The sequence below is a fragment of the Pseudomonas sp. Hz4 genome, assembly GCF_054898165.1.
Window position 1 is genome coordinate 2,798,572 of record NZ_CM142719.1, and the last position, 230,686, is coordinate 3,029,257.

The 230,686-nt window shown below is 58.4% G+C and carries 192 protein-coding genes and 9 pseudogenes (2 of these 201 running past the window's edge); 91 read left to right on the forward strand and 110 right to left on the reverse strand.

The genetic code is table 11. The features are described 5' to 3' along the window. The 15 genes from nirB to ACYZTR_RS12880 all read left to right on the forward strand — a co-directional run. Window positions 1-1,871, forward strand: partial view of a nitrite reductase large subunit NirB gene (gene nirB, locus ACYZTR_RS12810; RefSeq protein ID WP_461979283.1) — the 3' portion only. The gene continues 691 nt to the left of window position 1, outside the view; 1,871 of the gene's 2,562 nt are visible here — the last part of the coding sequence; its start codon lies off the left edge, out of view; its stop codon occupies window positions 1,869-1,871. Beyond that, entirely contained in the window at window positions 1,871-2,248 is a 378-nt protein-coding gene (gene nirD / locus ACYZTR_RS12815; RefSeq protein ID WP_461979285.1) for a nitrite reductase small subunit NirD, read from the forward strand. Before nirB ends, nirD begins: the two co-directional genes overlap by 1 nt. Window positions 2,249-2,288: 40 nt before the next feature. After that, window positions 2,289-2,729 (forward strand): CBS domain-containing protein, encoded by a 441-nt coding sequence (locus ACYZTR_RS12820; protein ID WP_461979288.1) that lies wholly within the window; start codon window positions 2,289-2,291, stop codon window positions 2,727-2,729. Between the two features lie 914 nt (window positions 2,730-3,643). Continuing rightward, window positions 3,644-4,087, forward strand: coding sequence for a CopD family copper resistance protein (locus ACYZTR_RS12825; RefSeq protein ID WP_461979702.1), 444 nt, complete (start codon window positions 3,644-3,646; stop codon window positions 4,085-4,087). Between the two features lie 116 nt (window positions 4,088-4,203). Further along, window positions 4,204-5,550: an oxygen-independent coproporphyrinogen III oxidase gene (locus ACYZTR_RS12830; RefSeq protein ID WP_461979290.1), complete on the forward strand. Its 1,347-nt coding sequence runs from the start codon at window positions 4,204-4,206 to the stop codon at window positions 5,548-5,550. Window positions 5,551-5,572: 22 nt separating this feature from the next. After that, window positions 5,573-6,961: an oxygen-independent coproporphyrinogen III oxidase gene (gene hemN, locus ACYZTR_RS12835; protein ID WP_461979292.1), complete on the forward strand. Its 1,389-nt coding sequence runs from the start codon at window positions 5,573-5,575 to the stop codon at window positions 6,959-6,961. 103 nt (window positions 6,962-7,064) lie between these two features. Further along, window positions 7,065-9,245 carry a transcriptional regulator NosR gene (gene nosR / locus ACYZTR_RS12840; RefSeq protein WP_461979294.1) on the forward strand — a complete coding sequence of 727 codons (2,181 nt, stop codon included), beginning with the start codon at window positions 7,065-7,067 and terminating at the stop codon, window positions 9,243-9,245. A gap of 53 nt (window positions 9,246-9,298) precedes the next feature. Next, window positions 9,299-11,221, forward strand: coding sequence for a TAT-dependent nitrous-oxide reductase (nosZ, locus tag ACYZTR_RS12845; RefSeq protein WP_461979704.1), 1,923 nt, complete (start codon window positions 9,299-9,301; stop codon window positions 11,219-11,221). A gap of 27 nt (window positions 11,222-11,248) precedes the next feature. Continuing rightward, complete coding sequence (locus ACYZTR_RS12850) at window positions 11,249-12,541, forward strand: nitrous oxide reductase family maturation protein NosD (protein ID WP_461979296.1); 1,293 nt, start codon at window positions 11,249-11,251, stop codon at window positions 12,539-12,541. Further along, complete coding sequence (locus ACYZTR_RS12855; RefSeq protein WP_461979298.1) at window positions 12,538-13,461, forward strand: ABC transporter ATP-binding protein; 924 nt, start codon at window positions 12,538-12,540, stop codon at window positions 13,459-13,461. The genes ACYZTR_RS12850 and ACYZTR_RS12855 overlap by 4 nt, the downstream gene beginning before the upstream one ends. Then, window positions 13,458-14,288 carry an ABC transporter permease gene (locus ACYZTR_RS12860; RefSeq protein ID WP_461979300.1) on the forward strand — a complete coding sequence of 277 codons (831 nt, stop codon included), beginning with the start codon at window positions 13,458-13,460 and terminating at the stop codon, window positions 14,286-14,288. Before ACYZTR_RS12855 ends, ACYZTR_RS12860 begins: the two co-directional genes overlap by 4 nt. A gap of 34 nt (window positions 14,289-14,322) precedes the next feature. Then, a complete protein-coding gene (locus ACYZTR_RS12865; RefSeq protein WP_461979301.1) occupies window positions 14,323-14,829 on the forward strand; it encodes a nitrous oxide reductase accessory protein NosL in 507 nt (168 codons plus the stop codon). 110 nt (window positions 14,830-14,939) lie between these two features. Beyond that, complete coding sequence (locus tag ACYZTR_RS12870) at window positions 14,940-15,683, forward strand: SDR family NAD(P)-dependent oxidoreductase (RefSeq protein ID WP_461979302.1); 744 nt, start codon at window positions 14,940-14,942, stop codon at window positions 15,681-15,683. Window positions 15,684-16,180: 497 nt separating this feature from the next. Next, window positions 16,181-17,248 (forward strand): WD40/YVTN/BNR-like repeat-containing protein, encoded by a 1,068-nt coding sequence (locus ACYZTR_RS12875; RefSeq protein WP_461979304.1) that lies wholly within the window; start codon window positions 16,181-16,183, stop codon window positions 17,246-17,248. Window positions 17,249-17,276: 28 nt separating this feature from the next. After that, window positions 17,277-19,661 carry an efflux RND transporter permease subunit gene (locus tag ACYZTR_RS12880; RefSeq protein ID WP_461979306.1) on the forward strand — a complete coding sequence of 795 codons (2,385 nt, stop codon included), beginning with the start codon at window positions 17,277-17,279 and terminating at the stop codon, window positions 19,659-19,661. Window positions 19,662-19,777: 116 nt separating this feature from the next. On the opposite strand, the gene ACYZTR_RS12885 is transcribed toward ACYZTR_RS12880, so the two are convergent. Together ACYZTR_RS12885 and ACYZTR_RS12890 are read right to left on the reverse strand one after the other, a co-directional pair. Further along, window positions 19,778-20,497, reverse strand: coding sequence for a FadR/GntR family transcriptional regulator (locus ACYZTR_RS12885; RefSeq protein ID WP_461979308.1), 720 nt, complete (start codon window positions 20,495-20,497; stop codon window positions 19,778-19,780). Between the two features lie 120 nt (window positions 20,498-20,617). Next, window positions 20,618-22,354, reverse strand: coding sequence for an IlvD/Edd family dehydratase (locus tag ACYZTR_RS12890; RefSeq protein WP_461979310.1), 1,737 nt, complete (start codon window positions 22,352-22,354; stop codon window positions 20,618-20,620). A gap of 192 nt (window positions 22,355-22,546) precedes the next feature. Here ACYZTR_RS12890 and ACYZTR_RS12895 point away from each other — a divergent pair, with 192 nt between their 5' ends. The 6 genes from ACYZTR_RS12895 (at window position 22,547) to ACYZTR_RS12920 (ending at window position 28,438) form a co-directional block, all read left to right on the forward strand. Continuing rightward, window positions 22,547-23,869, forward strand: coding sequence for an MFS transporter (locus ACYZTR_RS12895; protein WP_461979312.1), 1,323 nt, complete (start codon window positions 22,547-22,549; stop codon window positions 23,867-23,869). A 21-nt stretch (window positions 23,870-23,890) separates the two neighbouring features. After that, window positions 23,891-24,883, forward strand: a complete 993-nt coding sequence (gene araD1 / locus ACYZTR_RS12900; RefSeq protein ID WP_461979314.1) for an AraD1 family protein — start codon at window positions 23,891-23,893, stop codon at window positions 24,881-24,883. A 10-nt stretch (window positions 24,884-24,893) separates the two neighbouring features. Beyond that, entirely contained in the window at window positions 24,894-26,474 is a 1,581-nt protein-coding gene (locus ACYZTR_RS12905) for an aldehyde dehydrogenase (NADP(+)) (protein ID WP_461979316.1), read from the forward strand. A gap of 170 nt (window positions 26,475-26,644) precedes the next feature. Then, window positions 26,645-26,941 carry a DUF5629 family protein gene (locus tag ACYZTR_RS12910; RefSeq protein ID WP_461979318.1) on the forward strand — a complete coding sequence of 99 codons (297 nt, stop codon included), beginning with the start codon at window positions 26,645-26,647 and terminating at the stop codon, window positions 26,939-26,941. Further along, the gene (locus ACYZTR_RS12915; protein ID WP_461979706.1) at window positions 26,934-28,103 is read left to right on the forward strand and encodes a lactonase family protein; all 1,170 of its coding nucleotides are present in this window, start codon (window positions 26,934-26,936) and stop codon (window positions 28,101-28,103) included. Before ACYZTR_RS12910 ends, ACYZTR_RS12915 begins: the two co-directional genes overlap by 8 nt. A 155-nt stretch (window positions 28,104-28,258) precedes the next feature. Continuing rightward, the gene (locus tag ACYZTR_RS12920; protein ID WP_461979320.1) at window positions 28,259-28,438 is read left to right on the forward strand and encodes a hypothetical protein; all 180 of its coding nucleotides are present in this window, start codon (window positions 28,259-28,261) and stop codon (window positions 28,436-28,438) included. A 167-nt stretch (window positions 28,439-28,605) separates the two neighbouring features. On the opposite strand, the gene ACYZTR_RS12925 is transcribed toward ACYZTR_RS12920, so the two are convergent. From ACYZTR_RS12925 to ACYZTR_RS12935, 3 genes are read right to left on the reverse strand one after another with little or no spacing between them, the layout of a single operon-like run. After that, window positions 28,606-29,202, reverse strand: coding sequence for a glutathione S-transferase (locus ACYZTR_RS12925; RefSeq protein WP_461979322.1), 597 nt, complete (start codon window positions 29,200-29,202; stop codon window positions 28,606-28,608). Further along, entirely contained in the window at window positions 29,199-32,840 is a 3,642-nt protein-coding gene (locus ACYZTR_RS12930; RefSeq protein WP_461979324.1) for an AAA family ATPase, read from the reverse strand. The genes ACYZTR_RS12925 and ACYZTR_RS12930 overlap by 4 nt, the downstream gene beginning before the upstream one ends. Then, entirely contained in the window at window positions 32,837-34,081 is a 1,245-nt protein-coding gene (locus ACYZTR_RS12935; protein WP_461979326.1) for an exonuclease SbcCD subunit D C-terminal domain-containing protein, read from the reverse strand. Before ACYZTR_RS12935 ends, ACYZTR_RS12930 begins: the two co-directional genes overlap by 4 nt. 212 nt (window positions 34,082-34,293) lie before the next feature. On the opposite strand from ACYZTR_RS12935, the gene ACYZTR_RS12940 reads away from it, so the two are divergent. Next, complete coding sequence (locus ACYZTR_RS12940; RefSeq protein WP_461979328.1) at window positions 34,294-35,877, forward strand: ABC-F family ATP-binding cassette domain-containing protein; 1,584 nt, start codon at window positions 34,294-34,296, stop codon at window positions 35,875-35,877. Between the two features lie 6 nt (window positions 35,878-35,883). Here ACYZTR_RS12940 and ACYZTR_RS12945 read toward each other — a convergent pair whose 3' ends face one another. The 8 genes from ACYZTR_RS12945 to ACYZTR_RS12980 form a co-directional block, all read right to left on the reverse strand. Then, window positions 35,884-37,536 carry a BatD family protein gene (locus tag ACYZTR_RS12945; protein WP_461979330.1) on the reverse strand — a complete coding sequence of 551 codons (1,653 nt, stop codon included), beginning with the start codon at window positions 37,534-37,536 and terminating at the stop codon, window positions 35,884-35,886. Then, a complete protein-coding gene (locus tag ACYZTR_RS12950) occupies window positions 37,533-39,272 on the reverse strand; it encodes a tetratricopeptide repeat protein (protein ID WP_461979332.1) in 1,740 nt (579 codons plus the stop codon). The genes ACYZTR_RS12945 and ACYZTR_RS12950 overlap by 4 nt, the downstream gene beginning before the upstream one ends. Beyond that, window positions 39,269-40,345, reverse strand: a complete 1,077-nt coding sequence (locus ACYZTR_RS12955; RefSeq protein ID WP_461979334.1) for a vWA domain-containing protein — start codon at window positions 40,343-40,345, stop codon at window positions 39,269-39,271. Before ACYZTR_RS12955 ends, ACYZTR_RS12950 begins: the two co-directional genes overlap by 4 nt. Then, window positions 40,338-40,832 carry a DUF4381 domain-containing protein gene (locus ACYZTR_RS12960; RefSeq protein ID WP_461979336.1) on the reverse strand — a complete coding sequence of 165 codons (495 nt, stop codon included), beginning with the start codon at window positions 40,830-40,832 and terminating at the stop codon, window positions 40,338-40,340. The genes ACYZTR_RS12955 and ACYZTR_RS12960 overlap by 8 nt, the downstream gene beginning before the upstream one ends. Further along, a complete protein-coding gene (locus tag ACYZTR_RS12965; RefSeq protein ID WP_461979338.1) occupies window positions 40,829-41,773 on the reverse strand; it encodes a DUF58 domain-containing protein in 945 nt (314 codons plus the stop codon). Before ACYZTR_RS12965 ends, ACYZTR_RS12960 begins: the two co-directional genes overlap by 4 nt. A gap of 5 nt (window positions 41,774-41,778) precedes the next feature. After that, window positions 41,779-42,738 carry an AAA family ATPase gene (locus ACYZTR_RS12970; protein WP_008150800.1) on the reverse strand — a complete coding sequence of 320 codons (960 nt, stop codon included), beginning with the start codon at window positions 42,736-42,738 and terminating at the stop codon, window positions 41,779-41,781. Between the two features lie 170 nt (window positions 42,739-42,908). Continuing rightward, window positions 42,909-44,642: an ATP-binding cassette domain-containing protein gene (locus ACYZTR_RS12975; RefSeq protein ID WP_461979340.1), complete on the reverse strand. Its 1,734-nt coding sequence runs from the start codon at window positions 44,640-44,642 to the stop codon at window positions 42,909-42,911. Window positions 44,643-44,682: 40 nt separating this feature from the next. Continuing rightward, entirely contained in the window at window positions 44,683-45,861 is a 1,179-nt protein-coding gene (locus tag ACYZTR_RS12980) for a YcaO-like family protein (protein ID WP_461979342.1), read from the reverse strand. Between the two features lie 635 nt (window positions 45,862-46,496). Here ACYZTR_RS12980 and ACYZTR_RS12985 point away from each other — a divergent pair. Beyond that, window positions 46,497-46,676 carry a hypothetical protein gene (locus ACYZTR_RS12985; protein ID WP_461979344.1) on the forward strand — a complete coding sequence of 60 codons (180 nt, stop codon included), beginning with the start codon at window positions 46,497-46,499 and terminating at the stop codon, window positions 46,674-46,676. Here ACYZTR_RS12985 and ACYZTR_RS12990 read toward each other — a convergent pair. Beyond that, complete coding sequence (locus ACYZTR_RS12990) at window positions 46,658-47,011, reverse strand: hypothetical protein (protein WP_461979346.1); 354 nt, start codon at window positions 47,009-47,011, stop codon at window positions 46,658-46,660. The genes ACYZTR_RS12985 and ACYZTR_RS12990 overlap by 19 nt on opposite strands. Before the next feature lie 503 nt (window positions 47,012-47,514). Between ACYZTR_RS12990 and ACYZTR_RS12995 the strand changes: the two genes are divergently transcribed. Next, the gene (locus tag ACYZTR_RS12995; protein WP_461979348.1) at window positions 47,515-52,428 is read left to right on the forward strand and encodes an NAD-glutamate dehydrogenase; all 4,914 of its coding nucleotides are present in this window, start codon (window positions 47,515-47,517) and stop codon (window positions 52,426-52,428) included. A gap of 163 nt (window positions 52,429-52,591) precedes the next feature. Here the strand turns inward: ACYZTR_RS12995 and ACYZTR_RS13000 are convergent. The 4 genes and pseudogenes from ACYZTR_RS13000 to pdxR all read right to left on the reverse strand — a co-directional run. Further along, window positions 52,592-52,711, reverse strand: a pseudogene (locus ACYZTR_RS13000) (ATPase); the annotation flags it as partial. Between the two features lie 54 nt (window positions 52,712-52,765). After that, window positions 52,766-53,176, reverse strand: coding sequence for a cupin domain-containing protein (locus ACYZTR_RS13005; protein WP_461979350.1), 411 nt, complete (start codon window positions 53,174-53,176; stop codon window positions 52,766-52,768). A gap of 190 nt (window positions 53,177-53,366) precedes the next feature. Then, entirely contained in the window at window positions 53,367-53,660 is a 294-nt protein-coding gene (locus tag ACYZTR_RS13010; protein WP_449643310.1) for an antibiotic biosynthesis monooxygenase family protein, read from the reverse strand. Window positions 53,661-53,783: 123 nt separating this feature from the next. Beyond that, window positions 53,784-55,217: a MocR-like pyridoxine biosynthesis transcription factor PdxR gene (pdxR, locus tag ACYZTR_RS13015; RefSeq protein WP_461979352.1), complete on the reverse strand. Its 1,434-nt coding sequence runs from the start codon at window positions 55,215-55,217 to the stop codon at window positions 53,784-53,786. Between the two features lie 206 nt (window positions 55,218-55,423). Here pdxR and ACYZTR_RS13020 point away from each other — a divergent pair, with 206 nt between their 5' ends. From ACYZTR_RS13020 to ACYZTR_RS13030, 3 genes are all read left to right on the forward strand, one after another. Beyond that, window positions 55,424-55,864, forward strand: a complete 441-nt coding sequence (locus ACYZTR_RS13020) for a carboxymuconolactone decarboxylase family protein (RefSeq protein ID WP_461979354.1) — start codon at window positions 55,424-55,426, stop codon at window positions 55,862-55,864. Between the two features lie 87 nt (window positions 55,865-55,951). Beyond that, on the forward strand, window positions 55,952-56,929 hold the full coding sequence (locus ACYZTR_RS13025) for a LysR family transcriptional regulator (protein WP_461979356.1): 978 nt from the start codon (window positions 55,952-55,954) through the stop codon (window positions 56,927-56,929). A gap of 52 nt (window positions 56,930-56,981) precedes the next feature. Further along, window positions 56,982-57,503, forward strand: coding sequence for a GNAT family N-acetyltransferase (locus ACYZTR_RS13030; RefSeq protein ID WP_461979358.1), 522 nt, complete (start codon window positions 56,982-56,984; stop codon window positions 57,501-57,503). A 1-nt stretch (window position 57,504) separates the two neighbouring features. Here ACYZTR_RS13030 and ACYZTR_RS13035 read toward each other — a convergent pair whose 3' ends face one another. The 3 genes from ACYZTR_RS13035 to ACYZTR_RS13045 all read right to left on the reverse strand — a co-directional run bounded on the left by ACYZTR_RS13035 (window position 57,505) and on the right by ACYZTR_RS13045 (window position 60,711). Then, window positions 57,505-58,197, reverse strand: a complete 693-nt coding sequence (locus tag ACYZTR_RS13035; RefSeq protein WP_461979360.1) for an aspartate/glutamate racemase family protein — start codon at window positions 58,195-58,197, stop codon at window positions 57,505-57,507. A 108-nt stretch (window positions 58,198-58,305) separates the two neighbouring features. After that, entirely contained in the window at window positions 58,306-59,238 is a 933-nt protein-coding gene (locus tag ACYZTR_RS13040; RefSeq protein WP_461979362.1) for a halovibrin HvnC, read from the reverse strand. 78 nt (window positions 59,239-59,316) lie between these two features. Continuing rightward, the gene (locus tag ACYZTR_RS13045) at window positions 59,317-60,711 is read right to left on the reverse strand and encodes a hypothetical protein (RefSeq protein ID WP_461979364.1); all 1,395 of its coding nucleotides are present in this window, start codon (window positions 60,709-60,711) and stop codon (window positions 59,317-59,319) included. Window positions 60,712-60,960: 249 nt separating this feature from the next. On the opposite strand from ACYZTR_RS13045, the gene ACYZTR_RS13050 reads away from it, so the two are divergent. Continuing rightward, complete coding sequence (locus ACYZTR_RS13050; protein WP_461979366.1) at window positions 60,961-61,455, forward strand: hypothetical protein; 495 nt, start codon at window positions 60,961-60,963, stop codon at window positions 61,453-61,455. A 79-nt stretch (window positions 61,456-61,534) separates the two neighbouring features. Here ACYZTR_RS13050 and ACYZTR_RS13055 read toward each other — a convergent pair. Further along, window positions 61,535-61,621: pseudogene (locus tag ACYZTR_RS13055) on the reverse strand (hypothetical protein); the annotation flags it as partial. Here ACYZTR_RS13055 and ACYZTR_RS13060 point away from each other — a divergent pair. Then, a pseudogene (locus ACYZTR_RS13060) lies at window positions 61,621-61,847 on the forward strand (DUF934 domain-containing protein); the annotation flags it as partial. The pseudogenes ACYZTR_RS13055 and ACYZTR_RS13060 overlap by 1 nt on opposite strands. 50 nt (window positions 61,848-61,897) lie before the next feature. Here the strand turns inward: ACYZTR_RS13060 and ACYZTR_RS13065 are convergent. Beyond that, on the reverse strand, window positions 61,898-62,398 hold the full coding sequence (locus ACYZTR_RS13065) for a peptidase associated/transthyretin-like domain-containing protein (protein WP_461979368.1): 501 nt from the start codon (window positions 62,396-62,398) through the stop codon (window positions 61,898-61,900). 481 nt (window positions 62,399-62,879) lie between these two features. Between ACYZTR_RS13065 and ACYZTR_RS13070 the strand changes: the two genes are divergently transcribed. Beyond that, window positions 62,880-63,551: a DUF3313 domain-containing protein gene (locus ACYZTR_RS13070; RefSeq protein WP_461979370.1), complete on the forward strand. Its 672-nt coding sequence runs from the start codon at window positions 62,880-62,882 to the stop codon at window positions 63,549-63,551. A gap of 70 nt (window positions 63,552-63,621) precedes the next feature. Here the strand turns inward: ACYZTR_RS13070 and ACYZTR_RS13075 are convergent. Beyond that, window positions 63,622-63,877 (reverse strand): annotated as a pseudogene (locus ACYZTR_RS13075) (DUF1254 domain-containing protein); the annotation flags it as partial. Window positions 63,878-64,124: 247 nt separating this feature from the next. Here ACYZTR_RS13075 and ACYZTR_RS13080 point away from each other — a divergent pair. The 4 genes from ACYZTR_RS13080 (at window position 64,125) to ACYZTR_RS13095 (ending at window position 69,081) form a co-directional block, all read left to right on the forward strand. Further along, window positions 64,125-66,698 (forward strand): S-type pyocin domain-containing protein, encoded by a 2,574-nt coding sequence (locus ACYZTR_RS13080; RefSeq protein WP_461979372.1) that lies wholly within the window; start codon window positions 64,125-64,127, stop codon window positions 66,696-66,698. After that, complete coding sequence (locus tag ACYZTR_RS13085) at window positions 66,688-66,963, forward strand: bacteriocin immunity protein (protein WP_461979708.1); 276 nt, start codon at window positions 66,688-66,690, stop codon at window positions 66,961-66,963. The genes ACYZTR_RS13080 and ACYZTR_RS13085 overlap by 11 nt, the downstream gene beginning before the upstream one ends. A 97-nt stretch (window positions 66,964-67,060) precedes the next feature. Then, window positions 67,061-68,581: a bacteriocin immunity protein gene (locus ACYZTR_RS13090; RefSeq protein ID WP_461979374.1), complete on the forward strand. Its 1,521-nt coding sequence runs from the start codon at window positions 67,061-67,063 to the stop codon at window positions 68,579-68,581. 56 nt (window positions 68,582-68,637) lie between these two features. Then, window positions 68,638-69,081, forward strand: a complete 444-nt coding sequence (locus ACYZTR_RS13095; protein ID WP_461979376.1) for an SRPBCC family protein — start codon at window positions 68,638-68,640, stop codon at window positions 69,079-69,081. A gap of 52 nt (window positions 69,082-69,133) precedes the next feature. Here ACYZTR_RS13095 and ACYZTR_RS13100 read toward each other — a convergent pair whose 3' ends face one another. Next, on the reverse strand, window positions 69,134-69,559 hold the full coding sequence (locus tag ACYZTR_RS13100) for a YciI family protein (RefSeq protein ID WP_461979378.1): 426 nt from the start codon (window positions 69,557-69,559) through the stop codon (window positions 69,134-69,136). Window positions 69,560-69,824: 265 nt separating this feature from the next. Here ACYZTR_RS13100 and tpx point away from each other — a divergent pair, with 265 nt between their 5' ends. The 7 genes from tpx (at window position 69,825) to ACYZTR_RS13135 (ending at window position 82,630) form a co-directional block, all read left to right on the forward strand. Further along, on the forward strand, window positions 69,825-70,325 hold the full coding sequence (gene tpx / locus ACYZTR_RS13105; RefSeq protein WP_461979380.1) for a thiol peroxidase: 501 nt from the start codon (window positions 69,825-69,827) through the stop codon (window positions 70,323-70,325). 179 nt (window positions 70,326-70,504) lie between these two features. Then, complete coding sequence (locus ACYZTR_RS13110) at window positions 70,505-71,821, forward strand: MdtA/MuxA family multidrug efflux RND transporter periplasmic adaptor subunit (RefSeq protein ID WP_461979382.1); 1,317 nt, start codon at window positions 70,505-70,507, stop codon at window positions 71,819-71,821. Further along, the gene (locus ACYZTR_RS13115) at window positions 71,818-74,922 is read left to right on the forward strand and encodes an MdtB/MuxB family multidrug efflux RND transporter permease subunit (RefSeq protein WP_461979384.1); all 3,105 of its coding nucleotides are present in this window, start codon (window positions 71,818-71,820) and stop codon (window positions 74,920-74,922) included. The genes ACYZTR_RS13110 and ACYZTR_RS13115 overlap by 4 nt, the downstream gene beginning before the upstream one ends. Beyond that, on the forward strand, window positions 74,919-78,026 hold the full coding sequence (locus ACYZTR_RS13120) for an efflux RND transporter permease subunit (protein ID WP_461979386.1): 3,108 nt from the start codon (window positions 74,919-74,921) through the stop codon (window positions 78,024-78,026). Before ACYZTR_RS13115 ends, ACYZTR_RS13120 begins: the two co-directional genes overlap by 4 nt. Then, window positions 78,023-79,504 (forward strand): efflux transporter outer membrane subunit, encoded by a 1,482-nt coding sequence (locus ACYZTR_RS13125; RefSeq protein WP_461979388.1) that lies wholly within the window; start codon window positions 78,023-78,025, stop codon window positions 79,502-79,504. Before ACYZTR_RS13120 ends, ACYZTR_RS13125 begins: the two co-directional genes overlap by 4 nt. Window positions 79,505-79,709: 205 nt before the next feature. Further along, window positions 79,710-81,791 (forward strand): putative bifunctional diguanylate cyclase/phosphodiesterase, encoded by a 2,082-nt coding sequence (locus ACYZTR_RS13130; protein WP_461979390.1) that lies wholly within the window; start codon window positions 79,710-79,712, stop codon window positions 81,789-81,791. 92 nt (window positions 81,792-81,883) lie between these two features. Then, on the forward strand, window positions 81,884-82,630 hold the full coding sequence (locus ACYZTR_RS13135) for an SDR family oxidoreductase (RefSeq protein ID WP_461979392.1): 747 nt from the start codon (window positions 81,884-81,886) through the stop codon (window positions 82,628-82,630). Window positions 82,631-82,780: 150 nt separating this feature from the next. Here the strand turns inward: ACYZTR_RS13135 and ACYZTR_RS13140 are convergent, their stop codons facing one another. After that, window positions 82,781-83,617 carry an IS3 family transposase gene (locus tag ACYZTR_RS13140; RefSeq protein WP_461979710.1) on the reverse strand — a complete coding sequence of 279 codons (837 nt, stop codon included), beginning with the start codon at window positions 83,615-83,617 and terminating at the stop codon, window positions 82,781-82,783. 46 nt (window positions 83,618-83,663) lie between these two features. Continuing rightward, the gene (locus tag ACYZTR_RS13145; protein ID WP_461979394.1) at window positions 83,664-83,948 is read right to left on the reverse strand and encodes a transposase; all 285 of its coding nucleotides are present in this window, start codon (window positions 83,946-83,948) and stop codon (window positions 83,664-83,666) included. 354 nt (window positions 83,949-84,302) lie between these two features. Here ACYZTR_RS13145 and ACYZTR_RS13150 point away from each other — a divergent pair, with 354 nt between their 5' ends. After that, on the forward strand, window positions 84,303-84,884 hold the full coding sequence (locus ACYZTR_RS13150; protein WP_461979396.1) for a hypothetical protein: 582 nt from the start codon (window positions 84,303-84,305) through the stop codon (window positions 84,882-84,884). Window positions 84,885-85,190: 306 nt separating this feature from the next. Here the strand turns inward: ACYZTR_RS13150 and mapR are convergent, their stop codons facing one another. From mapR to ACYZTR_RS13165, 3 genes are all read right to left on the reverse strand, one after another. After that, window positions 85,191-86,600 carry a GntR family transcriptional regulator MpaR gene (mapR, locus tag ACYZTR_RS13155; RefSeq protein ID WP_461979397.1) on the reverse strand — a complete coding sequence of 470 codons (1,410 nt, stop codon included), beginning with the start codon at window positions 86,598-86,600 and terminating at the stop codon, window positions 85,191-85,193. A gap of 130 nt (window positions 86,601-86,730) precedes the next feature. Beyond that, window positions 86,731-88,161, reverse strand: coding sequence for a cytochrome c oxidase accessory protein CcoG (gene ccoG, locus ACYZTR_RS13160; protein ID WP_461979399.1), 1,431 nt, complete (start codon window positions 88,159-88,161; stop codon window positions 86,731-86,733). A gap of 116 nt (window positions 88,162-88,277) precedes the next feature. Next, window positions 88,278-88,511 carry a DUF3203 family protein gene (locus ACYZTR_RS13165; protein ID WP_461979401.1) on the reverse strand — a complete coding sequence of 78 codons (234 nt, stop codon included), beginning with the start codon at window positions 88,509-88,511 and terminating at the stop codon, window positions 88,278-88,280. A 137-nt stretch (window positions 88,512-88,648) separates the two neighbouring features. On the opposite strand from ACYZTR_RS13165, the gene ACYZTR_RS13170 reads away from it, so the two are divergent. Further along, window positions 88,649-89,155, forward strand: coding sequence for an MgtC/SapB family protein (locus ACYZTR_RS13170; protein WP_461979402.1), 507 nt, complete (start codon window positions 88,649-88,651; stop codon window positions 89,153-89,155). Window positions 89,156-89,272: 117 nt separating this feature from the next. Here the strand turns inward: ACYZTR_RS13170 and ACYZTR_RS13175 are convergent, their stop codons facing one another. Then, window positions 89,273-89,440: a hypothetical protein gene (locus ACYZTR_RS13175; RefSeq protein WP_461979404.1), complete on the reverse strand. Its 168-nt coding sequence runs from the start codon at window positions 89,438-89,440 to the stop codon at window positions 89,273-89,275. Between the two features lie 229 nt (window positions 89,441-89,669). On the opposite strand from ACYZTR_RS13175, the gene ACYZTR_RS13180 reads away from it, so the two are divergent. The 3 genes from ACYZTR_RS13180 to glgB are packed head-to-tail and all read left to right on the forward strand — an operon-like array spanning window position 89,670 to window position 97,298. Beyond that, window positions 89,670-91,664 (forward strand): alpha-1,4-glucan--maltose-1-phosphate maltosyltransferase, encoded by a 1,995-nt coding sequence (locus ACYZTR_RS13180; RefSeq protein ID WP_461979406.1) that lies wholly within the window; start codon window positions 89,670-89,672, stop codon window positions 91,662-91,664. A 58-nt stretch (window positions 91,665-91,722) separates the two neighbouring features. Further along, a complete protein-coding gene (treS, locus tag ACYZTR_RS13185) occupies window positions 91,723-95,064 on the forward strand; it encodes a maltose alpha-D-glucosyltransferase (RefSeq protein ID WP_461979408.1) in 3,342 nt (1,113 codons plus the stop codon). Between the two features lie 2 nt (window positions 95,065-95,066). Beyond that, entirely contained in the window at window positions 95,067-97,298 is a 2,232-nt protein-coding gene (gene glgB / locus ACYZTR_RS13190) for a 1,4-alpha-glucan branching protein GlgB (protein ID WP_461979410.1), read from the forward strand. A gap of 64 nt (window positions 97,299-97,362) precedes the next feature. Here the strand turns inward: glgB and ACYZTR_RS13195 are convergent, their stop codons facing one another. The 11 genes from ACYZTR_RS13195 to ACYZTR_RS13245 all read right to left on the reverse strand — a co-directional run bounded on the left by ACYZTR_RS13195 (window position 97,363) and on the right by ACYZTR_RS13245 (window position 110,210). Further along, complete coding sequence (locus tag ACYZTR_RS13195; RefSeq protein ID WP_461979411.1) at window positions 97,363-98,316, reverse strand: D-2-hydroxyacid dehydrogenase family protein; 954 nt, start codon at window positions 98,314-98,316, stop codon at window positions 97,363-97,365. Between the two features lie 15 nt (window positions 98,317-98,331). Beyond that, window positions 98,332-99,357: an alpha/beta fold hydrolase gene (locus tag ACYZTR_RS13200; RefSeq protein ID WP_461979413.1), complete on the reverse strand. Its 1,026-nt coding sequence runs from the start codon at window positions 99,355-99,357 to the stop codon at window positions 98,332-98,334. Between the two features lie 85 nt (window positions 99,358-99,442). Beyond that, entirely contained in the window at window positions 99,443-99,877 is a 435-nt protein-coding gene (locus ACYZTR_RS13205) for a YqaA family protein (protein WP_461979712.1), read from the reverse strand. After that, window positions 99,877-100,323, reverse strand: a complete 447-nt coding sequence (locus tag ACYZTR_RS13210; RefSeq protein WP_461979415.1) for a DUF411 domain-containing protein — start codon at window positions 100,321-100,323, stop codon at window positions 99,877-99,879. Before ACYZTR_RS13210 ends, ACYZTR_RS13205 begins: the two co-directional genes overlap by 1 nt. 161 nt (window positions 100,324-100,484) lie before the next feature. After that, window positions 100,485-102,476, reverse strand: a complete 1,992-nt coding sequence (locus tag ACYZTR_RS13215; RefSeq protein ID WP_461979417.1) for a methyl-accepting chemotaxis protein — start codon at window positions 102,474-102,476, stop codon at window positions 100,485-100,487. Between the two features lie 214 nt (window positions 102,477-102,690). Further along, window positions 102,691-103,644: a GNAT family N-acetyltransferase gene (locus ACYZTR_RS13220; RefSeq protein WP_461979419.1), complete on the reverse strand. Its 954-nt coding sequence runs from the start codon at window positions 103,642-103,644 to the stop codon at window positions 102,691-102,693. Then, on the reverse strand, window positions 103,644-104,933 hold the full coding sequence (locus ACYZTR_RS13225) for a phenylacetate--CoA ligase family protein (protein WP_461979714.1): 1,290 nt from the start codon (window positions 104,931-104,933) through the stop codon (window positions 103,644-103,646). Before ACYZTR_RS13225 ends, ACYZTR_RS13220 begins: the two co-directional genes overlap by 1 nt. A 65-nt stretch (window positions 104,934-104,998) precedes the next feature. Beyond that, window positions 104,999-107,401 (reverse strand): acyl-CoA reductase, encoded by a 2,403-nt coding sequence (locus ACYZTR_RS13230; protein ID WP_461979421.1) that lies wholly within the window; start codon window positions 107,399-107,401, stop codon window positions 104,999-105,001. A gap of 1 nt (window position 107,402) precedes the next feature. After that, on the reverse strand, window positions 107,403-108,533 hold the full coding sequence (locus tag ACYZTR_RS13235) for a LuxE/PaaK family acyltransferase (RefSeq protein WP_461979423.1): 1,131 nt from the start codon (window positions 108,531-108,533) through the stop codon (window positions 107,403-107,405). Between the two features lie 21 nt (window positions 108,534-108,554). Then, a complete protein-coding gene (locus ACYZTR_RS13240; RefSeq protein ID WP_461979425.1) occupies window positions 108,555-109,796 on the reverse strand; it encodes an MFS transporter in 1,242 nt (413 codons plus the stop codon). Between the two features lie 276 nt (window positions 109,797-110,072). Further along, a complete protein-coding gene (locus tag ACYZTR_RS13245; protein WP_461979427.1) occupies window positions 110,073-110,210 on the reverse strand; it encodes a hypothetical protein in 138 nt (45 codons plus the stop codon). 150 nt (window positions 110,211-110,360) lie between these two features. Here ACYZTR_RS13245 and ACYZTR_RS13250 point away from each other — a divergent pair, with 150 nt between their 5' ends. Further along, window positions 110,361-110,549 carry a hypothetical protein gene (locus ACYZTR_RS13250; RefSeq protein WP_008024801.1) on the forward strand — a complete coding sequence of 63 codons (189 nt, stop codon included), beginning with the start codon at window positions 110,361-110,363 and terminating at the stop codon, window positions 110,547-110,549. 19 nt (window positions 110,550-110,568) lie between these two features. Here ACYZTR_RS13250 and ACYZTR_RS13255 read toward each other — a convergent pair whose 3' ends face one another. Continuing rightward, on the reverse strand, window positions 110,569-110,940 hold the full coding sequence (locus ACYZTR_RS13255) for a fe2+ zn2+ uptake regulation protein (RefSeq protein WP_461979429.1): 372 nt from the start codon (window positions 110,938-110,940) through the stop codon (window positions 110,569-110,571). 244 nt (window positions 110,941-111,184) lie between these two features. Here ACYZTR_RS13255 and pvdQ point away from each other — a divergent pair, with 244 nt between their 5' ends. Beyond that, window positions 111,185-113,530 (forward strand): bifunctional acylase PvdQ, encoded by a 2,346-nt coding sequence (gene pvdQ / locus ACYZTR_RS13260; protein WP_461979431.1) that lies wholly within the window; start codon window positions 111,185-111,187, stop codon window positions 113,528-113,530. 55 nt (window positions 113,531-113,585) lie between these two features. Here pvdQ and ACYZTR_RS13265 read toward each other — a convergent pair whose 3' ends face one another. After that, the gene (locus tag ACYZTR_RS13265) at window positions 113,586-114,587 is read right to left on the reverse strand and encodes a FecR family protein (RefSeq protein ID WP_461979433.1); all 1,002 of its coding nucleotides are present in this window, start codon (window positions 114,585-114,587) and stop codon (window positions 113,586-113,588) included. A gap of 98 nt (window positions 114,588-114,685) precedes the next feature. Further along, window positions 114,686-119,533 carry a dermonecrotic toxin domain-containing protein gene (locus tag ACYZTR_RS13270; RefSeq protein WP_461979435.1) on the reverse strand — a complete coding sequence of 1,616 codons (4,848 nt, stop codon included), beginning with the start codon at window positions 119,531-119,533 and terminating at the stop codon, window positions 114,686-114,688. Window positions 119,534-119,763: 230 nt separating this feature from the next. Between ACYZTR_RS13270 and ACYZTR_RS13275 the strand changes: the two genes are divergently transcribed. Then, complete coding sequence (locus ACYZTR_RS13275; RefSeq protein ID WP_461979437.1) at window positions 119,764-120,804, forward strand: Ldh family oxidoreductase; 1,041 nt, start codon at window positions 119,764-119,766, stop codon at window positions 120,802-120,804. 79 nt (window positions 120,805-120,883) lie between these two features. Here the strand turns inward: ACYZTR_RS13275 and ACYZTR_RS13280 are convergent, their stop codons facing one another. Further along, window positions 120,884-121,201, reverse strand: a complete 318-nt coding sequence (locus ACYZTR_RS13280; protein WP_461979439.1) for an ElaB/YgaM/YqjD family protein — start codon at window positions 121,199-121,201, stop codon at window positions 120,884-120,886. Between the two features lie 165 nt (window positions 121,202-121,366). Between ACYZTR_RS13280 and ACYZTR_RS13285 the strand changes: the two genes are divergently transcribed. Continuing rightward, complete coding sequence (locus tag ACYZTR_RS13285; RefSeq protein WP_282379433.1) at window positions 121,367-121,618, forward strand: hypothetical protein; 252 nt, start codon at window positions 121,367-121,369, stop codon at window positions 121,616-121,618. On the opposite strand, the pseudogene ACYZTR_RS13290 reads toward ACYZTR_RS13285, so the two are convergent. After that, a pseudogene (locus tag ACYZTR_RS13290) lies at window positions 121,602-121,973 on the reverse strand (LysR substrate-binding domain-containing protein); the annotation flags it as partial. The gene ACYZTR_RS13285 and the pseudogene ACYZTR_RS13290 overlap by 17 nt on opposite strands. Here ACYZTR_RS13290 and ACYZTR_RS13295 point away from each other — a divergent pair. Further along, a pseudogene (locus ACYZTR_RS13295) lies at window positions 121,959-122,105 on the forward strand (carbon-nitrogen hydrolase family protein); the annotation flags it as partial. The pseudogenes ACYZTR_RS13290 and ACYZTR_RS13295 overlap by 15 nt on opposite strands. Here ACYZTR_RS13295 and ACYZTR_RS13300 read toward each other — a convergent pair. From ACYZTR_RS13300 to ACYZTR_RS13310, 3 genes are all read right to left on the reverse strand, one after another. Next, the gene (locus ACYZTR_RS13300) at window positions 122,095-122,661 is read right to left on the reverse strand and encodes a GNAT family N-acetyltransferase (protein WP_461979441.1); all 567 of its coding nucleotides are present in this window, start codon (window positions 122,659-122,661) and stop codon (window positions 122,095-122,097) included. The pseudogene ACYZTR_RS13295 and the gene ACYZTR_RS13300 overlap by 11 nt on opposite strands. A gap of 26 nt (window positions 122,662-122,687) precedes the next feature. After that, a complete protein-coding gene (locus ACYZTR_RS13305; RefSeq protein ID WP_461979443.1) occupies window positions 122,688-123,161 on the reverse strand; it encodes an LEA/WHy family protein in 474 nt (157 codons plus the stop codon). Between the two features lie 125 nt (window positions 123,162-123,286). Continuing rightward, on the reverse strand, window positions 123,287-124,189 hold the full coding sequence (locus ACYZTR_RS13310) for a LysR family transcriptional regulator (RefSeq protein WP_461979444.1): 903 nt from the start codon (window positions 124,187-124,189) through the stop codon (window positions 123,287-123,289). 102 nt (window positions 124,190-124,291) lie between these two features. On the opposite strand from ACYZTR_RS13310, the gene ACYZTR_RS13315 reads away from it, so the two are divergent. Together ACYZTR_RS13315 and speB are read left to right on the forward strand one after the other, a co-directional pair. Beyond that, window positions 124,292-125,383 carry a polyamine ABC transporter substrate-binding protein gene (locus tag ACYZTR_RS13315; RefSeq protein WP_461979446.1) on the forward strand — a complete coding sequence of 364 codons (1,092 nt, stop codon included), beginning with the start codon at window positions 124,292-124,294 and terminating at the stop codon, window positions 125,381-125,383. A 13-nt stretch (window positions 125,384-125,396) separates the two neighbouring features. After that, on the forward strand, window positions 125,397-126,356 hold the full coding sequence (speB, locus tag ACYZTR_RS13320) for an agmatinase (RefSeq protein ID WP_461979448.1): 960 nt from the start codon (window positions 125,397-125,399) through the stop codon (window positions 126,354-126,356). A 352-nt stretch (window positions 126,357-126,708) separates the two neighbouring features. Here the strand turns inward: speB and ACYZTR_RS13325 are convergent, their stop codons facing one another. Together ACYZTR_RS13325 and ACYZTR_RS13330 are read right to left on the reverse strand one after the other, a co-directional pair. Then, the gene (locus tag ACYZTR_RS13325) at window positions 126,709-127,734 is read right to left on the reverse strand and encodes an IS110 family RNA-guided transposase (protein WP_461973573.1); all 1,026 of its coding nucleotides are present in this window, start codon (window positions 127,732-127,734) and stop codon (window positions 126,709-126,711) included. An 88-nt stretch (window positions 127,735-127,822) separates the two neighbouring features. Next, window positions 127,823-127,981 (reverse strand): hypothetical protein, encoded by a 159-nt coding sequence (locus tag ACYZTR_RS13330; RefSeq protein WP_461979450.1) that lies wholly within the window; start codon window positions 127,979-127,981, stop codon window positions 127,823-127,825. Between the two features lie 130 nt (window positions 127,982-128,111). Between ACYZTR_RS13330 and ACYZTR_RS13335 the strand changes: the two genes are divergently transcribed. From ACYZTR_RS13335 to ACYZTR_RS13355, 5 genes are all read left to right on the forward strand, one after another. Beyond that, window positions 128,112-128,828, forward strand: a complete 717-nt coding sequence (locus ACYZTR_RS13335; protein ID WP_461979452.1) for a helix-turn-helix transcriptional regulator — start codon at window positions 128,112-128,114, stop codon at window positions 128,826-128,828. A 52-nt stretch (window positions 128,829-128,880) separates the two neighbouring features. Beyond that, window positions 128,881-129,222 carry a nuclear transport factor 2 family protein gene (locus ACYZTR_RS13340; RefSeq protein ID WP_461979454.1) on the forward strand — a complete coding sequence of 114 codons (342 nt, stop codon included), beginning with the start codon at window positions 128,881-128,883 and terminating at the stop codon, window positions 129,220-129,222. A 26-nt stretch (window positions 129,223-129,248) separates the two neighbouring features. Further along, on the forward strand, window positions 129,249-130,367 hold the full coding sequence (zapE, locus tag ACYZTR_RS13345) for a cell division protein ZapE (protein ID WP_461979456.1): 1,119 nt from the start codon (window positions 129,249-129,251) through the stop codon (window positions 130,365-130,367). A 17-nt stretch (window positions 130,368-130,384) separates the two neighbouring features. Then, a complete protein-coding gene (locus tag ACYZTR_RS13350; protein WP_461979457.1) occupies window positions 130,385-130,966 on the forward strand; it encodes a DinB family protein in 582 nt (193 codons plus the stop codon). Window positions 130,967-131,066: 100 nt separating this feature from the next. Then, window positions 131,067-131,558 carry a GNAT family N-acetyltransferase gene (locus ACYZTR_RS13355; RefSeq protein ID WP_461979459.1) on the forward strand — a complete coding sequence of 164 codons (492 nt, stop codon included), beginning with the start codon at window positions 131,067-131,069 and terminating at the stop codon, window positions 131,556-131,558. 45 nt (window positions 131,559-131,603) lie between these two features. Here the strand turns inward: ACYZTR_RS13355 and ACYZTR_RS13360 are convergent, their stop codons facing one another. The 4 genes and pseudogenes from ACYZTR_RS13360 to ACYZTR_RS13375 all read right to left on the reverse strand — a co-directional run bounded on the left by ACYZTR_RS13360 (window position 131,604) and on the right by ACYZTR_RS13375 (window position 134,482). After that, on the reverse strand, window positions 131,604-131,819 hold the full coding sequence (locus ACYZTR_RS13360; protein WP_461979461.1) for a hypothetical protein: 216 nt from the start codon (window positions 131,817-131,819) through the stop codon (window positions 131,604-131,606). Window positions 131,820-131,964: 145 nt separating this feature from the next. Next, window positions 131,965-132,312, reverse strand: a pseudogene (locus ACYZTR_RS13365) (TonB-dependent receptor domain-containing protein); the annotation flags it as partial. 47 nt (window positions 132,313-132,359) lie between these two features. Next, entirely contained in the window at window positions 132,360-134,105 is a 1,746-nt protein-coding gene (locus ACYZTR_RS13370) for a phosphoethanolamine transferase CptA (protein ID WP_461979463.1), read from the reverse strand. A gap of 194 nt (window positions 134,106-134,299) precedes the next feature. Continuing rightward, complete coding sequence (locus ACYZTR_RS13375) at window positions 134,300-134,482, reverse strand: DUF6026 family protein (RefSeq protein ID WP_461979465.1); 183 nt, start codon at window positions 134,480-134,482, stop codon at window positions 134,300-134,302. 270 nt (window positions 134,483-134,752) lie between these two features. Here ACYZTR_RS13375 and gnd point away from each other — a divergent pair, with 270 nt between their 5' ends. Genes gnd through ACYZTR_RS13390 form a run of 3 tightly spaced genes read left to right on the forward strand, consistent with a single transcriptional unit; the run spans window position 134,753 to window position 138,071 of the window. Then, a complete protein-coding gene (gene gnd, locus ACYZTR_RS13380; protein WP_461979467.1) occupies window positions 134,753-135,733 on the forward strand; it encodes a phosphogluconate dehydrogenase (NAD(+)-dependent, decarboxylating) in 981 nt (326 codons plus the stop codon). After that, window positions 135,730-137,253: a glucose-6-phosphate dehydrogenase gene (gene zwf, locus ACYZTR_RS13385; RefSeq protein WP_461979469.1), complete on the forward strand. Its 1,524-nt coding sequence runs from the start codon at window positions 135,730-135,732 to the stop codon at window positions 137,251-137,253. The genes gnd and zwf overlap by 4 nt, the downstream gene beginning before the upstream one ends. Beyond that, complete coding sequence (locus tag ACYZTR_RS13390) at window positions 137,250-138,071, forward strand: HAD family hydrolase (protein ID WP_461979470.1); 822 nt, start codon at window positions 137,250-137,252, stop codon at window positions 138,069-138,071. The genes zwf and ACYZTR_RS13390 overlap by 4 nt, the downstream gene beginning before the upstream one ends. 58 nt (window positions 138,072-138,129) lie before the next feature. On the opposite strand, the gene nhaB is transcribed toward ACYZTR_RS13390, so the two are convergent. The 3 genes from nhaB to ACYZTR_RS13405 all read right to left on the reverse strand — a co-directional run bounded on the left by nhaB (window position 138,130) and on the right by ACYZTR_RS13405 (window position 141,508). Further along, window positions 138,130-139,632 carry a sodium/proton antiporter NhaB gene (gene nhaB / locus ACYZTR_RS13395; RefSeq protein ID WP_461979472.1) on the reverse strand — a complete coding sequence of 501 codons (1,503 nt, stop codon included), beginning with the start codon at window positions 139,630-139,632 and terminating at the stop codon, window positions 138,130-138,132. A gap of 78 nt (window positions 139,633-139,710) precedes the next feature. After that, a complete protein-coding gene (locus tag ACYZTR_RS13400; RefSeq protein WP_461979474.1) occupies window positions 139,711-141,000 on the reverse strand; it encodes a hypothetical protein in 1,290 nt (429 codons plus the stop codon). Window positions 141,001-141,238: 238 nt separating this feature from the next. Continuing rightward, the gene (locus ACYZTR_RS13405; RefSeq protein ID WP_461979476.1) at window positions 141,239-141,508 is read right to left on the reverse strand and encodes a hypothetical protein; all 270 of its coding nucleotides are present in this window, start codon (window positions 141,506-141,508) and stop codon (window positions 141,239-141,241) included. Between the two features lie 343 nt (window positions 141,509-141,851). Here ACYZTR_RS13405 and ACYZTR_RS13410 point away from each other — a divergent pair, with 343 nt between their 5' ends. Further along, window positions 141,852-143,177 carry a sigma-54 dependent transcriptional regulator gene (locus tag ACYZTR_RS13410; RefSeq protein WP_461979478.1) on the forward strand — a complete coding sequence of 442 codons (1,326 nt, stop codon included), beginning with the start codon at window positions 141,852-141,854 and terminating at the stop codon, window positions 143,175-143,177. Window positions 143,178-143,272: 95 nt separating this feature from the next. Here ACYZTR_RS13410 and ACYZTR_RS13415 read toward each other — a convergent pair whose 3' ends face one another. From ACYZTR_RS13415 to ACYZTR_RS13455, 9 genes are all read right to left on the reverse strand, one after another. After that, the gene (locus ACYZTR_RS13415) at window positions 143,273-144,553 is read right to left on the reverse strand and encodes a hypothetical protein (protein WP_461979480.1); all 1,281 of its coding nucleotides are present in this window, start codon (window positions 144,551-144,553) and stop codon (window positions 143,273-143,275) included. Window positions 144,554-144,599: 46 nt separating this feature from the next. Next, the gene (locus tag ACYZTR_RS13420) at window positions 144,600-145,340 is read right to left on the reverse strand and encodes a hypothetical protein (protein WP_461979482.1); all 741 of its coding nucleotides are present in this window, start codon (window positions 145,338-145,340) and stop codon (window positions 144,600-144,602) included. A gap of 33 nt (window positions 145,341-145,373) precedes the next feature. After that, window positions 145,374-146,054: a C39 family peptidase gene (locus tag ACYZTR_RS13425; RefSeq protein WP_461979484.1), complete on the reverse strand. Its 681-nt coding sequence runs from the start codon at window positions 146,052-146,054 to the stop codon at window positions 145,374-145,376. A gap of 62 nt (window positions 146,055-146,116) precedes the next feature. Continuing rightward, on the reverse strand, window positions 146,117-147,589 hold the full coding sequence (locus tag ACYZTR_RS13430) for a heme utilization protein (protein ID WP_461979486.1): 1,473 nt from the start codon (window positions 147,587-147,589) through the stop codon (window positions 146,117-146,119). A gap of 51 nt (window positions 147,590-147,640) precedes the next feature. After that, window positions 147,641-148,213 (reverse strand): adhesin, encoded by a 573-nt coding sequence (locus tag ACYZTR_RS13435; RefSeq protein ID WP_461979488.1) that lies wholly within the window; start codon window positions 148,211-148,213, stop codon window positions 147,641-147,643. A 1-nt stretch (window position 148,214) separates the two neighbouring features. After that, window positions 148,215-148,652 carry a hypothetical protein gene (locus tag ACYZTR_RS13440; protein ID WP_461979490.1) on the reverse strand — a complete coding sequence of 146 codons (438 nt, stop codon included), beginning with the start codon at window positions 148,650-148,652 and terminating at the stop codon, window positions 148,215-148,217. Window positions 148,653-148,983: 331 nt separating this feature from the next. After that, window positions 148,984-149,508, reverse strand: coding sequence for an AAA family ATPase (locus ACYZTR_RS13445; protein WP_461979716.1), 525 nt, complete (start codon window positions 149,506-149,508; stop codon window positions 148,984-148,986). Next, window positions 149,505-150,068, reverse strand: a complete 564-nt coding sequence (gene pnuC, locus ACYZTR_RS13450) for a nicotinamide riboside transporter PnuC (RefSeq protein WP_461979492.1) — start codon at window positions 150,066-150,068, stop codon at window positions 149,505-149,507. Before pnuC ends, ACYZTR_RS13445 begins: the two co-directional genes overlap by 4 nt. A 177-nt stretch (window positions 150,069-150,245) precedes the next feature. Then, the gene (locus ACYZTR_RS13455) at window positions 150,246-151,880 is read right to left on the reverse strand and encodes a methyl-accepting chemotaxis protein (RefSeq protein ID WP_461979494.1); all 1,635 of its coding nucleotides are present in this window, start codon (window positions 151,878-151,880) and stop codon (window positions 150,246-150,248) included. A 293-nt stretch (window positions 151,881-152,173) separates the two neighbouring features. Between ACYZTR_RS13455 and ACYZTR_RS13460 the strand changes: the two genes are divergently transcribed. After that, complete coding sequence (locus ACYZTR_RS13460) at window positions 152,174-153,004, forward strand: undecaprenyl-diphosphate phosphatase (protein ID WP_461979496.1); 831 nt, start codon at window positions 152,174-152,176, stop codon at window positions 153,002-153,004. Next, window positions 153,001-153,429, forward strand: a complete 429-nt coding sequence (locus ACYZTR_RS13465) for a DUF1294 domain-containing protein (RefSeq protein ID WP_461979498.1) — start codon at window positions 153,001-153,003, stop codon at window positions 153,427-153,429. Before ACYZTR_RS13460 ends, ACYZTR_RS13465 begins: the two co-directional genes overlap by 4 nt. Here ACYZTR_RS13465 and ACYZTR_RS13470 read toward each other — a convergent pair. Both ACYZTR_RS13470 and ACYZTR_RS13475 read right to left on the reverse strand, forming a co-directional pair. After that, window positions 153,426-153,785, reverse strand: a complete 360-nt coding sequence (locus tag ACYZTR_RS13470; RefSeq protein WP_461979500.1) for an MmcQ/YjbR family DNA-binding protein — start codon at window positions 153,783-153,785, stop codon at window positions 153,426-153,428. The genes ACYZTR_RS13465 and ACYZTR_RS13470 overlap by 4 nt on opposite strands. Then, a complete protein-coding gene (locus tag ACYZTR_RS13475) occupies window positions 153,782-154,690 on the reverse strand; it encodes a LysR substrate-binding domain-containing protein (protein ID WP_461979502.1) in 909 nt (302 codons plus the stop codon). The genes ACYZTR_RS13470 and ACYZTR_RS13475 overlap by 4 nt, the downstream gene beginning before the upstream one ends. A gap of 127 nt (window positions 154,691-154,817) precedes the next feature. On the opposite strand from ACYZTR_RS13475, the gene ACYZTR_RS13480 reads away from it, so the two are divergent. Both ACYZTR_RS13480 and ACYZTR_RS13485 read left to right on the forward strand, forming a co-directional pair. Then, a complete protein-coding gene (locus ACYZTR_RS13480) occupies window positions 154,818-155,429 on the forward strand; it encodes an FMN-dependent NADH-azoreductase (RefSeq protein WP_461979504.1) in 612 nt (203 codons plus the stop codon). A 169-nt stretch (window positions 155,430-155,598) separates the two neighbouring features. Next, a complete protein-coding gene (locus ACYZTR_RS13485) occupies window positions 155,599-156,636 on the forward strand; it encodes an alpha/beta hydrolase family protein (RefSeq protein WP_461979506.1) in 1,038 nt (345 codons plus the stop codon). Here the strand turns inward: ACYZTR_RS13485 and ACYZTR_RS13490 are convergent, their stop codons facing one another. Continuing rightward, complete coding sequence (locus tag ACYZTR_RS13490; RefSeq protein WP_461979508.1) at window positions 156,637-157,827, reverse strand: MFS transporter; 1,191 nt, start codon at window positions 157,825-157,827, stop codon at window positions 156,637-156,639. Between the two features lie 247 nt (window positions 157,828-158,074). Then, on the reverse strand, window positions 158,075-159,664 hold the full coding sequence (locus ACYZTR_RS13495) for an ABC-F family ATPase (RefSeq protein WP_461979510.1): 1,590 nt from the start codon (window positions 159,662-159,664) through the stop codon (window positions 158,075-158,077). 495 nt (window positions 159,665-160,159) lie between these two features. On the opposite strand from ACYZTR_RS13495, the gene lpxO reads away from it, so the two are divergent. Beyond that, window positions 160,160-161,059 carry a lipid A hydroxylase LpxO gene (gene lpxO / locus ACYZTR_RS13500; protein WP_461979512.1) on the forward strand — a complete coding sequence of 300 codons (900 nt, stop codon included), beginning with the start codon at window positions 160,160-160,162 and terminating at the stop codon, window positions 161,057-161,059. 121 nt (window positions 161,060-161,180) lie between these two features. Here the strand turns inward: lpxO and ku are convergent, their stop codons facing one another. Continuing rightward, window positions 161,181-162,041 (reverse strand): non-homologous end joining protein Ku, encoded by an 861-nt coding sequence (gene ku / locus ACYZTR_RS13505; RefSeq protein WP_461979514.1) that lies wholly within the window; start codon window positions 162,039-162,041, stop codon window positions 161,181-161,183. A 203-nt stretch (window positions 162,042-162,244) separates the two neighbouring features. Here ku and ACYZTR_RS13510 point away from each other — a divergent pair, with 203 nt between their 5' ends. After that, entirely contained in the window at window positions 162,245-162,601 is a 357-nt protein-coding gene (locus tag ACYZTR_RS13510; protein WP_461979516.1) for a hypothetical protein, read from the forward strand. Between the two features lie 51 nt (window positions 162,602-162,652). Continuing rightward, a complete protein-coding gene (locus ACYZTR_RS13515; protein ID WP_461979518.1) occupies window positions 162,653-163,804 on the forward strand; it encodes a PQQ-dependent sugar dehydrogenase in 1,152 nt (383 codons plus the stop codon). Window positions 163,805-163,826: 22 nt separating this feature from the next. Here ACYZTR_RS13515 and rimI read toward each other — a convergent pair whose 3' ends face one another. Then, complete coding sequence (rimI, locus tag ACYZTR_RS13520) at window positions 163,827-164,924, reverse strand: ribosomal protein S18-alanine N-acetyltransferase (protein WP_461979520.1); 1,098 nt, start codon at window positions 164,922-164,924, stop codon at window positions 163,827-163,829. A gap of 92 nt (window positions 164,925-165,016) precedes the next feature. Here rimI and ACYZTR_RS13525 point away from each other — a divergent pair, with 92 nt between their 5' ends. After that, the gene (locus ACYZTR_RS13525) at window positions 165,017-166,591 is read left to right on the forward strand and encodes a RimK family protein (protein WP_461979522.1); all 1,575 of its coding nucleotides are present in this window, start codon (window positions 165,017-165,019) and stop codon (window positions 166,589-166,591) included. Window positions 166,592-166,598: 7 nt separating this feature from the next. After that, on the forward strand, window positions 166,599-167,522 hold the full coding sequence (locus tag ACYZTR_RS13530) for a magnesium transporter CorA family protein (RefSeq protein WP_461979524.1): 924 nt from the start codon (window positions 166,599-166,601) through the stop codon (window positions 167,520-167,522). On the opposite strand, the gene ACYZTR_RS13535 is transcribed toward ACYZTR_RS13530, so the two are convergent. Then, entirely contained in the window at window positions 167,503-167,835 is a 333-nt protein-coding gene (locus tag ACYZTR_RS13535) for a DUF2834 domain-containing protein (protein WP_461979525.1), read from the reverse strand. The genes ACYZTR_RS13530 and ACYZTR_RS13535 overlap by 20 nt on opposite strands. Before the next feature lie 248 nt (window positions 167,836-168,083). Here ACYZTR_RS13535 and ilvA point away from each other — a divergent pair. Further along, a pseudogene (gene ilvA, locus ACYZTR_RS13540) lies at window positions 168,084-169,079 on the forward strand (threonine ammonia-lyase, biosynthetic); the annotation flags it as partial. Between the two features lie 24 nt (window positions 169,080-169,103). Here ilvA and ACYZTR_RS13545 read toward each other — a convergent pair. After that, on the reverse strand, window positions 169,104-169,409 hold the full coding sequence (locus tag ACYZTR_RS13545) for an NIPSNAP family protein (RefSeq protein ID WP_461979527.1): 306 nt from the start codon (window positions 169,407-169,409) through the stop codon (window positions 169,104-169,106). Window positions 169,410-169,429: 20 nt separating this feature from the next. Continuing rightward, entirely contained in the window at window positions 169,430-169,912 is a 483-nt protein-coding gene (gene eco, locus ACYZTR_RS13550; RefSeq protein WP_461979529.1) for a serine protease inhibitor ecotin, read from the reverse strand. A gap of 301 nt (window positions 169,913-170,213) precedes the next feature. Between eco and ACYZTR_RS13555 the strand changes: the two genes are divergently transcribed. Beyond that, window positions 170,214-170,483 (forward strand): DUF1652 domain-containing protein, encoded by a 270-nt coding sequence (locus tag ACYZTR_RS13555; RefSeq protein WP_461979531.1) that lies wholly within the window; start codon window positions 170,214-170,216, stop codon window positions 170,481-170,483. Here ACYZTR_RS13555 and ACYZTR_RS13560 read toward each other — a convergent pair. Beyond that, a complete protein-coding gene (locus tag ACYZTR_RS13560; RefSeq protein ID WP_461979533.1) occupies window positions 170,480-170,875 on the reverse strand; it encodes a hypothetical protein in 396 nt (131 codons plus the stop codon). The two genes, ACYZTR_RS13555 and ACYZTR_RS13560, sit on opposite strands and share 4 nt — an antisense overlap. Before the next feature lie 91 nt (window positions 170,876-170,966). Then, window positions 170,967-171,233, reverse strand: a complete 267-nt coding sequence (locus ACYZTR_RS13565) for a DUF2790 domain-containing protein (RefSeq protein ID WP_461979535.1) — start codon at window positions 171,231-171,233, stop codon at window positions 170,967-170,969. A gap of 508 nt (window positions 171,234-171,741) precedes the next feature. Between ACYZTR_RS13565 and ACYZTR_RS13570 the strand changes: the two genes are divergently transcribed. Next, window positions 171,742-172,035 carry a hypothetical protein gene (locus tag ACYZTR_RS13570; protein WP_461979537.1) on the forward strand — a complete coding sequence of 98 codons (294 nt, stop codon included), beginning with the start codon at window positions 171,742-171,744 and terminating at the stop codon, window positions 172,033-172,035. A gap of 182 nt (window positions 172,036-172,217) precedes the next feature. Here the strand turns inward: ACYZTR_RS13570 and ACYZTR_RS13575 are convergent. The 19 genes and pseudogenes from ACYZTR_RS13575 to ACYZTR_RS13665 form a co-directional block, all read right to left on the reverse strand. Continuing rightward, a pseudogene (locus ACYZTR_RS13575) lies at window positions 172,218-172,453 on the reverse strand (DUF2931 family protein); the annotation flags it as partial. 50 nt (window positions 172,454-172,503) lie between these two features. Next, window positions 172,504-174,057 (reverse strand): IS66 family transposase, encoded by a 1,554-nt coding sequence (gene tnpC, locus ACYZTR_RS13580; RefSeq protein ID WP_461979539.1) that lies wholly within the window; start codon window positions 174,055-174,057, stop codon window positions 172,504-172,506. 17 nt (window positions 174,058-174,074) lie between these two features. Then, window positions 174,075-174,434, reverse strand: a complete 360-nt coding sequence (gene tnpB, locus ACYZTR_RS13585) for an IS66 family insertion sequence element accessory protein TnpB (protein WP_461979541.1) — start codon at window positions 174,432-174,434, stop codon at window positions 174,075-174,077. Between the two features lie 71 nt (window positions 174,435-174,505). After that, complete coding sequence (locus ACYZTR_RS13590; RefSeq protein ID WP_461979543.1) at window positions 174,506-174,937, reverse strand: DUF2931 family protein; 432 nt, start codon at window positions 174,935-174,937, stop codon at window positions 174,506-174,508. A 20-nt stretch (window positions 174,938-174,957) separates the two neighbouring features. After that, window positions 174,958-175,608 carry a DUF2931 family protein gene (locus ACYZTR_RS13595; protein WP_461979545.1) on the reverse strand — a complete coding sequence of 217 codons (651 nt, stop codon included), beginning with the start codon at window positions 175,606-175,608 and terminating at the stop codon, window positions 174,958-174,960. Window positions 175,609-175,628: 20 nt separating this feature from the next. After that, window positions 175,629-176,279 carry a DUF2931 family protein gene (locus ACYZTR_RS13600; protein WP_461971598.1) on the reverse strand — a complete coding sequence of 217 codons (651 nt, stop codon included), beginning with the start codon at window positions 176,277-176,279 and terminating at the stop codon, window positions 175,629-175,631. Beyond that, window positions 176,272-179,739, reverse strand: coding sequence for a type VI secretion system tip protein TssI/VgrG (gene tssI / locus ACYZTR_RS13605; protein ID WP_461979718.1), 3,468 nt, complete (start codon window positions 179,737-179,739; stop codon window positions 176,272-176,274). The genes ACYZTR_RS13600 and tssI (ACYZTR_RS13605) overlap by 8 nt, the downstream gene beginning before the upstream one ends. A 234-nt stretch (window positions 179,740-179,973) precedes the next feature. After that, on the reverse strand, window positions 179,974-180,627 hold the full coding sequence (locus ACYZTR_RS13610; protein ID WP_282479187.1) for a DUF2931 family protein: 654 nt from the start codon (window positions 180,625-180,627) through the stop codon (window positions 179,974-179,976). Continuing rightward, window positions 180,620-184,102, reverse strand: coding sequence for a type VI secretion system tip protein TssI/VgrG (tssI, locus tag ACYZTR_RS13615; RefSeq protein ID WP_461971600.1), 3,483 nt, complete (start codon window positions 184,100-184,102; stop codon window positions 180,620-180,622). Before tssI (ACYZTR_RS13615) ends, ACYZTR_RS13610 begins: the two co-directional genes overlap by 8 nt. Window positions 184,103-184,268: 166 nt before the next feature. Further along, on the reverse strand, window positions 184,269-185,213 hold the full coding sequence (locus ACYZTR_RS13620; RefSeq protein WP_461971601.1) for a carbohydrate kinase family protein: 945 nt from the start codon (window positions 185,211-185,213) through the stop codon (window positions 184,269-184,271). Window positions 185,214-185,226: 13 nt separating this feature from the next. Further along, on the reverse strand, window positions 185,227-186,723 hold the full coding sequence (xylB, locus tag ACYZTR_RS13625) for a xylulokinase (RefSeq protein WP_461971603.1): 1,497 nt from the start codon (window positions 186,721-186,723) through the stop codon (window positions 185,227-185,229). Between the two features lie 122 nt (window positions 186,724-186,845). Beyond that, a complete protein-coding gene (locus ACYZTR_RS13630; protein WP_461971605.1) occupies window positions 186,846-188,321 on the reverse strand; it encodes a mannitol dehydrogenase family protein in 1,476 nt (491 codons plus the stop codon). A gap of 30 nt (window positions 188,322-188,351) precedes the next feature. Further along, window positions 188,352-189,455 carry an ABC transporter ATP-binding protein gene (locus tag ACYZTR_RS13635; RefSeq protein WP_461971607.1) on the reverse strand — a complete coding sequence of 368 codons (1,104 nt, stop codon included), beginning with the start codon at window positions 189,453-189,455 and terminating at the stop codon, window positions 188,352-188,354. A gap of 32 nt (window positions 189,456-189,487) precedes the next feature. Next, window positions 189,488-190,318 carry a carbohydrate ABC transporter permease gene (locus tag ACYZTR_RS13640; RefSeq protein WP_449645483.1) on the reverse strand — a complete coding sequence of 277 codons (831 nt, stop codon included), beginning with the start codon at window positions 190,316-190,318 and terminating at the stop codon, window positions 189,488-189,490. 10 nt (window positions 190,319-190,328) lie between these two features. Next, complete coding sequence (locus ACYZTR_RS13645) at window positions 190,329-191,255, reverse strand: carbohydrate ABC transporter permease (protein WP_461971609.1); 927 nt, start codon at window positions 191,253-191,255, stop codon at window positions 190,329-190,331. A 116-nt stretch (window positions 191,256-191,371) separates the two neighbouring features. Next, complete coding sequence (locus tag ACYZTR_RS13650; protein WP_461971611.1) at window positions 191,372-192,685, reverse strand: ABC transporter substrate-binding protein; 1,314 nt, start codon at window positions 192,683-192,685, stop codon at window positions 191,372-191,374. Window positions 192,686-192,913: 228 nt separating this feature from the next. Then, window positions 192,914-193,819, reverse strand: a complete 906-nt coding sequence (locus tag ACYZTR_RS13655; RefSeq protein ID WP_461971613.1) for an AraC family transcriptional regulator — start codon at window positions 193,817-193,819, stop codon at window positions 192,914-192,916. An 85-nt stretch (window positions 193,820-193,904) separates the two neighbouring features. Next, on the reverse strand, window positions 193,905-194,771 hold the full coding sequence (locus tag ACYZTR_RS13660) for a phospholipase (protein WP_461971615.1): 867 nt from the start codon (window positions 194,769-194,771) through the stop codon (window positions 193,905-193,907). A gap of 138 nt (window positions 194,772-194,909) precedes the next feature. Then, window positions 194,910-196,205: a glycosyltransferase gene (locus ACYZTR_RS13665; protein WP_461971617.1), complete on the reverse strand. Its 1,296-nt coding sequence runs from the start codon at window positions 196,203-196,205 to the stop codon at window positions 194,910-194,912. A gap of 324 nt (window positions 196,206-196,529) precedes the next feature. Between ACYZTR_RS13665 and ACYZTR_RS13670 the strand changes: the two genes are divergently transcribed. Beyond that, window positions 196,530-198,872, forward strand: a complete 2,343-nt coding sequence (locus ACYZTR_RS13670; protein ID WP_461971619.1) for a hypothetical protein — start codon at window positions 196,530-196,532, stop codon at window positions 198,870-198,872. Window positions 198,873-198,885: 13 nt separating this feature from the next. On the opposite strand, the gene ACYZTR_RS13675 is transcribed toward ACYZTR_RS13670, so the two are convergent. Next, a complete protein-coding gene (locus tag ACYZTR_RS13675) occupies window positions 198,886-199,257 on the reverse strand; it encodes a response regulator (protein WP_461971621.1) in 372 nt (123 codons plus the stop codon). A gap of 257 nt (window positions 199,258-199,514) precedes the next feature. On the opposite strand from ACYZTR_RS13675, the gene ACYZTR_RS13680 reads away from it, so the two are divergent. From ACYZTR_RS13680 to ACYZTR_RS13700, 5 genes are all read left to right on the forward strand, one after another. After that, on the forward strand, window positions 199,515-203,006 hold the full coding sequence (locus ACYZTR_RS13680; protein WP_461971622.1) for a response regulator: 3,492 nt from the start codon (window positions 199,515-199,517) through the stop codon (window positions 203,004-203,006). Beyond that, window positions 203,006-203,839: a CheR family methyltransferase gene (locus ACYZTR_RS13685; RefSeq protein ID WP_461971624.1), complete on the forward strand. Its 834-nt coding sequence runs from the start codon at window positions 203,006-203,008 to the stop codon at window positions 203,837-203,839. The genes ACYZTR_RS13680 and ACYZTR_RS13685 overlap by 1 nt, the downstream gene beginning before the upstream one ends. Then, window positions 203,836-204,429, forward strand: coding sequence for a chemotaxis protein CheB (locus ACYZTR_RS13690; protein WP_461971625.1), 594 nt, complete (start codon window positions 203,836-203,838; stop codon window positions 204,427-204,429). Before ACYZTR_RS13685 ends, ACYZTR_RS13690 begins: the two co-directional genes overlap by 4 nt. Next, a complete protein-coding gene (locus ACYZTR_RS13695) occupies window positions 204,423-205,604 on the forward strand; it encodes a hybrid sensor histidine kinase/response regulator (protein ID WP_461971627.1) in 1,182 nt (393 codons plus the stop codon). Before ACYZTR_RS13690 ends, ACYZTR_RS13695 begins: the two co-directional genes overlap by 7 nt. Window positions 205,605-205,681: 77 nt before the next feature. Then, window positions 205,682-206,059, forward strand: a complete 378-nt coding sequence (locus ACYZTR_RS13700; protein ID WP_008146959.1) for a response regulator — start codon at window positions 205,682-205,684, stop codon at window positions 206,057-206,059. A 47-nt stretch (window positions 206,060-206,106) separates the two neighbouring features. Here the strand turns inward: ACYZTR_RS13700 and ACYZTR_RS13705 are convergent, their stop codons facing one another. The 8 genes from ACYZTR_RS13705 to ACYZTR_RS13740 form a co-directional block, all read right to left on the reverse strand. Then, window positions 206,107-207,018, reverse strand: coding sequence for a halovibrin HvnA (locus ACYZTR_RS13705; RefSeq protein WP_461971629.1), 912 nt, complete (start codon window positions 207,016-207,018; stop codon window positions 206,107-206,109). A gap of 162 nt (window positions 207,019-207,180) precedes the next feature. Beyond that, window positions 207,181-208,851: an ATP-binding protein gene (locus ACYZTR_RS13710; protein WP_461971631.1), complete on the reverse strand. Its 1,671-nt coding sequence runs from the start codon at window positions 208,849-208,851 to the stop codon at window positions 207,181-207,183. After that, on the reverse strand, window positions 208,848-210,350 hold the full coding sequence (locus ACYZTR_RS13715; RefSeq protein WP_461971633.1) for an ATPase domain-containing protein: 1,503 nt from the start codon (window positions 210,348-210,350) through the stop codon (window positions 208,848-208,850). Before ACYZTR_RS13715 ends, ACYZTR_RS13710 begins: the two co-directional genes overlap by 4 nt. 116 nt (window positions 210,351-210,466) lie before the next feature. Next, window positions 210,467-211,522 carry a tetratricopeptide repeat protein gene (locus tag ACYZTR_RS13720; RefSeq protein WP_461971635.1) on the reverse strand — a complete coding sequence of 352 codons (1,056 nt, stop codon included), beginning with the start codon at window positions 211,520-211,522 and terminating at the stop codon, window positions 210,467-210,469. Between the two features lie 319 nt (window positions 211,523-211,841). Beyond that, the gene (locus ACYZTR_RS13725) at window positions 211,842-213,263 is read right to left on the reverse strand and encodes an efflux transporter outer membrane subunit (RefSeq protein ID WP_461971637.1); all 1,422 of its coding nucleotides are present in this window, start codon (window positions 213,261-213,263) and stop codon (window positions 211,842-211,844) included. After that, window positions 213,260-216,442 (reverse strand): efflux RND transporter permease subunit, encoded by a 3,183-nt coding sequence (locus ACYZTR_RS13730; RefSeq protein ID WP_461971639.1) that lies wholly within the window; start codon window positions 216,440-216,442, stop codon window positions 213,260-213,262. The genes ACYZTR_RS13725 and ACYZTR_RS13730 overlap by 4 nt, the downstream gene beginning before the upstream one ends. A 15-nt stretch (window positions 216,443-216,457) precedes the next feature. After that, on the reverse strand, window positions 216,458-217,711 hold the full coding sequence (mexE, locus tag ACYZTR_RS13735) for a multidrug efflux RND transporter periplasmic adaptor subunit MexE (protein WP_461971641.1): 1,254 nt from the start codon (window positions 217,709-217,711) through the stop codon (window positions 216,458-216,460). Window positions 217,712-218,025: 314 nt separating this feature from the next. Then, window positions 218,026-218,373 (reverse strand): hypothetical protein, encoded by a 348-nt coding sequence (locus ACYZTR_RS13740; protein WP_461971643.1) that lies wholly within the window; start codon window positions 218,371-218,373, stop codon window positions 218,026-218,028. Between the two features lie 190 nt (window positions 218,374-218,563). Here ACYZTR_RS13740 and ACYZTR_RS13745 point away from each other — a divergent pair, with 190 nt between their 5' ends. The 3 genes from ACYZTR_RS13745 to ACYZTR_RS13755 are packed head-to-tail and all read left to right on the forward strand — an operon-like array spanning window position 218,564 to window position 220,768. After that, window positions 218,564-219,247 carry an STN domain-containing protein gene (locus tag ACYZTR_RS13745; protein WP_461971645.1) on the forward strand — a complete coding sequence of 228 codons (684 nt, stop codon included), beginning with the start codon at window positions 218,564-218,566 and terminating at the stop codon, window positions 219,245-219,247. Next, complete coding sequence (locus ACYZTR_RS13750; protein WP_461964434.1) at window positions 219,244-219,789, forward strand: RNA polymerase sigma factor; 546 nt, start codon at window positions 219,244-219,246, stop codon at window positions 219,787-219,789. The genes ACYZTR_RS13745 and ACYZTR_RS13750 overlap by 4 nt, the downstream gene beginning before the upstream one ends. Before the next feature lie 37 nt (window positions 219,790-219,826). After that, window positions 219,827-220,768 carry a FecR family protein gene (locus tag ACYZTR_RS13755; protein WP_461971646.1) on the forward strand — a complete coding sequence of 314 codons (942 nt, stop codon included), beginning with the start codon at window positions 219,827-219,829 and terminating at the stop codon, window positions 220,766-220,768. A gap of 54 nt (window positions 220,769-220,822) precedes the next feature. Here ACYZTR_RS13755 and ACYZTR_RS13760 read toward each other — a convergent pair whose 3' ends face one another. Beyond that, entirely contained in the window at window positions 220,823-221,431 is a 609-nt protein-coding gene (locus ACYZTR_RS13760; RefSeq protein WP_461971648.1) for a prepilin-type N-terminal cleavage/methylation domain-containing protein, read from the reverse strand. Then, entirely contained in the window at window positions 221,428-221,895 is a 468-nt protein-coding gene (gene gspH, locus ACYZTR_RS13765) for a type II secretion system minor pseudopilin GspH (RefSeq protein WP_461971650.1), read from the reverse strand. Before gspH ends, ACYZTR_RS13760 begins: the two co-directional genes overlap by 4 nt. 120 nt (window positions 221,896-222,015) lie before the next feature. Here gspH and ACYZTR_RS13770 point away from each other — a divergent pair, with 120 nt between their 5' ends. Continuing rightward, window positions 222,016-222,447, forward strand: a complete 432-nt coding sequence (locus ACYZTR_RS13770; RefSeq protein WP_461971652.1) for a type II secretion system protein N — start codon at window positions 222,016-222,018, stop codon at window positions 222,445-222,447. 160 nt (window positions 222,448-222,607) lie between these two features. On the opposite strand, the gene gspI is transcribed toward ACYZTR_RS13770, so the two are convergent. Beyond that, window positions 222,608-222,988: a type II secretion system minor pseudopilin GspI gene (gspI, locus tag ACYZTR_RS13775; protein WP_461971654.1), complete on the reverse strand. Its 381-nt coding sequence runs from the start codon at window positions 222,986-222,988 to the stop codon at window positions 222,608-222,610. A 147-nt stretch (window positions 222,989-223,135) separates the two neighbouring features. Here gspI and gspG point away from each other — a divergent pair, with 147 nt between their 5' ends. The 7 genes in view from gspG to gspF are tightly spaced (at most 8 nt apart) and all read left to right on the forward strand, a layout consistent with a single transcriptional unit that may run on beyond the window. Then, window positions 223,136-223,594 carry a type II secretion system major pseudopilin GspG gene (gene gspG / locus ACYZTR_RS13780; RefSeq protein ID WP_461971656.1) on the forward strand — a complete coding sequence of 153 codons (459 nt, stop codon included), beginning with the start codon at window positions 223,136-223,138 and terminating at the stop codon, window positions 223,592-223,594. Window positions 223,595-223,602: 8 nt separating this feature from the next. Continuing rightward, window positions 223,603-224,577: a type II secretion system minor pseudopilin GspK gene (gene gspK, locus ACYZTR_RS13785; protein WP_461971658.1), complete on the forward strand. Its 975-nt coding sequence runs from the start codon at window positions 223,603-223,605 to the stop codon at window positions 224,575-224,577. Then, on the forward strand, window positions 224,574-225,743 hold the full coding sequence (gene gspL / locus ACYZTR_RS13790; protein WP_461971660.1) for a type II secretion system protein GspL: 1,170 nt from the start codon (window positions 224,574-224,576) through the stop codon (window positions 225,741-225,743). The genes gspK and gspL overlap by 4 nt, the downstream gene beginning before the upstream one ends. Continuing rightward, complete coding sequence (gene gspM, locus ACYZTR_RS13795) at window positions 225,736-226,293, forward strand: type II secretion system protein GspM (RefSeq protein ID WP_461971662.1); 558 nt, start codon at window positions 225,736-225,738, stop codon at window positions 226,291-226,293. Before gspL ends, gspM begins: the two co-directional genes overlap by 8 nt. After that, a complete protein-coding gene (gene gspD / locus ACYZTR_RS13800; RefSeq protein ID WP_461971664.1) occupies window positions 226,290-228,674 on the forward strand; it encodes a type II secretion system secretin GspD in 2,385 nt (794 codons plus the stop codon). Before gspM ends, gspD begins: the two co-directional genes overlap by 4 nt. After that, window positions 228,671-230,089 carry a type II secretion system ATPase GspE gene (gspE, locus tag ACYZTR_RS13805; protein ID WP_461971665.1) on the forward strand — a complete coding sequence of 473 codons (1,419 nt, stop codon included), beginning with the start codon at window positions 228,671-228,673 and terminating at the stop codon, window positions 230,087-230,089. The genes gspD and gspE overlap by 4 nt, the downstream gene beginning before the upstream one ends. Next, window positions 230,089-230,686, forward strand: the 5' end (the start) of a protein-coding gene (gene gspF / locus ACYZTR_RS13810) for a type II secretion system inner membrane protein GspF (protein WP_461971667.1). Its footprint extends 614 nt past the window's final position; only the first 598 of its 1,212 coding nucleotides appear in the window; the start codon lies at window positions 230,089-230,091; the stop codon falls past the right edge of the window. Before gspE ends, gspF begins: the two co-directional genes overlap by 1 nt.

Sequence of the window (230,686 nt, forward strand, 5' to 3'; positions counted from 1 at the left end):
ACTTCGCCAATGACGAGTTCCTTGAAACCGACCTGATCGTGTTCTCCGCCGGTATCCGTGCGCAAGATGCGCTGGCCCGTCAATGCTCGCTGGAAGTCGGCCCGCGCGGCGGCGTCGTGATTGACGACCAATGCCTGAGCAGCGATCCGAACATCTACGCCATCGGCGAGTGTGCCGCCTGGAATGGCAGCATTTTTGGCCTGGTCGCCCCGGGTTATCAGATGGCGCGCGGCGTCGCGGCACTGTTGTGCAACGAAGCTGCCGAGCCGTTCATGGGTGCGGACATGTCGACCAAGCTCAAGCTGCTGGGCGTCGATGTCGGTTCCATCGGCGACGCGCACGGCAGCACGCCGGGCGCGCGCAGTTATCAGTTCATGGACGAAACCACGGCCAGTTATCGACGCTTGGTGGTGGATGCGACGGGCAAACACGTACTAGGCGCGGTGCTGGTGGGTGACAACAGCTATTACGACACGCTGCTGCAATACATGCAGAACGCGATTGCGCTGCCGGCGGAACCCGCCAGCCTGATTCTGCCGTCGTCCGAAGGCGCGCCGACCCTGGGCCCGGGCGCCTTGCCCGAATCGGCAACGGTGTGCTCGTGCCACAACGTCACCAAGGGTTCCATTTGCTCGGCCATTGACGGTGGTTGCACTGACCTCGGCCTGCTCAAATCGCAGACCAAAGCCTGCACCGGTTGCGGTGGTTGTGCCGGGCTGCTCAAGCAAGTCTTCGAGCATGAGTTGATTGCCCGTGGCGTCAGCGTCGACAAAAGCTTGTGCGAACACTTTGCCTATACCCGTCAGGAACTCTATGCGCTGGTGCGGGTAGAAGGGGTGATCACCTTCGAAGAACTGCTGGCCAAGCATGGCCGCGGCCACACCGGTTGCGACGTCTGCAAACCGGCGGTGGGCTCAATCCTCGCGTCGTGCTGGAATCAGCCGATCATGGACGCCTCGCTGGTGCCGCTGCAGGACACCAACGACACCTTCATGGCCAACATGCAGAAAAACGGCACCTATTCGGTGGTGCCGCGCATCCCCGGTGGTGAGATCACCGCCGACAAACTGATCGCGATCGGTGTGGTGGCGAAGAAATACGACCTCTACACCAAAATCACCGGCGGCCAGCGTATCGACCTGTTTGGCGCGCAGTTGCATGAACTGCCGGACATCTGGGCCGAGCTGATCGAAGCCGGTTTTGAAACCGGGCACGCCTACGGTAAATCCACCCGGACGGTGAAGTCCTGTGTCGGCAGCACCTGGTGCCGTTATGGCGTGCAGGACAGCGTGCAAATGGCCCTGGCCATCGAGGACCGCTACAAGGGCCTGCGCTCACCGCACAAGCTCAAGTTCGCAGTGTCCGGTTGCACCCGGGAATGCGCCGAGGCCCAGAGCAAAGACGTGGGCGTGATCGCCACCGAGAAGGGCTGGAACCTCTACATCGCCGGCAACGGCGGCATGCGACCGCGCCATGCCGAGCTGTTCGCTACCGACCTCGACGATGAAACCCTGATCCGCTACATCGACCGCTTCCTGATGTTCTACATCCGCACCGCCGACAAATTGCAGCGCACCTCGGTGTGGCGCGAAAGCCTGGAAGGCGGCCTCGATTACCTTAAAGAGGTGATCATCAACGACAGCCTTGGGCTGGGTGAAGAGCTCGAGTCGCAGATGCAGTGGGTGGTCAACCGCTATGAATGCGAGTGGGCCAACGCCCTCAAAGACCCGGAAAAACTCAAGCGCTTCCGTACCTTCGTCAACGATAAACGCCCGGACCCGGACATCCACTTTGTCCAGGAACGCGGTCAGCGGCGCCCGATCATGGCCGCCGAACTCAACCTTATCCCTGTCACCGAGGAGATTGCCTGATGAGCCAGTCCAATACCCAACGCATCGATTCCCTGGAAAACACCGATGCCTGGCAATCGGTGTGTGAACAACAGGATCTGGTCAGTAATTCCGGCGTGGTCGTCTGGCTTGACGGCGCGCAAGTGGCGCTGTTCTACCTGCCGGGTGCCGAGGGTCGGACCCTCTACGCCATCGATAACCATGACCCGCAATCCGGGGCGAATGTCATCGGTCGCGGTTTGGTCGGCAGCATCAAGGGTGATCTGGTCGTTGCATCGCCGATTTACAAACAGCATTTCCGTCTTGAGGACGGTAGCTGTCTGGAGTACCCGCAACAGCGTCTGCGTGTCTGGCCTGTGCGCTTGAACGCTGGCGTGGTGCAAGTCGGGGTGGCTTGAAGGTGATCAACAGAATCGCGCAACAGTATCGGAGGCACTGATGAAAACAGCCGCACAATTGCTGAAACTCAAGGTCGTGCAAAACCGCCAGGTGCATAGCATCGCGCCCGATGAAATGGTGCTTGAAGCCCTGAGGATAATGGCCGAAAAGAACGTGGGCGCGCTTCCGGTGATCGAGGACGGGCAGGTGGTCGGCGTGATCAGCGAGCGCGACTATGCGCGCAAGGTCGTTCTGCAGGGGCGTTCCTCGGTCGGTACGCCGGTGCGCGACATCATGAGCGCGCCCGTGGTGACAGCGGACAGTCAGCAGAGTATCGAGCGTTGCATGGCGGTCATGACCGACAGTCATCTGCGCCACCTGCCGGTGGTGGAGGGCGGCGAACTGATTGGCCTGTTATCGATTGGTGATCTGGTCAAAGAAGCCATCGTCGAACAGGCCGATTTGATTCGGCAACTGGAGCATTACATTCGCGGGCACTGAACGGGTCGGCGCCTCGGTGAGTGGTAATGCTGTTCACCTAAGGTTGGGGTACATATCCGGTTCTTCGGTCACGGCTGCTGGCGGTTTCGCTTTTACAGCGAGTCACTTGGAACAGCCCCAAGTAACCAAGGGCTTTTGCCCCGCCATTCGGTGCCTCGCTTAGGCTCGGCATGCCCTCACTCCGGCATTGCTCCGGGGGCCCGCCGCCATCGGCCATCCATGGCCGGGGGCGGCTACCGCGGCATCCTTGCCGCGGTGCCCCCTGCGCAACGCCTGCGTTCGGCCTCTGGGAAAGGGGCGGCAGATCTGAAGCCAAAGCAAAGCAACGGCAAGATCAACAGCTTCGCGAGCAAGCCCGCTCACATAAAGTAGATCGGCGTACAGCTTTTGCTTCTCACCACTCAGCAGGTCGAGCGTTAGCTCGCCAGCAGCTTTTGATCTTGATGCACCGCCCCCTCGAGAGGCCGAGTGGAGGTTCTGCGCAGTGGGCAACCCGGCATGGATGCCGGGTTAGCCGCCCCCGGCCATGGATGGCCGATGGCGGCGGGCCCACGGAGCAGGACCGGAGCGAGGGCATGCCGAGCCCAGGCGAGGCACCGAACGAAAGGGGCAAGAGCCCTTGGTTACTTGGGGCTCTTCCAAGTGACCCGCCGTAAGGGCGGAACCCTAAGCCGCCGTGACCGCAGAAACGGATATACACACGATCAACAAAACACAGGTCGGCTCTTGATCCACCGCCCCCTCGCTACCCATGTGTGTGCCTGGAAACACCAAACTTGGGGGTTTTGCGGCTTTCTTGATCGGTGTCAACCGCATGGCCAGGCGGGCTCTGTAGTCTCCAGAGACCGACAGCCAGTGCGCTCACCCCCATGTTCGCCGTAGCGCGGGTTGCCTTGACTCAAGGCGAAAACTCCATGATCTATCCGCTGATTCTGACCTTGCATCTGTTTGCCGCGCTGATCTTCATCGGCACGGTGTTCTTCGAAGTGCTGTTCCTGGAAAGCATCCGCAAACAGTTACCCGCCAGGGTGATGCTGCTGGTGGAGCAGGGTATCGGTCGCCGGGCCCGTTCGCTGATGCCGTGGGTGCTGCTGGTGTTGTTCGGTGCGGGACTGGGCATGGTCTGGTTGCGTTACTTGCCAGCCCTTGCCTCACCATTGGCCTCATCGTTTGGCACATTGCTGGCGATGAAAATCGCGGTGGCCGTGAGTGTGCTGCTGCATTTCCTGGGCGCCATGTTTTTGTTCAAAAGCGGCCGAATGAGCCCACGATACCTGCACTTCATCCATGGCAGCCTGTTTTGCCACATGGTCGTTATCGTGCTGCTGGCCAAGGGAATGTTTTACCTGACGTGGTAATCGGGTCTGACCGGTGGTCCGTTGTGCAGACACTTCGCTTGCGCTTGATGTAAATCAAGGAGCATTGATGGTTAAACCCGGAGACTGAAAATCCGCAGCCAGTCTCGGAGTCCGTCATGCTCGATTTATTTCACAACCCAGGCGAATTGATCGCTCGGTGCGATCAAGGCGTGCTTGACCCCAACTGTCATGCCGACACGCAAAAATTTCATGACGGTATTGGCTCTCTGGATCTGCTTCGTGCGGTGCGCGTCAGCCGCCAGAAGTGCCGTCCGCTGTCCCTGAACGTGCAGCTGCCTTCCAGCCTCATGCCGTCTTCCTGTGCCCCGCGCGATATCGCCGGCGAGCACAGCGGCATCGAGCAGTACCTTCAGCGCCTGGAGCGTGAAATCGACCTCGTCGGTTGTCACCTGGGTGCGGAGCAACGGGTCGAGCAGTTTCATTTGGGGGGCGGAACACCCACGGCTGCCCATCTGGAGCGGCTGATGAATCATCTGCGTGGCCGGTTCAACTTTCTCGAACATGAATGCGGCGACTACAGCGTCGAGGTGGACCTTCACCCTACCGACTGGTCGACCATGGGGTTGCTGCGCGACCAGGGTTTCAATCATGTGAGCATTGGCGTTCCCGACATCGAGGCCGACTGTGACAGGTCGGTGGCCTGCTACCAGAACCCGGCGCCGATCCACTCGCTCATGGATGCCGCTCGCACCTTTGGTTTTCGATCAATCAACGTCGATCTGGGTTTTGGCCATGCCTGGCAGACGCCAGACAGTTTTGCGCTGAAACTGGCGACCATTATCGAACTGGAGCCGGATCGGCTGATGGTGTTCGATTATGCCCGGCCACCACGGCGCTATCGGCCGGTGCTCGGTGACAACGTCAGAGAACTGTGCAGCCAGGACGATAAAGGCGCGATGCGCCAGATCTGCTTTGAGCAATTGATGTGCGCGGGTTATCACTACATCGGTCTGGGGCAGTTTGTCCGGCCTGATGATGATCTGGCGGTCGCCCAGGAGCGAGGCCGGTTACGCCGTACCTGTGATGGTTTTTCCCGTCACGGCTATTGCGATCACGTCGGATTCGGTTTGGGTGCCATCAGTCAGATCGACGATTTGTACACGCAAAACACCGACGAGCTTGAACGTTATCAGCAGCAGCTGGACATGAGGCAATTGCCGACGTGTCGCGGCTGGCGCATCGAGGCGGGGGATCAGATCAGGCACATGGTCATGGAGCGTCTGGCCTGTGATCAGGAGTTGGATATCCGCGCCATCGAGAGGCGCTATGGGCTGGTTTTTTCTAAGTATTTCTGCGCTGTCTGGCCGTTGCTGGAGCAATTGAGCCGTGATGGATTGATTGAGTTGTCAGACCGTTTCATCAGCATTCTTCCCGCCGGTCGGTCGGAAGTGGATGCCATCTGCAGCCTGTTTGAAAAGGATTTGGGCGATGCAAAGCATTAACCCACCTGCGAGTTGATTGATCATGAAACCTTCATTCGATTTCAATCGCGCCCTGGTCGAAAAGTATGACCGCCCCGGGCCGCGCTATACCTCTTATCCCACGGCGCCGCAATTTCATCAGGCGTTTGCCGTTGACGACTATCAGCGTGCCGCCCGCGACAGCAATCAGGTGCCTGCGCCAAAACCGTTGTCGGTGTACATCCACATTCCGTTCTGCAAGAGCCTTTGTTACTACTGCGCCTGCAACAAAATCATTACCCAGAAAACCCATCGCGCCGTCGAGTACCTGAAGTACCTCAAGCGTGAAATCGCGATGCAGGCAGCCTTGTTCGACGGCACGCGCAAACTCACACAGCTGCACCTGGGTGGCGGCACACCGACCTATTTGACCAGTGAGCAACTGGCGGACCTGATGGACTGCCTGCACCAGGCGTTCAACATGGATGACAGCGATGACCATGAGTTTTCCATCGAGGTCGACCCGCGCACCATCAGTACCGAGCAGATCCAGTCGTTGCGCCAGCTTGGGTTCAATCGCCTGAGCTTCGGCGTGCAGGATTTCGACCCCGACGTGCAGGCAGCGGTCAATCGCCAGCAAAGTGAAGAGCAGATTTATGCGCTGGTGGCTGCGGCGCGCGAGGCGCAATTCAAGTCGATTAGCGTCGACCTTATCTATGGCCTGCCACTGCAAACCGTGAACAGTTTCGACGTCACCCTCAGCAAGATCATCGCGCTGCGTCCGGACCGGATTGCCGCCTACAGCTACGCGCATTTGCCGGAGATGGTCCGTGCACAACGACTGATTCGCCCCGCCGATATGCCGCCACCGGAGCGCAAACTAGAACTGCTCGAGCTGACTATCCGCCGTCTGACCGAGGCCGGTTACGTCTATATCGGCATGGATCATTTCGCCTTGCCGGATGACGAGCTGGCGCTGGCCCGGGCCAATGGCACCCTGCAGCGTAACTTTCAGGGCTATTCCACCCATGCCGACTGCGATTTGATCGGCCTTGGCGTGTCGTCGATCGGCAAGGTCGGTGACAGCTACAGCCAAAGCGTCAAGGAGCTTTCGCAGTACTACGCCCGTATCGATCAAGGGTTGTTGCCGGTGCATCGGGGTTACCGCTTGAACGCCGACGACTTGCTGCGCCGAGAGGTGATCAGCGACCTGATGTGCCATGGCCGTATCGCGTTCGACAAGTATGAAGCGCGTCATGGCATTCGCTTTGCCGAGTATTTTGCTGAGGCGCTGGCGCAGCTGGACGAGCATGTGCGCGATGGATTGCTGCAGATTCATCACGACGAATTGGTGCTGTTGCCGCAAGGGCATTTGATGATGCGCAGTGCCGCGATGGCGTTTGACGCCTATCTGGGTGGTGAACAAAAAGGGCAGTTTTCACGCACCGTCTGAGACATTGGGTGTGTCCTATAACGACTTATGTTGATTTCAATCAAGGGCAGGGGGCGCAACGCTCCCTAACATGACCGCAAGCCCTTTTGAAATCAGCGAGCCCATGACAATCCATCAGCCTTCGATACACGGCAACCTGCGCGCCTGGGGCGTCGGGCTGGTGGTCCTGCTGATACTGATGCTCGCCACCTTCGACGGAGTTCAGGCCAAGCAATACGGCGACATCGAGCAGCAGCGCATCGAGAAAACCTTCCCTCAGACCGACTCGGTTTCCGCCCCCGAAGGCCCGTTCAAGGTGCGCACGCTGTCCGCCGCCGGCAAGGTGCTCGGCTATGTTTTCCAGAGCCTGGACGTGGTGGATATTCCGGCCTACTCGGGCAAACCGATCAACACCCAAGTGATCCTCGACACCGCCGGCATGATTCAGGATGCCTATGTGCTGGAGCACCACGAGCCGATTTTGCTGATTGGCATCCCTGAGGCAAAACTTCACGGCTTCAGCGCCAAATACAAAGGCATCAAGGTCAGTCAGCGGGTCGTCGTCGGCCATTCCAGCGATCCGAATGCGGTCACCGTCGATGCGATTGCAGGGGCCACCGTCACGGCGATGGTGGTCAACGAGGTCATCATGCGCGCCGCCCACGAAGTGGCCGTGTCACTTAAGTTGATCGCGGACACGGGCGGTGCGGCGCGCAAACCCGCCACCGTGCGCCAGGACTTTTTCGAGCCTGCCACCTGGGAACAACTGACCGGCAACGGCGCCATCCGCCGCTTGAACCTGACCCGTGGCCAGGTCGACACCGCCTTCAAGGGCACCGAAGCCGAAGGCGTCGACAACGCCAGCGCCGATCAGGTTGATGAGACCTTTATCGAGCTGTACACCGCCGACTTGAATCCGCCGACCATCGGCCGCGCGCTGCTGGGCGACAATCAGTATCGCTTTCTCATGCAAGACCTCAAACCTGGCGAGCAGGCCATCGCGGTGCTGGGTCGTGGGCTGTTTTCCTATAAAGGCTCGGGGTATGTGCGCGGCGGTATTTTCGATCGGGTGCAACTGCGTCAGTTCGGCAACGTCATCAGTTTTCGCGACATGGACCACCAGCGGCTCTCGGATGTGTTTGCCAAAGGCATGCCCGAGTTCACTGAGATGTCGATTTTCATTGTGCGCGAACCGGCGAAGTTCGATCCGGGATCGCCCTGGTCCCTGGAATTGCTAGTGCGTCGTCAGACCGGCCCGGTCAGTGGCACGTTCAGCAGCTTCGAACTGCCTTATCAACTGCCCGAGCCGTACCTTGAACGGCCACTGCCCAGCGCCGAAGAACGGGCCGCCCTCGAGGAAGCCGGTCGGCCAATGTGGTTGACCATCTGGTACCAGAAACACTTCCAGATCGCCGTGCTCGGGACCGCGTTGCTGCTGCTGACGGCCATCCTGTTCCTGCAAGACAAGTTCACCCGTCGGCCGCATTTTCTGCACTGGCTGCGCCGGGGTTACCTGGTCTTTACCGTGGTGTTTCTCGGCTGGTATGCGCTGGGGCAGTTGTCGGTGGTCAATGTCCTGACCTTTGTCCATGCGCTGTTCGATCATTTTCGCTGGGAGCTGTTTCTCACCGATCCGCTGATCTTCATGCTCTGGGTCTTCACCGCAGCGAGCATTCTGTTGTGGGGCCGCGGCGTGTTCTGCGGTTGGCTGTGCCCGTTTGGCGCCTTGCAAGAGTTGATCAACGAGGCCGCACGCAAGCTGAAAATCCCTCAATACGAATTGCCGTTCGCGGTGCATGAGCGCTTGTGGGCGATCAAATACATTATTTTGCTGCTGCTGTTCGGCCTCTCCCTGGAGTCGATGTCCACCGCCGAACTGTTCGCTGAGGTGGAACCGTTCAAGACCGCCATCACCCTCAGGTTCGACCGCCAGTGGTGGTTCGTGCTCTACGCGGTGGCGCTGCTGGTCATCAATCTCTTCACGCGCAAAGTCTATTGCCGCTACATCTGCCCCTTGGGCGCGGCGCTGGCGATTCCGAGCAAATTGCGCCTGTTCGACTGGCTCAAACGCCGCAAGGACTGCGGCACGCCTTGCCAACTGTGCGCCAAGGAATGTGAGATCCAGGCGATCCATCCCGATGGCCGGATCAATGCCAACGAGTGCCACTACTGCCTCGATTGCCAGATGACTTACCAGAACGAGAACAAATGCCCGCCGCTGATTAACAAGCGTAAGAAGCGCGGCAAGCCGGCACCCGCCGCTGTGCAGCTGATACCAGTCGTGGAAGTCACCGCTCTGCAATGAACCCCGCGAGCGCCTGTGCGCAGCGACCGTTTTTATCCCTTCAAGGAACACACCTGATGAACGACACAGAATCCAAAAAAACCACTGAAGTGCCGGAACCGACCGGCCTCAGTCGTCGCGGCTTCCTGGGCACCAGTGCGGTCACCGGCGCGGTACTGGCCGGTGCCACGGCCATCGGCGGCGCGGTCTTCACTCGCGAGACCTGGGCGGCAGCGGCCAAGGACGCGCAACTGAAAACCCACGTCGGGCCGGGCGAACTGGATCAGTACTACGGTTTCTGGAGCGGCGGTCATCAGGGTGAAGTGCGGATCATGGGCATTCCGTCGATGCGCGAGTTGTTGCGTGTCCCGGTGTTCAACGTCGATTCCGCCACCGGCTGGGGCCTGACCAACGAAAGCAAACGGATCATGGGCGACAGCGCGCATTTCCAGAATGGCGACTGCCACCACCCGCATTTGTCCATGACCGACGGCAAGTACGACGGCAAGTACCTGTTCATCAATGACAAAGCCAACAGCCGCGTTGCGCGTATCCGTCTGGACATCATGAAGTGCGACAAGATGCTCACCGTGCCCAACGTTCAGGCCGTTCACGGGCTGCGCCTGCAGAAAGTGCCGCACACCCAGTACGTATTCGCCAATGCCGAGTTCGTCATTCCGCACCCCAATGACGGCAGTACCTTCGACCTGCAGGACAAAAACAGCTACACGATGTTCAACGCCATTGATGCCGAGAAGATGGAGATGGCCTTCCAGGTCATCGTCGACGGCAACCTGGATAACACCGACGCCGACTACACCGGCAAGTACGCGGCTTCGACCTGCTACAACTCGGAGAAGGCCTACGACCTGGGCGGCATGATGCGCAATGAGCGTGACTGGGTGGTGGTGTTCAACATCCAGCGCATCGAAGCGGCGATCAAGGCGGGCAAGTTCATTACCCTGGACGGCTCCAAAGTCCCGGTGGTCGACGGTCGTAAAAACGAGGGCAAGGACAGCGCGTTCACGCGTTATATCCCCGTGCCGAAGAACCCCCACGGGATCAACATGACGCCCGATGGCAAGTACTTCATTGCCGCCGGCAAACTCTCGCCCACTTGCACGATCATCGCCACCGCCAAGCTCGATGATCTGTTCGACGACAAACTAAAGGACCCGCGTGACGCGGTGGTCGGCGAACCGGAACTGGGTCTGGGCCCGCTTCACACCACCTACGACGGCCGCGGTAATGCCTACACCACGCTGTTTATCGACAGTCAGGTGGTGAAGTGGAACGTGGAGGAGGCCGTTCGCGCCTACACCGGCGAGAAGGTCAACTACATCAAGCAGAAACTCGACGTGCAGTACCAACCGGGCCACAACCATGCGTCGCTGACCGAAACCCGTGAGGCCGACGGTCAATGGTTGATGGTCCTCAGCAAGTTTTCCAAAGACCGCTTCCTGCCGACCGGCCCGCTGCACCCGGAAAACGATCAGCTGATCGATATTTCCGGCGAGGAAATGAAACTGGTGCACGACGGCCCGGCCTTCGCCGAACCCCACGATTGCATCATGGCCCGTCGTGATCAAATCAGGACCAAAAAAATCTGGGACCGCAACGACCCGTTTTTCGCCGAAACCGTGGTGATCGCCACCAAAGACGGGATCAAGCTGGAGACCGACAACAAGGTCATCCGCGACGGTAACAAAGTCCGCGTCTACATGACCTCGATGGCTCCGGCTTACGGCCTGCCGGAATTCACCGTCAAACAGGGCAACGAGGTCACCGTAATCATCACCAACATCGACAAGATTGAAGACGTGACCCATGGCTTTGTGATGACCAACCACGGGGTGAGCATGGAGATCAGCCCGCAACAGACTTCGTCGATCACGTTCACTGCCGACAAGGCTGGCCTGCATTGGTACTACTGCAGCTGGTTCTGCCATGCGCTGCACATGGAAATGGTCGGCCGCATGCTGGTCGAGAAGGCCTGACGGTTGCCCATCGACAGGAGCGGGCCAATGACCGATTTCAAGCAAACCCCGATGAAGGTCATTGCGCTGGCGCTCCTGTCGATTGGCGGCAGCGCGCTGGCGGCGGTGCAACCCGTCACTAGCTTGCCGTTGAAGCTGGACGCCGAGCAACGCTGGCACCTGCCGGCGGGAGAATACCGCGGCTCGTTCAGCGTCGATCAACCGATGCAGATTGTCTGCGAGCCGGGCGCGGTGTTCCAGGGAGAGGGGCAGGGCAACGGCTTGATCATCAGTGCGCCGGATGTCGGCATCGAGGGCTGCACTTTTCTGGATTGGGGGCACGACCTCACCGCCATGAACGCGGCGCTGTTCATCCAGCCCAAAGCCCATGGCGCGGTGATTAAAGGCAATCGCCTGCAAGGCCAGGGTTTCGGTATCTGGGTCGACGGCACTCAGGATGTGAGCCTGATCGACAACCGCATTCAGGGTGATCCGACGATGCGCTCGCAGGATCGTGGCAACGGCATTCATCTGTATGCCGTGCATGGCGCCAAGGTCATTGGCAATCAGGTCCGCGACACCCGCGACGGCATCTACATCGACACCTCGAACGGCAACCTGCTGCAGGGCAATACCCTGGAAGACCTGCGCTACGGCGTGCATTACATGTTCGCCAACGATAACCAACTGATCGGCAACACCACCCGCCGCACCCGTACCGGCTACGCCCTGATGCAAAGCCGCAAGCTCACGGTGATCGGCAATCGCTCCGAGCAGGATCAGAACTACGGGATCCTGATGAACTACATCACCTATTCAACCTTGCGCGACAACTTCGTCACTGACGTGCGCGACGGCTCGACCGGCGACAGCATGATCAGCGGTGCCGAGGGCAAGGCGTTGTTCATCTACAACTCGCTGTTCAACAGCATTGAACACAATCACTTCGAGCACAGCGCCGTGGGCATCCATCTCACCGCAGGCTCGGAAGATAACCGCATCGCCGACAACGCATTTGTCGGCAATCACCGGCAGGTCAAATACGTCGCCACCCGCTTGCAGGAATGGTCGGCGGATGGCCGAGGCAATTACTGGAGCGATTATCTGGGCTGGGACCGCAACAACGATGGCCTCGGCGATATCGCCTACGAACCCAATGACAACGTCGACCGTCTGCTGTGGCTGTACCCGCAGGTGCGGCTGTTGATGAACAGCCCCGGTATCGAGTTGCTGCGCTGGGTGCAACGAGCCTTTCCGGTGATGAAATCGCCGGGTGTGCTGGACAGTCATCCGCTGATGAAGTCATCCACTCAAACCCTGACCCAGGAGCCCGCCGCATGAACGTCATCGATATAGAAGGCGTCAGCCAGCGTTATGGGCACGCCACCGTGTTGCATCAGCTCAACCTCCGCCTGGCGGAAGGTGAAGTGCTGGGTTTGTTCGGGCACAACGGCGCGGGCAAGACCACCAGCATGAAACTGGTGCTTGGCCTGCTCCAGCCCAGCGAAGGGCACGTCCGGGTGTTCGGTCGTTTGCCCAGTGACCCCCACGTGCGGCGCCTGCTCGGTTATCTGCCGGAGAACGTGACCTTTTACCCGCAGCTGAGCGGTCGTGAAACCTTGCGCCATTTCGCGCGACTCAAAGGCGCAGCGCCCGCTCAGGTGGAAGTGCTGCTCGAGGAAGTCGGCCTGGCGGGTGCGGCGCATCGACGGGTCAAGACCTACTCCAAAGGCATGCGTCAACGCTTGGGGCTGGCGCAAGCGCTGCTCGGCGAGCCGCGTTTGTTGCTGCTCGACGAGCCGACCGTCGGCCTCGATCCCATCGCTACCCAGGATCTGTATCGCTTGCTCGATCGCCTGCGCATCCAGGGCACCAGCATCATTCTCTGTTCTCACGTGTTGCCGGGCGTCGAGGCGCATATCAACCGCGCAGCGATTCTGACCCAGGGTCGCCTGCTGGCCCTCGGCAGTCTGCGCAGTTTGCGTGAGGAAGCCGGGTTGCCGACGCTGATTCGCGCCAACGGGCTCAAGCACGCCGGGCCCTTGCAGCAACGCTGGAACGACGCGGGTCACGTCACCCAGCGCTGGGGTGTCGAAGGTCTTGAAGTGGCCGCGCTCAATGGCAACAAGCTCGGGCTGTTGCGCCAACTGCTCAATGAAGACGAACCGGCCGACGTGGAAATCCATCAGCCGTCTCTGGAAGATATCTACCGCTACTACATGAGCCGCGCCGGTGCAGCGCCGATCGGGGAGGCCGTATGAACGCTGTCTGGAACATGGCCCGCAAGGAATTCAGCGACGGTTTGCGCAATCGCTGGTTGTTGGCGATCAGTGTGTTGTTCGCGGTGCTGGCCATCGGCATCGCCTGGCTGGGCGCGGCGGCCTCCGGGCAATTGGGTTTTACTTCGGTGCCGGCCACCATCGCCAGCCTCGCCAGTCTGGCAACGTTCCTGATGCCGTTGATTGCGTTGCTGTTGGCCTATGACGCCATCGTCGGCGAGGACGAGAGCGGCACGTTGCTGCTGTTGCTGACCTACCCCCTGGGCCGCGGGCAGATTCTGCTCGGCAAGTTTGTCGGCCACGGGTTGATCCTGGCGCTGTCGACGTTGATCGGTTTCGGTTGCGCGATGCTGGCCATTGCCGTGTTGGTGGACGATGTCGAACTGAGCCTGCTGCTCTGGGCCTTCGGCCGTTTCATGGCGTCGTCGACGTTACTGGGCTGGGGTTTTCTTGGGCTGGCCTATGTGCTGAGTAGTGTGTCTGCCGAGAAATCCACGGCGGCCGGGCTGGCGCTGGGTGTCTGGTTCTTTTTCGTGCTGGTGTTCGACCTGGCACTGCTGGCGCTGCTGGTGCTCAGCGAGGGGCAGTTCAACCCGAAAGTGCTGCCCTGGTTGCTGCTGCTCAACCCCGCTGACATCTATCGCCTGATCAACCTTTCCGGTTTTGAACCCGGCGCCCCTGCCGCTGGAGTGCTGACCCTGGGCAGCGATTTACCGATGCCGGGTTCGATGCTCTGGCTGTGCCTGTCGCTGTGGGTGGCGGCGCCACTGGGCTCGGCCTGGCTGTTGTTCCGTCGCCGGGCGACATGAATTTCCCCTTTGATGATTTTTGGAGTCACTGACGATGAGTACGTTTTATCTGACGACGGTGCGCGTGGTGGCGGGCCTGATGATGTGTCTGTTGCTGACGGCCTGTGACAATCCGGCGCAAGCCACCTACAGCGACGCCGCGGCAGCCTTTCATCCCAGTGATGAATGCCACGTCTGCGGGATGATCATCAACGGATTCCCCGGGCCCAAGGGCGAAGTGGTCGAACCGGCCGGGATCAAGAAGTTCTGCTCCACGGCGGAAATGATCGGTTGGTGGTTGCAGCCGGAAAATCATCATGGCGATGCAAAACTGTATGTCCACGACATGGGCCGCAGTCCGTGGAATGCGCCGGATGACGCCCACCTGATTGACGCCAAGGACGCGTTTTACGTGGTCGGCACCCAACTCAAAGGCGCGATGGGCGTGGTGCTGGCGTCCTTCTCCAGCCGGGAGGCTGCTGAAAAGCTTGCCGCAGAACAGGGTGGTGGTCGCTTGCTGCGCTTTAGTGAGATCACTCCCGCGCTGCTGCAACAACACTAGCGTCGTCGAGAAAATCTGATCGCCGTCAAGTCGGTATTTCTTCATCTGCTCAAAGATAGGCGTTCGCTACGTCCCCAGTGCTAGGCATCCGCGATGTCCAGGAGTAAATGATGAAAACCGAGTTTCAGGATCGTTTGGCGGTGGTCACGGGTGCCAGCTCCGGGATTGGTCTGGCGCTGTGCGCCGCGTTGTTACCGCGCGGCGTCAAGGTGCTGGCGATGTCACGGACCCTGGGTGAACTGCCGGCCTTGCAGCAGATCTACGGCGAACGGTTGCAGTGGTTTGCCGGGGACGTCACGAATCAGCAAGACCTGCGCGAGCTGGCCGAGCGCGCTGCGGCGCTGGGCCCCGTGGACTATCTGGTGCCCAACGCGGGGATCGCAGAAATGGCCGACAGCCTGGATATGCAGGCTTTCCAGCGCCAGTGGGCGGTCAACGGCGCCGGGGCGTTGAACACCCTGGCGGCGTTGCGGGGTGAATTGGCGAGTCCGGCGTCGGTGGTGTTTGTCGGGAGTTTCCTGACCGGTTCGAGCTTCCCCGGGCTGGCCGCCTGCATTGCCAGCAAGGCCGCGCTCGCGGCTCAGGCACGCACGCTGGCGGTGGAATTCGCGAGCTTTGATGTGCGCATCAATCTGGTCTCCCCGGGACCGACCGCCACCTCGATGTGGGACAACCTGGGGTTGAGCGAGGATCAGCTTGAAGACGTCGCTACCCACCTCACCAAACGCCTGGTGCCCGGTCATTTTCTCGACGCGGCGGCGGTGGCCAATGTGATTGTCTTTCAACTGTCGCAAGGTGCTCGCGGTGTTTACGGTCAGGACTGGAAGGTCGATAACGGTTACACCTTGGGCTGAAGGGTAAATACACACTTGGGTGTAATGCTGTTCACTTAAGAAAATAGATCAGAATAATGAAATGGCTACCCCGCCGCCCCCTGTGATCGCCCACTAAGCTTTCACAGGGGGCTCATCGGAGACCGTTGCCATGAACAAAGTAGCTATTGCCGCCATCGACGTGTTTTGCTGGCTACCTTGGCGGCGCTCTATGACAAGGTCAGCCGCACAGAACCCGCGTTGCTGCGGGCCTTGGTCACCGGTAGCCAAAACCCGAAACCCAATCACCCTTCCTGATACCCAAACATTCAGCCAGCCCGCATATCCCCCAGGTTAACAAAAGATAACGTGGCGTCGATTGTCAGACCTTTCCAAACCCCGATAGGATAAGCCAGCTTCCGAAGGGGCTCTAGATTGCATATTCCAGGACTATGCTCCAGAAAAGACAATCCAAAAGAGCAGCCCTTACGGCGCCCTGAAAGGTTGAACGACCTAACAATAATAATGGGGGAAGGTCTATGAGTGAGCCTGTCATGGGTGTGGGTATTTGCCGCCCGCCGGCATTACGCAAATTCGCGTTGCTGGCTACAGCGCTCTCGCTGTTGGGCTGTGCCGTGCTGTCGGCACCTGTACTGGCCGCTGCTGCGCCAGCATCCGACATTGTTTATTCCGTTGAGTCTGCCAAAGCCAGCAAGAGCCTGATGCTCGACGTCGTGCACGCCGGCAAGCGCCTGGTGGCGGTCGGGGATCGCGGGCACATTCTGTATTCCGATGACCAGGGCGCGACCTGGACCCAGGCCAAGGTGCCGACCCGGCAACTCCTGACCTCAGTATTTTTTGTCGACGACAAACACGGTTGGGCCGTCGGCCATGACGCTCAGATCCTCGCCAGCGAGGACGGTGGCGTCACCTGGACCAAGCAATTTGAAGACCTGAAACGCGAATCGCCGCTGCTCGACGTCTGGTTCAAGGACGTCACCAGCGGCTTTGCCGTGGGCGCTTATGGTGCGCTGCTGGAAACCACCGACGGCGGCAAGCACTGGGAAGACGCCAGCGATCGCCTCGACAACGAAGACCAGTACCACCTCAACGCCATTGCCGCGGTCAAGGATACCGGTCTGTTCATCGTCGGTGAGCAGGGCAGCATGTTCCGCTCCGCCGATTGGGGCCAGACCTGGGAGAAGCTTGAAGGCCCATACGAAGGTTCGCTGTTCGGTGTGATCGGCACCGCTCAGGCCAATACGCTGCTGGCCTACGGGCTGCGGGGCAATCTGTTTCGCTCCACCGATTTCGGCACCACCTGGGAGCCAATCGAGTTGAAGGCGGCTCGTGGTGCGCTGGAATTTGGTCTATCCGGCGCCACGCTACTCGACGACGGTTCTATCGTGATCGTCGGTAACGGCGGCTCCGTGATCCGCAGCAACGACAACGGCGAAACCTTCAGCGTGTTCAATCGTCCGGATCGTATTTCCGTTTCGGCGGTGACTGCGGCTGGCAACGGCAATCTGATTCTGGCAGGACAGGGTGGCGTTCGCGTCACTTCGCCAACCGGCGCAGAGAATGGAAAAAATGGGTCGTCCAAATGAGCCGGGCAAATAATAAAAAGGCGGGTCTATGACATCCTTGAGCAGTCATCACCAAGACAAGGCGACGTTTCTTGAACGCCTGATTTTCAACAACCGCCCGGCAGTGATCGTGATCTGCCTGCTGGTGAGTATTTTTCTGTTCTGGCAGGCGACGCTGATTCGGCCGTCCACCAGTTTCGAAAAAATGATCCCGCTCGACCATCCGTTCATTCAAAAGATGATGGAGCACCGCAACGATCTGGCGAACCTGGGCAACACGGTGCGGATCTCGGTGGAAGCCACCGACGGCGACATCTTCTCCAAGGAATACATGGAGACCCTGCGCCAGATCAACGACGAGGTGTTCTACATCTCCGGCGTTGACCGTTCCGGCCTGAAGTCGCTGTGGAGCCCGAGCGTACGCTGGACCGAAGTAACAGAGGAGGGTTTCGCCGGTGGTGAAGTGATTCCACAGAGCTATAACGGCTCCCAGCAAAGCCTCGATCTGTTGCGCAACAACGTGCTCAAGTCCGGTCAGGTCGGGCGTCTGGTGGCCAACGACTTCAAGTCGAGCATTGTCGATATCCCGCTGCTGGAGTCCTACCCGGACCCGCAGGACCAAGGCAAGTTGCTGGCGCTGGACTATCGCAAGTTCTCTCACGAACTCGAAGACAAGATCCGTAACAAGTTTGAAGCCCAAAACCCTAACGTGCAGATCCACATCGTCGGTTTCGCCAAGAAAGTCGGCGACCTGATCGACGGGCTGGTCATGGTGGTGATGTTCTTCGGCGTCGCCTTCATCATCACGTTGATCCTGCTGTATTGGTTCACCAACTGCATGCGCAGCACCGTGGCGGTGTTGAGTACAACGCTGGTGGCGGTCGTCTGGCAGCTCGGTTTGATGCATTTCTTCGGCTTCGGACTTGATCCGTATTCAATGCTGGTGCCGTTCCTGATCTTCGCCATCGGTATTTCCCACGGTGTGCAGAAAATCAACGGTATTGCCTTGCAGTCCAGCGAGGCGGACAACGCTTTGACCGCGGCGCGGCGTACGTTCCGCCAGTTGTTCCTGCCGGGGATGATTGCGATCCTCGCGGATGCGGTGGGTTTCATCACGCTGCTGATCATCGACATCGGGGTGATTCGCGAACTGGCTATCGGCGCGTCCATCGGCGTGGCAGTGATCGTGTTCACCAACCTGATTCTGCTGCCAGTGGCGATTTCCTACGTAGGCATCAGCAAACGCGCCGTCGAACGCAGCAAGAAAGACGCACACCGCGAGCACCCGTTCTGGCGTCTGCTGTCGAACTTTGCCAGCCCGAAAGTCGCGCCGGTGTCGATTGTTTTGGCCTTGCTGGCCTTCAGTGGTGGCCTTTGGTACAGCCAGAACTTGAAAATCGGTGACCTCGACCAGGGCGCTCCCGAACTGCGTCCGGACTCGCGCTACAACAAAGACAACAACTTCATCATCAGCAACTACTCCACCAGTTCCGACGTGTTGGTGGTGATGGTCAAGACCAAGTCTGAAGGTTGCTCGCGCTTCGAAGCCATGGCGCCGATCGACGAGCTGATGTGGAAGATGCAGAACACCGAGGGCGTGCAGTCGGCGATCTCGCTGGTGACGGTGTCCAAGCAGATGATCAAGGGCATGAACGAAGGCAACCTGAAATGGGAAACCCTGTCGCGTAACCCGGACGTGCTGAACAACTCCATCGCTCGGGCTGATGGTCTGTACAACAACAGTTGCTCATTGGCACCGGTGTTGGTGTTTCTCAACGATCACAAGGCCGAAACCCTGGATCGCGCGGTGCATGCAGTGCAGGATTTCGCCAAGGAGAACAACAAGGAAGGCCTGGAATTCATCCTCGCTGCCGGTAACGCCGGCATCGAGGCGGCCACCAACGAGGTGATCAAGGAATCCGAGCTGACCATCCTGATTCTCGTCTACATCTGCGTCGCGGCCATGTGCATGATCACCTTCCGTTCCTGGGCGGCGACCTTGTGCATCGTATTACCGCTAGTACTCACCTCGGTACTCGGCAACGCCCTGATGGCCTTCATGGGCATCGGCGTGAAAGTCGCAACCTTGCCGGTGGTGGCGCTGGGCGTGGGAATTGGCGTGGACTACGGGATCTACATCTACAGCCGACTTGAAAGCTTCCTGCGTGCCGGCCTGCCGTTGCAAGAGGCGTACTACCAGACGCTGAAGTCCACCGGTAAAGCCGTGTTGTTCACCGGGCTGTGCCTGGCGATCGGTGTGTGCACCTGGATCTTCTCAGCCATCAAGTTCCAGGCCGACATGGGCCTGATGCTGACCTTCATGTTGCTCTGGAACATGTTCGGCGCACTGTGGCTGCTGCCAGCGCTGGCACGGTTCCTGATCAAACCGGAGAAACTGGCGGGGCAGAAGGGTAATTCGTTGTTTGCACACTGATCTATCGCTGAAACTAAAAAGCCGCAACCTCAGGGTTGCGGCTTTTTTACATGCCGAATTCCACACCAAATCCTTGTGGGAGCAAGCAAGCTCGCTCCCACAAGGATTTGTGGTGATCAGGAAAGGTCGGTACCCAGCACCACGTTCAGCGCACTGCGCGCATCATCCAGCTGCACCAACGTCGCATGCCGTGCACCGAGTGCATCACGATTCTCGATAGCCGTCAGAATCGCCTTATGCCGTGGCAATGCCAGTTCATGCAGATTCGGCCGCTGGTTGGAATGCTTCAAGGCTTCGGCAATCGCCACCGACAGCATGTTGCACAGGTTCGCCAGCAAGTCGTTGTGCGTCGCATCAGCAATCCGGCTATGGAAATCCAGGTCCGGTTGCAAGAGCGCTTCGGGGGTCGGTGCGGCTTCCATGCGTTGGTAGGCTTCACCGATCGAGGCGATGTCATCGTCCGTGGCGAACTGCGCGGCGAGGGCAGCCGCAGCGGGTTCGATGATGCTGCGCACGCTGGTCAGCAAATCGAAAAACTCATTCTGCGGGCTGCTTTGCATCAGCCAATGCAAAACGTCCGGGTCGAGCATGTGCCATTCCTTGCGCTGCTTGACCACCGTGCCGACCCGCGGACGGGAATACACCAGTCCCTTGGCGACAAGTACGCGAGTGGCCTCGCGCAGCACCGGGCGGCTGACTGCGTACTCCTCGCACAGCAGGGCTTCAGGGGGCAATTTGTCGCACGGTTTAAAGCGCCCGGAAACAATCTGCATGCCCAGTTCCTGGACGATGCGCGAATGCATGCTTTTGCGGTCGGAGGGTTTGCGGTAATCCATGGGGAACGGCGCGATCCTGTGCGATGGGTGCCGCGCATGATAACAGGCGCGCGGTGATCGTTCCCACGCTCTGCGTGGGAATGCATCTAGGGACGCTCTGCGTCCCCTCGCGGTGGGGCGTTAGTGGGAGTGGCGGGGGACTTCAGAACCGCGGCAACCCACCAGGAAGTCGAAATCGCACCCCTGATCCGCCTGCAGCACATGGTCGATGTACAGCTGACGATAACCGCCCACGATCAGTTGCTGCGGTGGTTGCAGATCGGCCATGCGCGCCGCCAGTTCGGCGTCCGGAATGTCCAGGTGCAGACGCCCGTTGGCGCAGTCGAGTTCGATCCAGTCACCTTCCTGCACTGTCGCCAAAGGCCCGCCGGCAGCCGCTTCCGGCGCCACGTGCAAAACCACGGTGCCGTACGCCGTGCCGCTCATGCGCGCGTCGGAAATGCGCACCATGTCCGTCACGCCCTGGGCCAGCAGCTTGGCCGGCAAGCCCATGTTGCCGACTTCGGCCATGCCCGGATAACCCTTTGGCCCACAATTCTTCATTACCAGAATCGAGTTGGCATCCACTTCCAGCTCCGGATCGTTGATCCGTGCCTTGTACATGTCGAAGTTCTCGAACACCACCGCACGCCCGCGATGTTGCATCAGTTCGGTGCTGGCGGCGGAGGGCTTGAGCACCGCACCGAGGGGCGCCAGGTTGCCGCGCAACACACAGATGCCGCCGTCAGCGCGGATCGGGTTGTCGAGGGTGCGGATCACTTCGTCCTGACCGTAGATCGGTGCGTCCTTGGTGTTCTCGCCGAGGGTCTTGCCGTTGACGGTCAGCGCATTCGGATTCGGAATCAGGTTGGCTTCCCCCAGACGTCGCAGCACCGCTGGCAGGCCGCCGGCATAGTAGAACTCTTCCATCAGGAAACGCCCGGACGGTTGCAGGTCGACAATGGTCGGCATGCCGCGACCGATGCGGGTCCAGTCATCGAGGTCCAGTTCCACGCCGATGCGCCCGGCAATGGCTTTTAAATGGATCACGGCGTTGGTCGAACCACCGATGGCGGCGTTCACGCGAATGGCGTTTTCGAAGGCCTCTTTTGTAAGGATTTTCGACAGCTTCAAGTCTTCGCGAACCATCTCCACCGCCCGCATGCCGGACATATGCGCCAACACATAACGACGCGCATCCACCGCTGGAATCGCCGCGTTGTGCGGCAGGGAAGTGCCGAGGGCTTCAGCCATGCACGCCATGGTCGAGGCAGTGCCCATGGTGTTGCAAGTACCGGCCGAGCGGGACATGCCACCCTCGGCGGCGAGGAAATCGTCGATAGTGATGGTGCCGGCTTTCACCTGTTCGCTGAGCTGCCAGACCACGGTGCCCGAGCCAATGTCCTGCCCTTTGTGCTTGCCGTTGAGCATCGGCCCGCCGGTGACGACGATCGTCGGCACGTCGCAACTGGCCGCGCCCATCAACAACGCCGGTGTGGTTTTGTCGCAACCGGTCAGCAGCACAACACCGTCAATAGGATTGCCGCGAATCGCTTCTTCGACGTCCATGCTCGCCAGGTTACGGGTGAGCATGGCGGTCGGGCGCAGGTTTGATTCACCGTTGGAGAACACCGGGAATTCCACCGGGAAGCCCCCAGCCTCGATCACCCCACGCTTGACGTGCTCCGCAATCTGGCGGAAATGCGCGTTGCACGGGGTCAGTTCCGACCAGGTGTTGCAGATGCCGATGATCGGCTTGCCGTGGAACTGGTGATCGGCGATGCCCTGATTCTTCATCCAGCTGCGGTACATGAAGCCGTTCTTGTCGGCAGTGCCAAACCATTGGGCGGAGCGCAGGGTGAGTTTCTCATCAGACATGATCGGTTCTCTTATTGTAAGACTATATTGTCGAGCTTCGGCGTAACATAGGCTTTAATTCGGTCGTTTGGAAGTCTTGTTGCGTAAATAGTATTACTATATAGTCCATTTCAACGGAGGGACAGCCCTGGCGGTTTTCCGCGAGAGGCGTCCCCCGAGGTTCTATAACAACAACAATTGGAGACCGATCTCATGAGCCAGGAACTGCGGCTTATTCGTCGCATCACGCTGAAACTGATTCCCTTCCTGATCCTGCTGTACCTGATCGCCTATGTGGATCGCTCCGCCGTAGGCTTCGCCAAGCTGCACATGGGCGCTGACCTCGGTATCGGTGACGCGGCTTACGGTCTGGGTGCCGGGCTGTTTTTCATTGGCTACTTCCTGTTGGAAATCCCCAGTAACCTGATGCTCGATCGCTTCGGCGCGCGACGCTGGTTCGCGCGGATCATGGTCACCTGGGGTGCCATCACCATCGGCATGGCCTTCGTCCAGGGCCCGCACAGTTTCTATGTGATGCGCTTTCTGCTCGGTGCGGCGGAAGCCGGGTTCTTTCCGGGCGTTCTCTACTACATCACCCAATGGTTCCCGGTGCGCCATCGCGGCAAGATCCTTGGACTGTTCATCCTTTCCCAACCCATCGCCATGTTGATCACCGGCCCGGTGTCCGGCGGTCTGCTCGGCATGGACGGCATTCTTGGCCTGCATGGCTGGCAGTGGCTGTTCATCGTCATCGGTACCCCGGCAATCCTGTTGACCTGGCCGGTGCTGCGTTGGCTGCCGGACGGTCCGAAACAGGTGAAGTGGATGGACCAGGCTGAAAAGGACTGGCTGGCCGGCGAACTGAAAAAGGATCTTGAGGCATACGGCCAGACCCGCCACGGCAATCCGTTGCACGCCCTCAAGGACAAACGGGTGTTGTTGCTGGCGCTGTTCTACCTGCCGGTGACCCTGAGCATTTACGGCCTGGGTTTGTGGCTGCCGACCCTGATCAAGCAGTTCGGTGGCACGGATCTGGTGACTGGCTTTGTGTCGTCGGTGCCGTACATCTTCGGGATCATCGGTTTGCTGATCATTCCGCGCAGTTCCGACCGCTTGAATGATCGCTACGGCCATTTAGCGGTGCTTTATGTGTTGGGTGCCATCGGCCTGTTCCTCAGTGCCTGGCTGACGGTGCCGGTGCTGCAACTGGCGGCGTTGTGCCTGGTGGCCTTCGCGCTGTTTTCCTGCACCGCGGTGTTCTGGACCTTGCCGGGCCGCTTCTTTGCCGGTGCCAATGCGGCGGCCGGGATCGCTTTGATCAACTCGGTGGGCAACCTTGGCGGCTACATCGGTCCATTCGTGATCGGCGCGCTCAAGGAGTACACCGGCAACCTGGCCTCGGGCCTGTATTTTCTTTCAGGTGTGATGGTGTTCGGGTTGATGTTGACCGGCGTGGTCTATCGCCTGTTGGAGCGCAAGCACGTACTGCCTGCCGACCAGTTCGCTGCCAGCGCCCGTGGCGCTACCCGCACTTAATCTGCAAACAGGAGAAGGTTCATGCGTTTAGTTCAGTTCGAATTGAGTAACGGCGAGCGCCGGGTTGGCGTGGTCGAGGACGGTCTGGTGCGCGAAGTGCAGGACGCGCGCACGGTTCGCGACCTGGCGTTGGCGGCGATCGAGGCGGGCGTCAATCTTGAGCAACAGGTGAACACCCTGGGCCTGGGCATCAGCCATGACTATGCAGAACTGTTGGCCAAGCTGCGCATCCTGCCACCGCTGGATCACCCGGATCTTGCGCACATGCTGGTCAGCGGCACGGGCCTGACCCATTTGGGCAGTGCGTCGGCGCGGGACAAGATGCATCAGCAAGTTGGCGACGAAGCCGCGATGACCGACACCATGCGCATCTTCAAATGGGGCGTGGAGGGCGGTAAACCGGCCGCGGGGCAGGCCGGCGTGCAACCGGAATGGTTCTACAAGGGTGACGGCAGCATCGTCGTTCGACCGGGTCAACCGTTCCCGTTGCCGCCGTTCGCCGAAGACGCTGGTGAAGAACCAGAACTCAGCGGCCTCTACGTCATCGGCCACGACGGCAAGCCGTATCGCCTCGGTTTCGCGGTGGGTAACGAGTTCTCCGATCATGTAATGGAACGCAAGAATTACCTGTACCTGGCGCACTCCAAATTGCGCAGTTGCAGTTATGGCCCGGAACTTCGAGTCGGCGAATTGCCTCAACATCTGGCAGGCACCAGCCGCATCCTGCGTGACGGCGAGGTGCTGTGGCAGAACGAGTTTCTCAGTGGCGAGGCCAACATGTGCCACAGCCTGGAAAACCTCGAGTACCACCATTTCAAGTACAGCCAGTTCCTGCGTCCGGGCGATGTGCACATTCACTTTTTCGGCACCGCGACCCTGTCCTTTGCCGACGGCATTCGCACCCAGCCGGGTGACGTTTTCGAGATCAGTCAGGCCGAGTTCGGTGCACCGTTGATCAACGGTATTGCACCCGTTGAAGCGGCGTTCGAGCCCGGCACCGTCGGCACCCTTTAAGGAGATACCCATGCCCCAGATTCTTGGTCACAACTACATCGGCGGTCAGCGCAGTGCGGCCGGTCAGCTCAAACGACAGAGCGTCGACGCCAGCACAGGCGAAGTGTTGCCGTACGATTTCTCCCAGGCGACCCCGGAAGAAGTCGATGCCGCCGCCAAGGCTGCCGCTACGGCTTATCCGGCGTATCGCAGCTTGAGCGCCGAACGTCGTGCGCAATTTCTTGATGCGGTTGCCGATGAACTGGACGCGCTGGGTGATGACTTTGTTGCGGTGGTGTGCAGCGAAACCGCGCTGCCCGCCGCACGGATTCAAGGCGAACGCGGTCGCACCAGCGGCCAGATGCGTCTGTTCGCCCAAGTGCTGCGTCGCGGTGATTTCTACGGTGCGCGGATCGATCTGGCGTTACCTGAGCGTATACCGTTGCCGCGTCCGGACTTGCGTCAGTACCGCATCGGCCTCGGACCGGTTGCCGTGTTTGGCGCCAGTAACTTTCCGTTGGCGTTCTCCACGGCTGGCGGCGACACCGCGTCGGCGTTGGCCGGCGGTTGCCCGGTGGTGTTCAAGGCCCACAGCGGTCACATGGCAACTGCCGAACTGGTAGCGGACGCGATCATCCGCGCCGCAGAGAAAACCGGCATGCCGGCCGGCGTGTTCAACATGATCTACGGCGGCGGGGTTGGTGAAGCGCTGGTCAAGCATCCGGCGATTCAGGCGGTTGGCTTTACCGGCTCGCTGAAGGGCGGCCGTGCGTTGTGCGACATGGCTGCTGCACGTGCGCAGCCAATCCCGGTGTTCGCCGAGATGTCGAGCATCAACCCGGTGATCGTTTTACCGCAGGCGCTCGAGACTCGGTCAGAAACCGTCGCTCGGGACCTGACGGCCTCGGTGGTTCAAGGCTGCGGGCAGTTCTGTACCAACCCGGGTCTGGTCATCGGTATTCGCTCGCCGCAGTTCAGCGCGTTTGTGCAACAGGTGGCTGGGCTGATGGGCGATCAACCTGCGCAAACGATGCTCAATGCGGGCACCTTGAGCAGCTATGGCAAAGGCTTGCAAAAACTACTCGCTCATCCGGGCATCGAGCATCTGGCCGGTCAGGCACAACAGGGCAATCAGGCCCAGCCGCAACTGTTCAAAGCCGATGTCAGCCTGTTGATCAATGGCGATGAAGTGCTGCAGGAAGAAGTGTTCGGCCCGACCACGGTGTTCGTCGAAGTGGCGAATCAAGCGCAACTCAGCGCCGCGTTGAACGGCCTGCACGGGCAGCTGACGGCGACGATCATTGGCGAGCCGGCGGACTTCGAGCAGTTCAGCGAGCTGACACCATTGCTGGAACAGAAGGTCGGACGGATCTTGCTCAACGGTTACCCGACCGGGGTGGAAGTCTGCGATTCGATGGTCCATGGCGGTCCTTATCCGGCAACTTCCGATGCGCGCGGCACCTCGGTGGGCACCTTGGCTATCGACCGTTTCCTGCGCCCGGTGTGCTTCCAGAACTACCCCGACAGTTTGCTGCCGGATGCGTTGAAGAATGGCAATCCATTGCGCATTCAGCGATTAGTGGACGGCCAACCCTCCCGCGACGCCCTCTAACGGTGACTGATCGTTCCCACGCTCTGCGTGGGAATGCAGCCTGGGACGCTCCGCGTCCCTTCAAAGCCGAACGCAGAGCGTCCGAAGAGGCATTCCCACGCAGAGCGTGGGAACGATCATTGCGGTGTGATGAGCTATCATTGCGTCTTTCCCATTCAAAGATTACTGCCATGACTGCCGCTACCGACACCTTGCTCGCCACCCTCGAACACTGCGATATGGTAGAGATCGACGGGCTGCACGCCTTCGAATTCTCCCTCGATAAAGACGACAATCTGCACATCGAATGCCTCGACGGCCGCGTGCCCAAGCAGTGGGAGTTCACCCCGGCCGAGGTCGAGGCTGCGACCTTCGATGCAACCCTGCAAAGCTGGCTGATCACCGGTCAGTCCGGCGAGCACCGGTTGGTGTGCATGACCGCGTTCCGCAGTGGTGACGACGAGGAAGAAGCGAATGAGGATGCGTAGGCTCTGGCCGCTGTTGATCGCCGGCAGCGTCGGCGCGATGGGCGTTCAGACTGCGTCGGCCGAGGACTATCAGCTGCTGGTCGGTTCCTACACGGCCGGCCAGAGCCAAGGGATCTATCGCCTGAACTTCAACGCCGCCACCGGGCAGATCGACGCCAAACCGCTGCAAGTGGTCAAGAGTGAAAACCCGTCCTGGCTGACCCTGTCCAAGGATCAGCATCGCCTGTTTGTGGTCAACGAAAACGGTCCCGGACAGGCTGATCCGGTAGGGCGCGTCAGCAGCTATGCGATCGATCCCAACACCCATGCGCTGAGCCCGATCAATCAGGTGCAGAGCCTGGGCAACGAGCCGACTCATTCGAGCCTCAGCCTTGAAGCCAGTCACCTGTTTGTCAGCAACTATTCGGTGGCTGAAGATCCGGGCGGCACTTTGGCGGTGTTGCCAGTGGGCGCCGACGGCCAGCTCAAATCGGTGGTGCAGATGAGCAGCCATCCGTCCAGCCGGGTTAATCCCGAGCGGCAGATGTCGGCGCATGTGCATTCGACGATTTCATCGCCGGACGGCAAGTATGTGTTCTCCAATGACTTGGGCGCCGACAAGGTCTTTGTCTACCGCTTCGACCCCAAGGCCAACCCGGAACTGCCATTGACCGCCGCTACACCGGCGTCCGTCCAGTTGCCAGCCGGCAGCGGGCCGCGTCATTTGCTGTTCAGCGCCGATGGCAAACACGCGTGGTTGACCATGGAAATGAGCGCGCAGGTCGCGGTGTTCGACTACAAGGACGGCAAGCTCGAGCAAACGCAAATGGTCGAATTGGCGACGGGTCAGCCCACTTCGGACAAGGCAGCCGCTGCGCTTCACGCGTCGAGCGATGGCAAGTTCCTCTACGTCAGCAACCGTGGCACCGTCAATCAGCTGCTGGTGTTCGCCATCGATCCTGCGACCGGCCACCTCAAGGAGCTGCAACGCCGCTCGGTGGAAGGTGATCACCCGCGTGAATTCAGCCTCGATCCGAGTGGCAAGTTCTTGCTGATCGCCAACCAGAAAAGTAACCAGATTGTCGTCGTCGAGCGCGATTCAAAGACAGGCCTGCTGGGTAAAACTGTGCAAAAGCTGCCGATGGATGCCCCGAGCGACCTCAAGTTCCTGGAGCGTCAATAGGACGCAGGCCTCGGTTAATGGGGCTTGCATCCTTCTATTAATGACGCTGATATCTGCTAATGCTACAAAAGATTTCAAGACGCCAACCTCGACGGTTAAGTTTGCTTCACGGCCCCACCGGGCAAGCAAACCAACTGAATCCGAGGAATACCGCCATGAACTTCAATCTCTTCGCCGTAATCGCTGCTTCCGCTATCTCTGCCACTGTTGCTCTGCCAGCCAGCGCCAACATTGAAATCAGCGACAAAAAATCCCACGCGCAAAGCTACACCCAGAAGTATCTGCAACAGAGCGCCAACTTTTACGCGGCTCTGGATCACAAAACCCAAGCCTGAAATTTGAACCCTGCACCTTTTATGCAGGAGCGAAGTCACTTGCGCCGATCGAGCTGAAAAGCTTCGAAAGACCCTGAGTGATGTCGCTCCTGCATAACGCGTTGCCTGTTCGCTCGGCGTTGGAGATGTGTGAAGTGTTCGCCAGCTGCTACAGGGATCAGGTGTGGCTACTTTTGCATTACGCCAACAAATAACTCCGACGCCAGAAACCGCTGCAACCAGGCCTGCAAACGCCGATAGGGCGTCTGCCCGAACCACTCGCGATCCACATGGGCGAACTGCCGCACGAACGGCATCAGTGCGACATCCGCCAGACTCGGATGCTCGGTCAGTAAGTAGTCGCGTCCCTCCAGCAACTCATCGAGCTTGCGCAAAAACACCTCGCCCTCGGCGCGATAAAACGTCATCGGCTGCTCGGGATACCGTTCGGCGTACTTGTAGCGATTCAGGTGCACCTTGAACACCTGATCGTTTTCTTCGATCAGCCCGGCGATGTGTTGCTGCCCGACAGGGTCATCCTTGAGTAACCAATCCTGCGGATCTTTCTGCGCCAAAGCCCAGTGCATGATCGCCAGGCTTTCATCGATCACCTGACCGTCGACGCTCAGCACCGGCACCGTGCCTTTGCTTGACAGCGTGAGCATTTCGGCAGGCTTGGCCTTCAGGCTGACCTCGACAATGTTCACCGCAACCCCTGAATAGCGCAGGGCCATGCGTGCTCGCATCGCGTAGGGACAGCGGCGGAAGGAATACAGCGTATTCATTTCACCTCCAGGGTACTCAGGCCGTTGCCCTGACGGCGGACCTGAATCTGCACCGGAATCCGTTCATGCATTTCCTGGACATGGGAAATCACCGCAACCTTGCGGCCCTGGGCCTGCAAGCCATCGAGGGCGTCCATGGCCAGTTGCAGGGATTCCGGATCAAGGCTGCCAAAGCCTTCGTCGATGAACAGCGATTCAATTTTCAGCGTGCTCGACGCCATCGATGCCAGGCCCAATGCCAGGGCCAGCGACACCAGGAAGGTCTCACCGCCGGACAGCGAATGCACCGAACGCAGTTCATCACCCATCTCGGTGTCCATCACCAACAAGCCGAGCATGCTGCCCCCACGTTTCAGGCGATAGCGTCGCACCAGTTGCCGCAACTGCACGTTGGCGTGATGCACCAGCAAGTCGAGGTTGTAGGCTTGAGCGATCTTGCGGAAAGTGTCGCCCGTGGCCGAACCAATCAGTGCATTCAAACGTGCCCAGCGCTGGTACTCGGTGTAGGCGTCGGCGATCTGCTGCGCGAGGGCCTGATTGGCGTTTTGCCGGCGCTGATCCTCGGCCTGTTCGGCGCGCAGTTCGGCGCAACGGTGTTCACTGGCGGCGGACAGGTTTTGCAATTCGGCAAGCGCTGTCGCCAGTTGTTCGGCGTCGAGATTGCCGTTGTGCTGTGCCTGATGGCTGAGCAAGCGTTGATCCCGCTCCTGCAATAGCACCTTGAATTGTTCAATGGCTTTTTCGCTGTGCTGCAACTGCTGGCGCAACTCGCTGACCTGTTGATCATCGACGCTCAGCAGATCTTCCAGGCCACCGTCATCCAGTTCCGGATGCAATGCGCGCCAGTCACCAATCTTGCCGCTCAGCTCGCGATCTTCGGTTTGCAGTGCCTGCGAGCGTTCTTGCTGAGCCTTGAGCTCGGCGCCCAGTTGCACTAGCCGCGTACGCACGGTTTGCAGTTCCTGATTGGCAGTCGCTTCGGCATTGCGCGCCTGTTCGACGGCTTGATCCAGTTGTTGCTGCCACTGCTCGGCGCTGGTGTGTTCGCCGAGCAATTGCGTCAGTTTTTGCTGGCAGGCCTGTTGCTGGTCGGCGAGGGCTGTGAACTGCAGCCGGGCCGTTTCCAACTGCTGGACACGCGTGAGTTGGCGGTCCTGTTCTTTCTCCAGTGTCTGCTGGCGTTGTTGCTGTTCGCCGAGCTCATCGCGCTGCTGGTCGAGCTGCTCCAGACGCTGGGCGATCTGCCGATCCAGTTGCATGAAGGTCGCGGCCGGTTCGTTGCGCAAGGCTTGCAGCGTATCGGCCGGGAGCAGGGTGCTGAACGCGGTCAGCTCCTCGTCCAGGCGCAGGCGATCACTGCTCAACTCACGTTGCTGGTTGGCCAGGTGCTGGGACGCTTGCTGGCTCGCCGCTTCAGCGCTACGCAGTTGCTGTTGAAGTCGCGCGGCGTCCTGTTGCAGGGTGAGCAGGGCAGTTTGCCGTTGTTCGTCCTGAGTGATGCTTTGGTTCAACTGGCTGCTTTGCTGCGCCAGCCAGGCATCGCGTTTGACCACATCCTGCGTTAGCAGCTGCGCAGATAACGGATGTGCTTCAAGGCTCGGTGCCAAGCTCTGTTGCTGGGTCGCGAGTTGTTCTTGCTGTTGCAGCAACTCCTTTTGCTGAGCAATCACGCCGCCCACTTCAGTGCGCAGATCAGTGAGTTTTTCTTTCAGCAGGTCGACGGCTTTCTGGGCGTTGGCCTGTTCGCTTTCATCATGTCGACCAAGGCTTTGCAGCAGGGCTTCGGGCTGATGATAGGGATGGTCGGGACTGCCACAGACCGGGCACGGCTGATCGTCCTGTAACTGCTCGCGCAGTTCTTCGACGCTGGCGCTTCGGGCCAGACGCTGGCGTTCCAGCAGTTCGCGGGTGACGGTCAGGGTCTGTTCGGCCACCACCCATTCGTTCTTGGCTTTCACACCGTCCTGGGTCAAACGCTCACGTTCTTGCTGAGCGGTCAGCTGGCGCTGCTGGAGTTCGGACGCGCGTTTGTCCAGTTCCTGCTGACTGGCCCACAGTCGTGTCAGCTCTTCAAAGGCCCGCTGCTGCTTGCGGTTGTCTTGCAACAGGCTACCGAGAATCTGAATCTGCTCGGCCACCGCTTCCGGTTCTGCGCCGGCCTCTTTGTACAGCACTTCAAGGCTTTGGCGCTGGGTGGACAGATCCTCGGCAGCGCGAGCGGCGCTGTGTTCCAGGGCGGCCAGTTCGGCCTGACCCTTGTTCAGACGATTACCCACCAGCATCAGCTGTTGCAGACGATCGCGGTAGGCGTTCCAGGCATTGCTCAACGGCGCCAGAGGGGTGCTTTGCTCAAGCGCCGTGGCGATGTGTTCCAGGCGTGACGCGACCTGCTTTTGCTGGTCGAGCACGCCTTGAATCGTGCTTTGGCCCTGAGTGCAGGCGAGTTCCGCCTGCTGCTTGAGGTCGGCACTGAGGCCGACGTCTTTGACCAAACGGGCGACGGTGCTTTGCTCTTCGAAGGCCTGACGAAGCAGCGGTGCGCTTGAGGTGTGTTGGCTTTGGGTCTCGACCAGCGCGGTCTGCGCAGCGCCCAGACTTAGTTCGAGCTGAGCCTGGCGCTGGCTCAGTTCGGTGTGCTGTTGGGTGTGTTGCGAAATCTGTGCGGTCAGTGGTTTGAGCTGGGCGGTGAGTTCGGTCTTGCGGGCGAACTGGTGCCGTTGCGGGGCCAGTTGCTCCAGCCGAGTCAGCTTCAAGCGCTCGCCGGCCAGACCTTCCCAGTGTTGCTGGGCCGATTGCAGTTGCTCGGTGGCGCTCTGTTGTTCGTCCTGCAACTGACGCAGGTCCTTGAGCCAGGTGTGTTGCAGTTCTAATTGCTTGAGCTGCGCTTGCTGAGTCTTGAGTTGCTGTTGCGCTTCGTTGAAGCGCTCATCGAGTTCCGCCCGGGCTTCTGGCGACAACGGCGTCACGCCGGTGGCCTGGTCCTGCAACAGCTTGTGCGCTTCGCGAGCCTCTTTGGTTTTGTCGAAAGCCCGGCGACCGAGGCGCGTATAGAGCGCAGTGTCGGTGAGTTTTTCCAGCAGTTCGCTGCGCTCGTTATCGTTAGCCTTGAGGAACGCACTGAACTCGCTTTGGGCCAGCAGCACCGCGCGGGTGAACTGTTCGAAGTTCAGGCCCAGTACGGCTTCGAGCTGGGTTTTGAATTCGACTTTCTGACTGGCCAGCAGCTGATCCTGATCGATGTCGCGCAAACTCTGACGGCTGGCTTGCAGCTTTCCGCCGGCCTTTTCGCGAGCGCGATTAGCTTCCCAGCGCGCGCGGTAGCGCCGGCCATCGATGCCAACGAAATCGACTTCGGCATAGCCTTCGCCCGTGCCGCGACGCAGCAGCGTACGGGGATCGCCCGTGCCGATTTCACCATCGGCATCCGGCGCTTTAGCAGACACCTGAGCAGTGCTCAGCCGCGGCACAGCCCCGAACAGCGCCAGGCACAAGGCGTCGAGCAAGGTACTTTTGCCGGCGCCGGTCGGCCCGGTGATCGCGAACAGCCCGGCGCTGGCCAGCGGTTCAGCGGTGAAGTCGATTTCAAAAGGCCCGGCCAGTGAGGCGAGGTTTTTCAGGCGGATCGCGAGGATCTTCATGGTTGTTCGCTCTCCATCTGCACATCCTGCAACAGCTCGGAAAAGTCCTTCAGCGTTTGCTCATCGACCTCGCTGCCGTAGTTGTCAAGCCAGGCGCGACTGAACAATTCCTGAGGCGTGAGCTGGTCGAGTTCGATCAAGGTGGTGCCGTCATCGACGCCCGCGCGACTGCCGTTGCCGGCATATTCGGCAGCGATGCGCACCAGGCGCACGGCTTTGCCTTGCAGGGCGGTTTCCACTTGGCGGCGCAAGTCTGGCTGCGGTTCGTCGAGCCGCACGCGAACCTCAAGCCAAGGCTGGCGCTGGATATCGGCCAGCAAATCGATGTTTGGCAGGTCGACCAGTTGCAGCAGGATTTCCGCCAACGGCGCGGGACCGATGCGTTGCAGATTCACTGCCCGGGGGATCAGTTTGGGTTCGACGCTGACGAGGGTTTCGCCCTCGAGTTTGATGTCGAGAATCTGGTGCTGATAGCCGATCTCAGAGAACGATAACGGGATCGGCGAGCCGCTGTAGCGAATGCGCTCTTCACCATTGACCTTCTGCGGCTTGTGTAAATGACCGAGGGCGACGTAACTGATGCTCGGCCCGAACAGGCTGGCGGGCAGGGCTTCGGCGTTGCCGATGATCAGGCTGCGCTCGGAGTCTTCCGACACCGAACCGCCGGCCATGTGCGCATGGCTGATGGCAATCAGCGCCTGGCCCGGCTGGCGTTTGGCATTGGCCGCTTCGATCAGCCACTCGTGAACCTGACCGATACCGCGCAGGTAGTTGTCGCCCAGATGCGCGCCGGTCACTTCGGCCGGTCGCAGGAATGGCAGCGCCAGGCACCAGCCAGTAATGTCCCCGGTGGCATCGGGCAGAGGCAGCAATAGGCGTTCGGCATCCAGTTGACCATCATCAAGCCACAGCACACGGCCCAAAGCGTGGGTGCGCAAGCGTCGCATCAATGGCGCCGGCAGTTCGATGCGCGAACCGGAGTCATGGTTGCCGGCGATCATCACGACGGTCAGTGAAGGCTGTTGTTCGTGGGCACTGACGATGAAATCGTAGAGACGTTCCTGGGCTTTGACGGGCGGGTTGACCGTGTCGAAGATATCGCCGGCGATCAGCAACACATCAGGCTGGTCCAGCTTCAGCTGACATAGCAGCCATTCGAGGAAACAGCCGTGTTCGAAATCGCGTTCCTGGCCGTGCAGATTCTGCCCGAGGTGCCAGTCGGAGGTGTGAAACAGACGCAAGGCGAACTCCGTAGGAATTAAGGTGATGGCCGCGAGGAAAATGACAGCGGCGAAAGGGGGGAGAGTTTACTGGCAAAAGACCGGGGATGCTGAAAGCCTTGAAAGATTGCTTATCAATTGGACGGGGCCTCAGTATGGTAGACCGTGGCCGAGGTGACGAGGCGGACGCTGTTGCGTAACACCAGGGAGTTTTGAATAGTTAAGGAAACGTCATGACTCAACGGTTACTTCAACTTGATCAAGTGTCGTTCAACCTGCCCGATGGGCGCGTTCTGTTCGATCACTTGAACCACACCTTCAGTGCCAGGGCCACCGGCATCGTGGGTGCCAATGGCTGTGGCAAGTCCTTGCTTGGCCGGCTCCTGACGGGGGAGCAACTGCCCACCAGCGGCATCGTCCGTCGCGAAGGGCGGGTTTACGCCGTGGCGCAGTTACTGGAACCCGAGCGCTATCCCAGCGTTGCCGCGCTGGCCGGGGTCGCCCCTATTCTGGCGGCGCTGGATCGCATTGCCCAAGGCAGCGTCGACGATGACGACCATTCGCTGGCGGTCGACCAATGGGATTGCGCCACACGCCTTGAGGCGCAACTGCAGCAGATCGGCCTGGGTCATTTGAATGCCGACGCGCGCACTGACGCACTCAGTGGTGGCGAACGGCAACGGGTGGCGCTGCTGGGGGCGTGGTTATCCAGGGCTGACTGGCTCATTCTGGATGAGCCCAGCAACCACTTGGATATTGAACAGCAACACACACTTGCGCAGCAGATCGATCGCTGGCCCAACGGCCTGGTGTTGATCAGCCACGACCGCGGACTTCTGGAACACATGAACGAAATTGTCGAGCTTTCACCCTTGGGGCTGGCGGCTTATGGCGGCAGCTACAGTCAGTATGCGGCGGCACGCGAGCAGGAACAGCAGTCATTCCAGTCGGCATTGCATGGCGAGCGGGCGCAGGCCAAACGTGAGCAACGTGAGATGGCCGTGCAGATGGAGCGTCAGCAACGGCGTAATGCCCGCGGCGACCGCCAGGCCCGTGACGGCAATCAGACCAAGCTGATCACCAACGCCCAGAAAGAGCGCAGTGAAACCAGTCAGGGAAAATTGCGCCTCAATCAACATGTGGCCCGGGAGCAGCAGCAACAACGGATCGCCGAGGCCCGTGCGCGGTGTGCGCCGGACATTCAACGCATGATGCTGTCTCCGGAAAGCGTAGTGCCCAATGGCAAGATGATTGTGCAGCTCAACGACGTCATTCTCCCGTTCGGTTACGCGGCGCCGGTCAATCTGATGCTGACGGGGCCTATGCGCATGGCAATCCTGGGCGCCAACGGCAGCGGCAAGTCGACCCTGTTGCGAGTGATCGCCGGCCAACTGCCGGTGCACGAAGGCGAACTTATACGCAGTTGTCATGTCGGCTGGCTGGATCAACACGCCGGATTACAGCACCCCGAACGCACGGCGGTGCAATGGCTCTACGAGAGTAATCCGGAGTTGCCCGAAGCCGAAGCGCGAACCCGGTTGGCGCAGATGGGCATTGATGCGGATCGTGCAACGCTCAAGACCTGTCAGTTGAGTGGCGGCGAACGCCTGAAAATAGCACTGGCTGCGCAGTTGTATGCCCAGCGACCACCGCAGTTGCTATTGCTGGACGAACCGGACAACCATTTGGACTTGCCCAGTAAAATTGCGCTGGAGCAGATGCTCAATCAATACCAAGGGGCATTGATCGTCGTCTCTCACGACAGCGCTTTTTTACAGGTCATTCATCTGGACGCCGAGTTCCATCTCAACAGCTAGAGACCGTCACTTCGGGTACAGCGGCGGCAATCCACTGTCACCCACCGGGTCCTGAACCCGCTCGGCAATCGGGATCGTACGAATCGCCCGCCACAGATCTTCACCTTGCCAATGCTGGCCGGTTTCGCTGTAGAGCGCGCCGTTCAAGCCGTCGAGGGCGTCGGACAGCGGTACAAAACGCGCGGCCATATCGGCCAGGGTTTCCGGTTGTTGCCGGGCCCAGGCGTCGAGGGCCTGGCGGGTGGCGTGGGAATCGTTGGCCTGACAGGCACGCTTGAGGTCGTCGAGCACGGTGCGCGGGCTCGGGCCGGTCTGCGCCGCGCGCAGGATCGCCGGTTGCCAGCGGGCGCGCCACCAGAGACCGAAGCCCAGCAGGCTGGTGCAGGCCAGGATCAGCGTGCTGAGTTTCCACCACCAGAGGGCTTCGTTGTCGGCAGCGGAAAGGACTTGAGACGTGCCGGTCGGGGTGTCGACCATCAGGCTCGGATTGTTCGCCACTGGCAGGGTTCGGGCCGGCAGGCTGCTGTGTTCCAGGTGGTCCTCGAAGGTGTTCCACCAGACCACTTCAACCGCTGGCAACTCGATTGCGCCGCTACGCGTCGGCACAAGGGCTTCACGGTCTTCACGACTGCCGACCAGGCCTCGCTCGCTGTTCTGGTTGCCCAACACCGGTTGATCCGGGTAACGCCGCAATCCGTTCACGTCGGTGGCGGGCAGCGGTGGCAATTGCGAACTGGCCAGGCCTTCAGCCTTCACTGTCAGGCTGCGGGTCAAAGAATCACCCACCTGTGCATGATCCGGTTCCGGGTTCCAGCTTTCGCTCAGGCTGAGGCTACGGGCCGGCAGCCATGGCGTGTCGGCCGGGTACGTGATGGGTTTGGCCTTGACCGTCAGCAGAAGCTCTGAGGAGCTGACCCGCATCAGTTTGCCGGATTTCGGTGCCTGGGTAGCGGCGTCCTGGGCGGGCTGCGCGTCCACAAGTGCGGCATTGAATATCTGCGCTGGAATGTTCAGCTCACCGCTGTGTTGCGGGTAGATCGCGTAGCGCATTTCGATCACGCCGTGGCGCAGGCCATTGATGTCTTTCTCGTAGGTACGCGCCTCGCCCAGTTGTTCGATGCGCACATCCGGGATTTGCAGTGGGGGCAGGCTGCTGTCGTCGTACAGCGACACCGAATGGTAGATGCGCAAGGTCAGGATCGCCTGGGCTTGCACGTACACGCTGCTTTGGTCGAGGCTGGCGTCGATGAACACCGGGGCCCGTTTGTTCGTGCTGTCCTGGGTTTCGGTCTCGACCACTTGCACGGTGATTGGCTGGCTCTGTACGTCACCCAACTGCAGTGTCGGAATCACCACGCTGCCGTTCTGCCGAGGCAGCAGGGTGACGATCCAGCGGGTGGTCGCCCGGTTGTCGCCGTTCAGGGTGGTCAGCTGGTTGACCTGGCGGGTGCCGCGCACTTCGAACAGCGGCTCCAGCGGTGTCAGATCAGGTTTGCCGAACTGCGTCACGTCGGTGGATTCCAGCGTCAGTTCAATCGTCTCGCCGGTGTTCAGGCGACTGCGATCCACACTGGCGACCAGCCCGGCTGCCTGTGCCTGAACGGTGCAGAGCAACAGGGCGGACAACAGTGCGAGCAAGAAGGCGGTGTAGCGGCTCATCGAGTTTTTCCCTGATCCTGATGTTGTTGCTGTTCGTACCAGAATTTGCGTCTGAGCAATTCACCCGGGTCATCCGGGATCTTGCGCAGCCATTGCTCCAGCGCCTGGCGCTGTTCGCCATCGATACTGTCGCTGGCCGGACGCATCGGTGGTCGTGTGCTTTGTTCGTCCCCCAACTCACTGCCCGGGACTTCATTGGTGCCGGGTTTCGGCGGCGTTTTGCGCGGTTGCTCGGAGTCCTTCGTGGCTTGTTGGTCGTCGGTTTTCGGTTCGCCATTATCCGACGGTTGCGTGGTCGCGCCCGGCCGCGTTTCTTGGGTGGGGGGCTCTGTCTCGTTGCCGGCGTTTTTGTCCGGATCAACCGGCCGTGGTGTGTTTTTCTGCTTGAGCAGTTTTTCCACCAGCGCCTTGTTGGTCTGCGCCGGACGCAAATCCGGTTGACGCTCCAGCGCCTGTTCGTAGGCGTCCAGCGCTGCTTCCAGCTCACCGCTTTTGGCCAGGGCGTTGCCACGATTGTAGTGGGCGTGGGCGTCGTTGCCTTCGGCGAACCGCTGGGCGGCGCCGCTGTAGTCGCCGGCTTCGTAGAGCGCCACACCTTGCCATTGTCGATCGTCGAAATGCGGCGCAGCCTCGGCCGGGCGTTTCTGCTTGAGCAATAGCAAACCCTGTTGGTCGGGTCGCAGCCACAAATCTTCGAAGTCGAAGGCATAACTCGGTTGTGGCAGCAGCAATAGCAGTGGCAGGCAGAACAACCAGCCGCGACGGCCGGCGCAGGCGGCCAGAAACAACAGCGGCAGCAACAGCCAGTAACCCTGATCGGCCCACGTGTCGAGACGCAGGGCATGGCCGTCGTTGCGCAGCGTGCGTGGACCCTCGAACAAACCGAGGGCGCGCAGGTCGGCATCGTCCAGGCGTGCGTGGCGATAGCGTCCGTCCAGGTCGTTGGCAAAGGCTTTCAGGCTGGGTTCGTCCAGATGAGGCACCAGAATCGCGCCTTGGTCGTCCTTGAGAAAGCTGCCGTCCTCCTGGGTGATCGGCGCCCCTTCGGCCGTGCCAACACCGAGCATCAAAAATTGTGTCGATTTACCGTCCAGCACCTGCCGAATCCCTTGGCGTTCCTGTTCGGTCAAGGTTGAACCGATCAGCAGGATTCGGCCGTCGCCGAGGGCGCCCTGATCCAGCAGCGCAAGGGCCTTGGCCACCGCCAGATCGGCGCGATGACCCGCTTCGGGCATCAGCGAAGGCTTGAGGGCATCCAATAAATTGCGGCTGGTCGACAGGTCATCCGACAGCGGCACCAACGTGTGAGCGCTGCCGGCGTAGACGACGATCGCGGTCTGGGCGTCGCTGCGGTTCTGCAGCAGGTCGAACAGCTTGCGCCGGGCCTGTTCAAGCCGATTGGGTGGCACGTCAGTGGCGAGCATTTCCGGGGTCAGCTCAAGTACCACGACCAGCGGGTCGGCGGGTTTCTGACTGGTTTGCTCGACACGTTCCCAGCCCGGTCCGAGCAGCGCCAGAACGGTCAGCACCCAGGCACATCCAAGGATGACCCACGGCAATTTGCTGTCGCGACCACTGCCTCCACTGAGCAACGCCGCATGGAAGGCCGGTGGCAGAATCATCTGCCAGCGCCCAGCGCGTTTCTGCCGATGCCAGAGTTGCCAGAGTAACCAGCCGAGCAATGGCAACAACAGCAACCACCAGGGGCGGAACCAGTATGGCCAGAGCGCACTCATCGACGCCTCCGCAGACGCAGGCGTTTAAGCCGCTGGCGCCAGTCGGGCAATTGCGTTTGCAGAAGATTCTTGGTGAACAGTCGCCGCAACGGGTTGTCCGGCCAGCGCTCGCGAACCACCAGCAGCATGCTCAACAGCAACGCCATCGCCAAAGGCCAGTGGTACAACGCTTGTGCCGGGCGAGCCTGAGTCGGTTGCTGGGTCACGGGTTCCAGTTTGTCGAGGGTGCCTTTGATCGCTTGCAGTTCCTTGTCATCGTGGGCGCGAAAATACTGGCCGCCCGTGGCTTGCGCGATCGCCTTCAAGGAGGCTTCATCGAGGTCGAGGCTCGGGTTGACCCCCAGGAAACCCAGCGTGCCGCTTTGTTCCGGATCGGCGCCGATACCGATCGGGTAGATTTTCACGCCTTCATTAGCCGCCAGCCGAGCCGCCGTGAGCGGGTCGATTTCACCACCGTTGTTGGCGCCGTCAGTGACCAGAATCAGTACGCGGCTTTGTGCCGGGCGTTGGCGCAGGCGTTTGAGGGCCAGGCCGATAGCATCGCCGATGGCGGTGTTCTTGCCAGCGATGCCGATCCGCGCTTCGTCGAGCCACACGCGCACCGTGTGCCGATCGAACGTCAGCGGTGCTTGCAGATACGCCCGGCTGCCGAACAGGATCAGCCCGACCCGATCGCCCTCACGACTTTCGAGGAAGTCACCGAGCAAGTGCTGAACCAGTGTGAGTCGACTGACGTCTTCGCCCTGCCATCGCATGTCGGGAAAATCCATGGAGCCGGACACGTCGACCGCCACCAGCAGATCGCGACCGCTGGCGGCAATCGGCAGCGGTTCGCCGAGCCATTGCGCGCGGGCCGCGGCGATCAGTAACAACAGCCACAGCAGAATGAACGGCGCTTGTTGACGCCAGGCCGGCAGGTTGGCCCGGGCGCGGCGGCGTGCGAGGCCTTCGAGGTCACTGAGGAAGCTGACGTTGAGCGCCGGCTCGCCACTGTCGGCGACCGGCAGCACGACGCGCATCAGCCAGGGCAGCGGCAGGAGGGCAAAGATCCACGGCCAGGCGAACTCAAACATGTTTACGAATCCAGGTGTCGACGGCTTGGGTCAGGCCGGCGATGGCCTTGTCGTCGAGTTTGCATTCGGGTTTGTAGGCGCCTTCGACCAGCACCATCCAGCGGGTCAGGCCCGCGGCCGGACAACGATTGTCGAGGAATGCCAGCCATTTGCGCCCATTGAGGGTATGGCTCTGGCTGTAGGGATAGTGGTTACGGCACAGGCGTTTGAGCAAACCGTTGAGTTGCTGCAACCAGGCACCGGCCGGAGCGCCGTCGTAGGGTTTGGGCATCCGCGCCAGTTCGGCCAGCGCGGCGAGGCGCACCGGGTCCAGCGGTTGTTCGGCGCGCACGATAGGGCGTTTGTTTGCAAAGTAGCGCCTTGCCTTCCACAGACCGAAACCGATCAGCGGCAGTAACAACAGCAATAGCCACCAGCCCGGTGCCGGTGGCCAGAAGTCGATCGGTGGCGGGGAGATCAGTGGTTGCAGTTGATCGAGGTTGCTCATCGAGCTTTCCCCGGTTTCTGTGGGTTCAGATACTCGCGCAGTTGCTCGACCATCTCGCTCTGAGTACTCAAGGGCATGAGCAAAACCCGTAGCTTCTGCGCCAGCAGTTCCCAGCGAGCGATGCGCGCATCGGCCTGGGCGCGATAGGTCTGGCGCAGCTCGAAATTCAAGGTATCGAGTTCCAGTTGCGCACCGCGTTCGGCGAAGCGTAAAAGCCCTGCGGCGGGCAGGGCGTGATCCAGTGGGTCGGACACCGGCAGCAGCAGCAGATCGCAATGCCGCGACAACAGGCTCAGCTGTTGTTCGGCGCCCTCAGTCAGGGTGCGTTCGTCGCAGATCACGATCACCAGACTGCCGGGGCGCAGTACTTCCCGGGCTCGGCGCAGGGCAATGTTGAAGGCGTCCCGGTCCGGCTCGCTTTCCGTGTGCAGCGACTGATTGACCCGCACCAGACGGTTGAGAAGCTGCAGCAGGCTCTGTTTGCTGCGTCGTGGCTTGATTTCATAGTGCTCATTGTTGCCGAACACCAGTCCGCCGACCCGGTCGTTATGATCCAGTGCAGCCCAGCCGATCAGGCTTGCGGCTTGGGCGGCGAGCACTGATTTGAACATCAGCCCCGAGCCGAAAAACAGCCGGCGACTTTGCTCGACCATGATAAAAATCGGCCGCTCGCGCTCTTCATGGAACAGCTTGGTGTGGGGTTCCTGGGTGCGGGCGGTGACGCGCCAGTCGATGCTTCGCACGTCGTCGCCGGCCTGATAGACCCGCACCTGATCGAAATCCACCCCGCGCCCGCGCAGTTTGGAGTGGTGCAGGCCGATCAGCGGGCTGCGCTGGCTCGGCGTGGAAAACAATTGCACTTCACGCACGCGATGGCGCATCTCTATCAGCTCGGCGAGGCTGACACGGATGCCCGGCTCGGGCGGCAGGATGGCGTTCATCGGGGTCAAGCGACGGCTACGACGTCGAGAATCCGCTGGACCACCCGGTCCTGGTCGATGCCCGCGGCTTCGGCTTCAAAGGAAAGAATGATGCGGTGGCGCAGCACATCGAACAGCACCGCTTGAATGTCTTCCGGGCTGACGAAGTCACGACCGGCCAGCCAGGCATGGGCCCGGGCGCAACGGTCGAGGGCAATCGAGCCGCGCGGGCTGGCGCCGTAGGCGATCCACTCGGCCATCTCCGGGTCGAATTTGGCCGGGGTGCGCGTGGCCATGACCAGTTGCACCAAGTATTCCTCCACAGCGTCGGCCATATACAAGCCGAGGATTTCCTTGCGCGCGGCAAAGATCGCCTGCTGACTGACCCGACGCTCGGGTTTGGTTTCGCCGTTCAACGCTTCGCCCCGGGCCTGTTGCAGGATCCGACGTTCGACGGCGGCGTCCGGGAAGCCAATTTTTACGTGCATCAGAAAGCGGTCGAGCTGCGCTTCGGGCAGCGGATAGGTGCCTTCCTGCTCGATCGGGTTCTGTGTGGCCATCACCAGGAACAGCGGCGACAGCTCGTACGTGCTGCGCCCGACGCTGACCTGGCGTTCGCCCATGGCTTCGAGCAGGGCGGACTGAACCTTGGCCGGGGCGCGGTTGATTTCGTCCGCCAGCACCAGGTTGTGGAATATCGGGCCTTGCTGGAACACGAAACTGCCGGTTTCCGGGCGATAGATTTCCGTACCGGTAATGTCGGCCGGCAGCAGGTCAGGGGTGAACTGGATGCGATGGAACTGCGCTTCGATGCCTTCGGCGAGTTCTTTGATGGCCTTGGTCTTGGCCAGGCCCGGAGCGCCCTCGACCAGCATGTGGCCATCGGCAAGCAAGGCGATGAGCAAGCGCTCGATGAGTTTTTCCTGGCCGAGAATCTGCGTTGAAAGAAAGGTTCGCAGCGCTAGCAGCGCTTCACGATGTTCCATCGATGACTGTTCCTGGAAAGGGTGACCGAAGACGTTCGAATAACGCCAGGGCTGGGGGCGTTACTTTAATCCATCGCAGGGGGCGGCGACTAACGGCATTTTGTGCAAAGTGCAGAGATTTGAACCCGGTCTCGCGCCTACGCGAGGAAAAGTCCATAACCATTTTGGTATCACGCATGCGGTTGAAGGTCGCTCAAGAGCAATTTGATTGCCGCTCTGTTGACCAAATCACACCACGGACCGTCGTCAATAATCACGCCGTCGTGCATGACAATGACTCGATCAAAGCGGTAAAGGTGACTGACATCATGGGTGACACAAATCAACCCGCGATCAGCGAATGTGTCAAACAGCAAGTCCCATACCGGGGCTGCCAGTTTCGGCTCGATCGACGCACTTGGTTCATCGAACAAATTGAATTGTCCCGGCCTGTTGATCAGGCGCAGCAGTGACAGGCGTTTGGCTTCGCCCCCGGAAATATTGGACGCGTTTTCGCTGATATTGCGCTGGGAGACAAGTTCCTCAAGTTGCAGCCGCCGTATTGCCTCATTCAAAAACGGCGACGCTTTGCTTCCAAACAGAACCGACTTTTCAAATGTCCCTTCCAGAAATCGGGGCTGCTGAGGGCAGTACCTCAAGGCGCTCAAGTGGGTTTGAGAATTTAGTAGCGAAACCGGTGTTTCGTCGATGCTCAAATGATCTCGTGTCGACTGATCGAGGCCTGCGAGAGCTTCCAGCAGGGTGGATTTGCCTGCGCCACTTGGACCGATAATCGCCACTGATTGACCTTGAGTAAATGCCAGGCCCTGTTCGATCGACAACCGAACGTCTCCATTTGCTGTCAGTGCACAAGGGGCAAGTGCCAGTGTCGATGCACCCCGAAATATGACTTCCACTTGCTGATCGCAATGATCGCAATGATCGCAATGATCGAAGTTCGGAAGCGACAGCAGTCTCTGAAATCGATCCTGGTCTGCAAGGAACTGATCCAGAACGCGATAGCCCTCGGTCAATGCGGCGATGTTGAGTAAATAACTTCCTGCAATGGAAAAAATGGCAACCAATTGCCCGACGCTGATAGTGGGCTGACTCGAAAGCTGATCAACGACTCCCCATCCCAGTAATCCGCCTGTGGAAAGGCTGATAAACAGAATTTTAGCGCCGCTCAAGAGGCCGCCGGAGCTGGTTGCGGTCACAGCGGCATTGGCATAGCGTTTAAACGCCCGATTTAATGGCTGCATTGCAGTGGGTGTGGCACTTTCCAGCTTTATGGCTTTGCCAGCATTGAGGGTGTTGAACAGAAGGGCGCTTAACTCATCTTCTTGCTCGTTGACTGCGTCAATGTGCTTCCTGCGCCACCTGATTATTTTGTGGGTGACACTAAGGTAGACGATGGCAAGTCCGGTCATTCCGAGGAACACATCGCCCCCTCCCATATACAGAAAGGCGCCGCCAACGATCAGGAACTCCAGACCCATTGAAAAACCAACCGTGACAAAGAACGTCAGTAGCTGTTCGTGAGCAGTGATTCCACGCTCAACTGATTTTATGAAGTGACCGATACGCCACGAACTGAATTGGGAAAACTCTTTACGCATCAAAGTTGAAAGCCAGTCGATAGACGCAGTCATTACGATATGTTGTACGAGCTTTGATAAGAAGAATGTTTGTAACGGGCTGATAACTGCCTGAATGCAACCGGCGAGTATCAGTGCTGCAGTTAAAGTGAGTAATGTGTCCGGCGCGACAGCGGTATCGCTGCTTAAGGAGTCGACTATCCTGCCCAGCAGTAAAGGCGGTGCGAGTAATAGTGCTTTAAGAAGTATTACAGTTGTGATGGTCGATAGTAGAAGTGCTGCGTGTTTTTCACGAGCGGTTTTTATCAGCGTCAGAATAGCGTTCATGTCGGCTGTCCGTGATTTTTCAGAGCGCTTTGCGGCGGGCTCATCGTTTGGCGCGCAGGATATGTTGTGGTGCGACAAGACGTCCATTTCTGATGATGTTAAACCGTTCAAGTCCGGGAATATAAGTTTGCGTGACAATACTGTTGTTTGAATGGTGCAGTATGGTTCGACGGAATAATGTCAAGCCGGATTGCGATAGGTTTTTTTGAAGCGTATCCAGTTGTGCTGAAACGGTTTCAGTGAGAGTTTGCAGAGGGTCATCAAGTACGGGAAGTGTTGTTTTTTTGATGGGGCTAAGGTCAATGAGGTTTTTAAGTTTGTTTGAGCGGGATAGTAGTTCGAGTGTTTTCCTGTCCGTTGACTCTTCAGCGGCGTCATATAACTCACTTGACTGGAGCTGCTCGGTCACCGCGCGCTGAATAGCGGTGCAGATATTCAGTGAGCTACCTGAACCTATCGGCGACAAATGATTACCTCCCGGTCCGTTTTTCGGGAATGCGACAGAGAAATACACAGACAGCACATCTTTTATGATGACTATTTGCAGCTCGCCTGCGTTTTCAAGTGCATATGAATTGTTTTGAAGAGCCTTGGTCAGTAGCGCTTTGGAGGGTGCATACAGCTTCATTTTTGGTCCGATTCCGCAAACCGACATAAAAAAAAGAGACAGGATGTGCCTTTCAATGATTTCGTGGGTTCCGTGCAATAGGGCTTCGGCCTCGGTGCACCCAAAGGCAGTACCTGAGTTGGAGGAGTAGCGAGCCAAAAATTGCATGGCAAGGCTTTGATCGCTGTACTTGTTTTTTTCTGTTATGGGGCAGAGGAGTACGCATGGAATCAGGAGACTTTCCTTTTTGCACAGTGTTGTAAGTTTGAAACATTCTATCGATTCCCCAGCGCCTGGCAGACTGGTGAAAATTCCGTCCCGCTCGGCAGCCTTCTGCGCAGCGATAGAGTCACATCGATGCTTTGATACATTATTCGCATGGGTGTTGAAGATGCTAAAGTGCTCAATGCTTTCGGCCAACGCGCCTATCAATGAGTCCGGTCCCTTTCCCGCGCCGGATTCAACTAAATTATTATCCTTGTCAAAAAGTTCGGCAGTTGCCACGAGCTTGGACGGTCCTGCATAACGTGCCACTGCTTCGAACCCGAGTGTGTGGATAGTGGACATAATATTGAACAGCGCTTCAGAAGATGTTAGTTCGCGCTCGGACATAGGAGGCCTCCGGATTATTTGAATGCCGAAAGGGAGAGCCTTTCGGCATTTTTTCACAAGAACTTAATCGTTCTCTGATTTCAGTTGGTCAGAGATGCGAAAAAGTCAGCTTCAGATACCAACAGTCCTTTGGAAAAGCCCAATACCTGCGGCAGGTCGTCGAAAGTGTTTATTTCAGAGCGTTTTTTACCCATGTCAATTAACTCCTTTGCTGTTGATTTATTGGTGTCGCGAAACGATCACCAAGCTTGCGTACTTTGTCGCAAGTGATTAATTAATAGCAGCAAGCTTATGGGCGGGATAGGGCGTAACTTCCGGTGCTGACGTAGTTCTGTTCCTGGTGGTCGGTAGGACGAATGCGTAGGAATAGGCGTTTTCGTTTAAGTCATTTTTTCAGATGTCTGTTTCAATAGTTTTAGGTGTTTAAATTTTTTGTATGTGCGGATGGAGTTAGCCTGGCCGAGCCTTTACATGGCCACGAATGTTCGCAGCGCTTCACGATTTTTCGATGCCTGTTCTTAGAATGAGTGATAGAAGACGTTCGAATAACGTCGAGCTGAGAGCCTTACTTTAATAAAGCGCGGGGGGGGGGGCGGCGACTAACGGTATTTTGTGCAAAGTGCGGGAATGGATGGGTGAAATTGTTGGAAGGGTGTGCCGGTCGTAGAGCGGTGTCGGTATTTCGGGCCTATTCGCGAGCAGGCTCGCTCCCACAGTTGACCGGGTTGCTTGATCGCGACGCGATCAACTGTGGGAGCGAGCCTGCTCGCGAAAGCGTCGGCTCGGGCGCCGACATTCAGAGCTGGCTGATGTAAGTTCCGGTGCCCTTGAGAATGTTCTGCAACGTTTCTTCCACTTCCGCCAAATCACTCGCATCAGTGCTGTGAATGATTTCCAGCGAAACATCACCATTAAGTGCATCCGCATCGCCCGCGGCGATTTCGATCAGCAGGCGGGTAGGGCTGAGGGTGACTTTCACCCCGTCCAGCGTCGAAGGCTCGCCGTCGAGGGTGATGTCCAGCGCGTCCTCGTCCGGGTAGCGGGTCATCAGGAACATATCGCCCTGATCGCTGTGGCAGCAGAGCATGGCCATGTTGTCTTCTTCGTCATCGCATGGATTGACGATCAAGAGGGCGGTGGTCATTTGCATGGGGAATTCCTGGCTCGACGAGCATTGTGAAGACGAACAAAGGGCGATTCTGCCAGCAGACGGGAATTTCTGCTCGCCTGAGTGTCAGAGGATGTGTCGTGAACATCCGGGGTGTTGCTGGTCATTTCTGGTACGGATGTGCCGCAAAACCGGGCTTAAACCCCCCGTTTTGCTGTGCGGCTGCTAGTGTTGTTCGATGCACAAGGCGCAAGCTGCGTGCCGATGACCGAATATGTCGCAGCGCTGCAAGCACGGGCCTTGCCGCACTCGTTAAGCTGCGCAACGGATGAGCACCTGTAAAGACATTGCGCGGCACGTAGCCAGTCGTTTTTGCAGGCGCCCATTCTATGGAAGGTGAATGTGACCTGAGTGTCTCGTCCAGCTTCACCCACCTGTCATCCTGTTTCCTCTGCCCGAGAATCAGGAACAGGGTGACGGATCACCCCGAAAGGGGGTTGCACGCGACGCTTCCATCAATAACAAGCCCAAGCGGAGTACCACAGATGGCGTTCTTCACCGCAGCCAGCAAAGCCGACTTCCAGCACCAACTGCAAGCGGCACTGGCCCAGCACATCAGTGAACAGGCACTGCCACAAGTGGCGCTGTTCGCGGAACAATTTTTCGGCATCATTTCCCTCGACGAGCTGACTCAACGTCGGTTGTCCGACCTCGCCGGCTGCACCCTTTCTGCATGGCGCCTGCTTGAGCGCTTCGATCACGCGCAACCGCAAGTGCGCGTCTACAACCCTGACTACGAACGCCACGGCTGGCAGTCGACCCACACCGCGGTCGAAGTGCTGCACCACGACCTGCCATTTTTGGTGGACTCGGTGCGTACCGAGCTGAACCGTCGCGGCTACAGCATCCACACCCTGCAAACCACTGTGCTGAGCGTGCGTCGCGGCAGCAAGGGCGAGCTGCTGGAAATCCTGCCGAAAGGCACCCAGGGCGACGACGTTCTGCAAGAGTCGTTGATGTACCTGGAAATCGACCGGTGCGCCAACTCGGCCGAACTGAATGTCCTGAGCAAGGAATTGGAACAGGTTCTCGGTGAAGTCCGCGTCGCGGTCGCCGATTTCGAGCCGATGAAAGCCAAGGTCCAGGAAATCCTCACCGGCCTGGACACTAGCCCGTTCGCCGTCGATCCAGAAGAAAAAGCCGAAATCAAAAGCTTCCTGGAATGGCTGGTGGGCAACCACTTTACCTTCCTGGGCTATGAAGAGTTCGTGGTTCGCGATGAAGCCGATGGTGGCCATATCGTCTACGACCAGGACTCCTTCCTCGGTCTGACCAAACTGCTGCGCACCGGGCTGACCTACGATGACCTGCGCATCGAAGACTACGCTGTGAACTACCTGCGCGAACCGGCCCTGCTGTCGTTCGCCAAGGCTGCGCACCCAAGCCGTGTCCACCGTCCGGCTTATCCGGATTACGTGTCGATCCGTGAAATCGACGCCGACGGCAAGGTCATCAAGGAATACCGCTTCATGGGCCTGTACACCTCGTCGGTGTATGGCGAGAGCGTGCGGGTCATCCCGTACATCCGTCGCAAGGTCGAAGAAATCGAGCGCCGTTCCGGCTTCCAGGCCAAGGCTCACCTGGGCAAGGAACTGGCGCAGGTGGTCGAAGTGCTGCCGCGCGACGACCTGTTCCAGACCCCGGTCGACGAGCTGTTCAGCACCGTGATGTCGATCGTGCAGATCCAGGAACGCAACAAGATTCGCGTGTTCCTGCGCAAAGACCCCTACGGCCGTTTCTGCTACTGCCTGGCCTACGTGCCGCGTGACATCTACTCCACCGAAGTGCGCCAGAAGATCCAGCAAGTGCTGATGGATCGCCTGAAAGCTTCGGACTGCGAGTTCTGGACCTTCTTCTCCGAATCCGTGCTGGCCCGTGTGCAGCTGATTCTGCGCGTCGATCCGAAGAACCGTCTGGACATCGACCCGGTTCTGCTGGAAAAAGAAGTGGTGCAAGCCTGCCGCAGCTGGCAGGACGACTACGCGAGCCTGGTCGTCGAAAGCTTCGGCGAAGCCCATGGCACCAACGTGCTGGCAGACTACCCGAAAGGCTTTCCGGCCGGTTACCGCGAGCGTTTCGCAGCCCATTCGGCTGTGGTCGACATGCAGCACTTGCTGAGCCTGAGCGAAAAAAATCCACTGGTGATGAGCTTCTATCAGCCACTGGGTCAGGTGTCCGGTCAACGCGAGCTGCACTGCAAGCTGTATCACGCCGATACGCCGCTGGCGCTGTCCGATGTGTTGCCGATCCTGGAAAACCTCGGCCTGCGCGTGCTGGGTGAGTTCCCGTATCGCCTGCGTCATAACAATGGCCGCGAGTTCTGGATTCACGATTTCGCGTTCACCGCCGCTGAAGGCCTGGAACTCGACATCCAGCAACTCAACGACACCTTGCAGGACGCGTTCGTCCACATCGTGCGCGGGGATGCCGAAAACGATGCGTTCAACCGCCTGGTGCTGACCGCCGGCCTGCCATGGCGCGATGTTGCGCTGCTGCGAGCCTACGCCCGTTACATGAAGCAGATTCGCCTGGGCTTCGACCTGGGTTACATCGCCAGCACCCTGAACAACCACACCGACATCGCTCGCGAGTTGACCCGGTTGTTCAAGACCCGCTTCTACCTGGCGCGCAAGCTCACCAGCGACGACCTGGAAGATAAGCAGCAACGCCTGGAACACGCGATTGTGGCCGCTCTGGACGACGTCCAGGTGCTGAACGAAGACCGCATCCTGCGTCGCTACCTGGACCTGATCAAGGCCACCCTGCGGACCAACTTCTACCAGACGGATGCCCGTGGTCAGAACAAGTCCTACTTCAGCTTCAAGTTCAACCCGCACCAGATCCCAGAGCTGCCGAAGCCAGTACCGAAGTTCGAAATCTTCGTCTACTCGCCACGCGTCGAAGGCGTGCACCTGCGCTTCGGCAACGTGGCTCGCGGCGGTCTGCGCTGGTCCGACCGTGAAGAAGACTTCCGTACCGAAGTCCTGGGCCTGGTAAAAGCCCAGCAAGTGAAGAACTCGGTCATCGTGCCAGTGGGTGCGAAGGGCGGCTTCCTGCCGCGTCGCTTGCCGCTGGGTGGCAGCCGTGACGAGATCGCGGCCGAAGGCATCGCCTGCTACCGCATCTTCATCTCGGGCCTGCTGGACATCACCGACAACCTGAAAGACGGCGCGCTGGTCCCGCCGGCCAACGTCGTGCGTCATGACGACGATGACCCGTACCTGGTAGTCGCTGCGGACAAGGGCACTGCAACGTTCTCCGACATCGCCAACGGCATTGCCATCGACTACGGCTTCTGGCTCGGCGACGCGTTTGCGTCCGGTGGTTCGGCCGGTTACGACCACAAGAAAATGGGCATCACCGCCAAGGGCGCGTGGGTAGGCGTACAACGTCACTTCCGCGAACGCGGCATCAATGTTCAGAAAGACAGCATCACTGTGGTCGGTGTCGGCGACATGGCCGGTGACGTGTTCGGTAACGGCTTGTTGATGTCGGAGACGCTGCAACTGGTCGCCGCATTCAACCACCTGCACATCTTCATCGATCCAAACCCTGAGCCGGCGAACAGCTTCGCCGAGCGTCAACGCCTGTTCGACCTGCCGCGTTCGGCCTGGTCGGATTACGACACCAGCATCATGTCCGAAGGCGGCGGGATCTTCTCCCGTAGCGCGAAAAGCATCGCGATTTCCCCGCAGATGAAAGAGCGCTTCGACATCCAGGCGGACAAGCTGACCCCGACCGAACTGCTGAATGCCTTGCTCAAGGCACCGGTGGATCTGTTGTGGAACGGCGGTATCGGCACTTACGTCAAAGCCAGCAGCGAAAGCCACGCCGATGTCGGCGACAAGGCCAACGATGCCCTGCGCGTGAACGGCAACGAACTGCGCTGCAAAGTCGTGGGCGAGGGCGGTAACCTCGGCATGACCCAACTGGGACGTGTCGAATTCGGCCTCAATGGCGGCGGTTCCAACACCGACTTCATCGACAACGCCGGTGGCGTTGACTGCTCCGACCACGAAGTAAACATCAAGATCCTGCTGAACGAAGTGGTTCACGCCGGTGACATGACCGACAAGCAACGTAATCAGTTGCTGGCGAGCATGACCGACGAAGTCGGCAACCTGGTGCTCGGCAACAACTACAAGCAGACTCAGGCCCTGTCCCTGGCGGCCCGTCGTGCTTTGCCGCGGATTGCCGAATACAAGCGTCTGATGAACGATCTCGAAAGCCGCGGCAAGCTGGATCGCGCCATCGAGTTCCTGCCGGCTGAAGAAGCGATCAACGAGCGCGTCGCGGCAGGCCATGGTCTGACCCGTGCCGAGCTGTCGGTACTGATCTCCTACAGCAAGATCGACCTCAAGGAAGCGCTGCTCAATTCCCAGGTGCCGGACGACGACTACCTGACACGCGACATGGAAACCGCTTTCCCGCCGACCCTGGTGAGCAAGTTCTCCGACGCCATGCGCCGCCACCGTCTGAAACGCGAAATCGTCAGCACCCAGATCGCCAACGATCTGGTGAACCACATGGGCATCACCTTCGTTCAACGACTCAAAGAGTCGACCGGCATGAGCCCGGCGAACGTTGCGGGTGCCTATGTAATTGTTCGGGATATCTTCCACCTCCCGCACTGGTTCCGGCAGATAGAAGCCCTGGATTACCAGGTGTCGGCCGACGTACAACTGGAGCTGATGGACGAGCTGATGCGTCTGGGCCGCCGCGCTACGCGCTGGTTCCTGCGCAGCCGCCGTAACGAGCAGAACGCTGCCCGTGACGTCGCGCACTTCGGTCCACACCTGGCAGCGCTGGGCCTCAAACTCGACGAACTGCTGGAAGGCCCGACCCGCGAAGGCTGGCAGACCCGTTATCAGGCGTACGTTGCGGCTGGCGTTCCTGAGTTGCTGGCGCGCATGGTTGCAGGCACCACTCACCTGTACACCTTGCTGCCGATCATCGAAGCGTCCGACGTGACCGGCCAGAACGCAGCAGACGTCGCGAAGGCTTACTTCGCCGTCGGCAGCGCGCTGGACATCACCTGGTACCTGCAACAGATCAGCGCTCTGCCGGTTGAAAACAACTGGCAGGCCTTGGCCCGTGAAGCGTTCCGTGACGACGTCGACTGGCAACAACGTGCGATCACCATCTCCGTCCTGCAACAGGGCGACGGTACCCAGGACGTGGAAACTCGTCTCGAGCTGTGGATGCAAGAGCACGAAGGCATGATCGAACGTTGGCGCGCCATGCTGGTAGAAATCCGTGCCGCCAGCGGCACTGATTACGCCATGTATGCGGTGGCCAACCGTGAGTTGCTGGATCTGGCGTTGAGCGGTCAAGCGGTAGTGCCTGTCACTGCCACTGCTGCTACCACTGCCAGCGTCGAGCTGGAGCCGGCTGCCTGATCAGGCGTTGAATGAAAAAGCCCCGCATTGAGAGATGCGGGGCTTTTTTTGTCTGATATTTTTGTGACGTTTTGCCGGGCCTCTTCGCGGGCAAGCCTCGCTCCTACAAAGAACTATGCATTCCCTGTAGGAGCGAGGCTTGCCCGCGAAGAGGCCATCAGCCTTAGGGCAACTTCTGGCTTGCTGAGCTATCGATCATCGACAACTTATCTGTCGGCCTGGTCAATAAATTACTGAGCGATAGGTCAAACTTCTGCAAAGCCCTGACTTGCACATTCTGTTGTAAAAGCCCGAATGGATAGTTCAGGGCTATTATTTATGGCTGTACGTTCAGCTATCAGTTTTCCAGCGGGATCAACACTTTCTCTTCCGGGGACAACACCATAAACACCAACAGCTTGGCTGGCTTGGTGGCACTGGCATTTTTCGAGACCAGATGTTCCGAGCCGGCCGGTTCATACCAATACTCGCCGGCCTTGTAGGTCTGCGGTTGCTCGCCTTTCACTTGAGAAACGATCGATCCGGAAATCACGTAGGCCATTGCCGTGCCTTCGTGTTTGTGAGCGATGGAGGACTGGCCCGGCTCGTAGTCGACTTCGATCATCAACGCCTTTTTGCCCGGGACGTTCTTCAGTACTTCGTCCTGCAGGATCGTGACTTTTTCCGAGGGGTCGTGGGCAAATGCCAAGGCAGAAACGGTTAAGGCCAGGACCGCCAAGGGGGCAGCACAGAAGCGTATAGCTTTCATTGTTCATCACCCGCGGTGGTTAATCGTCAGGGACTACGTTAGTCCGCCAATCGGCAAGCAAACAGCCAATTTTCGTGAAGGCGAGGGGACCAATCATGCTTGTTAAAAAAACAAGATCGCCGCCTCCAGCCACTCCTGCAGGGGTACCCATTGCCCTGTAGGAGTGGCCGAAGACGGCGACCTAATCTGTCTAAACGATAGGGAAGCTGTTGAAATCGACGGCGTTGGCCAGGCGGCTGTCGATCAGGCCGATAAAACCTTGTACTTCAGGGCAGTTGAAATGCATTTGCATGGCCGCTTCCGATTGCCAGCGGGCACTGACAGTCCAGCGGTTGTCGTCCTCGGGGCAGCGGTCGACCATATAGGAATCACAGCCCGGTAGTTCGCGCAGGGTATCGACAATTTTTTGCAGTTGCTTGCCCAGTTCATCCGAGCGGCCGGCCACGGCCTGCACCTTTACGGTATTGATCACTTCGTAGGGCATTGCTCACACTCCTGAATCAGGCCGGACGAATCCTGCTCATTGAGGGATAACGCTTATGCAGGATAGGCCTGCACTCCCGGACCACCAATAGCCAATTGCCGGATAAAAACGCAGACCAATCTGTCAGGCGACCTGCTGCAAAATGTCCCGCAAGCGGTCAAGGGCAATGTCGATGTCCAGGGTTTCGATGGCGCCAAAGCCCAGGAAAAGCCCGGCCTGTGGCGCTTGCTGGTAGAAAAAACTATCGATGGGATACACCCCGACTTCGACCTTTTTGGCCAGCTCGATCACCAATGAAATATCGATAGGCACTTTGCACATAACCACCATGTGGAACCCGGCTGTGGTCGGGACCGCCTCGAGCCACGGGAAAAGGTCGCCGGCCATGCGCGCGAGGATTCGTTCGCGGCGTCCGGCATAGATCGTATGGCAGCGCCGAATGTGCTTGAGCAGGCAGCCTTCGGCGATGAACTTGGCCAGCGCCCATTGGGGCAGGGTGGAGGTGTGCAGATCGGTGAGCTGCTTGGCGCGAATGACGGCTTCGAGAATCGCTGGCGGCAGGATCGCATAACCCAGTCGCAGCTCCGGCAGCAGGGTTTTTGAAAAGGTCCCGACGTAGGCGACGATGCCGCGCTCGTCCATGCTTTGCAGCGAGTCGGTGGGCCGGCCTTCGTAGCGGAATTCGCTGTCGTAATCGTCCTCGATGATGATCGCACCCAACTCATGGGCCCGCTCCAGCAGCGCAACCCGGCGCTCCTGGCTCATCGGCATGCCGAGCGGGAACTGGTGAGACGGGGTGACGTAAATCAGCCGGGTGCCGAGTGGGATCTTGTCCACCTGTATGCCTTGCGCATCCACCGGGACGCCGATCACCGTGGCGCCATGGGTACCGAACAATAGGCGTGCGGGCGGGTATCCGGGGTCTTCCATGGCGACAATGCTGCCGGGGCGCGTGAGCACCCGGGAGATCAGGTCCAGCGCCTGTTGCGCGCCGTTGCACACCACCACGTCTTCGTCCTGGCAATTAACCCCGCGAGAAAACGCGATGTGCCGGGCGATCGCGTTGCGCAGCGCCGGCAGGCCCTCGGGCAGGCTGTAAAAACCCTTGGACGCGGCGATCTGGCGCAAGGCGTGAGAGGTGCAGCGCCGCCAGTCATCCTGGGGAAACTGGCCCTTGCTGGTGGCGCCGCCGATGAAGTCGTAGCGCAACGAGCTTTCCAGCGTCGGATGGCGCAGAAACACCGGAAGGTTGCGCCAGGACTGGATGACCTCGGCACTGGCCAATTCCGAATGGCTTTGTTTATGGGTGATTTTCGCCGTTCGGGCATTGACGTAGGTGCCTTTGCCGATGACCCCGGTGAGGAAGTTTTCGTAGGTCAGTTGTGTGTAGGTGTCGGAAATGGTCTTGCGGGAAATGCCCAGTTGTTCAGCCAGTAAACGACTGGGCGGGAGCTGCGTCCCGGCTGCCAGACGGCCGGATTCGATGGCGCTGCGCAGTTGGTTGTACAACTGGCCCGACAGGTCCTTGCGGCCGTTGATGACAACGTGAAGTTCCATACCAGCGAGGCTCCTGGGGCGATTGAGGTGCATGTGCGTCGCGCCAGATTACCCGCATGAGCGCCTGTGCAGAAGTTGCGTGGGCGAAAAACCTTCGATTGGTCTGGCACCTCGGTGGTCAACGGGTATTTCGCAGAATTGGATCTGTAACGCCAGCGCATCAACGCCTACCTTGAGGGCACAGATCCGATCCACGAGGTTGCTCCATGAACGCCCGCCTGGATTACTACAGCGCATCGCCCAAAGCGATGAAAGCGATGATTGCCATGGAGGCCTTGACCAGCAACCTCAGCATCGAGCCAGCCTTGCTGCATTTGATCAAGATTCGCGCCTCGCAGCTCAATGGCTGCGCCTTCTGCACCGACATGCACTCGGTAGATGCCCGGCGACTCGGCGAGACCGACCGCCGTTTGTATTCGATCGTGGTCTGGCGCGACAGCGGCTTCTTCAATGCGCGAGAACGTGCGGCGCTGGCCTGGACCGAAGCTGTCACCTTGCTCTCTGAAAGCCACGTGCCAGACGACGTCTACGCAGTGGCCCGGGAGCAGTTCAGCAAAGGCGAGATCGTCGACCTGACCATCGCCGTCACCACCATCAACAGCTGGAATCGGCTCGCGGTGAGTTTTCGACAAACCCCTGGAGGCTGAATCGATTTTCCACCCCGAGCGTCACATCAGGTTCATAAACACTGCGCAGGATGAGGCTTTCAAGGATAGATCGACAGGGAGTCAGCGATGCCATTCATGGATACCACAGGTCGTCAGCGCGTTGCCCAGTGCCGCTCGCCCGTAGAAAAAACCTCATCCTGGGGCACACTGGCGGCAGGGATCGATCCGGTATTGGCGCAGTCCTTTCGGGTCAGTGCGCGCTGCGGCTGTTTCATGCAGGCGGCCCGCAGTCTCAACATCAAGGCAACCCAGCTGCGCAAACAATTGGCGCAGCTTGAAGCGCAACTGCAGTGTTCGCTGTTCAGCCATTTAGAGAATGGCGTTGCCCTCAGTCATGACGGGTTACAGCTGCAATCGCAGTTGATTGCCCTGGCCCACGAGCGCAAAGTGCCGGTGATCGAACAGCCGTTGATTCGCCTGGCCGTCGCGGAATCGATCCTGCATGACATTCTCGGTCGCGACCTGGTTGCTCTGTTGCGGCGCAACGCCAGCGTGCGTCTGGACATCATTACCGTCGACAGCGAACTTTCCCTGCAGGCGGTCAGTGCCGATGTGGTGCTGTGGCTGGCCGGCACCGATTCACCACTGCCAGGCCCGAGTTTTGCAGTTAGCGAGCCCCAACGTCTGGCACGGCTCGACTACCTGCCACACATCGCCAAACGTTATTCACGGGTCGCGTCCCGCCCTGACAGCCTCGATGACCTCGCCGATTTCCTGCTGGTGCAATGGCAGCATAACCGTCAGGTTGACAGTTTTCGGCCATGGAATGCCCTCGTGGACCAACGCCTGGCCGGGGTGGTGGAGTCGCATTCCTATGAGCTGATGCTGGAGATGATTCGTTGCAGCGCCTGCATTGGCCTGCTGCCCGGATACATCAGCCGTTTCGATCGCGGCCTTGTTGAACTGCCGGGGCTGTTTACTCAGCCGATGCAGCGCCAGGTGTGGATGGCGGTCAATGCTGAGTCCGAGGGTTCAGCGCAGGTGCAGATGATCGTTGAGCTGGTCCAGAACACCTTCAGTGAACGGCGGGAGTGGTTCGAATAACCTTCGGCGTTATAGAGTAAGCGGCCATGTCTGTATCAAGGATGAATCACCCATGCCCGCCACTGACGCTGTTATCTCCCTCGAACGTTTCAACGAATCCCACATCGACGGCATTACCGCGCTCTACAACGACCCGGCCATCACCCGGCAGGTGCTGCAAATGCCGTTTCAGTCCACCGAGGTCTGGCGCAAACGCCTGATGCCGGACAATGAGCGTGTGGTGCAGCTGGTGGTGCTGCATCAAGGGACGGTCATCGGCAACATTGGCCTGGAGCAGTTTTCCCGGATCCGTCGCAGCCACGCCGGTAATCTTGGAATGGCCGTCGCGACGGCGTGGCAGGGCAAGGGCGTTGGCTCGACACTGCTGACGGCGGCGCTGGACATCGCTGACAACTGGATGAACCTGCAACGGGTCGAGCTTTCGGTCTACGTCGACAACGAAGCCGCCATCGGGCTCTACCGCAAGTTCGGCTTCGAAACCGAAGGGCTGTTTCGCGACTACGCCGTGCGTGACGGCGTGCTGGTGGATGCCTTGAGCATGGCGCGCCTGCGTCGCACGCCCAAGGCCGGTTGAGTCACTCGCCCAACGCGAACGCCACCGCCGCCTGCGCATGCAGTTCGGTGGTGTCGAGCAAGGGCAGGGCGCTGTGCTCGGGTTTAATCAGCAGGCCGATTTCCGTACAGCCAAGGATGATCGCCTGGGCGCCGCGTCGGGTCAGTGATTCGATCACCCGCTGATACACTTTGCGTGACGCCTCGCTGATCACTCCGACGCACAACTCGTCATAGATGATCCGGTGGACGGCCTGACGTTCATCAGCCTCCGGCACCAGTACCGTCAGGCCCTTGGCTGTCAGGCGCTCCTTGAGAAAGTCCTCCTCCATGGTGAATGCGGTGCCCAGCAAACCCACCCGCAGCGTACCGGCGTCCAGTGCCGCCTGACCGGCCGGATCGGCGATGTGCAGGAATGGAATCTCGATCGCTGCCTGAATCTGCTCGGCCACCTTGTGCATGGTGTTGGTGCACAGCACCACGCAATCGGCGCCACCGGCCTGCAACCGCTGCGCCGCGTCCACCAGAATCGCCGCTGCATCGTCCCAGCGCCCGGCATGCTGGGCCTGTTCGACAGGCCCGAAGTCGACGCTGTACATGAGCAATTTCGCCGACCGCAACGGCCCGAGTCGGTCGCGCACCTGCTGGTTGATAAGACGGTAATACTCGGCGCTGGACTCCCAGCTCATGCCGCCGATAAGGCCGATGGTACGCATTGGATTTCCTCAGGCTATCGCCTGGGTCGAGATGCCAGGCACCCGGCAGTTTCTATTCCTTCGTGGGTCAATGCCAGTGGAAAATGACTTGGTATACGCGGTCAGTGTTCATTGGGTCACCACCTGGTCCGCGGCGACGTATGCAAAGGTGGCGGTGCCGGTCGCGCTTGCGGGTGGTGTGAGCCGAATGATCGGTACCACGATCTTCGGGTTGGTTGAGTTATAGAAATCTCTTTGGTTGTACTGAGCATCGGCCAGACCCGCGTTAGTTCCACCAGCCACGAAGAAGAACGCCATGATCGGGAGTGTGTTGGGGCGACCTGCTGTCCAGGTCTTGATCAGTATTTCGTTATGCTCGCTGAATCCCTGCGCAGCCAGCAGGCCTTTTGCTCTCACCGACTGATAGAACGCGGGGGCCGATAGTGCATTGCGATCATCCTTGACGTCGAAACCACATGAGCGTTGGTTTTTATTTCCATTGGGCAAATCCCATGTGGCTTTCCATTGTTCTGCAGTGGTCACGCCGGCGTTATGGCAAATCTGGCTTTGAGCGGGATAAGAGGGGTGCGCGACACAGACTGCCGTTGCGTTTCGGGTCCAGGTCCAAGCATCCATTGGATAGGAACACAAATAGTCCAGGTCGATTTTGTCGGCAGGTGCTTCAAAGATGGGATACAGGATAAAACCATTACCGTAGCCCCAGGCCAGTCGTCCAAAGTTTGTATCCGCTCTTAGGTAAGAGAACGAAACACCACCACTTTTTATCGACGTGGGGCTGGGGTCCCATACTTTATATTGGTTGGCCGGGTCTTTTACCGTAACTCTGAGTGTGACACCCGAACACAGGAACGCAGGCTGAGAATTCGAGTTGTTGCAGTTGGGGTATTTTCGACTATAAAGCGTGTTCAGTTGAGCGGCGGTGGCAGAGCCATCTAGCGTCTGGACATTGTTGACCGTTCCCACTTCACCCGGCGGTAGTGTATCGACCTGAGTACAACCCACCATCAACGCAATTAACAGAGCACCCATTATTTTTTGCATGATTAATCCCTCGTCTACATAGACGCCAAGCGGTTTGAATAATTGATTGACGCAGCGGTATCGCTGAAGGCGAACCCGTTACAGCTTCACTCTCAGGCACCATGAAAAGATTATTGGCTCGGCGGTGCCTGTTCTTTTCAGGGTGTAATTGAACATGACGTCCCGCCCTCGATTCTCCGTCAGCCACGTCGATGGCACGGGAATATCGGTGTACGAAGATTGAGTGATGATGACTTCGTCGCCGTAACGAGTGACAACCCCGAATAGCGCCATGCGCACGTTGTAAGTGCCCTCCAGAGACGGGTAGTACGCCCTGAGATTGTCCTTGGAGGAATTAAGAGTGGGTTCTGGAAGACGGTGCTTTTGCCCGGTGATCGTGATCTTCAGGTCTTTGGACATTAGATCCTCGGAGGTACCTGGCAACCTCACGGTGTAACTGACCTGCGCACCGGTACCGATACAATCGACAACTTCTAGCCTGGGAACCAGAAATTTCAAAGTCTGCCCTGCAGCGGAGACAGTTTGAATCTCGCTGCCATAAGTCGAGTTTCGTCCGAGCCAATAGACTTTGACGGTTTGTCCGCGGGCGGAGCCGGTAAAAGCGACTTCGACGGTGGCGGATGTGGCTTCGTAAAAGTCTTTTTCGAAGTTTAATACGGTACCGTTCTGTTCCTTGGCTTCCAGTACTTTGGCTGGCTTCAGATCGAGTTGTTCTTCCTTCAGATGTACGTCTACCTCGATACTTTCGGATGGGCCGGACGGATTACCTAGCTGATCAGTGACCGTGTACCAGAACGGGGTGCGCGGATTGTCGCCGGTTTTTTCGAACGTGGGGGTGAAGAGCGTGTTGGTTACAACCGGATTGCCTGGAACGGCTTCACCGGGAGTCACTTTTTTATCAACATAGGTCGTGCCAACGGTCAGCCGAATATCGTCATGGGCGCGTCTATTGGGATAGTCAAACCCGACCACGACACCGCGCTCCGCCTGGGCTTTATCCACGCCCTTGGTCTGCACATCGGCGGAGACCTGGACCTTGCGCGTCGAATGGCCGGGTTCTCCTGGTGCAAGGGTATGGTAAAGAACTTTTAATTTCAGGGACTCTTCGGGTGTTGTCTGACCTACCCTCAACACTTGGTAGAAGATGTCGTTGACACCGTCGTGCAGAATCCCTTTCGGGATGTACAGTCGAACACGATCGTTTTCCTCGTCGCGCCCAATGGTTTTGCCAGTCACAGGCGTTTCTCTGCCGTCGACGAACAGATCAATGCGGTCGTCTACAGCCATGACAAAAGACTTGGACGCCGCATTGAGCCAAGGGTCAATAAGGCATAAGAGTCCCTCAAGATGTTCGTCGAAGAGGGAAAGGGGGATGCCCCCATCTGGATTGGAATCATGGATGACCGGAGTTTTCCACCCCGGGAGGATCACCGGATAAAGTTTCAGAACATTGTTATGAGTTTGACTATCCATCACCCGTCTCCTTGAGCGTAATTCTCACCATCCTGGTTATTTAGATGGCGGGTCTATCAAACACCCGCTCAAGCGAGGCGGCTACTGTCAGATCTGACAGGTAACGCTGCATAAATCGTGATTTTCGGTACCGTTTGTCGTATTTCTTCCCTGCCTTTCATTCATCAGTCTCTGTTTTAGTTGAACAGTCCGGTGCTCAATCTGCCATGCTCAAAAACCGCAGCACCGCTTCAACAAAGGAACACCGCAATGGACGACGTACAGCAACTGGGTGAGATGCTTCGCCATTACGCAGAAAGCGAAGCGCACAAGAAACAACTGTTCGAGTCGCAATCGGCCGTGTGGGCGACGCGCATTGGTGAGCTGTTCGATCAGATCCAGCAATGGCTGGAACCGGTCCAGGCGCCGAATCTGCTTGAGGTGAGCCGCGAAGTGTATGTCGCCTCGGGACCGAGCGTGCCGGTCGAGACGTCGACTTTCAATACCGAGAAGCTGACGATTGTGATAGCCGGTAAACCGGTGGAGTTTGTGCCGGATGTGATGGGTGTCGGTGGTCAGATTTCGCTGGCCGTGATGGGCCTGACGGCCGCGCGCTACGGCAGCATTTCGCTGGTGTGCCTGCCGCCGTCCAGTAGCTGGCAATGGCGCAAGACCAATGGGTTGAAAGATCCGGATACGTTTGCGTTCGATGCGAACTTTTTGGCGCAGCAGTTGCAGAGTTTGATTCCTCGCGAGCGCGGTTGAGGTCACTGATCGTTCCCACGCGCAGCAACGGAATGCAGCCCGGGACGCTCTGCGTCCCATTGGAACGCGGAGCGTCCACCCCGCCGGCGAAGCGCATTGCAAAACCCGGATGGCTGGCCTGCAACGCTTCGACGAACGAATAGGTCAGCGTGCCGTCGTCGTTGAGGTTACAGCCAGGCGTACTTGCTGCGCACTTGATTGGGCTGGACGGGCGAGTTGCGCGCCGTCGGCTGCGCGATCAACTCAGCCACATGCGCCAATGCGGGTTCGACAGCTTCGCGGTGCGTGAGGACAAGTCCGTAGAAGATGCACTCAAGGAGCTGGCCGGGATGAATGTGCTGTATGGGCGTTCGGTGATTGAGCCTCGGCCGTTGTTCAGACGACATGAGTAGAACGTCAGTGAGGATGGCGCATCCTGTATAGGAGGATGCGCCGGGCGCTGTCAGTTGATGCGTACCAGGGCTGCTCGGTTGCTTGGTGAAAGCTGATCGATTTCGAGCAGTGTCAGGTTTTTTGGCGCTTCACCGGCCAATGGGTTGCCAAGATTGCCCGCGGCGCCCTCGGGCAGTTTGTACATCGCGCCAGTCAGCGGGTCGACGACCAGCATGCCAATCAGGCCACCAAACACGATGTTGCCCCAGTACCAGCCGCTCATGCTGGTTTCCAGTGTGGCGTTGGCATCGGCATAACCTTCTTTCTTGAAGGTTATGGTGTAGGCCTCGCCCTTGAAGTAGCCACGACCTGAAGGCAGCGTCACGGTATTGGGCGTGGAACCGTTATGTACGATGACACCGGCCTTGTTCGTGATGGTGAAGTTGGCACCGCTTGGGGTGCTCGATACGTTCACCGGGTACTTGCTGTCTCCGACGATGCTTGCGCAGCCCGAAGTCAGGAGAGTGGCGGCCAGGGCTGTAACGGTGAACAGAGTGCGGAAAGCTTTCATTGTTGATCCTTGAGACCGAGTTTGCCGTCATTGGCCGAGGCACGCTTCATGTGGCCTCGATGTGATTATTGGGACAGATTGCACGGCGCGGACTTTAACACTGATGGCGGTGCGCCACTATTGGGATTTCGAGTTAATTCGATTAAGTCGCACGCCCGGGAAATGTTATGAGGTGGCGGAAGGCATTTGTACTGGGTGTGGGGCGGTAACTTTTTCAAGGTGGGTGGCGAATCAGGGTTTGGGTGTACCGCTGTATTTTTATGTTTCGGCATTGCGACTTTCATAGCCCCGGTACGTTTTCCGGCAGGCGCGCGTTCAAGCTCGATGCAGCGTTGCCGGATGGCCGGCGTCTGTCAAATGACGATCGCTGTGCGGCATTAGTTGAATAGTGTGTTTTTTTTGTAAACAAACTGCGTTGCATTGGCTATACCGGTAACTCCCTTACTCGTACTGATGTCGAGCTACTTAAAGGAGTTACAGCATGAAGCTAGCGCTAATGATGAGCACGCTGTGCATTGCGTCGATCGCAATGGTGGGCTGCTCCAGTAAAGTTGTTGAACCGGATCAGTATTCGGGATTTCTCAAGGACTACGGCCAGCTCAAGGAGGCCAAGTCGCCATCGGGTGCCACGGTGATGCGCTGGGTGGATCCCAAACTCGACATCAACCAGTTCACCAGTGTCTACATCGAACCAACCCAGCTCTATCCCAAACCTCAACCGAGCGTGAAAATCCCGCAGGCTACCCTGAACGGAATCACCGATTACTACGATCAAGCGCTAAAGCGTGAAGTGGGTAAATCCCTGCCGTTAGCCGCGGGCCCTGGCCCGGGTGTGATGGTAGTGCGCGCCGCCATCACTGCCGTGAGCAGCAAGACCCAAGGCCTGAAGCCTTATGAAGTGATCCCGATCGCCCTGGTGGCAGCGGCGGTGAGCACGGCCAGTGGCATTCGCGATCAGGATACTGACCTGGCCACTGAAGCGGTGTTCCTCGATGGCGGCAACAACAAAGTCTTGGCCCAGGTTGTGCGCAAAGGCACTGGCAAACCCTTGGAAAACGAGTCTCAGGTGATGAAGGCCGATGACGTGAAAGGTGTGATCGATGGCTGGGCTTCTGATCTGCATCAGTCGTTTCTGAAGCTCAAGTCCGAGTAGGTTTCAAATGATCATTCCCACGCTGCGTGGGAATGATCGTGGAGCGCTGCATCACTCGCTGACAGGTCGCCGTATGAACGCCGAGTTTGTCACGGAATTTCTTCCTGTCACTGCGCGTTGGAAACCAGCGGCAAGACCCACAGATAACCTTGGGCCGCCTGTTGGAAATCCAGCTCGGCGTAGAGCCTGGCGATCGATTCATGGGCCGACCGTTCGCCTTCCATGGCGATCTTGCCGATCCGCGGATCAATCTCCTGAGCACCAACGCCGCAACTGACGAACATCGTCATCAGGCTGAAACCGGCTGCGCGAATTGCAACGTGCATATAAGAATCCTTATTTGCCGAACGTGACGTTGATCCTGGCAAACAGCGTGAACTATACGTCTGTTAAAGCTAGCAGCTAACGCCGTGTTCGCCAGTCGAAGGGGGGACTTGGGGCGAATGGCCGTCGCCTGAATCGACAGTGCTTGATCAGTGCCGACCCTCGAAATAAACCCATCCCTATATCTATGTACCGCACCTGACCACCGTCCCATCGACATGCTGTGCCCTACAGACAAGGAGTGACTGTATGGCACAACACACATTTAACGATGGATCTTCAGGGAGCGTTGTCATCAGGTCCGGACCGCCCTCTTCGGGTGGTGGTTCTGGTGGAGGTTCAGGTGGCGGCGGTGGGGTTTCAGGCGGCTTTGGTAAAACCAGCAAGAGAAAGAAAAAAGCCCGAAAGCGGGCCATAGAAGCTGATCGTAAGGCAAGGGAACAAGCGAGCGCGCAAGCAGCGGCTCAGGCGCAAGCCGAGGCGGCACAAGCACAGGAACAGGCCCGCGTGCAGGCCCTGCATCAACGACTCGCGGGGCTGGCGCAGCGTCATGCCGCAGTCAGAGTTGAGGTAGACCAACGTTTTGCAGCCCGGGCCGCGCAACTCGCGCTCGCCCTCGAACAGGAAGTCCGGGCGGAGCGACGGCCGCCCGATATCAACTTGAGCGAGCGCCTGCAGCTTCACAACATCACCAAAGAAAAAAACGGAATCGATGGGCTGATCGCCCGTAAAACCGCAGAGTTCAATGGCAATAACGCGGTTGCCCGGTCATTCGATGGGCATGATCCACTCACCCGCACGGTGAACGACTACCAGATCCGACTGGAGCAGTTCGGTGAGGCGCTCAATGACGGCCACCGGATCTGGGAAAACGCCTACAACGCGGCCCATGAAGCTCGACTGCTATCGGCACAGATAAGCGCACTCAGCGATAGATCCAATGCACTGGCCAGTCATCACGCCGAGCAGACCCTTGTATGGCGTGAACTCGAGGCCGTTTGGGAGCGTAACCGGCAGTTCGCCGAGCAGCGCGAAGCAAGAGTTCGGTTCAAGCTGCAAGTCGATGAAGACGCTCGGGTTGAACGGGTCAGGCAGGCCAATACGCTGACGGTACCCACTACTTCGGTGGCCGCTGGCGGGATGATGTTGACCCGAGAGGGAGTGCTCGTTGCGCAAGAAATCGCAGCGGTACTTGAGACGGTTGTCGAGTCGGCCGCCGGACTCCTCAAGGATTTCGCACGAATAGCGGCCAGAACCGGACCCGTGTTCGTCACTGCAATGGTGTACTCACCCACCCTTGGCAATGGCGAGCTGACCTCCGAGCAACGTCAGCGATTGCTCCAGTCGGTCGGCGTTCCGGCGCAGGCGTTGGGACTTTCTGACCGTCAGGCGCTGCAATCAATCGCCAACGCGGGCGGTTCGGTGGAAGTGGCGTACCGGCTCAAACCCGAAGCCGTACCGGAAGGTACCGCGATTATCGTCACCAGCACCGGTGGCGAGGTAGGCGCTCGTGTACCGGTCATCAATGCCGTACTTGACCCGCTGACCGGGGTCTACAGCGCCGAGGTCCCGGGTTCACCGCCACGACTCCTGCAGTTCACACCCGAGTCCACACCTCAGGTGACTACTTCCGGTCAGGCCGGCGTGGCGGTGATGACACCGCAGATCCAGGACATCCCGGCAGGTGTCGACTTGCGCATTCAGGATTGCATCGTTTGCGTGCCGGGCCTGTCACCGATGTACCTGTCCTTCAACCTGCCGCCAATCGGTTCAGGCATCGTCACCGGGACCGGTCAACCTGCTGCGAATGATTGGTGGAAAGCCGCAAGCCAGGCCCAGGGTGCGGCCATTCCCGTGCAGATCGGCGACCAATTTCGTGGTCGGGAAATCCCGTCGTTCAGCGCCTTCGATGAAGCGCTCTGGCGAACGGTTGGCGAACACCCGGCGCTTGTAACCGAATTCGATGAGGTGAACAAAAAGCGCATCGAACAAGGCTTCGCGCCCTATGCACCAAAAAACACCTGGATTGGTGAACGGCGTGAATTCGAGCTGCGTTATCAGGAGCGGGCAGAACTCGGCGCGAACCCCTTCAACCTTGACAAAATAAGCATCACCACACCGCAAAGTACCCAAGGCCGGATGGGGATCACACCGGCAGTTCTACCCTGGCCAATTCGTCCCGTGGGTGGCGGTACCTGGACCCCGTTGGTTCCACCAGGCATCGAACATCTCGGGCCAACGACCTCGCCGATCACACCGCCGATTCCAGCGGTTTATCCCGGCGCACCGGTCATCCCTGTCCTACCGCAAAACGAGACGTTTCCGGCTGTTGACGAAGGGCAGATCGGTGCCAGTATTCCTGGGTATCCGGGGGATATGGAACTGCCTTCGCCGGATGTTCTGTTTCTTGACAGGCGGGACGATCCAGGTACCGCTACAGGTCGGGGGGCTGATACTTCGGAAGTTTGGCTCGGGGATGACGCAAGGGGAGTGGGCGCACCCATTCCTTCGCATATTGCGGATCAGTTGCGATGGAAGGAGTTCAGGAATTTCCATGGGTTCAGGCGGGCGTTTTGGAAGGCTGTTGCAGAGGATATGGTATTGAGCAAACAGTTTAGTGTTCACAATTTAAAAAGAATGCGATCAGGCCTTTCTCCATACCCGTTGGGCACTGATCAGGTTGGTGGTCGCAAAACGTTTGAGCTTCATCACGAAATTGGGATTGCAGACGGTGGGGAGGTGTATGGGATGGATAACATCTTAGTGATGACGCCCAAGCGGCACATCCAATTACACGGAGGAAAAAGTGAAAATGATCTTTAAAAAGAAGTTGGAAGACTATACAGAAGCGGAATTTTTGACCTTTTTACAAGGGTTTAGTAATTATCCGGATGAATTGGAGGGAGACGAGTTGGAGGCTTACCTGGATAGCCTGTTGGTCCATTTTGAGTTAATTACCGAGCACCCTGGCCGCTCAAACGTGATTTTTTATCCTACAGAAGGTCAGGAAGACAGCCCGGAAGGCATCCTGAAAGAAGTCAAAGAATGGCGCGCAGCCAATAACAAGCCTGGCTTCAAACCCGAGTGACTTGCCACCAATGACTAACTGGCATCTGTTCATAACGAAATGAGCAGGTGCCATTGTCTTCAGCAGTTTGCCCAAGAGGCACAAGGAAGAACCAAAGATGGAACTTAAAGCAACTCTCAAGGATTACACCGAGCCGGAATTCCACTCGTTGGTAAATAGAATATGGGCCGTCGATCTGCCGAAACGGGACCATGATCGGTTGATCAACCATTTCGACCGGATCGTCGGCCACCCCAAAGGTGCGGACCTGTTTTTTTACCCTGACGACCAAGTCAATACGAATGGTGCTGGATCGGTTGTGTTTTTCGTCAAGAATTGGCATCGCAAACGGGGTATGGCGGCGTTTAAGGACGAGAATGTTTCCGTATCGCCTCCACCCGTACAGCTAAGCGATGTCGCCCGGAGTATGGCAGAAGTACAAGAAATCGCCGCTGATGTGGCCGTATCGGAGCGGGCTGTCGAAACGGCCTTCAGCTTTTTCGAGCAAGGTATCAAGCGCTTGCGAACTCAACAGAGCCTTCGCCTGGATATCCCTGAGCAGGACACGAATATCCGGGCTCTGGAACGTGATCAGCATGAAACACTCATGGCAATCAGTAAGTTCGAATTCTGTAAAATGCGCGTGGAGTTCGCCAGACGCGGTGCTCAGCGCGACCTGAACTATGCCCGGTCGGAGCAAGCACGGTGGCAGAGCATCGTGCAACAGATCAACTCAACACACGACCGGTACATTGCGCGATTGGCCGGCCTTACTCAGCGCCATCGCGTTCTACATGACGAGTCTGAAGCGCTGTTGATAGCGGCGCAGGAACAGTTGATTCGTTCACGTAATCTGGCAGGGGCCGGTCCAAATCAAGCTGCCTGCGCGATGGCCGCATCATTGGCTTTTGCCGATAAACGTCCCGATGTATTGCTGGAGGGTGGGCCATCGGCATTGTTAGTGTCGCAACGGACAATTTTGCAAAAAGCCATCCGCTCGGCCGTTGCGCAATTCACCTGGCAGAACACGTCAGGCGAACCGCCCGATGAGGTCCAGTGCGCTGCGGTGTTGCGATTTGAGTTTTCCAGTCGCGCCGATACGCAGGTATACGGTCTCAGTGTTCCCCTGGCCGAGCTTCTGCCGATTGAAGGTCAGGATTGGCAATGTCTGGCGGCGAGCAGGGCTGAGGTCGATGTCCCTTTCAGGATGACAACCGCCGTAGTGCCTGCCGAACCTGGAATGATGTTTCAGGGGTTACGCGAAATCAAAACGCTGTCACAGGTTCACATCACACCGTCCAAAGGCAGTCATCCGGCATCCGGGGTTCGGGTCAGAGCAGCACAACATAATGAGCGACTGAATACTTTCAGTTTTACGGCTGATGACGCCGCACCGATCACTGTTTACTGGTCTGCCCCGGTCACTCTCGAAGCTAGCCCACCCGTGGCCCCGGCCCCATCGCGTTTGGGTTTCGTTCGATCCTCACCGGTGCCGGTAATTGAAACTTCGATGGGAGAGGCCCGATTCGACGACTACATCGTGGTCTTTCCCATCGCGGCAGGACTGGACCCGTTGTACGTCATGTTCAGAGACCGGCGCGAATATCCTGATATGACAATTACTGAAGCAAAACCTTAACCCCGACATCGGACACAACCGGTTGCCACTAGATAAACAAAGGAATGTCGCTCTCTATGCCTGTATTGGAACTCACCACGCTGATTCCCAACCGAACACCCGAACTTGTCCTCGACTTCTGTCTGGAGGGCCTCAACTACCCGAAGATCTTTCCAGAGCGAGTCTCGCTGCTGAGCAATCTCGATTTAAGTAACCTGCGTATCGAAGCCGGCCGACAGTTTCGCTTTCGGCACTGGATGTTCAATTGCATTCCGGCGAACTGGACGGTGGTGATACGCGAGGTCGGCGACCATCATTTCATCGACGAAATGCTCAAGGGGCCGATGGCTTCGTTTCGTCATGAACATCGGGTTGCGGCCGGAGAGGGCGGTACGTTCTACACCGACCGGGTGACTTATGCGGCGATTGGCGGTGCACCTTTGGAATGGCTGGTGGTCAATGCCTACATGCGCCGAGTCTTCCAGGCTCGGCACCGGAATATGCTGCGCTTGCTCGGTTAATGCCGCCTGTATGCAGTCCTGTGGGAGCGAGCTTGCTCGCGCCCACAGCGCCTCAGCGTTTCTTCACCTGCGCGCGCAGCCGTTCTTCCTGCTCCCGCAGTTCCGGCGTGAACTCAGCCCCGAAATCCTCGGCCTCGTACACCTGGCGAATCTCGATCTCGGCGTCGGTGCCTGGCATCGGGTTGGGGCATCGCTTGACCCACTCGATCGCTTCCTGTTTCGACTTCACCTGCCATAGCCAGTAGCCGGCGATCAGCTCCTTGGTTTCGGCGAACGGGCCGTCGATCACCGTGCGCTGGTCACCCGAGAAACGCACGCGGGCGCCTTTGCTGCTGGGTTGCAGGCCATCGCACTCGATGAGGATGCCGGCTTTGACCAGCTCCTCGTTGTAGTTGCCCATCGCGGTCATCAGTTCCTCGCTGGGCATCACACCGACCTCGGAATCCTGGCTGGCTTTCACAATGATCATGAATCGCATGGTCTTATCTCCGCTGGATTTGAGTGACTCGCTTTCTAGTCGAATGGCCGTCATCTGAATCGACAGTGCTTCTTACGGAAAGTCGCCGAAAAAGCAGATTTGTTTCTCGACAGTAAACTCGCTATACGGTTGTTGAGGCGGGTTGTATCCAATGTGTGCGACAAGACTTCACAATTTGTATCTGGGCATAGGTCGTCGGACCAATTCGTGGTTAACTTCGGCCTCTTCAAAATTCTCTACAACAACGTTCAGAAGGACTCCGTTCATGACTCAAGTCACTCTTAAAGGCAACCCGGTTCAAGTCAACGGCCAACTGCCACAAGCCGGTTCCAAGGCGCCAGCCTTTTCCCTGGTTGCCGACAATCTGTCCGACGTGACCCTGGCGAGCTTCGCCGGCAAGCGCAAAGTGCTGAACATCTTCCCAAGTGTTGACACTCCGACTTGCGCGACTTCGGTTCGCACGTTCAACGCCCAGGCCAACGATGTCGCCAACACAGTCGTGCTGTGCATCTCCGCTGACCTGCCGTTCGCTCAAGCGCGCTTCTGCGGCGCCGAAGGCCTGGAAAACGTACAAAACCTGTCGACCCTGCGCGGTGCCGAGTTCATCGAGAACTACGGTGTTGCCATCGCTGACGGCCCGCTCAAAGGCCTGACTGCCCGTGCCGTCGTGGTGCTGGACGAAAACGACAACGTTCTGCACAGCGAGCTGGTCGGTGAAATCGCTGAAGAGCCGAACTACGAAGCGGCACTTGCCGTTCTGAAATAAGCGTACTTTTACAATTGTTAACGGCCTGGCCTTGTCCAGGCCGTTTTCATTTGCGATTCAGTGTCTTGGCCAAACATCCTGTTACGTAAGCCGAAGGTAAATTGCCGGTAAAGGCGCTTTGCTTAATACCCACCAGTGCTTATCGTTCAGCCTCCTGTAGAAAGAAGCTCACGCGCCCAATGGTTGATCATTCCATGCAATCCTCCGTTTCCCGTAGTCCCCGTCGCTGGCTGTTTGGCTTGCTTGTCCTGTTGGTCATCGCTGGCCTGTGCTGGAAATTCTGGCCCACCGGCACTGCCCAAAAAGAGGGCGCAGGGCAAAAAGCCGTTGCCGGACACACCGGCAGGTCGGGAGGGATGCGTCCGGGTTTCGGGGGGGCGACCGGGCCCGTTCCGGTGCGTGTCGCGCCAGCGGTCAAGGGCGACTTCCCGCTGTACTACAGGGCGCTGGGTACCGTGACGGCGCTGAACACCATTAATGTGCGCAGCCGCGTCGGTGGTGAGCTGATGAAGATCTCCTTCGAAGAAGGGCAGATGGTCAAGGCTGGCGATCTGCTGGCTGAAATCGACCCGCGTCCTTACCAGAACGCCTTGCTCCAGGCCGAAGGCACGTTGCTGCAGAACCAGGCACAACTGAAAAACGCCCAGGTCGATGTGGAACGCTATCGCGGCCTGTATCGCGAAGACAGTATCGCCAAGCAGACCCTGGACACCGCCGAAGCACTGGTGGGCCAGTATCAGGGCACGGTCAAAACCAATCAGGCGGCGGTCAACGACGCCAAGCTCAATCTGGAATTCACCAAGATCCGCGCCCCGATTGCTGGGCGCGTGGGCTTGCGTCAGCTGGATGTCGGCAACCTGGTGGCGGCCAACGACACCACCGCGCTGGTGATCATCACCCAGACCCAACCGATCAGCGTTGCCTTCACCTTGCCGGAAAACAGCCTGGAAATCGTGCTGGCCCGTTATCGCACTGGCGCCAAACTGCCCGCCGAAGCCTGGGATCGTGGCGACACCAAGTTGCAGGCCACTGGCGTTTTGCAGAGCCTGGACAACCAGATCGACGTCACCACCGGCACCCTGAAATTCAAGGCTCGTTACGAGAACCGTGATCAGGCGCTGTTCCCGAATCAATTCGTCAACGTCCATCTGCTGGCCGATACCCTCAAAGACGTGGTGCTCGCACCTTCGGCAGCGATTCAGTTCGGCACCAACGGCACGTTTGTCTACGCCCTGGACGGCGACAAGAAAGTCACGATTCGTCAGTTGAAAGTCGGCGCCAGTGACGGTGAAAACACCGTCATTACCGAAGGCCTGGCCCCAGGGGATCGCGTTGTCCTTGAAGGCACCGACCGCTTGAAGGAAGGCAGCGAAGTGGAAGTGGTCAACGACACCAAGGACGTGCCGACGACCCCGACCGGCCAGCTGCAAGGTAAATCGGCGGCCAACGCGATTGAGCCGGCGACCACCGACAAGGCGAAAAAGGGCGGCGCATGAACATCTCGCGGCTGTTCATCCTTCGCCCGGTAGCCACCACCCTGAGCATGCTGGCCATTATCCTGGCCGGCGTGATCGCCTATCGGTTGCTGCCGGTGTCGGCATTGCCTCAGGTCGATTACCCGACCATCCGCGTCATGACGCTGTATCCCGGCGCCAGCCCGGATGTCATGACCAGCGCCGTGACCGCGCCCCTTGAACGTCAATTCGGGCAGATGCCCGGCCTGACGCAGATGGCGTCGACCAGTTCCGGCGGCGCTTCGGTGCTGACCCTGCGGTTCAGCCTCGACATCAACATGGACGTCGCCGAGCAGCAGGTGCAGGCGGCGATCAACGCCGCGACCAATTTGCTGCCCAAAGACCTGCCGGCGCCGCCTGTGTACAACAAGGTCAACCCGGCGGACACCCCGGTGCTGACCTTGGCCATCACCTCCAAAACCATGCTGCTGCCCAAGCTCAATGATTTGGTCGACACGCGCATGGCGCAGAAAATTGCCCAGATCAGCGGCGTCGGCATGGTCAGCATTGCCGGCGGCCAGCGTCAGGCTGTGCGGATCAAGGTCAACCCTGAAGCTTTGGCGGCCAATGGCTTGAACCTCTCCGACGTGCGAACCCTGATCGGTGCGTCCAACGTCAACCAGCCCAAGGGCAACTTCGACGGCCCGACCCGGGTGTCGATGCTCGATGCAAACGATCAACTGACCTCGCCCAAGGACTACGCCAACCTGATTCTCGCCTACGCCAACGGCGCGCCGCTGCGGCTCAAGGATGTGGCGGAAATCGTCGATGGCGCGGAAAACGAACGTCTGGCGGCGTGGGCCAATGAAAACCAGGCGGTGCTGTTGAACATCCAGCGCCAGCCCGGTGCCAACGTCATCGAAGTGGTCGACCGGATCAAAGCCCTGCTGCCGAGCATCACCGACAACCTGCCGGCCAGTCTCGAAGTCACCGTGCTGACCGACCGCACCCAGACCATCCGCGCCTCGGTCACCGACGTGCAACACGAATTGTTGATCGCCATTGCGCTGGTCGTGATGGTGACCTTCCTGTTCCTGCGTCGAGCCAGCGCCACGATCATTCCGTCGGTCGCGGTCCCGCTGTCGCTGATCGGCACCTTCGGCGTGATGTACCTCGCGGGTTTCTCGGTCAATAACCTGACCCTGATGGCACTGACCATCGCCACCGGTTTCGTGGTGGACGATGCGATCGTCATGCTGGAGAACATTTCCCGATTTATCGAAGAGGGTGACAGCCCCCTGAATGCGGCGCTCAAGGGCGCCAAGCAGATCGGCTTCACGCTGATTTCCCTGACCCTGTCGCTAATCGCCGTGTTGATTCCACTGCTGTTCATGGCCGACGTGGTGGGGCGCTTGTTCCGTGAATTTGCCATCACCCTGGCGGTGGCGATCCTTATTTCCCTCGTCGTCTCGCTGACCCTGACGCCAATGATGTGCGCGCGCCTGCTCAAGCGTGAACCCAAGGAAGAAGAACAGGGCCGTTTCTACCGGGCCAGCGGCGCCACAATTGATTGGATGATCGCGGCTTACGGGCGCAAGTTAAAGTGGGTTCTCAAGCATCAACCGCTGACCCTGATGGTGGCCATCGGAACGCTGGCGTTGACCGTGTTCCTTTACATGGTGGTGCCCAAGGGCTTCTTCCCGGTGCAGGACACCGGGGTGATCCAGGGCATTTCCGAGGCGCCGCAGTCGATTTCCTTCGCCGCCATGAGCGAGCGTCAGCAGGCATTGGCCAAAGTGATCCTGACGGATCCGGCGGTGGAAAGCCTGTCGTCCTATATCGGTGTGGACGGTGACAACTCGACGCTCAATAGCGGTCGTCTGCTGATCAACCTCAAATCGCACAGCAATCGCGACTTGAGCGCAACCGAGGTGATCGCACGTCTGCAACCGGAACTGGACAAGCTCACCGGCATTCGCCTGTTCATGCAACCGGTGCAGGACCTGACCATTGAAGACCGCGTCAGCCGTACTCAATATCAGTTCAGCATGTCGTCGCCGGACTCGCAGTTGCTGAGTCTGTGGAGCGGTCGTCTGGTGGACGCACTGACCCAACGGCCGGAGCTGACCGACGTTGCCAGCGATTTGCAGGACAAGGGCTTGCAGGTCTATCTGGTGATTGACCGCGATGCGGCGTCGCGGGTCGGGGTGTCGGTGTCGAACATCACCGATGCGCTGTACGACGCCTTCGGTCAGCGGCAGATTTCCACCATCTACACCCAGGCCAGCCAATATCGCGTGGTGCTGCAATCGCAGTCCGGCGAGAAGATCGGCCCGGATGCGCTAAACCAGATTCACGTGAAAACCACCGACGGCGGGCAAGTGCGCCTGTCCAGTCTGGCGCACATCGAGGAGCGTCAGGCCCAACTGGCGATCACTCACATCGGTCAGTTCCCGGCGGTGATGATGTCTTTCAACCTCTCACCCGGCGTGGCGCTGGGGCATGCGGTGGAGATCATCGACCAGGTACAAAAAGACATCGGCATGCCGATTGGTGTGCAGACCCAGTTTCAGGGCGCGGCCGAGGCATTCCAGGCGTCGCTGTCGAGCACCTTGCTGCTGATTCTGGCGGCAGTGGTGACCATGTACATCGTGCTCGGCGTGCTCTACGAGAGTTACATCCACCCGATCACCATTCTCTCGACCTTGCCCTCGGCGGCGGTCGGCGCTTTGCTGGCGCTGCTGTTGAGCGGCAATGACCTGGGAATGATCGCGATCATCGGCATCATCCTGCTGATCGGTATCGTGAAAAAGAACGCGATCATGATGATCGACTTCGCCCTCGACGCTGAGCGCAATCAGGGCATGGACCCGGAAACGGCGATCTATCAGGCGGCGCTGCTGCGTTTCCGACCGATTCTGATGACCACACTGGCCGCGTTGTTCGGCGCGGTGCCGCTGATGCTAGCGACTGGCTCTGGTGCAGAACTGCGTCAACCGTTGGGTCTGGTGATGGTGGGTGGCTTGTTGGTGAGTCAGGTGCTGACGCTGTTTACCACTCCGGTCATCTATCTGTACTTCGACCGCCTCGGCCGGCGCTGGGGGCGCACGTCTGAATCCGTGGAAGCGGTAGAACAGCCATGAACCTGTCCGGACCTTTCATCAAGCGCCCGGTCGCGACCCTGTTGCTGAGCTTGGCGATCATGCTGCTGGGCGGCGTGAGCTTCGGCCTGTTGCCGGTGGCGCCGTTGCCGCAGATGGACTTCCCGGTGATCGTGGTTCAGGCGAGCCTGGCCGGCGCCAGCCCGGAGGTCATGGCCTCGACCGTGGCCACGCCGCTGGAGCGCTCCTTCGGCGCCATCGCCGGGGTCAACACCATGAGCAGCCGCTCCAGCCAGGGCTCGACCCGGGTGATTTTGCAGTTCGACCTGGACCGCGACATCAACGGCGCGGCCCGGGAAGTACAGGCAGCGATCAACGCCTCGCGCAACCTGCTGCCGAGCGGGATGCGCAGTATGCCGACCTACAAGAAGATCAACCCGTCCCAGGCGCCAATTATGGTGCTGTCGCTGACCTCCGACGTGCTGGAAAAAGGCCAGCTTTACGATTTGGCCTCGACGATTTTGTCCCAGAGCCTGTCTCAGGTGCAGGGTGTCGGCGAAGTGCAAATCGGCGGCAGTTCCTTGCCAGCGGTGCGCATCGAACTCGAACCGCAGGCGCTCAACCAGTACGGCGTGGCGCTGGACGATGTGCGCAACACCATCGCCAACGCCAACGTGCGCCGGCCCAAGGGCTCGGTCGAAGACAGCCAGCGGATGTGGCAGGTTCAGGCCAATGATCAACTGGAAAAAGCCAAGGATTACGAGTCGCTGATCATTCACTACGCGGACGGCGCTGCCCTGCGCCTGAAGGACGTGGCCAAGGTCAGCGACGGCGTTGAGGACCGCTACAACAGCGGTTTCTTCAACAACGACGCGGCAGTACTGCTGGTGATCAACCGCCAGGCTGGCGCCAACATCATCGAGACGGTCAACGAAATCAAGGCTCAGTTGCCGGCGTTGCAGGCCGTATTGCCGGCCAGCGTCAAACTAAACCTGGCAATGGACCGTTCGCCGGTAATCAAGGCGACCTTGCACGAAGCGGAAATGACCCTGCTGATTGCCGTGGCGCTGGTGATTCTGGTGGTGTTCCTGTTCCTCGGTAACTTTCGCGCCTCCTTGATTCCGACCCTCGCGGTGCCCGTGTCGCTGGTCGGCACCTTTGCGGTGATGTACCTCTACGGATTCTCCCTGAACAATTTGTCGCTGATGGCGCTGATTCTAGCCACCGGCCTGGTGGTGGACGACGCCATCGTGGTGCTGGAGAACATTTCCCGGCACATCGACAAAGGCGTGCCGCCGATGAAGGCCGCGTACCTTGGGGCGCAGGAAGTCGGCTTCACCTTGCTGTCGATGAACGTCTCGCTGGTGGCGGTGTTCCTGTCGATCCTGTTCATGGGCGGGATTGTCCAAAGTCTGTTTCGCGAGTTTTCCATCACATTGGCAGCGTCCATCGTGGTGTCACTGGTGGTCTCGCTGACGCTGACGCCGATGCTCTGCGCCCGCTGGCTCAAGCCACATACGCCGGGTAAGGAAAACCGATTGCAACGCTGGAGTCGGCGGGCTAACGAGTGGATGGTCGGCAAGTACGCGACAAGCCTGGACTGGGTGCTGCGTCACCGCCGGTTGACCTTGCTTAGCCTGGTCGTGACAGTTGGCGTGAACATTGCGCTGTATATCGTTGTTCCTAAAACGTTTATGCCTCAGCAGGACACCGGTCAATTGATCGGTTTCGTGCGTGGCGATGACGGGTTGTCGTTCAGCGTGATGCAGCCAAAAATGGAAACCTTCCGCCGTGCCGTTCTCAAGGATGACGCGGTGCAAAGCGTCGCCGGCTTCATCGGCGGCACCAACGGCACCAACAACGCCTTCATGCTGGTGCGGCTGAAACCGATCAAGGAACGCAACATTTCCGCGCAAAAAGTCATCGAACGCCTGCGCAAGGAAATGCCCAAGGTTGCCGGTGCGCAGTTGATGCTGATGGCCGATCAGGACCTGCAGTTTGGTGGCGGTCGTGAACAAACCACGTCGCAGTATTCCTACATCCTGCAAAGCGCCGATCTTGGCGAGTTGCGCGAGTGGTACCCGAAAGTCGTTATCGCACTCAAGGCTTTGCCGGAATTGACCGCGATTGACGCCCGTGAAGGGCGCGGCGCCCAACAAGTGACGCTGATTGTCGATCGGGATCAGGCCAAGCGCCTGGGTGTCGACATGGACATGGTCACTGCGGTGCTGAACAACGCTTACAGCCAGCGGCAGATTTCGACGATTTACGACAGCCTTAACCAGTATCAAGTGGTCATGGAGGTCAATCCGAAATATGCCCAGGACCCGATCACCCTCAAACAGGTGCAGGTGATCACCGCTGACGGCGCGCGGATTCCGTTGTCGACTATCGCTCATTACGAAAACAGCCTGGAAGACGACCGCGTCAGCCACGAAGGCCAGTTTGCTGCCGAAAGCATTTCCTTCGACATGGCGGAAGGCGTGACGGTGGAGCAGGGCACGGCGGCCATCGAGCGGGCCATTGCCCGACTCGGCATGCCGGAAGACGTGATTGTGAAAATGGCCGGCACCGCCGACGCTTTCGCCGCGACCCAGAAGAGCCAGCCGTGGATGATTCTCGGGGCGCTGGTGGCGGTGTATCTGGTGCTCGGTGTGCTGTATGAAAGCTACATCCATCCGCTGACCATTCTCTCGACCTTGCCGTCGGCAGGGGTCGGCGCGTTGCTGTCGATTTATGCGCTGGGCGGTGAGTTCAGCCTGATTTCGTTGCTTGGGCTGTTCCTGCTGATCGGTGTGGTGAAGAAAAACGCCATTCTGATGATCGACCTGGCGCTGCAACTGGAACGGCATCAAGGCCTGGCGCCGCTGGAGTCGATTCGCAGTGCCTGTCTGCAACGTCTGCGACCGATTCTGATGACGACCCTGGCGGCGATCCTCGGCGCGTTACCGTTGCTGCTGAGCCGCGCCGAAGGTGCGGAAATGCGTCAGCCGCTGGGCTTGACCATCATCGGCGGGCTGATCTTCAGCCAGGTGCTGACCCTTTACACCACCCCGGTGGTTTATCTCTATCTCGACAAACTGCGCCACCGCTTCAACCACTGGCGTGGGGTGCGTACCGATGCTGCTCTGGAAACTCCGCTATGACTGACCGTTCGCTTATCAATCTGGCTGCACCGCTGGTTACGGCCCGAGGCTCGCGCTTGTTGAGCTTGGCGCTGTGCGTGGCGATGCTCAGCGCCTGCGCCATCGGCCCGGACTATCAGCGCCCGCAAGCCGCCTCGCCGGTGCAATACAAGGAAGCTGCCGGCTGGCGTCAGGCCAACCCAAGTGATTCCCTGGCACGTGGCGCCTGGTGGGAGTTGTATGGCGATCAACAGCTCAATGGCCTGATCGAAAAACTCAACAGCGCCAACCAGACCGTCGCGCAGTCCGAAGCCCAGTACCGTCAGGCCCAGGCTTTGGTGCGCAGTGCTCGTGGTGCGTTTTTCCCGACTGTGGACCTGACCGTCGGGAAAAACCGCTCCAGTCAGGGCGCCGGCAGCAGCAGTTCGAGCCTGACCAGCTCTTCCAGCGGTATTCGCGACACCTACACCGCTCAGGCCGGGGTCAGTTGGGAAGCGGATATCTGGGGCAAACTGCGCCGTGGACTCGAGGCCGACACCGCCAACGCCCAGGCCAGTTTTGCCGATCTGGCGGCGATGCGTTTGAGTCAGCAGTCGGAACTGGTGCAGAACTATCTGCAACTGCGGGTGATCGACGAGCAGAAACGCCTGCTGGAAGCGACGGTCGAGGCCTATCAGCGCTCGTTGAAAATGACCGAAAACCAGTACCGCGCTGGTGTCTCCGGCAAGGATGCGGTGGCGCAGGCTCAGACTCAGCTCAAAAGCACCCAGGCGGACATGGTCGACCTGATCTGGCAGCGCGCTCAGTTTGAGAACGCCATTGCCGTCCTGATCGGTCTACCGCCGGCCGAATTCAGCCTGGCTGAAACTCCAGACATCCCGGTGCTGCCTCAGATTCCGCTGAACCTGCCTTCGCAGTTGCTTGAGCGCCGCCCGGACATCGCCTCTGCCGAACGCTCGGTGATGGCTGCCAATGCCAACATCGGCGTGGCCAAGGCGGCCTACTACCCGGACCTGACGCTGAGTTTGAACGGTGGCTATAGCAGCAGCACGTCCTCCAATTGGATCAGCGTGCCGAACCGTTTTTGGTCGGTCGGGCCGCAATTGGCCATGACCTTGTTCGACGGCGGTCAGCGCTCGGCGGAAGTCGACCGCAGCGAAGCGGCATATGACGAAACCGTGGCCAAATACCGTCAGACTGTGCTCGATGGCTTCCGCGAAGTAGAAAATTACCTGGTTCAGCTAAAGGTTCTGGAAGACGAATCCGAAGTGCGCCAGCAGGCACTGGATTCGGCGCGTGAGTCGTTGCGGTTGACCGAGAACCAATACAAGGCCGGGGTGATTGCTTATCTGGATGTGGTGGTGGTTCAGGCCACGGCATTGAGCAATGAACGCAGCGTGCTGAGCTTGTTGCAGAGTCGCTTGATCGCCAGTGTGCAGTTGATTGCGGCGCTGGGCGGTGGCTGGGATGGGGCGTTGCAAGTGAGCGAAAAAGAATAGGCGCCAGCTCAACTGATCGTTCCCACGCAGAGCGAGGGAACGATCATCGGGGGGGCAGTTGATGTGAAACCTTAAAACAAATGTTTCATCGGTTTGATGGCCCTTTGCTAATTTTGTCAGTGCTTTCGTATGCGGAATCAGTACAATCGCCCCATTTACCCCCCGAGAATGGAAGCAGTACGGAGGGGCAGTCGCGAGTCGTCTCATGCTTATCGGTAGCTATTCCCCCACGCTGGTTATCATCTCGCTTTTTGTGGCGATTCTCGCTTCCTATACCGCACTCGACCTGACCGAACGCATCGCCACAGCCAAGGGCCGCGCCGTGCATTTATGGACGGCGGGTGGCGCCTTTGCCATGGGGGTTGGCGTGTGGTCGATGCATTTCATCGGCATGCTCGCGTTCGAATTGCCCATCGACCTGAGTTACGACATCAGCATCACGTTGCTGTCACTGCTGATTGGCATCCTGTCCTGCGGCTTTGCCCTGTGGCTGGTCAGCCAGCCACAATTACCGGCCTGGCAATTGGCATTCGGCGCGCTGGTCATGGGCACCGGGATCAGCGCCATGCACTACACCGGCATGGCCGCCATGCGCATGCAGCCGGGTATCGATTACGATCCGACGCTATTCGGCGCCTCGCTGCTGATCGCCGTAGTCGCTTCGGGCGCCGCGTTATGGATCGCTTTCCGCCTGCGCCAGCACACGCCTTATGTCGGCCTGATCCGTGGCGGTGCCGCGGTGATCATGGGCCTCGCGATTGTCGGCATGCACTACACCGGCATGGCGGCGGCGCGTTTCCCTGACGGCAGCTTCTGTGGGGCGGCCGTCAACGGTTTGAATGGCAAGGGTCTGGACAATCTGGTGCTGATCACCACCCTGGCGGTGTTGAGCCTGGCCTTACTGACCTCGATCCTCGATGCGCGCCTTGAATCCCGCACCGCAGGACTCGCCCGCTCATTGACCGAAGCCAACCGCGAACTGACCCAACTGGCCCTGCATGACACCCTGACCGGCCTGCCAAATCGCGTGTTGCTGGCTGATCGCATCGATCAGGCGATGTCGAGGGTGCGTGAGCAAGGCGGTTGTTTCGCGTTGATGTTCATCGATCTGGACGGTTTCAAACCGGTTAACGATGCCTTCGGTCACCATATGGGCGATCAGTTGTTGCGTGAGGTCGGCCTGCGCCTGCGCGAGGATTTGCGCAGCCAGGACACCCTGGCGCGGATCGGCGGTGATGAGTTCGTATTGCTGGTGCAGCTCGGCGAGCAGAGCGACGCATTGAATCTGGCGGCCCGTCAGGTCGGGCTGATCGCGCGCTCGTTCCGGGTCGCCGAACATGACTTGCAGATATCCGCCAGCGTTGGCATCGCGATTTTTCCGGGTAACGGTGAAACCGCCGAAGAGTTGCTGATGAATGCCGACGCGGCGATGTATCACGCCAAGGGCGCCGGGAAAAACGGCTATAGCTTCTTCGATGCCTCGATGAACTGCAACGCGCGCAAACAGCTGCAATTATTGCAGGACTTGCGGATCGCCCTCGATCAGCAGCAGTTCAGTCTCTATTACCAACCCAAGTTCGATGCCAGCAATGGCCGGCCGGTCGGCGCCGAGGCGTTGTTGCGCTGGGTGCATCCGACCCAGGGCATGCTGATGCCGGACAGGTTCATTGAACTGGCGGAAAAGACCGGGCTGATCATTCCGATTGGCGAGTGGGTCCTCAACGAAGCCTGCCGTCAGATGCGCGAATGGTATGTGCTGGGGTACACCGACTGGCGCATCGCCGTGAACCTTTCCGCCTTGCAGTTCTGCCACGCGGGCCTGGTTCAGAGTGTCGCCAACGCCCTGGCCACTCACCATTTGCCGGCCAACAGCCTGACCCTTGAGATCACTGAAACCACTGCCATGAGCGACGCCGATGCGAGCATGACCGTGCTTCAGGAGCTTTCGACAATGGGTGTCGACCTGTCGATCGATGACTTTGGCACCGGCTATTCGAGTTTGATGTACCTCAAGCGCTTGCCAGCCAATGAACTGAAAATCGACCGGGGGTTTGTCCGCGATCTGGAACGCGACAGCGATGACGCCGCCATCGTTTCCGCCATCGTCGCCCTCGGGCAGGCGCTGGGGTTGCGGATCGTCGCCGAAGGCGTGGAAACGAACTCGCAGCAAGACTTCCTGACGCAACTCGGTTGCGACTCGTTGCAGGGATACCTGCTTGGGCACCCGCTGCCGGCCGAACGCTTCATGGTGGATATTCACCGCGCAGAGAATGTGGCGGTGTGTTGAGAACCAGCTGATTGATGTGAGCCCATGCAAAAGCCTGCGATGACGGTTATTCTTGGCCCCGACTGCTAACGCTGGAAAGGGGGAAAGTTCGCATGGACAAAGTCATCGTCATCACTGGCGGCAGCCGCGGTATCGGCGCCGCCACAGCCCTGTTGGCTGCCGAACAAGGCTATCGGATCTGTATCAACTACCTGTCCGACGAATCGGCTGCGCAAACTGTGTTGGATCAAGTCCGCGCCCTCGGCGCCCAAGCCATCGCGGTGCGCGCTGATGTCAGCATCGAAGACGAAGTGATCGCGCTGTTCCACCGCGTGGACACGGAACTGGGCCGGGTCACGGCACTGGTGAACAACGCCGGCACCGTCGGGCATAAGTCCCGGGTCGATGAAATGTCCGAATTCCGTATCCTCAAAATCCTCAGAACCAACGTCCTGGCACCGATCCTCTGTGCCAAGCACGCGATCCTGCGTATGTCGCCCAAACATGGCGGGCAGGGCGGCAGCATCGTTAACGTGTCCTCGGTGGCCTCACGCTTGGGCGCCCCCAACGAGTACGTCGACTACGCCGCCTCCAAAGGTGCTTTGGATACGTTCACCATCGGTCTGTCCAAAGAAGTGGCCGGCGAAGGCATTCGCGTCAACGCGGTGCGTCCTGGTTACATCTATACCGACTTTCATGCGTTGAGCGGTGATCCCGATCGGGTCAGCAAGCTGGAGTCGGCGATTCCGATGGCCCGGGGCGGACGACCGGATGAAGTGGCTGAGGCGATTGTGTGGTTGCTGTCGGACAAGGCTTCTTATGCCACGGGAACTTTTGTCGATTTGGGCGGGGGGCGCTAAGTCCATACATTTGCATTGTTTGTGCGGGCCTCTTCGCGGGCAAGCCACGCTCCCACAGGATTTGTGTCGTTCACAACCTTCTGATCGACACCGTCAATTGTGGGAGCGTGGCTGAACTGGTCCAGTAATTTTGGACATTTTTTTCGGTTCTCACGCCGCCAACTTTTCCGCTGCTACAGGTGAGTGGTAACCGTTGTAACTATGGCGCCTGACGTTGTTGTAGCGCGCCACATAGCGGTTTATATCAACTCGGGCTTCGTGTTCTGAGTTGTACCCATTTTCAGGTACCCATTCTGACTTCAAACTTCCAAAAAAACGCTCCATCGGGGCGTTATCCCAGCATTGGCCTTTTCGACTCATGCTCTGCCTAAGCTCGTGCGCCATCAGTTCGTCCCTGAATTTATGGCTGGTGTACTGACATCCCTGGTCAGAATGAAACAGTACACCTTTAGGTCGTCCTCTCAATTCGACGGCCATTCGCAGTGATTCGCGCGCCAGCGTCGCGTCTGCGACCAGTGAAAACGACCAGCCCACAACACGTCGCGCAAACAGATCCAGAACGACTGAGAAGTAGAGCCAGCGCTTGCCCAGCTGGATATAGGTGATATCCGCGCACCAAACCTTGTTGATATCAGCTACGTAAAACTCACGCTCCAACTCATGCTCAGCCACCAGCGACTCAACGCCCGATGACTTGTATTTGTGAGGTCTACGCTGACGGCTAGCGATCCCAGCTTCCTTCATCAAACCGCGGGCCATGTAGCGGCCCACCTGATGGCCGTCGCCCCGCAGGTCTTCGGAGAGGGTTCGTGCACCTGCCGAGCCTCTTGATGCCTTGTGGTATTTAATCAAAACAACCTTGAGCGCTTCGCGCTCCGGGTTGGTTTTACCTTGGCGCTGGCGCCAAGCGTAATAGCTGCTGCGGTTGACTTCAAACACGCGGCAGCAGTCTCTAATACCGTATTGCTCGCCCAGCTCACTGATCAGAGGGAATGATCTTTGGAGTCCAAAAGCAGGAGAGCACTGGCCTTTTTTAGGATTTCGATATCCCGGTCTTTCTGCCTGAGCAGAGCTTTAAGTTCCTGGATTTGCTTCTGGTCGACGGTGATCGCCTTGGTACCGGCAAGCGTCGATCCGGCGCGCTCTTTTCGCACCTGCTCAACCAACGGCGCAAGGCTGTTGGGCCGATATCCAAGCTGGCACAGGTCTCGGGAATCGGCTGATCCTCATCGAGCACCATGCTTGCAGCTTTGAGTTTGAACTCATTGGAATAGGATTTTCGCATCATCATGCACACCTCAGATTTGGGCGCCATCATAGCGCGCTATTGATGTGTCCAAATTCATTAGGCCAGATCAGGCTTGCCCGCGATGAGGCCAGTACAGGCAACATCAAACCCTTAGAACGACCGCACAATCTGTCCCAACGTTTCCATGGCCTTCTCCTAGTCCTCAGTCCGCGGGCTCCCGTAACTCAAGCAATAGTCGCCTCCCGATCGCCTGTCCGTTGGCTGTGACATTCTTAGAATGTGCAATTCGATCTGAAATAAATTTCCTTTATTTTGAATGGTTATAAAAACCTGTCATTTATGACAGGTGTTATTGTTTGTTCCTGTAATTATATTGGAGGCGTGGTTTGGTTTGAATGTTAGTCAACTGAATGGAGTTAAATCATGAGTACGGATCGCCAGAAATCATTCACCGCACGTTTGCGCTTTGGGGAGTTTTCCGTTTGTTTTTTGGAACTATCGTTAAAGCCGGAGGCAATCAGTGGGAAATATTCAGGGCGCGTCAACGCTGCATTCTCAAGTGGGGCGGGATTTGCACAGTTTGTTGAGTCGGATTATTTATGTATGAATAACAAGCTTTTACCTAATTCCGCAGATCTTCTGTACTTTCGATATGTCGATGGTGGCTATCACATTATCGTCCGCGAACCGAGTCCGAATTATGGGAAACACGTAGGCTATTCGGGAGGTTGGTTAAAAGCATCAAATGATCCGGCGCTTTGGTATTTGTCGAGGCCTGAAAATGACACGCAGAGAGTTACGCTTGATGATTTGGGGGAGGGAGGAGAGTCAGAACTGATCCTCAGGTGCGGTCACGGAATTATGGGGCGTGGGCCTTATCAACAGGTGGATAATTCCCTCTCGTATGCTTACCTCGGCACTAATTCAGATGAGTGTGATCTTCCCTTCATGTTTAAGATTATTGAGCGGAATGTGCCTTATGTAAGCAAACCTGATGAAGTTTGATTGTCTGAGCGCGATTAGACTTGAATGTTCTGGTTGGGTCGTATTACTAAAAAGGTTTGGCTGTCTGTCGACTTTATAAAAATTTACTGTAAAGCTTGAAAAGCTTAAATGGCAGACAACCAAACCTTTCCATGTTTCTTCTGCGCTTCATGATTTGTATTGGTGAAAAATCAAGAGTTCGTCTGTCCTACGTCTAAAGTGTACGTTCTTGCATCATTTACCGGCCACTAATGATTTTTATACTACCGTAGTTTCTGATGGAACTTGCGTGCCCGCGAAGGCGTCAGTCGTGACGCCATCAAGCCTTCAAAACGACCGCACAATCCGTCCCAACGTCTCCATCGCTTTCTCGGCAGTCTCATCCCAAGGGCTGCCGTAATTCAGCCGAATACAATTCCTGAACCGCTGGGTCGGTGAAAAAATCGGCCCCGGTGCGATGCTGATCCCTTGCGCCAACGCCATCTGAAACAACTTCAGCGAATCCATCTGCGGTGGCAATTCCAGCCACAGGAAGTAGCCGCCGGCGGGTTGACTGACGCGCGTCTGCGCCGGGAAGTAGCGCGCGATGGCGGCGAGCATGGCGCGTTGCTGTTCTTCCAGGGCGTAACGCAGCTTTCGCAGGTGCCGGTCGTAGCCACCGTGTTGCAGGTAATCGGCGATGGCTGCCTGGGCCGGCATCGACGCGCACAGAGACGTCATGAGTTTGAGGCGTTCGATCTTCTGCGCATAGCGCCCTGCAGCGACCCAGCCGATGCGGTAGCCGGGGGCCAGGCTTTTGGCGAACGAACCGCAGTGCATCACCAGCCCTTCGGTATCGAAGGCTTTCGCCGGTTTCGGCGCCTGTTGGCCGTAATAGAGTTCGGCGTAGACGTCGTCTTCGATCAGCGGCACTTGATGGCTGCGCAAGAGCTCAACCAGTTCCTGTTTCTTCGCCTCGGGCATCGTCGAACCCATCGGGTTCTGGAAGCTGGTCATGCACCAGCAGGCTTTGATCGGGTGGCGTTCCAGGGTTTGCGCGAGTACGCCAAGGTCGATGCCATCGCGCGGATGCACGGGGATTTCGACGGCTTTGAGCTTCAGCCGTTCGAGTATTTGCAGGCAGGCGTAGAACGCCGGGGCTTCGATGGCCACCAGGTCACCGGGTTCAGTGACCGCTTGCAGGCACAGGTTCAGCGCTTCCAGCGCGCCGTTGGTGATCAGCAGTTCTTCCATGGGCAGCATCAGCCCGCCGACCATGTAGCGCAGGGCGATTTGCCGACGCAGCTGCGGGTTGCCCGGCGACATGTCGGTGACGACCATGCGCGGGTCCATCTCTCGGGCGGCGCTGGCCAGGGAGCGGGACAGGCGCTGCAGCGGGAACAGGGTCGGGCTGGGAAAGGCCGAGCCGAAGGGCACGGTGTTGGGGTCCTTGATCGAGTCGAGTACCGAGAACACCAGTTCACTGACGTCAACTTCGGTGGACTCGTTGACCTGGCTGCTGATCACCGGCTCCGAGAATGGGCTCGGCGCGTGCGCGTTGACGAAATAGCCGGAACGCGGGCGAGCGCGGATCAGGCCACGGCGTTCGAGCAGGTAATAGGCCTGGAACACTGTGGACGGGCTGACCCCATAGGTCTGGCTCGCGTAGCGCACCGACGGCACGCGCTGGCCGGGGCCGAGGACGCCGGTGCGGATCAGTTCAGCGATGTCGTCGGCGAATTTTTCGTAGCGTTTCATCGAGTGCCTGGATAGGTGTAATACAGAAAAATCGAGGTGACTTCTTCGCGGGCAAGCCTCGCTCCTACGGTCCGGTGTTGACTGTAGGAGCGAAGCTTGCTCGCGAACGGCAGCACCGCAGTCTAAAGGCTCAACGATTCATCGGCGCAACAAACCGGGTCTTCGCCACGCTATAAATCTCTGGCTCATCACTGTCGACAATCTTGAAGCTGATGCTCTGCGAACGGCTGCTCGGCCGTTCCGTGGTCATCGCCACCGACACTGGCACATCCACAATCTCACCGGGCACCAGGCTCAGTTCGGTCTTGCCTTGCAATTGGAAGCCGTCGCCATCGACCAGGGTCAGACGATAGTCCTGACGTTGCTGGGTCTTGTTGATGACTTTCAGGCTGTAGATGTTTTCGATCTGCCCCTGACTGTTCTCGCGGAACAGGCCACGGTCCTTGCTGACGTCCAGCGAGACCATCGGCCGCTCAACCAGCGCCAGGGCAAGCGCACCGATCATCACCAGCAGCACCGCGGTGTAACCGATCAATCGCGGCCGCAACAGGTGAGTCTTGCCACCTTGCAACTCATGTTCCGAGGTATAGCTGATCAGCCCACGGGCGTAGCCCATTTTGTCCATGATCGAATCACAGGCGTCGATACACGCGGCGCAGCCGATGCATTCCATCTGCAAACCGTCGCGGATGTCGATGCCGGTCGGGCAGACCTGCACGCACAACTGACAGTCGATGCAATCACCGAGGCCGACGTCAACCGGCGCCACGTCACGTTTGCGCGGGCCACGGTTTTCGCCACGGGCGACGTCATAGGAGATGGTCAGGGTGTCCCTGTCGAACATCACGCTTTGGAACCGCGCATACGGGCACATGTGCATGCACACTGCTTCACGCAGCCACCCGGCGTTGACGTAAGTCGCACCGGTGAAAAACAGCACCCAGAACAGACTGACGCCACCCATCTGCAAGGTCAGCAGTTCTTCGGCCAGCGGCCGGATCGGGGTGAAGTAGCCGACAAAGGTCAGGCCGGTCAATAGGCTGATGGCCAGCCACAAAGTGTGCTTGGCCGAGCGGCGGATCAGTTTATTCAAGCCCCAGGGCGCGGCTTGCAGCTTGATCCGCTGGTTTCGTTCGCCTTCGGTGATCTTCTCGCACCACATGAAAATCCAGGTCCAGGAACTCTGTGGGCAGGTGTAACCGCACCAGACCCGTCCGGCGAACACGGTGATCGCAAACAGACCGAAGGCAGCGATGATCAGCAACGCCGACAGCAGGATGAAATCCTGCGGCCAGAAGGTTGCACCGAAGATGTGGAATTTGCTCTCGGAAAGGTCCCAGAGCACCGCTTGGCGGCCGCCCCAGTTCAACCACACCGTGGCGAAGAACAGCAAAAACAGAAACCCCGCGCCGCTCACGCGCAGGGTGCGGAATAAACCGGTGAAGCTGCGGGTGTGAATCAGGTTGTCGCTGGACTTGGCCTTCATCTTTGGACGCGAAGGCTCGTAGCTGTGTACTAGTGGAGCACTTTCAACAATTCGGACGGGGATTCTATCGCTCATGGTCTTTCGCTCATCAGCCTCCATCAGGCCTGAGCACTATGAGCGGCGATCTGTTTGCATAACAGACTCACCTATTGCGATAAAAAGCGGATCAGATGGGCGTTGATCCGGATCGGTCAAATCACCGAATCACTGTCGGTAGCCTTCAAATGCCTACGACCGTCCACTGCGCCTGCTACGGTCAATGCGTCGGCTTCTGCTTCGGTGATGTAGACGCGCTGGCCGTTGAGCTCCACCGCCGACATGGCTTTTTCCGAGTCGGTGATGACGGTGACGTCGGGGCACAGACGAATTTCTTCGCCGTTTTCGGTTATGAAGAAGCAGGTCTGGTTTTCGATGCGCACAGTCATGGAAGTGTCCTTTTTTCTGCGGGGTCTAACGTGTTAGGGCACAGCCGAGCTTTATCGTTCTGAGCAACCGATTAATGGTCGACGTGGTCCATCCCGAATCGAATAACTTTTTATCCAATCATCACAAGGACAACACCATGAACGCTTGGTGGCATGAGGTTTGGGTGACCCTGCAAGCGGAGTTCGCCGACATCGGCGACGCTTCACAACTGACGCGCATTACGGTGCGCTTGGTGATGGCGGCGTTGTTGGGCGGGATTCTCGGCTTCGAACGCGAGCACAAAGGCAAGGCCGCCGGGGTCCGCACCCACATGCTAGTGGCACTCGGTGCCGCGCTGTTTGTGCTGGTGCCGCAAATGTCCGGCTCACAGGCCGATGCCATGAGCCGGGTGGTGCAGGGCGTGATCGCCGGGATCGGCTTTCTTTGCGCGGGGACTATTCTTAAAAACACCGAGGGCGACGAAGGGCACGTCAAAGGCCTGACCACTGCCGCCGGGTTGTGGATGACCGCCGCCATTGGCGTCTCGGCCGGGTTGGGGCGAGAGGCAACGGCGGTGCTCAGTACGTTGTTGGCGTTGGCGATTTTCAGTGTGATGCCCGTCGTTGTGCGAATGATCGACAAGGACAAGGATCAAAATCCGTGAACTGATGATCGTTCCCACGCTCTGCGTGGGAATGCCTCAATGGACGCTCCGCGTCCGCTTCGGCAGGGACGCGGAGCGTCCCGGGCTGCATTCCCACGCAGAGCGTGGGAACGATCATTACTCGGGCGTAACGATCACCGGCGGCATCGTTTCCGGCGGGTCTTCGCGCGCAGGTGGAAGGGTGCCGGGCGGCTCTTGCTCAGGCACAGGTTCAGGCTCGGTCGGCGGTATCGTCGGGCTGTCGATGTTTGGATCAGGCGTCTCGGCAGGGATTGGAATGCTCATAAATTTAGCCTCCGGTGGCACATGGCGTAAGCCGTGCTTAAGTGTATTGACCACTGTGCAAAGGCATTGATTCCCCCGGAGGCTCAGGCAAATGCTCGTGAACTTTACCGGTGCCTGTCGCTCGGAACCTAAGTGAGTTCATTCCGGGGCGGACGGTCCTGCGGGATGGCTATCCAGTGACAAACCACAGACACAAGAGCGTCCATGGGGCGTAAAGGAGAGATGCTCGATGACTGCTGAAAAACCGACAGAGCTGAACTACAACCCTCATATGCCGCTGTCGCAGGCTTTACTGCTACCGCGCATCGCAATCGAAAACACCATGCCGACACTCGATGGCGGGCAGTTCGCCGTCAAAGCCGTGGTCGGTCAGGACGTGGTAGTCACCAGCAAAGTGTTTGCCGACGGTCACGACACGTTGGCCGTGCGAGTGCGCTCGCGTGCCGAGGGCGACGAAACCTGGCAAAGCGAAGTCATGATTGACTTGGGCAATAACGGGTGGCAGGGCCAATTCCGGGTCGCGCGCCAGGGCCGTTATATGTTTTGCATCGAAGCCTGGATCGATCAGTTCGCCAGCTTCTGTTATGAGCTGGAGAAAAAACACGCGGCCAGGGTGCCGGTCAGTCTGGAATTGCAGGAAGGGCGAACGCTGGTCCAGCAAGCCGCCGAACGCATGGAAGGGCTGCTGAGTGACCAACTGGCGGCGCTGCACCACGAATTGTCGGGTCTGCTCGAAATCGAGCAGGTCGAGCTGTTTCTGCACCAGCGCAGCGCCGAGCTGATGTCCCAGGCCGATCATCGGGCCTATTTGAGCATCAGCCCTGAGTACCCGCTCGACGTCGAGCGGGGCCTGGCGCAGTTTGCCAGTTGGTATGAACTGTTTCCGCGTTCGATCACTGACGATCCGGCCCGTCATGGCACCTTCAACGATGTGCATTCGCGGCTGCCGATGATCCAGGACATGGGCTTCGATGTGCTGTACTTCCCACCGATCCATCCGATCGGCCGCAGTTACCGCAAAGGCCCGAACAACTCCCTCACCGCCGGGCCGGACGATCCGGGCAGCCCGTATGCCATCGGCAGCGAAGAGGGTGGGCATGAGGCGATTCATTCCGAGCTGGGCACTCGGGAAGACTTCCGGCGTCTTGTTGCGGCGGCCGCTGACCATGGGCTGGAAATCGCCCTCGACTTCGCGATTCAGTGTTCCCAGGATCACCCGTGGCTGGAGCAGCATCCGGGCTGGTTCAACTGGCGGCCGGACGGCACGATCAAATACGCCGAGAACCCGCCGAAGAAATACCAGGACATCGTCAACGTCGATTTCTATGCCGCCGATGCGATTCCGAGTCTGTGGGTCGAGTTGCGCGACATCGTGGTGGGTTGGGTCGAAGAGGGCGTGAAGCTGTTTCGCGTCGACAACCCTCACACCAAACCGCTGCCGTTCTGGCAGTGGCTGATCGCTGATGTGCGGGCGCTGTACCCCGAGGTGATTTTCCTGGCCGAAGCCTTTACCACCCCGGCGATGATGGCGCGGTTGGGCAAGGTCGGTTACTCCCAGAGCTACACCTACTTCACCTGGCGCAACAACAAGTCCGAACTGGCGACCTACTTCACCGAACTCAACGAGTCGCCGTGGCGTGAATGCTTCCGGCCGAACTTCTTCGTTAATACCCCGGACATCAACCCGGCGTTTTTGCATGAGTCGGGGCGTGCGGGGTTTCTCATCCGCGCGGCGCTGGCAACCATGGGCTCGGGTCTGTGGGGCATGTATAGCGGCTTCGAACTGTGCGAAGCGGCACCGGTGCCGGGCAAGGAGGAGTACCTCAATTCCGAGAAGTACGAAATTCGCCCGCGGGACTTCACTGCGCCGGGCAACATCATTGCCGAGATCGCCCAGCTTAATCGTATCCGCCGGCAGAACCCGGCGCTGCAGACGCATCTGGGCTTGAAGGTCTACAGCGCGTGGAACGACAACATTCTGTATTTCGGCAAACGCAGCGCGGATGGCAGCAATTTCATTCTGGTGGCCGTCAGTCTTGATCCGCAAAACGTCCAGGAAGCGAATTTCGAATTGCCGCTGTGGGAAATGGGCCTGGCCGACGACGCCAGCACCCAGGGCGAAGACTTGATGAGCGGTCATCGCTGGACCTGGCATGGCAAGTATCAATTCATGCGGATCGACCCGGCGAATCAACCGTTCGGGATCTGGCGAATCACCGTTTAGCACTGATCGTTCCCACGCTCTGGGCCGAGGCACTTTCCAGTTTCAACAGGAGCTTCAAATGGCGAAGAAACCCAAGGCTGCCACCTTTATCAAAGACCCGCTCTGGTACAAGGATGCGGTGATCTACCAAGTACACGTTAAGTCTTTTTTCGATTCCAACAATGATGGAATCGGCGACTTTCCCGGCCTTATCGCCAAACTCGATTACATTGCCGATCTGGGCGTCAACACCATTTGGCTATTGCCGTTCTATCCCTCGCCACGGCGCGACGACGGCTACGACATTGCCGAATACCGTGGCGTGCATTCCGACTACGGCACCATGGCCGACGCCAAGCGATTCATCTCTGAAGCCCACAAACGTGGCCTGCGGGTGATTACCGAACTGGTCATCAACCACACCTCGGACCAGCACGCCTGGTTCCAGCGTGCGCGCAAAGCCAAACCGGGCTCGGCGGCACGGGACTTTTATGTCTGGACCGATGACGATCAAAAATACGACGGCACTCGCATCATCTTTCTCGACACCGAAAAGTCCAATTGGACCTGGGATCCGGTGGCTGGCCAGTACTTCTGGCACCGCTTCTATTCGCACCAGCCCGACCTGAACTTCGACAACCCGCAAGTCATGAAAGCGGTGCTGTCGGTGATGCGCTACTGGCTCGACATGGGCATCGACGGTTTGCGTCTGGACGCGATCCCGTACCTGATCGAACGTGACGGCACCAACAACGAAAACCTGCCCGAGACCCATGATGTCCTCAAGCAGATCCGCGCCGAAATCGACGCCAATTACCCTGACCGCATGCTGCTGGCCGAAGCCAACCAATGGCCGGAAGACACGCAACTGTACTTCGGCGACACCGACGCCAAAGGCCTGAACGGCGACGAATGTCACATGGCGTTCCACTTTCCGTTGATGCCGCGCATGTACATGGCGCTGGCCCAGGAGGATCGTTTCCCGATCACCGACATCCTGCGCCAGACCCCGGAGATCCCGGCCAATTGTCAGTGGGCGATTTTCCTGCGCAACCACGATGAGCTGACCCTGGAAATGGTCACCGACAAGGAGCGCGATTACCTGTGGAATTACTACGCGGCGGACCGTCGGGCGCGGATCAACCTGGGGATTCGCCGACGTCTGGCGCCGTTGATGGAGCGCGATCGTCGCCGCGTGGAATTGCTCAACAGCTTGCTGCTGTCGATGCCCGGCACGCCGACCCTGTATTACGGCGACGAAATCGGCATGGGCGACAACATTTACCTCGGCGACCGTGACGGCGTGCGTACGCCGATGCAATGGTCAATTGACCGTAACGGCGGCTTCTCCCGCGCCGACCCGGCCAGCCTGGTGCTACCACCGATCATGGACCCGCAATACGGCTACCTGTCGGTCAACGTCGAAACCCAGGCCGGCGACCCGCATTCGCTGTTGAACTGGACCCGGCGCATGCTCGCCGTGCGCAAGCAGTCCAAGGCCTTCGGTCGCGGCACGCTGAAAATGCTGTCGCCGAGCAACCGGCGGATTCTGGCCTACACCCGGGAATTCACCGGGGCCGACGGCAAGCACGAGATCATCCTGTGCGTGGCCAACGTGTCCCGTAGCGCACAAGCGGCGGAGCTGGACTTGTCGGCTTACGTCGGCATGGTGCCGGTGGAGATGCTCGGCGGTAACGCCTTCCCGCCGATCGGCCAGTTGAATTTCCTGCTGACCCTGGCGCCTTACGGTTTCTATTGGTTCGTGCTCGCGGCGGAAAACCAGATGCCGAGCTGGCACGTGGAACCGGCGCAAAGCCTGCCGGACTTCACCACGCTGGTGCTGAAAAAACGCATGGAAGAACTGCTCGAGGCGCCGTCCCGCGGCACGCTGGAGCAGGGCATCTTGCCGAGCTGGCTGCAGAATCGCCGCTGGTTCGCCGGCAAGGACGCAGCCATCGAGCAGGTCAACATTGCTTACGGTGTGCGTTTCGGTGATCCGCAACACCCAATGCTGTTGAGTGAAATCGACGTCACCAGCGGCGGCCAGACCAGCCGCTATCAGTTGCCGTTCGGCTTTATCTCCGAAGATCAGGTCGGTGCCGCATTGCCTCAGCAACTGGCCTTGTCTCGGGTCCGGCGCGTGCGTCAGGTCGGTTTGATCACCGACGCCTTCAGCCTCGACACCTTTGTGCATACGGTCTTGCACAACATACAAAGTAATTCCGTATTGCCATCCAGCGCGGGCGAAATCCACTTCGAGCCGACGGCGGAACTGGCGAAACTCGGTCTGACCGGGGAATCGGAAGTGCGTTACCTGTCCGCCGAACAGTCCAACAGTTCGGTGGTGATCGGCAACAGCCTGGTGCTGAAACTGATCCGCAAGGTCGCGTCTGGCGTGCACCCGGAACTGGAAATGAGCGCGTTCCTGACCAACGCCGGTTTCCGCAATATTTCACCGCTGCTGGGTTCGGTGGTTCGCCGTGATCCGGCAGGCGAGGACAATCTGCTGATGATTGCCCAAGGCTACTTGAGCAATCAGGGCGACGCTTGGGAATGGACCCAGAACAACCTCGAACGGGCACTCCGCGACGAACTGGCCGACGCCATGTCCGAGCAGGAGCAACACTACAACGCCTTGGGTGAATTGAGAGACTTCGCCGGCATGCTCGGTCAGCGTCTGGGCGAAATGCACCAGCTGCTGGCGGCGCCCAGCGACAACCCGGACTTCGCCCCGCAGGTCACCTCCCAGAAAGATGCCCTGGCCTCGGCCAAGGACGTGGCGGTGCAACTGGAGTACGCGCTGAAGTTGCTCAAGCAGCATCAAAGCGAATTGAATCCGGCAGACAGAGCCTTGGTCAGTCGTTTACTGGACAACAAAAAAACCATCCTCAGCCATGTTCAGGAACTGGGAAAAAAAGCCGCCGGTGGTCTGCGGATTCGTGTCCACGGCGACTTGCACTTGGGCCAGGTGCTGGTCATCAAGGGCGACGCTTACCTGATCGACTTCGAAGGCGAGCCGGCGCGGCCGCTGCACGAACGTCGGGGCAAACACAGCCCGTACAAAGACGTCAGTGGCGTATTGCGTTCCTTTGACTACGCTGCGGCAATGGCGATCAACGTGCACAACGTCGACAACACGGCCGATGCCCAAGCCGCTCGTCAACGTGTCGCCGATCGCTATTTAAATGAAGCAAGACAAGCATTTGTCGACGCATATCGGCTGGCGGCAGCTAGTCTTGCTCATGCATGGCAAGATCCGGAAGGCGAGGACGCCGCGCTGGCGTTGTTCGGCCTGGAGAAGGCAGCGTATGAAGTGGCCTATGAGGCAGAAAATCGCCCCACCTGGTTGCCCGTGCCGTTGCACGGTTTGTATGGGTTATTGAGTGGGCTTAAACCCTTTTCCGATCTTGGTGGAGAGTAGTCATGAGTTTCTCGAACAAGGAACAGGGTCACGCTAAAGAAGCGTTGCTGCCCAGATCGCGGGACATCGACGCATTGGTACGCGCCGAACATCAGGACCCCTTTGCAATTCTCGGCCCCCACGGCGATGGTGCCGGTGGGCAATTTATTCGGGCCTATTTACCGGACGCCTTGAGCGTGCAGGTACTGGCCAAGGACTCCGGGGAGGAACTCGGCAACCTTGAGGCGACCCAGACGCCGGGCTTGTTCGTCGGGCATTTCGATCGGGCGCAGCCCTATCTGCTGCGAACCCGCTGGGCCGGCGGCGAACAAGTTTCCGAAGATCCTTACAGCTTCGGCCCATTGCTCGGCGAGATGGACTTGTACCTGTTCGCCGAAGGCAATCACCGCGATCTCAGCGCTTGCCTCGGCGCGCAGCTGAGGACGGTCGACGGTGTCGATGGCGTGCGGTTCGCCGTATGGGCACCGAATGCCAAAAGGGTCTCGGTGGTGGGTGACTTCAACAACTGGGACGGTCGCCGGCACCCGATGCGCCTGCGCCATCCCACCGGGGTCTGGGAGGTGTTTATCCCGCGCCTGCAGGCGGGGGAAACATACAAATACGAAATCCTGGGTGCCCAGGGCATTTTGCCGCTCAAGGCTGACCCAATGGCGTTGGCCACTTCGCTGCCGCCGGATACCGCGTCAAAAGTCGCTTCACCGCTGAACATCGATTGGCAGGACCACGAGTGGATGCAATCGCGTGGTGACCGTCATCAGCCGAGCGCGCCCCTGTCGATCTACGAATTGCATGCCGGGTCCTGGCAATGCGAGCTGGACGATCTGGGCGAAGTGGCGCGCCAGTACACCTGGCATGAGTTGGGCGAACGACTGATTCCGTATGTGAAGGAACTGGGCTTCACCCACATCGAACTGATGCCCATCATGGAACACCCGTTCGGTGGTTCATGGGGTTATCAGCTGCTGTCGCAATTCGCCCCGAGCGCCCGCTACGGTTCGCCGCAAGACTTCGCCGCGTTCGTCAATGCCTGTCACCAGGCCGACATCGGCGTCATCCTCGACTGGGTGCCGGCGCATTTTCCTACCGATACGCACGGCTTGGCGCAATTCGACGGCACTGCGCTGTACGAATACGGCAACCCGCAGGAAGGTTTCCATCAGGACTGGGACACGCTGATCTACAACCTGGGTCGCACCGAAGTGCACGGCTACATGCTGGCCTCGGCGCTGCACTGGCTCAAACATTTTCACGTCGACGGCCTGCGGGTCGATGCCGTGGCATCAATGCTGTATCGCGATTACTCGCGCAAGGCAGGCGAATGGGTGCCGAACCGTCACGGCGGCCGGGAAAACCTCGAAGCCATCGACTTCCTGCGCCATCTCAATGACGTGGTCGACCTCGAAGCCCCCGGCGCGCTGGTGATTGCCGAAGAATCCACCGCGTGGCCGGGTGTCAGCCAGGGCACGCAACAGGGCGGACTGGGTTTCGACTACAAGTGGAACATGGGCTGGATGCACGATTCACTGCACTACATCCAGCAGGACCCGGTGTACCGCGCCCATCACCACAACGAGCTGAGCTTCGGCCTGGTGTATGCCTGGTCCGAGCGCTTTATCCTGCCGATTTCCCACGACGAAGTGGTACACGGCAAGCACTCGCTGATCGACAAGATGCCGGGCGATCGCTGGCAGAAATTCGCCAACCTGCGCGCCTATCTGAGTTTCATGTGGGCGCATCCAGGCAAGAAGCTGTTGTTCATGGGCTGCGAGTTTGGTCAGTGGCGTGAGTGGAACCACGATCAGCAACTGGACTGGTACTTGCTGCAGTACTCGGAACACAAAGGGGTGCAGAAACTCGTCGGCGATCTCAATCGGCTGTATCGCGAAGAACCGGCGCTGCATGATCAGGACGACGCGCCGCAAGGCTTCCAGTGGTTGATCGGCGACGATGCGATCAACAGCGTCTACGCCTTTATGCGCTGGAGCAAGGAGGGCCGACCGGTGCTGGTGGTGGCCAACTTCACCCCGGTGCCGCGTAAGGCCTATCGCATCGGCGTGCCGTTTGCCGGGCGTTGGACCGAGCTGATCAATAGCGATGCCGACACCTATGCCGGTTCCAATTACGGCAACAGCGGCGGGGCGTTTACCGAGGAAGCGCCGAGCCATGGGCAGGAACTGTCGTTGGTGTTGAACTTGCCGCCGCTGGCGGTGTTGATGCTGCGTCCGCAGGGTTGATCTAAAACCGCGTCACCGCCATCATGCGATCAGGCTCTTGCTCGCGATGTGCAATGACGCGGAGTCAGCTCAACAGGCGAATCGGTTCTCCGACCGACCAGGCTTGAATATCCTCGATCATCTGCGAGAAGAACTGCTGGTAGTTGTGCTGGCTGACATACCCGACGTGGGGCGTGGCCAGCACATTGTCCAGGGTTCTGAACGGATGATGAGCGGGCAAGGGTTCCTGCTCGAAGACGTCCAGCGCCGCGCCTGCCAGTCGCTGTTTCTGCAGCGCCTTGATCAACGCCACCTCATCGACAATCGGCCCGCGGGCGGTGTTGACCAGCAGCGCCGTGGGTTTCATCCAGTCCAGCGCTTGGGCGTCGACCAAGCCTCGGCTGCGATCGCTGAGCACCAGATGGACCGACAGCACATCGGCCTGTTCAAACAGCTCCTGCTTGCTGACATAGGTCACGCCGGTTTCGGCCGCGCGCTCGGCGGTGAGGTTTTCGCTCCAGGCGATCACCCGCATACCGAACACCTGACCGAACTGGGCAACGCGAGAGCCAATGCTGCCCAGACCCAGAATCGCCAGAGTCTTGCCCTGCAGATCGCCGCCCAGCGCTTGCTGCCATTTGCCTGCGCGCAGGGCATTGGCTTCGGCCACCAGGTTGCGGGTCGCGGCCATGATCAGCGCCCAGGTCAGTTCCGGGGCGGCGTGCTTGTAACTGTCGGTGCCACAGACCTGGATACCCAGCGCGGTGGCGGCTTCCAGGTCCAGGGCGGCGTTGCGCATGCCGCCGGTGACCAGCAGCTTGAGTTTCGGTAAGCGGCGCAGCAGGTCTTCATCGAACCGGCTGCGTTCGCGCATCACGCAGATCACCTCAAACTCACCCAGCCGTGCCGCCAGGGTGTCGTTGTCGGCCGGGTAGTCATGGATGAAGTTCACCTGACCGATGGCGTCCAGCACCGACCAGTCCACCACGCCACGGGCCACATCCTGCCAGTCATCAATCACCGCAATCTGCACAGCCATCAGAGCCTTACCTCATCAATGAACGGGGTTGGTTTTGTTCAGCCAGGCGAGCAGGGACTGGTGGAATTGCGCCGGTTCTTCCATTTGCGGCGCATGGCCCATGCCGGGGAATTCAACCAGCGTCGATTGGGGAATCAGTTTTGCCACGTTTTTGCCAAGGACGTCGTAATGACCGATTTTCGCCTTGACCTCGGGCGGTGCGATGTCCTTGTTGATGGCCGTGGTGTCAGAGGTGCCGATCAGCAGCAGCGTCGGCACTTTCAGGTCTTTGAATTCGTAGTACACCGGTTGGGTGAAGATCATGTCGTAGATCAGCGCCGAGTTCCACGCCACTTGGGTTTTACCCGGGCCTTTGGCCAAGCCCGCGTACATGTCCACCCAGCGGTCAAACTCGGGTTTCCAGCGACCGTCGTAATAAGTGCTGCGCTGGTAGTCGTGGATGCGTTGCGCGGTCACCTTCAGCTCGCGTTCATACCATTGATCCACTGTGAGATACGGCACGCCGAGGGCTTTCCAGTCCTCAAGACCGATAGGGTTGACCAGGGCCAGTTGTTCGACCTGTTCGGGATATTGCAACGCATAGCGGGTGGCAAGCATGCCGCCAGTGGAATGTCCGAGCAGACTGGCCTTCTGGATGCCGAGAGCTTTGAGCAGTTGTTGAGTGTTGGCGGCCAGTTGCTGGAAGCTGTACTGATAGTTGTCCGGTTTGCTGGAGGTGCAGAAACCGATCTGGTCCGGGGCGATGACCCGGTAACCGGCTTCGCTCAGGGCCTTGATCGAGGTTTCCCAGGTTGCACCGCAGAAATTCTTGCCGTGCATCAGTACGATACTGCGCCCGTTGGCCTTGCCAGACGCGGCAACGTCCATGTAACCCATTTGCAGTGATTTGCCCTGGGACTCAAAGGCGAAATGCTTGACCGTGTAGGGGTACTCGAAACCCTGCAGCTCCTGACCATATTCCGGGCCTTCGGCGTGAGCAATGACGGGCAGTGCAGCGGTCAGTAGCAGGCCGGGTAGCCAGCGGGAAAGGGTGAGGGACATGGGTGAACTCCGTTGGAAATCGGCCGATGCTGGATCGGCACGATTAGGGCGTCATTAAACACAGGCAATCACGGTGCATGATCGTTCAATGCATCCAGCCCGCTGTGGCCAAAGCCAGCACGCCATAACGGGCGGCCTTGGCGAGGGTCACGATGAATAAAAAACGCCCCAGCGGCTCACGCATCACGCCGGCCACCAAGGTCAGTGGATCACCGATCACGGGCACCCAACTCAGCAGCAACGACCAATGACCATAGCGCTGATAATGGATTCGGGCTTTTTCCAGATGACGCGGGCTGACCGGAAACCAGCGCCGATCGCGAAACCGCTCGATACTGCGGCCCAGCCACCAGTTCACCAGCGACCCCAGAACATTGCCCAACGTCGCCACGGCGAGCAGCGACCAGAGCCAATACTTGCCGCTGAGCAACAGGCCCACCAACACCGCTTCGGACTGCAAGGGCAGCAGGGTTGCCGCACCGAATGCCGCGAAAAACAGCCCGAAGTACGCACCGAAGATCAATGGGCGGGGTAGTCCGTCACCACCACATCAGTGCCGTCCTTTTTCAGGCCGATCACCTGGTATGCGTCGCTCACGCCGTCCATTTCCATGCCGGGCGAACCCATGGGCATGCCGGGGGCGGCAACGCCCAATAGATCGTCGCGCTTGCTCAAGGCCAACACCTGATCGGCCGGAACATGGCCTTCAACGAATTTCCCGTTGATCAAGCCGGTGTGGCACGACGCCAGACGCGGAGGCACGCCGTGCTGTTGCTTGAATTCGCTCATGTTGGTTTCGACGTGATCGTCGACTTTGAAGCCGTTGGCCTCCAGATGGCTGATCCATTTTTTGCAGCAACCGCAATTGGCATCACGGTGAACCTCGATCGGGATCAGGTCAGCGGCCTGGGCCAGGGAGGAAATCAACAGGGCGCTCAGGGCGACCAGACGCAGATGGGTTCGCATGGGGAATCTCGTTTCGAATTGCGGCCAAAAAAAAGCATTCTGACCCGTTTGGCCAACATCGAGGCAGGAGATTGTTTCGAAGTAATACCGAATAATCAGCTGCGCCCCAAATCGTTGTAGCAGCTGGCGAAGGCTGCTACAGGTCGTGCGTCAGCTGGAAATCAGCGGACCTTGAACCGCCCCATAATCGCGCTCACGCGGCTGTTGGCTTCCAGCAGTTGTTGGGTGTTGAGCTCGCTGGCCTGGCCGCTTTTCACCAGTTCATCGACCATGTGGCGGATCTGCACCATGCTGCGGTTGATCTCTTCGGTCACCGCACTTTGCTGCTCGGCGGCGGTGGCGATCTGGGTGCTAAGGCTGTTGATATGGCTGACGGAACCGGCCATTTCATCCAGACCGGTGTTGACCCGTGCCGTGGCATCGGCGGCCAATTGGCAGCTGGCCTGGGTGTTTTCCATGGCGCTTACCGACGAACTCACGCCCTGAGTCAGGCGGGTCAGCATTTCGTTGATTTGCGAGGTGCTGGCCTGAGTGCGGGCGGCCAGGGCACGCACTTCATCCGCCACCACCGCAAAACCGCGGCCTTGTTCGCCGGCACGGGCGGCTTCGATGGCAGCGTTGAGTGCCAACAAGTTGGTTTGCCCGGCAATGGCGCCGATCACTCCGAGAATCTCAGTGATGCGTTGCGTGTCCTGCTGCATGCTTTCGACCTTATGAGTGGCGCTGGCCACTTCGTCGATCAGGGCAATCACGCTGCTGGACGCTTCGCCCACCACGATCCGCGAATGGTCGGCGTTTTCGTTGGCGCGCTGGGTGAAGGCAGCGGTTTCGGCGGCGTTCTGCGCGACGCTTTCGGCGGTGGAACTCATCTCGGTGATGGCGGTGACGGTCTGATCGGTTTCCGACGCGTGACGCACCAGAATCTGGCTGGTGTGGGCGGACGTGCGTTGCAGGTTATCCAGGCTGGATGCCATGGCGCCAGTGGCCTGGGTGACTTCGCCGATCATGTTCTGCAAATAGGCGATGAAGGCGTTGACCGAGTGGCCGATGGCGCCCAGTTCGTCTTCGGCGCGAATGGTGATGCGTTTCGTCAGGTCGGCGTCACCGGCAGACAGTGCGTCGATGTTGGCCCTGAGGGCTTTCATCCGCTGGATCAGTTGGCGAATCGCGTAGATCTGCAACAACACCAGCAGGATCACCATCGGGATCTGCAGCAGGCTCAGCATGCTGAGCACGTCGTCGCGCTGGGCGGTGATCAGCTTGGTCGGCAGGGCCGTGGCGAGGAACCAGGGTGTGCCTTCAATCGGACGCATGAAGAAAGTATTGGGTTCGCCGTTGTCGTCGAATTCGACACGCTGCGACTGGTCACGGTTTTGCAGGCCGGCCTTCACCTGAGTGGCGAACGGCGAGTTGCCGGCCAGTTCACTGATGTTCTTCAGCACGATCGGCCCGCTGATGCGCGAGCTGTTGCTGATGATCTTGCCGTCGGCCTCGACGATCAGCATTTCGGCGCCGAGGTCTTTTTCCTTGCGCGCGATCAGGTCATTGAAGAAGCCCAGGGTCACGTCGATGGTCGAGACACCATAGGCCGCGCCATTCTTCTGGATTGCCATGGCGCAGTTGGTGCGCGGCTCGGCGCTGGCGTCATCTTTATAAGCAGCTGCCCAGGCGCATTGGCCGCGTGGGGTCTGCATGCCACCCTTGTACCAGGTCTGGTCGAAATAGTTGGGCGCGGCGTCGCTGTTCCAGAACGTGTTAACGGCCAATTTCCCCGAGGCATCGCGGTGCCAGAAGGTGCTGAACTTGTTGCGTCCGGCTTCACGCTGACCGGGCAGTGGCCAGATGCCGCCGCCGAAGACTTTCAATTCACCGTACTGGTCGACCAACCCCGGCAGCACGCTGTCGATGGCCGCACTGTCGAGCAGGGGAATGGTCTGGGTGATGCTGCGCTGTTGCGCCTGAACCTTGTTTAATTCGCCCTGGATTTGCTCGGCGACTTCGGCGATGCGGTTGAGGGCCACTTGTTCTTCGGTGTGGCGCAGCTTGGGCGCGACCAACTGGCTGATGCCGACCACTGTCAGTACGGACAACAGCAGAATGAACAGGACCAGAAATAGCGTGTAACGAGCCTGAATGGTACGGAATGCGGGCATGGGACCGGTCCTTTTGCAGCGTGCTTGTTGTGATTGTTGGTACGGAAAATTGGCGCTTTCAAGGGCTATCGGCTTGGGGAAGCCGAGCATTAGGTACGACAGTGCAAGAACGGCGTGAGGTGACGGGTGGCGCGCCGTGAAAGGTGTCGTAGTGGATACACATAACTAACCAACGTGGACGTAGTTCTTGTACAAGGAACGTTTTATGGTCGCCTCAAGCGGCTGAGCAAGCGCTGTCCTGTGCAGCGTTGCTGCTGAGGGTGTTGCCGTTTTGCTGTAAGTCGTCATGCAACCGTTGCATGTGCGGGCAATGCAGTTCGAGGTGCCGAGGCTCGGCCCCTCGATGAAACAGCGCGAACCACCCTTGACTGTATGGCGTGGGCATCAGCCCGGTGAAGGTGAAACCGAGGGCCGACAAATTGCTTAGATCCTCGGCAAAGTGCCAGGACAGTTCGAGTTTGGCCGAGATCAACCAGCGCTTGGGCAGGTGCCGGATTTGATCCAGAAGCTGTTTGTTCAAGCGCTGAATGAGTATTTCGAACCGTTCATGGTGATGTTCGATTTGCACAGGCAGAGGAAGGCAAGGCGCCATGCCCTGGTGGGTGCCAAATACTGAACAAAGGTACTGCATGAACGCTCGGCAACTCTCGGGCCATGGGGTATCGGGGAGCGGGCGTTCATGTCCTTCATTCATGTGACAACCCAGCACCATGGTTTCCCGCAACGGCTCAGTGAGTGGCGACGCGATGTAGTCGGGAAGCAAACCAGTGCTATGGAAGCCGATTTTTTCTGCCATGCGTTGAGTGTACGGATGGTGGGTCACTTGCTTGATCGAGAGGCTTTTTAGCTTCAAGGATTCTGAACGATCGATGAGTTGCGAGCCAAGAAGTGTCGCGACGTTTTGCCCTTGAGCGGCAGGATGCACCGCCATGAGCGCCAGTTCAGCGGTTGATGAAAGCGCATCGAGGCACAACGCGGCGTGTCCCAGGACGTGCTTGTCGTCCACCGCGACGACGGATTGCCAGCGACCCTCGGTATTGTGCTGATTGATCATGGTCGGCAAGTAAATATCTGGCCTGGCGTAATGATCGCCGTAGATCTTGCGAAATAACTGGCTCACGGCCTGTGCGTCGGAAGGCTGGTAGCGCCGAAAAATCAATGGGCTCATCACGCGGGCTCCGGCGAGGGGGCGTCATACACTCGTAAGTCCAGGATCCGCGGTTGTTTGCCGGAGCGGGGATGCAGGCTCAGGTCTGTGACTGCGCAGGGCAGAACTCGCAATTCGAGCAGCCCATCGCGACTCAGGTCGTCGATGTCGGGGTATTGGGTGACCAGCGCTTCTTGTAATGCCCGGAGCATTGGCTCGACACTCTGTTGCTGGGGCCCGGGTACCCATTTCACACTCAAAATGTCCTTGTAACCGGTATTTTCGATAAGCAACTGCCATTGGCTGCTGTTGGTAATCCGCTCGACGATCTCGCTTATTTCGGCAGGAAACAGCGACATCACACCGACTCGTATCCGCTGGCTGTACGCACTTCGCCCCTTTAGAGCAAATTTACGCCTCGGGGTCGCGCCGGGTTCACGCCAGCAGGCAAGGTCACCCACCGGGTAACGCAGCAAGGGCATGAGCCGACGAGCCAGATTGGTCACCACTAACAGCCCGGTGCGATCGCATTCTTCGATGACCTCACCGGTGAGTTCATCGACGATTTCCAAAAGGGTATGGCGTACGAACACCCGATGTTCGCCCAATGCACAGTCGCGGTCGGAAGCCCCGATGAGACCGGCGTCCACGCTGGCATAGCCAATCGAAGCGATGCGGGCATTGGGGAACACTTCGGCGAAGATTGCCAGTTGCGCAGCAAACAGGCTTTCTCCTGCATAAAGCAGCGTTTCGACCCCGCACAGCACTTGCCGATGCTGTGCAAGGTACGCAGCGAATCGCAGTAACTGTGCGGGGACCCCCGCCAGAACATTGATTCGATGTCGAGAAATGGCCTCGGCCAATCCATCCAGTTCGACTTGGCCGGTGAACGGAAATTCACAGATGGATTTCCCGACATGCGCCAATGAGTGATGCGTGAACAGAAAACTGGCGTAAAGGTCTCCGGAAAAAAACAGATTCGCCACCCGGTCGCCGTGGTTCAGTTGATTCGCGAGGCTTTGACCAAACGTGCTGACCATGGCGTGCCATTCGTCTCGGGAGTAAACCGAGAGTTTGCCCTGGCCGGTCGATCCTCCAGTTTTGAATACCAGAGCATTATCGACAGCGCCTGTCAGGACCGGCCAGTGATGCAGGTCATTGCTGTCGGCCCAATAGTCGTTCACGTTGATCAGGGGTAAATCTTTTAAATCAGTACTGTTCAGCGGTAAGTGTTTCAGGTGTGTGCAATAGAAGTTGGAGTGTTGCCGTACATAAGGCACAAGTTGCTCAAGCAAGTAGGGTGATTTCACTGGGTTCTCGTTTATGATCAGGCATCTGGTTAAAAGAACAAGTTCACGGAACAAACAGTCTATTTTTATTTTCTTTGATCGATGACCAGGGGTGTCTTGCCACTGTGTTTGTTTCGGCTGAACTCATGTTCGGCACACACTTCAATTGCCACTATTAACAACGCGGTGCTCACGGCGTTCGCCACGGCTAAATGTGTCATTAGTTGGTCGTGAACTCGGTCGGCATCCGCATTCACTCGGATCCGCATGCGTTCGACACCGTTGGCGGTGTGGTCCAGAAGAACTTGAATGGGTGAACCTACAGTTTGTTGCAGAGCGGAGGGCGAAATGAACTCCGTGCCAATTCGAACCAGCTTGCCGTGCCGCTGCAGCAGCTCGAATCGCGGTGAATCCAGTCCACAGGGGCAGGCGCCGGGTATCCAGCGACCGGTATCTCCTACTTCATATCGGCGTACGGTTTGATCTTGTCGGGCGAGGGAAGTAAAGAGCAGGCGACCCCTCTCGTTGCTCTGAACCGGTACGTCCTGTTCGAGCTGCACGATTTCCAGGTGCTGGATGTCGCTCATCAAGTGAAACACGCCATCCGCAGTTGCCGCGCAGGCATGCCCCAGGGGACCTGCGTCAACAGAGCCATAGAGTGCAGAGCGAATGGTCGTGACCCCACAGCTTTCCATCAGGCGCCGACTGGCTTCTCCCGGATGCTCTCCGCCGAGGAATACTTTGCCAATGTCGGCGTACGCGCGAAGTCGAGCCTGCTCGGTGTAAAACAGGCGATGCAAGGTACTCGGCATGCCGATCAGCACAGTGATACGCCGGTCTACGATCAATTGGGCGATTTCGCTGAAGTCATCCTCTTGGGGCGCCCCCATGGGGAAATGCGTAACGCTCATCTGTTCAAGGATTGTGGAAAAACTGAAGAACCCGCCGTACAGGTTGCCGCCATAGAACAGGTTCATGACCCGGTCTTGTGACGGATCTAACCCCGCAGCGAACATGCCATCAGCCGCGGCGCGCATCTCTCGTTGATAAACGCGATAGCTTAAACCGGCCAGGGCCGGAGTCCCGCTGCTGCCTCCGGAGCGGAAATGCAACTGTGCCGCGCAGCCAATCGGCTGGGCCGTGAAGGTGTCTTTGTTCATGATCGGATCATTGGCGGTGTCGGGGGCAGGTGGAACCGGGTCGAGCGTTGCCCGGCCCGTCGAGACTTCGGGGGCCAGACTCACGGAGAGACGGCGACTCAGGCGCGACAGTGCATAGACACCATCGTGGGGCTCACCGGCGTAGCCGTCATGAATCGACGCGCAAGGCGCAATGCGGGTGACGCCTGCGTTGACCAGTGTTCGAACGAGCTCGGGTGTTTCTACCGGGGTGCACATCAGGGCGCAGCTTTGCAACACCGTGCGCCAAGGCAACAGCGTCTCGGCGATCAGGTGCCGGGGTACTGGCTTCAGCACAATCGTACGAAACAGCGGCGACGGCGCGAGCGTTTGATGGTGCTCCCAGATCACACGCCAACCGAGGCCGTTCCAGACCCGGCCGGTCTGGTTGGTAAAGCAGTATTCCAGCCGCGCCATGGTTGTGCGGGTGGTGATCTCGCAAGCCTCCGGGTCTGTGGGCACCAGCGCTGGCCAGTGGGCAGCGCGACGTTTGAAGGCTTCGGCCAGACGCTCCCCCAGATCCATCAGAACTGCCGGATCGTTGCTGTCCACCAACACCCATTGCGGGCTGGAACACGCCTGCTGATCGAAACGACAGACCTCATCCACCAACGCATCCAGCGTCGAAAGACTCGCCGCGTCGGGCGATAGATAGGCAAAGCTGATCCTGTGCCCCCAGTCGATCCAGCGGCATCCGGCCGGAATTTGCTGTCGAATCGATTTGAGCGCCTTTTCCCCACCCCAGGCTGACACGCCATCGGCCTGAGCGCAGAGTTGAGGTATGCGAGAGGTGCTCACCGGCAAAACGGCGACGAATTCGGCAAGCCTGCCGCTGATGTCGCAGCGCACAAGGGCGGCCAGCAACCGAGCGGTAAAACCCTCATCATTTGAGCTAGGGCGTAGCCAATTGATGTTACCGGCCAGCAGGCCTTCGATGACTGCGCAGAATGCGAGCATTGGCGCATTGCCCGGAGTGACATGCACCACCAGCCCCAAAGGGTGCCAACTTTCGAAGCTCGGCTGTTGGTAGTCGATACGCCTCAGCGAACGAGGGTGCACGCCCAGTTCCTGCTCCAGCTTTGTGCTCAGATTGCCGGGCTGGCAGAAATCCATAAGTCCCTGACGTTGATCGTCTTCGAGGGACAGATCCAGGCTGCGAGTCTGTAATTGCGTGGCGAAACGAGCCGCTGACTCGATCACGGTATCGCTGTCGATCGGCGCAGAAAGCAACTGAGGCAATTGTTCCTGAAGGAGGTCGAGGGCGCTTTCCAGGGTAATGTCGTCACGCAATTGGCCATTGATCAAGTACATATCAAACTCCTTCGAGCAGTTCTGAGGCAGCCATGGCACAGCTGCGACTGGCGGTGGTACCGGCACGTCCGTGCAGCTCGAACCAATCGGTCGCCAGGCCGCATTCGCAACTTGCGCCAGGGTGCAGTGTCGCCAGATCGCCCATGACCACGGCATGCGCCGGGCTTGACGAAATGTACGGGGAGACGAATTCCAGCAAACCGCGCTGGCCGTATGGCTGGACAGTGAAATCGGATGGGTTGCGCACGAAAACCTTCGAGTAAACCGGTACATGGAAATGATGGTGGGCACACTGGAGGTAAGGTACGGCATGCTCTACTGCGCCGTAGCCGTCCCGGCAGCGGGACAGGTCGACACCTAATTGCCGATTGATTCGGGCATACAACTCAAGCAACGGAATTTCCTGCGCTGCCTGGGTTTTCCAGCCGCCGCCCAGAAGCACCAGTGACTGGGCAGGTAACTTGAGATTCGGCGCAGTGGTGTCTTCCATGTGCTGTAGCGCATGTGAAAGGAACGCTGGAAATCCGAGAATTCGAACGGGTAAGCCTTCGTCGGCAAACTCCTGCAAGGCGCGAATAACACCAAACAGGTCGAACTCGTGACCTTTACGGGTCAGGCGCAATCCGTAGACAACCCGGTTGACGGGCGCATAGCTGCACAGAAACTGGTCGGTATAAGCGGTGCCCAAGGCGTTGGCGGCCTCGGGTTCGTAGCTCAGAAGCAAGTAATTGCAGGGGCTGTCCGGGGTATCCCAGGCGTAGTGGCGGAAAATGTGGCTCACCATGCCTTGGGCCGCCGCCATGCTGCGAAGGTCATAGCGCATGCGACTCTTCTGGCCGCTGGTGCCCGATGATGTCAGCTCCAGCGCGCCTTCACCGGTGGGGCTGAACAGCAGGTGACGTTTGAAGTAGTTGGCGAAGATCGGCGGCAGTCTTGACCAGTCATCCAGTGTTTCAAGGTCTCGGGCTTCGAGCCCGTTGGCGTTTAGCCAGCGTTCGTAACCCGGCGTGTGGTGACAATGAAACAGACTGATTTCCCCCATCGCCTGGTCGAACAGGCCGTCGGGCACGGAATCCAGGCAATAGGGTTGCGTTAACGCGCAGAGCGCATCGGTGTGGGGTAAATGGATCATCAAAAGACCTACGTTGTGGTGTCAGACGGCAAGCGCGATGTGGGAGCGCCGCAGAAACAGGCGTAGGGGTGCCAGGCACAGAAGCCCCGCAATACCCGCCATCAGGGCAAAGGATTCGTGGCTATTACTGGCCCCGGCCGCAGCGATAATCGAGCCGCCACCGCCCATGACGGCGATCGACATCATGCCGATCATCGCCGAGACCAAGCCTTTGCTGTCGTCGCTTGCAAACAGCGCAAGCCGGTACAGCGCGGCATTGCTCATGCCTAGCCCAACGGCGTAAAGCGCCAGGCAGCTGATCAGCACGGCTGTCGAAGCGCCGTAGAAGCTGACGGCGACTAGCGCGATGAGGCCGCCGCAAAACGGCCAAAGCGCGTATCGAATCAATTGTGGTAATTCAGTGTGGGCAATCAGTCGGTTGAGAATCAGGTTGCCGAGAATGACCGCCGCAAACACCGGGATTTGCCACAGGCCGTACTGCAAAGGTGAAAGTCCCTGGTTCTGGATCAGCAAGAGCGGCGCCAGGCCGATCCACGCAATCAACGGCAGGCTCATCACGCCTAGCGCGACAGTTGCACTCAGGAATCGCGGGTTAGCCAGTAACGCCAGATAGCGGCACACGGTGCTGCGCCATTCAAAGCGCACGGCTTCCAGTCGATGACCGTCGTAGCGCAGGGTGCCCACGGTTTCCGGCATGAACAGGTAAAGCCCAAGCCAGACCATCACGCCGCCCAAACCCAGCAGTAAAAACAGCTCCCGCCAGGACAGCCATTCCAGCAGCAGGCTTCCGAGCAACGGCCCCAGAAGCGGGGAGAGCAACGCAACGTTCCCCAGCAACGCCATGATTTTGACCGCGTCGGCTTCGCAGAAAACTTCTTGCAGGGCGGGATAGCTGACCGCAATGACAAAACCCAATCCCATGCCCTGAATCAGTCGCAAGCCGTTGAACGCATCAATGCTTTGCACGTTGAACGCAGCGGCACAGGCCAGCGCGAATACCGCACAACCGATGAGCAACATCCGGCGGCGACCGAAGTGATCAGACAGTGGTCCGATAAGCCATTGCAGAAGAATGCCTCCCGCCAAATACAGATTGAAGGCGTAGGGAACATGGTCGGGGTTGGCATCCAGTTGACGGGTGACCGTCAACATGGCCGGCATGATCATGTCGCTGGCCATATAGGTCAGAAGTTCGAAAGAAGTGATTGCAAGGCAAAAGCCCAATAAATAGTGGGGGCTGATATTGATTAATGGCTTGTGCATGGCATCCCTGTTCTTTAGTCGAAGTTTGATAGCGGGTTTTATTGCGATGGGCCGAGAATAATCATCGAATGTGAATAGCCCCAATGAACTATTAAGACCAAAAGCTTCAATGGTTATCGCTATGTTTCGATGTGCGCCGGGAAGGAAATAAGAGGTGAATATGCACGTACGAAAAATGCCCGCGACAGGGCGGGCATTTGTTCAGCATTTATTGGATGGGGTATTTAGCTTACGAATGAAGGTTCAATTATTCACGCGTTATGACACAACCATCCGTTATCGATGCTGGTAATAACCCGGCCCACCCCGGTCGTAATGATGACCGCCGTGCCAGCCGCCCTGGGGGAAAATGATGCAGCCGCTCAGGGAAAGTAGGTCAAGCAGCGGAATCAGCAGTGTGATTCGACGGAACATTTCAAAATCCTTATGGGGCAATAAAGCCAAATCTCTTGATCGGCTGTAACATGAGACCCCGTTTGTAGCGTCACATCCCCGGAGAAAGGTAGGGGCTTGGCATGCACTTGGATACAAACCGGATACATTTTTCAGGTTCAGGAATTCGCAATGACTCAGTCGCAACGTTTGAAATACTCGATTCTGATCTCCCTCGTGGTGTTGGGGATCATGTTCGGCCTTTCGTATCTGCAAAACGCAGGCGTCATCAGCGAGAAGCTGTTTCAGTACATCGCCATCGGTGTGGCGGTGATCGTGGTGGTGATCAATGGCGTGATGCGTCGCAAGGTCAAACCCTGAGCGACGCACCTTGAGCGGATCACTCGCGTTGGAGCATGGCGGCAGCGTGCGGATGCAGGCTGTAGCTTTTATCCGGGTTGAGCGTGATCACGCCTTCGCTGCACAAGCGTTTCAACACTTCTCTCACACTGAGAAAGGACAGGGGAATGTCCAGGTCCAGCAAGTGACTGTGCACGCCGCGCACGCCAAGGCTACGGTCGCTTTTGGCGGCATTCAGCAAGGCGTCGATGACTTTGAGGCGGATCAGACTGGTGCGCAGACCAAAGCTTTTGAGCAGCGACCTGATCCGCTCGTTGCCATTGCGCTCACCCCGTTGACTGAAAACACCGGAGCTCATGGCAGAGCCCTTTGGCGCATTGCTACCGTCCGTTGGCAGTTGCGAGTTGTACATGCAAAAACTCCTTTTCCGAGCCGGCCAGGAAATGTGATGGGTGCTCTCATTCAGTAAGACGGATGAGCAGGGCAAATAATGAAGCCGCGAATGTAGAAATTTTGTCACCATCACGTCAGCAGCCTGTGAGATGCCCGTGAAAAGCGCCTTTCAGGGCCTAAATTTTTGTCTTTTGTTTCGTTCCTAGGGGAAGGCGCAGTGCGTGTATGACGCAGGGTGTTTGTCTTTTCGATCAGGAGCGAGCGTGATTATTTCCAGGCAGTTAACCAGGTTGAGCCTTGCGGGTATGTTTCTGGGCTTGAGTCTTGCGGCAAACGCACGCAGTCAGTCAGAGCAGGCGACAGCCGACATTCGCCGAACCAGTTTCGGCGTGCCGCATATCCGTGCCGACAACGAGCGCGGGCTCGGTTATGGCATTGGTTACGCCTACGCTCAGGACAATCTGTGCCTGCTGGCCAATGAGATCACCACCGTGAATGGCGAACGTTCACGGTATTTCGGCCCGGACCAGTTCACGGTCGAAGAGCGCGAAAATCTGGTCAGCGATCTGTTCTTCAATTGGCTGAACACTCCGCAGGCCGTCTCCGTTTTCTGGCAGGCGCAAACCCCGCCAGTACGCGATCTCATCGAAGGGTATGTGGCGGGCTATAACCGTTCGCTGACAGAACGTCGGGCGCAGGGTTTGCCGCAGCAGTGTCAGGGCGACTGGGTGCGCGAGATTACCGCCCAGGACCTGGTCAAGTTGACGCGGCGCTTGTTGGTCGAAGGCGGAGTAGGGCAGTTTGCCGAAGCCTTGGCCGGCGCGACGCCACCCACGGTCGTTGCTCAGGTGGCAGGCAACCCCGAGGCATTCCAGGTGGCCGGCTCGCGCATGCAGCGTTTTGCCCTGGATCGCGGCAGCAATGCCGTGGCAGTCGGCAGTGAACGTTCTTTCAACGGCCGCGGAATGTTGTTGGCTAATCCGCATTTCCCTTGGGTAGGCGGGATGCGTTTCTATCAAATGCACCTGACCATTCCCGGCAAACTGGACGTCATGGGCGCGGCACTGCCAGGACTGCCGATGATCAATATCGGTTTCAATCAGCACCTTGCATGGACCCACACCGTGGACTCGTCCAAGCATTTCACCTTGTATCGCCTGCAACTCGATCCCAAGGATTCGACCCGTTACCTGCTCGACGGCAAGTCATTGCCCATGAAGAAACAAACGCTGACAGTGACTGTGAAACAACCGGATGGCCAGACTAAACCGGTCTCTCATGTGGTCTACAGTTCGCAGTTAGGCCCGATTGTGCAGTGGCCCGGAAAACTCGACTGGGACAACCAGTTCGCCTACAGCCTGCGCGACGCCAATCTGGATAACGATCGGGTCTTGCAGCAGTGGTATGCAATGAACCGCGCGGTCAGCCTCGAGGAGTTGCAGGCGTCGGTGCACAAGATTCAGGGGATCCCGTGGGTCAACACCCTGGCGACGGATGATCAGGGGCAGACGCTGTACATGAACCTCTCGGTCGTGCCGAACGTCAGTACCGAAAAACTGGCCAAGTGCAGTGATCCTCGGGCCGGCTTGCAGATGATCGTCCTCGACGGTTCCAACAGCGCATGTGCCTGGGACATCGACCCGCAGGCTGCGCAAAAAGGTATCTATGCTGCAGACAAGTTACCGCAGTTGTTGCGCAAGGATTTTGTGCAGCACTCCAACGATTCGGCCTGGATGGCTAACCCGGCGCAACCGCTCACCGGTTTTTCGCCACTGATCAGTCAGGACGGCCAGCCGTTGGGTCTGCGCTCACGCTTTGCACTGGATCGCCTGAATACGTTGAACAAGGTCGGCCCAATAGCGGCGGTGGATTTGCAACGCATGGTGATGGACGACCAGGTGTATCAGGCGGCCCAAGTGCTGCCCGACCTGTTGCAGTTCTGTGCTGCGGCCCTGGGTTCTGATGCGCCAGCGCTCGCACCGCTGTGCGACAGTCTCAAGGCCTGGGACCGCAGTGCGAATCTGGACAGTGGTCTGGGCTTTGTGTATTTCCAGAATGTCATGGAGTCGCTACAGGAAACGCCTGATCTCTGGCGAGTTGTGTTCGATCCAAAAGACCCGCAACACACCCCGCGTGGCCTGGCGGTCGATCACCCGGAAGTCGCCAAGGCGGTTCGCGACGCGATGCTGGCGTCGGCAGCGCAGATCAATAACAGGGGGCTCAAGGCTGATAGCCGCTGGGGTGATATCCAGGTGGTCAGCAGTGGTGGCCAGCAGACGCCGATTCACGGTGGACCTGGCACTCTGGGGATTTATAACGCTATTCAGAGCGTGCCGAGAACCGACGGTAAATTCGAAGTCGTCAGCGGTACCAGCTATTTGCAGGTGGTGACCTTCGATGACAAGGGACCGCAGGCCCAGGGGCTGCTGGCTTTCTCGCTATCCAGTGACCCGGCCTCGAAGTACTCCAGAGACCAGACCCTGGCATTTTCCAGGAAGCAGTTGAGTGTGTTGCCGTTCACCGAGCAGCAGATCACGTCCGATCCGCAGTACCAGGTCCAGACAATCCGCGAGCAGGATGAAAAAGCCGGGAAGGTGGCTGTACAGTAACGCTGATGGCGCTTGAACCAGGAATGAAGGCCGCACCCCGCAAGGGCCGCGGCCTTCAGCTTTTTGGGGCTTGTTGCGGAATGGAATTGAGGACCGGATTGCCATCCTTGTTGCGGGTCAGATAGACCGGCAATACCTTGGGCAAGGACGCCACCAGGTTGTTGAGTTCCTTGATGTTGTAGATGCCGCCGATACGAATCGAGCCGGTACTGTGGTCGGCCACCATCACCGGTTTGTTCAAGTATCGATTGATTAATGGCAGTGCGTCGGCCAGCGCCAGATCATCGAGTACCAGTTTTCCACTGCGCCACGCCAGTGAGTTGTCGTTGTCGTAGGTCTGACTGATCCGGGGAGTGAAGTCGCCGCGTCTATAACTCGCCTGCATCGCTGGCTCGAGGCGCAAGCCGTCACCCGCTAGGGCATCATTGCTGCTCACCAACACCGAACCTTCAACCAGGTTCACGCGTACCTGATTTTCATACATCCAGACGTTGAATTTGGTTCCGGTTACCCGAACCCTGCCTTCGGCCGCTTTGACAATGAAGGGGTGCCGAGTGTCGTGGCTGACGCTGAAGAAGGCTTCGCCTTTTTCCAAAGTGATCCGGCGCTGGTCCTTGTAGTTGCTGAACGTCAGTTCACTGCCCAGGTTCAGTTCCACCTGACTGCCATCGCTCAGGGTGACCTGACGGACAGTATCGCTCGCCTCGAAATGTTGGTACGAATTGGGTAGCCAGCCCAGATTCCAGCCGCTATAGGCCGCCAATGGCAGCGCCATGGCGCAAACCGCGGCGCCGATACCGAAGGTGCGCCAAGGCGTTGCAGGTTTGGCGCGAGCCGCCGGTATCACGGTTTCGGGACGTGGCAGGTCCCCCGCGACATCCCAGATCTCCAGCATGGCCTCGTACTCGAACGCGTGAAGCGGATGAGCGTCATGCCATTGCTCGAACGCCAGCCGCTCTTCAGCGGTGCAATCGATGGCGTGCAGACGCATGCACCAATGCGCAGCGGCATCGGTGATTGCGTCATATTGGGCTTGCGAGAGCGGGTTGTCGGTCATTGACTCATCCTGATTTCCTGCATTCTAACCTTGTGAGGAAGTCTGCGAGAACAACCGTCACGGCAATTACCCATCAAACAGGCACTTATTTTTTAAACTCACGGGGCACTGTTATGCAGTTGACGCCCCAGATGGGTGATTAGCCAAGTAACGCTGTCAGCGTTAGCGAGTTGCACCGCCAGCCTGATCAGTGGATCTTTTTTGAAGGTTGTGCGGGCACCGCTCAGGTTGTCCTCGCCGGTCAAGGTCAAGATATGTTCCTTTATCCGATCGGTATTTTCATCAGTAGTACTGCCCAGGTCCTCCCATTCACCGGCATCAGGGTTCTGGATTTTGAACAGCTGTGTATAAGGCGTCTTGATTGACAGTGCGCTGCGCTGAAGTTCGCTCAAGGCTGTTTTGAGATCAGTGGCGAAAGCACTGGCCGTTCCTATCAGGTCGACGAATGGTTTGCTGGAGTCGAGGTAAGAAATGTCCTCGGTGTTGCCGGCAATGTGCGAAATCTCATGGATCAGGGTGGCCGCCCGAGCATGAGCGTTGATGGGGAAGGCGGCGTCGGACAGATGTTCGCGGTAGTGGTCGAAAGGGGGGAAGAAGAATTTATCTGTCAGGTAAATTTTCCCTTTTACGTCATTTGGAAGGGTGAAGCCGAACGAATTTTCCGCGTGATTGAGGAGCCTGCCGACTACAAAACGCCTGGAGCTCGGCTTTCTGAGTGTGGGGTCCAACAGGGCCGCAAAAACGTCGCCCACGATTTTTTCGAGCTTCTCCACCTGCGCGTCTGACACGGTAGGCACATCGATAAAATCCATGATGAGCTGGTGCACGGGTGTGACCGTGCCGTCAGAAGTCTTGAGCAGTTGCAGGTTGCGCAAGCTGTTCCAGGCATAGGTGGTTGCCAGATCCAGCGCCTCGTCAATCTGACGAGCCTTTCGCGGAAAAATTTGACGAATTTGGAGCATCCCATGTGCTTCAACATTCATGCTTTCCCAAACCATTACCGCGTTCTGTAAACGGTTGATGAGGCTGAAGCGGGGCGCCGGCTTTTCCCTGTCCAGAACCCATTGTTTCGATTCGTTTTGACGCAGATAAGGGACGCGAGCGGGGGTGTCGGCGATGCGCCAACGGGTGCCGGGTTTTGCGACCGGATACACTTTTCCTTCAACCGGCCCGTAAAGTTGTTTTGTCGTTGGATGAGAGTAGAGCCCAAGCTTGGCGTTGTGTGTCAGCGAACCCAGATCGATGTCGATGCTCTCATGACGCTTCAACTGCGTGCGCTCGGGTGCAGTGATGTCCATGTCCTGCCATTTGAGTCGGGTGTCGGGCGTTTCTGGCGCGGGCGCGCTGGTCGTCGAAGGCGCCTCCACTGGATCCTCCATCGATTGTCGTATCGAGGCCAGTTGTGCAATGCCGCTGATGAACTCTTTTATTGCGGCACCCCATTTATGTGTTTGAAGGTCTTCGGCGGATTGCTTGATATCGCGGTAACTGCGCCATACCGTGATGGGGTACGCGAGTTTGCCCATACAAAACGAAAATGCCGCGTGCAAATCTTCGCCCAACACATGCTTGATGGACGCCCATACGCTCTGTTTTGTGTCATCTGACTGACAACCGAGCAATCGGGTCAGCAATGCAGCGTTGTCATTGAACAAATGTTTGAACAGGTTTCCCTTGATCGGATTGGATGCCAGTGTGATCTCGGTGACGCCATGACCGGTGCTCGTCGGCGTGGCTCTGGCCACGCGGTGATTAGTGGTTGCCATCCGGGTTTCCAGGAGTAGCCGATCAGGCTGCGGCAGATTCAGGAGTAGCCAGTCGAGCAGCGGTCCGCGGGTCTTCAGTTCTGTCAGCAGTTGTGCTTCATTTTCATATTCTTTCACCCCATGCCGAGGGCTGTGAGGCGCAATAAGCACCTGAGGTGCAGAACGATCAGCCGTTGAGCCGATCAGATAAACGCCGGGTACTTTGATCGTCTGGGCACTCTTGATACCCAGGAACTCAAGTGGGCGGATAATCGCGTGGGCACCGGCGACTGCCGCGCGGGCAATGGCGTCTGGCATGTCCATGACTTGCCGGATCAGATCAAACCCCGTCTCGCTCAGACGTTCCTGCAGTTTTTCCACGTGGGCGTAATGCATCAACTGCCAGGGCAATTGTGTGTAAAACCGCTTTCTGCGGCCCGCGTTCGCCTGGGTGTCTGCCAAGGCTTCGCTCAGTATTTTCTGCTGATGTTCGCCCGGTTTCAGGTTTCGTATCAGGTCTCTGATGTAGCGTTCGTCCATCCCCTCGGGAATCACGGTGGTATCAAGCGATACCAGTTTGAAATCGACCTGAGCCAGATCCTTCAGGTGAGTCAAAGCAAAGTCGGTCAGCGTTTGAGTGTTGGCTGCAGATGTCGGGCGGGCACTGATTTTGACCTGAACGTTGTCCGGGTTGATGTTGAAGGTGTCAGCCTTGAGTTGTTTTTCAAGTTCAAGATGTGCCGTGCGCTGCAGTGACCGTATGCCGGACAGGTAATCCTGGTCGTCTTGAACGTTATTGAGGTATTGCTGAAGCAGCTCGGCATGCAGCATCAGATCGTTAACGGACGCTTTGGCCAGCCATGCCGGCAGTTTTTGTTGAGTCGTCAGTGACCGCGCAATGTCCATCGCACGGTCGAGTCCGGTCATCGGCTTACGCAGTGCCACGAGATTCAGGAGATGGGTCCGCGGCGTGGTGGAGAGCTTCGTCGCCAGCGCGCTGGTCAGGCACGATGGGTCCAGATGCACAGAGGGTTTTTGTAGATGATCAACAAAATGCCCATCTACCCGCTGCAGGGGCGCCAACGTGTAAGTCTTGCCAGGCAATCGCTCGCTGCGGCCAATGTTCTCCAGAAGCGTTGAGCGATGGTTGACGTCTGCGAGGCGTCGACCGAGTTCGGTCAGCAATGGTGTCAATGCCTTGAAGGCTTCAAACCCCAACGCGGGCGTCCACAAAATGGCCTTGCCGGAATGCACCGGGTCCAGGCCTCCTCGTTCAGTCAGCACAAAACAACTGGCCAGTTTCAACGGATCCGTAGCATCGCCTGCCTTCAACGCCAGGGAAAATACGTCCGGCAGAAAACCGTTCAACACGCCCCGTTGTGAGCGTACCGGCGTATCGAGCACCGTTTTGATGATCGCCTGTTCCGTCACACCCAGCGTGCGGGCAACGGTCTGCAGTTTGAGCTCGCTGCGCAATGCCGTTGACAGGGTGTGGGTGAAACTCGATTGCAAGCCTTCCAGCGACGAACCGAAGAAACGTTGGGCCTCGGTGACCGTGCGGGTGGCGGCAGGAATGGCGGGGTGGTTTTCAAGGCGTTGTTCAAGCGCCTGTTCAGCGGTGGAAAGCAGTGCCAATTGTTCTTTGGCCGATTCGGCGCGAACGGTGGCCGGTTGTGCACTCCAGCGCTGGTCCGCGTGTGTACTCCAGCGACCTGCGGCATCGACGGCCAACAACCGGTCATCGATCAGTCCCCGGACATCCAGCGCCTTGTCGAGCAATGCATGCGGGTCCAGCGAGCCTTCACTTTCGCGGCAGCGGCTCAAGGCGTAAGTCAGGTTGTGCAGTTGCTTGTCGAGGATGCCTGCCATCAATTGTTCGAACACCGGGCCAACGATCGGCTCTGCGATAATCATGCGTTCATCCGGTTTCATTGAAAGCAGCGTACGGCGCTCGTCCAGAGACATGTAATTGAGCAGCGTGTCCTCATGCCCTTCGCTTTTGATCATCGCCAGCACGATGTGTCTGATCGCGGGTAGATTGCTCGTGGCTTCGATGCCTCTGGACCGGGTATACAAAAAGCCGAGGGCGTCGTTGCTGCCGATCATCAAGGTGCAAGCCAGTTCCGCGTAGCGCTTGAAGGGCGCGGTGATACGTACTTTTTCGATGCGCAGGGAATCGTTGGAGGCAGGCGCGAGGCTCACATTCATCAAGCGCAGGTATTGCTGCGTGGTTAAAACACCTTGCTGGCGCTTCAATAAAAGATTGACGTGAAAGGTGTCGCGCATACCCTCGACAAGAAACTCCAAGGGTGAATGGCCAGCGCGCGTGGGGGCGTTCCAGAACGTTTCCAGTAAGCTGCGCAAGTGAGGTGTAAAGCGTTGCGCGATCTCTATGATTGAGCTTTCCCATGCCTGGTTATCGGCGTCGCTGCTCACGCCGTGTGCGGGATTGGAAAAGACCCTGGAATCACCCGTTGGCCACTGATGAGTCAGGTAGTACTGCAAGAGGACGTCGCTCAGTGGCTGCGTGGACATCTTGTACCGGTACTCGCGGGTGTCGAAGGTGGAAGCCGTGCTGATGAAGCTTTCCAGCCTTGTCTGGCGTTGGTCCAGCCTGGGGAATCGCTTGGCCAACGCAATCTTGAGACTTTCGTCCAGCATCGACTGCAGTGTCGGCATCTTGACCAGTTCGGTCATCATCGACTGGAGGTTGTGTGTCTGATTGAGTTCGAGTATGAACTCCTGGTCCTGGAATACCGCAGCTTCGATGGTAGTTGTAGAAATCTCAGGCACCGCGGCTGCCTGTACAGCGTTGCGTTGTTCAATGGAAAGATAACGCAGTAACTCCCGTTTTCCGGTCTCCTGCGCCAACCACTCCTTGAGGTTGCTTTTGAGGTTCTCCATGTCCGCGAATTTGACCAGGCCTTTCCACGGTGTGTAGAGGATGACTTCTCCATTATTGGGCCGGCTCATGGCGAAAGCACCGGCCAATGGAATGTCCGTCGGACTCAGAAGCAATCGCTCGACATGTAGGGGCTGGGTAGTGGCCATACGGGCTACATGGGTCGGTAGATACACACCCTGCAACCCGTTCAGGTCGTCAAGCGTGAAGGTCAGCGCTTTCTCGCGATCCCCGGGCTGTTTGGCATTGGATGCGCGTTCTGCCTCGTCGAAAAAATACGGCAGTGGGGGAGCAATCATGGTTTTTCCTCAATGTGCTGCGATCAGCGGGTGATCGCCGGCGTTGGATTGAGGAAAAACAGTACGGCCGGTGGAAGGTTCGAGTGCGGTACATATTGCTGGATCTGAACAGTCTGTCGAGACTTGACAGAACGCCGGTAAAACAGCGCTTAATCGACAACTGTTTTTGGTTGCCATGCAACCTCGTTTCACCCTGGTGCCCGTACTCAATAATAAAACTGGAGCTTCAGATGACCGCAACGCCCGAAATGGCCGTCAGTTCGAGCACTCAAACGCTCGATTTCGACGCGCTCGTTCTTTTGCTTGAGCAGATTTTCCAGCGTCATGGCACCAGCGCCGATGTCGCCAAAACACTGGCCCTCAACTGCGCCGGTGCCGAGCGCGATGGCGCCCATAGTCACGGCGTGTTTCGTATTCCAGGTTATGTCTCGACGCTCAAGAGCGGCTGGGTCAATGGCCAGGCCGTGCCGGTGGTCGAGGACGTCGCTTCGGGTTTTGTCCGGGTCGACGCCGGCAATGGTTTCGCCCAGCCGGCCCTGGCGGCAGCACGCGCACTGCTGGTCGAAAAAGCCCGCAGTGCCGGCATTGCGGTGCTGGCGATTCGTAATTCCCACCACTTCGCAGCCTTGTGGCCGGATGTCGAGCCTTTCGCTTACGAAGGGCTGGTGGCGCTGAGCGTGGTCAACAGCATGACCTGCGTGGTGCCGCACGGTGCCGATCGCCCGTTGTTCGGGACGAACCCGATTGCGTTCGCCGCCCCTCGGGCTGATGGCGAACCGATTGTCTTTGATTTGGCGACCAGCGCCATTGCCCATGGCGATGTGCAGATCGCCGCACGCAAGGGCGAGCGTTTGCCGCCAGGCATGGGTGTCGATGGTCTCGGCCAGCCGACCCAGGACCCGAAAGCGATTCTTGAAGGCGGCGCGTTGCTACCGTTTGGCGGGCATAAAGGTTCGGCGCTGTCGATGATGGTCGAGCTGTTGGCGGCGGCGTTGACCGGCGGGAATTTTTCCTTCGAGTTCGATTGGTCGAACCATCCGGGGGCCAAGACGCCGTGGACCGGCCAACTGCTGATCGTGATCGACCCGAGCAAGGCGGCGGGGCAGAGTTTTGCCGAGCGCAGCCAGGAGCTGGTCCGGCAGATGCATGGTGTAGGGCTCAAGCGTTTGCCGGGTGATCGACGTCACCAGCAGCGGGCCAAGGCCAGCACCGAAGGCATTAAGCTCGATACTCAGACATTGGCGAATTTGCGGGAATTGGCCGGGCTCTGAGGTCTGCCTAAAACCCGGGCATGAAAAAGGCGAGCGAAAAGCTCGCCTTTCTGCTCAGTACCCATTAAAGCGGTACCGCTTAACGCCGGCCCAGCAACAACCCGACTACCAAGCCAAAACCGGCGGAGATGGCCACGGTTTGCCACGGATGACCACCGATGTAGGTTTCAGTGGCTGCGACCGCAGGTTTGGTCCGGTCACGAACGCTGGTGACGGAGTCCCTAGCCTGCTGAAGTTTCTCGGCGATTTGCCCACGAAGTGTGTCCGCTTCTGCACCGACGAGTGAGGCACTGCTTTTCAACAGTTTCTCCGACTCTTCGATCAGAGCCTGAAGTTCGCTGAAGGCCTGATCCTTGATCTGATCTTCGGCGACTTGTGCGGCGTTTTTCCGGGCCATTGGGGTACTCCTTGCAGGTAAATGGGCAATGAACAATGGAGTCTGTCGTCAGCGAAAAAGTTGCAGTGAGTTTTCGCGTTGACTCCACCCTGAAGAAAAATCCTGAGTCGGACGTTTCCTCCTACAGTGTAAGATGTCGCCTAATTTACGCAGCAGGTAACTCCCATGAGCTTCAATCTGGCCGACAAACCCCTTGCCGAGCGCGCTGCGCTTGAAGATGAGAAATCCCGTCTGTTCGATCTCTGGCAAAGCAACCTGGGCAAGTCCAAGGGCGAGGCTGCACGGTTGTTCGGTGAGCGCGCCAAGCGCAAAGGCAAATGGTCCGAGTGGGTCCGTGCCGAACTTGACGGCATGTCGCCCCCGGAATTCGCGAACATGGTGCGCAGCGAGATCAATCGCCTCATGGCTGCCAAGTAGAACACGCGAAACTCGCGACAATGGCCTCACGCACTTTCAGTACCAGCGGATCGAACTGGGTACTGGTGCGCCAGCCCAGTTCGATCGGGTAACGCGGCAACGCCAGGGGGCAGGGCAGCAGCGCCAGGCCGCTGAGCGCCGCAATGCTTTGGGCCGCATGGGCCGCAATGGTCGCCACGGCCTGGCTGCCCTTGAGCAAGTGCGGCAATGCTGCAAAGTGTGTGGTCGACGCGCATACCCGCCGACTCAACCCCAGCGTCGCCAGCCCCTCCTCGGTGATCCCGATAAAACCACCCGACGACACCAGGATGTGCTCGCGGGCGACGAATTCCTCAAGACTGATGGTTTGCTCACCGCAGAAATCGACACCGATGACCTGATCCGCGCCCGTTACGATTACGACGTGGTGGGGCACTACGAGCGCCCGGACGTGTTTGAGTTGTCGGTGGATGAGTGCGCCAAACCGGGTGTCCGCTTCAACGCATAACCCCTGGATCTCTAGGTTGCGTTAACCACTCTTCACGGGTGATTTCCCAGAGGTCTTTGGGGAATCGCCCGCTGACGAAGTCGCCCTCATCGCTGCGGATCAAGCGCATACCGGTGCGTTCCGAAAGTTTGCGCGAGCCGATGTTGGGCGCCGCTTTCGGTACACGCAGCACTGACCGGCCGAGGGTTTTGAACCAGTACTCGGTGACGGCCGCACTGGCTTCGGTCATCAAACCCTGGCCTTGCCATTTTGGTCCTAGCCAGAAGCCGCGGTTGTTGTCCTGTTCATTCATCAGGCTGACATTGCCAATTAACTGATCGGGCGCGGACTTTAAGCGGATCGACCAATGCCACTCATCACCGCGCGCAATCGCTGGCAGGGCATTGTCACGCAGATAGGTCAGTGCGCCGTCAGCAGGGTACGGCCAAGGGACGAGGGCGTTCAGGTAACGCACCACTTCCCAGTGCGGGAACTGTTGCTGGATGGCTTCGGCATCGGCCAACGCCAGCGGGCGCAGGATCAAGCGTTCGGTGTCGAGGGTGGGTGTGACTTCCATGTTCTTTTTCGCTCCTTGAGTCGCAATTACCAGGTGCCGGACGTCGACGCTGGCAAACTGAGTTTGCCACTGTCCACGAAACGCAGGGTGCCAAACAAGCCGCCCGCCAGTTTTCCTCGCAGCACGTAGGGCAGGTTGTTCAGGGTTTGTGTCTGGCTCAGGCCCAGGGTCTGACGCAGCACCGAGAACGCCGAAACGCTCACCGGCACCGTCAGCACGGTTTCGGAAAAGCGTGCAATCGAGCCCGCTTGATCGCTGACGCCGGAGGCGAGTGGCTGGCCATTGACCTCCAGGTCCAGGGCCACGCCGTTGTAGTCGATCGCGGTTTCATTGGGATTTTGCACACGTATTTTCACGGCAAAACGCACTTCCATGTCCTGGCTTTGCAGCGCCTCGAAGCCAACCACGTTGATGTTCAGCGGATCGCGATTGGGGAGCAGGGCGCAGGCGCTCAGGGAGAGCAAAAGAAGGGAAAGGATTACGGCGTGGACACTGCGCATGGACATGCTCTCTTAAAGAAAAGGCCGGACCGCCAGTGGCTCGGCCTCGAGCATTTTCTAGCGGTTCAAGGGTGCGACAGCTGCAGGCGAGACGGGTTCAGTTCAGAGCATGGGAACGATCATCATCAAACGGGTGCCGCAAACGCCGCCAGCAAATCCTCTTCAAATGCCTTTTGCGCATCCCCCGGCACCTGGGCGCGATGCCGGGCCAGATGAAACGCCACGTCGAAACTCATGCCCTCTCGGCGTACGGCTCGCAGCAATCCTTTGTCTTCCCAGCTGCGGGCAAAGTGATTGGGCAAATAGCCAACGTGTTTACCGGAAAGAATAAAGGCGAGGGTGCCTTCGACTTGCTCCGAACGCGCCGAACACATCGTCCCCTGGAAGGGTTCGTCGCTGCGCAGGAAACGGTAAGGGTGATCGACTCGATCACACGCCTGTAGCGCGTGATCGTCAGGCGCATCGTCGGTGAACAGCGGATGTCCGGCGGCGCAATACAGGTGCTGGGCTTCGGTAAACAGTTCGCGGTAGTCAAAAGCGCTTTGCACTTGTGAGAAATAGCCGATCGCCAGGTCCAGTCGTTGTTGCAGCAGCAACCGTTCCATTTCACCGGGCATGGCGCTGATCAACTCGATGCGCACCGACTCGTCCCGTTCACGAAAGCGCCGGATCGCATCGGCCACCCGTTGCAACACGGATTGATCGAGCGCTTCGGACAGCCCCAGACGAACCTCGCCGATCAAGCGCCCGGCCACACCATTGGATTGATGGCGGAAGGCTTCGATGGACTCGAACAGGCTGCGAGTCGCGCTGAGCAGTTGTTCGCCCTTGGGCGTGATTTTGAAACCACCCTTGCCGCGACTGCACAGCCGATAGCCGAGCCGGGTTTCCAGTTTGGCCATTTGCTGGCTGATGCTCGACTGGCTCAAACCCAATTCACCCTGAGCCGCGCTGAAGCCGCCGCACTCCACGACGTTGACGAACAGGCGCAGCAGTTGCAGATCGAGATCATGGAGTTGGCCGAGCATCAAACATTACTCCTGGATAAAGTCAGGATAACTAACTTGGTATTTTTCCAATGTATCCGACGACGCATTCTGCATCCACTTCATCTGGTCAGGTGTTTCGTCATGGCTCCCACGTTTAAACCGTGTTTACCCGCGCTGTTTCTCGCCATGGCCGTATCGGCCCAGGCCGAAGAAAAAGTCGTCAACCTCTACAGTTGGGCTGATTACGTCGCTCCCGAAACCTTGCAGCGTTTCGAACAGGAAACCGGCATCCATGTGCGGTACGACACCTTCGATTCTTCGGAGGTACTCGAAACCAAGTTGCTCACCGGGGGCAGCGGTTACGACGTGGTCGTGCCGTCTTCCAGTGTGCTGGCCCGCGGACTGGCAGCCGGTGCGTTGCAAGAGATTCCTCACGAAGGCCTCAAGGGTTACGCCAACCTCGATCCGGATTTGCTGGAAAAACTCGCCGTCGTCGATCCCGGCAACCGCTATGGCGTGCCCTACACTTGGGGCACCCTGGGTTTGGGAATGAACGTCGAAGCCGTGAAGCAGCGATTGCCGAATGTGCCGCTCAACAGCCTGGACCTACTGTTCAAGCCTGAATACGCCAGCAAACTGAAAGACTGCGGTATTGCCATTCTCGATTCACCCCAGGAAGTGGTCGGCCTGGCGCTGCATTACCTGGGTAAAAATCCTTACAGCACCGACAAGGCCGATCTGTCAGCCGCCGAAGCGCTGCTGCATCAGCTGCAACCCAATGTGTTGTACGTCGCCACCGGTCGGCAGATCAGCGACCTGGCCAACGGCAGCGTCTGCCTGGCGTTGACTTACAACGGTGACGCCAGCATGGCCGCCGATCAGGCGCGCAAGGCCAACAAGCCGTTTGAAGTGGCGTACCGGATTCCGAAAGAGGGCACGCTGGTCTGGCAAGACAACCTGGCGATCCCCAAGGATGCGCCTCACCCCGAAGCTGCCCGCGCCTTCATCGAGTTCATGCTGCGCCCGGAATCCGTCGCGGCATTGACCAACCAACTGTTCTTCGCGACGGCCAACCAGGCGGCAACACCGCTGGTGGATGAGGCAGTGCGCACCGACCCGGACATCTACCCGCTGGCCGACGTACGTGACCGGCTGTACGCCGATCGCAGCATGAGCCTCAAGGACATGCGTCAACGCACGCGCTTGTGGACCACTTTCCGTAGCCGCCACTAAAAAGGAATACCTGATGGACGTCCCGATGCAAAACGATCAGGCCATGACCCGCGACAGCCTCTATGGCACTGCCGCAGAAAGTACCTACGCCGGTATCACCAGTTTCATGCGTCGTCGCTACAGTCGCGACTTGCGCGGCGTTGACGTAGCGGTCAGCGGTGTCCCGTTCGACACCGCCACCAGCAACCGCCCCGGAGCGCGTTTCGGACCACGCGGCATTCGTGCTGCGTCCACCGGGATTGCCTGGGAACGCCACTGGCCGTGGACCTTCGACCCGTTCGACCATCTGGCGGTCATCGACTACGGTGATTGCGACTTCGATTACGGCACGCCGCAGTCGGTGCCGGAATGCATCGAAGCCCACGCCGAACACATCCTCAACGCCGGTAGCGCGATGCTGACGTTCGGCGGGGATCACTTCATCACGTATCCGCTGCTCAAGGCCCATGCGCGTAAACATGGTCCGCTGTCGTTGATCCACTTCGACGCCCACAGCGACACCTGGCCGGACGAAGACGGCAAGCGCGTCGATCACGGCACGATGTTCTGGCACGCGACCAAGGAAGGGCTGGTGGATCCGTCGCGTTCGGTGCAGATCGGGTTGCGCACCACCAATGACGATCACCAGGGCTTTCAGGTGCTGGATGCGCGGCAAGTGCATCGACGTGGCGTTGATGCGATTGTCGAAGCGATTCGGGCGAGGGTCGGCGATCACCCGGTGTACCTGACGTTCGACATTGATTGCCTCGATCCGGCATTCGCTCCGGGCACCGGAACACCGGTGTGTGGCGGCTTGAGCACGGTGCAGGCGCTGGAAATCCTCGGTGGCTTGCGCGGGATTAATCTGGTGGGGATGGACGTCGTGGAAGTGGCGCCGGCCTACGACAGCGCGGACATTACCTCACTGGCGGCGGCGACGTTGGCGATGGAAATGCTGTGCCTCTATGCAGCGAAGCATAAGGTCGACCGGTAACTCACAAACCAAAATGTGGGAGCGAGCTTGCTCGCGATGGGGCCGGCACATGTAACAGACGTGTTGAATGTAAGGCCGCCATCGCGAGCAAGCTCGCTCCCACATCTATGGTTACCCCCTTTTCTGCAATACTGTTTTTGATGCGTGGTTGGCTTGCTTTCATCTATCCGGCGTCTGAGTGGGGTTGTGGCCCCCGCGCCTCGATGAGAATCGATGCCCGACGATCCTAATTATTCGAACGGCCTTTCAGCCGTGTGGGAGCTCAGGGTTGTCGTCAGGCCGGTTGGCCGTTCACGTCATCTGTTATCCAGCATCGCAAAACCAGGTGGGTGGTGCTCGGGTGACAGCAGGGTCAGGCGTTCATCGCGGTTGGCCCTGCATCGAATTCAGAGTGGTGTGCCGCAATCGCCCAGGCGATCCTCGCCAGCTTATTGGCCAGCGCGCAGACCACATGGTTGGAGTGATGGTGGGCTAATAGCTGCCGGACCCAGTCCGCCAGCCAGCCTTTCTGGCGCTCCAGCTGCATCAAGTAGACACGGGCGCACTGGATGAGCAGGCGCCTCTGGTTGCGATCACCGCGCTTGCTGATGCCCAATAGAACGGTCTTGCCGCCCGTGGAATGCTGTTTGGGCACCAGCCCGATCGAGGCCGAATAGCCTCGCCCGCATTTGAACTGTTTGCCATCACCCAACTCGGCAGCCAGGACGGTGGAGGTGATCGGGCCGACACACGGCATGGTCATCAAACGAGATGCCAAATCATCTTCAGCGGCCTGGCATTGCACTCGCTTATCCAATGCCTTGATCCGCTCATTCAGGTAGTTGAAGTGCTCATGTAGCATCGTCAGAATTATTTTGATGTCTTCAGAAAATGAACTCGCCTCAAGTAGCGCCGGCAGATCGTTGATCGATTTGAAGCCTGGGGCCAAGCTGACGCCAACCTCCAGAAGGGCTGCGTGAATCCGATTGACGGTCGCGGTGCGGTCTTTGATGAACGAATCCCGTGTCGAGTTGAGCATGGCCAACGCCTGCTGAGCCTGGGTCTTGGGGGCGACAAAGCGCATCGTTGGGCGGGTCGCTGCCTCGCAGATCGCCTCGGCGTCAGCGAAGTCGTTCTTGTTGCTTTTCACATAAGGACGCACGAGATGAGGCGCAATGAGCTTGGGCGTATGTCCCAGCTTTGCGACCTCCTGCGCCATGAAGTGGGCGCCGCCACAGGCTTCCATCACGACGGTGCAGGGATCGAGGTTCGCCAGGTGTTGGATCAGCGCCACTCGAGTAAACTTTTTGCGCTGGAGCTCATGACCACGATCATCTTGAGCATGCAGGTGAAAGGAGTGTTTTCCCAGGTCGATGGCGGCAATAGCTACTTTGTTCATGGCAACGGTCTCCGATAGGCCCCCTGTGAAAGCTTAGTGGGCGATCACAGAGGGCGGCGGGGGTAGCCATTTCATTATTTGATCTGTGTCAGGCCACTGGAATGTTTGGCAGGTCCAATATTTCAGCCCCGGTAAATCGCGCCATCGACCCGGTAATGGATTCATGGAGCACGCCCATCGCCACAGAGCTGACACCCTCAAGTCGCGACAACTGTTCAGCACTCAATTGCAGAGTCATCCCATGCATTACAAAGTCTTCGGCCGCAAAACTGACCTGCGCGGTTCGACGATCCGGTGCGCGCCGGCAAGCTACTGCCACTTTCTGACAGGGCGCTCTGCTAAGCTCCGACAACTTTTCCGGACAGAGCCTGCCGATCGTGTCGCGTACCACTCGTCTACTGACCTTGTTGCAACTGCTGCGCGGCAAAAGTCGTCCGGTGACCGCGGCGACGCTTGCCGGCGAATTGGAAATTTCCGAGCGTACGCTGTACCGCGACATCGCTGAACTCACCGCACTGGGTGCGCCGATCTACGGCGAAGCGGGTATTGGTTACGTGCTGCGCAGCGGTTTGTTTCTGCCGCCGTTGATGCTCAACGCCGATGAAACCGAAGCCATCGTGCTGGGCTTGCGCTATGTGGATCAGCGCGGGGATGACGTATTGAGCAAGGCTGCGGCGGATGCGCTGGCCAAGATTGCCGCGGTATTGGCGCCTGAAGCGCTCGACGCGTTACGCAACCCGACAGTCCTGCCGGGCCCGCGCGGTTATGGCTTTGCGCCAAACGCGGTGCCACTGACTGTGTTTCGCCAAGCCATCCGCGATCAGGCCAAATTGCACATCGACTACGCGGACGCTCATCAGGTGCCGAGTCAGCGGCTGATCTGGCCGCTGGCCCTGGGGTTTCTGAACGAGGTGCGAATCATCGTCGCCTGGTGTGAGTTGCGCAGTGCCTATCGCACCTTTCGCACCGACCGGATCTCGACCGCCAGTGCGCAGGGCGCGCGTTATCCGGGTCGGCGCGGCGACCTGTTGCGGACCTGGCGCAAGCAGATGCAACTGGACGAAGCAGGGCGCTTCACTCCTGACAAGAACTGACACAAGCTTGTTCTAGCATGGTTCCAGAATCAATAAACAAGGAGCCGTAAACATGCCCAATCCAGCCTCTTCACTGGCCCCCGCCATCGCCGCCTATATTGCTGCGGCCAATGCCCGCGACACCTCGCGGGTCGCCAGTTTTTTCGCTGAGGATGCCAATGTGTTCGATGAAGGCCAGCACCAGGTCGGCACCCAGGCCATCGCGCAATGGATGCAAGACACCGCCCAGCGTTACCAGCCGCGGGTTGAAGTGCTCGACGTGCAACTGCGCACCGGCAAAGTGTTGGTGCATAACCTGATCTCTGGGACGTTTCCTGGCAGCCCTCTGGAGTTGCGCTATATGTTTCGCCTGAATGAGCAGGGCAAGATCGCCAGGCTAGACATCTCCCTCTAACCAAGCCGCGTGGCATACTGCCGCGCATGAATGTCGACTCTCCCTTAAGCGCCTGGCAACACGCCATCGAACAGAAGGGCTTCGTCCAGGACGAAGCTCAGGAACATGCCGTCTGGGCGCTGCAAACATGCTACGAAGCGCTGCATGAAGGGCGCGCGCCGATCACCGGCGTGTACCTCTGGGGGCCGGTCGGACGCGGTAAAACCTGGTTGATGGACCAGTTCTACCAAAGCCTGAAGGTCCCGGCCCGTCGCCAACACTTTCACCATTTTATGGGCTGGGTGCATCAGCGTTCGTTTCAGCTGACCGGCACCGCTGACCCGTTAAAGGCGCTGGCTCGCGAACTGAGCGAGGAAGTGCGGGTGCTGTGTTTTGACGAACTGTTCGTCAACGACATCGGCGACGCCATCATTCTTGGCCGTTTGTTTCAGGTGATGTTCGAGCAGGGCGTGGTCGTGGTTTGCACCTCCAATCAGCCCCCGGATCAACTGTACGCCGATGGCTTCAACCGCGACCGGTTCGTGCCCGCCATCGAGGCCATCAAGAAACATATGCAGGTGATTGCGGTGGACGGTGGTGAAGATCATCGGCTGCACCCCGGCATTGGTTTGCAACGTTACTGGGTGACGGAACCGGGACAGCCCAGTGCGCTGGGCGAAGTGTTCAAGGCACTGACCGTTGGCCAGTCGGTGTCCAGTGACTCGATCAAGGTTGGCTATCGCTCACTTAATGTCGTGCAGACCAGTGAAACCGTGCTCTGGAGTCGTTACGCCGATCTCTGTGAACAGCCTTTTGCCGCCATGGATTTCATCGCCCTGTGCGACACCTTCAGCGCTATTCTGTTGAGTGACGTGCCCAACCTCAGCGCGCAAAAGCGCGAAGGGCGCATCGCCCGGGGCACTGAAGATGGCGTCGAGCGCGTGGTGGCGGGCGATCGTGAATTGCCGCAGTTGTCGGTGAATGACGACGGTGTACGGCGTTTCATTGCCTTGGTGGACGAGTGCTACGACCGCAAGGTGCCGCTGTGCCTCGAAGCGCAGGTGCCCATGGAATCGTTGTACACCGACGGCTATCTGGAATTCCCGTTCCGCCGCACCCTCAGCCGTTTACAGGAAATGCAGCTGCAACGTTTCGCTGAAGCTTGAACCCAGGAGCCGCGAACATGAATCAGCCTCTGTCGCACCATTTGCTGACCATGGCCTATCAGAACGCCTGGGCCAATCATCGACTCGCCAAGACCTGGAGCCAGTTGAGCCCGGCCGAGCTGGCGGCACCACGGGTCAGTTTCTTTCCCAGTCTGCGCGCTACCCTCAATCACATCCTGACCTGCGACTGGTTTTACGTGGATGCGCTGGAGCGGGAGTTGCGCGGCGACGATCCGCATCCCGATTGCTACGTGTTTTTCAACCAGGACGAGCCGTTTACGCAAGCGGTCGACCTCAAGCGCGAACAAGCGCTGGTAGACCGGCGACTGATCGCCTACTGCGAGCAAATGCGCGACGCCGACCTCGGGAAGATCGTGACCATCGCCCGGGACACGCCGCAATATGAGAGCCGCGTACGTATGCTCTCCCATCTGTTGGAGCACCAGATTCATCATCGAGGGCAGGTTCACGCCATGCTCAGCGGTACCTCGGTCAAACCGCCGCAACTGGACGAATTTTTCTGTGCCGGCGAGTCAGGCTTGAGGGCCGAGGATTTTGCCGAGCTGGGGTGGACCGAAACGCTGATCTGGGGGGCTTGAGCGTAAAGATTGCAGCATGAGCAGCGCTCGCGATATTGTCGTTCGGCTTTCCAGTACGAGCTGCGTGCTGGGGCTACTTCATGTGTAAACGAGGGTGGAAATGGAATCCGCAGAAATTCTTGTGCTTCAGGCCAGCTACACCAATGCGGTGCATGCCGAGGCTATTCGTCTGGTGCTGAATGCTTATGCCGAAGACCCGATGGGCGGCGGCCACTCGTTGCCCGCCGACGTGCTGGAGCAATTGCCGGCGGAACTGGCCAGGCGTCCCCATGCGTTCAGCGTTTTGGCCTTTGTCGGCGGCGAGCCGGCCGGGCTGGTCAATTGCTTCGAAGGTTTCTCGACGTTCGCCTGTCGGCCATTGGTCAATGTGCACGATGTGATGGTGGTGAAGACGTTTCGCGGCTTGGGGTTGAGCCAGAAAATGTTGCACAAGGTCGAGGACATCGCCCGCCAGCGTGGCTGCTGCAAAATCACCTTGGAGGTATTGGAAGGCAATGCGGCCGCCCAGGCGTCTTATGACAAGTTCGGTTTTGCCGCGGGCATGTTCGATCCTGCGCATGGTCGTATGCTGTTCTGGACCAAGGCGCTGTAATTTCACTGGCGAAAAAAGGGCGTCCATCAGGACGCCCTCTTTCGGTCATTTCGGTCTGTAGGACTCGGTCACCTGCGCGGTTTGATCGTCCGGAATCCGGAGTTCAGAACTGTTGCTATCGTTGGCCCTGCTTGGGTCTTGCTGTTGGGCGACCGGGAAGTTCGCGAAGTAATACCTCATGCGCTCAGCCCCACCTTCGGCAGATGCGCTGGCCGAGACGAACGTCATCAGGCTGGCAATGATCAGGGGTGTATGTTTCATGGTTGCCTCCCACTAAGGATGTCGGATGCCTTCGTCCATGAATCAATGAATCAATGTCGAGCACTCATTAGCCGCCGATTTCGTTAAGCGGGAATTAACAAAGCCTAGAGCTTCCAGTCCAGGCTCGGGGTCACCGTGCGCGGGGTGCCTGCCAGTCGCCGGGGAGGCGATAGGCCGTGGAGAAGCGCAACATATCCCCGGTGACCGGGTCCGGTGGCACCGAATCGTCGAGTTCGTCGACGTTATCCTGCTTGCTCCAGAACAATGCGGTGGCGAGGTTGAGGCGCTCTTCCAGGAGGCTGCCCTTGAGCCCCAGCTCATAGTTGCTGCCGAGCACCGGTTCCAGGTATTTGTGATGGCTGTCACGGTCTTCTTGCGGTTTGAAAATATCGGTGTGGCTGACGTAAGCCGAGTACTCAGGCGTGATGTAGAGCAGCCCGGCATTTAGCACAAAACGAGAATAATTGTTATTTGTGGGGGCGGGCAGAGCAGTCGCGCAATGGCGTAAGAAAAAGGGGCCGGAGCCGGCCCCTGAAAAGATTACTTCTGAACGACTGCCGGGTTGGCAGGCGTGGCCCTGGGTTTCATCAGGCTAAAATCGATCAGTGCCTTTTGTTCGCGCTCGTAAGGATTGCCGATCATCAATGGACGGGGCTTGAAGCTCTCACTGACCAGGCTCTTGCTGCGATCCAGTTCATCAAAGCTCAAGCCTGCGAGATCAGCCCAGGTATGGATCAGATGCGAACTGCTGTAAGGACGCCCTAGATCGGCGGCAAAACTCCAGTCATGGTTTTCGCGCCATTTCGGCGAGGCCCAGGCCATGAACGGAATGGTGTACATCGGCGCCGTCGGTTTGCTCTCGTTGCGACCCAGCGTGCTATGGCCAGGGGAATCGAACACGTCTTCACCATGGTCGGAGAGGTACAGCAGGAACCCGTTCGGATCAGACTTGGCGTAGTCCTTGATCAGGCTCGAGACCACAAAGTCGTTGTACAGCACTGCGTTGTCATAGCTGTTGTACGTCGGCACCTGATCGTCGCGCACACCGTCCGGAACGCCTTTGCGGTCCTTGAACTTATCGAAGGACGACGGATAACGGTATTGGTAGCTCATGTGCGTGCCAAGCAAATGCACGACGATCAGCTTGCGCGGCGCAGCGTCGGTCAATGCCTTGTTGAACGGCTCGATCACGTCGCCATCGTACTGGGCGGCATTCTGGTTGCGGTTGTTGTTCAGATATACCTGCTCGTCGGCCTGTTCGGAGAAGGTCGTCAGCATGGTGTTGCGCTTTGTCATGGTCTGCTGGTTGGTGATCCAGAACGTCTTGTAACCCGCCTGCTTCATCATGCTCACCAGCGATGGGGTCGACAGGTACAGATCCGGGTTTTCTTCGTCGGCGAAGGTCAGAACCTGCTGCAGCGCCTCGATGGTGTAAGGGCGCGGGGTGATGACGTTATCAAAGACCGCCAGTTGATCCTTGAGCTTGTCCAGCTCCGGAGTGGTTTGCCGAGGGTAGCCGTAGAGGCTCATGCGCTGACGGTTGGTGGACTCGCCGATCACCAGCACCAGGGTCGCCGGCTGATTGGCCGTCGAATCTTTCAGGTTGTGCAGGGGTGGAATCTTGCTGGCGCTATGGAGCATGTCTTGCATGCCGGCCAGGGTATCGAGGTAGCGATGATAGGCCACGGCCATCTGCCAAGGCACGGCGGGCTCGATGCGCGTTTCGAATTTCTCGAAACCGCCGGCGAGGCTGCCGGTACGCGCGGTTTGCTTGATCAGCGGATAACCGACGACAGCGACCACAATGGCCGTTGCAGCCACCAGTGCCCGACCGCGAAGCATGTACACCGGGCGCAAGCGAGTCCAGAGGAAGTAAGCGAAAGCGGTGTGAGCGAGGAACGCCGCCACCATCCACCAGGCAAAATACTGAGTCATGTACTCGCCTGCTTCAGAGATGTTCGATTCGAACATAATGAAGATGACGCTTTGGGAAAATTCCTGCTGATAGATGAAGAAATAACCCAGACTGGCCATCGAGCAGGCCCACAGCACCACGCCGATCAGCGCGGCCATGACACGTGTTTGTTTGGGGAACAGCAACATCGGCGCGAGCCAGATGGCGCTCATCACAAAGGCCTGGCGAAACCCGGTAAAACCAGAGGTGCCTGTCAGTTGGATCAGCAGTTGGGTAATGCCCGAAAAATACCAGAAGAACAGGAACAGCCAGAGAAATCCTGTCCAGTCGAAACCCTTCGCAGACGTATTGCTGCGTTTAAACAAAGCCATTCAGCGCTCCAGCCAGAAATCACACTTCCATCGCAGGGACTAGGATGTCACCGACGAACGGGTGCCGTGCGGATACCGAACGGCCATAAAGCGCCGGAGTATCAACAAGGCGATGTGAAAACTTTGTGAGTACCGTGGCGAGGCGAAACGATATCGGAAACAGCAGAGGGCTGTTTCCGATTCAAGCGAGGGGGTCAGGCGTGAGGGGCATGGTGGGCGATGGGCAAGGGCTGGGCCTGAGTGCCTTGTGTCAACAAGCGCAATTGCGCGAGCTCCTGCCTCAACTGGTCGCGCTCGTCTTTCAACTGGCGCAATTCATCACGACGGATCGTGACGTAAAGGGTTTGTGCTGGCCGTGCTGCGTGTACTGTGCCCATTGCTCACCTCGCAAATGGTTGCCTCAACTGTAAAACCGCCCCGAGATCGGTGCTGAATTACTATCGGCACCAATTTTGATTTCTTTTGCCCTAGAAGGGAACTTTTTTATTTTTCATGGTCGTTGTGTCGTCAGCGCGATAACCGACGTTATCAATCGGGATCGGGCACAATGCCCGGAAACTATGTGCCAACGCTCTGGACTAACCCACATTAGTCGCGTTGGGCTATAACCTTTGACACACATTATTTGTAGTAGGGAGCATCAGCACATGCAACTCGGGATTATTGGACTGGGCCGCATGGGCGGCAATATTGCGCGGCGCCTGATGCTCAACGGGCATACCACCGTTGTTTACGACCGCAATACCGCCTTTGTCGACACCCTGGCCGCAGAGGGCGCCTCTGGCGTCATCAACCTGCCGGCGTTGATCGCTGGCCTGGCCAAACCACGCGCGGTGTGGGTCATGCTGCCGGCCGGCGCACCGACCGAAGACACCATCGACACCTTGAGCACTTTGCTTGAAGCCGGCGATACCATTATCGACGGCGGCAACACCTTCTATAAGGACGACATCCGCCGGGCGAAAACCCTGTCGGAGAAAGGCCTGCATTACATCGACGTCGGCACCTCCGGCGGCGTCTGGGGCCTGGAGCGTGGTTACTGCATGATGATCGGCGGCGAAGCCGAGGTGGTTAGACGCCTTGATCCGCTGTTCGAGAGCCTTGCACCCGGCCTGGGCGACATCCCGCGGACCAAGGACCGCAAATCCGAAGACGATCGTGCCGAGCGCGGTTATATCCACGCAGGCCCGGCCGGTTCTGGCCATTTCGTGAAAATGATCCACAACGGCATCGAATACGGAATGATGCAGGCCTTCGCCGAAGGCTTCGACATCCTCAAGACCAAAGCCAGCACCAACCTGCCGCAAGACCAGCGGTTCGACCTGAACGTTGGCGACATCGCCGAAGTCTGGCGCCGTGGTAGCGTCGTGTCGTCTTGGTTGCTCGACCTGACCGCCGACGCCTTGGCCGGTGATCCGACACTCGAAGGCTATTCTGGCTCGGTGGCCGACAGCGGTGAAGGTCGCTGGACCATCGAAGCCGCCATGGAGCAATCGGTGCCCGTGCCGGTGCTGTCGAACTCGCTGTTCTCGCGCTACCGTTCGCGCGGGCAAGGCACCTTTGGCGACAAGATTCTCTCGGCCCAGCGCTTCGGCTTCGGCGGTCACGTGGAGACTGCGAAAAAATGACTCGCTTGATCCGCAATAAATCCAAGGCAGAACCCGCACCACCGACCACGTTGTTCCTGTTCGGTGCCCATGGTGACCTGGTCAAGCGTCTGCTGATGCCGGCGCTGTACAACCTGAGTCGTGACGGTCTGCTTGGGGATGGACTGCGGATCATCGGCGTTGACCACAACGCCATCACCGACGAAGCCTTTGCGAAAAAACTCGAGGACTTCATTCGAGCCGAAGTGGCCGCCAAGGTCGGCAAGGGCGATCAAGCCCTTGACCCGGACTTGTGGGCCACGCTGGCCAGAGGCATCAGCTACGTCCAGGGTGACTTCCTGGACGACAGCACCTATCAAGCGCTGGCGGCGAAAATCGCCGCCAGTGGCACCGGCAACGCCGTCTTCTACCTGGCCACCGCGCCACGCTTTTTCAGCGAAGTGGTGCGCCGTCTCGGTGCCGCCGGCTTGCTTGCGGAAACGCCCGAGGCGTTCAGAAGGGTGGTGATCGAAAAACCTTTCGGTTCCGATCTGCACACTGCCGAAGCCTTGAACGCTTGCTTGCTGAAGGTGATGACGGAAAACCAGATCTACCGAATCGATCACTATCTGGGCAAGGAAACCGTGCAGAACATTCTGATCAGCCGGTTCTCCAATAGCCTGTTCGAAGCGTTCTGGAACAATCACTACATCGATCACGTGCAAATCACCGCCGCCGAAACCGTCGGTGTGGAAACCCGTGGCAGTTTTTATGAACACACCGGCGCCTTGCGGGACATGGTGCCCAATCACCTGTTCCAATTGCTGGCGATGGTCGCGATGGAGCCGCCGGCCGCCTTCGGCGCTGATGCGGTACGCGGCGAGAAAGCCAAGGTGGTCGGTGCGATTCGGCCTTGGTCGGTCGAGGAAGCGCTGGCCAACTCGGTGCGTGGCCAATACACGGCGGGTGAAGTCGACGGCAAAGAGTTGCCGGGTTATCGCCAGGAAAACAACGTGGCGCCCGACAGCAACACCGAAACCTACGTCGCGCTGAAAGTCATGATCGACAACTGGCGCTGGGTCGGCGTGCCGTTCTACCTGCGCACCGGCAAGCGCATGAGCGTGCGCGATACCGAGATTGTCATCTGCTTCAAACCGGCGCCGTATGCGCAGTTCCGCGATACCGAGGTCGATGAGCTGCAACCGACCTACCTGCGGATCCAGATTCAACCCAACGAAGGCATGTGGTTTGATCTGCTGGCCAAACGACCCGGCCCGGCCTTGAAGATGGCCAATATCGAACTGGGCTTTGCCTACAAGGATTTCTTTGAAATGCAGCCGTCCACCGGCTACGAAACGCTGATCTACGATTGCCTGACCGGCGATCAGACGCTGTTTCAGCGCGCCGACAACATCGAGAATGGCTGGCGCGCCGTGCAGCCTTTCCTGGATGCCTGGCAGCAGGACGCGAGCGTGCAGCGGTATGCCGCTGGCGAAGACGGGCCGAAGGTTGGAGAAGAACTGCTGACCCGCGACGGTCGCGTCTGGCACAGCCTCGGATGAGTGATGCAACGCAACATCCCATCCGTTTTCTGCTCAGTGACATGGACGGCACCTTGTTGCTGCCCGATCACAGCCTCAGCCAGCGCACTATTGAAGCGGTTCGTTCCTTGCGCGAGGCCGGCGTGCTGTTCAGCCTGGCCACTGGCCGTCCGCCGAAAGCCATGTTGCAGCAGATCGAAGCCTTGGGCGTCGACCTGCCGACAGCCGCCTTCAACGGTGGCACCATCGTCAATCCGGACGGCAGTTTACTGGTCGCGCATTACTTGCCGGCGACGGCTGCGCTGACGGCATTGGCGCTGTTTGCCGATCAACCGGACGTTGAAGTCTGGGTGTTCAGCGGGGGCGACTGGCTGTTGAAGGACCCGAACGGGCCGATGGTCCCTCGTGAACAGCACGGGCTGGGTTATCCGCCGGTGGTGGTCGAGCGTTTCGAGCCTTTTCTTGAACGTATCGACAAGATCGTCGCCACCAGCAATAACACTCAGTTGCTGATCGAGCTGGAAGCGCAGTTACTACCCAAGGTCGAGGGCCAGGCGCAGGTCTCGCGTTCACAGCCGGTGTATCTGGACGTGACCGCAATGCAGGCGAATAAGGGTGCAGCGCTGGCGACACTGGCCGAATTTCTCGGTGTGCCGCTGGAGCAGACCGCGGCGCTGGGCGACGGCGGCAACGACCCGGCGATGTTTCATCGTGCAGGCTTGTCGATCGCCATGGGGCAGGCGGAAGAGGCGGTGAAGCGCCAGGCCGATGTGGTGACTGGCGCCAATACCGAGGACGGCGCGGCGCAGGCAATCGAGCGCTACATACTCCCTCGATAACCACACAAAAACCAAAAGTGGGAGCGGCGGTGCGGCGATCCCACATTTTAATCGGTGTTTACAGCCAATAGCTCACCGCATACCAGCCAAGAACACCCATCACCACGGTGTACGGCAACGCCATCCACACCATCCGCCCGTACGACAGGCGAATCAGCGGTGCAATCGCCGAGGTCAGCAGGAACAGAAACGCAGCCTGACCATTGGGCGTCGCCACGCTCGGCAGGTTGGTGCCGGTGTTGATCGCAATCGCCAGTGTTTCGAAATGCTCACGGCTCATGTGGCCGGAGATAAAGGCTTGTTTCACTTCGGTGATGTAAATGGTCGCGACGAACACATTGTCGCTGATGGCCGACAGCAAACCGTTGGCAATAAACAGCATGCCCGGCTGTTGATCCGCCGGCAGGGCCAGCACCCACTGGATCAAAGGCGTGAACAGTTGCTGATCGTGAATCACCGCCACCACCGCGAAAAACACCACCAGCAGCGCTGTGAACGGCATGGCGTCCTTGAACGCGTTGCCGATGCGATGCTCGTCGGTGATGCCGGTGAAGGCGGTGATCAGCACGATCACCATCAAGCCGATCAGGCCGACCTCAGCAATGTGGAACCCCAGCCCCGCCATCAGAATCAGTGCTGCCAATCCCTGCACAATGAGCGCTGCACGTTGGCGTGAGGTGCGTTCGGCATTGTCTTCGGCGGCGTAATTGGCCAGTACCGCACGCACATTGTCCGGCAACAGCGTGCCGTAACCGAACCAGCGCAGTTTCTCCAACAGGACGCAGGTCACCAGGCCTGCCACCAGGACCGGCAATGAAACCGGGGCGACTTTCAGAAAGAACTCAGCGAAGTGCCAGCCCATCTCGTGGCCGATCAACAGGTTCTGCGGCTCACCGACCAATGTGCAAACACCGCCCAGCGCGGTACCCACGGCGCCGTGCATCAGCAGACTGCGCAGAAAGGCACGGAATTGTTCGAGGTCGGCGTGATGGAATTTGGGCAGGTGCTGGTCATCGCCAAACTCGCTGTCCTGACGCGGATCATTGCCCGAGGCAACGCGGTGATACACCGAGTAAAACCCGACGGACGCACTGATGATCACAGCGGTTACCGTCAGGGCATCAAGAAACGCCGACAGAAACGCCGACAGGAAGCAGAACATCAACGCCAGCAGCGCCTTGGAGCGAATCCCGAGCAGCAGCCGTGAGAACAGAAACAACAGCAGGTCTTTCATGAAGTAGATGCCGGCCACCATGAACATCAGCAGCAGGATCACCGGGAAGTTGTGCACCAGTTCGTCGTAGAGTGCCTGGGGCGTGGTCATCTTCAGCAGCAGCGCTTCGACCAGCAGCAAGCCGCCGGGCATCAACGGATAACACTTGAGCGCCATGGCCAGAGTGAAGATGAATTCCAGCACCAGCAGCCAACCGGCCGCCACTGGGCCTACGGTCCACAACACCAGTGCGTTGAGAATCAGGAAGCCAACAATACTTGCCTTGTACCAGCGGGGTGAATGCCCGAGAAAATTGTGCGCGAACGCCTGAGCCATTGAACCGGGCATCGGCAACTCCTTGTATTAAGAAGTGCGCAACTTGCCGTAAGTGCAAGGGAAGATCAAGTGTAGGCAAACTCTGCAGGCCTACCCCAGATAGCGCGCGACGACCGCCCGATAATTGCCATCCAGTGAATAGCCACCTACAACAATGTTTTTATCGGCCTGCATGACCACTGAAGTCGCGGTATCCAGGCTGCGGCCCAGGCGTGTGCGAACCCAGCCGGTGCCATTGCCGAAGCTGTGATCAAGTTGCCCGTCAGGCAGATGACGGGCCAGAATGAAATCCGCCTCGACGCCGCCGATCGTTGCTCCGGCCGTCAGCACACAGCCGTCCGGCAGTGCCTGCGCGGCAGTCCACTGGCAGCCACTGTGGCCGATCTGCAGCAATTGGGCTTGGCCACCATTGCAATGAATGTCCGGGCGACCGTTGCTGTGTACTTTCAGGGCCAGGCAGTGCATCGGCTCGCGGCTGCTGCCAAAACACTGCACGTCGCCATTGTCCTGTTGGACGATCTGATTGACCTGAGCGCTATACCCCCGTGCCTTGAAGGTCATAAAACCATCCACGGCGAAACAATTGTCGAGCTTGCCGTCGCTGTGATAGCGGGCCAGCAGACCTTCTTCAGGAAAGTTAATCGACCCGCCCACCAGGATTCGACCGTCTCGTTGCACCCTCAGGCTGCTGAGCCAAGTGTTCATCAGCAAGTGCCTGACAATCACGAAGCCACGACCGTTGAAGGTATCGTCCAGCGAGCCATCGGTGTTGAGCCGTATCAGGATGCCGACATGATCGGCCAGTTCGAACTGATGATTAGCCTGCAGCAGGATTCGACCGTCCTCCTGTACGCAGACATCACAGGCTTCTGCTCCCGGTACGCCGGGTGGTAACCAGGCGTCACGCACACCCTGGGAAAGACCGCCCGGCAGACGCACGACGCAGCGGCCATTGTCGCCAAAGCATTGAACCGGGCGGCCATGCTGATCAAACAAGGCGAGGGCGGGCAGTGTCCAGCGAGCATTTTCGTAGTGCAGGCCGGCAACCAGGAGGTGTCCATCGGGCAGAACGTGGACTTTGCCGGCCATGGCCTCGAAGCCGTGTTCAAATTGCCCGATGACGCTGCCTTGATTACCGAACGCCAGATCGGCCGAGCCGTCCTCAAGCAGGCGAGCCAGGCCAAAGCGGCTGCCACCTCGCGTTTCGACCTTCGCCGCGACCAACAACCTGCCACGTGAATCAATCGCCACACCGTTGGCCATGCTTGAGAAGCTGCCAGCGAAATACACTTGGGTTTTGCCGGTGCCGGCAAAGGTTGTATCGAGCGTTCCGGCGTCGTTCAGTGCTGCAGGTGAGGTAAACGCCGTCTGGATTGACATGCACGCAGCTCCTTACGAGTCGTCCTGATCCAGAAGTTGGGCGGCGACTGTATAAGGAAAACATTCAACCCCTGAATGATTGGATGCACAACTGTCAGAACTAATAAACGGAGGGTCGCCATGTGCCAGAACAGTGTCTTTTCGAACCACTGGCAAGCCAGCCAAGTGGTTGGCTGCGTGCAACTTCGAATCATCATCGGGGAGGGCGCGGGTTACCGGTAAGTAACCCGCAAAATGCTTAGTGTGGCATCGACCACGATTGCAGCTTGTAACCTTCCTGGCTCAACTCGGCGCGGACCTGTTCGAGCACGCTTTCAAGTTGTGCGGGATCGGTATAGGCGCTGCTCGGGATCTGCTTACGGCCGATGCTGCGGGTGTTGGTGCGATCGATAACGGTCAGGCTGAGTTCGCCATTGCCGTCTTGTGGAGCCCAGGCCACGCATTGGAAAGGCTGAAATGCGCGGTCGGCAATCAAAAGAGCTTCGTTGATACGGAGCGGGGCGTTCATGGGGTCTTTCTCTCTGTATGCCCAATCAAGTGATGTGCCGTCGGTTGGGCTTACCGTTCGGCTGGTTACTTGTACTGATGCCCTCAACCATGGTGCGGGTCACATACAATTAAAAGAAATTTCAACTTTCTTTCATGGGCTCAAGGTTCAGACAGGTTTTGAAAGCTGAATGAAAGGTTTAACTCGATAGGTAACTAACAAGTTTGCTTCTTATAACTAATAACGCAACAGACCTATAGTCAAACGGTACAAGGTCATGTCAAATTCTTGCTAATGTTACAGCCAGGTCCGCCAAACGACTGTTTTTAATAATATTTCCTAAATTTGGCGCCAAGGAACAGTCATGATTGAAGCGCCTGCCTTACGACGATTGTTAGTAGTGGACCCTTGCGACGACTGTCATCGTCTGCTGCCCGGTTTGCGCTCTGTGGGGTGGGACGTTGACAGCTGTACCCTGGAAAATGCTGCCGACAAAACCTGCGATGTCGGCCTGTTGCGTTTGCAGCCTTTTCACCTCGAACACCCGGAAGCCGTTAAAGAGCTGATCAGCCGTAGCGGTACAGAGTGGATCGCCGTACTCAATCAGGAAGTCCTGCGATTGCAGAATGTTGGGGACTTTGTCTGCGAATGGTTTTTTGATTTCCATACCTTGCCGTTCGATGTGTCCCGGGTTCAGGTGACGCTGGGCCGAGCATTCGGGATGGCACGCCTGCGTGGGCAGGGCACGGTTCACATTGATCAGCCTGAACACGAACTACTTGGCGACAGCAAACCCATTCGCGAACTGCGCAAGTTGCTGAGCAAGCTGGCGCCCACCGAGTCTCCGGTATTGATCCGTGGTGAAAGCGGCACCGGCAAAGAATTGGTCGCCCGCACGCTGCATCGACAATCCCTGCGTCACAGCAAACCTTTTGTCGCGATCAATTGCGGCGCAATTCCAGAACACTTGATCCAATCCGAACTGTTTGGGCACGAAAAAGGCGCCTTTACCGGCGCCCATCAACGCAAGGTCGGACGGATCGAAGCGGCCAATGGCGGCACGTTGTTTCTCGACGAAATAGGTGATCTGCCCCTGGAGCTGCAGGCGAACCTGTTGCGTTTTCTCCAGGAAAAGCACATCGAGCGGGTGGGCGGCAGCCAGCCGATTCCCGTGGATGTGCGGGTGTTGGCTGCGACCCATGTCGATCTTGAGGCCGCGATCGAGAAGAAACACTTTCGCGAAGATCTGTATTATCGCCTGAACGTGTTGCAGGTCGCGACCGCGCCCCTGCGTGAGCGAAATGGCGATCTGTCGATGCTGGCCAACCACTTTTCCCATTTCTACAGCCATGAAACCGGCCGCCGTCCGCGCAGCTTCAGTGAAGACGCCTTGATTGCCATGGGCAAGCATGACTGGCCGGGCAATGTTCGCGAGCTGGCCAACCGGGTACGTCGCGGGTTGGTACTGGCCGAAGGTCGGCAGATCGAGGCGCGAGACCTGGGGCTGATCAGCCAGCAGGCCGTTGCCGCGCCGATGGGCACGCTGGAAAACTACAAGCACCGGGCAGAGCGCCAGGCCTTGTGCGATGTACTTAACCGCCACAGCGATAATTTGAGCATCGCGGCCAAGGTGCTGGGGATATCCAGGCCTACCTTCTACCGTTTGTTGCACAAGCATCAGATACGTTGAGCTGCAAGTGTTAGCTTCAAGTAAAAGCTCTGAGAACTTGTAGCTATCAACAAAAAAAAACCCGCCGAAAAAGCGGGTTTTTTGTGGGTGCCGGATCAGAAGTAGTACGGGAATTTCAGGCTGAAGGAAAAGTCTGGCGAGTCGTCGGTCAGGCCGATGGCCAGGTTGGGAACGATCGTCAGGTTATCGGTTGCTGCCAGGGTCATGCCGATGTTGAAGTTGGCCGAGTTGTAATCGCTGTTGGAAATCGATTGCCAATCGCCACCGTCCGGTTTGATCTTGCTCTTGCGGGCGAACTGATCGGTGAACGAGAACGACATACTCATCTTCTCGTTCAAGGCGAATGCAATGCCGGCGCCGACCTGCCAGGAATTGCCCAGTTTCACGTCCCCCCGCACCTTGGAGTCGACCTGAGGGCTGATGTCGCTGAAAGAGTCCTCTATGTTGTAGGTGTAGGACAGGCTGCCGAACAGCACGGCCGGGTCGAAGGTCTTGACCAGCGAGATACCCGGGGTGATCGACCAGATACCATTGCCGGTCGGCAAGTCCTCGGGTACCGCGAGGTTATCGTTGTTCGGGTCACTGACCAGCTTGATGCCGTAAGGGTCATCACCGGTCGGCGCCTTGACGCGCAGTGTAACGACCGCGTCGGGCAAATTGGCCGACTCATCCAGAAACTTGTAGGCGACGCCAACGTTCACATCGCCGATGGTCGGGTCGCGGGTAACGGTTGCGTCCGACGTCACCGGGCCGGCGCCACCGGCGCCACCGGAGGAATACGTTGATTGGCGATAAACCACGGGGACGTTAATGTCGAACTGCCAGCGTTGTCCCGTGTTGTAGCGGGCGGTCAGGTCGAGTGTCCAGTTGTCGGCCTTGATGCGGTCGAGGTTAATGTTGCCGAGAAAAATCGAGTCCAGTGCCAGAAAGCCATTGAGCGTCAGCGCACGGGTATCGTAATGCGTGTAGGTCAGGCCGGTTTCGAGGCTGAACTTGCCGCCACCGAAGAAGCCGCTGGCCTCGTCATACAGGTTCGAAACGCTTTGCGCAGGTTCCGAATCATCCTTGAGCGATTGGCCGTATGAACTGCCTGTGGTTCCCGGCGCACCGGCGGCCACCGTCTGGCCACCCTTGGTCGTTTCGGCGGGGGATTTGGTCAGGCGTTTGGGAGCAGGTGTCGCAGGTGTTTCTTCGACTTGGCGAACGCGTTGCTCGAGTACCATCAGCGCGTTCTGTTGTGCTTCGTAACGCTGTTTCAACTCCATGAGTTCTTGTTTTAGTATTTCGACCTGGGGGTCCGGTGCTGCATGTAGCAGTGTGGCCGGGGCCAGGCTACTCAAACAAACGATAGCTCTGAACGTTAACGATCGGTGCATAGGTTAGCCGTCCCTTATGACTTCATCTGATGAGACTGAGCGTAGATCAGAATCCGAGAGTGCGGAGGCCTTTGAGCTGGTCCAGGTTGCCGTTCAGCGACCCGGCTGTCGGCACGTTGTCACGCAGTACGACATTGAAGGACGTGAGGTTGCTGACTTGGTTGCCACCGCCGAGCAACGTCGTGTTCTGCATCAGCCCACCCTGGGCCAGGCGTTGTACGGTACTGCCCTGGTTGTTGTTGGCCACGATGTTGAGTTGCACACCAGCACCGGTCGAGGAAATGCTCAGCGAGCCCGCGCCATTGGCGCCGACCATCGTCGAGCCTGCGGCCAATGCCTGGCCCTGCTGTTGCGTTGCTGGCGCTTGGTTAGCCTTTGTGACATTGATATCAACGTTGTTGTAGGCACTGTTATGGTCGCCGGCAACACGCACGACTTGAGTGACGCCTTCGGTGCTGTTGAGGCCGCTGCCGCCAGTGACGGTACCGGTGCCTTGCGAACGCGCTGAGCCATTACCTTTTTCGTCGAAGATCGACACATAGAACTGTGGCTTGATGGTCGATTGTTGAATTTGCATCGAGGAAGTTGCCCCGATCACTTCACCGTTGGCATTTTGCCAAGTGCTGGTCATGACAATGCCGAAACTGATGATCCGTCCCGGCATGACATAGCGGCCTCGCAGGGTCGCCAATTCCTGATCATTCAGTTCAATGGGTTTAAACGTCTGTGCAGGGGTCGGCAGGCTGGCGGCCAGGCAAACCACGGCCAGCCAGATTGGAGTCTTCATTGGATACTCCCGGAGCGTCGTGCTCCCTTGTTATTAGAAGAAGTCGCTTCGGATGAATCCGAAATCCAGCAACTCCGCGTCCGGCACCGGGGTGATGGCGTTGATCTTGTTCCGGGCGGTCAGTGGCATGGGTGGTTCGAGCAACGCATTGGTTTTGTCGTAGCCCTGGCCGATGATGGCAAAGATGATGCCGTTCCAGCCTTTGACAAAGTCGTCGACTTTGTAACGTTTATGACCGAGTACCGGATCTCCGATATAGACCCAGCCCTTATCGACTCTTTGCATGACCACAAAATGTTTGTAGCCACGGATATCCATGAGGACCACAACCGGAATTCTGATTTCGCTCAACGTTTCCGGCGCTACCCGGTAACCGCGGGCCCGCATGCCGATACTTTCCACGTAGCGCTTCATGTCGAGCATGGAGAAGCCCTGGACGCGGACAAGATCTTGATCGGATTGCGACAGCATGCCTTCGATGAGTTGTTCTTCATTCACGTCCAGCCAATAGGCCTGGCGCAATATCGTCGCCAGCGCAGCTGCGCCGCAACTGAAGTCGGTTTTCTGTTGGACCAGGTCGGCAAACTTGCGCTCACGCACGCTTTGGATCGGCTTGAACACCACCGCGCCGCCCGGCAGGACGGAAATCGGTATTTGTGCAGCCTCGCTCACACTGGCCACGCAAAGCAAAAATGCCAAGGCGATAATGCGCATAGAGGGACGCCTTCTGGTTGTATTGAAAAAAGGCCCCCATAAGGGGGCCTCTAGAGACAGCATTAGAACGACTGGTTGGAAATGGCCAGCGAGTTGCTTTGTTGGTTGCCCACACCGGCAGCCACGTTGACGCCAAGGTTACCGCTGCCGCCATTCACCGAACCGCTCAGGGTTGCAGTGTTGGTTACAGGGTTTGCCCAGCCAGTTGGAGTCAGCACTTGATAGGAGTAGGTGTTGCTCAGATCATATGAGCTGCTTTCACTGTAGCTTTTCGCTTTTGCGTACTCAGATTCGGACGATTGACTGCCCGATTTTTCGAACGAGGAGGCGTTCGATTTCTCGAACGATTTATCGAACGATTTTGCGAACGAGGAATCGCTCGATCTGTCGTACGAGGAGTCGTCCGATCTGTCGTACGAGGAGTCGCGCGTTCTGTCGAACGAGGAGTCGCGCGATACGTCGAACGAAGAGTTGCGCGATACGTCAAGCGTTGCGTCTAGCGATGCGTTAAACGATGCGTCGGAACTCCTGCTGCGGGTGCGATCGCCATTACCATTGTTGACGGTAACGGAATTGGAAGCCGCCGCAGCAGCGTCCAAAGTAGCGCTCAAGGAAGCACTCAAAGAAGCGCTCGAAGAACCGCTCGCATTACTGCTGTTGGAACCGCTAGCACTGCTGCTGTTGGAACCGCTCGCATTATTGCTGTTGGAACCGCTCGCATTACTGCTGTGGGAACCGCTTACATCAACGCTTAGAGAACCGCTGGCTGCAGAGCTCCTGGAACCGGCCGCGGCCCAGCTCGAAGAAGCGCTTTCACTGCCGCTGGCCTCGTATGACTTATCTTTAGAGAAGCTACCGCTGGCCGTGTTGGTAACCGTAATCGTATCCACACGGTGCGTCCGATCGGCGTGGTTATTCACTGTCAGGCCAGGACCGTTTTGATTGGCAGAGGCGGTGGCTGTTGCACTACCCAACGGGGAGTTGGAGTTGGCAATTGCCATGGTGTTTTTCTGTTGGTTTAGATCGCCGCCAGCAATGTTGATCCCCATATTGCCGTTGCTGCCATCGCCCGATCCGCTCATTACGGCAGAGTTTGTGGTGCCGTAGTTGTAGACCTTGTTGTTGTTGCTGTATTGCTGGACTCTAGCGCTGGCGTTGGCATGGCCGAACACGAAGCTGTTATCGAGACTGGAGTCAGAGCCAGCGTTTGCGATGGCGGCCGCGTTGTCTTGTTGGTTGCCAGCGCCTGCTGCCACGTTGATGCCGACGTTGCCGCTCGAACCTGAGCCAGAGCTGCTCATCTCGGCTGAGTTCTGAGTCCCTTCGTTGTGGATGCGGTTGCCGGTACTGTTCTGCCTATCGTTCGCATTGGCGGTCGCGTCGGTGTGGATCCATATTGGACGAGGGGTGTTGTTGCCACCGTTATGATGACCATTATGGTTACCACGCCGATCGTTCTCTCCAGCTTGGGCAGCAACAGCCAAGACCGCAGCGATTGCAAAAACCAGAGGCTTTATTGCCATCGAAGGTTTCATGGTGATTCTCCGTACTTATTTTAGGTTAAGTGTTGTACCTACCTGTTTGGGTCAATCCGTGACCCGTACGCTCAGGGTGTTGGCCGTTCGGTTTCCCACCCCGGCGCTCTGATTCAACTGGATCAATCCACGGCTACCGGTGAAGGCCTGATCGCTGGTAGCGACCTGGCGATGGCCTGGTGCAGAGTCAGTTGGATCGGAGTTGGTGATCAGCGCCACGTTCTGTTGCCTGAGGACGCTGTCGTCGATACTTTGCGGCTGAGCACTGACGGTGATACGCAGTGCATTGGCTTGCTGGTTGCTGGCGCCCGCGCTCTGGTTGACGCCCAGTACGCCATTGCCGTGGCTGAAGGAGTCGCCTTGAATGCTGGAGTGGGCATCGATCCTGGGGTCGACAATGGTGCGCAACCGTTGGCGAATCTGTGTGGTAGCGCTGGCTCCATGGCCAATGGCGATGGCCCGAGCGTTGGCCTGTTGCTGTTGATCGCCCGCAGCCTGGTTGACCGAGAGGTTGCCCTGGTACTGCATACCCGAACCGTCGATGTCGGCGTTATTGATGACGGGAGGTTGGGCAAAGGTCGATGCACTGCAAAACATGGCGATGATCAGCAGGGTACGATTCATCTTAACGGTCTCCCGTTATGACTTTCAGAGCACCCAGGCCTTGCTGGATGTTTGAATTGACCATGTTGGCAATGCCGTTACCCGAATTTCCCGAACGTCCAGCGGGGAGGTTGGAAAGCTGGGTCTGGTTGGTGATATTGCCGCCCAGGTTGTTGGAACCTTGAGCGACCAGGCCGGAGATGCCTGCACCACTGGCGACACTGGCAAAGTCGCCGTCGCTCAACTCGTTCGTTTGCCTGAGGATTTGTTTGGACGGGTTGACATTGGCGGTCGTGGGGTTAGGGTCGGGAGCCACCGGCGATTGCACTGCGTTGCGTGTTTGGACATCGCGTTTGATAACAATGATGCCGTTGTCAGCCTGTACAGGCAGGCAGACAAATGAGCCCAGTGCGCATCCGATCAGCAGGAGGCTATAGATTTTTTTATCAAATTTCCCCACAGCGGCAATTCCTTCTGTAAGTGGAACGCTGGCCCTTATCAGCGTTGCAAGGAAGACAGCAGAAGGTGTGCCGGTTTTTGTTTTTCTTTTAAAAACAGTTGATTGGCTTTAAATGTTGAGGTGGTTAAAAAAAATTTGTAACGCCACTGAGACAGAGCCAAACAAAAGCGCCGTCCATGCTGGCGTCATTGCTTGCTAAGGGCGCTGAAGTCGGGTTGTATCAGTGGCCTAACATTTTCTTGACGCAATGCTCGAGCCGCTTTAGCTCGCGGATTTGCGCAGGGATGGGTGTTTCAGGAACGGACATTTTCGGCAGGACGGGGAACCCCTGTCAGGCCTTGAGCAAGCGCGTCACAGCCTCGAATGCCGCGTCCTTGCGCTGTTTCCAATCACCTTGCAGTACCTGGCAAGGCTGGCGGTGCCGGTCCAGCCATTGACGGCTGGCCTGGAAAAACGCCTGGCGCTCTGCCAGTTGCGGTTGGCAACGCTGCCCGTCGTCATGCCAGGCCACGGTTTCAGGGCTCAGCAGCAAATGCAGGTCATAGTGCCGTGCCAGCAATGCTTGCTCGATCCACGTCGGGCAAGCGCCAAATAAAGTGCGACTCCAAAGGATATTGCTTAAAAGATGCGTATCGAGAATCAACAGTGACGGTTGTTGGGCGCGTGCTTCATCTTCCCAAGTCAGCTGACCATGTGCGATGGATGAAATGTCATCGTAGTTGGTTTCGCGGGCTTCGCTTTCGATGAAGCGCCGAACATACTCACTGACCAATATGCCGCCAAAATTGGCGTGAATCTCACTCGAAAGCCAGCTTTTGCCGCTGGATTCCGGCCCTGTCAGCACCAACACTTTCATGTGCGCAATGCCGGATCGGCCCGCCATTCCCGCCAGCCTTGCACGGCAATCAGGGTGAACAATGCGTAGAGTCCGGCGGTCAGGTACATCTCTTTGTAGATAAACAGCCCGACGAAGATCACATCCAGGGCGATCCACAGCGGCCAGCATTGAACGCGTTTTTGCGCCATCCACCATTGCGCCACCAGGCTGAAGCCGGTCAACGCAGCGTCGAGCCAAGGCTGCGCGGCGTCGGTCCAGTTCGCCATTGCAGCACCCAACAACAAACTGCCGACTGCTCCAATGGCCAGGCTGAAAGCGACCGATTTACCGTCGAGCAGGCTGACTTGCCGACCTTGGTGCGCCTCCCCCGCACGCGTCCACTGCCACCAGCCATAGAGCTGCAACGCGGCGTAGATCACTTGCAGCAGCATGTCCGAGTACAGCTTCACCTCAAAAAAGATCCAGCTATAAAGCAACACCATGACCAGGCCGATCGGCCAGCACCAGGGGTTCTGTTTGACGGTCAACCAGACGGCAATGACACCGAGGGCGGCGGCAAACAGTTCAAGCCCGGACATGGAGGTTCCTTGGGGGAAGTCGAAGAGGAGACGGATTGTACCCAGATTGTGGCGAGGGGGCTCCTGTGGTGAGGGGGCTCGCGGTAGTGAGAGGCTGTTGTGGCGAGGGGACAAGTCCCCTCACCACAACAGCTCCTGACCAGGACAGCCTCGCCACAGGGTTTAGCGTTTACCTTGTTAAACGCGGAACTGCTTGAGCAGACCGTTCAACTGCTCACTCAATTCCTTCAGGTGAACGCTGGCCACGCTCGACTGTTCGGCCGCCAGCGCTGTGCTGTGGGACAACCCGGCTGCCTGGGTGACGTTCTGGTTGATGTCCTCGACCACATGCGCCTGTTGCAAGGTCGCGCTGGCGATGGAGGCGTTCAACCCGTTGAGGTTGCGCAGCGCCTGGCCAATGGCATTCAGGCTTGCACCGGCCAGACCGGCCTGCTCGATGGTCAACTGCGATGCACGGCTGCTGTCGCCAATCACTTTGACCGCCGCTTCGGAATGACTTTGCAGGCGCTCGATCATCGACTGGATCTCGGCCGTGGACTTCTGGGTACGCTGGGCCAGCAGTCGCACTTCATCGGCCACCACCGCGAAACCGCGGCCTTGCTCGCCGGCCCGGGCGGCTTCGATGGCCGCGTTGAGGGCCAGCAGGTTGGTTTGCTCGGCGATGGAACGGATCACTTCGAGCACGCTGCCGATCTGGGTGCTTTCGGCAGCCAGGGTGCGAATCACTTCCACCGCCTGATCGATGGTGGACGACAACTTGTCGATCTGTTGCAGGCTGCCATCGATATTGATCTGGCCCTGCTGCGCCTGAGACTCGGCATCGCGCATTTCGCTGGCGGCGTGCTCGGCGTTTTTCGCAACATCGTGCACGCCGTACGTCACTTCATTGATGGCAGTGGCCACCAATTCCATTTGTTGCGACTGCTGCTGGCTGCGTTGCTGGGCCTGGGCGGCGTCGTTGCCCAGTTCACTGGACGACTGACCCAGGGCACTGGCGGACACTTGCAGTTCTTTGATCACCAGTCGCAGCTTGGCGGTGAAGGCGTTGAAGTGTCGTGCCAGTTGCGTGACTTCATCCTGGCCATGGGTGTCGAGACTGCGGGTCAGGTCGCTCTCGCCGCTGGCGATGTTGGCCATGGCGTTCACGGTTTCCTGCAGTGGACGCACGATGCTGCGGGCAATCAGGATCACCAGCAGCGCCATGATCAGGGCAATCACCAGCCCCACGAACGAGGCCTTCCAGACCTGGCTATAGAACTCGGCCTGCATGTCATCGATGTACACGCCCGAACCGATCACCCAGCCCCAGGGTTCGAACAGTTTGACGTAGGACGTTTTTTCTACCGGCGAACTGGCCCCCGGCTTAGGCCAGCGATAGTCGATGGTGCCGGCCCCCTTGGACTTGGCGACGGCGACCATTTCGTTAAACAGGGCAAAGCCATCCGGGTCGCGGATCGCCGAGAGGTTCTGGCCATCGAGTTTCGGGTTGGCCGGGTGCATGATCATCACCGGCGTCAGGTCATTGATCCAGAAGTAGTCATTCTGGTCATAGCGCAGACCGCGAACGGCTGTCAGTGCCTGCTTCTGCGCGGCATCGCGGGTGAGCGTGCCGGCGGTTTCGAGGTCGTGGTAATAGGTCAGAATACCGCTGGCGGTTTGCACCACATGCTGGGTTTTCTGAGCCTTGGCGTGGTACAGGTCATCGTGAATCTGCTTGAGCATCAAGACGCCCAACGTCATTAGCATCATCACGGCCACGATCAAGATGAGCCACAAACGTCGGCTGATCGACATACTGCGCAAGCTGTTCATAACGCTGTCACTCCGGTTTCTTTTTCTTGTAATAAATGATCGCCAGCATCCAACCACACTTTGCCTATCGGTCATATCCGACCCAAGTCCAATAACGCGGCAGCGCTAATCGGACTTGTCTGATAGGATTTCGGCCCCGCACGGAAAAACCTGAATCCAGGTTGATTTTTCACGGAATTTTTTACGTTTTCGTCTGGATCCTGCGCGCGCGGGACGTCAGCTACGCTGATCGCAGTTAACGCTCTGACACATATTAACGGGGCATGCTTTTACGCATCGCCTTTGGGGGATTGATGGATCTTTGGACCGCCTTGCAGGCATTGATTTTAGGCGTTGTAGAAGGGCTGACGGAATTTTTGCCCATTTCCAGTACGGGTCACCAAATTATCGTGGCGGACTTGCTCAACTTCGGTGGCGAGCGGGCCATTGCTTTCAACATTATTATTCAGCTGGGGGCGATTCTGGCGGTGGTGTGGGAGTTTCGGCGCAAGATCCTCGAGGTGGTGACCGGTTTGCCAACGCAGCCTGGCGCTCGCCGCTTTACCGCGAACCTGTTGATTGCCTTCATGCCGGCCGTGGTACTGGGGGTGATTTTTTCCGATTTGATCCACGAATACCTGTTCAACCCGATTACCGTCGCTGCAGCGTTGGTGGTGGGCGGAGTCGTCATGTTGTGGGCCGAAAAGCGTCAGCATGAAGTGCATGCCGAATCCGTTGATGAGATCACGTGGCAAGATGCCCTTAAAGTCGGCTTCGCCCAGTGCCTGGCAATGATTCCCGGGACTTCACGTTCCGGCTCGACCATCATTGGTGGCTTGCTGTTCGGGCTGTCACGCAAGACCGCTACCGAGTTCTCGTTCTTTCTGGCGATGCCGACCATGGTCGCAGCCGCAGTGTATTCGGGCTACAAATACCGCGACCTGTTCGTACCGTCTGACTTTCCGGTGTTCGCGATCGGCTTCGTCACCGCCTTCATCTTTGCAATGATTGCTGTCAGAGGCCTGCTCAAGTTCATCGCCAGCCACAGCTACGCAGCGTTCGCCTGGTATCGCATCGCATTCGGTCTGGTCATCCTGGCCACCTGGCAGTTTGGCTGGGTTGACTGGGCCGCGGTCAAGCCATGAATGACGCCAGAACGCGCAACAACCCTGGACGCACGCCTGGTGGAGAGATCCGCAAACCTCGGCTGAAACTGCTGGTGTTCGCGGTCCTGTGCGCGCTCCCGCTATTCGGCGCGATGTCGTTGTGGCTGCGCGGGGTTTCGGTGATTCCCCTGGCGGCGTACGGGATTGTCAGCGCCCTGGCGTTCTTTTTGTACTGGCGAGACAAGCGCAAGGCTCGTACCGACAATTGGCGCACGCCGGAAAACGTGCTGCATGCGGTGGAGCTCGCCGGTGGCTGGCCGGGCGCCTTGCTGGCACAGCAGCTGTTTCGGCACAAGACGCGCAAAGTGTCGTTTCAGCTGATCTTCTGGGTGATCGTACTGCTGCATCAAGTGTTCTGGATCGATCAATTGTTCCTGGGGGCCAATCTGCTGGCGCTGTTTTAAAGCAGCAGTCCGACCTGGGTACGCTTGGGCAGCTTGCTCACCACCAGTTGATGGGAACGTTGCAACAAGCCTTGCAGCTCTTCGGTGCCCAAAGGGTAGGGCGTTTCCATGATGATCCACTGAGCCCGCGCCAGGTACGGCGCCGGGCGGATTCCCGGGCGGTCGCAATGACCGAGAAACACGTCCTTGTCGACCTTGAAGGCCAAGGAGTCGCCCCGCAGATTCTGCAAGGCGTACATCTTGTTCCCCGCAATCGAAAACACCCGCACGCCACCCCACTTGTAGTCTTCCCGCGCACCCGGCAGCGCGAGACAGAATTGCGCGACGTCCTTTTCGCTCATACGTCCAGCCTTCATATCAGTCGGTCCCCACAGGCATTGAATGATTCGATCAAATGGTCGAGCCAGGCGCGTACGGCCGGCATCACCCCGCGCCGATGAGGGTAGACGGCTTGCAGCCAGCCGCCAGGCAGCGACCAATCGGGTAGCAACTGCACCAGCGAGCCATTTTCCAGTTCCTGCTCGCAATACATCATCGGCAGCATCGTAAAACCCTGACCAGCGAGGGTGCAGGCCTTGCGCACGATAAAGTCATCGATGCCCAATCGCGCTTCAAGGCTCAACTCAACGCTTTTGCCCTGTTGGTTGAGCATGCGTATATGAACCATGCGGTCGGCTTCCAGGGCGCCGAGCACGGGCAGGTTTTTCAGGTCTTCGGGGTGGTTGATTTCACGTCCGTGCAAGAATGCGGGGCTGGCGACCATCGCCATCTGTGCCTGGCGCAAACGTCGAGTGACCAGCAGCGGATCCTCGTCGCCCAACTCACGCACCCGCAGCGCGACATCGACGCCCTCGGTCACCAGGTCGACGCGGCGGTTGAGCAGCATGACTTCCAGTTGAACCTGAGGAAACTTTTCAAGGAAATCGCTAATCACTGTCGGCAGAATTTGGTGGGCCAGCCCGACGGGGCAGGACACACGCAAACGTCCGCGAGGTTCGCTGGACATGCTGGCGACGGCTTCATCCGCCATCTCGGCTTCCAGCAGCATCGCCTGACAGTGCCGCAGGTACCGTTCACCCACAGCGGTCAGCTTCAGTTGTCGGGTGGTGCGTTGCAGCAGACGCGCGCCCAGACGTTCTTCCAGCTCAGCGATGCGCCGTGATAAACGCGACTTGGGAATCCCGAGCAAACGCCCGGCCGCAGCGAAGCCACCGGCTTCAACCACCTTGGCGAAATAGTAAAGATCATTGAGGTCTTGCATGGTTGAGCTCGATTGTTCTATCAGTGGGACGAACTATCGCATTGTTGCGGTCTAATCATCTATTGGTTTCGCCTGTAGGATTCTCTCCATCCGATCGCCGCGTAGCGATCCTCACTGGAGATCCCACATGAAATTGCTGCATATCGATTCGAGCATTCTTGGTGACAACTCGGCTTCCCGTCAGCTGGGCAGCGAAGTCGTTAAAGCCTGGCAAGCCGCCGAGCCGGCTGCCGTGGTGACCTACCGCGACCTGGCCGCCGATGCCATCAGCCACTTTTCCGCCACCACCCTGGTCGCCGCCGGCACCACTGCTGAATTGCGCAACGCCGCCCAGCAGCACGAAGCCGAGCTGAGCGCCTCGACGCTGGCCGAGTTCCTGGCCGCCGATGCCGTGGTGATTGCAGCCCCGATGTACAACTTCACTATCCCGACACAACTCAAGGCCTGGATCGACCGCATCGCCGTTGCCGGTCAGACCTTCCGTTACACCGAAGCCGGCCCGGAAGGCCTGTGCGGGGGCAAGAAAGTCGTGATCGTATCGACTGCCGGTGGTCTGCATGCCGGTCAAGCGACGGGCGTGGCTCACGAAGATTACTTGAAAGTGCTGTTCGGCTTCATCGGTATCACGGACATCGAGTTCGTCCGTGCCCATGGCCTTGCCTACGGCGACGAAGTCCGCACCAAAGCCATGAGCGACGCTCACACACAAATCAGCGAGCAGTTGTTCGCCGCCGCGTAAGGCTTATGTAAAGAAAATCAAACAGCTCGGGCAACACCAAAAAAACTCTGTATTCTGATCACGCAAGTGTCAGATACGGAGTTTTTTGTTTCTGGCTGTTTCATTTCTTGGCCCGAGTTATGCAGTCGAGGGTTACCGTCTCCGGTCAAGTAACAAGGTGGGGCATCCCATGGTGCGTCTTTGTGCAACGTTACTGATTTGCCTGCTCAGCAGCCTGAATTCAGTGCACGCCGCGCCTGCGTTGCATCCTCACTGGAGCGCCGGCTTCCATGAGATGAGCGTCCTTGACCCTCTGGACTTGCAGCCGATGCGCGCCATCGCCTTCTATCCCTCCAGCGACAAGGAGCACTCCAGCAAAATCGACGGCTACACAGTCGAAGCGGGCGAAGACACCCGAGTCGCTATCGGCCGTTTCCCGCTGCTGATGCTGTCTCACGGCAACACCGGAACCCCGCTGGCCTTGCACGACCTTGCCACGTCGTTGGCACGCAAAGGTTTTGTGGTGGTGGCGGTTATCCACCCCGGTGATAACTCCAAAGATCACAGCCGCCTCGGTACGTTGAGTAACCTCTACGGTCGGCCCATCCAGATTTCCGAAGCCATTACCGCGACGCTCGGCGACCGTATGCTCGCGCCCTTCGTGAATGCCGATCAGGTCGGCGTGATCGGCTATTCGGCAGGTGGGGAGACGGCGCTGATTCTGTCCGGCGCGACGCCAGACCTGGACCGTCTGCGCCGCTATTGTCAGGAGCGCCCGGACGACCGCGATGCCTGCAACACCCAAGGCGAATTGATTGTCGACCGTGATGACTTGCAACCGGTGGCTGACCCTCGGGTTCGCGCCTTGCTGCTAATGGCGCCGCTGAGCCTGAAGTTTGGCCGCCATACCCTGGCCGACGTGCATGTGCCGGTGCTGTTATACAGCGGCGACGGCGACAAACTGGTGGCGTTCGACAAGAATGCCGCCGCCCTGGCGCGCAAACTGCCGATCGCACCGGACTTCAAGTTGCTGGCCGGGGCAGGGCACTTTGTGTTTATGGCGCCTTGCAATGAAGAGCAGATCATTGCCATGCCGGCGCTGTGCACCGATGCCGATGGCGTCGACCGCAAAGACATCCATCGCACCCTGGTGTCCGAAGCCGGGCGCTTCTTCTCTCACGCGCTGGGCAAACCGGACAGGGCCGGGATGCAGACCGCGGATCAGTAATCAGGCGCTCATCGCACGGCGTTTCAACAACAGTGTCAGGCCTAATCCTGCTACCGACAGCAACGCCGCGCTGAAGAAAATCCACGTGTACCCCAGGTTCAACGCCACCGCGCCCATCAACGGCCCGGCAATCGCCAGCGCCAGATCGAAAAACACCGCGTAAGCACTCAATCCCGCCCCGCGACTGGAGTTAGGCACTTGCTTGATTGCTTCGACCCCCAACGCTGGATAGACCAGCGACAGACCGAACCCGGTCAGGCCTGCGCCGATCAGTGCATAACCGGTCGAAGGCGCGAGCCACAGCAGCACCAGGCCCACCGTTTCAATGCTCATACAGGCAATGGCCGAGGTGAATCCACCGAAACGGTTGATGCTGGAGATGAACAGCAACCGCGCCAGGATGAAACAAACGCCGAACACCGTCAGGCAATAAGCAGCGCCGGCCCAACCGCGGCTGACGTAATACAGGGTAATAAAGGTGGTCAACGTGCCGTAGCCAATGGAGGCGAGGCTCAGGCTCGCGCCGAACGGTGCAATGCGCCCGAACACCGCCCAGAACGGCAGGCGCTCGCCGCGTATCACCGGCACCGAAGGTTTGTTTCGGATCAGCAACAACGCCGCCAACGCCAGCACCGACAGCGCGATCCCAAGACTGGCGAATCCCAGCTCACCCACCATCACCACCCCCAGCGGCGCACCAATGGCGATGGCGCCGTAGGCGGCGATGCCGTTCCAGGAGATCGATCGCGCGGTATGTTCAGCGCCCACCTGACCCATGCACCAACTGATGGTGCCGACCCCGATCAAGCCTTGGGCAATCCCCAGCAACAAGCGGCCAGCGATCAGGATCAGCAGGCTCAGCAATGGAAAGCTTTGCAGCAGCGTTGAAATCAACGTCAGCACGCCGCTCAACACAATCCCCGACAACCCGTAAACAATCGCTCGCTTGGTCCCGATGCTGTCCGACATGCGCCCCGCCATTGGGCGGCTGAGCAGGGTGGCCAAGTATTGCGAGCCGATGGTCAGCCCCGCGATGATCGCGCTGAAACCCAGTTGTTCGTGGACATACCCCGGCAACACCGCAATCGGCAGGCCGATGCAGAGGAAGGCAATAAAGGTATAGAGGACGATGGAGACGATCTGCAGGGTGATCGACACAGAGCTTTGAGGTGGCAGCTGCTGCACAGACATGAGGGCTCGTTCGCGGGCGGCGGTGGGAGACCTGCATCATGGCGTGGGCATGGAATAAAAGAAAGCAGGCTAACTATATTCCTCGAGCTTGAGGGCCTCTTCGCGAGCAGGCTCGCTCCCACATCAGGTCGCGGTCCACTGTGGGAGCGAGCCTGCTCGCGAAGGTTTCAGCACCACAAAAATGCTAAACCTTGAAATGCAAAAAGCCCCGTCACAGGGGACAGGGCTTTTCAGTTGCAGCAGACGCTTAGAACACTACGCCCTGGCTACGCAGGTAGTCATCATAAGTACCGCTGAAGTCGATCACGCCGCTGGCGCTCAACTCGATGATGCGGGTGGCCAGGGACGATACGAACTCACGGTCGTGGCTGACGAAGATCAGCGTGCCCGGGTAGTTCTCCAGCGCCAGGTTCAGCGCCTCGATGGATTCCATGTCCAAGTGGTTGGTCGGTTCGTCCATGATCAACACGTTTGGCTTTTGCAGGATCAGCTTGCCGAACAGCATGCGACCTTGCTCACCACCGGAGATGACCTTGACCGACTTGAGGATCTCGTCGTTGGAGAACAGCATCCGGCCGAGGGTGCCGCGAACCAGTTGCTCGCCGCCCAGAGTCCATTGGCCCATCCAGTCGAACAGGTTGCAGTCGTCTTCGAAGTCGTGCGCGTGGTCCTGGGCGTAGTAGCCCAGTTCCGCGGCGTCGGTCCACTTTACGGTGCCGGCATCCGGGGTCAGTTCGTTGACCAGGGTGCGCAGCAGGGTGGTTTTGCCGATACCGTTCGGGCCGATGATCGCCACGCGCTCACCCGCTTCAACCTGGAAGCTGAAGTCCTTGAACAGCGGCTTGCCGTCGAAGCCTTTGGCCATGCGCTCGACGATGACCGCCTGGCGGTGCAGCTTCTTGGTTTGTTCGAAACGGATGAACGGGCTCACACGGCTCGAAGGCTTGACCTCGGCCAGCTGGATCTTGTCGATGGCCTTGGCGCGGGAAGTGGCCTGCTTGGCTTTCGAGGCGTTGGCCGAGAAACGGCTGACGAACGATTGCAGTTCCGAGATCTGCGCTTTCTTCTTGGCGTTGTCCGACAGCAGTTGCTCGCGGGACTGGGTCGCCACGGTCATGTATTCGTCGTAGTTGCCCGGGAACAGGCGCAGTTCGCCGTAATCCAGGTCAGCCATGTGGGTGCACACGCTGTTCAGGAAGTGACGGTCGTGAGAGATGATGATCATCAGGCTGGAGCGCTGGGTCAGAATGTTTTCCAGCCAGCGGATGGTGTTGATGTCCAGGTGGTTGGTCGGTTCGTCGAGCAACAGCACTTCAGGATCGGAGAACAGCGCTTGCGCCAGCAATACGCGCAGTTTCCAGCCTGGGGACACTTCGCTCATCGGGCCGAAGTGCTGCTCGATGCCGATACCCAGGCCCAGCAACAGTTCGCCAGCACGGGATTCGGCGGTGTAGCCGTCCATTTCAGCGAACTCGGTTTCCAGTTCTGCCACGGCCATGCCGTCTTCTTCGGTCATTTCCGGCAGCGAGTAGATGCGGTCGCGCTCGGCCTTGACCTTCCACAGCTCTTCGTGACCCATGATCACGGTATCGATCACGGTGAATTCTTCGTAAGCGAACTGGTCTTGGCGCAATTTACCCAGACGCACGTTCGGTTCGAGCATGACCTGGCCGCCGGATGGCTCGAGGTCGTCGCCGAGGATTTTCATGAAGGTCGACTTGCCGCAACCGTTGGCGCCGATCAGACCGTAGCGGTTGCCCGCGCCGAACTTGACCGAAACGTTTTCGAATAGCGGCTTGGCGCCGAACTGCATCGTGATGTTAGCTGTAGAGATCAAAGGTTTTTCCTGCGAAGCATTCAGAGTAGCTAGGGTTGCGGCAGTACCGATTCAGTACCCGTTTCCGTATTCGAACCACAGGAATTGCATCCCGGTCAGAAGCGGAAGGTCCATCTGGCAATAAGTGGACAGCAGCATATGGAGCGCTTGGCCCGAGTCGAAGTGCGCTGAGACGGGGTTCATTCCCGTCATCAACCAAGGGGGGCGCGTAATGTTTGGCGGCGATTGTACTGGTCTGGCTCTTTAAACGATAGGGTGTTAAGGCCGCACGGCCGCTTTGGCAGCATCAGCGGACAGATTTTCACCGTTGAAGGTTAACTATTGGTTACAAACTGTGGCTAAACTGCCGTCTACCAACCTGATGCCGACAATCGGCATACGCTCAAGGACGCGCCACCGGGCCGTTGTTTCATATTTCAGACACCGCACGAGACCCTTGGGCCGATGGGTCGGCAAGGGACGCAGTTTGTTCACTTCTGACGTGTAACGACTTCTGTGAAACTGATCATCGCCGCTATTTACATTGCATCCATTACGTACGTTCACTTGCGCGGACGCGTGCGCCACAAGCTGGGCCGCCAACTGAGCGACCACTCGACGTTTCTGGCGCCGATCAACTGCTTCCTTTATCTGTTCTCGAAAATCCCCAGCAAGCCATATCTCAACCCGGCCGATTTCCCTGATCTGAGTCCGTTGCAGGACCATTGGGAAGAAATTCGCGCCGAGGGCCAGAGCCTGCTCAAGGCCGGAGAGATCAAGCGCTCGAATCAATACGACGACGTCGGCTTCAACTCGTTCTTCAAGACTGGCTGGAAACGTTTCTACCTGAAGTGGTACGGCGACAGTCATCCTTCGGCCATGAAACTCTGCCCGCGTACCACCGAACTGGTGCAAAGCATCGGCTCCATCAAGGCCGCGATGTTCGCTGAGTTGCCACCGGGTTCGAAACTGGTCCGTCACCGCGATCCTTATGCCGGTTCCTATCGTTATCACCTGGGCCTGGAAACACCGAACGATGCCGGTTGCTACATCAACGTCGATGGTGAGAACTACCACTGGCGCGACGGTGAAGCGGTCATGTTCGACGAGACTTTCATTCATTACGCCGAAAACACCACCCAGCAGAACCGCATCATTCTGTTCTGTGACGTTGAGCGTCCGATGAAGTATCGCTGGGCGACGGTGTTCAATGGCTGGTTCAGCCGTAACGTGATGTCGGCGGCGGGCGCGCCGAACGATGTGGGTGACAAGACCGGCGGTATCAATCGCCTGTTCACCAAAATTTATAAAATTCGCCTTCGGGGCAAGGCGCTCAAAAAACGTAACCGCAAACTTTATTACCTCGAAAAGTGGGCGATTTTAGGTGGGTTGCTGGCGTTTTTTGTGTTGATCTAAATATTGTGTTGCTGCGGATGAGGCCATCGCGAGCAAGCTCGCTCCCACATTAGATCGCGGTCAAAATGTGGGAGCGAGCTTGCTCGCGATGGGGCCGTTACAATCACCGCATAACGATCAATCACCCACGGGAAGTCTTCGTGGCTTTTTTGTCTGCAGTCGTTTTGGTTTTGGCTGCTGGTTTACCCGCACTCTTGCCCCCCAAACTGCGTTTAAGCAGCTCGGTCAAATCAATGACATCCGCGGTTTTACGCTCCTCTTCACCCGTCGCCGTTTCCACATCCTCGATCTTGCCTTCATTAGCCTTCTTCTCAACCAGCGCCATGATCTTGTCTTCAAAGCTGTCGCGATAATCCTCGGGCTTCCAGTCGGCGCTCATGTCTTCAACCAGTCGTTTGGCCATGTCCAGTTCACCCTTGGCCAGTTCGGGCTTGGTGACTTCACTGCCCAACTCGAGCGTATCCAGACTTCGCACTTCGGCAGGCCAGCGCAGCATCACCAGCACCATCGCCGATTCCAGTGGCATCAGCGCCGCCAGATGCTGACGGGTATGCAAGACAACGTGGGCGAGGGCGACCTTGTTGGTTTTGCTTAAGGTTTCGCGCAACAACGCATACACCTTGCCGCCGCGTTTATCCGGTGCGAGGTAGTAGGGCGTATCGATGTTTTGCAGTGGGATCTGTTCGCTGTCGACAAAGGAAAAGATGTCGATGGTCTGAGTGGACAGTGGGTGCGCCGACTTGATTTCCTCTTCGCTGAGAACCACATACCGACCCTTTTCGTGCTGCACACCTTTAACAATGTGTTCCTTGGTGACTTCCTTGCCGGTGACCTTGTTGACACGCTTGTAGCCCACCGGGTCCATGCTGCGGCTGTCGAGCCAGTCGAAATCCACCCCTTGAGAAGACGTCGCCGAGACCAGCGCGACAGGGATATGCACCAGACCGAAACTGATTGCGCCTTTCCAGATTGCCCGTGCCATTGTCGTCTTCTCGCGAGTGATGTTCAGGTGACCGGTGACGCTGTGCAAAAGTTTCAGCGGGTTGTGGCCCGGTCAGGCGGGCGGATCGGCGGTGGAGTCAACTGGTGTTACATCATGTGAAGGAGGTTTTAGTTAACAAATCCGAACCTCGGGCGTAGCGTGCTATCGAAGACCCTATCCACGCCGATGTCGAGAGGCTCCCCATGAACAGATTTGTGCTCGGCTGCACCGCGTTGGCACTGAGTGGCGTGCTGAGCAATCTGGCCCACGCTGACAGCGCAGCGTCAGCTTCTTCATTGCTGTTGGCCCAGAGCCCGACGGGCAACACCAGCAATCCTTACAACAGCCCGATTCGCCGGGCCAATCCCAACAGCATGCAAGGCACGCAACCCAGCGCGCCGGCCATCCGTGGGCCGAACACAGTGCCCGTGCCGCGCCCACCGACACTTGACAATGGTGGTGTTGGCAACCGCTATCCCCAAGACCGGCCGCCTCCCGCCAACTCACCGAAATTCATCCCCAATCCACCTCATCGAGATGCGGACACCAGCAACCGTTGAACGGCAGGGCAGCGTTTTTTCAAGCCATTCGAACGACAAAAGGAATCGTGCATGTTGCGTAAGACTCTTCTGGCCACACTGTGTACCGGCGCACTGATCACCGCCACGACACCCGTTTTCGCGGCGCCGACCCAGAATTTGAAAAGCGAACAGGGCACCCTTGAGGTGACGCAGATTACCAAAGGGCTCGAACATCCCTGGGCCTTGGCGTTTCTGCCCGATCGGCAAGGGATGCTGGTGACCGAACGATCCGGCAACCTGCGGGTGGTCGGCGCCGACGGTAAACGTTCCGCTCCGCTCAGTGGCGTACCAAAGGTCTGGGCCAAGGGGCAGGGCGGTCTGCTGGATGTGGTGTTGTCGCCTGACTTCAAGCAAGACCGCACGGTCTATCTGTCTTATGCCGAAGGTGGCGGCGAGGGCGACAAGGCCGGGACGGCGGTCGGTCGCGGACGTCTGTCTGACGACCTGACCGCCATCAAGGATTTCAAAGTGATTTTCCGCCAGGAGCCCAAGCTTTCGGTTGGTAACCACTTTGGTTCGCGCCTGGTGTTCGACCGCGACGGCTATCTGTTCATCACCCTTGGCGAGAACAACGACCGGCCGACTGCTCAGGACCTCGACAAGCTGCAAGGCAAGACCGTGCGGATCTATCCGGACGGCAAGGTGCCGGATGACAACCCCTTTGTCGGTCAGGCCGGCGTACGCCCGGAAATCTGGTCCTATGGCCAACGCAATCCGCAAGGCGCGGCGCTCAATCCGTGGACCGGCACCCTCTGGGAAAACGAGCACGGTCCCCAGGGTGGCGACGAAATCAACATCATCGAGCGAGGCAAGAACTATGGCTGGCCGATGGCAACTCACGGCATCAACTATTCTGGCCAGCCGATACCGGAAGCCAACGGTAAATCCGCCGAAGGCACCGTCGCACCGCACCATGTCTGGGAAAAGTCCCCCGGCCTCAGCGGCATGGCGTTCTACGATGCTGATCGCTTCAAGGCCTGGCAGCACAACGTGTTTATCGGCGCGCTGGTGAGTCAGGAGTTGATCCGCTTGCAGTTTGACGGCGACAAAGTGGTGCACGAAGAGCGTTTGCTCGGCGAACTTAACAAGCGCATTCGCGATGTGCGGCAGGGGCCGGACGGGTATGTGTATGTGTTGACCGATGAAGAAGACGGGGCGTTGTACAAAGTCGGATTGAAGTAACCAGTCCGACGCTTGCCCGACGTCACGTTCGGGCAAACAGAATCACCGCAGCCCGAAGCTTGCCTCGGCCGAAGCTGCACATCTCGTCGAACTCCCCATGACTGACCGGCAAATGCTGGCAATCCATGGGCTGACGATGCTGGCTGTGGTCGACATCGGGGTCGTGCAGGTACACGAACTCTTCATCGCAATCGGTGACGATCACCCAATGCGGTGACTTCGAGCGGGTGAGTCGATAACAGCTGATCAGCACCAACGGCTGGCCGCCAGCGTCCAGCAACCGGCGCAGATCCAGTGGCCCTCCAATCACCCGTTCGACGTCAGTGGCTTGCAACTGCTGCGTAAACTCCTCGTGCACCAGACGCATTACGTCTTTTTTATGCTCATCGCGCACGCCATCGAGAAACAACGGCCCCGCCATGCTCAGTTGCAGACCCACCCTAAACCCCCGCCGTGAGGCCGCCAATGCAAGGCCTTGAGGGCTGCAGCCACCGTGGCCGGCGGTCATGAACACGGTGGTCGCCTCGCGCCAGATCTGCAATTCTTCGCGGCGCTCCAGCACGCGATCCTGTTGCAGTGCACCCATGGCCATCAGCAGGCAGGCCGGGCCACAGGTGAAATCGGTGGTCTGCGGGTAATAAGGTACCTTGATATTGCGTGAGTCGCGGTGCTGAAGAATGCGCTTTTCAAGCCGCAGCGCGTCGGCATGGTCCTGGTAATAGTCATGGATCAGAGCAAAACGCCGGTAGCCATTGCGCTCATACAAGGCAATCGCCGCGGGGTTGTCGATGCGTACTTCCAGGCGCAGGTAGGCGCAGTCGTGCTCAAGGGCGCTCACCTCGATGCGTTCGAGCAATTGCTTGCCCAGCCCACTGCCGCGCGCTTCGGTGGCGATCGCAATCGAGTAAAGGCGCGCCAGCGAAGTCCCCCGGTGAAACAGCACCACGGCGTAACCGACCACGTGCTCGCCACGCTGGGCCACTAGAAGTTGCCCGTGGGCCCGGGTGATCATCCATTGAAAACTGCGACTGTTAAGCCGATCCGTGGTGAAACATTGTTGTTCAAGTTCCAGCAGTGCCGGCAAGTCTTCAACGACCGCCAGGCGAAAAACCAGATTCATATGACCACCGTAAAAGTTGCGTAACGAAACGGGACTTTCGAAAAATGTCGTGCTTAATAGGAAAGGTCTAGTTCTCCAACGGATCAATCACTATGTCAGCGGTACAGGGTCATTGGCGCGAAGTATCCGAGCAAACTTTGCCGGCAGCAACTTATTTAAATGATGGGGTTAGAACTTCCAGCCAGTTGATTATCATCGTCGAACGCAAGGAAGACTGGGCCTCCTACTTCCCCAGTGAAGACATCGTCAGCGCCCAGGAGTACCTCGAAAAAACCCGTGCGAACGAGCAGGGCAAGCGGGTCCAGGTGATCAACCTGTGCCGCAGTTACAAGTACCTGGGACACGGTTATTACTGCTCGCTGCTGGCCGAAGCCCGTGGGCACAAGGTGATTCCGTCGGTGCGGACCATCAGCGAACTGACTCGAAAATCCTTGTACGGCCTGGCCCTGGATGATCTGGATAAAACCCTGGAAAAAGCCCTCAGTCATCATCTTTACAGCGATACCGAAGGCTTTACCCTGACACTGTACTTTGGCAAAACTAATATCGAACCGTTGCAGGATCTGGCGCGACAGTTGTTCGAAGTCTTTCCGTGTCCGATATTGTTAGTTGAGTTTCGTCGAACGAATGGTTGGCACATCGAAGGCATAAAGTCCGGCACCTTACATAAGTTGCGTGAAGATCAGGAAGACCAGTTCGCTAACTCACTCGACAGTTTCAGCCGAAAGATCTGGCGCGTGCCGCGTTCCCGGCGTTTGGCCCGTTATGACCTGGCAATCCTCCACGATCCCCAGGAAGCGTTGCCACCGTCGAATGCCAAGGCGCTGGACAACTTCGTCAGGGTTGGCAGGAGGTTGGGCATCGACGTCGAGCTGATTGAGCGCAAGGACTACGCGCGTATCGCCGAATACGACGGGCTGCTGATCCGCGAGACGACAAGCGTCGACAATCACACCTACCGCTTTGCCAAGAAAGCCGAGAGCGAAGGACTGGTGGTGATGGACGACCCGGCGTCGATTCTGCGTTGCACCAACAAGGTGTATCTGACCGATCTGCTCAAGAGCCATCAACTGGGCATGCCCGCCACCGAGATTCTCTACAAAGAGCGACCGGAAGACTTTGAGCGAGTGGGCGAGCGCCTCGGTTTCCCATTGGTATTGAAGATTCCCGACGGCTGTTTTTCTCGGGGTGTGATCAAGGTCGAAAGCCAGCAAGCCTTGCTCGAAGCCACGGCCGAACTGTTTGAACATTCTGTGCTGTTGCTGGCCCAGGAGTTCTTCTACACCGAATACGACTGGCGCATCGGCGTACTTAACCGAAAACCGATCTTTGCCTGCCAGTACTTCATGTCCAAGGGCCATTGGCAGATCTACAACCACAAGGCCAAGGGCCAGGACATCAACGGCGAATGCCGCACCCTGGCCGTTCACGAAGCCCCGCGGGCGGTGGTGGAACTGGCGGTGAAGACTGCAAACCTGATCGGCGATGGCCTCTACGGTGTCGACCTCAAGCAGTCCGGCGACAAAGTGGTGGTGATCGAGGTCAACGACAACCCGAACATGGACGCCGGCATCGAAGACGCTTTCTTGCAGGACGATCTGTATTCACTGGTGCTGGAAGAGTTCGTTCGTCGCCTGGAACTCAAGCGCCGCGGCCAGGCTTGGTGAGCGGCGGATGATCAAGAGCTTTCAACTGATTCACGGCGCCCTGAAAGCGGTCGAACGGCTGGACGCCGAAGTGATGCTGTTCAACAACCCCGATGCGGCCGAGCGGGACTTGCTGCACAGCCATTTCAAAGTCGATGAACACGCCCTGGCCTCGGCCCTGGACCCTGACGAGGTGTCACGCATCGAGTTTCACCCCGACAACCTGTTCCTGATCTGGAAACGCCCGGAAAACTATTCCGGTGCCGGCAGCCTGGCCTTCGAAGTGTCGTCCTGCGGTTTGCTGTTTTCCGAGCATCGTTTGCTGGTGATCGCCACCGACGACTCGCCGCTCAGTGGCCTCGGCATGCGCCAGCCTCTGACCACGCCGCTGGATGTGTTGCTCGACCTGCTGTTCAACAACATCCATCACTATTTGGGCCACCTGAAGGTGATCAAGCTGGTTGCCCGGGAATTGCAGCAGAAGTTCAACGCGTCGATGCAGAACCAGCACCTGATCCAGATGTTCAACCTCAGCGAAAGCCTGATCTATTACATCAACGCGATTCACAGCAACGGCGCAGTCTTGACCCGGTTGCGCAATCACGCCGCAAAGGAACATTTCAGCGCCGAAGCCATTGGGCTGATCGACGACCTGATCATCGAAAACAACCAGTGCTACAAACAGGCGGAAATTTACTCCACGGTGTTCTCTGGCCTCATCGACGCCCGGGGCAATCTGATGAACAACAGCATGAACAACCTGCTGCGCAAACTGACGTTGATCAATGTGGTGTTTCTGCCGCTGAACCTGATTGCAAGTATTGGCGGCATGTCCGAGTTCAGCATGATGACGGCGGGCGTGTCGTGGTGGGTTTCATATCCGCTGTTTCTGACCGCGATGATGATTGGAGCAGGAGTGATGGTGCTCGGGCTCAGGCGACTGGCAAAGTGACGGCCTTTCTCCGATCCTGCAAGCCACGGACGACGAGGTACAACAACGGCCCAACGGACACAAAAATCGCCGTGATCAGCAAGTAGGGCATCACCGACCACGCCGACTGCCCACGCTTGCGCGCATCCTTGTACATCCACACGCCGGCTAATGTCGCCAGCAGGTACAAATCAATCACCACCTGCGCAGTATCAGGTCGCAACATCAGGCTGATGCCGAAATCGATCAACGACTGTTCGGCCTGCAGCATCACCGAAACGGTGTAACCCGCAAAGGCAATAAGGGCAATGAGGGGCAGGACGACACTCTTCATGATTTCCTTCCTTGGGACGATGAGCAGAATCGCCAGCCTACAGCGGCCGAGGAAAATTGGCCATTGACTTGCCTTCAGCGCCCGGCTAATTTCCAGCCATGACTTCCACCGTATTGCGCTGCCAGCCAAGCATTATTACCGCCATTCCTTATTTGGCGGGCTAGCTCACGACTGCAGCACCCAACCCGCCCTAGAGGCGGGTTTTTACTTTCTGTCTCTTGGGCTCCGATCAAAGTCAGGAGACAACCATGAGCAGCATCCCCGCCCAGCAGGCCTTGCTTGAGCAATACGTGAAAAAGATCCTTGCCGCGCCAGTGTATGAACTTGCGGTGCGTACGCCGCTGCAAATGGCACCGGCGCTGTCCGAGGCCCTCGGCAATCAGATCTTGCTCAAGCGCGAAGACTTGCAGCCGACCTTTTCCTTCAAGATCCGCGGTGCCTACAACAAACTGGTGCAACTGAGCGATGAGCAAAAGGCTCGCGGCGTGATCACGGCTTCGGCAGGCAATCATGCCCAGGGCGTGGCGCTGGCGGCGCGTGAATTGGGGATCGCCGCAACGATTGTGATGCCATGCACCACGCCGGAGTTGAAGGTGCTCGGTGTGCGCAGTCGGGGCGCTGATGCGGTGCTGTATGGCGAGAGTTTTCCGTTTGCGCTGGACTATGCACTGAGCCTGGCGCGGCAAACCGGTCGCACCTTTGTCTCGCCCTTCGATGACCCGGACGTGATCGCCGGGCAGGGCACCGTCGCCATGGAGATCCTGCGTCAGCATCAGGGTCCGCTGGACGCGATCTTCGTGCCGGTGGGGGGTGGTGGCCTGATCGCTGGCATTGCGGCGTACGTCAAATACCTGCGACCTGAAGTCCGCATCATCGGCGTCGAGTCAGAACATTCCGCCTGTCTGTACGCCGCATTACAGGCGGGTGAGCGAGTTGTCCTGCCCAGTGTAGGAAACTTCGCCGATGGCGTGGCAGTGGCGCAGATCGGCGCCTATGGCTACGAAGTCTGCCGGTTCTGCGTCGACGAAGTGATTACCGTGAGCAACGACGAACTCTGTGCCGCCATCAAAAATATCTACGACGATACCCGCTCGATCACCGAACCTTCCGGTGCATTGGCCGTGGCCGGCATCAAAAAATACGTGGCGCAAACCGGTAGCCGAGGCCAGACCCTAGTCGCCATCGACTCGGGGGCCAACATCAATTTTGATAGTTTGCGGCATGTCGCCGAACGCGCCACATTGAGCGGCGCCCCGGTGTAAGGGATGTCAGGCCAGCAGCGGACGTAGGAAGGTCCGCTCATAACTGACGATAAACTTCTTCTCGACCAGCGAAGCCACGAGCGCGGCGCTTTCGGCGTCAGTCATCGCGATACGCCGGTAGCTCTCGTAGTCCGCCAGCGAAGGAAAACTGAACAGGCAGTAGGCGATATTGCTCGCGCCCTCGGACGGCAGGAAGTATCCGTGGTGCGTACCGCCCAAACGCTCGACGATGCCCAGCCAGGCCTTGGCGTAGGCTTCGAATTCGCTGAGTTGATACGGATCGATCACATATTTGACGTGGCAGGTAATCAAAATGGCGCTCCTGTGGCGGGTTATTCCTGGATGGCTTTCTCAACCCTGCTCGACGCCGACCAGATCCGGTAACGGACTTCGACGTCTTTGGGCACGTAAAGCACGATTGGCAGTTTGCTGTTGTAGCGCAGCATGAACCCGTCACCGACCACCGGCACGAAGTCCTTTTTGCTCTTGCCATCCGGGCAGGCCATTTGCGTATTCATCGGACCGATAACTTTTTCCAGTCGGTAGAACGGATAACCCCAGCCTTCGAGGTTTTTCTCCTCGAGAATACCGCCCAGTCGTTGGCGATTGCAGTCGACGGTCAGGGTTTTGCCGGCGAGGATCTCGACCTGGACGCTGTCCTCCTGAGTCTGTGGGGCAAGGCGTATGACCTGGCGGGTAAAACCGCTCTCGGCTTTGGGGAACGGCACGACTTCTTCGAGTTTTGAAGCGTGAGCGACGGTCGATAGCTCTGCAACAATCAGCCCAACGGTAGTGATTAAGGTCAAAGAACCCATGATGCCTCCTTGCGTGTGTGTGGGGTCGGCGGATACTGAAAGTCTGGCCGCATTCTTACTGCCGTCAGCTGCGAATGCAATCATCAGGGAAGTGTGCATTTTGCAGGGCTACAACCGGCCTTTCTTGCAGATTGCATGAGGCCATTTAGCGGTGGTTTCGCTAAATCTTTGATTTACCGATGAGCTGCAGGGCGAAATCCTGGGCATGTTTTATGCTGAAGCTGGTCTTGAGCTGACCGAGGATTTCATTGAGTCAGTATCGATAGCTCATTGGCAGTCTCACATTAAGGAGAGGGTTGACATGTTTCTTTCTGCCTTGGAACTTCGCAATATCATTGAAAGCAGTTTTCTGCCGAAACGTTGTCAGTGCACGCTGTCGCCGGACCTGTCTATGACCGTTAAGGTGTATTCCGATCGTGAAACCGATCACCTCGACCTAATGAAGACCGGAATAAATGCTAAGCAGCTAAATGGTTGTCGAGAAATCAACGACCTGATTGCTGGACTTCGTTCTGACATGGAGCATCAGGCGGGTGCCCAGACTCTGCATCCAAACAGGAAAGCGCTTTAGCCCACGGTTTCGAGTCCCACCGACACGCGCTTGGTCTGGAGAAAAGCTAGACCCAGCGCCAACTCGACCACCACCGCGAGCAATATGCCCGGACCGGCATGGCCATTGAGCCATTCGCCGAAGCCCAATACTGCCAACCCCCAACAGCCGACCATGAAGCCATTGCTCAACGCATGGCGGGTAATCGAAGGCGCCTCGTTTCGTACCAGATAAAACATTACGCCCAACGCCGCGAACAGTATGGCGCTGCGCCGCGCAACAACGCCCACCGCCAACGAGTATTCGATGCTCCAGATTGACAGCAACCCGTCTGGCATCAAACCCCAGACCAGGGTTAGCAAAAAACACAGAAGGGACGTGAAGATGGACAAGGTACGAAACGATAACTGCATGGCTAATCCTTGCGGCAGTGGGGGGAGGCGCAAAGCATAGCGCTAGAACCCCTCACAGGAATACCGCAACGTGTTGAATCAGACCTTTCAGTCAGTTTTGATAGCTGCAAGCGTCGGAAAGCTTCCGGTAGGTGATTTCTGCAGGTTTGCCCGAGGTGTCGATGTACTTCATCTCGGCCGTTATCACTTTGCAATCCAGCGTATTCGGTTCAGTCAGGGCAACGACCTTACCCACATGAAGCGGCATGCCGTAGTGATAGGGCGTGGCCTGGGCGGTTGAAGTGTCATTGGCCTGAGCCAGTCCGGCGAACGCGGTGCAGGCGAGGGCGGTGGTCATCAGCAAGGTGCGCATGTTCATGAAGGTTCTCCGGTGCAGGCTTAAAGTCAGCTCGGGGTGTGAGGCGCCGAACCTGCCGCACTGGGCGTCAGAAGAGTCTGAAGGCGTGCGGTCCAGTAAAGTTTTGGACCGCGGGGTTAAGCGATGGTTAACACCGCTGAATGCCGTCTGTCGCGATGATGTTTCTGACAGAGAGTTCATGCGGGTAAAAAAACTGAGGGAGCTTCGGCCCGGTCCTACACGCTTGGACTCTTTGTCGTCTTTCGCCGGCAAGCTATCAGCGTTTACTGTTTGACCTCGCTGCAAATCAGCGAGCAGGTTTGGTCACCTGATGCCTTCACACATTTGTGTGCCATCATTCGCGCTGCGGACATCTATGTCCTCGTAGTGCGTTGCAATGGCGGCTGTGTGCGGGACGCCTTCGGGCGAGCCGATTTGATGGTATCGGTTGACCAAGCCTGTACACAGTCCGCCTCCCATCGTTTGGTCACGGTGCTGGCGGTTATTGACTAATCATCGAGTAATTACTATGCCTACGCTAAATCCATTCCCCGATCGCTATCGCTCAATCAAAAGCAGCGTTACCGACTCAAACCCAATGGTCATCGATACAGAGGCCGATCCCCAAGACATTCTCGAAGCCGCTTTACAGCGCATTCGAGCCTCCAGCCAGTTACTTGAAACGCTCCATTGCCAGTGTTTCAGGAACGGTGATGTTCAAGACATTCCGCACATTACGCATGCGCTTTATCTGCTGACGCATGGGTGCGATTTGCTGAAGGTTGCTCAGCAGCGGATGATGGGGTGGAAGGCGCCGGTCTGACTTCTAACATTTACAGACAATCCAGCGCCCGTCGGCGCTGGATTGTTTATGGCCGGGTGTTTGATCTATTTGATGCTTACTTGAGGCGTACAACCTTGAATCCATGGCCATTAGGAACTTTAAGCTTTCGCATTAAAACGGTGACTTTAAGGGGTGGATTTAATTATTTGACAGTGCTGTTATTACCACGAGCCATATGGCACACCAAATTTTTCGACGTAGGCTTTGGAAACTGCTGAAAGGGGCCGGTGGTGACCTCCAGATTCGCCCTCGTACGGGCCACGCGGATCAATCTCAGCTTTACCCTAGTGACTTCTATCGGTGGCAGACACGACCCCATCACCCACATTTTGGCTATACCACCGGGCGCCAAATTGATAACTAGTGCGTTGCGGTATTCTGTTATCCACTTGCCATCAAATGGTATGCGATCCATGAAGCACACCTACCGCCAGATGCGCTTCCCGTTTACCGTGGCATTTCCGGCGAGCAGTTCCACGGCAGCAAGGCTTCGTAGTCTTCCACCGAGGAGGCATGCGGCAAGCACTCAAGTACGTGGCGCAGCCACGTATAGGGCTCTTGGCCGTTGACTTTGGCGGTCTCGACCAAGCTATAGATCTGCGCACTGGCGGTGGCGCCTTTGGGTGTATCGCTGAACAGCCAGGCCTTGCGCCCGATCACAAACGGCTTTATTGCACGCTCCGCTGCGTTGTTGTCGATAGGTAAAAAACCAGCTTCAACGTAACGCTCCAGCCGAAGCCAGTTGCTCGCCAGATAATTAACCGCTTTACCCAGCACGCTTTGCGGTGTCACTTGGGACTGCGTTTTATCCAGCCAGCTTTTCAACTGGGCGAGGATCGGCAAGCTCTTTTCCTGCCGACCGATAAATCGCTGCTCGTCGCTGACGTCTTTCAGCTCACGCTCGATGCCATACAGCTTGTTGATCATCGTCAGCCCGATATCGGCACGCCCGGTCTTGCCCTTGGGCTGCACTTTCTGTGCTTCCACGAACTTGCGACGTACATGAGCCATGCACGCCAGACGTTCCACGCCCGGTTGCAACGCCAGCGCGTTATAGCCTGCGTAATCGTCGGTCATGACATAGCCGCGATAACTTTCCAGCAGACGCAGCGGTACGTCCTGCGCACGGCTGGAGGTGTAGTCGAACAGCACGACTTTGCGATCCGGCGGGCCGCTTGCTTGCACCCACATCCAGGATTGGCTGGTCGGGTCTCGATCCGGCTCTTTGAGTACCTGGACGCGGGTTTCATCGCAGTGGATGACCGGACTTTCCAGCAACCGCTCGCGCATCAGATTCAATAACGGTTGCAGATGTTCGCCGCACTGGATAATCCAGCGGGCCAGCGTTTGGCGCGGGATTTCTATGCCATGTCGGCTTAGCACCGTTTCAAAACGATGCAGCGGCAAGCCATCGACATACTTGGTGGTCAGCAGCATCGCCAACACGCTTGGACTGGCCATGCTCTTTTCGATTAATTGAGCGGGCTTGTCGGCGGTGACCGGCGCTGTTTCACAGCCACGGCAGCCGTAAACCTTGCGGATATGTTTGATCACGCGGATCTGCATCGGCACGATGTCCAGCTGTTCGCTGGTTTCTTCACTGATCACATGCTTGCGGCAACCGCAGGCACAGGTCAGTTCGTGTTCGGGCAGTTCGTGGATGACTTCGATACGCGGCAGATCAGCCGACAAGGGTTTGCGCTTACCACGGCGTAGAGTCGGAGCAACGACTTCTTCGTCAGCGTCGCCGACTGAAGGCATCGGCTCGCTTTCGGGCTCGTTGAACAGTGCCAGTTGCGGTGTGTTGGGCTCGACCGTCTGCTCGGATTTGCGCCCGAAGATACGATCACGCAACAGCTTGATCTGTTCTTTCAGATCAACAATGTGGGTGGCGTAAGCGTCTTTGACTTCCTGCTCGCGCGAGCGTGCTTCGTAACTCTCAAGCAGCATCTGTTTGAGCAGTACAGGATCGTCAGGAAGGTTTTCGGGCAATGGTCGCATGCCCTGGATTATACCCGTCAGGCAACAAACCTTGGAGTCAAAACCTTGTGCGGCCGGTTGCGCCAGAGGTCAAACCCATCCAGTAACCAGTTCAGTTCTTGCACCGTCAGCACGATGGCCTCATCCAGTTCATCGGGTGAAGTTTTGAACCGCTCGGACTCCAGACGCTTGAGCCAAAGGCAGAAGCCGTTGCGCTCCCAGTACAAGATCTTCACCCGGTTCCGGGATTTGTTGAGGAAGACAAAAAGCACCGGATCGAACACCGCCACCTTTATATCCAGCTCGACCAGTGCCGCGAGGCCATCAATGGATTTTCGGAAGTCCACGGGCTTGGGGTAGAGGTACACCTTTTCGACTTTGGCGTCGGGTCTCATCATGGCGGGGCTGGCTCCGGAGAAAAAACGGGAGCACAGCATCCGACATCAGGGGAGCGCTTTGAATGTGTAGTTCATGGAGCGGTTACATCAAATGCGCAAAAAACTTTTTCTTCCTTGCGCATGATCTCCCTGGTCAAGTCAGGTACGTCGATCACCATCTGGTAAGTTCGCGGCTCGACTAGCGACTGCCAGCGGACATAGATCTTTTGGGGTAAGTCCGCCCCAGTTACATTCTTACCTTTGCCCACACCTGGTCTTTTAGGCCACCCTCTAGGGTCACCTGTATTGTTCGGAGGTGTCTGTATGGCAGCGGTGCCACTCATCGCACGTGGATACACCTGTTCCTGAATATCGACCACATCAGCCGACTCGATCCAGACTTCCATGTAATTAGGCGCTGAAAAACCCAAGCGCCAAGCTTTGTAAGGCATTGAATGACTGCTAGCAGATGTACAGCCGCTGAGCAGAAACGCGGCAATAGCGACACGTATAAAGTTACTCATTAGGATTTTGTGGCTGGCCACTACCAAGAGTCATACGGCACACCAAATTTTTCGACGTAGGCTTTGGATTCATCGGAGAGCGTGTCGTACTCACCGCCAGACTTACCTTCATAGGGGCCACGCGGATCAATCTCAGCTTGGACCCGAGTTACTTCGATCGGTGCCATGCAGGGACCTCCTACCCAGACTTTAGCGATACCTCCGGGGACCAGCCTTATACCGATTGACTGACGATATCCGGTGATCCATTTACCGTCGGCAGCGCAGAAAACTTTTTCGCCTTTGCGCATGATCTCGCGAGTCGACTCGGGTACATCAATTGCCATCTTGTACGTTTGAGGCTCGACCAGCGATTGCCAACGCACATAGATTTTCTTGGGTAAGTCGGCCCCTGTTACATGCTTACCGCTGCCGATGCCAGCTCTTTTCGGCCAGCCTCGGGGGTCGCCGGGGTTGTTGGGGGGCGTTAGTATTGAAGCAACGCCACTCATCGCACGTCTATAAACTTGGCCTTGAACATCTATTACATCCGCCGTTTCGATCCAAACCTCCATGTAGTCGGGGGCCGAGAATCCTAGGAACCAGGATTTGTAAGGCATTGAATGGCTATTGGCGAGCGCACAGCCACTGAGCAGAAAAGCGACAATAGCAATACGTACAAATTTACTCATTAGGATTTTGTGGTTGGCCACTACCAAGAGCCATATGGCACACCAAATTTTTCGACATAGGCTTTGGAAACTGCTGAAAGAGGCCGGTGGTGGCCGCTAGACTTACCTTCATACGGACCGCGCGGATCAATCTCAGCTTTCACCGTAGTCACCTCGATCGGTGTCATACAAGGACCGCCTACCCAGACTTTAGCGATACCACCGGGGACCAGTCTTATACCGATTGACTGACGATATCCGGTAATCCATTTTCCGTCGGCAGCGCAGAAAACTTTTTCGCCCTTGCGCATTATTTCCCGAGTCGACTCGGGTATATCAATTGCCATCTTGTAAGTTTGAGGTTCAACCAGCGATTGCCAACGCACATAGATTTTTTTTGGCAAATCGGCCCCTGTAACATGCTTACCGCTTCCGATCCCAGCCCTTTTCGGCCAGCCTCGGGGATCGCCGGAGTTGTTGGGGGGCGTAAGTATTGATGCGACGCCACTCATCGCACGTCTATAAACTTGGCCTTGAACATCTATTACATCCGCCGTTTCGATCCAAACCTCCATGTAGTCGGGGGCCGTGAACCCTAGATACCAGGATTTGTAAGGCATTGACTGGCTGTTAGCAAATGTGCAGCCACTGAGCAGCAAAGCCGCAAAAGCGACGCGAATAAAATTACTCATTTGGATGCACCGTGCGCACAGAGTTTTCGTCTGGTCGATTAATGAAAACTATATTCAGGTCGCTATTGTTTCGATTTTTCGCAGCGTTCCAGTTATCGGATAAATGAACATAGCGCTGAAACAGCAGTTCCTCCTGCTGTGAAGTCAGGCCTGTCGTTTTGCTTTTCCCCTGAGCGTACTCCATTAATTTTTCGGAAATGGGAACGAGTTCTGCAGGTAGCGAAAGTCGCGGCTCACCTTCGTCAATCTCGCCAAACGGTACTCCATTTTCTACGGCCAGTTCGCGCATGATCCGAAAGTAGATCAAGGAAAGATCACTGCGAACTTCGCGTTGGCTGCTGACTGCGGCATAAACGTGTTTCATGTTTTTGCGATTGTCCTTGTCAGTACTCCGAAACGGCACCTCCCAAGTCCGGACCTCCAACGAAAGGTGATATTGGGACAATTGATCTTGAAGCCGTCTCAAGTCCTGCTGGGCGAGCTTGTAACTGTTGGCTTCAGCGAAAGGGACGTTCTCTTTAACTTCGCTTTTCCGTGGCTTGCTAAGGAGGATGCGTTCCATTGCTTTTGGTAAATAGCCACCCCCCAGGTCCGAGTGCACGCCAGGCAAGACAATATCCGCCGGTCCAAGACTATTGAGGGCAAAGTTATAACGGCGTTCATTTCGAGCGACCAGTTGGACGACTTTCTTAGCCGCGTCTGGCGCCAAAAAGATGTTGATTCCAGGGTTGTAGGCGTTATTTCCGTCTAGGTCTCCTACCAGCGGATTGGCAATGGCCGCGACGGTGTCGTAAACGCCGATAAAATTTATAGATACATCGGTTTGCGGCTTCCAGGCAAAGCTGTCAGATAATAACGAAGACCCCGTGGGTATAGCTTTGGCTAGGATGCTAAGGTTGCCCTTCAACACCTCATTTGCAAAGTCTCTTGCCGCTGCGGATCCGCGGCTGAACCCGAAAATATCAAACTCGATTTTCGCCACGCGCTTATCGGGATTGTTCTCTTGAAAGAGACGGATCACTTCAAGAAGTAGCTCTGGTGTTTCTTCAACTCGAGTCCGGACACCTTGCGAACCAATGCCTGTACCTTGAGAAAAAGTGGAGTCTTCTCCAGTGCTGCTGGTACCGATTCCATCCACATAAATTCGCAGACTTGCCGTTTTGACATCAATGGGCAGCGTTATGCCTTCTTGGCTTAAGTAAAGGTCATAGAGCCTGGCTACGTTACTGACGTCATTGCCATAGCTGTTATCCGGGCTACTTCCCTTACCGTCGTAGCCGTGCGAGGCGCAAAACTGGCGAATACCCTCCGCCATATCTTGCAGATTTACATCCGGTGCAAAACAACCGTAAACGCGCTCACTGTTGTTGCGATTGTTCCCCGTACCATCAAAGAACACCCCAACTCGCAAAGTAATGTCTTCCAGCTCGACCTCTTCTTCCTCTTCCTCAAGCTCTTCCTCCTCCAGAGGAGGGGCGTTCAGTTCCCCCACGGGTGGCGCACTCAGTAGTTGTCCCGCAATGGCTGCGGCAGCGGAACCTGGGATTAATGGAGTGAGAATCTGGATACCCGTACCGACGCCAGGAGCGCCTCCGGAGTTGACCTTCACATTGGTGCCACTGATCGTCACACCCCCCGCATCCAGCTTGACGAAGCTCCCGCCAGCTTTGGCGGTCAGTTCCATCCCGCCTTCAACCACCACCTTCTCGCCTGCGTGGTAGTGAATCTCCTGTCCAGCCTCGACAAACTGCGCCGTTCCCACCTTCACATGTTGAGTCCCGGCAACTGTCAGGTGATCATCAGCCCGGGTCTCAGTCTTGCGATCCAGATGGGTAATCCGATGCTCTTGAACCTTGAACTCGCTGAAAACATTGGCCTCAACGGTGTCGTGCCGCTCATTGCCGATGCGAATCTTCTGGTCATGCTCGATGTTTTCATCCCAGTCACGCTGGGCATGCAAATAGATCTGTTCCGCACCTTTTTTGTCTTCAATACGAAACTCGTTGTAACCGTTGCCGCCCGGTGAGCTGAGGGTCTTGAAGGTGCTGCGGGTTTTGTTTGCCGGCAGGTCGTAGGGGACGACGTTTTCCTTGTGGTACAGGCAGCCGGTGATCAGTGGCTGGTCGGGGTCGCCTTCGAGGAAGGTGACGAGCACTTCCATGCCGACGCGCGGGATGGCGATGCCGCCGTAGGCGTTGCCGGCCCAGCCGGTGGCGACGCGCAGCCAGCAGCTGGTGTTGTCGTCGGCCTGGCCGTCGCGGTCCCAGTGGAACTGGGCTTTGACGCGACCGTATTCGTCGCAGTGGATTTCTTCGCCCGGTGGGCCGGTGACAGTGGCGGTCTGGCTGCCCAGGACTTTGGGTTTCGGGTGTTCGAGGGCAGGGCGGAAGTGCGCGTCCCACGGGGTGGCGAGGAAGCGATTGCGGTAGCCCTGGTGGAAATCGTCTTTGTTTTGGGTGACGTCGCTGGTGACGTTTGCGCCGAGCACTTGCGGCTGTTTGCCTTCGTGCACCACTTCCAGCAGCAGCCAGAGGTCGTTCCACTCGGCGCGCGGGTGTTCGCTCAGGGTCATGAAGTGGCCGGTGACGAGCGCGGGTTCGTCGCCTTTGCCTTCGGCAAGCTTGTAGTCGCTGCGATGGCGTTCCAGGGCGCGGGTTGCCAGTTGCTTGCCGCGTTCGCGAGTGAGGAAGCGGCCGGGGTAGTCGTAGTCTTCCAGGTCCGGGGTGAATTCGCTTTTGGCGGCGCCTTCGGGAAGGATGCGTGGTTTCTCGAAGTCGTAGTCGCGGCGGCTGACGCGGGTGGTACGGGTTTCCAGGCGTAGGTTGAAGCGTTTGATCACCGGTTTCTCGGCAGCCATGCCGGAGTCTTGCTGATAGGCCACGGGCGCAAGTTTGCGGAACACCGTCTGGTCATCGCCAAACACCAGTTTGTGGCCGCTGGCACTGTGCTGGAAGTGGAAGTGAATGCCTTCTTCTTCGCACAGGCGCTGGATGAAATGCAGGTCGGATTCGTCGTACTGCACGCAGTAATCGCGTTCCGGGTAGATCGCGCCGAGCGGGAAGCTGTAGGCGTCGGCCAGGATGCCGCGCGCTTCGAGGACCTGAGCGATGATCTTCGGCACACTCAAATGCTGGAAAATTTGCTGGTCATGGTTATGGCGCAGGTAGGCGAGTTGCGGCACCAGGCTGATGCTGTAACGGGTCAGGCTTTTGCCAGAGTCGCCTTGCTCGATGCGGTACACCAGACCGTGGATGATGCCTTTGCCGGTGGCACCGAAGGTCAGGCAGCCGGGCTTGTGCAGCAACTCTTCGAGTTTCAGGTCGGGGCGGGCGCTGACCAGTTCGATGTCGAAACAGAACGGCTGATTGAGGGTTTCGCGACCGACGAAGCTGAGTACCTGAAGGTCAACGGAAACGCCCTCCAACGTGAGGGAAATATGGGTTGCGTTCGCGTCCAGCATGCCTTTAATTCCGTCCTTTGAATAAGCTGGGGCGGATGGTGCAGGATTCAAGCGCCTCGTTCAAGGAAACGAGCCGTCAGATCCATCCCCGCCTCAACCACCACTTTGTCGCCTGCGTGGTAGTGAATCTCCTGACCCGCCTCAACAAACTGCGCCGTCCCGCGCATGTTCAATTGGAGGATGTGCAGCGCGCTAGCCCGTCACCTCCAGGAAACTTTAAGGGCCAGCTCTGACTTACTTCCAAGAGTCGTACGGCACACCAAACTTCTCGACATAGGCTTTGGACACATCAGAAAGTGAATCGTACTCACCGCCAGACTTACCTTCATACGGGCCGCGCGGATCAATCACGGCTTTTACCGTAGTTACCTCAATCGGTGTCATACAAGGGCCGCCTACCCAGACTCTGGCGATACCTCCGGGGACCAGCCTTATGCCGATTGAATCACGATAACCTGTGATCCATTTCCCATCGGCCGCGCAGAACACTTTCTCCCCCTTGCGCATGATCTCTCGAGTGGCTTCGGGGATTTTTATCACCATCAGGTAGGTTTGCGGTTCGACCAGCGATTGCCAGCGGACATAGATCTGTTGGGGCAAGTCCGCCCCTGTCACACGTTTTCCGCCTCCGGCTGGCCCTCTTTTCGGCCAACCACGCGGATTGCCGGCGTTGTTGGGAGGCGCTTGCATTGACGCGATGCCACTCGCCGCACGTTGAAACACATGGTCCTGAATGTCGACGACATCGGCTGTTTCGATCCAGACCTCCATGTAATCAGGAGCCGAGAACCCCAGAGTCCATGCTTTGTAAGGCATTGAGCTGCTGCTAGCAAATGTGCAGCCACTGAGCAGAAAAACGACAAGAGCGATACGGATAAAATTACTCATTAGGATGCACCGTGCGCACAGAGTTTTCGTCTGGTCGATTAATGAAGACGATATTCAGATCGCTATTATTTCGACTTTTAGCGGCGTTCCAGTTATCGGAGATATGAACGTAACGTTGGAACAGCAGTTCCTCCTCCTGCGGAGTCAGCCCGGTTGATTTGCTTTTCCCCTGAGCGTAGGCCATCAGTTTTTCGGAGATGGGAACGAGGTCCGCGGGTAACGCAAGTCGCGGATTTTTTTCGGGGATCTGTCGAAAAGGCACTCCATTTTCCACGGCCAGTTCGCGCATGATCCGAAAGTAGATCAAGGACAGCTCACTGCGGACTTCGCGTTGGCTGCTGACGGCGGCATACACGTATTTCATGTTTTTTTGATCGTCTTTGTCAGTGCTACGAAACGGCACCTCCCAAGTCCGGATTTCCAACGGAAGGTTATATTGGGCCAGTTGATCTTGAAACCGTCTCAAGTCCTGCTGGGCAACCTTGTAACTGTTGGCTTCAGCGAAAGTGGTCCTTTCTTCGACCGGGCTTTTACGCGGTTTGCTGAGTAGAATGCGCTCCATCGCCTTGGGTAAATAGCCACCACCCAGGTCTGAATGCACGCCAGGCAGGACGATATCGGCCGCGCCAAGACTGTTGAGGGCAAAGTTATAACGGCGTTCATTTCGAGCCACCAATTGGACGACCTTCTTGGCCGCCTCGGGTGCCAGATGGATATTGATCCCCGGGTTATAAGCATTATTACCAGTCCAGTCCCCCACCAGCGGATTGGCAATAGCCGCGACGGTGTCGTAAACGCCAATGAAATTTATGGACACATCAGAATGCGGTGTCCAAGCAAAGCTATCCGACAATATCGGAGCCCCCATCGGCAACACTTTGGCGAGGATACTTTTGTTCCCCTTTAATACCTCATTGGCAAAGTCCCTTGCCGCTGCGGAGCCACGGCTGAATCCGAAGATATCGAACTCGATTTTCGCCACCCGCTTATCGGGGTTGTTGTCTTGAAAGGTTTGGATAGCCCTGAGAATAAGCGGCGGAGTTTCTTCAACTCGCGCCCGGACGCCCTGGGCACCAATGCCTGTACCTTGCGAAAAGGTGGAGTCAGCTTCGGTACTGCTAGTACCGATGCCATCCACGTAAACGCGCAGGCTGGCTGTCCTAGCATCAATCGGCAGAGTTATGTCCCTTTGGTCTAAGTAAAGGTCATAGAGCCGGGCGACGTTGCTGACATCATTGCCATAACTGTTATCCGGGCTACTTCCCTTTCCGTCATAACCGTGAGCCGCACAGAACTGACGAATATCTTCAGCTGCTTCCTCCAGGTTCACGTCCGGCGCAAAGCAGCCAAAGACACGCTCGCTGTTGTTGCGGTTGTTGCCCGTCCCATCGAAGAACATCCCAACACGTAAGGTGATGTCTTCCAGCTCGACCTCTTCTTCCTCTTCCTCAAACTCTTCTTCCACCGCAGGTGGTGCCGAGTCAGGAGCGACACTGAGTTTCCCAACCGGTGGCGCACTCAACAGTTGCCCCGCAATGGCAGCGGCGGCGGCACCAGGGATTAATGGAGTGAGAATCTGAATCCCCGTCCCCGCGCCGGGACCACCGCCGGAGTTGACCTTCACATTGGCGCCACTGATCGTCACGCCCCCCGCATCCACCTTCACAAAACTCCCGCCCGCCTTGGCCGTCAGCTCCATGCCGCCTTCCACTACAACCTTTTCCCCAGCGTTGTAGTGAATCTCCTGTCCAGCCTCTACAAACTGCGCCGTCCCCACCTTCACATGCTGAGTCACGGCAACTGTCAGGTGATCATCAGCCCGGGTCTCAGTCTTGCGATCCAGATGGGTAATCCGATGCTCTTCAACTTTGAACTCGCTGAAAACATTGGCCTCAACGGTGTCGTGCCGCTCATTGCCGACGCGAATCTTCTGGTCATGCTCAATGTTTTCATCCCAATCGCGCTGGGCATGCAGGTAGATCTGTTCCGCACCTTTCTTGTCTTCGATCCGAAACTCGTTGTAACCGTTGCCGCCCGGTGAGCTGAGGGTCTTGAAGGTGCTGCGGGTTTTGTTTGCCGGCAGGTCGTAGGGGACGACGTTTTCCTTGTGGTACAGGCAGCCGGTGATCAGTGGCTGGTCGGGGTCGCCTTCGAGGAAGGTGACGAGTACTTCCATGCCGACGCGCGGGATGGCGATGCCGCCGTAGGCGTTGCCGGCCCAGCCGGTGGCGACGCGCAGCCAGCAGCTGGTGTTGTCGTCGGCCTGGCCGTCGCGGTCCCAGTGGAACTGGGCTTTGACGCGACCGTATTCGTCGCAGTGGATTTCTTCGCCCGGTGGGCCGGTGACAGTGGCGGTCTGGCTGCCCAGGACTTTGGGTTTCGGGTGTTCGAGGGCAGGGCGGAAGTGCGCGTCCCACGGGGTGGCGAGGAAGCGATTGCGGTAGCCCTGGTGGAAATCGTCTTTGTTTTGGGTGACGTCGCTGGTGACGTTTGCGCCGAGCACTTGCGGCTGTTTGCCTTCGTGCACCACTTCCAGCAGCAGCCAGAGGTCGTTCCACTCGGCGCGCGGGTGTTCGCTCAGGGTCATGAAGTGGCCGGTGACGAGCGCGGGTTCGTCGCCTTTGCCTTCGGCAAGCTTGTAGTCGCTGCGATGGCGTTCCAGGGCGCGGGTTGCCAGTTGCTTGCCGCGTTCGCGAGTGAGGAAGCGGCCGGGGTAGTCGTAGTCTTCCAGGTCCGGGGTGAATTCGCTTTTGGCGGCGCCTTCGGGAAGGATGCGTGGTTTCTCGAAGTCGTAGTCGCGGCGGCTGACGCGGGTGGTGCGGGTTTCCAGGCGCAGGTTGAAGCGCTTGATCACCGGTTTCTCGGCAGCCATGCCGGAATCTTGTTGATAGGCCACGGGCGCAAGTTTGCGGAACACCGTCTGGTCATCGCCGAACACCAGTTTGTGGCCGCTGGCAGCGTGCTGGAAGTGGAAGTGAAGGCCTTCCTCTTCGCACAGGCGCTGGATGAAATGCAGGTCGGATTCGTCGTACTGCACGCAGTAATCGCGTTCCGGGTAAACCGCGCCGAGCTGGAAGCTGTAGGCGTCGGCCAGGATGCCGCGCGCTTCGAGGACCTGAGCGATGATCTTTGGCACACTTAAATGCTGGAAAATCTGCTGGTCATGGTTATGGCGCAGGTAGGCGAGTTGCGGAACCAGGCTGACGCTGTAGCGGGTCAGGCTTTTGCCAGAGTCACCTTGCTCGATGCGGTACACCAGACCGTGGATGATGCCTTTGCCGGTGGCACCGAAGGTCAGGCAGCCGGGCTTGTGCAGCAACTCTTCGAGTTTCAGGTCGGGGCGGGCGCTGACCAGTTCGATGTCGAAACAGAACGGCTGATTGAGGGTTTCGCGACCGACGAAGCTGAGTACCTGAAGGTCAACGGAAACGCCCTCCAGCGTGAGGGAAATATGGGTTGCGTTCGCGTCCAGCATGCCTTTAATTCCGTCCTTTGAATAAGCTGGGGCGGATGGTGCAGGATTAAAGCGCCCCGTTCAAGGCAACGCGCAGTCATTTACAGACGAAAGTCGCCTGTAGCCCGTACCAGCCCTTTGCCATCATTGTCGGTTGATCGTTCCCACGCGCTGGTGGGAACGATCGTCAGCGAAGATCCAACTGATGGCGATACGGCAAATCCGGCCCGGTCTTGCTGCAGGTCAGCGCCGCCGCCTGCACCGCAAACTTCAGCATCCCGTCGATCTGCTCGCGGCCGAGTGATTGCACACCCTCAACCGAGTCCAGCTGCTTCTCGGTCAGCCAGGTAATCAGCGCTGCCTGAAACGTATCGCCAGCCCCCACGGTATCGGCAATTTTCACCGAACACGCCGGCACCGACCACGAACCATGGCCCTTGCTGAACACCGTCGCCCCCTCGCCACCGCGAGTCAGAAACACCAACTGACAGCGATGCTGCAGCCAGCCTTCAATCACCCGTTGCGGATCCTGCTCGGGGTACAACAGGCTCAAATCCTCATCGCTGACTTTGATCAAGTGGGCCAGCTCAACCAAGGTGGCAACCCGCGAACGCCACAGGTCGATATTCGGCTCAGGGTTGAGCCGTACGTTCGGATCAAGGCTGATCAAGCGTTTGCCACTTTCTTGCCGCACCAGCGCCAGCAGCGTGTCAGCAATCGGCTGAACAACCAGCGAAAACGAGCCAATGTGCAGGCCGCGCACTTCAGGTCCCAGTTCCGGCAGGTGCTCGATTTTCAGCTGCCGATCCGCGCAGCCTTCGCCCCGGAAGCTGTAATGAGGTGAACCGTTGGCACCGACGGCAACCATCGCCAGGGTCGTAGGCGCAGCGAAATCCACCAGGTAATCCGGGCGCACGCCTTCATCCTGCAACACCTGCTGCAAGCGCCGGCCGAGGTAGTCGGTGGACAGGCCGGCAAACAGCGCAGCCTCCACCCCCAAACGGCGCAAACCCACTGCCACGTTGAACGGAGAACCGCCGGCAATTGCCTTGAAATTCACTTTTGAAGCCAGGCCGCTGGCGTCGTCTTCACTGAAGAAATCGAACAGCGCTTCGCCACACACCAGGTACATAGTTATTCACTCTTTAAAGGGTTGCGACATGCTGTTGATAGCGTTCGTAGGCCTGCTGACAGGCCGCCACATTGTCGGCGATCGGCAAGGTTTCGCTGGCCGGATCGAGCTTCACGCAGCGCTCGCAAAGATCCGCCAGGCTGTGTTCATGCCCGTTTTCCCAGGACGTGCACCACGCCGCCTGAATCGCCGCGCCGAGGGCTGCGGCTTCGCTTTGTTCGGTGCAGATCACCGGAGTGTTCATGATGTCAGCGACGATCTGCCGCCACACCGGGCTTTTCGAGCCGCCACCAATCAGGCAGATGCGCAGGCTTTGTAAGCCATTCTGGCGCAGCAGGTCCAGTCCGTAACGCAACCCGAAGGTCGTGCCTTCCACCACCGCGCGGCACAGGTTGGCCTGAGTCAGGTTGGTCATCGTCAAGCCCAGCAGGCTGCCGGTGGCATGGGGCAGGGCGGGGACACGCTCGCCGTTGAGGAACGGCAGGATGCACACGCCTTCGGCACCGATCGGTGCTTGCGCGACGAGATCGTTGAACCGTTCGATATCCAGCTCGAACAACTCGCGAATCACACCGGTGGCATTGGTCAGGTTCATGGTGCAGATCAGCGGCAGCCAGCCACCACTTGAGGAGCAGAACGTTGCGACTGAAGCGTCCGGACTGACGGTCGGTTGATCAGCATAGGCGTACACCGTCCCCGAAGAACCGAGGCTCATGGTGATAGCGCCGGGTTTTATGTTGCCGGTGCCGATCGCGCCCATCATGTTGTCGCCACCGCCGCTGGAGACCAGCGCCTGCGGGTTGATGCCCAGGTGTTCAGCGATGCTGGGCAGGATCGTACCGACCGCTTGATGGGCATCGATCAGCTCCGGCAGCGCGGCTTGCAGACGCCCGGTGGAATCAATGTCGCGCAGCAGTTGCAAATCCCACTGGCGAGTGCGCACGTTGAAATACCCGGTGCCCGAGGCGTCGCCATACTCACTGCAACTGCGGCCGGTGAGCCAATAGTTGAGGTAGTCATGGGGCAGCAGGATGCGGGCGATGCGAGCGAAAATCTGCGGGTGTTGTTCTTTGGTCCAGAACAGTTTGGACACGGTGTAGCCCGGTGCGATGACAATGCCGAGGCGTTCCAGCGAGCCTTTTTCGCCCCCCAGATGGGCAAGCAGACGGTCGTTTTCCGGGGTGGATTCGGTGTCACACCAAAGTTTGGCCGGACGCAGCACCTGACCTTGGTCGTCGAGCAGCACCAACCCATGTTGCTGGCCGGAAACGCCGATGCCGTGAATGTCCTGACCGTCGACCTTCGCCGCGAGCAATGCGCGCCGGGTGGCAAGCGCAAAGGCTTCCAGCCATTGGCAGGTGTCTTGCTCGCGGCGGCCGTTGGCGCCGGTGATCAAGGTGTGGGCGGCGGCACCCTGGCCCAGCACCTGACCGCTGATGGCGTCGAGAACGATGGCTTTGGTGCCTTGGGTGCCGCAGTCGATGCCGAGGAATAGTTGTTGGTTTGTCATGTGTGCCCCGCACAGATCGTTCCCACTCTCTGCGTGGGAATGCCGCAATGGACGCTCTGCGTCCGCTTTTGGATAGGACGCGGAGCGTCCCGGCTGCATTCCCACGCAGAGCGTGGGAACGATCAGTCAGCCAACACCCGCTCCAACGTCCTCGTCACCCCAACATCCCGCAAGCTGTTGCAGCACCACTCAAACGCCGCCACAAACTCCGGCGAATGCGGAATCGCCGTACCAAAAATCTCCTCAACCTCCAGCAACCGCTGAGTGATCAACGCATCATCAGCCACCAGCGCCTGACAAAACGCCGCGCGCGGATCAGGAATGCCGTAGGTATCGCCATTCTCGTCCATGCCCTTCAAGTACAAGGCCCACGCCGCTACCACCAAGGCCGCACGTTTGGTCTCCTGCCCATCAGCAATCAATCGATTGATCGTCGGCACGGTGAACTTCGGAAACTTCGACGAGCCGTCCGAACACACGCGCTCCAACTGATCGGCAATCGCCTGATTGGAGAAGCGCGCCACCAGGGTGTTCTTGTACTCGGTCAGGTCAATCCCCGGCACGGGTGACAGTTGGGGGGTCACATCCAGGTCCATGTAGGCACGCATGTAGCGCACGAACAGCGGGTCGTTCATGGTTTCGTGAACGTAACGGTAACCCTTCAAAAAACCGAGATAAGTGAGGGCCAAGTGACTGCCGTTAAGCAGTTTGATCTTCATCTCTTCGTAAGGCGTGACGTCGTCGGTGAACTGCACGCCGACCTTTTCCCACGCCGGCCGGCCATTAACGAACTTGTCTTCCAGCACCCATTGCACGAAGGGTTCGCAGACCACCGGCCAGGCATCGTCGAGCGCATGTTTGTCGGCCAGTTGCAGGCGATGTTCAGTGCTCGTCATCGGCGTGATGCGGTCGACCATCGCGTTCGGAAAACTGACAGTGCTGGCGATCCAGTCCCGCAGATCGGCATCGCGCAGGGCGGCAAACGCAAGCAACGCTTTACGGGTGACTGCGCCGTTGTGCGGCAGGTTATCGCAGGACATCAAGGTGAACGCAGGCGTGCCGTCTGCACGGCGTTTGGCCAACGCGGCGCAGAGAAAACCGAACACGGTTTTCGGTGCGTCCGGGTGTGCCAGATCGTGCTGGATCTGCGGTAGCTGGGCCATGAACTCGCCGTTGCTGTCGTCGATGCAGTAGCCGCCCTCGGTAATGGTCAGCGAAACGATACGGATCTCGGGGCTGGCGAGTTTGTTGATCAGCGCTGCCGCGCCGTCTTCGGCCAGCAGCATGTCGCGAATTGCGCCGATGACCCGAACTTCGGTGTCGTCGGTATCGCCCAACTCGAACAGGGTGAACAGGTAATCCTGCTCTTTGAGATCGCTTTGGGCGCGACGGTCTTCGGCGCGCAGGCCGACGCCGCAAATCGCCCAGTCCAGGCCTTCGCCGGTATTCATCAACGCATCGGTGTAATACGCCTGATGCGCCCGGTGGAACCCGCCGACGCCGATGTGCGCGATGCCTTGGCGGGTGTCGCTCAGGGTGTAGGCGGGCAGGGCTACCTCAGGGGCGAGGCGGTTGAGGTTCTGTTTATTGAGTTTCATCACATGCTCTCTGAAATCAGGCCGCGACAATCAGGCGGCAACGCGCAACGGGCGGGTCAGCGCCACGCCGTCGGCATCGAATAAATGGCAGTGTTCGGCGTCCAGGTGCAGGCTCAGCGTCTCGCCGTAACGGCTGGCCAGGTCGCCGCGAACCCGCATGGTCAACGCTTCGCCGGACGAGGTCACGACGTGGCAGAAGGTGTCGCTGCCCAAGCGTTCGCTGACGTCCGCCGTGACCTGCAAGGTGCAGTCGCCGGTTTGCGCGAGGTTCAGGTGTTCCGGGCGAATGCCCAGGGTGACCGCGCCACCGATGCTCAGGTTGACACCGCTCAGCGGCAACGTGATGCGGGTGCCGGCGTCCAGCAGTACTTCGCAGCTTTGGCTCTCGACGCGGGTGACGTTGCCCTTGAGGAAGCCCATTTTCGGCGTACCGAGGAAACCGGCGACAAACAGGTTGGCGGGCTGGTGATACAAATCCAGCGGCGAGCCGACTTGTTCGACTTTGCCGCCATTGAGTACGACAACCTTGTCGGCCATGGTCATGGCTTCGACCTGGTCGTGGGTCACGTAGATCATCGTGGCTTGCAGTTCCTTGTGCAGGCGCAACAGTTCCAGACGCATCTGCACACGTAGAGCGGCGTCGAGGTTGGACAGCGGCTCGTCGAACAGGAAGATTTTCGGATTGCGCACGATGGCGCGGCCGATGGCCACGCGCTGACGTTGACCGCCCGAGAGTTGCTTCGGCTTGCGCTCCAGCATCGGCCCGAGTTCAAGGATGCGCGCCGCTTCGCCGACTTTCTTCTCGACTTCAGCTTTTGGCACGCCGGCCAGGTCGAGGGCAAACGACATGTTCTTGCGCACGCTCATGTGCGGGTACAAGGCGTAGGTCTGGAACACCATCGCCAGGTCGCGCTTGGCCGGACTGACTTCGGTGATGTCGCGACCATCGAGTTCGATGGTGCCGCCGCTGACTTCTTCCAGGCCGGCGATCAGCCGCAGCAACGTGGATTTGCCGCAGCCCGACGGGCCGACAAACACCACGAACTCGCGGTCGTTTACTTCCAGGTCGATGCCTTTGATGATGGAAAAGCCTTCAAAGCCTTTTTGCAGATTCTTGATTGTCAGGTTGGCCATGGTGGCGCTCCTTTGTGCTTATTCTTTGAGGGCTATTTCACGGCGCCGAACGACAGGCCGCGGACCAATTGTTTCTGGCTGATCCAGCCGAAGATCAGGATCGGCGCGCAGGCCAGCGTCGACACCGCCGACAACTTGGCCCAGAACAGACCTTCGGGACTGGAGTACGAAGCAATCAACGCGGTCAGTGGCGCGGCTTTCGACGAGGTCAGGTTCAGCGACCAGAACGCCTCGTTCCAGCACAGGATCAGCGACAGCAAAACCGTGGAAGCCAGGCCGCCCTTGGCGATCGGCAGCAGCACCCGGACCATTTCCTGCCACAGCGTGGCGCCGTCGAGGCGCGCGGCTTCGAGGATGTCCTTGGGGATGTCCTTGAAGTAGGTGTAAATCATCCAGACCACGATCGGCAGGTTGATCAGCGTGTAGATCACGATCAGCGCGATGCGCGTGTCGAGGAGGCCCAAACTCTTGGCCAGCAGGTAGATCGGCATCAGCACGCCGACCGGTGGCAGCATTTTGGTCGAGAGCATCCACAGCAGCGTGCCTTTGGTGCGTTGGGTTTCGTAGAACGCCATCGAGTACGCCGCCGGCACCGCGATCAGCAGGCACAGAGCCGTGGCGCTGAAGGAAATCACCACCGAGTTCCAGGCGAAGCTGAAGTAATCGCTGCGCTCGTTGATGTGCAGGTAGTTCTCCAGCGTCGGGGTGAAGATGAACTGCGGCGGCGTGGCGAACGCATCGATTTCGGTCTTGAAACTGGTCATCACCATCCAGAAGATCGGGAAGAAGATCAGGATCGCGATGGCCCAGGCTAAGGTGCCGAGCAGCAGGCTTTGCAGACGGCGGGATTGTTGAAGGGTCATGGCGCAGGCCTCAGGCTTTGTCTGTCAGGTTTTTGCCGATCATGCGCACCAACACGATGGCCGCGATGTTGGCGATCACCACCGCGATCAAGCCGCCGGCGGACGCCATGCCGACGTCGAACTGCACCAGCGCCTGGTTGTAGATCAGGTACGCGAGGTTGGTCGAGGCGTAGCCGGGGCCACCGTTGGTGGTGGTGAAGATTTCGGCGAACACCGAGAGCAGGAAGATCGTTTCGATCATCACCACCACCGCAATCGGCCGCGCCAGGTGCGGCAGGGTCAGGTGCCAGAAGATCGCGATCGGTCCGGCACCGTCCAGGCGCGCGGCCTCCTTCTGTTCCTGGTCGAGGGACTGCATGGCGGTCATCAGGATCAGGATCGCAAAGGGCAGCCATTGCCAGGAGACAATGATGATGATCGACAGCAGCGGGTAATGCGCCAGCCAGTCCACCGGCTGCGCGCCGAAGAGTTTCCAGACGTAGGCGAGGATCCCCGAGACCGGGTGGAAAATCAGGTTCTTCCAGATCAGCGCGCCGACGGTGGGCATGATGAAAAACGGCGAGATCAGCATCACCCGCACGATGCCGCGACCGAGAAACTCACTGGCCTCCAGCAATGCACTGATCAGCACCCCGAACACCACGCTGATCAACAGCACGCTGCCGACCAGCAACAAGGTGTTGGTGGCGCCGGGCAGGAAACCCGAGTCGCTGAGGAAGTAGCTGAAATTCTCCAGCCCCACGAACTGGTTTTCACCGGGGTAGAGCAGGTTGTAGCGGATCAGCGAGAAGTAAACGGTCATGCCCAGCGGCACGATCATCCACAGCAGCAACAACGCCACCGAGGGGCTGACCAGGAACCAGCCGGGGTTGGCCAACCGGCTTTTACGCACCGGTTGCGCAATGTCCATGTGAGCGTTGGCAGTTGAAATATTCATGGCGAAGAACCGATTAAGAACAGGCATACGAAGATCAACATGTGGGAGCGTGGCTTGCCCGCGATGGAGGCAGCTCGGTGTCCAGACAATCCAGGACAGTTGCTCCCACCGCACGGTTACTGTTTGGGATAGCCGGCGCGCTTCATTTCACGTTCGGTGGTTGACTGGGCAGCGGTCAGGGCCTGGTCGACCGTGGTCTGGCCGATCAGCGCCGCCGAGAACAGTTTGCCGACCTGGGTGCCCACCGCCTGGAACTCCGGAATGGTCACCAACTGGATGCCGATATAGGGCACGGGTTTGAGGGTCGGTTTACTCGGGTCCGCAGCTTTCAGCGACTCGAGGGTCACCTTGGCGAACGGCGCAGCCTTCATGTACTCATCGCTGTACGTCGAAGCGCGAGTACCTGGCGGTACGTTGGCAATGCCGTCTTTCTCTGCAACCAACGCTCCATATTCCTTGGACGTGGCCCAGGCGCTGAAGGTTTTCGCAGCGTCCTTGGCCTTGGAACTGGTCGGAATCGCCAGCGCCCAGGAATACATCCAGGCCGAGCCCTTGTCGGTGGTTTCGTGTGGTGCGTAGGTGAAGCCAACGTGCTCGCTGACCTTGCTTTGGGTCTTGTCGGTGACAAAGGAACCCGCGACGCTGGCATCGACCCAGATCGCGCACTTGCCGCTGTTGAACAGCGCAAGGTTTTCGTTGAAACCGTTGCTGGAGGCGCCGGGTGGACCCGAGTCTTTCATGGTCTTGACGTAGAAGTTCAGCGCATTTTTCCACTCAGGGCCGGTGAATTCCGGTTGCCACTTCTCATCGAACCAGCGCGCACCATAGGCATTGGCGACGGTGGTGATCAGCGCCATGTTCTCGCCCCAGCCGGCCTTGCCGCGCAGGCAGATGCCGTACTGTTCTTTGTCTTTATTGGTGAGTTTGCTGGCGAATTCGCTGATCTGCGTCCAGGTCGGGTGCTCGGGCATGGTCAGCCCGGCATCCTTGAACAGATCGGTGCGGTAATAGGTGATGGAGCTTTCGGCGTAGAACGGCAACGCATACAGCGAACCCTTGACCGACAGGCCTTCACGCACCGACGGGAACACATCGTCGAGGGCGTAACTGGCCGGCAAGTCCTTCATCGGCTCCAGCCAACCCTTGGCGCCCCAGAGTGCGGCTTCGTACATGCCGATGGTCAGCACGTCAAACTGTCCGCCCTGAGTGGCAATGTCAGTGGTCAGGCGTTGGCGCAAGACATTTTCTTCCAGCACCACCCAATTGAGCTTGATGTCCGGATGCTCGGTCTCGAAGGTTTTCGAGAGTTTTTGCATGCGGATCATGTCGCTGTTGTTGACGGTGGCGATGGTCAGGGTCTGGGCGCCAAGGCTGACGCTACTAAGGGTCATGCAGGTGAGGGCAAGTAGAGCTTTTACAGAAGGTTGCATCGTGCACTCCTTTTCTGCACCCGGCGGGTTACAGAAGGACAGTTATTGTTTTTGTGTCTTCCTGCGGAGGGAAGAATGTGCACTGATTACAGCCTTCTATTGATGATGTGACAAATCATCCATCGCACTTGAATCGATACTATTTTGCACTGGTGGTTGCAGGAAGAGGTGCAGAGAACGGCTTTTCAGCGGTTAATCCCTATGGAATTCGTATAGGTTTTCAAGCGTTTAACCCAGGTTCTGCTCAGTCAATCGCTGCACAGCCAGCCGCCGATAATGCGAAGGCGTCATGCCCTTGAGCTGCTGAAAGCGCCGGTTGAAGTTGGAAATATTGTTGAAACCCGACTCGAAACACACATCGGTCACCGGTTTGTCACCATCGGCCAACAGCTCACAGGATTTGCTGATGCGCAGGCGATTGACGAACTCGATGAAGCAGCGGCCGGTGGCTTGCTTGAATACTCGACTGAAATAAGTCGGTTTCATGCCCAAATATTCGGCGACTTCTTCCAGCGGCAGTTCCCGGGCGTAATGCGCGAAGATGTAATCCACCGCCCGGTTAGTGCGATCGATATTGTGCTCGTCGGCCAATTGCGGCGTCGTGGCTCCAGACAGCAGCTGATAGTCATCAGAGGCGGCCAACAACTCCAGCAGAATGAAAAAGTGCCCGAGGCGGGTCACGCCTTTGGTGTCGGCGATACGCTGCATCAAGGTCATGGCTTGGCGAATGGTGCGCTTGCAGCGAAACTCGATACCGTACTGGGCGCGCTCCAACAGCGGCGCCAGCGTCTTGAGCTCGGCAAATACCAAGTGGCCACTGTCGAACAACTCGTCCGTAAAGTTGACCAGCATGTCGCGTTTGGGCACTACCTCGTCTTCGGCCACCTGGCTGATCCAGTTGTGGGGCAGATTAGGCCCGGTCAGGAACAGGGTTTCCGGGTAAAAGTTGCCAATGTAATCGCCGATGAACACCTTGCCGGAACTGGCGACGATAAGGTGCAGTTCATATTCCTTGTGGAAATGCCAACGCACCAACGGGCAGGGAAAACCGTGCTGACGATAGATGATGGACAACCCGTTGTGGTCGTCCATCAATTCGTAGGAGGGGTCTGTCACACGGGCTGTTCGAGTCATGTCAGGGCGCTTTTCTTGTTATCGCTATCGGATCATGCCTCTTTTGGCGCCCGCTGTGCCAGCCTGCTACGGCTTTCGCCCTTGATTAGCCGACTCGCGTGATGGCTTTGCTCAGGTTCGCAGTTCGGCAATACGAAACAATTCGGGACTCTTCAATGAAGTCGACGTTGATAATGTTGCACTTTTTCGCCCAGTCGCTTTTAGTCGGGTCAAACCACGAATCAAGCGCTTCATGAATGACCACGGGGCCGCCGAGCGCGCTGTAACTGGTGGCGGATAGCGACCACGGTGCCCACGTGCCTGGCGGGTTTTTCAGCACCGTAATAATGTGCTTTTCCAGTTCGGCGACACTGGTGATGCCGTTGCCAGACCATTTGTGCACGATCTGCTCGTGAAATACGTTTTGATCAAGTGCCCTGTGCCATGGAGCCGCGACTGAAATTCTTTGTACAGAGCTGATTTTTTTGAGTTGACGGAGGCTCAGAGACCGATGTTGGGTGGGGATAATGCGATGACCAAGAAGATGGATCATCATTTCGTTGAAATAAGCGAAATCAAACATATTCCCTTGCAGTTCGTGAAAGTCCAGGACGATGAATTCATCGGGGTTTTCATTCAGAAATTTATTCACGTCGGTTAACAGGTTCCCCAAAGTGCGAGCATTGCGGTAACCGTTGTGATGAATACAGAATTTCCCAAGTCCCGGTGCATCGGCGTCGAACATTAATCGGATATCTAACGCTCGGGAGCCGTGGCGTAACTGGGAATAAAATGATTGGTGCTGACAGGCCAGCCAATGGGCTCCTGGAATCAACGGCCAGGACGCTTTCCAGTCGCTGCCTGCGTTATGGGTGCCCGGCAGTGTCAATTCATAGAGTGACAGTGTATCAATTGCCGGAGTGGCGGCCATCCAGTTATTAAGCGCGTAGTTATGCTGAACAACGTTGTCCATTGAATGCTTCCTTGCATTGATTTATACAATAAATTAATGACGCTGAACTAAGCTTTAGTCCTGCTGTGTGTTTATAAGTAGGGTGTCAGACCTAGTCAATAATAGGGGTGATGCAGGATGTTTATATCGAGACAAGTTCTATAGCGGGTTTCGATTTTTCGCTTCAATCCATTGCGCCATGTATTGCGTACTTTTGTGGTGGTGATGACGCAACATGCTGCCGGTAAAGTTACCGCTTCTAAGGTGTGCCAAGTGTTGTTGGCAGTACAGCAACTTTTCAATCAGCGCCGGGCCATGTACAGACTGTCGATAACGATCGGCCAGCAACGTCTGTCCCAGGGATTGGGCGTCTTTCCAAAGTGCTTCATCCTTGTACAGCCGAACCGCGCAATCGGCAAACGCCTGCGCTGTCCGGGCCACGGCGCCGGGCCAGAGATGTTCGCCGTGCATCGCTTCGGCGCCGATGGGCGTTGTAATCGTGGGCGTGCCACACAACATGGCGTCGACAATCTTGCCTTTGATACCGGCACCGAAACGTAGTGGCGCCAGACAAATCCGCGCGCCAGACATGACCTCTAATGCATCTTCTGCCCAGTTCATGACATGGAAACCCTGGCTGGTGTTGTGCAGTGCAGTTGCCTTGGGCGGTGTGTAAGCGCCGTACAGGTGCAACTGGGCACTGGGCAGTTGCTCGCGGATCAGCGGCCAGATCGCGGTTTTCATCCAGAGCACCGCATCCCAGTTTGGCGCATGGCGAAAGTTACCAATACTGAGAAAATGCGCCCGGTCTTCAAAAGCCGCCGGCGGCACGCTCGGTAGATCGACCATGAGTGGACACCAGTGCAGCAAGTTACGCGGCAGCTTGAATTGCTCGACCAGCAATTCGATCTCCACGTCGGAGATCATCAGGTTCAAGTCGCAACGATAAATCGCTGCGATTTCCCGTTTGGCCAGATCGGTCTCAGCCATGAGCTCAAACTCTTCACGCAACGCCGGGGCGAACAATTCATTGAAGTCATTGGCGTCGTCACTGGACTTCAAGCGCTCCTTGAGGCGTTGATGGCGGGCATCTCGCAGGCTCTGCAGGTCGGAGGTCTCAAGCACGCGCAAAGCCTCCGGGCAGTGTTTTTCAACGCGCCAGCCGAACTGTTCCTCCATCATGAACCGATCGAACAGAACGATATCCGGGGCCAGTTCGCTGATGAACGTGTCGAAACTGCTGTTGTTCAGTTCGATCGGGATTTCGCGAATGCCCAAGGTACCGAGATCCGCCCGGTGTTCGCCGGTGCCCGCCGGGCTGCTGAATGTAATGTCCCAGCCCTGCTGCAAGAAAGTATCGAGAATTTGCATCATGTGCCCACCGGCCGCCGAAGAGCGGGGCTCGGGCCAGACGTAACCAATAACCAGGACTTTGGTTGCATGGGGTTGACTCATGAGAGACGTTCCTTGATACGAACAGAGGGTGAAGATAAGCAAGGTGAGATTAAACCACAGTCGACTGGACTTTTTTCATCCCGTTAGCATTACGATGCGGTCTGAATTAACCCCGTTATTCATGGGGCTGGTTACCTAAGTGATACGGAGTTCGCGTTTTATTTCGGCCTGCCTTAAGTAATTTGTATGTCGGGCAATGACTATTAACAACTAGGGTGTTTTAAAGTTTGCTCTGGATTCTATTACGGTGCAATCTCTATTTTTGTGAGGCGAAATCGCTATTAGCTCTTTCGTCTCGCTTATCAACAGGGAAGTGTAGTGATAATGAATTCTGTAAGTATAAGTGATGGCTTTGAAGAAGAGTATTCGTTGCTGTGGTTGCTGGACCCATTGGGAGAGTTCGCGGAACTCGATCCCGGGCCACGCCTTGCCAGAACGAGCGCAATAAATAGTCCAGCACCCGGCGAGGATGTATTTGAGGGTGTAAACGTAAAAGAGTTGAGCAATAAAATGCTCGACGGATGTGCAGATGTTATCGATCCCGCAGGTTTCGATCCTGCCTACTTTATTCGGTGTCGCATAGAAGAGACAGCCTTTGAGTTTGTATCGGATCCAAAGCTTCTTTCATTGATGACGCATGAAGCGAAAATTCGGGTTAAATATATTGAGTCTGGACCGGTTAAGCGTAGCGACTCGCTGAGCGCTGAACAAACACCTGCTGACTGGAAGGAAAAAACATTTACGCTGGCGGAAATCTGCACGGATTACCATCATCGCGTCCTGAAGGATAAAGGTTATAAGGAAGTAAAATGGCCCTCGTATTATCCTGCCGAGCTCGTTAAAACGTTTACCGATGCGGACTATCAAGCCGACTTCCGGCAGCACGTCGCTGATAATCTGCAACATCCGGCAGCACACGCCTTTGGAAGCCTGGTTAAAAAAACTGCACTCAACAAACTAGTGGTTAACTACATCCGGAATGACAAGAACTCCATGGAGGATCGGGTTATTGCCTTTGAGTATCTCAAAGGCGTCATTCCGCCACGAACCCTGAATTTGCACAGTGATCCGGATCTGGCTGTAGATAATGCGGTTTTCATTGGGCGCAGTAATCTTGATCGAGGGATATTGTTCTTTCTTGGTACGCATGACTACGCAATAGAATTTCCCGCCGGCCATGACGAACGAGGCAGATTTGTAGAAAAAAACGCGCAACTGCAAAATTTGTTGTTGATGCGTGTCCCCTTGAGTGCGCAACAGAAGCCTTATGTTCAGGATTTCAAGTATCGAGGGAAGGAGTTTCCTCTTTTTGCGACGCGTCCCAATTATCGGGAAGTTGTATTCCGGTCGAGTACAGACATCGGCAAAGACCTCTTCGATCGACAGATCAAACGGGCTTTGGCGGATATCGATACATTGGTCTCGACACACTCTGAACGTATCGCCGATATAACCCTGGAGGCGGCCGGCTATCTGCTGCAATGCGTGGCGTTCGCCGTATCTCTACCCTACGGCGGAACCGGGGCACTGGCGTCGGCGCCGGTCAGGATGTTGATTCCTTTCCTTTTGGGCCTGGGAGCTTCTGCAACCGATCTGATTCGAGCCGAGCTGTCGGACGACCCCGCAGAGGCTGACCGTCTAAGGATCAGTGCAGCGATCGGTGCTTTGGCTGAACTGGCTGGGCCGATTGCCGAGAAACTCCTCGGTAAAGCCCTGTCTATCGCCGCGAAGAAAAGAATCAGCCAAAGAGTGCTCGAGGTGCTCAAGCGCTCAAACAGACCTTCATTGGTACGAAGGCCCGCAGGCAGTATCAGCCATCAACTGGCAAGCACTACCGGCAAAGAAATACCCGGGGCAGGCAAGGGACCAGTTGTCGCCGGTTATCTATCGGAGTTGCCGGGTGGCCCTAATGTCGCTCAGAAACTTGCGACGGATTCACATGTGATCAGGCTTTCGGGGCCGGAAAAAGGTTACGTTTATCAGGGGTTCGTTTTCCGTGGCGACATGCGAGACCCATCGGTCCTCTTCGAGAAGGGCTTCACCCAACGCACTCCGATCAAGGATATCAATCAGGTCAATGGCTTCAAGGGTGGTTATGGTGGTGCCCATGACGCACTGGACCTTGACGGTGCCGGTATATCGACTTCAGCGTTCTACAAGAAAGACGGTGCGGGTGCATTTGTGTACGGCGGTCAAAAAGGCGGGTTTACCTATTTTATTGATGCTCGCCAGTTAGAGGGGTTTCATTTGTATGCCAATACCGAACTGGCGTTCCGTCCCAACTCCGGATTGAAACAGCTACCCCCGCTGGAGATCAACTTCGCGGTCGATCTGCCACCCGCGTTGATTCTCGGCGCCTATGACCACACAGGGAAGTTCATCCCCAATCCAAAGGCCATCGATCGGGCGATTAAAGCGAGCGGTGTCAGTTCGTTGGACGGGTTTGGACGAGATACAGGGAAAAAAATCGGTCAAGGGGTAGGCGTTGGTTCCGAATTGGCCGGTGTGGACTTTGGTAATGAAGGCGTGGCCGTTATCGAAACATCGCCCCCTGTGACAGACACACCTGCGACGGGCCCACGACCGACGACCGCAAAGGTCGACGCCAATGACATCATCGCTTTCAGGGAGCGGCAGGAAGCCAACCGTAAACGTCAGAATTCCTGAGTCGGTTCACTGCTCAGGTCAAAGGTGAAGCCAAAATGCCTTTGACCTTGTCGCGCAGCTGATCAATTGAAAACGGCTTGCCGATCACCTGCATGCCTTCAGGCGGATCAATGTTTTCGGCATAACCGCTGGCGAACAGGATCGGTAGTTCAGGGCGCAACATCCGGGCCTGAGTGGCCAGATCACGCCCGTCCATCTCCGGTAAGCCGACGTCGGTCATCATTAAATCGATGCGCTGGGCTTTATCGTTAAGGAATTCCAGCGCCTTTTCACTACCATCGGCCTCGAGTACCTTGAACTCCAGCTCCTCCAGAACATCGACTATCAGCATACGCACGATGTTGTCGTCTTCGACTACCAGGATGATGGATGGGGTGGACGACATAGTGGGCTCTCAGGTTGAATTCACGGTTGCCGGTCGATCGAAATCGCCGGGCTATTGCTTGAGTAAGTGACGGAACCCAACAAGTTCCCACACGGTAGAAAAAAGAATAGCCGCACACGTGCCGGCAAGGATAACCGCTCCTTCGCGCCGGAGCAGTGGAATGTAGGATTTTGCGCGAAAAGGTGTCAGAAAATTGGATCGATGTGCCACTTTTGGGGCAAACTCTGTGGTTTTCAACAGTTCGACAAGGCTCCCCCATGACATCCGCGTCTTCGGTTGATGAGCAACAATTCCGTAAACTCCTGAGCCGCAACGTCAGCCTGCCGTTGGTTGTCGGCGTGCTCAGTGCGGTGTTCTTTGTCTCGCTGATCACTTATCTGCTGTCGGTGATCCAGTGGGTCGAGCACACCGACCGGGTGATCAATAACGCCAATGAAGCGAGCAAGCTGACCGTCGATCTGGAAACCGGTATGCGCGGCTTCCTGCTCACTGGCAACGAGCAGTTCCTTGAGCCCTACGAGACGGCCAAGCCGCGAATCAATGTCGCCCTCAAGACCTTGCTCGAACTGACTGTGGACAATCCGGTCCAGACCGACCGCCTGCACCGGCTCCAGGCCTTGCAGGATGAGTGGGCCACTTACGCAAAAACAATGATCGATTTGCAGCGCGCCAGCGGCGACTACCGCGGCGCCGTCAAGGCCGGGCGCGGCAAGCGGCTGACCGATGAGATCCGCAAGCAATTCGAAGACGTGATCGACATGGAGCAGCAGTTGCGCACCACGCGCAACGAGGAAGTGCGCCGCACCACGATCTGGAGTATCAGCTTTTATCTGTTGTTTATCGCCGGTATCAGTTCATTGCTGGCCTACATTGGCCGTCGGGATTTGCTCAACCTTTCGCACAGTTACAGCGCCAATCTCACCGCGCAACAGGCCAGCGCCCAGCGTCTGGAGCAACAGGCCTGGTTGCGCAATGGTCAAACCGAGCTGGCCGAGCAAGTGCTGGGGCAACTGTCGCTTAATCTGCTGGGCCGCAACATTTTGCAATTTTGTGCGCAGTACCTCGGCAGCGCCGTGGCGGCTATTTATGTTCGTGAAGAACACGGTGGCCTCAAACGCATTGCATCCTACGGTTTCTCCCGCGAGCAGGAAGCACTTGAGCATCAGATTTACAGCGATGAAGGCATTGTCGGCCAGGTAGCGAGCCAGGCTCGCTTGATCCGGCTTGATGACGTACCGAGCGACTACTTCAAGGTCAGCTCCGGCCTGGGCGAAGGTCTGCCGCATAGCGTGCTGGTGGTGCCGACCAGTGACGACGATCGGGTCAACGGTGTGATCGAACTGGGCTTCTTGCGCCCGCTGACTGACCGCGATGTCGAATTGCTTGAACTGATTGCCGGCAACATCGGCACGTCCATCGAGGCCGCTCGCTATCGCCAGCGCTTACAGGAAGTGTTGGCCGAAACCCAGCAGCTTAATGAAGAGCTGCAAGTTCAGCAGGAAGAACTCAAGACCGCCAACGAAGAGCTGGAAGAACAGTCGCGGATTCTCAAAGAGTCCCAGGCTCATTTGGAAACCCAACAGGTCGAGCTTGAACAAACCAATGAACAACTCGCCGAGCAGGCCGCAATCCTGGCCGAACAGCGCGACGCGATGGACCTGAAGAACACCGAGCTCAATCAGGCCCAGTCCCAGCTCGAAGAACGCGCCGAAGAGTTGCAGCGCTCGAGCAAGTACAAGTCTGAATTCCTTGCCAACATGTCCCACGAGTTGCGCACGCCGCTGAACAGCTCGTTGATCCTGGCCAAGTTGCTGGCAGAAAACCCTCAGGAAAACCTCAGCGCCGAGCAGGTCAAGTTTGCCGAGTCGATCTACTCTGCCGGCAATGATTTGCTCAACTTGATCAACGACATTCTCGACATTTCCAAGGTCGAGGCCGGCAAGCTTGAGATACGACCGGAGAACACCAGTGTCGCGCGTCTGGTGGATGGCTTGCGCGGGATGTTCCAGCCATTGGCTGCCGACAAGAACCTGGATTTCCAGGTCGAGGTGCAGGCCGGTGCGCCGATGATGATCTTCACCGACCGCCAGCGCCTGGAGCAGGTCATCAAGAACCTGCTGTCCAACGCAGTGAAATTCACCGAAAAAGGCACCGTCAGCCTGACCGTCGCCAGCCAGCCCGGCGACGGTATCGCTTTCATCATTCGCGATTCGGGGATTGGTATTGCCGAGGATCAGCAGGAAAGCATTTTCGAAGCCTTCCGCCAGGCCGATGGCACCACCAATCGCCGTTACGGCGGCACCGGCCTGGGCTTGTCGATTTCCCGTGACCTGGCCGCCTTGCTGGGCGGTTCGATCAGTGTCACCAGCGAGCCGGGGCAGGGCAGTGTGTTCACGCTGGATTTGCCACAGCAATATGTTGAACCGGGCGAAGAGCCTGTCGAGCCGATGATAGCCACTCTGGTTGCCATTACGCCGAGAATACCGACCGCCGCGCTGGTGCCGCTGATTGCCGAAGTTGATATCCCGCGTTTCGACGACGATCGCACCAAGGCGCCATTCACTACTCGGTGCATTCTGGTGGTGGAAGACGAGCCGAATTTTGCGCGTATCCTTTACGACCTGGCGCATGAACTGGGGTATCAGTGCCTGGTGGCCCACGGTGCCGACGAAGGCTACGATCTGGCCACAGCGTTTATTCCCGACGCCATTCTGCTGGACATGCGTCTGCCGGATCATTCCGGGTTGACCGTGTTGCAACGCCTGAAGGAACACGCTGAAACCCGGCACATTCCGGTGCATGTGATTTCGGTGGAAGACCGGGTTGAGGCCGCGATGCACATGGGCGCCATCGGGTATGCGGTCAAGCCGACCACTCGCGAAGAACTCAAGGACGTGTTTGCCCGCCTTGAAGCCAAGCTGACCCAGAAGGTCAAACGCATCCTGCTGGTCGAAGACGATGATTTGCAGCGCGACAGCATTGCCCGGCTGATCGGCGACGATGACATTGAGATCACTGCCGTTGGCCTGGCACAGGATGCCCTGACCCTGCTGCGAACGACGATTTACGACTGCATGATCATCGACTTGAAGCTGCCTGACATGCTCGGCAACGACCTGCTCAAGCGCATGTCCACCGAAGATATCTGCTCGTTCCCACCGGTGATCGTCTACACCGGGCGCAACCTGACCCGGGACGAAGAGGCCGACCTGCGCAAGTATTCGCGCTCAATCATCATCAAGGGGGCGCGCTCGCCCGAGCGTTTGCTGGATGAGGTGACACTCTTTCTGCACCAAGTCGAATCCAGGTTGTCCCATGAACGGCAGAGGATGCTCAAGACCGCGCGCAGCCGCGACAAGGTTTTCGAGGGTCGCAAGGTGCTGCTGGTGGACGACGATGTACGCAATATCTTTGCCCTCACCAGTGCTCTGGAGCAAAAGGGTGCAGTCGTGGTCATCGGTCGAAACGGCCGTGAAGCGATTGAAAGGCTGAATGAAGTCGAGGACATCGATCTGGTGTTGATGGACGTGATGATGCCGGAGATGGATGGCTACGAAGCCACCATCGAGATCCGCAAGGATCCGCGCTGGCGCAAGCTGCCGATCATTGCGGTGACGGCCAAAGCCATGAAGGACGATCAGGAGCGCTGCCTGCAAGCGGGCTCCAATGATTACCTGGCCAAGCCCATCGACCTGGATCGCCTGTTCTCGCTGATTCGCGTGTGGTTACCGAAGATGGAACGCATTTAGTGGAACGCATTTATTCAGTGGAGCGAAATAGCGAAATCGAATTGCGCTTGTTGATCGAGGCGATCTACCTCAAATACAGCTATGACTTTCGCGACTACTCCGGCGCTTCGATCAAGCGTCGGGTCAATCACGCGTTGAGCCAGTTCGAGTGCGCCACTATTTCGGCGTTGCAGGAAAAGGTCCTGCATGACCCGACGGCGTTCATGCAATTGCTGCAATTGCTGACGATCCCAGTCAGCGAAATGTTTCGTGACCCTTCGCATTTCCTGGCGATCCGTCAGGAAGTGGTGCCACTGCTCAAGACTTACCCCTCGATCAAGATCTGGATCGCCGGTTGCAGCACGGGGGAAGAGGTTTATTCGATGGCCATTCTGCTGCGTGAAGAAGGCTTGCTCGATCGCACCATCATTTACGCCACGGACATCAATCCACGCTCGCTGGATAAAGCCAAGCAAGGGATTTTCTCCATGGAGAATGTCCGTGCCTACACTCATAACTACCAGCAGGCAGGTGGCCAGCGTTCGTTTGCCGACTACTACACGGCGGCCTACGGTTACGCCATTTTTGACAAGACGCTGTGTGAGAACGTGACCTTCGCCGATCACAGTCTGGCGACCGACAGTGTCTTTTCAGAAACTCAATTAATTTCGTGTCGTAACGTTTTGATTTATTTCAATAAAAAGCTTCAGGATCGTGCGTTCGGATTGTTCCATGAATCCCTTTGCCATCGTGGATTCCTGGTGCTGGGCAGCAAGGAAACACCGGATTTTTCTGCCTTCGGGAGCCAGTTTGAACCGTTGGTCAAACACGAACGGATTTACCGCAAATCATGAACAGTGCAGCGGATTTGCCTTCTATAGAGGCTATCGTGATCGGCGCCTCGGCCGGCGGTGTAGAGGCGCTGCTGAATATCCTCAGCCCACTGCGAAAAGGCTTCAGGCTGCCGATCATCGTGGTACTGCATCTCCCTGACGAGCGCCGCAGCCAGCTGGCAGGGGTGTTCGCCCGGCGAGTCTCCATGCCTGTACTGGAAGCCTGCGACAAGACGCTGGTGAACGCCGGAACGCTCTATTTCGCGTCTCCGGGTTACCACTTGTCGGTGGAGCAGGACCGCAGTTTTTCCTTGAGTCTGGAAGCCCGCGTGCATTATTCGCGACCGGCCATCGACTATCTGTTCGAGTCGGCCGCCGATGCCTACGGTTCAGCCCTGGCCGCGGTGTTGTTGACCGGCGCCAACCGTGATGGCGCCAGCGGTCTGGCGCAGGTCAAATACCGTGGCGGCATGACCATCGTCCAGGACCCGGACGAAGCTCAGGTTGCTACCATGCCCCAGGCGGCACTTGATATACACCAGCCGGACCACATTCTCCCTATACGCGGCATCGGCCGTCTGCTTGTCGAGCTGGAACGAATCGCATGCTAAGTACTATCCAAGCCAAACTGCTGATCGTCGACGATCTGCCGGAGAACCTGTTGGCGCTCGAAGCGCTGATCAGACGCGAAGACCGTATCGTCTACAAAGCCTTGTCCGCCGATGAAGCCTTGTCGTTGTTGCTGCAACACGAATTCGCCATGGCCATCCTCGACGTGCAGATGCCTGGGATGAACGGCTTCGAGCTGGCCGAGCTGATGCGCGGCACGGAAAAGACCAAGAACATCCCGATTGTGTTCGTCAGCGCTGCCGGCCGAGAGCTGAACTACGCGTTCAAGGGTTACGAAAGCGGCGCCGTGGATTTTCTCCACAAGCCGCTGGATATCCACGCGGTCAAAAGCAAGGTCAACGTGTTCGTCGAACTGTTTCGCCAAAGCAAGGCGATGAAACAGCAGGTCGAAGAGTTGGAGCAGAGTCGCCGTGAGCAGGAAGCGCTGCTCAAGCAGTTACAAAGTACCCAGCTGGAACTGGAGCAAGCGGTGCGCATGCGCGATGACTTCATGTCCATCGTTGCCCACGAAGTCCGCACGCCGCTCAACGGCCTGATCCTCGAAACCCAGTTGCGCAAGATGCACCTGGCCCGGGATAACGCCGCGGCGTTCGCTCTGGACAAAATGCACGCGATGGTCGATCGCGACGAGCGCCAGATCAAAAGCCTGATTCGCCTGATCGAAGACATGCTCGATGTGTCGCGAATTCGCACCGGCAAGTTGTCGATCCGACAGACGCGCTTCGATCTGTCGGCGCTGGTTCGCGGCTTGTTGCAGAACTTTGCCCCGCAGATCGATGCTGCCGAATCTTCGGTAACGCTCGACGCCGAGCAACCGGTGGTGGGCAACTGGGACGAATTTCGCATTGAACAGGTGATCTCCAATCTGCTGACCAATGCTTTACGATACGGCGCCAAGAGTCCGATCACCGTTAAGGTGTACAGTGAGAGCGGTCAGGCTCGGGTGGAAGTGCGCGATCTTGGGATCGGCATCGGCGAAGAGAACCAGAAGCGAATTTTCCAACAGTTCGAAAGAGTCACGGCCAAACACGCTGTCGCGGGGTTGGGCCTGGGCTTGTTTATTTCCGAGCAGATTGTGGCCGCCCATGGCGGTTCCATTACCGTCGAAAGCCGGATTGGCGAAGGCGCCTTGTTTCGCGTTTGTCTGCCGCTGTAGGAAAACAGCCCGATAAACGCAACCTCTGATCGACCCCACGGTCGTATCAGCAGCTATTGACCGAACAAAGGCTTCCCATGAGTGAAGATGCACAAGACGTCGTATTGATCGTCGAAGATGACCCCTCGATTTTGATGGTGCTGTCGGCCTATCTGTCGGGTGAGGGCTACCGGGTATTGCAGGCCGAAAACGGCGAGCAGGCCTTCGAAATTCTGTCGAGCAAACCCCACTTGGACATGATGATCACCGACTTCCGCCTGCCGGGCGGAATTTCTGGCGTCCAGATTGCTGAGCCTGCCGTAAAGCTGCGACCGGAGCTGAAGGTGATCTTTATCAGCGGTTATCCGCAGGAGATCCGCGAGACGGACAGCCCGATCACCCGTAAGGCGCCGATCCTGGCCAAGCCGTTCGATCTGGATGTACTGCAAGAGCTAATGCAGGAAATGCTTTCCTGACCACACGTGTCGACCATTAGCCGACACGTGTTCAAATCATCGACGATTCAAGGCTTTACTTGATCCCCTGGTAGGTAAGTAAAAGTCGCGTCGCTGGAGGGAAGGGCGGGCAATGTCAACTTTATGATAGGAACAACTTTTCCTCCGGTTTTGGCATAGAAGTCCTTTTGATCATGTTGTGCCCCGGCCAAACCTCCCGGTAGGTAGTAAAAGGCCTCGAGGGGTAACTCCAGGGGAATATTTTGCGGCCAGGTGGCTAGAACCAGCTCGCTATAGTCGTACGTGCCGGCAAACAGATTACTTTGGTTGTGGGCCCGGATTGACTGGTAGAAGGAGTCGGCGGCCTGATCGTTCATACTGTCACGTACATCGAAGCTGCACATGTTCCAGGTATTCAGCCGCCAGTTCGCAAGCCACTGTTCCGCGGTGGTCACACCGATTGTCTGACAGCGCCGACTCTTGTCCGGTGCATATGGGTGAGCACCGCAACCCGGTTTATCCCTCAATTGAGTCGCGCCATCTCTCGGGTATGCGCAAAGGATTTCTATCTGTTTGGTGCCGGAGGGCCTGGACAGTACGGGGTAGAAAATGAAGCCATTGTTTTGGCCAAACACCAGGCTTTTGAACTTCAAGTCTTTACTCAAGAATGTAAAGGAAACGCCGCCGCTGGTTTGTGAGTGCGGACTAGGGTTCCAGCTTGAGTAGTTATTCGAAGGCACCGTTGACCTCAGAATCACGCCTCGGCAGAGGAAGGCCGGCATCGAATTTTTGCCACAATTAATGCGCACATCTTGATATCGGCGGGTCAGCTCTGCTGCCACTTCCGCGCCGTTTGGCGAAGATGTAAGCGTTGCAAGTGTTGAAGTATCGGCAGGTTCAGAGAGAGGTACTTCATTCTGGCGAGCTGTCTGACAGCTGGCTAGCACTACGCAAAGCGAAAGAATCAGTAGGTGCTTCATTTCGGTATCCCTTCAGAAATTCGCGCAATGCCGATTAAACGGCGATGAGCATTGCGTCGTAGAAGGGATTGGAACGCAGTCGAACATTATCGAATAGCTGTCAAACCTGACAAGTAGGCAGGCACGAAAGGATGAGCTATCGTGTCGAGTTTCCCACCGTTTTCAGACTCGGATCATCTCCCGCACCTTCGCCGTCAACAGGTCGAAGGTGAAGGGCTTGGTGATCATCTGCATGCCTGAGTCAAGGAACCCGCCACGCACAGCCGCGTGCTCGGCATACCCGGTGATGAACAACACCTTGAGCTCGGGCCGGTACTGCCGGCCGATTTCCGCCAGTTGCCGGCCATTCATGCCCGGCAAGCCGACGTCGCTGATCAACAGATCGATACGCTGCGCGGAATCGAGAATCGGCACCGCGCTGTCGGCATCGCCTGCCACGACGAAGGCATAACCCAGCTCACTCAATACCGTGCTGACCAACACCCGCACCGCCGGATCATCCTCGACGATCAGCACCGTTTCGCCGTTCTGTGCGAAGGGGGCGTGCTGGACGTCTACCGGTCTGTCCTTAGGGGCGTCACCGCGCAAGCGTGGCAGAAACAAACTCACCGTGGTGCCTTCGCCCACTTCGCTGTGAATGGCGACGTGGCCGCGCGATTGTTTGCTGAAACCATAAATCATCGACAGTCCAAGGCCTGTGCCCTGACCGGTCGGTTTGGTGGTAAAGAAGGGGTCAAAAGCTCGGTTGATGGTGCTTTGCGGCATGCCACACCCGGTGTCGGTGACGCTCAGCACCACATAATCACCCGGTTGAAGGTTGCTCTGAGCCTTGGTGAACTCAATGTCCAGATGTTGATTGCTGGTCTTCACCACCAGTTTGCCGCCGTCGGGCATCGCATCCCGGGCATTGATCACCAGATTGAGCAGGGCGCTTTCCAGCTGGTTGGGATCGGCCTCAGCCACCCAGAGTTGCTCGTTCAGTTGCATGTCCAGCTGAATGCTTTCGTTGATGCTGCGTTGCAGCAGTTCGCCCATGGAAACCACCAGGGCGTTCATTTCCACGGGTTTGGAATCCAGCGACTGACGCCGGGAAAACGCCAGCAGACGGTGGGTCAAGCCTGCCGCGCGGTTGGCTGAGGTCACCCCCAGGTCGATAAGACTGTCCAGATCTTCGATGCGGCCACGCGCCAGTCGCCGGCGCAACAGCTCAAGGCTGCCGATGATGCCGGTCAGCATGTTGTTGAAGTCGTGGGCAATACCGCCGGTGAGCTGGCCAACCGCTTCCATTTTCTGCGATTGGCGCAGGGCTTCTTCATTGTGTCGCAGCTGAGCGGTGCGTTCCTCGACCTGCTGTTCAAGCGTTTCGAGGGTGTTTTGCAGTCGCAGTTCGCTTTGACTCAAATCGATCAGTCGGTCCCTGGCTTCGTACTGTCGTCGACGTCCGCGCAACGCGGTAGTCACCAGGCTGATTAACGTAACCGGGTGAAAAGGGCGCTCAAGAAAGGTCACGTTCCCCAACTGCGGGCCGTAGCGCGACGCCGGGTTTTGTTCCGGGCCGCCATGGTAGATCATCAACACAATTGGAAGGTCGGACCAGGCAGGCTGTTGCTCGATCAGACCGAACAGCGGTTCAAGATCACCGCCCAACAAGGCCTCGGAAGAGATCAGCAGCAGTCCTGCCCCTTGCTCCAATTCGCCGCACAACGCCACCAAGTCCCGAGTGATCACCCCGTCGTAACCCGCTTCGTTGAGCATCATCAGCGCAATCTGGCTGTCGCGGCCCCGCGGCGCGAGAATGATCGCGCGCTCGGACTTCGCCTCCTGGGCAATCACGGACTGCCTTCCTCAAGCAAGGGTTTGCTGGCACCCAGATAAGTAGGGACGCCGCTCAATACCCCTTGAAACGCATCCAGCGGTTCACCGATGGTCATGCCCTGAGCGCTGATGCGGTATTCACGAATGGTGGACTCATGGCTGCCCGTGCGTTTCTTGATGATCGAAATCGCCCGACGAACCTTGCCCAGTGCTTCGAAGTAGCGCAGCAGGATGACCGTATCGGCCAGATAGGTGATGTCCACGGGGGCCTGCATGTCACCGATCAGTCCATGCTGGGCGACCGTCATGAAGGTCGCGGCACCCTGGCGATTGAGGTACAACAGCAGCTCGTGCATGTGCAGCACCAGTGCCTTTTCTTCAGGCATCGCCGCCTGATAGCCGTTGATGCTGTCGATCACCACGGTTTTGATATCGCCCTCATCGACGCAGCGACGAACCCGATAGGAAAACTCTCCGGGAGACAACTCGGCCGCGTCCACTTGCTCGATCAGCAGGTTGCCGGTGTCTTGAAGCGCCTTGAGGTCGATGCCGATGTTCTTCATACGCTCGAACAGTAACCCGAGCTCTTCATCGAAAATGAACAGCGCGGCTTTTTCGCCCCGAGCCACGGCGGCAGCGGCGAAGATCGTCGATATCAGCGATTTGCCGGTACCGGCCGGGCCAAGGATCAGCGTGCTGGACCCGGTCTCGATGCCGCCGCCGAGCAGGGCGTCCATTGCCTTGATGCCGCTGGACAATTGTTGGCGGACATAGCGACCGCGGTGTTCGGCGGCCACCAGACGCGGAAATACATGCACGCCGTCGCCCATGATGGTGAAGTCGTGATATCCGCCGCGGTACTTCTGACCGCGGTATTTCACCACGCGAATCCGTCGACGTTCGGCGCCATAGTGGGGTGTCAGCTCCTCAAGGCGAATGACGCCGTGGGCCACACTGTGCACCGTTTTATCGAGGGGTTCGGTGGTCAGGTCGTCCAACAACACCACCGTGGCGTCATAGCGCACGAAGTAATGTTTGATCGCGAGGATCTGGCGACGGTAGCGCAGCGAGCTTTGGGCCAGCAGACGGATCTCGGAAAGACTGTCGAGCACTACGCGGGTCGGCTTGATTCGTTCGACGACTTCGAAAATCTGCTGGGTGGCTTCGCCCAGTTCAAGGTCCGAGGAATACAGCAAACTCTGTTGATGCTCGGCATTGAGCAGGTTTTCCGGGGGTGTCAGTTCGAAGATGTGGATGTTCTCATCCAACTCCCAGCCGTGGGACAACGCTCCCTGCCGCAGCTCGCGCTCGGTTTCCGACAAGGTGATGTACAACGAGCGTTCGCCGGCACGAGCGCCGGCCAACAGGAAATGCAAAGCGACGGTGGTTTTACCGGTTCCGGGCTCACCCTCCAGTAAAAACACATGGCCGCGGGACAATCCACCCGCCAGGATGTCATCCAGACCTTCGATGCCGGTGGCGGCTTTTGCACTGATCAACTCGTTAGATGTAGACAAAAAATGCCCTCTCATGACTAGGGGAAACGAGGCAGCAGGCCGTAAGTGCCTGAATGGACTGCCTGTTCACTTGACCCTTGGCCGAGATGACGAGTTCAACGAAAGTTTTGCTACGGTTAAAGCCCTTGCTGCAACGCAGGGTCGTCGGGATTGAGTTGTTCAAGTTGCGCCAACAGGATCTGCACGTTTTGCAGCTGTCCGCTTTCCTTCCAGTAGTTGATCAGCAATACCCGGGCCTTGCGGTCGGCCGGGTGGCGCTGGACGATCTCCTGTAACTGTTTCTGCGCCGCTTCAAGCTCCTGTTCATCGTGAAGCGTGGTGGCCAGGTCGTAACGGTATTCCTTGTTGTCCGGCTCCAGCTCCACGGCTTTGGAAAGGCCGAGCAGGGCGAATTCACTTTGCCCGTGATGCAGCAGCCAGAGACCCAGGGCATGTTGCAGGTAGGCTGAATTGGGTTGGGCCTTCAGCTGCTTGGCCAACAGCTGCTGGGCGGCATCGTTTTGGCCCTGTCGATCCAGCACTTCGATCTGCATCACCAGCGCCGGCAGGTTGCCGGGCGCAAGGCGCAAGGTGTTCTCCAGTGCCTGCCGCGCCTCTTTCAATTCGGCGTTGTGCAAATGCAGTCGAGCCAATTGATAGTGGTTGTCGGCGTTCTCCGGCTGACTCTTCAGATCCTGTTCCCAGGCATCGATGGCTTGCTCGAGCGGCCCGAAGTACAAACCGAGATCGTCCGGCGAAAGCCCCAGCAAGGCGTTCACGGCGGCATAGCGGACGCGCTGTTCGCTGTCATCGAGTAAAGGGCCCAGCAGCAGGCTGCGCTGACCGCTGGGCACCAGACCGCTGATGCTTTTGATCGCCGCAATGCGCACCTCTGGCGATTCATGCTGCAAGTCCGCATCGGCCAGTTTCAGGGCCACGGAGCTGGGGTAGTTGGGCAGTTCGGCATGCAACCAGATGCGGCGTTTGGCCGATATATCAGAGCGGCCCAATTGCTGGTAGAGAACCCGCGCTGCACCCGGTTGGCCTGCGCGCGCCTGGTTCAGCGCTTCGCTGTAGCCACGCTTGATCGCCTCCGGCACTGCGGGGGTTGTGCTGCGCAGGAAAACCCAGGCAAGGCCGATGGCAAACAGGACGCAGAGGCTGATGAGCAGGTAGCGGCGGGACTGGGGCATGCAGGAATCCGGGAGCTGGCAAGCTGTTGCAAGGTTGCCAGCTTCGGTCAGGCAGGGCTGTGAGTCAAACCCCGTGTTGGGGGAGGGCGACCGTCCAGGATAACAAGAAGGCACACTAACCCTGTGGGAGCGGGCTTGCTCGCGAAGACGGCTGCACATTCAACATTAATGTCGGCTGACAGATCGCATTCGCGAGCAAGCCCGCTCCCACAAGGTTAGCGTTGCATTCGGAACAAGTAAAAAAAAGCCCCGCGACCGAATGAGGCGCAGGGCAAAGGAATTGGTTGGTTGCGGCCAACCAAAGGAGCTCGTTAAAACATTACTGGCTGGCGACCGTCTCTGGTTGCCAGCCACCGCCGAGGGCTTTGTAAATCGCGACAATGCCGCGGTACAGATCGACTTCGGCCTGGGCCTGGTTGTCTTCAGCCGCCAGACGCTCACGCTGGGCGTCGAGCAGGACGAGGAAGTCCGCCGTGCCTTCGCGGTAGCGAATGTCGGCCAGGTCGGCCGCGGCGCGACTGGATTCACTCTGACGAATCAGCGAGATCAGGCGTTGTTGACGTTTGCCGTAGTCGCTAAAGGCGTTTTCCGACTCTTCCAACGCCAACAGCACTTGCTGCTCGTAGGTCGCCAGAGCGCCCTCGGCATCTGCATCGGCGCCACGTAAACGGGCGCGCACGCTGCCAAGGTCGAACGCAGCCCAGGTAATACTTGGGCCCAGCGCCCAGGCGTTGGCCGCCGAGGAGCCGATTTGCGAACCGCGCCCGGCAGTGAAGCCAAGGAAGCCGCTGAGGCTGACCCGTGGGAACAAATCGGCCTTGGCCACGCCGATACGGGCAGTGGCGGAAGCCAGTTTGCGCCCGGCGCTAAGGATGTCCGGGCGACGTTGCAGCAGTTCACCCGGATCACCGATCGGCAGGGCCTTGGCGATCGCCGGCAAATCTTTTGGACTCAGGTCGACGGTCAGCCTGTCCGGACGTTCACCCAGCAGGGTGGCGATGCGGTTGCGTTGACGAACCTGTTCGGCCTGCAGTTGCGGCACGCTGGCTTCGACAGACGCCAGGCGTGCATCGGCGCGGACCACATCGAGCTGATCGCCGACGCCGGCATCACGCAGGCTGACGGTGATCTTGCTCGATTCCTGCTGGTTGTTCAGGTTGGCCAGGGCGATCTTTTCCCGCAGCTGCGCACCGCGCAGTTGACCGTAGGCGTCCACCAGTTCGGCAATCATGGAGACTTGCAGTTGGTAGAGATCGGCTTCGAGTGCCTGCTGTTCGGCGTCGGCGGATTCCAGGTTGCGCTGGATACGGCCAAACAGGTCGATCTCCCACGCCATGTCCAGGCCCAGGTCGTAGCGTTCGCTGCTAACCCGTTTCGTGGTCTGGCCCGGGATCTGACCCTTGGCCAGGTCACTGCTGGCCCGGCTGGTGATAGTCGGCATGGCGTCATTGCTGGCGTCATCGCGGATCGCCCGGGCCGCTTTCCAGCGCGCGAAGGCGACGCGCAAATCGCGGTTGCCTTGCAGCGAGTGAGTCACCAACTGGTTGAGCGTCGGGTCTTCGAACTGCTGCCACCAGATGCCTTCGAAACGCGAGCGGTCGAAGTTCTTCTGACCGGCGCTGCCATCGGTGGCGGTCGTGATGTTGGCCGGCTCAGTGGCTGGAGTCTTGTAGTCCGGGCCCACGGCACAGGCACTCAGGGCCAGTACCAGAAGGCTCGGCAGGAAGGCTTTCAGGCTCATTGTTGCGCCTCCGGTTTCAGGGCCTTGGCCGCTTTGCGCGCTTCACCGCGCTCCACAAAGTTACGAATCAATACGTAGAACACTGGCGTCAGCAACAGACCGAAGAAGGTCACCCCGAGCATCCCGGAGAACACCGCTACACCCATGGCGTGACGCATTTCGGCACCGGCGCCACTGGAGAACACCAGAGGCACGACACCCATGATGAACGCGAAGGAAGTCATCAGGATCGGCCGCAGACGCAGGCGGCAAGCTTCCAGTACCGCCGCGAGCGGGCTGAGGCCTTCGTCCTGCTGTCTATCCTTGGCAAACTCGACGATCAAAATCGCGTTTTTACAGGCAAGCCCCACCAGTACGATCAAGCCGATCTGGGTGAAGATGTTGTTGTCGCCTCCCGAAGCAATCACACCGGTAATGGCCGACAGCAGGGTCATCGGTACGATCAGGATCACCGCCAGTGGCAGGCTCCAGCTTTCGTATTGAGCCGCGAGCACCAGGAACGCCAGCAGTACGCAGAGCGGGAACACGAACAGTGCAGTGTTGCCGGACAAAATCTGCTGGTAGGTCAGGTCGGTCCACTCGTAGGTCATGCCGTTCGGAAGTTCTTCCTTGAGCAGTTTTTCGATGGCTTTTTCGGCCTGGCCGGAGCTGTAGCCGGGGGCTGCCGCACCGTTGATTTCAGCGGTGATGAAACCGTTGTAGTGCATCACGCGGTCCGGGCCCGAGGTGTCGCTGACTTTGATGAAGGTCGCCAGCGGGATCATCTCGCCTTTGTTGTTACGTACTTTCAGCTGACCGATCTGGTCCGGTTCGAGACGGAACTGCTGCTCGGCCTGAACGTTGACCTGATAGGTACGACCGAAGCGGTTGAAGTCGTTGGCATACAGCGAACCCAGATAGATCTGCAGGGTGTCGAAGATGTCGCTGACGGCCACACCATGAGTCTTGGCTTTTTCCCGGTCGATAGCCGCATCGACCTGTGGCACGTTCACGGTGTAGCTGGTGAACAGGGCGGCCAGTTCCGGCACGTTGTGGCTTTTGTTGATGATGTTCATGGTTTCTTTGTACAGCTCGTCATAGCCCAGGTTGCCCCGGTCTTCGATCTGCAGGCGGAAACCACCGATGGTGCCCAGGCCTTGTACGGGCGGCGGCGGGAAGATCGCCATGTAGGCTTCCTGAATCCCGGCGAACTGGCCGTTCAACGCACCGGCAATTGCACCGGCGGACATGCTCGGGTCTTTGCGCTCGTCGAAAGGTTTCAGGGTCACGAACACGATGCCGGCGTTAGGGCTGTTGGTGAAGCCGTTGATCGACAGGCCAGGGAAGGCCACCGCACTTTCCACGCCAGGCTGTTTCAGGGCCAGGTCGGACATGCGTTTGATCACGTCTTCGGTACGGTCCAGGCTCGAGGCATCCGGCAGTTGAGCGAAGGCCACCAGGTATTGCTTGTCCTGGCCGGGTACGAACCCGGTCGGGGTGTTGGCGAAACCGAAGAAGGTCAGCACCATCAGGCCTGCGTACAACAGGAGGGCGATACCGCTGCTGCGGATAACCCGGCCCACGGTGCCGACATAGCCGTGGCTGGCCTTGTCAAAGAAGCGGTTGAACGGACGGAACAGCCAGCCACCAAAGATCTTGTCGAGGACCTTGGAGAAACGATCCTTCGGCGCGTCATGGCTTTTGAGCAACACAGCCGCCAGGGCAGGCGACAGGGTCAGCGAGTTGAACGCCGAGATCACGGTCGAGATCGCGATGGTCAGGGCGAATTGCTTGTAGAACTGCCCGGTCAATCCGGAGATGAAGGCTGCCGGGATAAACACCGCACACAGCACCAGCGCCGTCGCGATGATCGGACCGGTCACTTCACGCATGGCCCGCTTGGTCGCTTCGACCGGAGTGAGCCCCAGTCCGATGTTTCGCTCGACGTTTTCCACCACCACGATGGCGTCGTCCACCACGATACCGATGGCCAGTACCAACCCGAAGAGTGACAGGGCGTTCAGCGAGAAGCCGAACAGGTGCATCACAGCAAACGTACCGATCAGCGAAACCGGCACCGCCACCAACGGAATGATCGAGGCGCGCCAGGTTTGCAGGAACAGGATCACTACCAATACAACAAGGATCAGTGCTTCGAAGAGGGTGTGAACCACTGCTTCGATCGAGCCGCGCACGAAGATCGTCGGGTCATAGACGATGCTGAAGTCCATGCCTTCCGGGAAGTTCTTCTTCAGCTCGGCCATCTTGCCGCGCACTTCGTTGGAGATTTCGATCGCGTTGGAGCCAGGGCGCTGGAAGATCGGGATCGCCACGGCCGGCTGGTTATTCAGCAGCGAGCGCAGGGCGTACTGGCTGGAACCCAATTCAATCCGAGCGATGTCTTTCAGGCGCGTGATTTCACCGTTGTCGCCGGAGCGAATGATGATGTTCTCGAACTCTTCTTCAGAAACCAGACGGCCTTGCGTGTTGACCGACAGCTGGAATGCGGTGGCATTCGGTGCAGGAGGTGCGCCCAATGCGCCGGCAGCCACCTGACGGTTCTGTTCACGGATGGCGGTCACGACGTCGGTGGCGGTCAGGTTACGCGAAGCGGTCTTGTTCGGATCGAGCCAGACCCGCAGCGAGTAATCGCCCATACCGAACAACTGCACGTCACCGACACCGCCCAGACGCGCCAGCTCATCCTTGATGTTGAGCAAGGCGTAGTTGGACAGGTAGAGCATGTCGTAGCGTTTGTCCGGCGAGGTCAAGTGCACAACCATGGTCAGGTCGGGCGAAGCCTTGTCCACGGTGATACCGATGCGCGTCACTTCTTCTGGAAGTTTCGGCTCGGTCCGGGTCACACGGTTCTGCACCTGCACCTGTGCGTTGTCCAGGTCAGTGCCCAGGGCGAAGGTGATGGTCAGGGTGATCTTGCCGTCCGCGGTGGACTGCGAAGACATGTACAGCATGTTTTCGACGCCAGTGATGGCTTGCTCCAGAGGCGCTGCCACGGTTTCACCGATGACTTTTGGGTTGGCGCCCGGGAAGTTGGCACGAACCACAACGGTCGGCGGAACCACTTCCGGGTATTCGCTGATCGGCAACTGGAACAGCGAGATGGCGCCGGCGATCAGGATCAGCAGCGAAAGTACCGCTGCGAAGATCGGCCGTGAAATGAAGAATTGAGAAAAATTCATCGGAGTTGTCGTCCCTTAACCGCGTGGAGTCGCAGCAGCCAGTTTCACAACCGAACCCGGCGCGACCTTGGCAGGTGCGACTTGGGGCAGGTTGCTGGCTTCCAGCGCTTGTCGTTGTTGAGCCAGAGCGGCGAGGGTTTGTTCGCTGGCCATCGGAATCACTTCAGGGGTGACCGGCGAGCCAGGGCGAACCCGTTGCAGCCCCTTGACGATGACGGTGTCGTCCTTGTTCAGGCCGCTGCGCACGATGCGCAAGCCTTCGATCTTCGGACCCAGCTCGACCGTGCGATACGCCGTCTTGTTGTCGGCATCCATCACCAGCACGAATTTTTTGCCCAGGTCGGTACCAACCGCTTCGTCGTTGATCAGCACGGCGGAGTAGGTGCCGCTGCCGACCAGTTTCAAACGTGCATACAGGCCTGGGGTGTAGGTGCCGTCGCTGTTGTCGAACACCGCACGACCGCGGATGGTGCCGGTTTTTGGGTTGACCTGGTTGTCGACGAAGTTCATCACGCCCTGGTGCGGGTTGCCGTCTTCATTGGACAGGCCAAGGTAAACCGGGGTGGTTGCACCGCGTTTGCCTTGGCGAGCGAGCGCGGTGTACTTGAGGAATACGCGCTCGTCGGCGTCGAAGTAGGCGTAGACCTTGTCAGTGGAAACCACACTGGTCAGCGCGGTGGTGTCGGCGGTTACCAGGTTGCCGGCGGTCATTTCCGCACGGCTGACGCGACCACTGATCGGCGCGGTAACACGGGTGAAACTCAGGTTCAGTTTGGCCAGGTCCAGTTGCGCCTGGAGGGCACCGACGGCAGCGCGGGCTTCTTGCGAAGCGCTGGTGCGCGAATCGGCCAGCTCGGCGGAAATCGCATTGCTGGTGCGCAGACGTTCACCGCGCCGGGCTTCATTTTCGCTGCGGGTGGCGTTGGCGCGGGATTGGGCAACCAGGGCTTCGAGGCGGCGAACCTCGGCCTGGAATGGACGTGGGTCAATCTGAAACAACAGGTCGCCTTTTTTGACCAATGCGCCTTCAGTGAAGGCCACTTCATCGATCTGGCCGGAGACCCGTGGACGAATTTCTACGGTTTCCGGTGCTTCGAGGCGCCCGGTGAATTCGTCCCACTCATTGACCGGTTGTTCCAGCACCTTGGCCACGCTGACCTTGGCTGCGGGCATAGTGGCGGCCGTGTCCGGAGTCTTGCCGCAGGCGCTCATCACCAGCACGGCCAACAGGGCCAACGGGAAGCGCAAATGTTTGAGTGATTGTTCCATGGATGCATCCGCCAATGTATTGAGAATGGGCGGATGATGCTCGGCGAGGTTGTATCGCACGAATCGAATGAGGCAAAAGTAACTATCATTCGGAATGATATAAGGCCCAGGCAAGCCCTCTAGCGTGCACCTTCGTTAGGTGGCTAACAATTAGATTAATGACAATTCAGTGTTGCGAGGAAAAGAGGCCGGATTTTTTCACCAGTGAATATCCATTCGTAGCGGTACGTATTTTTAAGAAGGGCTAGAAATTGTTTTATCGTCACCCAGATTGGATGTTTCTACACATCTGATCCACTGCAGACCCCCCTTACTCACGGCGCCTTGATCAGCGGCAAGCCGCTGGCAGGAGGGGCGGGGCGTTGGGGTTTGACGCCGGTACCGAAGGTATTGCCCATGCGCGTGCTGGTCGCGGCCGGTGTTGCCAGGCCGACGTGGTTGGGTGGCCGTTGATTCACCGGCACGTTCATGGCTTCCTGATTCTTTTGCGCAGCGGCCGCGCCCTCGGGGTTATTGCCCATTTGCTGGCTCAGGCAGTTGTAGTCCGGTGCCTTGTAACCCCCGACCGTTACTTCGACGCAGCCTGGCGGTTGCTCGGCTTGAACCGCTGTCAGTCCGATCAATAGCAGCACGCCGGCTGCAGCACACCACAGATGTTTCATTGAAGGTCTCCTGGCCGGCCACGAACGGGCCGCGCTGAAGCGTGAGTCTAGAGCAAAGTGATCGGGCGGCTCGTGATGTTTTTTTGCACCGGCCGTCACACCAGAGTCATAAACAGCCCTCAGGATGACGGTTTTCAGGGGTGCGTCAGCCGTGCAGCGAGGCAGAGTCAGAAACGGGTGCCAGGTTTCAATGACTCACGTCCGCCAGGCTGGCCTGGTGTTGCTGTTTTGGTTGATGTCGTCGGCAGTGATTGCCGGTCCGATTGATTCGCAGACTTCACTGGAGCTGGATATCCCGGCCCAGGAATTGGCCAGCGCGCTTGAACGGTACAGTCGTGCCACCGGCATGGCAGTGTTGGTCGATCGCCAGTTGACCCGTGGTCGTCGTTCGATCGCGGTGAAAGGGCGTCTGAATGCCGCCGATGCCTTGAGCCTGATGCTCGGTGGCAGTGGACTGATGGCTCGGTATGCCCGGGCGGATGCCTTCACGTTGCAAGTGGCGCAGGTCACCGAGGTGCCCTCGATGCAAGCCTCGGTCGCAACCAGTGCGCCGCTGGCTGGCAGCAGTTACGCGACGGCGATTCAATCGGCGATCGAGCGCAGCCTGTGCCGCTCGCCTTCGATCCGCCCAGGCAGTTTTCGGGCATTGCTACAACTGTGGATCGGCCGTGACGGCGTTGTGCAGTACAGCCGTCTGGTCAGTTCTACAGGTGATGTTCAGCGCGACTCGGCGCTGGTGGAAAGATTGCGCAACCTCAACATCGAACGTCCGGCGCCCAGTTCCCTGGGTCAGCCGGTCACTCTACTTCTGCTACCTGAGCCGTCGGGAAAACGCATGGAATGCACTCTATGGGAAGGAGTTTCCGGGGGATGAAAGACACCGGACAAAGTTCGATGGTCAGGCTATTCCTGACATCCTACGACGATTTCAAGGTGCGCTTGCGCCGGCGCCTTGGTTCGGAGGATCTGGCCAACGACGTCCTGCACGAAACTTACCTGCGGGTCGACCGCATGGAAACACCGCCGAACATTGCCCAGCCTAATGCGTACCTCTATCGCATGGCCCTGAACATCGCGGCGGACCGGCGCCAGTCGGATGCCCGGTTGCTGACAGGCAGCGAAGTGGAGGAGATGCTGCAAGTCTCGGATGAAGCGCTCGATCCGGCCCGCGTGGTGGGCGGGCAAAAGGAAATTCAATCGCTGCTCAACGCGCTGTATGAGCTGCCGGCGCGTCGACGCAAAATCTTTATCGCCGCTCGCCTGGAAGAGGCTCCACACCTGGAAATTTCCCAGCGCTTCGGCATTTCGACACGGATGGTCGAGAAGGAAATCAAAGCCGCTCTAGGCCATTGTGCCGAGCGCCTGGAAAGAAAAGTCATTCAGCGGTTCGGTCCCGGCGCGGGAAAACCGTCTTGATAGAAGAGTCCAGATTAATCCGTGAGTATCCCCGCGCTTGAACATCTTCCGTATTTCAGCCCCTGAGGCGACACCTCAGGACCGGCTACAGAGCGAAGCCCAGGACTGGTTGATCCTTTTGACCTCAGGCCGGGCGACCGTCGCCGATGCCCGGGCGTTACGCCAATGGTGCGCACAAAGCCCGGAACATGCCCGTGCCTTTGAACAAAGTAAGCGGCTATGGCAGCAGTTGCAGCCCGCTGCCGAACGATTGCAGGCTCCACGGCATCTGGGCCGTCGGGCATTCCTCGGTGGAGCCATCGCGGCGTCGGCCGCCTTTTTTCTGATTCGCGGTACGGTGCCGGGCGGTTTTTCGGGGCTGGGCGCCGATTACATCACTGAAGTCGGCGAGCAGCGGCGGGTCGATCTGGCGGAGGGACTGAGCCTGGAGCTCAATACCCAGACGCGTATCAACCAGCGCGCCAGTGCCGATGGCACCCGCAGCTTCGAGCTGCTCAGCGGCGAAGTCGAAGTCCTGACCCGTGCTCAGGCGCCGCTGAAAGTGCAGGCCGGGGCAGGGTGGTTGAGCGCACGTCAGGCCAGGTTCAATCTGCGTCATATCGACCAGAGCGTGTGCGTCACCTGCCTGGATGGCGTGTTGCTGGTCGACATTCTCGGTCGCAGCATCCCTCTGGAATCAGGCCAGCAACTGACCTATGACGCCAGGCAAGTCGGCACGCCGCAAGCGGTCGACACCTCGGCAGTGATTGCCTGGCGTCAACAGGTGCTGGTGTTCAACGACGCCACGCTGGCGACGGTGATCGACGAAATCAACCGCTACCGCCCCGGCATGTTGCTGCTGCTCAACAGCGAGTTGGGCAAGCGCAAGGTGCAGGCGCGGTTCAGCCTGGATCAACTGGCGGGCGTGGCGTTGCTGATTCGTGATGCGTATGGCGTCAAGTGCACTGAGTTGCCGGGTGGGGTGGTGGTGCTCAGCTAACGGCTGGCTTGGGGCATGGGGTGTCTCGACTGGCGCTATCGCGGTCCACCTGATTCACTTCAAAGGCCCCATCACCTGCCGATACTTCTCGACCCCCTGAGGCGTTTGCCGCGTCAGGTTGATCTCGATTCCAAGGGGATTTTCCTTGCGGTTGCCGCTCAGCTTGCGCCAGCCCTTGTCCACCTCCCAAACACGAATCGCAACGTCGCTGACTTCATTGAGCACTGCGACCCCTGCGGTGGGTGTCGGCAGCGGATAGCGGCTACGGGATTCGGCCTGAGCCCGGTAGAGCGTGTCGCCCTTCAGCCACCAGCGCACGCGCAGCAGTTCACCGTTCTGGCCGGTTGCGACGCGGATCACATCCAGACGAAAGCCTGTGCCGTTGGTGTTGCGCACGGTCACTGCCGGGGGCGCGCTGGACGGTTCATCGACGGTGCCGGGCTTCGCCGGCTCGGTCAGTTCGATGCTGGCGCGCATCGCGACGTCGCGCTCCAGCTGGTTCAACGCCCGCAGAAGGGCTTCGGTCTGTTCGGTGCTGGCCTGCAAATGCGCGTCGGCGCGGGTGACGCTGTCCAGGCCGCGCCAGGCAATCAGGCTGACCACCGCCATCAGCATGATCGCCACCATCACCTCGATCAGGGTAAAACCGCGTTGGGCCTTCATTGGACGCTCACTTGTCCGGTGGGGCTGCGCTGCACACTGATGCTATTGATTCCGTCCGACAGTTTCAGCTGCACGGGCGGATTGATCCATTCGGCGTTCAACACGACGCTTTTCCTGGGTTCCACACGCACTTCCATCCCCGGTGTCTCCCAGAGACGAGGGCGTAGTTGCGGGTCGTTCTGAAAGCGATCAACGCCTTCGCCGTTGTCATTGCGGCGACTGAAGCGAAATCCTTTGGCGTCGGCTCGCCAAGTGATCGGCCGACCATCGGATTGGGCTTCTGCTTGCGCGACCTTGAGCAAGTGCGCGACACGGTCGGCGTCCTTGCGCAGCAGGTGCAGCGGGTCCGGTTTGATGCTGAGGCTGATCGCCGCGCTGGCAATGCCGATGATCACCAGCACGACCATCAACTCGATCAGGGTGAAGCCCTGTTGCTTAAAGCGTTGCCGTTTGAAGCCATTCATTGAGTGCAAGCTCCTTTGCATCGTTTTTTATCGTGACGGCTGAAGATGGCGAGCATATGAAATAAAAACGTGAGAATTGCGCTGTAGGCTCATGGCAGGGACTAAAAGGAGATTCAGCCCATGTCGTTTACCGATCGCTTTTCCCCGGCGCAGTGTGTCCAGGCACTGGCCTTGCTGGCCGCTCTGGCGGGCGTCGTCACCTGGTCATCGCTGCTGCTGACATCTGCCGAATCGCGAACGCCGGATGCCGCGCCGCCACTCACGGTTTCACGCTCCGACAGCCCGGTCTTGCAGTGGTTTTCCAACCAGCCGGCACCGGTGGATATCAAGGTCAGCGGGGTGTGGGCGGGCACCCGTGGCGCGGTGGCGATCCTGAGTCTCAACGATGGCCCGCCACGCAGTTTTCTGGTGGGAGAACGGGTGAGCCAAGGGGTGAAAATCCTCGCCATCGAAGGCGATGCCGTGGTGATCGAGCGTGGCGAGGAGCAGTCCCGCCTGCTGATCGCCAAACTCCCGGATTCGCCATTGCTGCCCGTTTTGACTCACCCCTGAACCCACCATAATCGCCGTAGCCGCTGGCGAAGCCTGCGTCCGGCTCGGGCCGCGTTCGGACCAAGCAGTCGCCATGCGGTTTATCTGACGCACCGCGTTGTCTGGTTTACCACTGCTTCGCAGCCGGACGCAGGCTGCTACAGGGGTTGCGGGTTTTTCTTTATTGGGTGATCGGTCGACTCAGCAACGTGCCGAGCCGGGCCAGTGGCGGTGCCTCGCGGCTGCGGTCGAATACTTGCAGATCAACCCGTAACAACCGGCCATTCTCAGCGACGCCAATGGTTTGCTCGCAGCGCAACAGCAGCCGGCCCTGATCGCATTCCAATGCTTTTGTCCCCGGTGTCGATCGGCCCTCCAGACGCAACTCGGCCAGGCGACTCTGTGCCGCCAACAGCGCAATCGATTTGTCCCGCAGCAAGCCGTTGCTCTGGGTCATCACACCGGCGACCCGCACCGCGGCGGACATCGCGACGGCGATGATCGCCAGCGCTACCAGCACTTCGATCAAGGTAAAACCGGCCTGTCGGTGAGGGTGGCGCATCGGGCACTCGAGCGGTCTGAACAGCACTTGACTCTAAGCCCCGGGCTTGACCGCTTGACGACCAAAGCTCCCGAGCATTTTCAACACCACTGACATATCTTCTTGCAACACTGCGCGTCGAATCGAATCAAGCCAGGGAATGTCGAGATGGATATCGCGCACTTCAAGTTGCTGGATCACAAGCCTCGTTCGCCTCGCGGGCAGCAAGGTTTCACCCTGATCGAGATCATGGTGGTGGTGGTGATTCTGGGGATTCTGGCGGCCATGGTGGTGCCCAAGGTATTGGACCGCCCCGACCAGGCTCGCGCCACCGCCGCCAAACAGGACATTGGCGGGCTGATGCAGGCGTTGAAGCTGTATCGTCTAGACCACGGCACCTATCCGAACATGAACCAGGGTTTGAAGGTGCTGGCCGAGCGGCCGGCGAACGCCAAGAACAGCAACTGGCGTTCGTACCTGGACCGCCTGCCCAACGACCCGTGGGGCCGTCCTTACAACTATCTGAATCCGGGCGCGAACGGCGAAATCGATATCTTCTCCCTCGGTGCCGATGGTCAGCCTGACGGCGACGGCGTGAACGCCGATATCGGCTCCTGGCAGCTGTAAGGGAAGCCATGAAAGCCTATTCGCGGATAGCGGCGAAGCAGCGCGGCATGGCGATTATCAGCGCCTTGCTGATCGCCGCGGTCGTAGCGGTGATTGCCGGTGGCATGCTGACCCGGCAAACCGTATTCACCCGAAGCCTGGAGGCTGAGCAGTGGCGGATACAGGGCGCTTCAATGCTGCTGGGCGGCATCGAGATCAGCCGTCATTTGCTGTGGGACGCGCGCCAGCGCGACCCGCTGACACGCCTCGATCAGCCGTGGGCACGCGCCGTGGTGACGGCGCGTGACGTGCCCTTTAAGGGGCGGCTGGAGGATGAGCAAGGCAAATTCAACCTGCGCAACTTGGTCAACAATGATCGAATCGATCAGGAACAACTGGCGAGTTTCCAGCGTCTGTGTCAGTTGATCGGAGTCAACACGACCTTGAGTCAGCGCATCAGTCAGCGAGTGATCGCCTCCTACCCGCGCCTGCTCAACCCGGAACGGGCGGACAAGACGCCGCAAGGCAGCGGCTTCGACAGCGGTCGCGATACTTCACCGGCGGCCGCAAGCAAACCACAGCTGCCAACTCGCCCCATGCTGCGCCGCCTAGACGATCTGCGCAGCGTCGAGGGAATGAATGACGAATTGCTGGCAAAAATGGCGCCTTACTTCACGGTACTGCCGGCCTTTACCTGGCTCAACGGCAATACCTCCACCGCACCGGTGCTGGCTGCGTATGTGCCGGGGCTGTCGATCGAGCGTGCACAGGCGCTGATAGCCGAGCGCGACGGCGGCCAGTGGTTCATCAACCGTGGGGACTTCGTCAACCGGTTGCGCATGCCGCAACTTGAAGCCACGACCATCAAGGTCGGCATCACCAGTGACTGGTTCCTGTTGCGGGGCAAGGCGTCGACCGAGCGGCGTCGGGTCAGTCTGGATGCATTGCTGTACCGCCGTGAAAACGGATTGCCCGAGGTGATCTGGTCACGGGTGGGCGTATGAGTCAGCTACGCATCGCCTTGCCACCGTTGGCCGAGCTGACCCTCGATAGCCCGGTGGCGTTCGCCTGGCTGGACCGCCAGGGGCAAGTCACCCAAGAGGGTCAAAGTAGCTTGCGGCAATTGGGCCAGAACGGAAAAACACCCGCGATCGTTTTTTTCCTGCACCCGCAGGACAGCCTCCTGGCGAGCATCGATCTACCCGTTTTGCCAGCATCAAAAACCACCGCGGCCGTTCAGTGTGCGGCGCAGGCGCTGATCCTCGGTGCCTGCGAACAAATGTATATCGCCCACAGTCCACGTGATGAACAGGGGCGAGTGCACATCGCCTGGCTGCCACGCGAAGGATTGGCCCGGTTTGCACAATTGTTGCGGAGCGCGCGATTGACCCCGCGCGGTGTGTTTACCGCCGCCTACTGTTTGCCTGTCGCAAGTGGTCCGGTGACCTGTATTCGGGAGGGGCATTTGTTAGTGCGCCACAGCCTTCATCAGGCGGTGGTGCATCCGGCGGTGGACGAGGCGCTGAGCGATTTATTGCTGGAGGCCGGTGACACCGCGCAGTGGGTTGGTGATGCGCCGCCGGACTCGACGTTCACTCGCTTGTTATCCGCTGAAAAACGCTGGGTCGGACCTTTGCCCGGATGGGGTTTGCACGGCGGAATTCAGCAGCGCCATGCCGACCAAAAGGGTTGGCCACGAGCGCTCGCCTTGTGCGCGGTTGCCGTGGTGATCTGGGCCCTGGGTTTGAATCTGTACGCCGCCCGTGAAGCGTCGCAGGGGCAACAACTCAAGAGCCAAATGAGCCTGCGGGTGAAACAGGCATTTCCGCAGTTGCCGGTGATTCTCAACCCGCTGCAACAGGCCCGTCAGCAATTGTCTGCGCCGCAAAGCGGCGCACCGGCCCAGGGATTCGCCAACCTGATGATTCAAGCCGGCAACGGCATGCCATTTATCGCCGGCAGCGTACAACGCCTGGAGTTTGGCAACGGCGAGCTGAAGCTGACCCTGCTGGCGGATGCGCGCAAACAGGCCAGCGACAAGTCGTGGCAAACCACGTTGGCGCAAGCCGGTATCGAGGTCAGATCCGGCGCCGAAGGCTGGACGTTGCGTCCGGCCCTTGAACCTGCGACTACCACCGCTGACAGCGCTGCCGGAGCCGACGATGAATAGGCATTCCCTGGCGCTTTACCGCGCCCGCTGGCAGCACATCAAAGGTCGCGGCCTGTTGACGTGGCAAGGTCTGGCCCTGCGCGAAAAACGCATGGTGGCCGGCACCGCACTGGTGTTGTCAGGCTTGTTGACCTGGCTGGTGCTGGTTCAACCGGCGCTGAAAAAGATCGACTACTGGCAAGCCGAAACACCCAAGTTACGTTCCCAGACCGAAGCACTGGAGGTGCTGCTGCGCGACGTCGCACGCCCCGCCAGTGGACATAGTCTTGAGCAGACACTGCGCCAGACCCTCGACGCCAACGGTCTGGCCGGGCACTACCAATTACTTGCGCCGGACAGCGCAACGTCGAAGGCCTGGCAGCTGACACTCGAAGACGCACCCGCGGACGCCGCGATGAGTTGGTTGCTGGTCACCGCGCCACAGTTATCCCTTGAGGTGGTCGAGGCTCGCTTGCAACGCGCAGGTGAACCCTTGGCCAAAGACACGGCAGGCACTCTGTCGGGAACCGTTCGCATGGATCAGGCGCCAGGCGCTAAGGAAGCTTCATGAAGTGGTCAGGTTCCGTGTATGCGCGCCATTGTCGCAAGGCCGCGCCTTTTTTATTGCTGGCGCTGGGCGCTTGCAGCACCACCACCACGCAGCAATCACCCTTGCTGGTCGATAGCGAACTGGGTAAGCCGTTGGCGAACACCCAGCGTAGCGCCGACCCCTTGGCGGAACGCCAGCGTTTGCAGGCGCAGCTCAAGCAACCGCCGGGCGCATTGCATAAAATCACCACGCCGGGGCGCAGCAATCCGCCGACCGGTACTGCCCCGGCGAGTAACGCGCTGGGCAATCAACCGGTGACGCTGAATTTTGTCGATGTCGACATCCCGGCGGTGGTCCGTGCCTTGTCGCGCTCGACGGGGCGTCAGTTTCTGGTCGACCCGCGCGTCAAAGGTAACCTGACCCTGGTCTCGGAGGGTGAAGTGCCGGCGCATCAGGCTTTCGACATGCTGCTGGCCACCTTGCGCATGCAGGGCTTCAGCGTGGTCGATGTTGGCGGCGTGTCGCAAGTGGTGCCGGAGGCTGACGCCAAATTGCTCGGCGGGCCGATTTACGGCGCCGACAAACCGGCCGGCAACGGCATGGTCACCCGCACCTTTCGCCTGCAGTATGAAAACGCGGTGAACCTGATCCCGGTGCTGCGCCCGATCGTGTCGCCGAACAACCCGATCAACGCTTATCCCGGCAACAACACCATCGTCGTCACCGATTACTCCGACAACCTGGCGCGGGTGGCGCAGATCATTCAGGGCGTCGACACCCCGAGCGCCATCGACACTGACGTGGTGCAGATCCAGAACGGCATCGCCGTGGACATTGCCGGCATGGTCTCGGACCTGCTGGAGGCGCCGGGCAATGACCCAACCCAGAAAATTTCGGTGATCGGCGACCCGCGTTCCAACTCGATCATCATCCGCGCCGGCAGCCCCGAACGCACCGAACTGGCACGCAACCTGATCTACAAACTCGACAACGCCCAGAGCAACCCCAGCAACTTGCACGTGGTGTACCTGCGCAACGCACAAGCCGCCAAACTGGCCCAGGCCTTGCGCGGTTTGCTCACCGGAGAGAGCGACAGTGGCAGCAGCGATGGCGCACGTTCGGTGCTCAGCGCGATGGGCAGCAACACCAGTGGCGGGCAGAACGGGCAGGGTGCCAACGCCAACAGCACGGGTTCTTCGACCACCACTGCGGCAAACCCCGGCAGCAGCAGTTATGGGCAGGGCAGCCTGAACGGCGGCAGTCAAACCGGCGGCGCACAGCCGACCGAACAAAATGTCGCGTTCAGTGCCAACGGCGTGACCATCCAGGCCGACGCGACCACCAACACCTTGCTGATCTCGGCGCCGGACCCGGTCTATCGCAATCTTCGCGAAGTGATCGACATGCTTGACCAACGCCGCGCGCAAGTGGTCATCGAGAGCCTGATCGTCGAAGTCGGCGAGGACGACGCCAGCGAATTCGGCGTGCAATGGCAGACCGGTAATCTGGGCGGCAATGGTGTCATCGGCGGCGCCAACCTCGGCGGGACCGGCGTCAACCTCAACGGCAGAACCAGCATCGATGTCTTGCCTCAGGGGCTGAACCTGGGCCTGGTCAATGGCACGGTGGACATCCCCGGCATCGGCAAGATTCTCGACCTCAAGGTCCTGGCCCGTGCGTTGAAAAGCAAGGGTGGCACCAACGTGCTGTCGACGCCTAACCTGCTGACCCTCGACAACGAGGCCGCGAGCATTTTTGTCGGCCAGACCATTCCGTTTGTCAGTGGCAGCTACGTCACCGGCGGTGGCGGCACCAGCAATAACCCGTTCCAGACCGTGACGCGCGAGGAGGTCGGCCTGAAACTCAATGTGCGGCCACAGATTTCCGAAGGCGGCACGGTCAAGCTCGACATTTATCAGGAAGTCAGCAGCATCGATGAGCGCGCCACCAACAGCGCGACGGCGGCGGGCATCGTCACCAACAAGCGCGCGATCGACACCAGCATCCTGCTCGATGATGGGCAGATCATGGTCCTCGGCGGCTTGCTCCAGGACGGCTACAGCCAGAGCACCGACGCGGTGCCCTGGCTGTCGACCCTTCCGGGGATCGGTGCGTTGTTTCGCAACGAACGCCGGGCGATCACCAAGACCAACCTGATGGTGTTCTTGCGCCCGTACATCATCCGCGACAGCGCCGCGGGGCGCAGCATCACGCTTAACCGTTACGACTTCATGCGCCGCGCCCAGGGCATGCTGCAACCGGAGCGCAGCTGGGCGATGCCAGACATGCAGGCACCGCAATTGCCGCCGGCGGCGCAGGGGGTTCCGGGAGCGGTGCCGGTGTCGAATGTGCAGCCGGGTTCGCAGCCGCGGGCAACCATTCGCGCGGTGCCGGTTCAATGAGCACCTTGCCCTACGCCTGGGCCAAGGCCCAACGGATCCTTTTGCGAACCGGCGAGGAAGGCGCGGTGCTGACCGTGTGCCCGTCCACGCCGGGCTGGTCGATCAGTGAGGCGCGGCGTCAGTTTGGCCCGGCGCGGCTGGAGCGGGTGCGTGACGAGGAACTCGACGGCTTGCTCGCCAGTGCCTACGCCGATACCGGCAGCGCTGCGGCAGTAGTCGGCGCGGCGGAAAATGAGGTGGACCTGGATCGCCTGATGCAGGACATCCCGGAAATCACCGACCTGCTCGACACCCAGGACGGTGCACCGGTGATCCGCATGATTAACGCACTGCTCACTCAAGCGGCGCGCGATGAAGCCAGCGACATTCACATCGAGCCCTACGAAAGCCATTCGGTGGTGCGTTATCGGGTCGACGGCACGCTGCGCGATGTGGTGTCGCCGCGCAAGGCCTTGCATGGCGCGCTGGTCTCGCGGATCAAGATCATGGCGCAGCTCGACATCGCCGAAAAACGCCTGCCGCAAGACGGTCGTATCGCCTTGCGCGTGGCCGGCCGGCCGATCGACATTCGCGTGTCGACGGTGCCCACTGGCCATGGCGAAAGGGTAGTGATGCGCTTGCTCGACAAACAGGCCGGGCGCCTGCAACTGGAAACCCTCGGCATGGACGCCCAGGTACTGGCCAAACTCGACACCCTGATCCGTCAGCCCCACGGCATCGTGCTGGTCACCGGCCCCACCGGCAGCGGCAAGACCACCAGCCTGTACGCGGCCCTTGCGCGGTTGGACGCCAGCACCAGCAATATCCTCACTGTCGAAGACCCGGTGGAGTACGACTTGCCGGGCATCAGCCAGATTCAGGTCAACGCCAAGATCGACATGACCTTCGCCCTGGCGTTGCGCGCCATTTTGCGCCAGGACCCGGACATCATCATGATCGGCGAGATCCGCGACCTGGAAACCGCACAAATCGCCGTGCAGGCCTCGCTCACCGGCCACCTGGTACTGGCGACGCTGCACACCAACGACGCCGTTTCAGCCGTCAACCGCTTGATCGACATGGGCGTCGAACCTTTTCTGCTGGCCTCATCGATGCTCGGCGTCCTCGCGCAACGTTTGGTGCGGCGCCTGTGTGCGCACTGCAAACAGGAAGATCCTACCGCCCCCGGTACCTGGCGCCCGGTCGGCTGCGCGGCGTGCAATCACACCGGCTACAGCGGTCGTACCGGCATTCATGAGCTGTTCTGCATCGACGACGACATTCGCAGCCTGATCCATCAAGGTGCCGGCGAGCAGGCCTTACGCGCCGCCGCCCGCACCGCCGGCATGTTCAGCATGCGCGAAGACGGCGAGCGTTGGGTGCGCAGCGGTGCCACGGCGCCGGAAGAAATCCTGCGAGTAACAAGGGACGCCTGATGAACCGTTACCGATTCGAAGCCGCCGACGCCACGGGCAAGATCGAGTCCGGGCACCTTGAGGCCGACAGCCAAAGCGCTGCGTTCGGTGTGTTGCGCAGCCGTGGGTTGACCGCGTTGCTGGTGCAGATCGAGAACGACACATCGGCAAAGGGCGGCGGCGGGATGTTCAGCGCCAAACTCTCGGACAACGACCTGGCCTGGGCCACCCGGCAACTGGCGAGCCTGCTCGGCGCCAGTCTGCCGTTGGAGGCCGCGTTGAGCGCTACGGTGGAGCAAGCGGAAAAAAAGCACATCGCCCAGACCCTCAGCGCGGTGCGCGCCGACGTGCGCAGTGGCATGCGCCTCGCTGAAGCGCTGGCGGCCAGGCCACGGGACTTTCCGGAAATCTACCGCGCATTGATCGCAGCGGGCGAGGAGTCCGGCGACCTGGCGCAGGTCATGGAGCGGCTGGCGGATTACATCGAAGAACGCAACAACCTGCGGGGCAAGATTCTCACCGCGTTCATCTACCCGGGCGTGGTCGGGTTGGTGTCGATTGGCATCGTGATTTTTCTGCTCAGTTACGTGGTGCCGCAGGTGGTCAGTGCGTTTTCCC

Bases quoted from the DNA above. Each gene is read 5' to 3' on its own strand.
- nirD (WP_461979285.1), top strand. From the start codon at position 1,871: ATGAGCCAGTCCAATACCCAACGCATCGATTCCCTGGAAAACACCGAT.
- ACYZTR_RS12820 (WP_461979288.1), top strand. From the start codon at position 2,289: ATGAAAACAGCCGCACAATTGCTGAAACTCAAGGTCGTGCAAAACCGC.
- ACYZTR_RS12825 (WP_461979702.1), top strand. From the start codon at position 3,644: ATGATCTATCCGCTGATTCTGACCTTGCATCTGTTTGCCGCGCTGATC.
- ACYZTR_RS12830 (WP_461979290.1), top strand. From the start codon at position 4,204: ATGCTCGATTTATTTCACAACCCAGGCGAATTGATCGCTCGGTGCGAT.
- hemN (WP_461979292.1), top strand. From the start codon at position 5,573: ATGAAACCTTCATTCGATTTCAATCGCGCCCTGGTCGAAAAGTATGAC.
- nosR (WP_461979294.1), top strand. From the start codon at position 7,065: ATGACAATCCATCAGCCTTCGATACACGGCAACCTGCGCGCCTGGGGC.
- ACYZTR_RS12850 (WP_461979296.1), top strand. From the start codon at position 11,249: ATGACCGATTTCAAGCAAACCCCGATGAAGGTCATTGCGCTGGCGCTC.
- ACYZTR_RS12855 (WP_461979298.1), top strand. From the start codon at position 12,538: ATGAACGTCATCGATATAGAAGGCGTCAGCCAGCGTTATGGGCACGCC.
- ACYZTR_RS12860 (WP_461979300.1), top strand. From the start codon at position 13,458: ATGAACGCTGTCTGGAACATGGCCCGCAAGGAATTCAGCGACGGTTTG.
- ACYZTR_RS12865 (WP_461979301.1), top strand. From the start codon at position 14,323: ATGAGTACGTTTTATCTGACGACGGTGCGCGTGGTGGCGGGCCTGATG.
- ACYZTR_RS12870 (WP_461979302.1), top strand. From the start codon at position 14,940: ATGAAAACCGAGTTTCAGGATCGTTTGGCGGTGGTCACGGGTGCCAGC.
- ACYZTR_RS12875 (WP_461979304.1), top strand. From the start codon at position 16,181: ATGAGTGAGCCTGTCATGGGTGTGGGTATTTGCCGCCCGCCGGCATTA.
- ACYZTR_RS12880 (WP_461979306.1), top strand. From the start codon at position 17,277: ATGACATCCTTGAGCAGTCATCACCAAGACAAGGCGACGTTTCTTGAA.
- ACYZTR_RS12885 (WP_461979308.1), bottom strand. From the start codon at position 20,497: ATGGATTACCGCAAACCCTCCGACCGCAAAAGCATGCATTCGCGCATC.
- ACYZTR_RS12890 (WP_461979310.1), bottom strand. From the start codon at position 22,354: ATGTCTGATGAGAAACTCACCCTGCGCTCCGCCCAATGGTTTGGCACT.
- ACYZTR_RS12895 (WP_461979312.1), top strand. From the start codon at position 22,547: ATGAGCCAGGAACTGCGGCTTATTCGTCGCATCACGCTGAAACTGATT.
- araD1 (WP_461979314.1), top strand. From the start codon at position 23,891: ATGCGTTTAGTTCAGTTCGAATTGAGTAACGGCGAGCGCCGGGTTGGC.
- ACYZTR_RS12905 (WP_461979316.1), top strand. From the start codon at position 24,894: ATGCCCCAGATTCTTGGTCACAACTACATCGGCGGTCAGCGCAGTGCG.
- ACYZTR_RS12910 (WP_461979318.1), top strand. From the start codon at position 26,645: ATGACTGCCGCTACCGACACCTTGCTCGCCACCCTCGAACACTGCGAT.
- ACYZTR_RS12915 (WP_461979706.1), top strand. From the start codon at position 26,934: ATGCGTAGGCTCTGGCCGCTGTTGATCGCCGGCAGCGTCGGCGCGATG.
- ACYZTR_RS12920 (WP_461979320.1), top strand. From the start codon at position 28,259: ATGAACTTCAATCTCTTCGCCGTAATCGCTGCTTCCGCTATCTCTGCC.
- ACYZTR_RS12925 (WP_461979322.1), bottom strand. From the start codon at position 29,202: ATGAATACGCTGTATTCCTTCCGCCGCTGTCCCTACGCGATGCGAGCA.
- ACYZTR_RS12930 (WP_461979324.1), bottom strand. From the start codon at position 32,840: ATGAAGATCCTCGCGATCCGCCTGAAAAACCTCGCCTCACTGGCCGGG.
- ACYZTR_RS12940 (WP_461979328.1), top strand. From the start codon at position 34,294: ATGACTCAACGGTTACTTCAACTTGATCAAGTGTCGTTCAACCTGCCC.
- ACYZTR_RS12945 (WP_461979330.1), bottom strand. From the start codon at position 37,536: ATGAGCCGCTACACCGCCTTCTTGCTCGCACTGTTGTCCGCCCTGTTG.
- ACYZTR_RS12950 (WP_461979332.1), bottom strand. From the start codon at position 39,272: ATGAGTGCGCTCTGGCCATACTGGTTCCGCCCCTGGTGGTTGCTGTTG.
- ACYZTR_RS12955 (WP_461979334.1), bottom strand. From the start codon at position 40,345: ATGTTTGAGTTCGCCTGGCCGTGGATCTTTGCCCTCCTGCCGCTGCCC.
- ACYZTR_RS12960 (WP_461979336.1), bottom strand. From the start codon at position 40,832: ATGAGCAACCTCGATCAACTGCAACCACTGATCTCCCCGCCACCGATC.
- ACYZTR_RS12965 (WP_461979338.1), bottom strand. From the start codon at position 41,773: ATGAACGCCATCCTGCCGCCCGAGCCGGGCATCCGTGTCAGCCTCGCC.
- ACYZTR_RS12970 (WP_008150800.1), bottom strand. From the start codon at position 42,738: ATGGAACATCGTGAAGCGCTGCTAGCGCTGCGAACCTTTCTTTCAACG.
- ACYZTR_RS12975 (WP_461979340.1), bottom strand. From the start codon at position 44,642: ATGAACGCTATTCTGACGCTGATAAAAACCGCTCGTGAAAAACACGCA.
- ACYZTR_RS12980 (WP_461979342.1), bottom strand. From the start codon at position 45,861: ATGTCCGAGCGCGAACTAACATCTTCTGAAGCGCTGTTCAATATTATG.
- ACYZTR_RS12990 (WP_461979346.1), bottom strand. From the start codon at position 47,011: ATGCAAATGACCACCGCCCTCTTGATCGTCAATCCATGCGATGACGAA.
- ACYZTR_RS12995 (WP_461979348.1), top strand. From the start codon at position 47,515: ATGGCGTTCTTCACCGCAGCCAGCAAAGCCGACTTCCAGCACCAACTG.
- ACYZTR_RS13005 (WP_461979350.1), bottom strand. From the start codon at position 53,176: ATGAAAGCTATACGCTTCTGTGCTGCCCCCTTGGCGGTCCTGGCCTTA.
- ACYZTR_RS13010 (WP_449643310.1), bottom strand. From the start codon at position 53,660: ATGCCCTACGAAGTGATCAATACCGTAAAGGTGCAGGCCGTGGCCGGC.
- pdxR (WP_461979352.1), bottom strand. From the start codon at position 55,217: ATGGAACTTCACGTTGTCATCAACGGCCGCAAGGACCTGTCGGGCCAG.
- ACYZTR_RS13020 (WP_461979354.1), top strand. From the start codon at position 55,424: ATGAACGCCCGCCTGGATTACTACAGCGCATCGCCCAAAGCGATGAAA.
- ACYZTR_RS13025 (WP_461979356.1), top strand. From the start codon at position 55,952: ATGCCATTCATGGATACCACAGGTCGTCAGCGCGTTGCCCAGTGCCGC.
- ACYZTR_RS13030 (WP_461979358.1), top strand. From the start codon at position 56,982: ATGCCCGCCACTGACGCTGTTATCTCCCTCGAACGTTTCAACGAATCC.
- ACYZTR_RS13035 (WP_461979360.1), bottom strand. From the start codon at position 58,197: ATGCGTACCATCGGCCTTATCGGCGGCATGAGCTGGGAGTCCAGCGCC.
- ACYZTR_RS13040 (WP_461979362.1), bottom strand. From the start codon at position 59,238: ATGCAAAAAATAATGGGTGCTCTGTTAATTGCGTTGATGGTGGGTTGT.
- ACYZTR_RS13045 (WP_461979364.1), bottom strand. From the start codon at position 60,711: ATGGATAGTCAAACTCATAACAATGTTCTGAAACTTTATCCGGTGATC.
- ACYZTR_RS13050 (WP_461979366.1), top strand. From the start codon at position 60,961: ATGGACGACGTACAGCAACTGGGTGAGATGCTTCGCCATTACGCAGAA.
- ACYZTR_RS13065 (WP_461979368.1), bottom strand. From the start codon at position 62,398: ATGAAAGCTTTCCGCACTCTGTTCACCGTTACAGCCCTGGCCGCCACT.
- ACYZTR_RS13070 (WP_461979370.1), top strand. From the start codon at position 62,880: ATGAAGCTAGCGCTAATGATGAGCACGCTGTGCATTGCGTCGATCGCA.
- ACYZTR_RS13080 (WP_461979372.1), top strand. From the start codon at position 64,125: ATGGCACAACACACATTTAACGATGGATCTTCAGGGAGCGTTGTCATC.
- ACYZTR_RS13085 (WP_461979708.1), top strand. From the start codon at position 66,688: ATGATCTTTAAAAAGAAGTTGGAAGACTATACAGAAGCGGAATTTTTG.
- ACYZTR_RS13090 (WP_461979374.1), top strand. From the start codon at position 67,061: ATGGAACTTAAAGCAACTCTCAAGGATTACACCGAGCCGGAATTCCAC.
- ACYZTR_RS13095 (WP_461979376.1), top strand. From the start codon at position 68,638: ATGCCTGTATTGGAACTCACCACGCTGATTCCCAACCGAACACCCGAA.
- ACYZTR_RS13100 (WP_461979378.1), bottom strand. From the start codon at position 69,559: ATGCGATTCATGATCATTGTGAAAGCCAGCCAGGATTCCGAGGTCGGT.
- tpx (WP_461979380.1), top strand. From the start codon at position 69,825: ATGACTCAAGTCACTCTTAAAGGCAACCCGGTTCAAGTCAACGGCCAA.
- ACYZTR_RS13110 (WP_461979382.1), top strand. From the start codon at position 70,505: ATGGTTGATCATTCCATGCAATCCTCCGTTTCCCGTAGTCCCCGTCGC.
- ACYZTR_RS13115 (WP_461979384.1), top strand. From the start codon at position 71,818: ATGAACATCTCGCGGCTGTTCATCCTTCGCCCGGTAGCCACCACCCTG.
- ACYZTR_RS13120 (WP_461979386.1), top strand. From the start codon at position 74,919: ATGAACCTGTCCGGACCTTTCATCAAGCGCCCGGTCGCGACCCTGTTG.
- ACYZTR_RS13125 (WP_461979388.1), top strand. From the start codon at position 78,023: ATGACTGACCGTTCGCTTATCAATCTGGCTGCACCGCTGGTTACGGCC.
- ACYZTR_RS13130 (WP_461979390.1), top strand. From the start codon at position 79,710: ATGCTTATCGGTAGCTATTCCCCCACGCTGGTTATCATCTCGCTTTTT.
- ACYZTR_RS13135 (WP_461979392.1), top strand. From the start codon at position 81,884: ATGGACAAAGTCATCGTCATCACTGGCGGCAGCCGCGGTATCGGCGCC.
- ACYZTR_RS13145 (WP_461979394.1), bottom strand. From the start codon at position 83,948: ATGATGGCGCCCAAATCTGAGGTGTGCATGATGATGCGAAAATCCTAT.
- ACYZTR_RS13150 (WP_461979396.1), top strand. From the start codon at position 84,303: ATGAGTACGGATCGCCAGAAATCATTCACCGCACGTTTGCGCTTTGGG.
- mapR (WP_461979397.1), bottom strand. From the start codon at position 86,600: ATGAAACGCTACGAAAAATTCGCCGACGACATCGCTGAACTGATCCGC.
- ccoG (WP_461979399.1), bottom strand. From the start codon at position 88,161: ATGAGCGATAGAATCCCCGTCCGAATTGTTGAAAGTGCTCCACTAGTA.
- ACYZTR_RS13165 (WP_461979401.1), bottom strand. From the start codon at position 88,511: ATGACTGTGCGCATCGAAAACCAGACCTGCTTCTTCATAACCGAAAAC.
- ACYZTR_RS13170 (WP_461979402.1), top strand. From the start codon at position 88,649: ATGAACGCTTGGTGGCATGAGGTTTGGGTGACCCTGCAAGCGGAGTTC.
- ACYZTR_RS13175 (WP_461979404.1), bottom strand. From the start codon at position 89,440: ATGAGCATTCCAATCCCTGCCGAGACGCCTGATCCAAACATCGACAGC.
- ACYZTR_RS13180 (WP_461979406.1), top strand. From the start codon at position 89,670: ATGACTGCTGAAAAACCGACAGAGCTGAACTACAACCCTCATATGCCG.
- treS (WP_461979408.1), top strand. From the start codon at position 91,723: ATGGCGAAGAAACCCAAGGCTGCCACCTTTATCAAAGACCCGCTCTGG.
- glgB (WP_461979410.1), top strand. From the start codon at position 95,067: ATGAGTTTCTCGAACAAGGAACAGGGTCACGCTAAAGAAGCGTTGCTG.
- ACYZTR_RS13195 (WP_461979411.1), bottom strand. From the start codon at position 98,316: ATGGCTGTGCAGATTGCGGTGATTGATGACTGGCAGGATGTGGCCCGT.
- ACYZTR_RS13200 (WP_461979413.1), bottom strand. From the start codon at position 99,357: ATGTCCCTCACCCTTTCCCGCTGGCTACCCGGCCTGCTACTGACCGCT.
- ACYZTR_RS13210 (WP_461979415.1), bottom strand. From the start codon at position 100,323: ATGCGAACCCATCTGCGTCTGGTCGCCCTGAGCGCCCTGTTGATTTCC.
- ACYZTR_RS13215 (WP_461979417.1), bottom strand. From the start codon at position 102,476: ATGCCCGCATTCCGTACCATTCAGGCTCGTTACACGCTATTTCTGGTC.
- ACYZTR_RS13220 (WP_461979419.1), bottom strand. From the start codon at position 103,644: ATGAGCCCATTGATTTTTCGGCGCTACCAGCCTTCCGACGCACAGGCC.
- ACYZTR_RS13230 (WP_461979421.1), bottom strand. From the start codon at position 107,401: ATGTACTTGATCAATGGCCAATTGCGTGACGACATTACCCTGGAAAGC.
- ACYZTR_RS13235 (WP_461979423.1), bottom strand. From the start codon at position 108,533: ATGATCCATTTACCCCACACCGATGCGCTCTGCGCGTTAACGCAACCC.
- ACYZTR_RS13240 (WP_461979425.1), bottom strand. From the start codon at position 109,796: ATGCACAAGCCATTAATCAATATCAGCCCCCACTATTTATTGGGCTTT.
- ACYZTR_RS13245 (WP_461979427.1), bottom strand. From the start codon at position 110,210: ATGTTCCGTCGAATCACACTGCTGATTCCGCTGCTTGACCTACTTTCC.
- ACYZTR_RS13250 (WP_008024801.1), top strand. From the start codon at position 110,361: ATGACTCAGTCGCAACGTTTGAAATACTCGATTCTGATCTCCCTCGTG.
- ACYZTR_RS13255 (WP_461979429.1), bottom strand. From the start codon at position 110,940: ATGTACAACTCGCAACTGCCAACGGACGGTAGCAATGCGCCAAAGGGC.
- ACYZTR_RS13265 (WP_461979433.1), bottom strand. From the start codon at position 114,587: ATGACCGACAACCCGCTCTCGCAAGCCCAATATGACGCAATCACCGAT.
- ACYZTR_RS13270 (WP_461979435.1), bottom strand. From the start codon at position 119,533: ATGATTGCTCCCCCACTGCCGTATTTTTTCGACGAGGCAGAACGCGCA.
- ACYZTR_RS13275 (WP_461979437.1), top strand. From the start codon at position 119,764: ATGACCGCAACGCCCGAAATGGCCGTCAGTTCGAGCACTCAAACGCTC.
- ACYZTR_RS13280 (WP_461979439.1), bottom strand. From the start codon at position 121,201: ATGGCCCGGAAAAACGCCGCACAAGTCGCCGAAGATCAGATCAAGGAT.
- ACYZTR_RS13285 (WP_282379433.1), top strand. From the start codon at position 121,367: ATGAGCTTCAATCTGGCCGACAAACCCCTTGCCGAGCGCGCTGCGCTT.
- ACYZTR_RS13300 (WP_461979441.1), bottom strand. From the start codon at position 122,661: ATGGAAGTCACACCCACCCTCGACACCGAACGCTTGATCCTGCGCCCG.
- ACYZTR_RS13305 (WP_461979443.1), bottom strand. From the start codon at position 123,161: ATGCGCAGTGTCCACGCCGTAATCCTTTCCCTTCTTTTGCTCTCCCTG.
- ACYZTR_RS13310 (WP_461979444.1), bottom strand. From the start codon at position 124,189: ATGCTCGGCCAACTCCATGATCTCGATCTGCAACTGCTGCGCCTGTTC.
- ACYZTR_RS13315 (WP_461979446.1), top strand. From the start codon at position 124,292: ATGGCTCCCACGTTTAAACCGTGTTTACCCGCGCTGTTTCTCGCCATG.
- speB (WP_461979448.1), top strand. From the start codon at position 125,397: ATGGACGTCCCGATGCAAAACGATCAGGCCATGACCCGCGACAGCCTC.
- ACYZTR_RS13325 (WP_461973573.1), bottom strand. From the start codon at position 127,734: ATGAACAAAGTAGCTATTGCCGCCATCGACCTGGGAAAACACTCCTTT.
- ACYZTR_RS13330 (WP_461979450.1), bottom strand. From the start codon at position 127,981: ATGCATGGGATGACTCTGCAATTGAGTGCTGAACAGTTGTCGCGACTT.
- ACYZTR_RS13340 (WP_461979454.1), top strand. From the start codon at position 128,881: ATGCCCAATCCAGCCTCTTCACTGGCCCCCGCCATCGCCGCCTATATT.
- zapE (WP_461979456.1), top strand. From the start codon at position 129,249: ATGAATGTCGACTCTCCCTTAAGCGCCTGGCAACACGCCATCGAACAG.
- ACYZTR_RS13350 (WP_461979457.1), top strand. From the start codon at position 130,385: ATGAATCAGCCTCTGTCGCACCATTTGCTGACCATGGCCTATCAGAAC.
- ACYZTR_RS13355 (WP_461979459.1), top strand. From the start codon at position 131,067: ATGGAATCCGCAGAAATTCTTGTGCTTCAGGCCAGCTACACCAATGCG.
- ACYZTR_RS13360 (WP_461979461.1), bottom strand. From the start codon at position 131,819: ATGAAACATACACCCCTGATCATTGCCAGCCTGATGACGTTCGTCTCG.
- ACYZTR_RS13370 (WP_461979463.1), bottom strand. From the start codon at position 134,105: ATGGCTTTGTTTAAACGCAGCAATACGTCTGCGAAGGGTTTCGACTGG.
- ACYZTR_RS13375 (WP_461979465.1), bottom strand. From the start codon at position 134,482: ATGGGCACAGTACACGCAGCACGGCCAGCACAAACCCTTTACGTCACG.
- gnd (WP_461979467.1), top strand. From the start codon at position 134,753: ATGCAACTCGGGATTATTGGACTGGGCCGCATGGGCGGCAATATTGCG.
- zwf (WP_461979469.1), top strand. From the start codon at position 135,730: ATGACTCGCTTGATCCGCAATAAATCCAAGGCAGAACCCGCACCACCG.
- ACYZTR_RS13390 (WP_461979470.1), top strand. From the start codon at position 137,250: ATGAGTGATGCAACGCAACATCCCATCCGTTTTCTGCTCAGTGACATG.
- nhaB (WP_461979472.1), bottom strand. From the start codon at position 139,632: ATGCCCGGTTCAATGGCTCAGGCGTTCGCGCACAATTTTCTCGGGCAT.
- ACYZTR_RS13400 (WP_461979474.1), bottom strand. From the start codon at position 141,000: ATGTCAATCCAGACGGCGTTTACCTCACCTGCAGCACTGAACGACGCC.
- ACYZTR_RS13405 (WP_461979476.1), bottom strand. From the start codon at position 141,508: ATGAACGCCCCGCTCCGTATCAACGAAGCTCTTTTGATTGCCGACCGC.
- ACYZTR_RS13410 (WP_461979478.1), top strand. From the start codon at position 141,852: ATGATTGAAGCGCCTGCCTTACGACGATTGTTAGTAGTGGACCCTTGC.
- ACYZTR_RS13415 (WP_461979480.1), bottom strand. From the start codon at position 144,553: ATGCACCGATCGTTAACGTTCAGAGCTATCGTTTGTTTGAGTAGCCTG.
- ACYZTR_RS13420 (WP_461979482.1), bottom strand. From the start codon at position 145,340: ATGAAGACTCCAATCTGGCTGGCCGTGGTTTGCCTGGCCGCCAGCCTG.
- ACYZTR_RS13425 (WP_461979484.1), bottom strand. From the start codon at position 146,054: ATGCGCATTATCGCCTTGGCATTTTTGCTTTGCGTGGCCAGTGTGAGC.
- ACYZTR_RS13430 (WP_461979486.1), bottom strand. From the start codon at position 147,589: ATGAAACCTTCGATGGCAATAAAGCCTCTGGTTTTTGCAATCGCTGCG.
- ACYZTR_RS13435 (WP_461979488.1), bottom strand. From the start codon at position 148,213: ATGAATCGTACCCTGCTGATCATCGCCATGTTTTGCAGTGCATCGACC.
- ACYZTR_RS13445 (WP_461979716.1), bottom strand. From the start codon at position 149,508: ATGAAAGTGTTGGTGCTGACAGGGCCGGAATCCAGCGGCAAAAGCTGG.
- pnuC (WP_461979492.1), bottom strand. From the start codon at position 150,068: ATGTCCGGGCTTGAACTGTTTGCCGCCGCCCTCGGTGTCATTGCCGTC.
- ACYZTR_RS13455 (WP_461979494.1), bottom strand. From the start codon at position 151,880: ATGAACAGCTTGCGCAGTATGTCGATCAGCCGACGTTTGTGGCTCATC.
- ACYZTR_RS13460 (WP_461979496.1), top strand. From the start codon at position 152,174: ATGGATCTTTGGACCGCCTTGCAGGCATTGATTTTAGGCGTTGTAGAA.
- ACYZTR_RS13465 (WP_461979498.1), top strand. From the start codon at position 153,001: ATGAATGACGCCAGAACGCGCAACAACCCTGGACGCACGCCTGGTGGA.
- ACYZTR_RS13470 (WP_461979500.1), bottom strand. From the start codon at position 153,785: ATGAAGGCTGGACGTATGAGCGAAAAGGACGTCGCGCAATTCTGTCTC.
- ACYZTR_RS13475 (WP_461979502.1), bottom strand. From the start codon at position 154,690: ATGCAAGACCTCAATGATCTTTACTATTTCGCCAAGGTGGTTGAAGCC.
- ACYZTR_RS13480 (WP_461979504.1), top strand. From the start codon at position 154,818: ATGAAATTGCTGCATATCGATTCGAGCATTCTTGGTGACAACTCGGCT.
- ACYZTR_RS13485 (WP_461979506.1), top strand. From the start codon at position 155,599: ATGGTGCGTCTTTGTGCAACGTTACTGATTTGCCTGCTCAGCAGCCTG.
- ACYZTR_RS13490 (WP_461979508.1), bottom strand. From the start codon at position 157,827: ATGTCTGTGCAGCAGCTGCCACCTCAAAGCTCTGTGTCGATCACCCTG.
- ku (WP_461979514.1), bottom strand. From the start codon at position 162,041: ATGGCACGGGCAATCTGGAAAGGCGCAATCAGTTTCGGTCTGGTGCAT.
- ACYZTR_RS13510 (WP_461979516.1), top strand. From the start codon at position 162,245: ATGAACAGATTTGTGCTCGGCTGCACCGCGTTGGCACTGAGTGGCGTG.
- ACYZTR_RS13515 (WP_461979518.1), top strand. From the start codon at position 162,653: ATGTTGCGTAAGACTCTTCTGGCCACACTGTGTACCGGCGCACTGATC.
- rimI (WP_461979520.1), bottom strand. From the start codon at position 164,924: ATGAATCTGGTTTTTCGCCTGGCGGTCGTTGAAGACTTGCCGGCACTG.
- ACYZTR_RS13525 (WP_461979522.1), top strand. From the start codon at position 165,017: ATGTCAGCGGTACAGGGTCATTGGCGCGAAGTATCCGAGCAAACTTTG.
- ACYZTR_RS13530 (WP_461979524.1), top strand. From the start codon at position 166,599: ATGATCAAGAGCTTTCAACTGATTCACGGCGCCCTGAAAGCGGTCGAA.
- ACYZTR_RS13535 (WP_461979525.1), bottom strand. From the start codon at position 167,835: ATGAAGAGTGTCGTCCTGCCCCTCATTGCCCTTATTGCCTTTGCGGGT.
- eco (WP_461979529.1), bottom strand. From the start codon at position 169,912: ATGGGTTCTTTGACCTTAATCACTACCGTTGGGCTGATTGTTGCAGAG.
- ACYZTR_RS13555 (WP_461979531.1), top strand. From the start codon at position 170,214: ATGTTTCTTTCTGCCTTGGAACTTCGCAATATCATTGAAAGCAGTTTT.
- ACYZTR_RS13560 (WP_461979533.1), bottom strand. From the start codon at position 170,875: ATGCAGTTATCGTTTCGTACCTTGTCCATCTTCACGTCCCTTCTGTGT.
- ACYZTR_RS13565 (WP_461979535.1), bottom strand. From the start codon at position 171,233: ATGAACATGCGCACCTTGCTGATGACCACCGCCCTCGCCTGCACCGCG.
- ACYZTR_RS13570 (WP_461979537.1), top strand. From the start codon at position 171,742: ATGCCTACGCTAAATCCATTCCCCGATCGCTATCGCTCAATCAAAAGC.
- tnpC (WP_461979539.1), bottom strand. From the start codon at position 174,057: ATGCGACCATTGCCCGAAAACCTTCCTGACGATCCTGTACTGCTCAAA.
- tnpB (WP_461979541.1), bottom strand. From the start codon at position 174,434: ATGATGAGACCCGACGCCAAAGTCGAAAAGGTGTACCTCTACCCCAAG.
- ACYZTR_RS13590 (WP_461979543.1), bottom strand. From the start codon at position 174,937: ATGAGTAACTTTATACGTGTCGCTATTGCCGCGTTTCTGCTCAGCGGC.
- ACYZTR_RS13595 (WP_461979545.1), bottom strand. From the start codon at position 175,608: ATGAGTAAATTTGTACGTATTGCTATTGTCGCTTTTCTGCTCAGTGGC.
- ACYZTR_RS13600 (WP_461971598.1), bottom strand. From the start codon at position 176,279: ATGAGTAATTTTATTCGCGTCGCTTTTGCGGCTTTGCTGCTCAGTGGC.
- tssI (WP_461979718.1), bottom strand. From the start codon at position 179,739: ATGCTGGACGCGAACGCAACCCATATTTCCCTCACGTTGGAGGGCGTT.
- ACYZTR_RS13610 (WP_282479187.1), bottom strand. From the start codon at position 180,627: ATGAGTAATTTTATCCGTATCGCTCTTGTCGTTTTTCTGCTCAGTGGC.
- tssI (WP_461971600.1), bottom strand. From the start codon at position 184,102: ATGCTGGACGCGAACGCAACCCATATTTCCCTCACGCTGGAGGGCGTT.
- ACYZTR_RS13620 (WP_461971601.1), bottom strand. From the start codon at position 185,213: ATGTACCTGGTGTGTGGCGAAGCGCTGTTCGATTTCTTCAGTGAAGAC.
- xylB (WP_461971603.1), bottom strand. From the start codon at position 186,723: ATGACAAACCAACAACTATTCCTCGGCATCGACTGCGGCACCCAAGGC.
- ACYZTR_RS13630 (WP_461971605.1), bottom strand. From the start codon at position 188,321: ATGAAACTCAATAAACAGAACCTCAACCGCCTCGCCCCTGAGGTAGCC.
- ACYZTR_RS13635 (WP_461971607.1), bottom strand. From the start codon at position 189,455: ATGGCCAACCTGACAATCAAGAATCTGCAAAAAGGCTTTGAAGGCTTT.
- ACYZTR_RS13640 (WP_449645483.1), bottom strand. From the start codon at position 190,318: ATGACCCTTCAACAATCCCGCCGTCTGCAAAGCCTGCTGCTCGGCACC.
- ACYZTR_RS13645 (WP_461971609.1), bottom strand. From the start codon at position 191,255: ATGAATATTTCAACTGCCAACGCTCACATGGACATTGCGCAACCGGTG.
- ACYZTR_RS13650 (WP_461971611.1), bottom strand. From the start codon at position 192,685: ATGCAACCTTCTGTAAAAGCTCTACTTGCCCTCACCTGCATGACCCTT.
- ACYZTR_RS13655 (WP_461971613.1), bottom strand. From the start codon at position 193,819: ATGACTCGAACAGCCCGTGTGACAGACCCCTCCTACGAATTGATGGAC.
- ACYZTR_RS13660 (WP_461971615.1), bottom strand. From the start codon at position 194,771: ATGGACAACGTTGTTCAGCATAACTACGCGCTTAATAACTGGATGGCC.
- ACYZTR_RS13665 (WP_461971617.1), bottom strand. From the start codon at position 196,205: ATGAGTCAACCCCATGCAACCAAAGTCCTGGTTATTGGTTACGTCTGG.
- ACYZTR_RS13670 (WP_461971619.1), top strand. From the start codon at position 196,530: ATGAATTCTGTAAGTATAAGTGATGGCTTTGAAGAAGAGTATTCGTTG.
- ACYZTR_RS13675 (WP_461971621.1), bottom strand. From the start codon at position 199,257: ATGTCGTCCACCCCATCCATCATCCTGGTAGTCGAAGACGACAACATC.
- ACYZTR_RS13680 (WP_461971622.1), top strand. From the start codon at position 199,515: ATGACATCCGCGTCTTCGGTTGATGAGCAACAATTCCGTAAACTCCTG.
- ACYZTR_RS13690 (WP_461971625.1), top strand. From the start codon at position 203,836: ATGAACAGTGCAGCGGATTTGCCTTCTATAGAGGCTATCGTGATCGGC.
- ACYZTR_RS13695 (WP_461971627.1), top strand. From the start codon at position 204,423: ATGCTAAGTACTATCCAAGCCAAACTGCTGATCGTCGACGATCTGCCG.
- ACYZTR_RS13700 (WP_008146959.1), top strand. From the start codon at position 205,682: ATGAGTGAAGATGCACAAGACGTCGTATTGATCGTCGAAGATGACCCC.
- ACYZTR_RS13705 (WP_461971629.1), bottom strand. From the start codon at position 207,018: ATGAAGCACCTACTGATTCTTTCGCTTTGCGTAGTGCTAGCCAGCTGT.
- ACYZTR_RS13720 (WP_461971635.1), bottom strand. From the start codon at position 211,522: ATGCCCCAGTCCCGCCGCTACCTGCTCATCAGCCTCTGCGTCCTGTTT.
- ACYZTR_RS13725 (WP_461971637.1), bottom strand. From the start codon at position 213,263: ATGAGCCTGAAAGCCTTCCTGCCGAGCCTTCTGGTACTGGCCCTGAGT.
- ACYZTR_RS13730 (WP_461971639.1), bottom strand. From the start codon at position 216,442: ATGAATTTTTCTCAATTCTTCATTTCACGGCCGATCTTCGCAGCGGTA.
- mexE (WP_461971641.1), bottom strand. From the start codon at position 217,711: ATGGAACAATCACTCAAACATTTGCGCTTCCCGTTGGCCCTGTTGGCC.
- ACYZTR_RS13740 (WP_461971643.1), bottom strand. From the start codon at position 218,373: ATGAAACATCTGTGGTGTGCTGCAGCCGGCGTGCTGCTATTGATCGGA.
- ACYZTR_RS13745 (WP_461971645.1), top strand. From the start codon at position 218,564: ATGACTCACGTCCGCCAGGCTGGCCTGGTGTTGCTGTTTTGGTTGATG.
- ACYZTR_RS13750 (WP_461964434.1), top strand. From the start codon at position 219,244: ATGAAAGACACCGGACAAAGTTCGATGGTCAGGCTATTCCTGACATCC.
- ACYZTR_RS13760 (WP_461971648.1), bottom strand. From the start codon at position 221,431: ATGAAGGCCCAACGCGGTTTTACCCTGATCGAGGTGATGGTGGCGATC.
- gspH (WP_461971650.1), bottom strand. From the start codon at position 221,895: ATGAATGGCTTCAAACGGCAACGCTTTAAGCAACAGGGCTTCACCCTG.
- ACYZTR_RS13770 (WP_461971652.1), top strand. From the start codon at position 222,016: ATGTCGTTTACCGATCGCTTTTCCCCGGCGCAGTGTGTCCAGGCACTG.
- gspI (WP_461971654.1), bottom strand. From the start codon at position 222,988: ATGCGCCACCCTCACCGACAGGCCGGTTTTACCTTGATCGAAGTGCTG.
- gspG (WP_461971656.1), top strand. From the start codon at position 223,136: ATGGATATCGCGCACTTCAAGTTGCTGGATCACAAGCCTCGTTCGCCT.
- gspK (WP_461971658.1), top strand. From the start codon at position 223,603: ATGAAAGCCTATTCGCGGATAGCGGCGAAGCAGCGCGGCATGGCGATT.
- gspL (WP_461971660.1), top strand. From the start codon at position 224,574: ATGAGTCAGCTACGCATCGCCTTGCCACCGTTGGCCGAGCTGACCCTC.
- gspM (WP_461971662.1), top strand. From the start codon at position 225,736: ATGAATAGGCATTCCCTGGCGCTTTACCGCGCCCGCTGGCAGCACATC.
- gspD (WP_461971664.1), top strand. From the start codon at position 226,290: ATGAAGTGGTCAGGTTCCGTGTATGCGCGCCATTGTCGCAAGGCCGCG.
- gspE (WP_461971665.1), top strand. From the start codon at position 228,671: ATGAGCACCTTGCCCTACGCCTGGGCCAAGGCCCAACGGATCCTTTTG.